This is a genomic window from Pseudomonas sp. PDM01 (genome assembly GCF_014852325.1).
GTDB lineage: Bacteria > Pseudomonadota > Gammaproteobacteria > Pseudomonadales > Pseudomonadaceae > Aquipseudomonas > Aquipseudomonas migulae.
This window is the reverse complement of the sequence record NZ_JACVBK010000003.1, coordinates 344837-575522: the sequence shown is the minus strand read 5'-3', so window position 1 is coordinate 575522 and position 230686 is coordinate 344837. Positions and strand designations below refer to the sequence as shown.

General features: G+C 59.8%; 211 protein-coding genes, 2 tRNA genes and 4 pseudogenes (2 of these 217 cut by a window edge). 111 read left to right on the top strand and 106 right to left on the bottom strand.

What is annotated here, in order from left to right:
- A protein-coding gene (gabT, locus tag IB246_RS10495) for a 4-aminobutyrate--2-oxoglutarate transaminase (RefSeq protein ID WP_008039680.1) crosses the window boundary here: on the top strand, positions 1–198 show its 3' end. The gene continues 1080 nt to the left of window position 1, outside the view; 198 of the gene's 1278 nt are visible here — the last part of the coding sequence; its start codon lies beyond the left edge, outside the window; it ends in the stop codon at positions 196–198.
- 127 nt (positions 199–325) lie between these two features.
- Positions 326–1540 (top strand): response regulator, encoded by a 1215-nt coding sequence (locus tag IB246_RS10490; RefSeq protein ID WP_008039682.1) that lies wholly within the window; start codon positions 326–328, stop codon positions 1538–1540.
- A 125-nt stretch (positions 1541–1665) separates the two neighbouring features.
- Here the strand turns inward: IB246_RS10490 and IB246_RS10485 are convergent, their stop codons facing one another.
- Together IB246_RS10485 and desA are read right to left on the bottom strand one after the other, a co-directional pair.
- Positions 1666–2655 (bottom strand): GGDEF domain-containing protein, encoded by a 990-nt coding sequence (locus IB246_RS10485; protein ID WP_008039684.1) that lies wholly within the window; start codon positions 2653–2655, stop codon positions 1666–1668.
- Between the two features lie 143 nt (positions 2656–2798).
- Entirely contained in the window at positions 2799–3986 is a 1188-nt protein-coding gene (gene desA, locus IB246_RS10480) for a delta-9 fatty acid desaturase DesA (RefSeq protein ID WP_008039686.1), read from the bottom strand.
- A 147-nt stretch (positions 3987–4133) separates the two neighbouring features.
- Between desA and dibA the strand changes: the two genes are divergently transcribed.
- The 6 genes from dibA (at position 4134) to IB246_RS10450 (ending at position 10400) form a co-directional block, all read left to right on the top strand.
- Complete coding sequence (gene dibA, locus IB246_RS10475; RefSeq protein ID WP_008039687.1) at positions 4134–6053, top strand: phosphodiesterase DibA; 1920 nt, start codon at positions 4134–4136, stop codon at positions 6051–6053.
- Between the two features lie 317 nt (positions 6054–6370).
- Entirely contained in the window at positions 6371–6553 is a 183-nt protein-coding gene (oscA, locus tag IB246_RS10470) for a sulfur starvation response protein OscA (RefSeq protein ID WP_008034086.1), read from the top strand.
- A gap of 69 nt (positions 6554–6622) precedes the next feature.
- Complete coding sequence (locus IB246_RS10465; RefSeq protein WP_008039688.1) at positions 6623–7636, top strand: sulfate ABC transporter substrate-binding protein; 1014 nt, start codon at positions 6623–6625, stop codon at positions 7634–7636.
- Between the two features lie 70 nt (positions 7637–7706).
- Positions 7707–8525 carry a sulfate ABC transporter permease subunit CysT gene (cysT, locus tag IB246_RS10460; protein ID WP_007899634.1) on the top strand — a complete coding sequence of 273 codons (819 nt, stop codon included), beginning with the start codon at positions 7707–7709 and terminating at the stop codon, positions 8523–8525.
- 12 nt (positions 8526–8537) lie between these two features.
- A complete protein-coding gene (gene cysW, locus IB246_RS10455; protein WP_008034093.1) occupies positions 8538–9407 on the top strand; it encodes a sulfate ABC transporter permease subunit CysW in 870 nt (289 codons plus the stop codon).
- Between the two features lie 3 nt (positions 9408–9410).
- Positions 9411–10400 carry a sulfate/molybdate ABC transporter ATP-binding protein gene (locus IB246_RS10450; protein ID WP_008039689.1) on the top strand — a complete coding sequence of 330 codons (990 nt, stop codon included), beginning with the start codon at positions 9411–9413 and terminating at the stop codon, positions 10398–10400.
- 107 nt (positions 10401–10507) lie between these two features.
- Here IB246_RS10450 and IB246_RS10445 read toward each other — a convergent pair whose 3' ends face one another.
- On the bottom strand, positions 10508–11026 hold the full coding sequence (locus IB246_RS10445; RefSeq protein WP_008039690.1) for a DUF962 domain-containing protein: 519 nt from the start codon (positions 11024–11026) through the stop codon (positions 10508–10510).
- 84 nt (positions 11027–11110) lie between these two features.
- Here IB246_RS10445 and IB246_RS10440 point away from each other — a divergent pair, with 84 nt between their 5' ends.
- Both IB246_RS10440 and IB246_RS10435 read left to right on the top strand, forming a co-directional pair.
- Positions 11111–11797 carry a Crp/Fnr family transcriptional regulator gene (locus IB246_RS10440; protein WP_008039696.1) on the top strand — a complete coding sequence of 229 codons (687 nt, stop codon included), beginning with the start codon at positions 11111–11113 and terminating at the stop codon, positions 11795–11797.
- Positions 11798–12811: 1014 nt separating this feature from the next.
- On the top strand, positions 12812–13177 hold the full coding sequence (locus IB246_RS10435) for a response regulator (RefSeq protein WP_008045259.1): 366 nt from the start codon (positions 12812–12814) through the stop codon (positions 13175–13177).
- 155 nt (positions 13178–13332) lie between these two features.
- Here IB246_RS10435 and IB246_RS10430 read toward each other — a convergent pair whose 3' ends face one another.
- The gene (locus tag IB246_RS10430; RefSeq protein ID WP_008034389.1) at positions 13333–14337 is read right to left on the bottom strand and encodes an AraC family transcriptional regulator; all 1005 of its coding nucleotides are present in this window, start codon (positions 14335–14337) and stop codon (positions 13333–13335) included.
- A gap of 100 nt (positions 14338–14437) precedes the next feature.
- Between IB246_RS10430 and IB246_RS10425 the strand changes: the two genes are divergently transcribed.
- A complete protein-coding gene (locus IB246_RS10425) occupies positions 14438–15511 on the top strand; it encodes a fatty acid desaturase (protein WP_008045251.1) in 1074 nt (357 codons plus the stop codon).
- 66 nt (positions 15512–15577) lie between these two features.
- Here IB246_RS10425 and IB246_RS10420 read toward each other — a convergent pair whose 3' ends face one another.
- Positions 15578–16498 (bottom strand): LysR family transcriptional regulator, encoded by a 921-nt coding sequence (locus tag IB246_RS10420; RefSeq protein ID WP_008045249.1) that lies wholly within the window; start codon positions 16496–16498, stop codon positions 15578–15580.
- 445 nt (positions 16499–16943) lie between these two features.
- Between IB246_RS10420 and IB246_RS10415 the strand changes: the two genes are divergently transcribed.
- The 10 genes from IB246_RS10415 to IB246_RS10370 all read left to right on the top strand — a co-directional run bounded on the left by IB246_RS10415 (position 16944) and on the right by IB246_RS10370 (position 25490).
- On the top strand, positions 16944–17753 hold the full coding sequence (locus tag IB246_RS10415) for an energy transducer TonB (RefSeq protein ID WP_008045248.1): 810 nt from the start codon (positions 16944–16946) through the stop codon (positions 17751–17753).
- Positions 17754–17797: 44 nt separating this feature from the next.
- The gene (locus IB246_RS10410; RefSeq protein ID WP_008045247.1) at positions 17798–18523 is read left to right on the top strand and encodes a MotA/TolQ/ExbB proton channel family protein; all 726 of its coding nucleotides are present in this window, start codon (positions 17798–17800) and stop codon (positions 18521–18523) included.
- 1 nt (position 18524) lies between these two features.
- Positions 18525–18926, top strand: a complete 402-nt coding sequence (locus IB246_RS10405; protein ID WP_003220570.1) for an ExbD/TolR family protein — start codon at positions 18525–18527, stop codon at positions 18924–18926.
- A 287-nt stretch (positions 18927–19213) separates the two neighbouring features.
- Entirely contained in the window at positions 19214–19795 is a 582-nt protein-coding gene (locus IB246_RS10400; protein WP_008045246.1) for an alpha/beta hydrolase, read from the top strand.
- Positions 19796–19854: 59 nt separating this feature from the next.
- Positions 19855–20784, top strand: coding sequence for a sigma 54-interacting transcriptional regulator (locus IB246_RS10395; RefSeq protein ID WP_008045245.1), 930 nt, complete (start codon positions 19855–19857; stop codon positions 20782–20784).
- 274 nt (positions 20785–21058) lie between these two features.
- Positions 21059–21841 carry a MetQ/NlpA family ABC transporter substrate-binding protein gene (locus IB246_RS10390; RefSeq protein WP_008040224.1) on the top strand — a complete coding sequence of 261 codons (783 nt, stop codon included), beginning with the start codon at positions 21059–21061 and terminating at the stop codon, positions 21839–21841.
- 686 nt (positions 21842–22527) lie between these two features.
- Positions 22528–23193 carry an amino acid ABC transporter permease gene (locus tag IB246_RS10385; protein ID WP_008040221.1) on the top strand — a complete coding sequence of 222 codons (666 nt, stop codon included), beginning with the start codon at positions 22528–22530 and terminating at the stop codon, positions 23191–23193.
- Positions 23174–23833: an amino acid ABC transporter permease gene (locus IB246_RS10380; RefSeq protein ID WP_008040219.1), complete on the top strand. Its 660-nt coding sequence runs from the start codon at positions 23174–23176 to the stop codon at positions 23831–23833. Before IB246_RS10385 ends, IB246_RS10380 begins: the two co-directional genes overlap by 20 nt.
- Positions 23830–24612 carry an amino acid ABC transporter ATP-binding protein gene (locus IB246_RS10375; protein ID WP_008032517.1) on the top strand — a complete coding sequence of 261 codons (783 nt, stop codon included), beginning with the start codon at positions 23830–23832 and terminating at the stop codon, positions 24610–24612. Before IB246_RS10380 ends, IB246_RS10375 begins: the two co-directional genes overlap by 4 nt.
- Positions 24609–25490 carry a transporter substrate-binding domain-containing protein gene (locus IB246_RS10370; RefSeq protein WP_008040217.1) on the top strand — a complete coding sequence of 294 codons (882 nt, stop codon included), beginning with the start codon at positions 24609–24611 and terminating at the stop codon, positions 25488–25490. Before IB246_RS10375 ends, IB246_RS10370 begins: the two co-directional genes overlap by 4 nt.
- 131 nt (positions 25491–25621) lie before the next feature.
- On the opposite strand, the gene IB246_RS10365 is transcribed toward IB246_RS10370, so the two are convergent.
- Positions 25622–26818: an AAA family ATPase gene (locus tag IB246_RS10365; RefSeq protein WP_008040215.1), complete on the bottom strand. Its 1197-nt coding sequence runs from the start codon at positions 26816–26818 to the stop codon at positions 25622–25624.
- A gap of 112 nt (positions 26819–26930) precedes the next feature.
- Here IB246_RS10365 and IB246_RS10360 point away from each other — a divergent pair, with 112 nt between their 5' ends.
- Genes IB246_RS10360 through IB246_RS10350 form a run of 3 tightly spaced genes read left to right on the top strand, consistent with a single transcriptional unit; the run spans position 26931 to position 32148 of the window.
- Positions 26931–28034 carry an efflux RND transporter periplasmic adaptor subunit gene (locus tag IB246_RS10360; protein ID WP_008040213.1) on the top strand — a complete coding sequence of 368 codons (1104 nt, stop codon included), beginning with the start codon at positions 26931–26933 and terminating at the stop codon, positions 28032–28034.
- Positions 28031–29098 carry an efflux RND transporter periplasmic adaptor subunit gene (locus IB246_RS10355; RefSeq protein WP_008040212.1) on the top strand — a complete coding sequence of 356 codons (1068 nt, stop codon included), beginning with the start codon at positions 28031–28033 and terminating at the stop codon, positions 29096–29098. The genes IB246_RS10360 and IB246_RS10355 overlap by 4 nt, the downstream gene beginning before the upstream one ends.
- Complete coding sequence (locus tag IB246_RS10350; protein WP_008040210.1) at positions 29095–32148, top strand: efflux RND transporter permease subunit; 3054 nt, start codon at positions 29095–29097, stop codon at positions 32146–32148. The genes IB246_RS10355 and IB246_RS10350 overlap by 4 nt, the downstream gene beginning before the upstream one ends.
- 135 nt (positions 32149–32283) lie before the next feature.
- Here the strand turns inward: IB246_RS10350 and IB246_RS10345 are convergent, their stop codons facing one another.
- Both IB246_RS10345 and IB246_RS10340 read right to left on the bottom strand, forming a co-directional pair.
- On the bottom strand, positions 32284–32910 hold the full coding sequence (locus tag IB246_RS10345) for a class I SAM-dependent methyltransferase (protein WP_008040208.1): 627 nt from the start codon (positions 32908–32910) through the stop codon (positions 32284–32286).
- 172 nt (positions 32911–33082) lie between these two features.
- On the bottom strand, positions 33083–33448 hold the full coding sequence (locus IB246_RS10340) for a DUF6124 family protein (RefSeq protein ID WP_008032502.1): 366 nt from the start codon (positions 33446–33448) through the stop codon (positions 33083–33085).
- Positions 33449–33957: 509 nt separating this feature from the next.
- Between IB246_RS10340 and IB246_RS10335 the strand changes: the two genes are divergently transcribed.
- Positions 33958–36747, top strand: coding sequence for an RHS repeat domain-containing protein (locus IB246_RS10335; protein ID WP_008040202.1), 2790 nt, complete (start codon positions 33958–33960; stop codon positions 36745–36747).
- Between the two features lie 77 nt (positions 36748–36824).
- On the opposite strand, the gene IB246_RS10330 is transcribed toward IB246_RS10335, so the two are convergent.
- From IB246_RS10330 to IB246_RS10280, 11 genes are all read right to left on the bottom strand, one after another.
- Complete coding sequence (locus tag IB246_RS10330; RefSeq protein ID WP_008040189.1) at positions 36825–37469, bottom strand: methionine ABC transporter permease; 645 nt, start codon at positions 37467–37469, stop codon at positions 36825–36827.
- Positions 37459–38580, bottom strand: a complete 1122-nt coding sequence (locus IB246_RS10325) for a methionine ABC transporter ATP-binding protein (RefSeq protein ID WP_008040186.1) — start codon at positions 38578–38580, stop codon at positions 37459–37461. The genes IB246_RS10330 and IB246_RS10325 overlap by 11 nt, the downstream gene beginning before the upstream one ends.
- Positions 38581–38582: 2 nt before the next feature.
- Positions 38583–39392 carry a MetQ/NlpA family ABC transporter substrate-binding protein gene (locus IB246_RS10320; RefSeq protein WP_008040184.1) on the bottom strand — a complete coding sequence of 270 codons (810 nt, stop codon included), beginning with the start codon at positions 39390–39392 and terminating at the stop codon, positions 38583–38585.
- A 120-nt stretch (positions 39393–39512) separates the two neighbouring features.
- Entirely contained in the window at positions 39513–40871 is a 1359-nt protein-coding gene (locus IB246_RS10315) for an LLM class flavin-dependent oxidoreductase (RefSeq protein ID WP_008040182.1), read from the bottom strand.
- Positions 40871–42064, bottom strand: coding sequence for an SfnB family sulfur acquisition oxidoreductase (locus IB246_RS10310; RefSeq protein ID WP_008040178.1), 1194 nt, complete (start codon positions 42062–42064; stop codon positions 40871–40873). The genes IB246_RS10315 and IB246_RS10310 overlap by 1 nt, the downstream gene beginning before the upstream one ends.
- A 23-nt stretch (positions 42065–42087) precedes the next feature.
- The gene (locus IB246_RS10305; RefSeq protein ID WP_008040177.1) at positions 42088–43329 is read right to left on the bottom strand and encodes an SfnB family sulfur acquisition oxidoreductase; all 1242 of its coding nucleotides are present in this window, start codon (positions 43327–43329) and stop codon (positions 42088–42090) included.
- A 389-nt stretch (positions 43330–43718) separates the two neighbouring features.
- A complete protein-coding gene (locus IB246_RS10300) occupies positions 43719–44483 on the bottom strand; it encodes a hypothetical protein (RefSeq protein WP_008040174.1) in 765 nt (254 codons plus the stop codon).
- Positions 44484–44958: 475 nt separating this feature from the next.
- Positions 44959–45714, bottom strand: a complete 756-nt coding sequence (tcyN, locus tag IB246_RS10295) for an L-cystine ABC transporter ATP-binding protein TcyN (RefSeq protein WP_008040171.1) — start codon at positions 45712–45714, stop codon at positions 44959–44961.
- Between the two features lie 4 nt (positions 45715–45718).
- Complete coding sequence (tcyL, locus tag IB246_RS10290) at positions 45719–46384, bottom strand: cystine ABC transporter permease (protein WP_008040170.1); 666 nt, start codon at positions 46382–46384, stop codon at positions 45719–45721.
- Positions 46384–47184 (bottom strand): cystine ABC transporter substrate-binding protein, encoded by an 801-nt coding sequence (gene tcyJ, locus IB246_RS10285; protein ID WP_008040169.1) that lies wholly within the window; start codon positions 47182–47184, stop codon positions 46384–46386. The genes tcyL and tcyJ overlap by 1 nt, the downstream gene beginning before the upstream one ends.
- A 314-nt stretch (positions 47185–47498) precedes the next feature.
- Positions 47499–48491 carry a D-cysteine desulfhydrase gene (locus IB246_RS10280; RefSeq protein WP_008040168.1) on the bottom strand — a complete coding sequence of 331 codons (993 nt, stop codon included), beginning with the start codon at positions 48489–48491 and terminating at the stop codon, positions 47499–47501.
- Positions 48492–48683: 192 nt separating this feature from the next.
- Here IB246_RS10280 and epsC point away from each other — a divergent pair, with 192 nt between their 5' ends.
- Both epsC and betT read left to right on the top strand, forming a co-directional pair.
- Positions 48684–49610: a serine O-acetyltransferase EpsC gene (gene epsC / locus IB246_RS10275; protein ID WP_008032476.1), complete on the top strand. Its 927-nt coding sequence runs from the start codon at positions 48684–48686 to the stop codon at positions 49608–49610.
- Between the two features lie 425 nt (positions 49611–50035).
- Positions 50036–51991 (top strand): choline transporter BetT, encoded by a 1956-nt coding sequence (betT, locus tag IB246_RS10270; protein WP_177318179.1) that lies wholly within the window; start codon positions 50036–50038, stop codon positions 51989–51991.
- Positions 51992–51993: 2 nt separating this feature from the next.
- Here the strand turns inward: betT and IB246_RS10265 are convergent, their stop codons facing one another.
- Complete coding sequence (locus tag IB246_RS10265; RefSeq protein WP_008032471.1) at positions 51994–52254, bottom strand: hypothetical protein; 261 nt, start codon at positions 52252–52254, stop codon at positions 51994–51996.
- A gap of 143 nt (positions 52255–52397) precedes the next feature.
- Positions 52398–53138 carry an SDR family oxidoreductase gene (locus IB246_RS10260; RefSeq protein WP_008040165.1) on the bottom strand — a complete coding sequence of 247 codons (741 nt, stop codon included), beginning with the start codon at positions 53136–53138 and terminating at the stop codon, positions 52398–52400.
- Between the two features lie 127 nt (positions 53139–53265).
- Here IB246_RS10260 and IB246_RS10255 point away from each other — a divergent pair, with 127 nt between their 5' ends.
- Together IB246_RS10255 and mgrA are read left to right on the top strand one after the other, a co-directional pair.
- A complete protein-coding gene (locus tag IB246_RS10255; protein WP_008040163.1) occupies positions 53266–54156 on the top strand; it encodes a LysR family transcriptional regulator in 891 nt (296 codons plus the stop codon).
- A gap of 133 nt (positions 54157–54289) precedes the next feature.
- Positions 54290–55327, top strand: a complete 1038-nt coding sequence (mgrA, locus tag IB246_RS10250) for an L-glyceraldehyde 3-phosphate reductase (RefSeq protein WP_008040162.1) — start codon at positions 54290–54292, stop codon at positions 55325–55327.
- A gap of 164 nt (positions 55328–55491) precedes the next feature.
- Here the strand turns inward: mgrA and tauD are convergent, their stop codons facing one another.
- The 7 genes from tauD to IB246_RS10215 form a co-directional block, all read right to left on the bottom strand.
- Positions 55492–56334: a taurine dioxygenase gene (gene tauD, locus IB246_RS10245; protein WP_008040161.1), complete on the bottom strand. Its 843-nt coding sequence runs from the start codon at positions 56332–56334 to the stop codon at positions 55492–55494.
- A 132-nt stretch (positions 56335–56466) separates the two neighbouring features.
- Positions 56467–57300 carry a taurine ABC transporter permease TauC gene (tauC, locus tag IB246_RS10240; RefSeq protein ID WP_008040160.1) on the bottom strand — a complete coding sequence of 278 codons (834 nt, stop codon included), beginning with the start codon at positions 57298–57300 and terminating at the stop codon, positions 56467–56469.
- Positions 57297–58091 carry a taurine ABC transporter ATP-binding subunit gene (gene tauB, locus IB246_RS10235; RefSeq protein ID WP_008040159.1) on the bottom strand — a complete coding sequence of 265 codons (795 nt, stop codon included), beginning with the start codon at positions 58089–58091 and terminating at the stop codon, positions 57297–57299. Before tauB ends, tauC begins: the two co-directional genes overlap by 4 nt.
- A gap of 16 nt (positions 58092–58107) precedes the next feature.
- Positions 58108–59085: a taurine ABC transporter substrate-binding protein gene (tauA, locus tag IB246_RS10230; protein ID WP_008032265.1), complete on the bottom strand. Its 978-nt coding sequence runs from the start codon at positions 59083–59085 to the stop codon at positions 58108–58110.
- Positions 59086–59330: 245 nt separating this feature from the next.
- The gene (gshA, locus tag IB246_RS10225; protein ID WP_008040158.1) at positions 59331–60914 is read right to left on the bottom strand and encodes a glutamate--cysteine ligase; all 1584 of its coding nucleotides are present in this window, start codon (positions 60912–60914) and stop codon (positions 59331–59333) included.
- 281 nt (positions 60915–61195) lie between these two features.
- The gene (locus tag IB246_RS10220) at positions 61196–61579 is read right to left on the bottom strand and encodes a PaaI family thioesterase (RefSeq protein WP_008019061.1); all 384 of its coding nucleotides are present in this window, start codon (positions 61577–61579) and stop codon (positions 61196–61198) included.
- The gene (locus tag IB246_RS10215; protein ID WP_008040150.1) at positions 61579–63903 is read right to left on the bottom strand and encodes a Tex family protein; all 2325 of its coding nucleotides are present in this window, start codon (positions 63901–63903) and stop codon (positions 61579–61581) included. The genes IB246_RS10220 and IB246_RS10215 overlap by 1 nt, the downstream gene beginning before the upstream one ends.
- A 360-nt stretch (positions 63904–64263) precedes the next feature.
- Between IB246_RS10215 and ompR the strand changes: the two genes are divergently transcribed.
- Together ompR and IB246_RS10205 are read left to right on the top strand one after the other, a co-directional pair.
- Positions 64264–65004, top strand: coding sequence for a two-component system response regulator OmpR (ompR, locus tag IB246_RS10210; RefSeq protein WP_008032260.1), 741 nt, complete (start codon positions 64264–64266; stop codon positions 65002–65004).
- A 103-nt stretch (positions 65005–65107) separates the two neighbouring features.
- Positions 65108–66421, top strand: a complete 1314-nt coding sequence (locus IB246_RS10205) for an ATP-binding protein (RefSeq protein WP_008032259.1) — start codon at positions 65108–65110, stop codon at positions 66419–66421.
- A 142-nt stretch (positions 66422–66563) separates the two neighbouring features.
- Here IB246_RS10205 and rimK read toward each other — a convergent pair whose 3' ends face one another.
- Both rimK and IB246_RS10195 read right to left on the bottom strand, forming a co-directional pair.
- A complete protein-coding gene (gene rimK, locus IB246_RS10200) occupies positions 66564–67469 on the bottom strand; it encodes a 30S ribosomal protein S6--L-glutamate ligase (protein WP_007949201.1) in 906 nt (301 codons plus the stop codon).
- Entirely contained in the window at positions 67466–67912 is a 447-nt protein-coding gene (locus IB246_RS10195) for an ATP-dependent zinc protease (protein WP_177318178.1), read from the bottom strand. The genes rimK and IB246_RS10195 overlap by 4 nt, the downstream gene beginning before the upstream one ends.
- Before the next feature lie 247 nt (positions 67913–68159).
- Between IB246_RS10195 and IB246_RS10190 the strand changes: the two genes are divergently transcribed.
- Positions 68160–68567 (top strand): RNA-binding S4 domain-containing protein, encoded by a 408-nt coding sequence (locus IB246_RS10190; protein ID WP_008025063.1) that lies wholly within the window; start codon positions 68160–68162, stop codon positions 68565–68567.
- Positions 68568–68753: 186 nt separating this feature from the next.
- On the opposite strand, the pseudogene IB246_RS28660 reads toward IB246_RS10190, so the two are convergent.
- Positions 68754–68982 (bottom strand): annotated as a pseudogene (locus IB246_RS28660) (phosphoesterase); the annotation flags it as partial.
- Between the two features lie 103 nt (positions 68983–69085).
- Between IB246_RS28660 and hslO the strand changes: the two are divergent.
- Together hslO and IB246_RS10180 are read left to right on the top strand one after the other, a co-directional pair.
- Positions 69086–69988 (top strand): Hsp33 family molecular chaperone HslO, encoded by a 903-nt coding sequence (hslO, locus tag IB246_RS10185; protein ID WP_008040148.1) that lies wholly within the window; start codon positions 69086–69088, stop codon positions 69986–69988.
- A 179-nt stretch (positions 69989–70167) separates the two neighbouring features.
- Positions 70168–71709, top strand: a complete 1542-nt coding sequence (locus IB246_RS10180) for a phosphoenolpyruvate carboxykinase (protein WP_008025058.1) — start codon at positions 70168–70170, stop codon at positions 71707–71709.
- Positions 71710–71914: 205 nt separating this feature from the next.
- Here the strand turns inward: IB246_RS10180 and IB246_RS10175 are convergent, their stop codons facing one another.
- From IB246_RS10175 to IB246_RS10160, 4 genes are all read right to left on the bottom strand, one after another.
- Positions 71915–72769, bottom strand: coding sequence for an EamA family transporter (locus IB246_RS10175; protein WP_008040147.1), 855 nt, complete (start codon positions 72767–72769; stop codon positions 71915–71917).
- Between the two features lie 43 nt (positions 72770–72812).
- Positions 72813–73166 (bottom strand): DUF1493 family protein, encoded by a 354-nt coding sequence (locus IB246_RS10170; protein WP_008040145.1) that lies wholly within the window; start codon positions 73164–73166, stop codon positions 72813–72815.
- A 220-nt stretch (positions 73167–73386) separates the two neighbouring features.
- The gene (locus IB246_RS10165) at positions 73387–73683 is read right to left on the bottom strand and encodes a hypothetical protein (RefSeq protein WP_008025053.1); all 297 of its coding nucleotides are present in this window, start codon (positions 73681–73683) and stop codon (positions 73387–73389) included.
- Positions 73684–74119: 436 nt separating this feature from the next.
- Entirely contained in the window at positions 74120–74395 is a 276-nt protein-coding gene (locus IB246_RS10160; RefSeq protein ID WP_008025051.1) for a hypothetical protein, read from the bottom strand.
- 298 nt (positions 74396–74693) lie between these two features.
- Between IB246_RS10160 and IB246_RS10155 the strand changes: the two genes are divergently transcribed.
- From IB246_RS10155 to IB246_RS10140, 4 genes are all read left to right on the top strand, one after another.
- A complete protein-coding gene (locus IB246_RS10155; protein WP_008040133.1) occupies positions 74694–75197 on the top strand; it encodes a hypothetical protein in 504 nt (167 codons plus the stop codon).
- A 287-nt stretch (positions 75198–75484) separates the two neighbouring features.
- Positions 75485–77419: an ATP-dependent DNA helicase RecQ gene (locus tag IB246_RS10150; RefSeq protein WP_008040131.1), complete on the top strand. Its 1935-nt coding sequence runs from the start codon at positions 75485–75487 to the stop codon at positions 77417–77419.
- Between the two features lie 228 nt (positions 77420–77647).
- A complete protein-coding gene (locus IB246_RS10145) occupies positions 77648–78874 on the top strand; it encodes a 3-hydroxyacyl-CoA dehydrogenase (protein WP_008040126.1) in 1227 nt (408 codons plus the stop codon).
- 135 nt (positions 78875–79009) lie between these two features.
- Entirely contained in the window at positions 79010–79429 is a 420-nt protein-coding gene (locus IB246_RS10140; RefSeq protein ID WP_008040124.1) for an acyl-CoA thioesterase, read from the top strand.
- 70 nt (positions 79430–79499) lie between these two features.
- On the opposite strand, the gene IB246_RS10135 is transcribed toward IB246_RS10140, so the two are convergent.
- The 4 genes from IB246_RS10135 to IB246_RS10120 form a co-directional block, all read right to left on the bottom strand.
- Positions 79500–79985, bottom strand: a complete 486-nt coding sequence (locus IB246_RS10135) for a glycine zipper domain-containing protein (RefSeq protein ID WP_008025043.1) — start codon at positions 79983–79985, stop codon at positions 79500–79502.
- A gap of 349 nt (positions 79986–80334) precedes the next feature.
- Entirely contained in the window at positions 80335–82683 is a 2349-nt protein-coding gene (locus IB246_RS10130) for an FdhF/YdeP family oxidoreductase (RefSeq protein ID WP_008040122.1), read from the bottom strand.
- Complete coding sequence (fdhD, locus tag IB246_RS10125) at positions 82680–83519, bottom strand: formate dehydrogenase accessory sulfurtransferase FdhD (RefSeq protein ID WP_008040121.1); 840 nt, start codon at positions 83517–83519, stop codon at positions 82680–82682. The genes IB246_RS10130 and fdhD overlap by 4 nt, the downstream gene beginning before the upstream one ends.
- A gap of 95 nt (positions 83520–83614) precedes the next feature.
- Entirely contained in the window at positions 83615–84502 is an 888-nt protein-coding gene (locus IB246_RS10120) for a LysR family transcriptional regulator (RefSeq protein WP_008040120.1), read from the bottom strand.
- Between the two features lie 135 nt (positions 84503–84637).
- Between IB246_RS10120 and lysM the strand changes: the two genes are divergently transcribed.
- The gene (gene lysM / locus IB246_RS10115; protein ID WP_008040119.1) at positions 84638–85078 is read left to right on the top strand and encodes a peptidoglycan-binding protein LysM; all 441 of its coding nucleotides are present in this window, start codon (positions 84638–84640) and stop codon (positions 85076–85078) included.
- 119 nt (positions 85079–85197) lie between these two features.
- Here the strand turns inward: lysM and yrfG are convergent, their stop codons facing one another.
- Positions 85198–85860: a GMP/IMP nucleotidase gene (gene yrfG / locus IB246_RS10110; RefSeq protein ID WP_008040118.1), complete on the bottom strand. Its 663-nt coding sequence runs from the start codon at positions 85858–85860 to the stop codon at positions 85198–85200.
- A gap of 90 nt (positions 85861–85950) precedes the next feature.
- On the opposite strand from yrfG, the gene nudE reads away from it, so the two are divergent.
- Positions 85951–86517 (top strand): ADP compounds hydrolase NudE, encoded by a 567-nt coding sequence (gene nudE, locus IB246_RS10105; protein WP_008040117.1) that lies wholly within the window; start codon positions 85951–85953, stop codon positions 86515–86517.
- A complete protein-coding gene (cysQ, locus tag IB246_RS10100; RefSeq protein WP_008040116.1) occupies positions 86514–87341 on the top strand; it encodes a 3'(2'),5'-bisphosphate nucleotidase CysQ in 828 nt (275 codons plus the stop codon). The genes nudE and cysQ overlap by 4 nt, the downstream gene beginning before the upstream one ends.
- Positions 87342–87470: 129 nt before the next feature.
- On the opposite strand, the gene IB246_RS10095 is transcribed toward cysQ, so the two are convergent.
- From IB246_RS10095 to rfbB, 7 genes are read right to left on the bottom strand one after another with little or no spacing between them, the layout of a single operon-like run.
- Positions 87471–87926, bottom strand: coding sequence for a thioesterase domain-containing protein (locus IB246_RS10095; RefSeq protein ID WP_008040115.1), 456 nt, complete (start codon positions 87924–87926; stop codon positions 87471–87473).
- A 31-nt stretch (positions 87927–87957) separates the two neighbouring features.
- Positions 87958–89352, bottom strand: a complete 1395-nt coding sequence (locus IB246_RS10090) for a sigma-54-dependent transcriptional regulator (RefSeq protein WP_008025032.1) — start codon at positions 89350–89352, stop codon at positions 87958–87960.
- Positions 89349–91157, bottom strand: a complete 1809-nt coding sequence (locus IB246_RS10085) for a sensor histidine kinase (protein ID WP_032832528.1) — start codon at positions 91155–91157, stop codon at positions 89349–89351. Before IB246_RS10085 ends, IB246_RS10090 begins: the two co-directional genes overlap by 4 nt.
- A gap of 36 nt (positions 91158–91193) precedes the next feature.
- Positions 91194–92063: a dTDP-4-dehydrorhamnose reductase gene (gene rfbD, locus IB246_RS10080; protein ID WP_032832527.1), complete on the bottom strand. Its 870-nt coding sequence runs from the start codon at positions 92061–92063 to the stop codon at positions 91194–91196.
- A gap of 8 nt (positions 92064–92071) precedes the next feature.
- On the bottom strand, positions 92072–92617 hold the full coding sequence (rfbC, locus tag IB246_RS10075) for a dTDP-4-dehydrorhamnose 3,5-epimerase (RefSeq protein WP_008040112.1): 546 nt from the start codon (positions 92615–92617) through the stop codon (positions 92072–92074).
- Positions 92617–93489, bottom strand: coding sequence for a glucose-1-phosphate thymidylyltransferase RfbA (gene rfbA / locus IB246_RS10070; RefSeq protein ID WP_008040111.1), 873 nt, complete (start codon positions 93487–93489; stop codon positions 92617–92619). Before rfbA ends, rfbC begins: the two co-directional genes overlap by 1 nt.
- Complete coding sequence (gene rfbB, locus IB246_RS10065; RefSeq protein ID WP_008040110.1) at positions 93486–94568, bottom strand: dTDP-glucose 4,6-dehydratase; 1083 nt, start codon at positions 94566–94568, stop codon at positions 93486–93488. The genes rfbA and rfbB overlap by 4 nt, the downstream gene beginning before the upstream one ends.
- 177 nt (positions 94569–94745) lie before the next feature.
- Between rfbB and IB246_RS10060 the strand changes: the two genes are divergently transcribed.
- From IB246_RS10060 to IB246_RS10045, 4 genes are all read left to right on the top strand, one after another.
- Positions 94746–97658 (top strand): aminotransferase, encoded by a 2913-nt coding sequence (locus tag IB246_RS10060; protein ID WP_008040108.1) that lies wholly within the window; start codon positions 94746–94748, stop codon positions 97656–97658.
- 312 nt (positions 97659–97970) lie between these two features.
- The gene (gene aguB / locus IB246_RS10055) at positions 97971–98849 is read left to right on the top strand and encodes an N-carbamoylputrescine amidase (RefSeq protein ID WP_008025021.1); all 879 of its coding nucleotides are present in this window, start codon (positions 97971–97973) and stop codon (positions 98847–98849) included.
- Between the two features lie 4 nt (positions 98850–98853).
- Positions 98854–99960: an agmatine deiminase gene (aguA, locus tag IB246_RS10050; RefSeq protein ID WP_008040106.1), complete on the top strand. Its 1107-nt coding sequence runs from the start codon at positions 98854–98856 to the stop codon at positions 99958–99960.
- Positions 99961–100205: 245 nt separating this feature from the next.
- Positions 100206–100421, top strand: a complete 216-nt coding sequence (locus IB246_RS10045) for a hypothetical protein (RefSeq protein ID WP_008040104.1) — start codon at positions 100206–100208, stop codon at positions 100419–100421.
- A gap of 210 nt (positions 100422–100631) precedes the next feature.
- On the opposite strand, the gene IB246_RS10040 is transcribed toward IB246_RS10045, so the two are convergent.
- Positions 100632–102725 carry a TonB-dependent receptor gene (locus IB246_RS10040; RefSeq protein WP_008040103.1) on the bottom strand — a complete coding sequence of 698 codons (2094 nt, stop codon included), beginning with the start codon at positions 102723–102725 and terminating at the stop codon, positions 100632–100634.
- Positions 102726–102983: 258 nt separating this feature from the next.
- On the opposite strand from IB246_RS10040, the gene IB246_RS10035 reads away from it, so the two are divergent.
- From IB246_RS10035 to IB246_RS10000, 8 genes are all read left to right on the top strand, one after another.
- Positions 102984–103655 carry a DsbA family protein gene (locus IB246_RS10035; protein WP_008040101.1) on the top strand — a complete coding sequence of 224 codons (672 nt, stop codon included), beginning with the start codon at positions 102984–102986 and terminating at the stop codon, positions 103653–103655.
- An 18-nt stretch (positions 103656–103673) separates the two neighbouring features.
- Entirely contained in the window at positions 103674–104069 is a 396-nt protein-coding gene (locus tag IB246_RS10030) for a nuclear transport factor 2 family protein (protein ID WP_008025013.1), read from the top strand.
- 240 nt (positions 104070–104309) lie between these two features.
- Positions 104310–105596: an OprD family porin gene (locus IB246_RS10025; protein WP_008040100.1), complete on the top strand. Its 1287-nt coding sequence runs from the start codon at positions 104310–104312 to the stop codon at positions 105594–105596.
- Positions 105597–105882: 286 nt separating this feature from the next.
- Positions 105883–106896, top strand: coding sequence for a 2-keto-3-deoxygluconate permease (locus IB246_RS10020; protein WP_008040099.1), 1014 nt, complete (start codon positions 105883–105885; stop codon positions 106894–106896).
- Positions 106893–108173, top strand: coding sequence for a four-carbon acid sugar kinase family protein (locus tag IB246_RS10015; protein WP_008040098.1), 1281 nt, complete (start codon positions 106893–106895; stop codon positions 108171–108173). Before IB246_RS10020 ends, IB246_RS10015 begins: the two co-directional genes overlap by 4 nt.
- 5 nt (positions 108174–108178) lie before the next feature.
- A complete protein-coding gene (gene pdxA, locus IB246_RS10010) occupies positions 108179–109180 on the top strand; it encodes a 4-hydroxythreonine-4-phosphate dehydrogenase PdxA (protein WP_032832525.1) in 1002 nt (333 codons plus the stop codon).
- Positions 109181–109235: 55 nt separating this feature from the next.
- Complete coding sequence (locus IB246_RS10005) at positions 109236–110009, top strand: DeoR/GlpR family DNA-binding transcription regulator (protein ID WP_192226787.1); 774 nt, start codon at positions 109236–109238, stop codon at positions 110007–110009.
- Between the two features lie 259 nt (positions 110010–110268).
- The gene (locus IB246_RS10000; RefSeq protein WP_008041045.1) at positions 110269–110616 is read left to right on the top strand and encodes a type II toxin-antitoxin system RelE/ParE family toxin; all 348 of its coding nucleotides are present in this window, start codon (positions 110269–110271) and stop codon (positions 110614–110616) included.
- On the opposite strand, the gene IB246_RS09995 is transcribed toward IB246_RS10000, so the two are convergent.
- Positions 110613–110936: a helix-turn-helix domain-containing protein gene (locus IB246_RS09995; RefSeq protein ID WP_008041043.1), complete on the bottom strand. Its 324-nt coding sequence runs from the start codon at positions 110934–110936 to the stop codon at positions 110613–110615. The genes IB246_RS10000 and IB246_RS09995 overlap by 4 nt on opposite strands.
- A gap of 226 nt (positions 110937–111162) precedes the next feature.
- Between IB246_RS09995 and IB246_RS09990 the strand changes: the two genes are divergently transcribed.
- Genes IB246_RS09990 through IB246_RS09980 form a run of 3 tightly spaced genes read left to right on the top strand, consistent with a single transcriptional unit; the run spans position 111163 to position 112790 of the window.
- Complete coding sequence (locus IB246_RS09990; protein ID WP_008041042.1) at positions 111163–111384, top strand: tautomerase family protein; 222 nt, start codon at positions 111163–111165, stop codon at positions 111382–111384.
- Complete coding sequence (locus IB246_RS09985) at positions 111381–112037, top strand: DsbA family oxidoreductase (RefSeq protein WP_008041041.1); 657 nt, start codon at positions 111381–111383, stop codon at positions 112035–112037. Before IB246_RS09990 ends, IB246_RS09985 begins: the two co-directional genes overlap by 4 nt.
- Positions 112038–112079: 42 nt before the next feature.
- On the top strand, positions 112080–112790 hold the full coding sequence (locus IB246_RS09980) for an SDR family NAD(P)-dependent oxidoreductase (RefSeq protein ID WP_008024998.1): 711 nt from the start codon (positions 112080–112082) through the stop codon (positions 112788–112790).
- A 109-nt stretch (positions 112791–112899) separates the two neighbouring features.
- On the opposite strand, the gene IB246_RS09975 is transcribed toward IB246_RS09980, so the two are convergent.
- Complete coding sequence (locus IB246_RS09975) at positions 112900–113262, bottom strand: DUF6124 family protein (RefSeq protein ID WP_008041040.1); 363 nt, start codon at positions 113260–113262, stop codon at positions 112900–112902.
- Between the two features lie 1052 nt (positions 113263–114314).
- On the opposite strand from IB246_RS09975, the gene IB246_RS09970 reads away from it, so the two are divergent.
- Positions 114315–115904, top strand: coding sequence for a DUF6119 family protein (locus IB246_RS09970; protein WP_008041039.1), 1590 nt, complete (start codon positions 114315–114317; stop codon positions 115902–115904).
- A gap of 333 nt (positions 115905–116237) precedes the next feature.
- Here the strand turns inward: IB246_RS09970 and IB246_RS09965 are convergent, their stop codons facing one another.
- Positions 116238–116960, bottom strand: coding sequence for a hypothetical protein (locus IB246_RS09965; protein ID WP_157222784.1), 723 nt, complete (start codon positions 116958–116960; stop codon positions 116238–116240).
- 343 nt (positions 116961–117303) lie between these two features.
- Here IB246_RS09965 and IB246_RS09960 point away from each other — a divergent pair.
- Positions 117304–117481, top strand: a pseudogene (locus IB246_RS09960) (SDR family oxidoreductase); the annotation flags it as partial.
- A gap of 91 nt (positions 117482–117572) precedes the next feature.
- Here the strand turns inward: IB246_RS09960 and IB246_RS09955 are convergent.
- The 7 genes from IB246_RS09955 to IB246_RS09925 form a co-directional block, all read right to left on the bottom strand.
- Positions 117573–117648 (bottom strand) — tRNA-Thr (locus tag IB246_RS09955).
- A gap of 119 nt (positions 117649–117767) precedes the next feature.
- Positions 117768–119009 (bottom strand): nucleoside deaminase, encoded by a 1242-nt coding sequence (locus tag IB246_RS09950; protein ID WP_008041036.1) that lies wholly within the window; start codon positions 119007–119009, stop codon positions 117768–117770.
- Positions 119010–119308: 299 nt separating this feature from the next.
- The gene (locus IB246_RS09945) at positions 119309–120538 is read right to left on the bottom strand and encodes a methyltransferase (protein ID WP_008041035.1); all 1230 of its coding nucleotides are present in this window, start codon (positions 120536–120538) and stop codon (positions 119309–119311) included.
- On the bottom strand, positions 120519–121208 hold the full coding sequence (locus IB246_RS09940; RefSeq protein ID WP_008041034.1) for an ABC transporter permease: 690 nt from the start codon (positions 121206–121208) through the stop codon (positions 120519–120521). Before IB246_RS09940 ends, IB246_RS09945 begins: the two co-directional genes overlap by 20 nt.
- Complete coding sequence (locus IB246_RS09935) at positions 121205–121900, bottom strand: ABC transporter permease (RefSeq protein WP_008024973.1); 696 nt, start codon at positions 121898–121900, stop codon at positions 121205–121207. The genes IB246_RS09940 and IB246_RS09935 overlap by 4 nt, the downstream gene beginning before the upstream one ends.
- A gap of 78 nt (positions 121901–121978) precedes the next feature.
- The gene (locus IB246_RS09930; protein ID WP_008041033.1) at positions 121979–122725 is read right to left on the bottom strand and encodes an ABC transporter substrate-binding protein; all 747 of its coding nucleotides are present in this window, start codon (positions 122723–122725) and stop codon (positions 121979–121981) included.
- Between the two features lie 13 nt (positions 122726–122738).
- Positions 122739–123512, bottom strand: coding sequence for an ABC transporter ATP-binding protein (locus IB246_RS09925; protein WP_007897462.1), 774 nt, complete (start codon positions 123510–123512; stop codon positions 122739–122741).
- 553 nt (positions 123513–124065) lie between these two features.
- On the opposite strand from IB246_RS09925, the gene gabP reads away from it, so the two are divergent.
- Complete coding sequence (gene gabP / locus IB246_RS09920; protein ID WP_008041032.1) at positions 124066–125457, top strand: GABA permease; 1392 nt, start codon at positions 124066–124068, stop codon at positions 125455–125457.
- Positions 125458–125825: 368 nt separating this feature from the next.
- Positions 125826–126152 (top strand): hypothetical protein, encoded by a 327-nt coding sequence (locus IB246_RS09915; RefSeq protein ID WP_008024966.1) that lies wholly within the window; start codon positions 125826–125828, stop codon positions 126150–126152.
- 76 nt (positions 126153–126228) lie between these two features.
- Here IB246_RS09915 and vapC read toward each other — a convergent pair whose 3' ends face one another.
- From vapC to IB246_RS09885, 6 genes are all read right to left on the bottom strand, one after another.
- The gene (vapC, locus tag IB246_RS09910; RefSeq protein ID WP_008041030.1) at positions 126229–126636 is read right to left on the bottom strand and encodes a type II toxin-antitoxin system tRNA(fMet)-specific endonuclease VapC; all 408 of its coding nucleotides are present in this window, start codon (positions 126634–126636) and stop codon (positions 126229–126231) included.
- Positions 126636–126866 carry a type II toxin-antitoxin system VapB family antitoxin gene (gene vapB / locus IB246_RS09905; RefSeq protein ID WP_008041029.1) on the bottom strand — a complete coding sequence of 77 codons (231 nt, stop codon included), beginning with the start codon at positions 126864–126866 and terminating at the stop codon, positions 126636–126638. Before vapB ends, vapC begins: the two co-directional genes overlap by 1 nt.
- A gap of 179 nt (positions 126867–127045) precedes the next feature.
- Positions 127046–127498, bottom strand: a complete 453-nt coding sequence (locus IB246_RS09900) for a hypothetical protein (RefSeq protein WP_008041028.1) — start codon at positions 127496–127498, stop codon at positions 127046–127048.
- Positions 127499–127504: 6 nt separating this feature from the next.
- Positions 127505–127921: a hypothetical protein gene (locus tag IB246_RS09895; RefSeq protein WP_008041027.1), complete on the bottom strand. Its 417-nt coding sequence runs from the start codon at positions 127919–127921 to the stop codon at positions 127505–127507.
- 19 nt (positions 127922–127940) lie between these two features.
- Positions 127941–128909, bottom strand: coding sequence for an alpha/beta fold hydrolase (locus tag IB246_RS09890; RefSeq protein WP_008041023.1), 969 nt, complete (start codon positions 128907–128909; stop codon positions 127941–127943).
- Between the two features lie 69 nt (positions 128910–128978).
- Positions 128979–130037 (bottom strand): PDDEXK nuclease domain-containing protein, encoded by a 1059-nt coding sequence (locus IB246_RS09885; RefSeq protein ID WP_008041021.1) that lies wholly within the window; start codon positions 130035–130037, stop codon positions 128979–128981.
- 261 nt (positions 130038–130298) lie between these two features.
- Between IB246_RS09885 and IB246_RS09880 the strand changes: the two genes are divergently transcribed.
- Entirely contained in the window at positions 130299–130748 is a 450-nt protein-coding gene (locus IB246_RS09880) for a hypothetical protein (protein WP_008041020.1), read from the top strand.
- An 82-nt stretch (positions 130749–130830) separates the two neighbouring features.
- Here the strand turns inward: IB246_RS09880 and IB246_RS09875 are convergent, their stop codons facing one another.
- The 6 genes from IB246_RS09875 to IB246_RS09850 form a co-directional block, all read right to left on the bottom strand.
- Positions 130831–131292 carry a DUF4234 domain-containing protein gene (locus IB246_RS09875; protein ID WP_008041019.1) on the bottom strand — a complete coding sequence of 154 codons (462 nt, stop codon included), beginning with the start codon at positions 131290–131292 and terminating at the stop codon, positions 130831–130833.
- Positions 131293–131610: 318 nt separating this feature from the next.
- Positions 131611–131686 (bottom strand) — tRNA-Phe (locus IB246_RS09870).
- Positions 131687–131789: 103 nt separating this feature from the next.
- Positions 131790–132062, bottom strand: a complete 273-nt coding sequence (locus IB246_RS09865) for an oxidative damage protection protein (RefSeq protein WP_008024947.1) — start codon at positions 132060–132062, stop codon at positions 131790–131792.
- Positions 132059–133126, bottom strand: a complete 1068-nt coding sequence (mutY, locus tag IB246_RS09860) for an A/G-specific adenine glycosylase (RefSeq protein ID WP_008041011.1) — start codon at positions 133124–133126, stop codon at positions 132059–132061. Before mutY ends, IB246_RS09865 begins: the two co-directional genes overlap by 4 nt.
- Positions 133123–135348 carry an AsmA family protein gene (locus tag IB246_RS09855; protein ID WP_008041010.1) on the bottom strand — a complete coding sequence of 742 codons (2226 nt, stop codon included), beginning with the start codon at positions 135346–135348 and terminating at the stop codon, positions 133123–133125. The genes mutY and IB246_RS09855 overlap by 4 nt, the downstream gene beginning before the upstream one ends.
- 70 nt (positions 135349–135418) lie before the next feature.
- Positions 135419–135823: an acetyl-CoA sensor PanZ family protein gene (locus tag IB246_RS09850; protein ID WP_008041009.1), complete on the bottom strand. Its 405-nt coding sequence runs from the start codon at positions 135821–135823 to the stop codon at positions 135419–135421.
- Between the two features lie 224 nt (positions 135824–136047).
- Here IB246_RS09850 and IB246_RS09845 point away from each other — a divergent pair, with 224 nt between their 5' ends.
- From IB246_RS09845 to IB246_RS09815, 7 genes are all read left to right on the top strand, one after another.
- On the top strand, positions 136048–137712 hold the full coding sequence (locus IB246_RS09845) for an OFA family MFS transporter (protein WP_008024938.1): 1665 nt from the start codon (positions 136048–136050) through the stop codon (positions 137710–137712).
- Positions 137713–137984: 272 nt separating this feature from the next.
- The gene (gene hisB / locus IB246_RS09840) at positions 137985–138578 is read left to right on the top strand and encodes an imidazoleglycerol-phosphate dehydratase HisB (RefSeq protein WP_003218037.1); all 594 of its coding nucleotides are present in this window, start codon (positions 137985–137987) and stop codon (positions 138576–138578) included.
- Positions 138578–139216 (top strand): imidazole glycerol phosphate synthase subunit HisH, encoded by a 639-nt coding sequence (hisH, locus tag IB246_RS09835; protein WP_008024932.1) that lies wholly within the window; start codon positions 138578–138580, stop codon positions 139214–139216. Before hisB ends, hisH begins: the two co-directional genes overlap by 1 nt.
- A complete protein-coding gene (locus IB246_RS09830; RefSeq protein WP_008024930.1) occupies positions 139217–139474 on the top strand; it encodes a DUF2164 domain-containing protein in 258 nt (85 codons plus the stop codon). It begins immediately after the preceding gene.
- Positions 139475–139516: 42 nt separating this feature from the next.
- Positions 139517–140254: a 1-(5-phosphoribosyl)-5-[(5-phosphoribosylamino)methylideneamino]imidazole-4-carboxamide isomerase gene (gene hisA, locus IB246_RS09825; protein ID WP_008041005.1), complete on the top strand. Its 738-nt coding sequence runs from the start codon at positions 139517–139519 to the stop codon at positions 140252–140254.
- 9 nt (positions 140255–140263) lie between these two features.
- Complete coding sequence (hisF, locus tag IB246_RS09820; protein ID WP_008041004.1) at positions 140264–141034, top strand: imidazole glycerol phosphate synthase subunit HisF; 771 nt, start codon at positions 140264–140266, stop codon at positions 141032–141034.
- A gap of 77 nt (positions 141035–141111) precedes the next feature.
- Positions 141112–141867 carry a substrate-binding periplasmic protein gene (locus IB246_RS09815; RefSeq protein ID WP_008041003.1) on the top strand — a complete coding sequence of 252 codons (756 nt, stop codon included), beginning with the start codon at positions 141112–141114 and terminating at the stop codon, positions 141865–141867.
- A 113-nt stretch (positions 141868–141980) separates the two neighbouring features.
- Here the strand turns inward: IB246_RS09815 and IB246_RS09810 are convergent, their stop codons facing one another.
- From IB246_RS09810 to gpmI, 4 genes are all read right to left on the bottom strand, one after another.
- The gene (locus IB246_RS09810) at positions 141981–142748 is read right to left on the bottom strand and encodes a divergent polysaccharide deacetylase family protein (protein ID WP_008041001.1); all 768 of its coding nucleotides are present in this window, start codon (positions 142746–142748) and stop codon (positions 141981–141983) included.
- 1 nt (position 142749) lies between these two features.
- Positions 142750–144069, bottom strand: a complete 1320-nt coding sequence (locus IB246_RS09805) for a S41 family peptidase (protein WP_008024923.1) — start codon at positions 144067–144069, stop codon at positions 142750–142752.
- A gap of 34 nt (positions 144070–144103) precedes the next feature.
- Complete coding sequence (locus IB246_RS09800; RefSeq protein ID WP_008024921.1) at positions 144104–145402, bottom strand: murein hydrolase activator EnvC family protein; 1299 nt, start codon at positions 145400–145402, stop codon at positions 144104–144106.
- Between the two features lie 230 nt (positions 145403–145632).
- Complete coding sequence (gene gpmI, locus IB246_RS09795) at positions 145633–147162, bottom strand: 2,3-bisphosphoglycerate-independent phosphoglycerate mutase (protein ID WP_008040999.1); 1530 nt, start codon at positions 147160–147162, stop codon at positions 145633–145635.
- 153 nt (positions 147163–147315) lie between these two features.
- Here gpmI and IB246_RS09790 point away from each other — a divergent pair, with 153 nt between their 5' ends.
- From IB246_RS09790 to secB, 3 genes are read left to right on the top strand one after another with little or no spacing between them, the layout of a single operon-like run.
- Positions 147316–147729 carry a rhodanese-like domain-containing protein gene (locus IB246_RS09790; protein WP_008024918.1) on the top strand — a complete coding sequence of 138 codons (414 nt, stop codon included), beginning with the start codon at positions 147316–147318 and terminating at the stop codon, positions 147727–147729.
- A gap of 1 nt (position 147730) precedes the next feature.
- Positions 147731–147985: a glutaredoxin 3 gene (gene grxC, locus IB246_RS09785; RefSeq protein WP_008024917.1), complete on the top strand. Its 255-nt coding sequence runs from the start codon at positions 147731–147733 to the stop codon at positions 147983–147985.
- A gap of 41 nt (positions 147986–148026) precedes the next feature.
- A complete protein-coding gene (secB, locus tag IB246_RS09780) occupies positions 148027–148512 on the top strand; it encodes a protein-export chaperone SecB (protein WP_007897410.1) in 486 nt (161 codons plus the stop codon).
- A 122-nt stretch (positions 148513–148634) separates the two neighbouring features.
- Here the strand turns inward: secB and trmL are convergent, their stop codons facing one another.
- Positions 148635–149090, bottom strand: a complete 456-nt coding sequence (gene trmL, locus IB246_RS09775) for a tRNA (uridine(34)/cytosine(34)/5-carboxymethylaminomethyluridine(34)-2'-O)-methyltransferase TrmL (RefSeq protein WP_008040998.1) — start codon at positions 149088–149090, stop codon at positions 148635–148637.
- Between trmL and IB246_RS09770 the strand changes: the two genes are divergently transcribed.
- Positions 149089–149529 carry a hypothetical protein gene (locus IB246_RS09770; protein ID WP_032828573.1) on the top strand — a complete coding sequence of 147 codons (441 nt, stop codon included), beginning with the start codon at positions 149089–149091 and terminating at the stop codon, positions 149527–149529. The genes trmL and IB246_RS09770 overlap by 2 nt on opposite strands.
- A gap of 525 nt (positions 149530–150054) precedes the next feature.
- Here the strand turns inward: IB246_RS09770 and ntrC are convergent.
- The 5 genes from ntrC to glnA form a co-directional block, all read right to left on the bottom strand.
- Positions 150055–151491 (bottom strand): nitrogen regulation protein NR(I), encoded by a 1437-nt coding sequence (gene ntrC, locus IB246_RS09765; protein ID WP_008024910.1) that lies wholly within the window; start codon positions 151489–151491, stop codon positions 150055–150057.
- Positions 151488–152573, bottom strand: coding sequence for a nitrogen regulation protein NR(II) (glnL, locus tag IB246_RS09760; RefSeq protein WP_008024908.1), 1086 nt, complete (start codon positions 152571–152573; stop codon positions 151488–151490). Before glnL ends, ntrC begins: the two co-directional genes overlap by 4 nt.
- A gap of 230 nt (positions 152574–152803) precedes the next feature.
- Positions 152804–153424 carry a DUF4124 domain-containing protein gene (locus IB246_RS09755; protein WP_008040997.1) on the bottom strand — a complete coding sequence of 207 codons (621 nt, stop codon included), beginning with the start codon at positions 153422–153424 and terminating at the stop codon, positions 152804–152806.
- Positions 153421–153930: a DUF4124 domain-containing protein gene (locus IB246_RS09750; protein ID WP_192230021.1), complete on the bottom strand. Its 510-nt coding sequence runs from the start codon at positions 153928–153930 to the stop codon at positions 153421–153423. Before IB246_RS09750 ends, IB246_RS09755 begins: the two co-directional genes overlap by 4 nt.
- Positions 153931–154229: 299 nt before the next feature.
- On the bottom strand, positions 154230–155636 hold the full coding sequence (glnA, locus tag IB246_RS09745; RefSeq protein WP_008028021.1) for a type I glutamate--ammonia ligase: 1407 nt from the start codon (positions 155634–155636) through the stop codon (positions 154230–154232).
- Between the two features lie 330 nt (positions 155637–155966).
- Between glnA and thiI the strand changes: the two genes are divergently transcribed.
- Both thiI and typA read left to right on the top strand, forming a co-directional pair.
- Complete coding sequence (thiI, locus tag IB246_RS09740) at positions 155967–157421, top strand: tRNA uracil 4-sulfurtransferase ThiI (protein WP_008040995.1); 1455 nt, start codon at positions 155967–155969, stop codon at positions 157419–157421.
- Positions 157422–157560: 139 nt separating this feature from the next.
- On the top strand, positions 157561–159381 hold the full coding sequence (typA, locus tag IB246_RS09735; RefSeq protein WP_008028025.1) for a translational GTPase TypA: 1821 nt from the start codon (positions 157561–157563) through the stop codon (positions 159379–159381).
- 213 nt (positions 159382–159594) lie between these two features.
- On the opposite strand, the gene IB246_RS09730 is transcribed toward typA, so the two are convergent.
- On the bottom strand, positions 159595–160035 hold the full coding sequence (locus tag IB246_RS09730) for a YkgJ family cysteine cluster protein (RefSeq protein WP_085988407.1): 441 nt from the start codon (positions 160033–160035) through the stop codon (positions 159595–159597).
- Between the two features lie 259 nt (positions 160036–160294).
- Between IB246_RS09730 and IB246_RS09725 the strand changes: the two genes are divergently transcribed.
- The 5 genes from IB246_RS09725 to IB246_RS09705 all read left to right on the top strand — a co-directional run bounded on the left by IB246_RS09725 (position 160295) and on the right by IB246_RS09705 (position 169801).
- Entirely contained in the window at positions 160295–162745 is a 2451-nt protein-coding gene (locus tag IB246_RS09725) for a glycogen/starch/alpha-glucan phosphorylase (protein ID WP_008028030.1), read from the top strand.
- A gap of 215 nt (positions 162746–162960) precedes the next feature.
- The gene (locus IB246_RS09720) at positions 162961–166554 is read left to right on the top strand and encodes a DUF2339 domain-containing protein (RefSeq protein WP_008040994.1); all 3594 of its coding nucleotides are present in this window, start codon (positions 162961–162963) and stop codon (positions 166552–166554) included.
- Entirely contained in the window at positions 166551–167924 is a 1374-nt protein-coding gene (locus tag IB246_RS09715) for a DUF3999 domain-containing protein (protein ID WP_008040993.1), read from the top strand. The genes IB246_RS09720 and IB246_RS09715 overlap by 4 nt, the downstream gene beginning before the upstream one ends.
- A gap of 261 nt (positions 167925–168185) precedes the next feature.
- Entirely contained in the window at positions 168186–169196 is a 1011-nt protein-coding gene (locus tag IB246_RS09710; RefSeq protein WP_008040991.1) for a class 1 fructose-bisphosphatase, read from the top strand.
- Positions 169197–169198: 2 nt separating this feature from the next.
- Positions 169199–169801 (top strand): DUF924 family protein, encoded by a 603-nt coding sequence (locus IB246_RS09705; RefSeq protein WP_008040990.1) that lies wholly within the window; start codon positions 169199–169201, stop codon positions 169799–169801.
- A 117-nt stretch (positions 169802–169918) separates the two neighbouring features.
- Here IB246_RS09705 and IB246_RS29030 read toward each other — a convergent pair whose 3' ends face one another.
- Together IB246_RS29030 and IB246_RS29025 are read right to left on the bottom strand one after the other, a co-directional pair.
- Positions 169919–170683, bottom strand: a complete 765-nt coding sequence (locus IB246_RS29030; RefSeq protein WP_371927683.1) for a methyl-accepting chemotaxis protein — start codon at positions 170681–170683, stop codon at positions 169919–169921.
- 93 nt (positions 170684–170776) lie between these two features.
- Positions 170777–171799, bottom strand: a pseudogene (locus IB246_RS29025) (cache domain-containing protein); the annotation flags it as partial.
- Positions 171800–172094: 295 nt separating this feature from the next.
- Here IB246_RS29025 and IB246_RS09695 point away from each other — a divergent pair.
- Both IB246_RS09695 and IB246_RS09690 read left to right on the top strand, forming a co-directional pair.
- A complete protein-coding gene (locus IB246_RS09695) occupies positions 172095–172349 on the top strand; it encodes a hypothetical protein (RefSeq protein WP_008028040.1) in 255 nt (84 codons plus the stop codon).
- 31 nt (positions 172350–172380) lie between these two features.
- Positions 172381–172950: a lipocalin family protein gene (locus IB246_RS09690; RefSeq protein WP_192226834.1), complete on the top strand. Its 570-nt coding sequence runs from the start codon at positions 172381–172383 to the stop codon at positions 172948–172950.
- A gap of 105 nt (positions 172951–173055) precedes the next feature.
- On the opposite strand, the gene IB246_RS09685 is transcribed toward IB246_RS09690, so the two are convergent.
- Positions 173056–174420, bottom strand: a complete 1365-nt coding sequence (locus tag IB246_RS09685) for a formimidoylglutamate deiminase (protein ID WP_008036578.1) — start codon at positions 174418–174420, stop codon at positions 173056–173058.
- Positions 174421–174566: 146 nt separating this feature from the next.
- Here IB246_RS09685 and hutC point away from each other — a divergent pair, with 146 nt between their 5' ends.
- From hutC to IB246_RS09585, 20 genes are all read left to right on the top strand, one after another.
- Entirely contained in the window at positions 174567–175277 is a 711-nt protein-coding gene (gene hutC, locus IB246_RS09680; protein ID WP_172435301.1) for a histidine utilization repressor, read from the top strand.
- Positions 175274–175843, top strand: a complete 570-nt coding sequence (locus IB246_RS09675) for a HutD family protein (protein WP_008036585.1) — start codon at positions 175274–175276, stop codon at positions 175841–175843. The genes hutC and IB246_RS09675 overlap by 4 nt, the downstream gene beginning before the upstream one ends.
- A gap of 445 nt (positions 175844–176288) precedes the next feature.
- Positions 176289–177977 carry a urocanate hydratase gene (gene hutU, locus IB246_RS09670; RefSeq protein WP_008025267.1) on the top strand — a complete coding sequence of 563 codons (1689 nt, stop codon included), beginning with the start codon at positions 176289–176291 and terminating at the stop codon, positions 177975–177977.
- A gap of 158 nt (positions 177978–178135) precedes the next feature.
- Positions 178136–179605: a purine-cytosine permease family protein gene (locus tag IB246_RS09665; RefSeq protein ID WP_008036587.1), complete on the top strand. Its 1470-nt coding sequence runs from the start codon at positions 178136–178138 to the stop codon at positions 179603–179605.
- 69 nt (positions 179606–179674) lie between these two features.
- Entirely contained in the window at positions 179675–180643 is a 969-nt protein-coding gene (locus IB246_RS09660; RefSeq protein ID WP_008025265.1) for an ABC transporter substrate-binding protein, read from the top strand.
- Between the two features lie 70 nt (positions 180644–180713).
- Positions 180714–181565, top strand: coding sequence for an ABC transporter permease (locus IB246_RS09655; RefSeq protein WP_008025264.1), 852 nt, complete (start codon positions 180714–180716; stop codon positions 181563–181565).
- Positions 181562–182392 carry a quaternary amine ABC transporter ATP-binding protein gene (locus IB246_RS09650; RefSeq protein ID WP_008036590.1) on the top strand — a complete coding sequence of 277 codons (831 nt, stop codon included), beginning with the start codon at positions 181562–181564 and terminating at the stop codon, positions 182390–182392. Before IB246_RS09655 ends, IB246_RS09650 begins: the two co-directional genes overlap by 4 nt.
- A 127-nt stretch (positions 182393–182519) precedes the next feature.
- Positions 182520–184043, top strand: a complete 1524-nt coding sequence (hutH, locus tag IB246_RS09645) for a histidine ammonia-lyase (RefSeq protein WP_008036591.1) — start codon at positions 182520–182522, stop codon at positions 184041–184043.
- 131 nt (positions 184044–184174) lie between these two features.
- Complete coding sequence (gene hutH, locus IB246_RS09640) at positions 184175–185707, top strand: histidine ammonia-lyase (protein WP_008036592.1); 1533 nt, start codon at positions 184175–184177, stop codon at positions 185705–185707.
- Positions 185708–185794: 87 nt separating this feature from the next.
- On the top strand, positions 185795–187000 hold the full coding sequence (hutI, locus tag IB246_RS09635; RefSeq protein ID WP_008036593.1) for an imidazolonepropionase: 1206 nt from the start codon (positions 185795–185797) through the stop codon (positions 186998–187000).
- A 10-nt stretch (positions 187001–187010) separates the two neighbouring features.
- Positions 187011–187814 (top strand): N-formylglutamate deformylase, encoded by an 804-nt coding sequence (gene hutG / locus IB246_RS09630; RefSeq protein ID WP_008036594.1) that lies wholly within the window; start codon positions 187011–187013, stop codon positions 187812–187814.
- Positions 187815–188076: 262 nt separating this feature from the next.
- The gene (locus IB246_RS09625) at positions 188077–189024 is read left to right on the top strand and encodes a choline ABC transporter substrate-binding protein (protein ID WP_008036596.1); all 948 of its coding nucleotides are present in this window, start codon (positions 188077–188079) and stop codon (positions 189022–189024) included.
- A gap of 93 nt (positions 189025–189117) precedes the next feature.
- Positions 189118–190047 (top strand): alpha/beta hydrolase, encoded by a 930-nt coding sequence (locus IB246_RS09620; protein ID WP_008041900.1) that lies wholly within the window; start codon positions 189118–189120, stop codon positions 190045–190047.
- 104 nt (positions 190048–190151) lie between these two features.
- Positions 190152–191123 (top strand): prolyl aminopeptidase, encoded by a 972-nt coding sequence (gene pip / locus IB246_RS09615; RefSeq protein ID WP_008025251.1) that lies wholly within the window; start codon positions 190152–190154, stop codon positions 191121–191123.
- Positions 191120–191557, top strand: coding sequence for a D-aminoacyl-tRNA deacylase (gene dtd / locus IB246_RS09610; RefSeq protein ID WP_008025248.1), 438 nt, complete (start codon positions 191120–191122; stop codon positions 191555–191557). Before pip ends, dtd begins: the two co-directional genes overlap by 4 nt.
- A gap of 321 nt (positions 191558–191878) precedes the next feature.
- Positions 191879–193696: a glucan biosynthesis protein G gene (locus IB246_RS09605; RefSeq protein ID WP_008041899.1), complete on the top strand. Its 1818-nt coding sequence runs from the start codon at positions 191879–191881 to the stop codon at positions 193694–193696.
- Complete coding sequence (gene mdoH, locus IB246_RS09600) at positions 193689–196259, top strand: glucans biosynthesis glucosyltransferase MdoH (RefSeq protein ID WP_032832668.1); 2571 nt, start codon at positions 193689–193691, stop codon at positions 196257–196259. The genes IB246_RS09605 and mdoH overlap by 8 nt, the downstream gene beginning before the upstream one ends.
- Positions 196260–196446: 187 nt before the next feature.
- A complete protein-coding gene (locus IB246_RS09595) occupies positions 196447–197244 on the top strand; it encodes a transporter substrate-binding domain-containing protein (protein WP_008041897.1) in 798 nt (265 codons plus the stop codon).
- A gap of 129 nt (positions 197245–197373) precedes the next feature.
- The gene (locus tag IB246_RS09590; protein WP_008025242.1) at positions 197374–198333 is read left to right on the top strand and encodes an amino acid ABC transporter permease; all 960 of its coding nucleotides are present in this window, start codon (positions 197374–197376) and stop codon (positions 198331–198333) included.
- Positions 198326–199060: an amino acid ABC transporter ATP-binding protein gene (locus IB246_RS09585; RefSeq protein WP_008025241.1), complete on the top strand. Its 735-nt coding sequence runs from the start codon at positions 198326–198328 to the stop codon at positions 199058–199060. Before IB246_RS09590 ends, IB246_RS09585 begins: the two co-directional genes overlap by 8 nt.
- A gap of 142 nt (positions 199061–199202) precedes the next feature.
- Here the strand turns inward: IB246_RS09585 and IB246_RS29020 are convergent, their stop codons facing one another.
- The 11 genes and pseudogenes from IB246_RS29020 to ubiE form a co-directional block, all read right to left on the bottom strand.
- Positions 199203–199916, bottom strand: a complete 714-nt coding sequence (locus tag IB246_RS29020) for a methyl-accepting chemotaxis protein (RefSeq protein WP_411736712.1) — start codon at positions 199914–199916, stop codon at positions 199203–199205.
- A gap of 144 nt (positions 199917–200060) precedes the next feature.
- Positions 200061–201119, bottom strand: a pseudogene (locus IB246_RS29015) (methyl-accepting chemotaxis protein); the annotation flags it as partial.
- 80 nt (positions 201120–201199) lie between these two features.
- Entirely contained in the window at positions 201200–201907 is a 708-nt protein-coding gene (locus IB246_RS09575; protein WP_008041894.1) for a 16S rRNA (uracil(1498)-N(3))-methyltransferase, read from the bottom strand.
- On the bottom strand, positions 201904–202698 hold the full coding sequence (tatC, locus tag IB246_RS09570) for a twin-arginine translocase subunit TatC (RefSeq protein WP_008025235.1): 795 nt from the start codon (positions 202696–202698) through the stop codon (positions 201904–201906). Before tatC ends, IB246_RS09575 begins: the two co-directional genes overlap by 4 nt.
- Positions 202695–203156 (bottom strand): Sec-independent protein translocase protein TatB, encoded by a 462-nt coding sequence (gene tatB, locus IB246_RS09565; protein WP_008041893.1) that lies wholly within the window; start codon positions 203154–203156, stop codon positions 202695–202697. The genes tatC and tatB overlap by 4 nt, the downstream gene beginning before the upstream one ends.
- A 10-nt stretch (positions 203157–203166) precedes the next feature.
- Entirely contained in the window at positions 203167–203439 is a 273-nt protein-coding gene (locus IB246_RS09560) for a twin-arginine translocase TatA/TatE family subunit (protein ID WP_008025233.1), read from the bottom strand.
- Between the two features lie 25 nt (positions 203440–203464).
- Positions 203465–203797 (bottom strand): phosphoribosyl-ATP diphosphatase, encoded by a 333-nt coding sequence (locus IB246_RS09555; RefSeq protein WP_008025232.1) that lies wholly within the window; start codon positions 203795–203797, stop codon positions 203465–203467.
- A complete protein-coding gene (gene hisI / locus IB246_RS09550) occupies positions 203790–204191 on the bottom strand; it encodes a phosphoribosyl-AMP cyclohydrolase (RefSeq protein ID WP_008041892.1) in 402 nt (133 codons plus the stop codon). The genes IB246_RS09555 and hisI overlap by 8 nt, the downstream gene beginning before the upstream one ends.
- 80 nt (positions 204192–204271) lie before the next feature.
- On the bottom strand, positions 204272–205876 hold the full coding sequence (ubiB, locus tag IB246_RS09545; protein ID WP_008041890.1) for a ubiquinone biosynthesis regulatory protein kinase UbiB: 1605 nt from the start codon (positions 205874–205876) through the stop codon (positions 204272–204274).
- Positions 205873–206496: an SCP2 domain-containing protein gene (locus tag IB246_RS09540; protein WP_008025228.1), complete on the bottom strand. Its 624-nt coding sequence runs from the start codon at positions 206494–206496 to the stop codon at positions 205873–205875. The genes ubiB and IB246_RS09540 overlap by 4 nt, the downstream gene beginning before the upstream one ends.
- A complete protein-coding gene (gene ubiE / locus IB246_RS09535) occupies positions 206496–207266 on the bottom strand; it encodes a bifunctional demethylmenaquinone methyltransferase/2-methoxy-6-polyprenyl-1,4-benzoquinol methylase UbiE (RefSeq protein ID WP_007948968.1) in 771 nt (256 codons plus the stop codon). Before ubiE ends, IB246_RS09540 begins: the two co-directional genes overlap by 1 nt.
- Before the next feature lie 155 nt (positions 207267–207421).
- Between ubiE and IB246_RS09530 the strand changes: the two genes are divergently transcribed.
- The 3 genes from IB246_RS09530 (at position 207422) to IB246_RS09520 (ending at position 209223) form a co-directional block, all read left to right on the top strand.
- Positions 207422–207697: a polyhydroxyalkanoic acid system family protein gene (locus IB246_RS09530; RefSeq protein WP_008041889.1), complete on the top strand. Its 276-nt coding sequence runs from the start codon at positions 207422–207424 to the stop codon at positions 207695–207697.
- 244 nt (positions 207698–207941) lie between these two features.
- Positions 207942–208364, top strand: coding sequence for a phasin family protein (locus IB246_RS09525; protein ID WP_008025226.1), 423 nt, complete (start codon positions 207942–207944; stop codon positions 208362–208364).
- A gap of 10 nt (positions 208365–208374) precedes the next feature.
- Positions 208375–209223: a phasin family protein gene (locus IB246_RS09520; RefSeq protein ID WP_008041887.1), complete on the top strand. Its 849-nt coding sequence runs from the start codon at positions 208375–208377 to the stop codon at positions 209221–209223.
- A gap of 191 nt (positions 209224–209414) precedes the next feature.
- Here the strand turns inward: IB246_RS09520 and IB246_RS09515 are convergent, their stop codons facing one another.
- From IB246_RS09515 to IB246_RS09470, 10 genes are all read right to left on the bottom strand, one after another.
- Positions 209415–210035, bottom strand: coding sequence for a TetR/AcrR family transcriptional regulator (locus IB246_RS09515; RefSeq protein ID WP_008041885.1), 621 nt, complete (start codon positions 210033–210035; stop codon positions 209415–209417).
- Between the two features lie 150 nt (positions 210036–210185).
- Positions 210186–211868 (bottom strand): class II poly(R)-hydroxyalkanoic acid synthase, encoded by a 1683-nt coding sequence (gene phaC, locus IB246_RS09510; protein ID WP_008041884.1) that lies wholly within the window; start codon positions 211866–211868, stop codon positions 210186–210188.
- A gap of 114 nt (positions 211869–211982) precedes the next feature.
- Complete coding sequence (gene phaZ, locus IB246_RS09505) at positions 211983–212837, bottom strand: poly(3-hydroxyalkanoate) depolymerase (protein WP_008041882.1); 855 nt, start codon at positions 212835–212837, stop codon at positions 211983–211985.
- A gap of 144 nt (positions 212838–212981) precedes the next feature.
- Entirely contained in the window at positions 212982–214661 is a 1680-nt protein-coding gene (gene phaC / locus IB246_RS09500) for a class II poly(R)-hydroxyalkanoic acid synthase (RefSeq protein ID WP_008041874.1), read from the bottom strand.
- Between the two features lie 258 nt (positions 214662–214919).
- Positions 214920–215297, bottom strand: a complete 378-nt coding sequence (locus IB246_RS09495; RefSeq protein ID WP_085988409.1) for a gamma-butyrobetaine hydroxylase-like domain-containing protein — start codon at positions 215295–215297, stop codon at positions 214920–214922.
- A gap of 110 nt (positions 215298–215407) precedes the next feature.
- Positions 215408–216745, bottom strand: a complete 1338-nt coding sequence (hslU, locus tag IB246_RS09490) for an ATP-dependent protease ATPase subunit HslU (RefSeq protein WP_008025214.1) — start codon at positions 216743–216745, stop codon at positions 215408–215410.
- A 54-nt stretch (positions 216746–216799) separates the two neighbouring features.
- On the bottom strand, positions 216800–217339 hold the full coding sequence (hslV, locus tag IB246_RS09485) for an ATP-dependent protease subunit HslV (RefSeq protein WP_008025213.1): 540 nt from the start codon (positions 217337–217339) through the stop codon (positions 216800–216802).
- Between the two features lie 217 nt (positions 217340–217556).
- Positions 217557–218255: an SPOR domain-containing protein gene (locus IB246_RS09480; protein ID WP_008025212.1), complete on the bottom strand. Its 699-nt coding sequence runs from the start codon at positions 218253–218255 to the stop codon at positions 217557–217559.
- 1 nt (position 218256) lies between these two features.
- Positions 218257–219993 (bottom strand): arginine--tRNA ligase, encoded by a 1737-nt coding sequence (gene argS / locus IB246_RS09475; RefSeq protein ID WP_032832667.1) that lies wholly within the window; start codon positions 219991–219993, stop codon positions 218257–218259.
- Positions 219994–220214: 221 nt separating this feature from the next.
- Positions 220215–222434: a primosomal protein N' gene (locus tag IB246_RS09470; protein ID WP_008041865.1), complete on the bottom strand. Its 2220-nt coding sequence runs from the start codon at positions 222432–222434 to the stop codon at positions 220215–220217.
- A gap of 285 nt (positions 222435–222719) precedes the next feature.
- On the opposite strand from IB246_RS09470, the gene rpmE reads away from it, so the two are divergent.
- The 3 genes from rpmE (at position 222720) to IB246_RS09455 (ending at position 225214) form a co-directional block, all read left to right on the top strand.
- Positions 222720–222938, top strand: coding sequence for a 50S ribosomal protein L31 (rpmE, locus tag IB246_RS09465; protein WP_008025207.1), 219 nt, complete (start codon positions 222720–222722; stop codon positions 222936–222938).
- A gap of 11 nt (positions 222939–222949) precedes the next feature.
- Positions 222950–223762, top strand: a complete 813-nt coding sequence (locus IB246_RS09460; RefSeq protein WP_008041863.1) for a thermonuclease family protein — start codon at positions 222950–222952, stop codon at positions 223760–223762.
- 183 nt (positions 223763–223945) lie between these two features.
- Positions 223946–225214, top strand: coding sequence for a malic enzyme-like NAD(P)-binding protein (locus tag IB246_RS09455; RefSeq protein WP_008025204.1), 1269 nt, complete (start codon positions 223946–223948; stop codon positions 225212–225214).
- Between the two features lie 281 nt (positions 225215–225495).
- Here IB246_RS09455 and IB246_RS09450 read toward each other — a convergent pair whose 3' ends face one another.
- Complete coding sequence (locus IB246_RS09450) at positions 225496–227931, bottom strand: penicillin-binding protein 1A (RefSeq protein WP_412548148.1); 2436 nt, start codon at positions 227929–227931, stop codon at positions 225496–225498.
- A gap of 218 nt (positions 227932–228149) precedes the next feature.
- Between IB246_RS09450 and IB246_RS09445 the strand changes: the two genes are divergently transcribed.
- The 4 genes in view from IB246_RS09445 to IB246_RS09430 are tightly spaced (each overlapping or abutting the next) and all read left to right on the top strand, a layout consistent with a single transcriptional unit that may run on beyond the window.
- Positions 228150–229214, top strand: a complete 1065-nt coding sequence (locus IB246_RS09445) for a pilus assembly protein PilM (RefSeq protein WP_008041861.1) — start codon at positions 228150–228152, stop codon at positions 229212–229214.
- Positions 229214–229780, top strand: a complete 567-nt coding sequence (locus tag IB246_RS09440) for a PilN domain-containing protein (RefSeq protein WP_008041859.1) — start codon at positions 229214–229216, stop codon at positions 229778–229780. The genes IB246_RS09445 and IB246_RS09440 overlap by 1 nt, the downstream gene beginning before the upstream one ends.
- Positions 229777–230400 carry a type 4a pilus biogenesis protein PilO gene (gene pilO, locus IB246_RS09435; RefSeq protein WP_008041857.1) on the top strand — a complete coding sequence of 208 codons (624 nt, stop codon included), beginning with the start codon at positions 229777–229779 and terminating at the stop codon, positions 230398–230400. The genes IB246_RS09440 and pilO overlap by 4 nt, the downstream gene beginning before the upstream one ends.
- A protein-coding gene (locus IB246_RS09430) for a pilus assembly protein PilP (protein ID WP_008041856.1) crosses the window boundary here: on the top strand, positions 230397–230686 show its 5' portion. The gene runs 238 nt beyond the window's last position; 290 of the gene's 528 nt are visible here — the first part of the coding sequence; it begins with the start codon at positions 230397–230399; its stop codon lies off the right edge, out of view. Before pilO ends, IB246_RS09430 begins: the two co-directional genes overlap by 4 nt.

The window sequence follows — 230686 nt, the reverse complement described above, 5'->3', positions numbered from 1 at the left end:
TTCGTCGATGGCGACAGCCACAAGCCGAACGCTCCAGCGGTCGCTGCCGTCGTGGCCAAGGCTCGTGAAAAAGGCCTGATCCTGCTGTCCTGCGGCACCTACGGCAACGTTCTGCGCGTCCTGGTACCGCTGACCTCGCCGGACGAGCAACTGGACAAAGGCCTGGCGATCATCGAAGAGTGCTTCGCCGAGCTCTGATCACCGAGTGTGACCTGATCGACAAAAAACCCGCTTCGGCGGGTTTTTTCGTGACTGCAGAACCTGTCGCACTTTTTCAAATGGCCCGCATTGACTAAGGTGCAAGCAGTGCAAATGGAGTATGCAGATGACCGCTGTAGTTTTGCCCGCCGTACCGCGTGTGCTGATTGCCGAAGCTGACCCCTGGTCCCGCGACTTGCTCAAGCAGGTGCTGTTGAAAGTGCGCTGTGACGCGCGGCTGGATCTTTGTGCCGACGGTCAACAGGCGTTGGAGCTGCTGGCGGAAAATCCTTATGACCTGGTGATCGTCGACTGGGAATTGCCCGGTGTCGATGGTTTGAATGTCTTGCGCAACGTCCGCCATCGCAAACGCAATCCGCCGTTGCCTTTTATTCTGATGAGCACCCGCAACGACAGCGCCAGCGTGCGCGAAGCCTTGCCCCTGGCGCCCTCGGCGTACCTGACCAAACCCCTGAACATGGAAAGCCTGACCCACCGTCTGCAGGATCTGCTGCTGAACGCTGGGGAACAGGTCTCGTGTGAGGTGCCGGCGTTGGCGCCGGGCATGAGCTTGTCGGCGTACCTGGAGTGTCGTCGTGAGTTTACCGATGGTGCGCCGCTGATGACCGACGTGGAGCTGGCGGTCAAGCGCAGCCTTAATCCCAACGGTCTTGACCTGAAGTTGCTCGAAGATGAAATCCGCGTTGATCCACAGATCACTGCTGTCCTGATCGCCGCCGCCAACAGTGCAGCCCAGCATCACGGCGCTGCGGTACAAACCCTGTCCCAGGCGCTGCATCGGCTGGGCACTGGGCAGAGCATGAATCTGATTTTGGGGCTGGCGCTCAAGCGCAGTGCGCGGCTCAGCGATCCGCTGCTGGCGGATTATGCCGAGCGTTACTGGAACCTCTCGCTGCACACCGCTGAATACGCCCGGACATTGGCGCGTTTGCTGGATCTGGATCAGGAGCGCTGCTACTGCGCCGGCATGCTGCATCGCTTGGGTGACCTTGCGTTGCTGCGGTGTTTGCAGGAATGGAAGCAGTCCGGTGGAGAGCTGGATGAATGGGAGGAAGTCGGTGATGCACTGGCCGAGTTCGGTGCGGCCTATGGTTCGGCGCTGCGTACGCGCTGGCGCCTGCCTCTGGAGCTGCGAGAGCTGATTGCGGCGGTCTACCAGCTCGGTGGCGGGGTTTACTCGCGCGAAGCGCTGGTAATGAACATGGCGGCGCAGTTGGCGCGATTGAATGAGCATGAGGGCATTGAGGAACTGGCCAAGAGCCGGACGGCGCGGTTGCTCAAGATTGGCTTGCCGGAATTGATACGTTTGCGCAAAAAATAAGTCCGACGCAGAACCCTTGTAGGAGCCGGCTTGCCGGCGATGGCGGTATCACAGCCAGCATCAATGTTGAATGTTATGGCCCCATCGCCGGCAAGCCGGCTCCTACAGGGTTCAGCGTGGGGCTGTCAGCCGGAGATGATCCGGTTCTTGCCCTGGCGCTTCGCTTCGTACATCGCCGCGTCCGCGCGGGCGAACAGGCTATCCAGGTTTAAATCTTCGGCCGTCAGGCTGGTCAATCCCTGGCTGACGGTGATGCCGAACGTCTGGTCGTCATGGCTGAAGCTCAACCGCTGAATCTCCCGTTGCAGGCGCTCGGCCACTTGCATGGCCATGTCCGGTGCGCAACCGGGGAACACCGCCGCAAACTCCTCACCACCAATGCGTCCGAACACATCGCCGCGCCGTAAAGCCGCTTGCCCGCATTCGGCGATCCGTTGCAGCACGTTGTCGCCTTCCGGATGGCCGTAGGTGTCGTTGATCAATTTGAAGTCATCGATGTCCAGCAACAGAAACGCCAACGGCGTGCCTTTTTTTCTTGCCTGTTCGAATTCAAGGTGGGCGCAGTCGAAGAAGTGCCGGCGGTTGCTGCTCTGGGTCAGGACATCGGTGGTAGCCAGGCGATGCAACTCGCTTTCCATCTGCTTCTTGTCGGTGATGTCTTCGGCAATGCCGACGATGATCACCGGTTGACCCGGTTCGGCTTGCCGGTTGATGAAGCACTTGTCGCTGAGCCAGCGCACCTGGCCGTCGGCGGTAATGATGCGGTACTCACGGTCTTCGACGGCGCCTTTGACCAGCACTTCGGCGAGGCTGCGCTCGGCGTACTCCAGATCGTCGGGGTAGATGCTGTCGCGCCACTGGTTGGCGTCGGCCAGCAACAGGCCGGCGGGCCGACCGAAAATCCGTTCGTAGGCAGGGCTCACGTAGAGCACCTGGCGGGTTTCCCAATTGAACGCCCAAAGCACCGCGTTAACGCTCACCAGCAGCGAGCTGAACAGCTGTTCGCGTTCGCTCAGGCGCGCGACTTCGCCTTGGGCATGCATCAGCGCCATCAGGGTTTGCGCGGCTTCCGGCCACTGGGGTAGGGATGAGTCTTGCAGGTTCTTATTGACCATCGACACAAATCTCAAGGACGTGCCGCGTGTTCGACAGCGGCCACAACAAAGCCCGCCGTAGTGGCGAAGTGTCTTTGAGATAGGGGATTTGGAGCTAAGTTCCGAAGGGTGCGCCCTCGAGCGGGGCGCACCGATCAACGGTGTCAGGCGGTAGCGGCAGGGCGCAGGGAATAGGTCTTCAATTGGTCGGCGAAGTCGCGCAGGGATTGAATTCCGCTGGCTTCGGCTTCGTGTACCCAATCCTTGATGGCTGCCAGCATGTCGTGACCATTTGAGCTGGTCTTGACCCAGATCTGCTGCAAGGCCAGTCGTTTCTCGTAAATTACCTTCAGCGCCTGACTGTGCTCGAGCATGGTCTGGATGCGCAGGTGGTGTTTGTCATCGAGCAGGCTGGTTTCCCGCGAGAGCAGGCGTTTGGCCCTGTGGAATTGGTGACGGACCGAGTGATCGACCTTTTCCAGCTCTTGTTTGACCAGCGGCGCGATCACCAATTTGCGGTACTGGGCCATGATCTGGAAGCGGTTGTTGAGGATGGCCATGGCGGTGTCCATGTCCAGGTTGCCTTTGCCTACGACCCGGTGGGCAATCGGCGCAACCCGTTGAACCTTGGCCAGGCGCAGGAAACTGAAGACCTGGATCCAGGCCCAGCCGAGGTCGAATTCCCACTTCTTCACCGACAGTTTTGCCGAATTAGGATAGGTGTGATGGTTGTTATGCAGTTCTTCACCGCCGATCAGGATGCCCCAGGGCACCAGATTGGTCGCCGCATCGCGGCATTCGAAGTTGCGGTAGCCGACGGCATGGCCCAGGCCATTGACCACACCGGCGGCCCAGACCGGGATCCACATCATCTGGATAGCCCAGATGGTGATGCCGATGGTGCCGAACAGCAGCAGGTCGATGACGGCCATGATCGCCACGCCCAACAGCGGGTAACGGCTGTAGAGGTTGCGTTCGATCCAGTCTTCGGGGCAATTCTTGCCGTAGATGCGCAGGGTCTCGGGGTTTTCCGCTTCGGCTCGGTACAGCTCGGCACCTTTGCGCAGAACGGTGGACAAGCCCTTGATGACCGGGCTGTGCGGGTCATCGACGGTTTCGCATTTGGCGTGATGCTTGCGGTGGATGGCGGTCCACTCGCGGGTGTTCTGCGCCGTGGTCAGCCACAGCCAGAAGCGGAAGAAATGTTTCAGGCCGGCATTGAGCTCAAGCGAGCGATGGGCTGAATAACGATGCAGATAGACCGTCACGCCGATAATCGTGACGTGGGTCATCAGCAGGGTGACTGCCACCAGTGACCAGGGCGACAAGCCGAGAAAACCTTCGTACCACATAGGCTATAGCGCCCTCGATAAAGAAAAAAACAGCCGTTGCATTATCACTAAGCCCACAGATAAAACCAGTCGCCCTTTCAGATAAGAGTGGCTTGATGTTTCATTAACCTATAATTCCAACCCTTTTGTAGGGACATGGACGGCCGAATGTCTGCCACCTATCGCGATGCCATGCGTGCATCGCTGCTTTACCTGCTGCTTTCCGTCGTCTGGCTGGAGCTCAGTGGTCATTTATTGAACAGTTTCTTCGATAGCTCCGATGAGTTACTGCGATGGCAACTGATCAACGGTTACGTTTGGGTGGTGCTCAGCGCCGGGCTGATCTTCCTCGCCCGGGCGCGATTGTTCCGTTGCCTGGGGATCGGCGCCAAATTGCGTGAGCGCAATGAAGACCGGGAGCGTTTGCGTCAGGCCGCCGCCGTGTTCGATTGCACCCGCGAAGGCGTGCTGGTCACCGACCGTAATGGGGTCATCGTCCATGTGAACCGCGCCTTCATGGAAATTACCGGCTACCAGTGCGAAGAAGTGCTGGGCCAGCAACCCAGCCTGTTCAAGTCCGGCCACCACCCGGCGAGTTTCTACCAGACGATGTTCGCCACGCTCAACCGTTGCGGCGAGTGGAGCGGCGAGATCTGGAACCGTCGCAAAAACGGCGGGATCTACCCGCAATGGCAGACGATCCGCCTGATTCACGACGACCAGGGCCAGCTCAGCCACTACGTCGCGGTGTTTTCCGACATCAGCGCGATCAAGGATTCCGAGCACGAACTCAAGTACCTGGCGCATCACGACCCACTGACCGATCTGCCCAACCGCCTGTTGTTCACCGACCGTGCCGAGCAGGCATTGGCGTCGGCCCAAATCCAAAAGCGCGGCTGTGCGTTGCTGCTGATCGATCTGGATCATTTCAAGATGATCAATGACAGCCTCGGGCACACGGTCGGTGACCAATTGCTCAAGGCCGTGGCCGAACGCTTGAAAGCCATGTTCGGCCCGGGCATCACGCTGGCGCGGCTGGGCGGCGATGAGTTCGCCGTGCTGGCTGAAAGTTGCCCGCAGCTGGTGCATGCCGCGGCACTGGCGCAGCGGATCGTCGACGGTCTCAAGGAGCCGTTCCACATTGACGGTCATCGGCTGTTTATCAACGCCAGCATCGGCATCAGTCTGTTTCCCGGTGATGCCTTGAGTGCTGAACAGCTGCTGCGTAACGCCGACTCGGCCTTGTTCAAGGCCAAAAGTGCTGGTCGCGACGGTTACGCGTTCTACACCGAAGAATTGACCGCTCATGCGCAACAGCGGGTCGAGACGGCATCCGAATTGCGCCGCGCGCTGGAGCAACAGGAATTGCGCGTGTATTACCAGCCGGTTCACGACCTCAAGACCCGTCGCCTGGTCGGTGTCGAGGCGCTGGTGCGCTGGGAGCACCCGCAGCGGGGGTTGGTGTCGCCGGCGGAATTCATCCCCATCGCCGAGCGCACCGGATTGATCGCCGAGATCGATGCCTGGGTCATGCAGCAGGCTTGCCGGCAGATGTGCCACTGGCAGCAGGCGGGGGTGGAGTTGTCGTTTGTCGCGGTGAATGTTTCATCGCGCTTGTTCGCGCGTCGTGAGCTGTATCAGCAAGTGGCGCAGGTGCTGCGCGACACCGGGCTGGACCCCGCGTATCTGGAGCTGGAAGTCACCGAGAGTGCGGTGATGGACGACCCGGAAGTGGCTCTGGAGCAGATGCATCGTTTACGCGAGCTCGGCGTGCGGCTGGCCATCGATGATTTCGGTACCGGCTATTCGTCACTGTTGCGACTCAAGCGTTTGCCGGTGCAGAAACTCAAGATCGACCAGGGCTTCGTCGCCGGATTGCCCTGGGATGACGACGACGCGGCCATCGTGCGCGTGATCATCGCTTTGGCGCAAAGCATGGGCATGCAGGTGCATGCCGAAGGGATCGAGCAGGTCGAGCAGGCGGGTTTCCTGCTGGAGCACGGTTGCGATCTTGGCCAGGGCTACTGGTTCGGCCGACCGGTGCCGGCGGGGCAACTGGACTGGATGCACGCCCCCGAGATCCACTGACCACACAAAATTTCCGCCACACGCAGACCTCTGTAGGAGCATGGCTTGCCAGCGAAGGCGGTCTCGATATTTAGGTGAGTTTCAAGGGCCTCTTCGCTGGCAAGCCATGCTCCTACAAGGATCGTGTAGGGGCTGATTTTTGGATCCTTGATCCGTCGCGCAGACGTAAACCCTCGTCCCGGCAAATAATTTCTTTTGGTTATATAAACATTCTTAAATAGTCTTTTTAAGAATATCCGCACCTATCTACTATTGGCCTCACGCCGCAAGCAGTGCCGCCCACTGCCAGGCAACCTCTCAGTTGAAGGAGCAGCACCATGAGCGCATCCCTACGTAGCGTTGACGGTCAAGACGAAGCCACCATCTTGCGTGAGATCCAGAGCGCCCTGCGCGATCTGCGATTTGGCGCCGTGGAAATTACCGTACACAACGCTCAAGTGGTCCAGATCGAGCGTAAAGAGAAATTCCGTTTGCAGAACCCGAGCACCAAGTCGAGCTAAGCAACCGGCAACCGATTCCAGCACTTCATAAAAAAAGCCAACACACCAAGAATTCCAGGAGCTTTCACCATGTCGTCGATTCGTCATTTCGCTTTGGCCGCACTGGCCAGTGCCCTTTTTGCTGGTTCTGCGGTTGCCAAGGATTATGAGCTGCTCAACGTGTCGTACGACCCGACTCGTGAGCTGTATCAGGATTACAACGCCGAGTTCGTCAAGTACTGGCAGAAAGACCATGCTGGCGACACCGTGAAAATCCAGCAGTCCCACGGTGGCTCGGGCAAGCAGGGCCGTGCAGTGATCGACGGTCTGCGTGCCGACGTAGTGACCCTGGCCCTGGCCGGTGACATCGACGAAATCGCCAAACTCGGCAAGACCCTGCCGGCGGACTGGCAGAAGCGTCTGCCGGAAGCGAGCACGCCGTACACTTCGACCATCGTGTTCCTGGTGCGTAAAGGCAACCCTAAAGGCATCAAGGACTGGGGCGACCTGATCAAGAACGACGTGTCGGTCATCACTCCGAACCCTAAAACCTCCGGCGGCGCACGCTGGAACTTCCTCGCGGCCTGGGCCTACGGCCTGCAAGCCAACGGTGGCAACGAAGCCAAGGCCAAGGAATACGTACAAACCCTGTTCAAGCACGTACCTGTGCTGGACACCGGTGCTCGCGGTTCGACCATCACTTTCGTCAACAACGGTCAGGGCGACGTGTTGCTGGCCTGGGAAAACGAAGCCTTCCTGGCGCTGAAAGAAGACGGCGGCGCCGACAAGTTCGAGATCGTCGTGCCTTCGCTGTCGATCCTGGCCGAGCCTCCAGTGGCGGTCGTCGACAAAAACGCCGAGAAAAAGGGCAACGAGCAGATCGCCGAGGCGTACCTCAAGCACCTGTACAGCCCGGCCGGTCAGGAAATTGCCGCGAAAAACTTCTATCGTCCACGTGACAAGGAAGTCTCTGCCAAGTACGCCCAGCAGTTCCCGAAACTGGAACTGGTGACCATCGACAAAGACTTCGGCGGCTGGAAAACCGCGCAACCGAAATTCTTTAATGACGGTGGCGTGTTCGACCAGATTTACTCGGCGCAGTAACCTGCAATAAGCCATAAACGAGCCCCGGATATACGTTCGGGGCTTTGTGCGTTCTCAACCAAGGACTTTTATGTCGCGTCGTATCTCCCCCGTCATACCCGGCTTCGGGCTGACGCTGGGCTACACCTTGGTGTACCTCAGCCTGATTGTGCTCATACCACTGGCGGCGATGTTCGTGCATGCCGCTCAACTCACCTGGGATCAGTTCTGGGCGATCATCTCGGCGCCCCGCGTGCTGGCGGCGTTGAAGCTGAGCTTCGGCACCGCGCTGTACGCCGCGATCATCAACGGCATCATCGGCACGCTGCTGGCCTGGGTGCTGGTGCGCTATACCTTCCCGGGTCGCAAGGTCATCGATGCGATGATCGATCTGCCCTTCGCATTGCCCACGGCCGTGGCCGGTATCGCGCTGACTGCGCTGTACGCGCCGAATGGTTGGGTGGGTCAGTTTGCTGCGGACCTGGGTTTCAAGATCGCGTATACCCCCCTCGGCATCACGCTGGCGCTGACTTTTGTAACGCTTCCATTCGTAGTACGTACGGTACAGCCAGTATTGGCCGATATCCCGCGTGAAGTGGAAGAAGCGGCGGCTTGCCTCGGTGCAAAACCACTGCAGGTTTTCCGCCATATCCTGGTGCCCGCGCTGCTGCCTGCCTGGTTGACCGGTTTCGCGTTGGCCTTTGCCCGCGGGGTCGGCGAGTATGGTTCGGTGATTTTCATCGCCGGCAACATGCCGATGAAAACAGAGATCCTGCCGCTGCTGATCATGGTCAAGCTCGACCAGTACGATTACACCGGCGCCACCTCCATTGGTGTACTGATGCTGGTGGTTTCCTTCGTCCTGTTGCTGCTGATCAACTTGCTGCAACGCCGTATTGAAACCCCATAAGGAGGCGCAGAAATGTCCCAATCATCTATTGCTGCTGCTTCCTCGAACGCTGCCCGCCGTGGCAGTGCCACGTCACGGCGAATCCTGATCGGCCTCGGCTGGCTGGTGTTTGCCCTTTTCCTGTTGCTGCCGCTAGTGATCGTGGTGTCCCAGGGTTTGAAGAATGGTCTGGGTTCGTTCTTCACCGCGATCCTTGAACCCGACGCGCTGTCGGCGCTGAAACTCACGGTCATCGCCGTGTTGATTTCAGTCCCGTTGAACCTCGTGTTCGGCGTCAGCGCCGCGTGGTGCGTGAGCAAATACTCGTTCCGCGGTAAAAGCATTCTGGTGACCCTGATCGACCTACCGTTCTCGGTATCGCCGGTGATCGCCGGTCTGGTCTACGTGCTGATGTTCGGCGCCCAGGGGCTGTTCGGCCCGTGGTTGCAGGATCACGATATCCAGATCGTCTTCGCCTTGCCGGGCATCGTGCTGGCGACGATTTTCGTCACCGTGCCGTTCGTGGCGCGTGAACTGATCCCGCTGATGCAGGAACAAGGCACGCAGGAAGAAGAAGCCGCGCGCCTGTTGGGCGCCAATGGCTGGCAGATGTTCTGGCACGTCACCGTGCCCAATATCAAATGGGGCCTGATCTACGGCGTGGTGCTGTGTACCGCGCGGGCGATGGGTGAATTCGGGGCGGTGTCGGTGGTTTCCGGGCACATTCGCGGGGTGACCAACACCTTGCCGTTGCACGTTGAGATCCTCTACAACGAATACAACCACGTGGCCGCGTTCGCTGTGGCGAGCCTGTTGCTGATCCTGGCGCTCTTCATCCTGCTGCTCAAGCAGTGGAGCGAAAACCGTATTAACCGCCTGCGCGCCAGCGCCGCGGAGGAATAATTCATGTCGATCGAAGTGCGTAACGTCAGCAAGAATTTCAATGCGTTCAAGGCCCTCAATGACATCAGCCTGGACATTCAAAGCGGCGAACTCGTGGCGCTGCTCGGCCCGTCGGGTTGCGGCAAGACCACGCTCCTGCGGATCATCGCCGGTCTGGAAACCCCGGATCAGGGCAACATCGTGTTCCACGGTGAAGACGTTTCCGGCCACGACGTGCGTGATCGCAACGTCGGGTTCGTGTTCCAGCACTACGCGTTGTTCCGCCACATGACGGTGTTCGACAACGTCGCGTTCGGCTTGCGCATGAAACCGAAAAACCAGCGCCCGACTGAAAGCCAGATCGCGGCGAAGGTCCACGAATTGCTGAACATGGTGCAACTGGACTGGTTGTCGGATCGCTACCCGGAACAACTCTCCGGCGGCCAGCGTCAGCGTATCGCGCTGGCTCGTGCCTTGGCGGTGGAGCCGAAAGTGCTGCTGCTCGACGAACCGTTCGGTGCCCTCGACGCCAAGGTCCGCAAGGAGCTGCGTCGCTGGCTGGCACGGCTGCACGAAGACATCAACCTGACTTCCGTGTTCGTGACCCACGACCAGGAAGAGGCGATGGAAGTGGCCGACCGTATCGTGGTGATGAACAAAGGGGTGATCGAGCAGATCGGCTCACCGGGCGACGTCTACGAAAACCCGGCCAGCGATTTTGTTTATCACTTCCTCGGCGATTCCAACCGTCTGCATCTGGGCGAAGACAAACACGTGCTGTTCCGTCCGCATGAAGTGTCGCTGTCGCGGCATGAACTGGAGGATCATCACGCGGCCGAAGTGCGCGATATCCGTCCATTGGGCGCGACGACCCGGGTGACGTTGAAGGTCGAAGGGCAGAGTGATTTGATCGAAGCGGAAGTGGTGAAGGATCACGACAGTCTGATTGGTCTGGCGAAGGGCGAGACGTTGTTCTTCAAGCCAAAGGTCTGGCAGAAAGTCGCCAACATCTAAAGCAAAAACTTCGCGGGCAAGCCCGCTCCCACAGTGGTTGGGGTTGTACACAAATTATGTGATCGACCCAGAACCCTGTAGGAGCGAGGCTTGCCCGCGAAGGCGTCTTACGCAGCAGCGCGCTTCGGATTGACCCGAACACCCCCTACCCGCGCCTCGATCTGCTCTTTCAAATCCCGTCGCATCCCCAGCAAAAACGCCAACTCAACCACCACAAACAACGGCCCGACAATCAACCCCGTTACATCATCGACAAACGCCGGTTTGCGTCCTTCGTAATGATGCCCGACAAACTGAATCGCCCAGCCGATCACAAACATCCCGACGCCGCTCGCCAGCCACACCAGTGTGCTTTGCTGTGCCAGCACATGACCCGCCCAAACGCACAGACCGAGCAGCACCGTCATCAGCACGCCTAAACGCAGTTCCAGGCGCAGGTAGAACCACGCCGATGCCAGCGAGACCAGCACCGCCGGCGAAAGCCAGCCTGCGGCCCATTGCGGCCGCGACAGCAACACCGCGACAGCGACCACAATCAGCGGAATACCGATAAAGTGGCTGGCAATATTGCGCGGATCACGGTGGTAGGCGGCGTATTGACTGAGATGGTCAACGAGGCTTTTCATTGTTATTCCTCCTGTAGGGTGATTGATCATGCCCCGGGTTCACCGCTCGCTCTGTCAGCCAGGCGACAATCTCCAGGAGTTTTCATGGACATGCAGGTTTGGCGTTCGCGCCTGGAAACGGGGCAGTGGTTCAGTCATCTACCTGTTCCTTTACAGAATAGTCTGTTGGCCAGCGCCAAGGTGCGGCGCCTGGCGTCGGGGCAGCGGCTGTTCAAACGCGGCGATCCGCCGTGCGGCTTGTACGCGGTGCTCGAAGGTTCCGTTCGAATCGGCGCTGTCAGCGAGCAGGGCAAGGAAGCGTTGTTGAGCCTTGTGGAGTCACCGCACTGGTTTGGCGAAATCTGCCTGTTCGACGGCCAGCCGCGCACCCACGATGCGTTCGGCGTCGGTCAGTGCATCCTGTTGCACATCCCGCAAACCGCGCTGCTGGCCTTGCTGGATGAGCAACCGGTGTACTGGCGGCAACTGGCGTTGCTGATGAGCCAGAAACTGCGCCTGACTTTCATCAACCTTGAACAGTTGAGCCTGATGCCCGCGCCTGCACGGTTGTCGCATCGCTTGCTGATGATCGCTGACGGTTACGGCGAAATCGCCCCGCCGCGGCGCGTGCTGCAACTGCCGCAGGAACAGCTGGCCTCAATGCTGTCGCTGTCACGCCAGACCACCAATCAGCTGCTCAAGGAATTGCAGGGGCAGGGGATTTTGAATTTGAAGTACGGTGAGATTGAGATTCTGGATGCTGAGCGGTTGCGGGCGTTGGCGATCTTTTAACGCTGCCCGGCGATTGGGGGATATCCGTTATTTTTGGTATGGCGGCTGGTGGTTTCGCCCTTACGGCGAGTCACTTTGGAAAAGCCCCAAAGTAACCAAAAGGCTCTTGCCCCTTTCGTTCGGTGGCTCGCTAATGCTCGCCATGCCCTCGCTCCGGTCCTGCTCCGTGGGCCCGCCGCGATCGGCCATCCTTGGCCGTGCGCGGCTAACCCGGCATCCATGCCGGGTTGCCCACTACGCAGAACCTGCGCTCGGCCTCTCGAGGGGGCGACCACCGCCACAGCCGCCGAGGCGGCCTGAAAGCCGACCTGGCTCTTCAGTTGTCCGCGTTCGCCTTCTCAGCTGCGTTCACTCATTCCGAACATGTACACGAATCCCCTGTAGGAGCCGGCTTGCTGGCGATAGCGTCCGTCCAATCAATAAACAGGTGACTGACCCACCGCCATCGCCAGCAAGCCGGCTCCTACACGGGATTGGGTTCACACGACTCAAAATTGTAGGAGCCAGCTTGCTGGCGATGGACGTCAACGATAACGCGGGGTGTCTGAATGAACGCGGTGTCTGGGCGTTTTTCGCCGGCAAGCCGGCTCCTACAGGGCGCGCGTACGCTTTTGATTCCCACCACTCATCAGGTCGAGCGTTAGCTCGCCTTCCGCTTTTGATCTGAGCGCCCCCTCGAGAGGCCGAGTGGAGGTTCTGCGCAGTGGGCAACCCGGCATGGATGCCGGGTTAGCCGCCCCCGGCCATGGATGGCCGATGGCGGCGGGCCCACGGAGCAGGACCGGAGCGAGGGCATGCCGAGCCTAGGCGAGGCACCGAACGAAAGGGGCAAGAGCGCTTTGGTTACTTTCGCGCTTTTCGAAAGTGACTCGCCGTAAGGGCGAAACCAATAGCCGCCATCACCGCAGAAACGGATATGTACCCCAAACCACAAACCCAACCCGCCGGTCACAGTAAAGGTGGGCTTTGCCCGCGAAGGCGCCTAGCCTGTGACGACGACAATCGAGGTGTGCCATGCGTGTGCTGTTAGTGGAAGACGAGCCGGAGACCGCCAAACTCCTGGCCAACGGCCTGAGCGAAGCGAGTTACTCGGTGGATGTGGCGCTCAACGGCATGGACGGCCGTCGCTTCATCGAGTCTGGCGAATACGAGCTGATCATTCTTGACGTCATGCTACCGGGGTTGAACGGCTGGCAATTGCAGCAACAGATCCGCAAGCTCGGCGAGACGCCGGTGCTGTTTCTCACCACCAAGGATGGCATTGAAGATCGCCTGCGCGGGTTGGAGCTGCATGAGGACGATTATCTGCTCAAGCCGTTTGCCGTGAGCGAGTTGGTGGCGCGGGTGCGCAAGTTGGTGCGGCGGGATCGGGGGCGCTGAAGCTTCTGCGGTGCCTGGGCAATTGCCTTCGCGAGCAGGCTCGCTCCCACAGGGGGCTGCGTTGCCAGGAAATTTTTGTGTTCGCTGAAGATCCATTGTGGGAGCGAGCCTGCTCGCGATGAGGCCGGAACATTCAGCACACCTTTAGAATCCTGTCACCGCAACCCATCCCGAAATTGCCCCGGCGTCATCCCCGTCCAGCGCTTGAACGCGCGGCTGAAACTGCTCGTATCCGCAAACCCCAACAGATAACTGATCTCGCTCAACGAACATTGCGGGTCGCGCAGGTGCAGCAGCGCGAGGTTTTCGCGGCTTTCATTGAGCAGCGTATCGAACCGGCAACCCTCGTCTGCCAAATGCCGTTGCAGGCTGCGCAAGCTCAAGTGCAAGGCCTTGGCGATGTGTTCTGCGCTGGGCTCGCCCTCGGGCAGTTGCTCTTCAATGGCGTCGCGGACCTTGCGCTCCCAGGTCAGCGGTTTGAGCTGCGCCAGCGTGCGTTTGAGCACGGTTTCGTTGTGTTCGGCAAGTTCCGGGTTGGCGTCGTCCAAGTGACTGTCGAAGTCCACCAGCGCAAACTCCAGCCGGTCTTCGTCGGCCGAAAAGTGCACCGGTGAGCGGAAGACTTTGTGCCATTGATGCGCGTCGGCCGGTTCCGGGCGACGCAGGTACACCGCGAGCGGCGCGTAGTCGCGGCCCAGTCGGTTGCGGCAGGTGCGCACGTAAATCGCGGTGAAAGCGTCGATGGCTTCGAACGCTGGCGCCGGGTTGCCTGGCGGGATTTTCAGGCGGAAGCGATAGCGATCCTCGGTGCGGCTCAATTCAAGATCCAGGGCATCGCTGACCACCTGGTGATAACGCACGATGCGCTCGAACACTTCGCGCAAACTGCCGCTGGCCACCAGCGCATAGCCGAGTGCGTGAAAGGTGGTCGGGCTGACGAATCGCGATACCCGCAAGCCGATCGCCGGATCGCCGCTGACCTGCACCGCGATTTCCCACAGCCGCGTAGTGCCGGACAACGGGTAACGGGCGTTCGGGTCGTCCATCAATTGCGGGTCGAGCCCCGCCTGGTGGCACAGCGCGGTGCTGTCGAGGCCCAGCGCATCGAGTTGCTTGCGCAGGGCGCGGGTCCAGCTGGCGAGGGAGGTCGGTTCAGTCATGCTGATTGGCGCTTCCAGTCAACAGGTTGGCGTCCAGGGCTACCGCCTTGTGAAGGTTCACACGGCAGGATGCGAACATCAATAACCAGAGGATGGAAGCATGGACGGTACTTCTGCAAGTCCCCAGCGACTGAATGCAGCTCAGCGATCTGCGCATATTCGCGAAGTGGTGTTGGCCAAAGGCGTCGAACTGCGTAAACGCTACCCGATTCTCAACCATCAGGACGCCTTGGGCGCGGGCATTCTGGTCTTTGCTTTGGCGGGAATGATCGGTTCGGCAGCGCTGTACATCAGCGGATACATGGCCTGGTGGGTATGTCTGCTGCTCAACGCGTTCTTTGCGTCGCTGACCCACGAGCTGGAACACGACCTGATTCATAGCATGTACTTCCGTAAACAACGCGTGCCGCACAACCTGATGATGGGCCTGGTGTGGTTGGCGCGGCCGAGCACGATCAACCCGTGGATTCGCCGGCATCTGCACCTCAATCACCACAAGGTGTCCGGCACTGAAGCCGACATGGAAGAGCGCGCGATCACCAACGGCGAACCCTGGGGTTTTGCGCGGCTATTGATGGTCGGCGACAACGTGATGTCGGCGTTCATCCGCATGCTGCGGGCCAAGACCTGGACTCACAAGTTCAGCATCATCAAGCGTGCGCTGAAGGTCTATGCGCCGCTCGCGCTGGTGCATTGGGGCGCCTGGTACGTGTTTCTCGGCTTCCACGCCGCTAACGGCGTCGCCTATCTGCTGGGAGCACCGATTGAATGGTCGGCGACCACGCTCTCGGTGATGCAGGTGATCGATATCGCGGCAGTGGTGATCATCGGCCCGAACGTGCTGCGCACGTTTTGCCTGCACTTTGTCAGCTCGAACATGCATTACTACGGCGATGTGGAGCCGGGGAATGTGATCCAGCAAACCCAAGTACTGAACCCGTGGTGGATGTGGCCGTTGCAGGCGTTCTGCTTCAACTTCGGCAGCAGCCACGGGATTCATCACTTTGTGGTGAAGGAACCGTTTTACATCCGCCAGTTGACCGTGCCGGTGGCGCACAAGGTGATGCGCGAGATGGGCGTGCGGTTTAACGATTTCGGGACGTTCGGGCGGGCGAACCGGTTTGTGCGCAAGGAAGAAGTGCAGGGGCAAACGGTGGAGGGTGTGCGCGTCTGAAGGCCTCTTCGCTGGCAAGCCAGCTCCTACAGGGGGCTTGCTTGCCAGCAAAAGCGGTTGTTCTGTTCAAACCGCAACGCTGACATCCTGTTTATCCACCGCCACCAACGTCTCGATCATCGCCCGCGCAGCCGGTGACAACCGGAACCCCGTGCGGCTGACAATCCCGCACCGCACGCTCATGCTCTCGATGTGAGGTGGCAGGTTTCGCCAGTGCAGCAGCACCAGCGAACCGTCGGCGATGTCCTCGACAAACGCTTCCTCCGTGCCTACTCCGATGGCGTTCGATTGCAGCACGATCCTGGCCAGCGCCGGAAAATGCTCGGTCTCGATGGTCGGTGAAAAATCGATCCGGCCACTGAGGTTCGCCAGCAGTTTGCGAATACCCGGCGGGATCTGCGTGGTCGCCAGCGGGTAATCGAACATGTCGTTGGTCGACAGGCTTTCCTTGGCCAGCAACGGATGCCCCGGACGGCAGAAAAACACGCCGCGTTTGGGTGTCAGCGCTCGGGTCTGAAAGTTCGGATCTGCTTCGAAATGGCGGATGTCGGCGATGAAAAATTCGATCTCTTCACGGCTCAGGGCGCGGCTGAGTTTTTCCCAGTTATCCACCTGAAAACAGGTGCGTATTTTCGGGTGGGCGCTGATGAATTGCGCCACCGCATCCGGCACCAGTTTTACCGCCGGTGCCGGGCCGCAGCCGAACCGCAGTTCTCCGGCGTCGAGCTTGGTCATTTGCGTGACTTCGGCGTTGAGCAGTGCCGCGCCCTGTACCAGCGTCAGCGCATGTTGCAGCACCACCTGACCTTCCGGCGTAGGGCGCAAGTCCTTGTTGCCACGGTCCACCAATGCACAGCCGAATTCCTGTTCAAGCCCTTGAATACTGCGACTGAATGCCGGCTGAGTAATGCCCATGGCGTCGGCTGCCCGTACGAAACTTCGGTGTTCGGTGAGGGCAATGAAGTAACGCAGCTGACGAAGATCCATAGGTTTTTCCCGGCATCCTGAAACGACCTCGATGGCATGTGCGACGAGCGTGGTTGAGGTTTTTTAAAGGTAATCGCTTATTCCGTCAACGAAGCAATCAAATAACTATTAGATGATAAAAGAATATCAATAGAGCGTTGTCCCTGCCGCCCGATTGCCGGCGCCAAGGCCTCGTGGTCGTGAAAATGGTCCCGAAATCATGCCTTTGGTGAATATTTTCGATGCCTTAAAAGCATGTGATTTCCGCCTGTTGCCCGCAGCCCTTGCCGGGCAAGGCCTGGAGCCGATGGGTGGACTTTGATATTCGTTTTTGGTCTATGCATAACTTTAAAGATTACTTTCTGAGATAAGCGTCTGCCTCAATGATTCACCCATCGATACGTCGTCGGGGGATGTCTGGCACGACGTTTCGGTTATCCGCAAAGAGACCGCAGGGAGTTAAGCAATGGGCAATGTCCAGACCGCCGCCAGCGCACACGAGGTGCTGTGGCGCCAGGCGCCGGGTGGCGAGTTGGTCGACCTCGGCCGGGTGCACCGAGTGCCCTTGGGGCAGCTGCGTTTGCAGCGTGCGCCCAAGGGCATTCTGAGTCGCCGGGAAACGATTCTGCTCGGTGTGCTGGCGCTGCTGGTGCATGGCGCAGTCATCTATTGGGTCAATCAGCAGCCGACCAAGGCATTGCCGATCGTGCCGCCGGAAATTCCGCCGATGACGATTGAATTCTCGCGTCCGGCACCGCCCGTGGTCGAGCCGCCGCCACCGCAGTCGGTGCAACCCGTGGTCGAGCCACCGCCGCCGGTGGAAGACGAGCTGGCCGTGAAGCCGCCGCCACCGAAACCGATTCCCAAGCCAAAACCGGTCGCCAAGCCTGTGCCGAAACCGGTGCAAAAAGTCGCCCCGCAACCGCCTGCGCCGCCACAACCGGCAGCACCTGTCGCGGCCCCGGCGCCACCTGCACCACCGGCGCCCGCGCCGGTGACACCCGCCTCGGCCAATGCCGCGTACCTGAAAAACCCGGCGCCGGAATACCCGTCGCAAGCCGTGCGTCGCGGTTGGGAAGGCACGGTGTTATTGCGGGTGCATGTGTTGGCCAACGGCAAGCCTGGCGAGATTCAGATCCAGAAAGGCAGTGGTCGCGATTCCCTCGATGAGGCGGCGATCAATGCCGTGAAACGTTGGAGTTTCGTGCCGGCCAAGCAGGGTGACGTCGCCCAGGACGGCTGGGTCAGCGTGCCCATCGATTTCAAGCTTCATTAAACCGCAACCAAATTCGCGCGAAACGTTTACACGAGGAACTCATCATGACGTTACTGGCATCTCCACTTGAATCCATCGAAAGCGCGGTGATTTGGCTGCTGGTGGTTTTTTCCGTTGCCACTTGGGGCCTGGCGTTGCTCAAAGGCGTGCAGTTCGGCCGTCTCAAGGTGCAGGACCGAAAGTTTCATAAGCAGTTCTGGGCGGCGTCGAGCCTTGATTCGGCGGCGGAGCTGGCCGAGACCCAGCCCGGCGCGGCGGCCCGAGTGGCCCAGGCCGGCTATGCGGCAATACAGGTAGGGGAGGCGCCACAAGCGGCGGATTTGAGCCAGGCGATCAACCATCAGGATCGTCTTGAGCGCGCCTTGCGTCAGCAGATCGTGCGTGAGCGCCGCTCGCTGGAAACAGGTTTGGCGGTGGTCGCAAGTATTGGCAGTACATCGCCGTTCATTGGTTTGTTCGGCACTGTGTGGGGAATCATGGAGGCGTTGAAAGGAATCAGCGCAGCGGGCTCCGCCAGCCTGGAAACCGTGGCCGGGCCGATTGGCGCGGCGCTGGTGGCGACCGGTGTGGGGATCGCCGTCGCGGTACCGGCGGTGCTGGTTTACAACTACTTTTTGCGTCGTCTGAAACTGACGGCGGCGGACCTGGATGACTTCGCCCATGACTTCTACAGCCTGGCGCAGAAGAGTTCGTTCCGCGTGCTGATTCATCCGACGGCGCATAAAACCGCCGCATCGGGCAGCGCGCAGAAAGTGAAGGAGGCGTCCTGAGATGGCTTTCTCCACGCAAGACAGCGATGAGGTGCTGAGCGAGATCAACGTGACACCGCTGGTGGATGTGATGCTGGTGCTGCTGGTGGTGTTTATCGTCACCGCGCCGCTGCTGACCAACGCGATCCCGATCAACCTGCCCAAGACCGAGGCCGTGGCGCCGGTGGAGCAGAAGGACCCGCTGGTCGTGAGCATCGACGGTGCCGGGAAGTTGTTTATCAACAAGGACGAAATTCAGCCGGACTTGCTGGAGTTCAACCTCAAGTCGGCGAAGGCCAAGGATCCCGAAGTGCGTGTGCAATTGCAGGCGGACGACGGGGTGAATTACGGCGAAGTGGCGCGAGCCATGGCGTCGATTGAGCGGGCAGGGATTACCAAGTTGTCGGTGATTACCGCACGCTGACCGATTTTCGATTTTCCGGGGCCGTCTCCTTGGCAGGGTGCGGCCCCTTTTTTATGCCTCAAGAAAACCCGTGACCTTGTAGGTGCCGGCTTGCCGGCGATGGCGTTCGTCCAGCCAATGGAAATGTTGTCTGACACACCGCCATCGCCAGCAAGCTGGCTCCTACAGGTTGTGTGTGTCTCTCATATTCTTTATGGGTCTTAATAAATAGCTTCTTATTCCTTAACGAATATAACTCTCCTCCCTATACTCGATCAGGAACAGACACGCAGCAGGAGAGTTCCCCCATGCGCAACGAATCAATTCGCTATCTGATTGTGCCGGGCTGGCAAGGATCGCCAGAAGATCATTGGCAAAGCCACTGGCAGAACAGCTTGCCGAACAGCGCGCGGGTGGAGCAGGCCGATTGGCTGACGCCCCGTCGTGAAGACTGGGTGGCGGCATTGGCCGAGGCGATTGCCGCTGACAGCACGCCGGTGATTTTGATTGCCCATAGCCTGGGTTGCATCACGGTCGCGCATTGGGCGGCCACTGCCCCGCTGAATTTTTTGCGCCAGGTTCGCGGTGCCTTGCTGGTTGCACCGGCAGACGTCGAGCGTCCGGCCTGCGCGCCAGCCTTGCGCAACTTCGCGCCGATTCCGACGAACCTTTTGCCGTTCCCGAGCCAGGTGGTCAGCTCCGACAACGACGCCGCTGTCAGCGCACCGCGTGCGCTGGAACTGGCACGTAACTGGGGCGCCGAGGCAGGAATACTGTCGGGTGCCGGACACATCAACGTGAAGTCCGGTCATCAGCGCTGGGAGCAGGGTTTTGCTTATCTGTATCGCCTGCAAAACCGCATGGAACATCACGCCCTGCGCCGCGCTTGAACCTTTTCTTTTTTTAACATCGCCCCCCGTCTCCCGGCGGTTTTGGGCGGGAGTCTGCCATGAGTTTTGAAGCCTTCGGTCAGCCGCTGCTGACCTTTCCCGATGCAGAAAAAAGTCCGCTGAGCATCCGCGCCAAGGCGCTGGTGTTCGTCGATCCGCGCTCGCGTCAATTGCGCGCCGAGCTGGAGCAACTGGCCCCGCGTTCGATCTCCGTGTTGATCCGTGGCGAAACCGGTAGTGGTAAAGAACTGCTGGCGCGGCACATTCATCGCGCCAGTGATCGTGGTGGGCTGTTCGTGTCGGTCAATTGCGGCGCAATCAGCCCGACCTACGCCGACGCCGAATTGTTCGGTTATGCCGCAGGCAGTTACACCGGTTCGGCGAGCAGTCGTGCTGGCTGGTTCGGTTCGGCCAATGGCGGCACGCTGTACCTGGACGAGATCGGCGACTTGCCGCTGCCGATCCAGATCAAGTTGCTCGCCGCACTGGAAAACCACGAAGTCACCCGCGTCGGCGCGCATCAACCGAGCCCGGTGGACGTGCGTCTCGTGGCTGCGACCAGCATTGATCTGGCGCAAGCCGTGGCCGCCGGGAAATTCCATGAGCGGCTTTATCACTACCTCAGCGAAGGTCAGCTGGAACTGCCGGCGTTGCGTGAGCGGGTGGGCGATATCCTGTCGTTGTCCGAGTACTTCCTGGGCATCTACAGCCAGCGCCTGGATCTGCCGGTGCCGCTGATCAGCGAAGCTGCGCAGCAGTTGCTGGAACAGCACAGCTGGCCGGGCAACACCCGGGAACTGGAAAACGTCATCCACTTTGCATTGCTGGTCAGCACTGGCGACGAGATCCTGCCCGAACATTTGAACCTGCCCGAAGCACCGGCGCCGTTGACGCAGATCGAGCAGCAGCTCCAACACATCCTCACCAAAGGCACTGCCACCGAACAAGCCGCCCTCAAACAACTCCTCAAAAACACCGCACTCTTGTAGGAGCGAAGCTTGCTCGCGAACCAGACGACACGGATTTTCTGGAAGGACGCCTTCGCGGGCAAGCCTCGCTCCTACAGGTGGGTGCGGCGAAATGCAGCCAACACGTGAGTTAGAGCTGTATGAACAAAATGGAATATGAAAGTGAATAAAAGATATTGTTCGGGAATAAAAAATCCCGGTATTGTCCGCTTCACGCCAGCGATAGCACTTCACTGGCACTCGTACTAAACAAGCCGTCGTCGATGACGACCGTGATTTTCGATAAGGACACTGCATGAAAAAGGTTCTGTTGTTCACCGCATTGGCGGCTGCCCTGACCGCGGGCCTGGCCCAGGCTGGCGAGAAACTGGTAATTGCGGCGACCCCGGTCCCACACGCCGAGATTCTGGAGCTGATCAAGCCAACCCTCGCCAAAGAAGGCGTGGACCTGGAAATCAAAGTGTTCACCGACTACGTTCAGCCAAACGTACAAGTTGACCAGAAGCGTCTGGACGCCAACTACTTCCAGACCCTGCCGTACCTGAAAAACTTCAACGAAGGCAAAGGCACCAACCTGGTGACCGTGATCGGCGTTCACGTTGAACCGTTCGGTGGCTACTCGAAGAAGTACAAAAAACTGGCTGACCTGCCAAACGGCGCGACCATCGCTCTGCCGAACGAAGGCAGCAACAGCGGTCGTGCTCTGCTGCTGTTGCAGAAGGCTGGCCTGATCGAGTTGAAAGACCCGAAAAACGCTTTGGCTACTCCGAAAGACATCGCCAAGAACCCGCACAACTTCAAGTTCAAGGAACTGGAATCGGCCATGTTGCCGCGCGTTCTGGACCAGGTTGACCTGGACCTGATCAACACCAACTACGCGCTGGAAGCGGGTCTGAACCCGGCTAAAGATGCGCTGGTGATCGAAGGTGCTGATTCGCCTTACGTGAACTTCCTGGTGGCTCGTCCAGACAACAAGGACAGCGTAGCCATCCAGAAACTGGCCAAGGCGTTGACCAGCCCGGAAGTGAAAGCCTTCATCGCCAAGAAATACAGCGGCGCCGTACTGCCGGCGTTCTGATTGGACGCAGCATCAAACCCCTTCAAGGTTTCGAACGCCGACGGCTAGCAATAGCGTCGGCGTTTTTTATTGCGCGTGCACATTCCAAATGTAGGAACGAGCCTCTTGTGGGAGCCGGCTTGCTGGCGAATCAGACAACGCGGTGTATCAGGCCGGACGCCTTCGCGGGCAAGCCTCGCTCCTACAGATCACGGACACACCGCACTCTTGTAGGAGCGAAGCTTGCTCGCGAACCAGACGACACGGATTTTCTGGAAGGACGCCTTCGCGAGCAGGCTCGCTCCTACAGGGGGTAGGCGTGCTCCGGAGGCTTAGGCCGCCCTGGCCTTCAATGCCCTGCGCAACGCCACCAGCAGCTTCACGATGTCTTGCGGATCAAGCCGTTGCGGTACTTTTACGTCAGCCATGTTCTCTTCCTTGTGATGGTTCGGCCGGGAGTCTGGCCAAAAGCTGTGCGTCCTTGGAGGGCTATTTCGAAAAAAAGATCCTTCCTACAGCGAAAAGGAAAATAGTCGTCTTCCTCCTTCTCGGCAAATTCACCGGATAGTTTTTTGCGTGATATCAATATGCTTTAACGGTATTTAAATTCCGATTCTTATACCTTTAAAGTCGGTGCCTGCCGGGAGGTTATCCACCGCCCATGGACTGCGCCACCGTCGCTTACCGAGCGGCGTCCAGGATGTTCAATGAACTTCGATTACGCTTTTATCCTCAGCACCCTGCCGGCGTTTCTCAAGGCCGTGGGCGTGACGCTGCAGGTCGGCTTCATCGCCATCGGCACCTCGCTGCTGGTGGCCTTGATCAACGCAACGATCCTGGTGTTCCGCACGCCTTACCTGCAACGCCTGGTCGGGTTGTACGTAGAACTGGCGCGCAACACGCCGCTGCTCATTCAACTGTTCTTTGTGTATTTCGCCTTGCCGGCGCTGGGCATCAAGGTGTCAGGCTTCACGGCGGCGATTATCACCATGACGTTCCTGGGCGGCGCTTACCTCACGGAAGTGCTGCGCGCCGGGGTGGATGCGGTGCCCCAGGCGCAGCTCGAATCCGGTCGCTCCATTGGCTTGTCCCACGGGCAATTGCTGCGCTACGTGATCCTGCCGCAGGCCGGCATCCTCAGCCTGCCGTCGCTGTTCGCCAATTTCATTTTCCTGCTCAAAGAGACCACCGTGGTCTCGGCCGTAGCGGTTCCGGAAATTCTCTACACCACCAAAAGCTACATCGCGCTCTACTACAAAACCTACGAAATGCTCGCCGTGCTGACGCTGATTTGCGTGTTGCTGTTTTTGCCGCTGTCGCTGCTGCTCAGCCGTCTGGAAAGGAGGTTCCAGCATGGCCAGTTCGGGTCTTGAGTTGCTGTGGGTGTCGTTGCCGCAATTGGGCAAGGGCGCTGCGCAAACCCTGTCGATCTCTTTCCTGAGCATCGTCATCAGCACCGTTGGCGGTGTGCTTTACGGCGTTTTGCGTACGCTGAATTCGAAATGGCTGAACGCGATTTTGCGCGTGTATCTGGAGCTGTTCCGGGCGATCCCGGTATTGGTCTGGTTGTACCTGCTGTTTTTCGGTCTGCCAATTTTCTTCGGCCTGAGCATTCCGAGCTTCTGGTGCGCGGTGCTGGTGCTGTCGCTGTGGGGCGCCAGCGAGGTCGGTGAAGTGGTGCGCGGCGCGCTGCATTCGTTGCCACGCGGCCAGCGTGAAGCGGGCCTGTCGATCGGCTTGAACGGCCCGCAACTCTACGGCTACGTGCTGCTGCCCCAGGCGCTGAAACGCATGACCCCGCCGACCATCAACGTCTACACGCGGATCATCAAGACCAGCTCCCTGGCGGTGCTGATCGGCGTGGTGGACGTGATCAAGGTCGGCCAGCAGATCATCGAACGCACCTACGAATCCGTGCTGATCTACGGCGCGCTGTTCCTGTTTTTCTTTTTCATCTGCTACCCGCTCTCGGCCGCCTCGCGCGTGCTGGAGCGGCGCTGGACGCAAGCATGAGCGCATTGATCGAGTTCAAGGGTTTCAACAAGTTTTTCGGCGAGCAACAAGTGCTCGACGGCATCGACCTGAAGGTGAAATCAGGCGAAGTGATCGTCATCCTCGGCCCCAGCGGCTGCGGTAAAAGTACCCTGTTGCGTTGCCTCAACGGGTTGGAAGTCGCGCACAGCGGCAGCCTGACATTTGCCGGCCGCGAGCTGCTGGACAAAGGCACCGACTGGCGCGAAGTGCGCCAGCAGATCGGCATGGTGTTCCAGAGCTATCACCTGTTCCCGCACATGAGCGTGCTCGACAACCTGCTGCTCGGCCCGGTCAAGGTGCAAAAGCGCGAGCGTCGTGAAGCCCGGGATCAGGCCGAAACCTTGCTGGCGCGCGTGGGCCTCTCGGACAAGCGCGACGCCTTTCCTCGCCAGCTCTCCGGCGGCCAGCAGCAACGCATCGCCATCGTCCGTTCGTTGTGCATGAACCCCAAAGTCATGTTGTTCGATGAAGTCACCGCCGCCCTCGACCCGGAAATGGTCAAGGAAGTGCTGGAAGTCATTCAGGGCCTGGCCCGCGAAGGTATGACGCTGTTGATTGTCACCCACGAAATGGCGTTCGCCCGCGCCGTGGCTGACCGCATCGTGTTCATGGATGCCGGGCGAATCCTTGAGCAAAACCCTCCCGAGATTTTCTTTACGAACCCGCAAACCGCACGAGCGCAGCAGTTCCTGGAGAAGTTCTCCTACGTCGCCGCACTACCCAAAACGACTCAAACAAAGGAACTGGAACTGCCATGAAAACTGCCAAGTCTTCTCTACTGCTACTCCCGCTGCTCGGCCTCGCGTTGCTGGCCGGCTGCAACAAAACCGAAGAACCCGCGAAGCCGAAAGTCGCCAGCGAAAGCACTGCGCCGGCCAGCTACCTGGACAAAATCAAGGCGCGGGACAAGTTGATCGTCGGCGTTTTCACTGACAAACCGCCGTTTGGTTTCGTCAATGAAGCGGGGCGTTACGTTGGTTTCGATACTGACATCGGCCGCCAATTTGCCAAGGATCTGCTCGGCGATGAAAACAAGGTCGAATTCGTCGCGGTGGAACCGGCGAGTCGGATTCCGTTCCTGCAAAGTGACAAGGTCGACCTGATCCTGGCCAACATGACCGTGACCCCGGAGCGCAAGGAAGCGGTGGACTTCACCAACCCGAACCTGAAAGTCGCAGTACAGGCATTGGTGCCACAGGCCAGCGAAGTGAAAAACCTCGATGACCTGGCGACCCGCACCACCATCGTCACCACCGGCACCACGGCGGATATCTGGCTGACCAAGAATCACCCGGACTGGAAACTGCTGAAGTTCGAGAAAAACTCCGAGTCCCTGCAAGCCCTGGCCAACGGTCGTGGCGATGCGTATGCGCAGGACAATCTGGTGCTGTTCAGCTGGGCCAAGCAGAACCCTGGCTACCGCGTGCTGGATCAGAAACTCGGTGCAGAAGCGCCGATTGCGCCGGCGGTGAAGAAGGGCAACATCGAGTTGCGTGACTGGGTGAACGCCGAGTTGGCGAAGCTGGGTGAAGAGAAGTATCTGCTCAAGCTTTACGACCAATATGTGCGCAAGGAATTGAGCGATGACACCAAGCCTGAGAGCGTGATTGTCGAGGGTGGGAAGTGGCAGGGGTGATTCTGTAGTTTTTGCAGCGGTCTTTCGACCGTCATCGCGAGCAGGCTCGCTCCCACATTTGACCGAATCGTTCCGACGGACGCGGTTAACTGTGGGAGCGAGCCTGCTCGCGAAGCCTTTTCAGGCGCCGCTCAATCCGGCCAATGCCACGCCGGCTCATCCAGCATCCGCTGCCCGACAATCCCGGTCTGGCCCAGATTTTTCTCCAGCACGATGCAGTTGCACTCGGGATCTTCCTGTAGCGCCGAAATCAACCGCCGGGCATGGGACACCACCCACACCTGACACTGCTCCGACGCGCGGATAATCAAGCGCGCCAACGCCGGCAACAGGTCCGGGTGCAGGCTGGTTTCCGGCTCGTTCAGCACCATCAGCGTCGGTGGGCGCGGCGTCAGCAGCGCCGCCACCAACAGCAAGTAGCGCAACGTCCCGTCGGACAACTCCGCGGCCGACAACGGCCGCAACAACCCTTCCTGATAAAACTCAATGGCGAACCGGCCGCCCGCCAGCGGCTCGATATGCAGACGCGCACCGGGAAACGCATCGCTGATGGCGTTGCGCAAAGCTTCGGGGTCGCCAATCTCGATAATGGTCTGCAACGCAGCCGCCAGGTCTCTTCCGTCGTGGTGCAGCACCGGGGTGCGGGTGCCCAGCTGTGGCTGACGCACCGGCGCGTCGGCGTCGCTGCGAAAGTGATCGTAGAAGCGCCAGCGGCGGATGAACTCACGCATCTCCAGCACCTCCGGCGAGGTCCGCAAGCTGCCAACCTGATCGAACAGGCTGTCGAAAGTCGGCGTGTGCTGAGCCAGCACGTCCCAGCTGCGGTTGGCTCGGGTGCGGATCATCGGGCCGTCGCGATCCACCAGCAGGCTCGCCGGACGATAATGCGCCCCGGCCCACAGGCATTCACGCTTGATTTGCGGATCGAGGCTGAACCGTGACGCAATGGGGGTGCTGTGCCCGGGCAACATGAAATGACCATTGGAATCGGGCAGCCCCAGGCTGATCGAGTAGCCGAAGTCGTCCCCGGCAAACCCCAGGCGCAAGCGTTTGACGCCGTGGCGAACGGTCGCCTCGATCGGCACTTCGCCGTTGCGCATGCGCCGGGTGATGGTTTCAGGTCCCGCCCAGAAGGTCGAATCCAGGCCGCCTTCGCGGGCCAACGCATTGACCACACCGCCCTGAGCGGTTTCCGCCAGCAGGCGCAACGCCCGGTAGAGGTTGGATTTGCCACTGCCGTTCGGCCCGGTGATCAGGTTCAGACGACCCAGTGGAATCACCAGTTTATTGATCGAGCGGTAATTGGCCACCGCGAGGGTTTTGAGCATTGGAAGCTTCCTTACTGCTATGAGTGCAGCAAACCTGTGCACCTGTTGAACCCTGTTCTAAGCTCACAGTCGTATCGCCATTGGCACGTTCGTACGACGCAAAGGAGTCTGCATGGCTGGTCCCGGATTGAAAAGAGTGGTTGGCCTGAGTCTTCTTGTCCTGCTGGGGGCCTGCGGGGAAAAACCCCAGGTCGAAAAGGATCGTCCGCGGGTATTCGTGCAAGTCGTCAACGCCGCGAATTACGCCGCGTCCGTGACCCTCACCGGTGATGTTCAGGCGCGCGTCCAGACAGAGCTGTCGTTCCGTGTCGGCGGCAAGATCATCCAGCGCTCGGTCGATGTCGGTGACCGGGTGTCGGCCAAGCAAGTGCTCGCCAGGCTCGACCCGAAAGACCTGCAAACCAATGTCGACTCGGCCCAGGCACAGGTCGTCGCTGAGCAGGCGCGGGTCAAACAGTCCGCCGCCGCCTTCGTCCGCCAGCAAAAACTCCTGCCCAAGGGCTACACCAGTCAAAGCGAGTTCGACTCTGCCCAGGCCGCATTGCGCAGCAGCCAGAGCGCGCTGACGGCTGCCCAGGCGCAACTGGCCAACGCCCGCGAGCAACTGAGTTACACCGCGCTGATCGCCGATGCACCGGGAGTGATCACTGCCCGGCAGGCCGAAGTCGGCCAGGTGGTGCAGGCCACGATGCCGATTTTCAGCCTGGCGCGCGACGGTGAGCGCGACGCGGTGTTCAACGTCTACGAGTCGCTGCTGACAGAGGATCCTGAGGGCAAAACGATTGTGGTGAGCTTGCTCGATAACCCGGCCATCAAGACCACAGGCACGGTTCGGGAAGTCACCCCGGCCGTTTCCGCGCAGACGGGTACGGTGCAGGTCAAGGTCACCCTTAACGGTCTGCCGGAAGGCATGCAACTTGGCTCGGTGATCAGCGGCACGGCGAAGACGCCGAGCAAAGCCGCAATCGAACTGCCATGGTCGGCGCTGACCAAAAACCTCAGCGAACCGGCCGTGTGGCTGGTGGATGACGAGGGCAAGGCGCAATTGCATACGGTGACGGTGGGTCGTTACCTGACCGGCAAAGTCATCATCAGCGATGGCCTGAAGGGCGGCGAAAAAGTCGTCATTGCAGGCGGTCAGTTGCTGCACCCCGGCGTCAAAGTGGAAATCGCCGAAAACACCTACAAGGATTTAGCTGCGGGAGCCCAGCCATGAAGCGCGTGTTGCTGGTGTTCGCCGGAATGCTGCTGGTGGCCTGCTCGAAAGAAGAACCGCCGCCAGAGCCGGTGCGTCCGGTGCTGTCGATCAAGGTCCAGGCGTTGGGCGAGGAGAGTCTCGGCCGCTTCGCCGGCAGCATTCAGGCCCGATACGAAACCAATGTCGGCTTCCGCGTACCGGGGCGCATCGCCAGTCGCAACGTCGATGTCGGCGCCGAGGTCGAGAAGGGCGCCTTGCTCGCGACCCTCGATCCCACCGATCAGCAAAACCAGCTGCGCTCGGCTCTGGGCGATCTGGCGAAGGTCCAGGCACAACTGATCAACGCCCAGGCCAACGCCCGGCGTCAGCAGGAACTGTTCGATCGCGGGGTCGGTGCGCAGGCGCAACTGGACATCGCCCAGACCGATCTGAAAACCACTCAGGCCTCCCTCGATCAAGCGAAGGCGGCGGTCGATCAGGCCAAGGACCAACTCGATTATGTCGAGTTGCGCACCGACCACAAAGCCATCGTCACCGCGTGGAACGCCGAAGCCGGGCAAGTGGTGACCGCCGGCCAGCAAGTGGTGACCCTGGCGCAGCCGGACATCAAGGAAGCGGTAATCGACCTGCCCGACACGCTGGTGGATCAGTTGCCCGCGGATGTGGTGTTTCAGGTCGCCGTGCAACTGGAACCGAACATCACCACCACCGCCATCGTCCGCGAAATCGAACCCCAGGCCCAGAGCGCCACCCGCACCCGTCGCGCCCGCCTGACCCTGACTGACACACCACCGGGGTTTCGCCTGGGCACGGCAATCAGCGTCACCCTCAGCTCTGCGATCAAACCGCGCATCGAACTGCCTCTGACCGCGCTGCAAGAGGTCGATGGCAAATCGCGGATCTGGGTCATCGACCCACAGACCCAAACCGTTTCCCCGCGTGACATCAGCCTGATCAGCCGCACCGATTCCACCATGGTCCTGGCCAGCGGCGTGAAGTCCGGCGAGCGTGTCGTGAGTGCCGGTGTGAACAGCCTGAAGCCTGGGCAGAAAGTGAAAATCGATGAGGACAGCCCACAATGAAAGGGAGTTTCAACTTATCCGAATGGGCCCTCAAGCATCAGTCGTTTGTCTGGTATTTGATGTTCATCGCGCTGCTGATGGGCGTGTTCTCGTACATGAACCTCGGCCGCGAGGAAGACCCCTCGTTCACCATCAAGACCATGGTCATCCAGTCCAGCTGGCCGGGTGCGACCCAGGAAGAAACCCTCAAGCAGGTCACCGACCGCATCGAGAAAAAGCTCGAAGAACTCGACTCCCTCGACTATGTGAAAAGCTATACACGGCCCGGTGAGTCCACGGTCTTCGTGAACCTGCGCGACACCACCAGCGCCAAGGACATCCCGGAAATCTGGTACCAGGTGCGCAAGAAGATCAACGACATTCGCGGCCAGTTCCCCAAGGGCCTGCAAGGGCCTGGGTTCAACGACGAATTCGGTGATGTGTTCGGCTCGGTGTACGCCTTTACCGCTGACGGCTTGTCGATGCGCCAGTTACGCGATTACGTCGAGCAGGTCCGCGCCGAGATCCGTGAAGTGCCGGGGCTGGGCAAGGTCGAGATGGTCGGCGAGCAGGATGAAGTGCTCTACCTGAATTTCTCAACCCGCAAACTGGCGGCGCTGGGGATCGATCAGCGTCAGGTCGTGGATAGCCTGCAATCGCAAAACGCCGTGACGCCGGCCGGGGTCATTGAAGCCGGTCCCGAGCGGATTTCCATTCGCACCACCGGGCAGTTCGCGTCCGAGAAAGACCTGGAAAACGTCAACCTGCGGCTAAACGATCGTTTCTATCGTCTGGCCGACATTGCCGACATCAGTCGGGGTTATGTCGACCCGGCGACCCCGGAGTTTCGCTACAACGGCCATCCGGCCATCGGCCTGGCCATTGCCATGAAGAAGGGCGGCAACATTCAGGATTTTGGCAAGGCGCTGCACCAGCGCATGATCGACCTGACCGCCGATTTGCCGGTGGGCGTCGGTGTGTACAACGTTTCCGACCAGGCCGCCGTGGTGGAAAAAGCCGTTGGCGGCTTCACCAGCGCGCTGTTCGAAGCGGTGGTGATCGTGCTGGTGGTCAGCTTCGTCAGCCTCGGCGTGCGCGCCGGGTTAGTGGTGGCGTGCTCGATTCCGCTGGTACTGGCGATGGTCTTCGTCTTCATGGAATACAGCGGCATCACCATGCAGCGGATTTCCCTCGGCGCGCTGATCATCGCCCTCGGCCTGCTGGTGGACGACGCGATGATCACGGTCGAGATGATGGTCACCCGGCTGGAGATGGGCGAAACCAAGGAGCAGGCGGCCACGTTCGCCTACACCTCGACCGCGTTCCCGATGCTCACCGGTACGCTGGTGACGGTGGCCGGTTTTGTACCGATCGGCCTGAACGCCAGTTCGGCGGGCGAGTACACCTTCACGCTGTTTGCGGTGATTGCCGTGGCGATGCTGGTGTCGTGGGTTGTCGCGGTGTTGTTTGCGCCGGTGATCGGCGTACACATCCTCAGCGCCAACGTGAAACCTCACGATGAAGAACCTGGTCGCATCGGTCGCGCCTTCAATTACGGCATGCTCTGGTCCATGCGCAATCGCTGGTGGGCCATCGGCATCACCATTGCCTTGTTCGTGGCGTCGGTGTTTTCCATGCAGTTCGTGCAGAACCAGTTCTTCCCGTCCTCCGACCGGCCGGAAATTCTCGTCGACCTGAACCTGCCGCAAAACGCTTCGATTGCCGAAACCCGCAAAGCCGTCGACAAGCTCGAAGCGACGCTCAAGGACGACCCGGACATCGTGCGCTGGAGCACTTACATCGGCGAAGGCGCGATCCGTTTCTACCTGCCGCTCGACCAGCAATTGCAAAACCCGTACTACGCGCAATTGGTCATCGTCAGCAAAGGCCTGGAATCGCGAGAAGCCCTGAGTCAGCGTTTGCGCGAACGCTTGCGCAAGGATTTCGTCGGCATTGGCAGTTACGTCCAGGCGCTGGAAATGGGCCCGCCTGTCGGGCGGCCGATCCAGTACCGGGTCAGCGGCAAGGACATCGACCAGGTGCGCAAACATGCCATCGCCCTGGCCACCGAGCTGGACAAGAACTCGCACATCGGCGAGATCATTTACGACTGGAACGAGCCGGGCAAAGTCCTGCGCATCGACATCGCCCAGGACAAGGTGCGGCAACTGGGGTTGTCGTCGGAAGACGTGGCCAATCTGATGAACAGCATCGTCGTCGGTGCGCCGGTGACGCAGGTTGATGACGATATCTACCTGATCAACGTCGTGGGCCGCGCGGTGGACGCGGAGCGCGGTACGCCGGAAACGTTGCAGAACCTGCAGATCGTCACGCCCAGCGGCACCTCGATTCCGCTGCTGGCTTTCGCCACCGTGCGCTATGAACTTGAGCAGCCGCTGGTGTGGCGTCGCGACCGCAAGCCGACCATCACCATCAAGGCTGCGGTGCGCGACGAGATTCAGCCGACCGATCTGGTCAAGCAACTGAAGCCGGAGATCGACAAATTCGCCGCCGCTTTGCCGGTGGGCTACAAGGTCGCCACGGGCGGTACGGTTGAGGAAAGCGGCAAGGCACAAGGGCCGATTGCCAAGGTGGTGCCGTTGATGCTGTTCCTGATGGCGACCTTCCTGATGATCCAGTTGCACAGCGTGCAGAAGCTGTTCCTGGTGGCGAGCGTCGCGCCGCTCGGCCTGATCGGCGTGGTGCTGGCGCTGATTCCCACCGGCACGCCGATGGGCTTCGTGGCGATCCTGGGGATTCTGGCGTTGATCGGCATCATCATCCGCAACTCGGTGATTCTGGTGACGCAGATCGACGCCCTGGAGAAAGAAGGGCTGTCACCGTGGGATGCGGTGGCGCAAGCCACGGAACACCGTCGCCGGCCGATTCTGCTGACGGCTGCGGCGGCGAGCCTGGGGATGATCCCGATTGCCCGGGAAGTGTTCTGGGGGCCGATGGCCTACGCGATGATCGGCGGCATCATCATCGCGACGTTGCTGACGCTGCTGTTTTTACCGGCGCTGTATGTGGCCTGGTACAAGATTCGCGAGCCGAAAAAAGAGGCCCGGTAAAGCAGAGCGCTTCGCGCTCTATTCGCGAGCAAGCCCGCTCCCACAGTGGAACGAGTCGCTCTGGCAGACCCGGTTCCCTGTGGGAGCGAGCCTGCTCGCGATGGCTTTAGCTCAGCCACCGCAGGTCTGGGAGCCTTATACCCTACGCCAGACACTCGCCAACCAAGGCTGCTGCTCCCGCGGCAACCCCGCCGGCCGGTAGTAATGCTCCAACTCCACAAACCCCGCCGCGGTCAGCAAATCCTGCCACGCCTGAAGATCGTGATAAGCCCCATACCGCGGCCCATTCCACCCCTCCTGATTCTCACCACGCGGATTGGAACTGAACAACACCCCACCCGGCCTCAACGCCTCGCGCAATTCCTTCAACACCCGTGGCAATTCCTGACGCGGAATGTGAAACAGCACCGCGTTGGCAAAAATCCCGTCAAAGCGTTCAGCCGGCAAATCAAGCTTCAGAAAATCCTGCTGCCACACCTCGCAACCACTGTCTTCACGCGCCATTTGCGCAAACTTTTCCGAACCGTCGAGGCCGACCGCGGTGTGGCCCATGCGCGTGAACGTCTGCAAATCCCGCCCCGGCCCGCAGCCAAAGTCGAGGATGTCGAACGGCGCCTCGCCCTGAATATGCCGCAGCAGCGCATCAATGTTCTGGCTGACATCGTGATCGCGCGTCCCTTCGCGAAAACCTTCGGCCACCGAGTTGTAATGACCGAGGGTGGTGGAGGTGATTTTCTCAAGGTCGTCTGGGGTTTGTTTCATGGCGGGCTGCGCAGGCAATTGGGATTCGCCGAATATACGCCATCAGGTCCGGGGCTGCTTCGCAGCCATTCGCGGGCAAGCCTCGCTCCTACAGGTTTCACACCGTCCAGAAGATCACGCGAACCCTGTAGGAGCGAGGCTTGCCCGCGAAGGCGATTTAACTGTCGACCGATTATTCAGGCCGGTTTCCGGTGTGCTTCATCCCCAGACATTCAATGGACCGGTCAACCATCGCCTTGGCAATTTCCAGCAAATGCCAAATAGAGAACACCATGGCCCTGTCGGCACCTTTCAGTTGATCGCCACACCGATAAGCGGTGACCGAGGCGCAGCGCAGAAGGTCGGCGACATAGAGTTGCGTGTCTTCGAAGTTCACGTCCTGGCTGACGTTGTAGAAGCGCAGTTCGTCCGGTGCGCCGGTATGTTCGCGGGTGAGGTAAAAATCGATCGCATGGTAAAGCGCTGAACGACCTTTAAGCGGATCGTCGTTGTCTTTGCTTGAGGTTTCGGGAGGTGGATCGGGGACTGGTTTTTTCACTTGTGTTGCTCCTATTGATGCATGGGAGCCGCCACTTTTCGCCTACTAAAACGATGGGTGGCGGCTGCGCGCAGGTTAGTAGACCGGTCAATAGGCAAACCGGCGCACCCAAAGGTGCCCCACGCACAGCCACCATATTCAGCATCCGGCAAATTGCCAGACATGATCATGAACACGCTATGCACCTATCGATCCGGGCTACTAAACCCGATCACTGATGAGCAGTGACGGACCGAGACTAGCCAGCGGATTTGCCAGGCGCAAGCGTGCGGAATCATCTAGGAAACGTCCTGCAAATGAAAGGGATTGGCCTTGTAGGAGTGCTGATTTCTCTGTGGGAAAACTTCCCGATTTGTAGTTAATTTCCTACCGCTAACCTTGATTCAGCGCTTGTTCAACCCCCGTCCCCTCCAACACTCTCGGTGCGGCTACCTGTTACTTCTTACAGTATCGGCCCGGCCCAAAAAGGCTCAGTCTTATCTCCACTCGAGCGAAGGACCGTCGATATCGTGAACGCCCACTCACACACGCCGACCCTGTCGGTCATAGACCCGCGAGCGTTGGCAATTCGCGGCGTGGGCTACAGTCGGCATCCGGACAATCCAGCCGTTGATGCACGCATCACTCGGCAGGTTTTCGATGCTGCGGGGCGTTTGGTCGAGTCGTGGGATCCCCGTTTATGGGCGTCTGCGCAGAAGCCGAATCTGGCGACGATCCATGGGTTGAGCGGCCAGCCTTTGCTGGCGGACAGTGTCGATGCCGGTTGGCAATTGAGCCTGTTGAATCAGGCCGGTTCGCTGCGTTCATTCTGGGACGCCAGAGGCAGTCAGCGTCACATCGCCTATGACGATCAGCAGCGCCCGATAGCCGTCACCGAACAGCCCGCCGAAGCACTTCCGCGTGTAGTTGAACGTCTGACCTACGGCGGCTCTGCCCCTGTATTCGCTGTGCATAACCAATGCGCAAAGCTGATCCGCCACGACAATCCAGCCGGTACCCGCTTCGTCCCCGACTACGGTTTGGCCGGTTTGGAATTGAGTGAAAACCAATGCTTTCTGATCGACCTTGAATCACCCGATTGGCCCAGCGAGTTAGAGGCCCGGGACGCGTTGCTGGAAGATCAGTCGTTCGTCACGCGGCACGTCTTCTCTCCCACGGGTGAGATTCAGCGCCAGACCGATGCCATGGGCAATGACCGAACCTTTGTCTACGACGTGGCAGGCAAGCTGAGTGAAACCTGGCTGCTGATGGCTGGAGAGGGCAGACAACCACAACAGCTGGTCAGCGACATCCGCTACAACGCCCACGACCAGATCGAAAGCGAAATCGCTGGCAACGGTGTGAAAACGCAAGCCGAGTACGGTGCCGATGACGGTCGGTTGATTCGGTTGGTGGCCGCCGTCGGAAGTCAGAAGATGTTGCAGGACCTGAATTACACCTACGATCCGGCGGGCAACATCATCAAGCTGGAAGACAAGGCCCAAGCCGTTACCTGGTTCAACAACCAACGCATCGAACCGATCAATCGTTACCGCTACGACAGCCTGTCCCAACTTGTCGAAGCCAGCGGCTGGGAAGTCGCCAACTCAAGCCACGGACCCACATTGCCGGACTTGCTGCCCACACCACTGGACCCCAATCAGCGACGTAATTACACCCAACGCTTCGAGTACGACGCGGCGGGTAATCTGATCACCCGCCACCATAGCGGTGCGCCCGGTTTCTCGATGTTCACCTCCGCCCGAAGCAACCGAAGTCTGGCACAGCGGGACGATGGTTCATTGCCCGGTGAGTCGGAAATCGAGTCAGGCTTCGATGCCTGCGGCAATCAGCTGGAGTTGCAGCGCGGCCAAACCATGACGTGGGACATCCGCAACCAGTTAAGCCGGGTGACCTTGGTCAAGCGCGGCGATGAACCCGACGATTACGAAGGCTACGCCTACGACCGCCCCGGCCATCGGCTGCGCAAAGTGCATTTCAACCGGACCAGTGGCCGGACAGGGCGTACTGAAGTCCGTTACCTGCCCGGCCTGGAACTCCATCGACAGTCCGATGGCGAAGAGCGCCATGTCATCAGCGTTGAAGCGGGACGTTGCAGCGTTCGGGCCTTGCACTGGCCCGGCGGTGCCCATGCCGATCAACTGCGTTACAGCCTCTGCGACCACCTTGGTTCCAGCACATTGGAGCTGGATAACGAAGCAGGCGTGCTGACTCAGGAACACTATTACGCCTTCGGCGGCACCGCATGCTGGGCTGGTAAAAATGCATTAGTGGCGAAGTACAAAACGATTCGCTATTCCGGCAAAGAGCGGGATGCGACAGGGCTCTATTACTACGGATTCCGGTATTACGCGCCGTGGTTGCAGCGTTGGATGTGCCCAGACCCGGCAGGAGACAAGGATGGGCTGAATCGCTATGCGATGGTGAGGAACAACCCGATTAATTTCTACGACTGGCAAGGCACGTTATCGATTCCAGTCGATATTTTTATCGCCGATATCGTCAACCCAAGCAGTAAAACCATTTATAGCGGATGGTTCGAGGAGCTGATATGGAATCAAGAGAAAAACACGTTCATGAGAACCGACGCGGTTTATACCCGAGGAATGGACGTGATCAAGGGGGCGGATCCCGAGTGGGAGCCTTCTTCGAGCTGGCATGCCATTGCTGCATTTCGTGATCAGGGCGGCAAGCTGCATCTGTTTGCCAATATGTATTTTCAGCACATGGGCATCCAGCCCGAGATGGGCCTTCCAGTTTTTGCCGGACGGTTGAAAATCGACGAACACGATTCATCAAAATTCATCTTCGACAATCATTCCGGCCACTACAAACCCGAATCCTCAATTGACGTTGAGGCGATGATTCGCGAGATTGCTCCGCAGCAACAGTCAGTGAGCTATGCCCCGATTCCCGAGAGCTCGTCGTTTGATTCAACACTTCGAATCAATTCTATTGACTCGCCCGAAACGTATGAGCGCCTGGTGAACATGTACAAGCGAGATTTCAATGGCTTGATCACCTACCTGAAAGAACAAGGTGTCTGGGAAGCCGCCAAAGCGAAATTTGGCGAAAGTGAAGGCCTGAACATCATTTTCAAGATGGAGGCTGAAGGGAAGAATGCCCAGCAGATCTACAATGAAAAATCTATGTTGGGACTTGCCAAACCATTGGCTGAGCCCGTGCAACCGTCCATTGGCACCAGCCGAGTCACACGTCCACTCGTTCAGAATAAGACCAAAAAAACTTCATTTTTCCGATCTCTTGGCCACCGATTGGGTCAGTTATATGCGAAGTGACAGCTAGTTATTTATTGCTTGAACGGGAGGGGCAGGTGTTTGCGAACTGCTCCCCTCGTTGAGGTCCTTCATTTGCTTCAGCGCTTGTTCAACCCCCGAGCCAACCGATCCCCACCCAACTGAATCACCGCCACCAACACCACCAGCAACACAATCACCGTCAACATGATCTGGCTATCAAACCGCTGATATCCATACCGATAAGCAATGTCCCCCAACCCACCCGCCCCAATCGCACCGGCCATGGCCGACGAGTTGATCATGGTCACCAAGGTGATCGTGAAACCACCGACAATCCCTGGCAGCGCTTCCGGCAACAACACATGCCAGACGATGTGCCAACGCCGGCACCCCATCGCCTGCGCTGCTTCGATCAAACCGTAATCCACCTCACGCAAACTGACTTCGGCGATACGCGCAAAGAACGGCGTGGCCGCAATCGTCAGCGGGACCACGGCCGCCCATACGCCATACGTGGTGCCAACGATCAACCGGGTAAACGGAATCAACGCCACCATCAAAATCAAAAACGGAATCGAGCGGAACAGGTTCACGAACCCACCCAAGGCGCGGTTCAGCGCCGGTGCTTCGTAGATCCCGCTCTTGGCGCTGGTGACCAGGATCACCGCCAGCGGAATCCCCGCCAGCAGCGCGATCAACGACGACACGCCAACCATCAAAAACGTGTCGATGAAACCTTGCAGCAACCGATCAAACCACATAACCCAGCACCTCCACCTGTTGTGCCCAGTTGCCGGCGCGTTGACGCAGTTCTTCCGCGCCCAGCGGCGAGCCGGTCACCGCTAGCAGCAATTGCCCCAGCGCATGGCCCTGAATCCGTTCCACGCCGCCTTGCAGCAAGCGCACGCGACCGCCGAGGGCGGCGAACAGCGCGGCCAGATCCGGTTCGTCGGTGGCGCTGCCGGTGAATTGCAAACGCAGGACCACGGCGGCGTCGGACGACTGTGGTTGCGCCTGGAGACGACTTTGCAGCTCCTGCGGCAACGCGTGTTGCAACGGCGCCAGTAAGGTTTTGCTGACCTCATGCTGCGGGTTGCCGAAGACTTCCCACACGGGGCCTTGCTCGACGATGCGGCCATGCTCCAACACCACGACGCGGTCGCAGATGTCGCGGATCACCGCCATCTCGTGAGTGATCAGCACGATGGTCAGGCCCAGGCGCTGATTGATCTCGCGCAGCAGGCCGAGGATCGATTGCGTGGTCTCCGGGTCCAGCGCCGAGGTGGCCTCGTCGCACAACAGAATCTCCGGGTCGTGCACCAGCGCGCGGGCGATGCCGACGCGCTGTTTCTGCCCGCCGGAAAGCTGCGCCGGGTAGGCCTTGTGCTTCTCTTGCAGGCCGACCAGTTCCAGCAGCTCACGAACTTTCTGCTCGCGTTTTTCCTTGGGCACGCCGGCGACTTTCAGCGGCAACTCGACGTTCTGCCAAACCGTCTTGGCCGACATCAGGTTGAAGTGCTGGAAGATCATGCCGATGCGCCGACGCAGCGCCACCAAGCGGTCTTCATCGAACTCGCCGATGTCCACCTGATCGATCAGCACGCGCCCGGTGCTCGGTTGTTCGAGACGGTTGATGGTGCGGATCAGTGACGACTTGCCGGCACCGCTGCGGCCGATGATGCCGAACACTTCACCGCGCTGGATCGCCAGGTCGATGCCGTGCAGCGCCGCCACCGGACCTTGCTGGCCGTTGTAGGTTTTACCCAGGCCGATGAAGCGTACGTGAGCACGATTCAGGTCCGGGTGCAGTTCGGTCTGTTTAGCTTGCTGAGGCTCTGGAATATCCAGTCGCCGTTGGATCGCGGCCGTCATGCTCAGCTTTCCCAACCGGCTTGATAGAGTTTGCCGTGGGCCTTATCCAACGCTGCGCGAACGGCTGGCGAATGCTGGTAGATGTCGACGAATTTGATCAGGCGCGGGTCGGCTTTGTTTTTCGGCTGGATCACGAACTGGATCACGTATTCCTTGTGATCGAGGCCGTCGAACAGCAGCGCGGAACCGGCATCGAAGGTCTTCGCCAGGCGGATGTAGGCCGGGTAGCCCTGCACCAGATCGGCGTCGTCATAGGCGCGTACCAGTTGCACCGCTTCGACTTGCAGGATTTTGATTTTCTTCGGGTTGGCGATGATGTCTTCTTCGGTGGCCTTGTAGCCGACACCTGGTTTGAGCGTGATCAGGCCGGCCTTGGCCAGCAGTTGCAGGCCGCGACCGCTGTTGATCGGGTCGTTGGCGATGGCGACGCTGGCGCCTTCCGGCAGTTCGTCGAAGCTTTTGTATTTCTTCGAGTAGAGGCCGACGTTGTTGATGATGCCCGGTGCGAACGGCACCAGGTCAAAACCGGCGGCGGCCTTGGCGTTTTCCAGGAACGGCACGTGCTGGAAGTAGTTCACGTCGATGTCGCCGGCGGCGAGGCTGACGTTGGGCGCGATCCAGTCGGTGAACTCGACGAGTTCGACTTTCAGGCCTTGTTTATTGGCTTCTGCGACGGCGGCTTCCAGCGGGATGGCGAAGGCGGCGGTGGTGCCGACTTTCAGCGGCGCGTCGGCGGCGAAGGTGATGGAGCTGAAGAGGCCGAGGGCCAGGGCCAGTGCTTTGACTGGGTGAGAGAGGTAGTTCTTTTTCATGATGTTTTTTCCAGTCAGTGCATAAATTTGGGGTGTTTGGTCGGGCCTCTTCGCGGGCAAGCCTCGCTCCTACAGGGGATTGCAGTGCCCCTGTAGGAGCGAAGCTTGCTCGCGAAGCTTTTAACGGCGAAACGCGGAGCCGGTGTGTTGCTCAGGCAAATGCGCCTCTGCGTGAAACAGCTTCTCCCGCAGGCTGCCGTCGTCATAAGCGGTCTTGTACGACCCACGCCGCTGCAACTCGGGAATCACCAGTTCGATGAAATCCACATAGCTTTCCGGCGTGACAATTCGTGTCAGGTTGAAGCCATCCAGCCCGGTCTCGGCGATCCACGATTCCAGCTCATCGGCCACTTGCTCAGGTGAACCGACCACCGTGATGTAGCGGCCACCGAGGGCGTGTTGCTCAAGCAATTTGCGCCGGGTCCAGTCGTTGTTTTGCAGGTTTTTGGTAGCCGATTGAATCGCGTTGCTCTTCACGTACTGGATCGGTTCGTCGATGGCGTACTCGGAAAAATCGATCCCGGTCGATGCCGAGAAATGCGCCACGCCGGCCTCGGCACTGGCGTAGCTCAGGTATTCGGCGTGCTTGGCCCAGGCCAGCTCTTCGGTGGCGCCGACGATCACGTTCAGCCCCATGAACACCTTGATGTCCTCAGGATTGCGCCCGGCCTCGACGGCGCTGGCGCGCACCTTGTCCACCTGAACCTTGGTCGACGGTTTGTTCTGGCCGCTGATGAACACGCATTCGGCGTGGCGCCCGGCGAACAGCAAACCGCGATCCGAACTGCCGGCCTGGAACAGCACCGGCGTGCGTTGCGGCGAGGGTTCGCAGAGGTGATAACCCTCGACCTGATAGAACTCGCCCTTGTGTTCGACCTTGTGCACTTTCTCGGGTTGGGCGTAGATCCGCTGCTGCGGATCGTTGAGCACCGCGCCGTTTTCCCAACTGCCTTCCCAGAGTTTGTAGAGCACTTCGAGGTATTCGTCGGCCTGGTCGTAACGACGGTCGTGCTCCACTTGTTCGCTCAGGCCCATGGCTTTGGCGGCGCTGTCGAGGTAGCCGGTGACGATGTTCCAGCCGACCCGACCGCGACTCAGATGATCGAGCGTCGACATGCGGCGGGCGAACAGGTACGGCGGTTCGTACGTCAGGTTGGCGGTCAGGCCGAAACCGAGGTTTTTCGTCACCGCCGCCATCGCCGAGACCAGCAGCAGCGGGTCGTTGACCGGCAGCTGGATCGATTCTTTCAGCGGTACGTCCACCGAGTTCTGGTAGACGTCGTACACGCCGACGATGTCGGCGATGAACAAGCCGTCGAACAAGCCGCGCTCCAGCAACTGCGCCAGTTCGGTCCAATACTCGATGGTCTTGTATTGAGTCGAGGTGTCCCGTGGGTGCGTCCACAAGCCATGATTGATGTGCCCGATGCAGTTCATGTTGAACGCGTTGAGCAGGATCTTCTTTTTCTCACCGGCCATCAGATGGTCCCTCGCAACGGAGGGTTTTCATCGTTGAGGTAGTAGTTGCCCACGGCGTGATACTTCCAGCGCACCGGGTCGTGCAGCGTGTGCACCCGAGCGTTGCGCCAATGGCGATCCAGTCCGTATTCGATCAGGGTCGCCTGGCTGCCGGCCAGTTCAAACAACGTGCTGCCGGCGGCAAGGGAGATTTCGGTGCTGATGGCACGGGCTTCGGCGACGGCAATCGACGCGGCGGCAACGGTCTGTGCGTTGGTCTCGGCTTGAGCCTTGTCGAGGAATTCACCGGAGCGTTCCAGCAGGGCTTCGGCGGCGTGCAGACGAATGCTCAGGTGGCCGAAGCTCTTGATGGTCAGCGGATCTTCGATGGCTTTTTCATGCGTGGCGTCGATCCATGGCCGGGTTTTGGTCCGCACAAAATGCAGCGCGTCTTCATAGGCAGCGCGGGCGATGCCGGTGTCGATGGCGGCGTGAAGAATCTGTGCCAACGGGCCTACCGGGGTCGGGCGTTCGAAGGCGCTTTGAAACGGGATCACGTCTTCGGCGGCCACAAAGACGTCTTCGAACACCACCGAACCGCTGCCGGTGGTGCGCTGGCCGAAACCACTCCAGTCGTCGATGACTGTCAGGCCTTTGCTGTCGCGTGGTACGAATGCGAGTTGCTGCACGCCGTTTTCATCCACCACCGAGGTCGGGATGCGCTGCGCGTAGATCGCGCCCGTTGCGTAGAACTTGCGGCCGTTGATGCGATAGCCGTCCCCGTCGCGGGTCAGACTGGTGACGCGGTCGTGGGCGGTTTTGGTGCCGAGTTCGGCGAGTGCATTGCCGAAACGCTGGCCGGCCAGCACTTCTGCATAGAGACGTTTTTTCTGCTCGGCGCTGCCGTTCACGCGCAGCACTTCGAGGGCGTAAAAATGGTTCTGCGGAATTTGCCCGAGGGAGCCGTCAGCCTGGGCGATCAAGGCGATCACCTTGGCCAGCGTGACGTTGGAAACCCCGGCGCCGCCGTACTCTTTTGGCACGCTGATGCCCCACAGGCCCGAGCGGGAAAACACTTCCAGTTCCGGGTGCGGCAAACGGCGTTCACGGTCGCGCAGGGCGCTGTCGCGTTTGAAGTCTTCGGCCAGGTCACTGGCGACGATCAGGGCTTGCTCATCGCTGGTTATGACCGCGACGTGGTGAGAAATTGTCATGTGTTTCTCCAGGTGTCTGGTCGTTAAATCCAGGAGTGGCGAGCGGGGAGCGTGCCGTTGAGGTGATAGGCGCCGACGGCGTGATACTTCCATCGCACCGGATCGTGCAGCGTGTGCACGCGGGCGTTGCGCCAGTGACGGTCGAGGTTGAATTCGGCGAGGGTGGCGCGGCTGCCGGCCAGTTCGAAGAGCTTTTCGCTGGCCTGCAGCGAGATCTCGGTGGTCAGCACCTTGGCTTCGGCCACGGCAATCGAGGCTCGGGCGGCGGACTCGGCGGTGAGCGGCGCGGCGTTGACCTGATCGAGCACCTGCCCGGCTTTGCGCAGCAGCGCTTCGGCGGCGTGCAGTTCGATTTTCAGTTTGCCGATGTCGGCGATCACATAAAGATCATCGCTGGCGCGTTCGACCTTGGCGTCGATCCATGGGCGAGCGCGGGTTTTCACGAATTCGATGGCGTCGTCGATGGCGCCGCGAGCGATGCCGGCGTCGATGGCCGCTTGAATCAGCTGCGAGACGGCGCCCTGGATGTTCGGCTTGTCGTTGATCTTCCAGTTGTCCACCACCAGCTCGGCGTCGACCCGCACGTTGTTGAGCAAAATGGTGCCGCTGGCGGTAGTGCGTTGGCCGAAACCGGACCAGTCATCAACGATCCGCAAGCCCGGTGTGCCGCGACGGACGAAGGCCAACACTTGCTTGCCGTCGTCATTCAGCGCCTTGACTGCGACCCAATGGGCGAAGAGGGCGCCGGTGGAGTAGAACTTCTGCCCGCTGACGACAAATCCGTCGCCGTCGGCGGTGATCCGTGCCTTGAGTTCCAGGGTATTTTTAGTGCCGCGCTCCGGCCCGGCATTGCCGATGCGCCAACCTTCGAGCACGCTTTTGAACAGCTGTTTTTTCTGCGCTTCGGTAGCGCTGCCGAGTACCAGGTTGAGAATGCCGAACTGGTTCTGCGGGATCTGCCCCAGTGCCGGATCGGCTGCGGAAATGATCGCAAAAACATCGGCCAGGGTGACGAACGAAACCTGCGGGCCGCCGTATTCGCGAGGGATGGCAATGCTGCCCAGGCCGCTGCGGGTGAACTGTTCGATTTCCGACCACGGCAGCTTGCGCTGACGGTCGCGTTTAGCCGCTTGTTGGCGGGCGACCTGCGCCAGCTCATGGGCGGCCTTGATTGCTTGTGCGTCGTTGCGCAAAACCTGCGCGGGCAACAACAACGGGGCGATGTCCAGATCACTCTGGACGATTGCATCTGCCAGACTGGACATCAGTGCCGCTCCTTGGCTGCTGCACGCAATGCCCTGGCGATCTGCACTGGGGTGATTGTGTTCCGGACCATACCTACCTCACATCTCATGGAACGCCGCGATGGATGCGGCGAAGTAAAAACAAGAATGTCCGGTGGTCCGGTTTATATACCCTAAGCGTGTATAAAAATTAAATGAACTAACTTTTAGGAATATGGATAGAAGTGTGTCGTGAGCAACTGTACGCAGGGCAACACTTTGTACTTGTAGCAACAGAAACACCCAGCGGTCGGCTTTTGTAGGAGCGAACGGTGCGGCGATCCGACTTGCTCGCGAAGGCGTCAGTTCTGACACGACGCGTTATCGTTTTTCGCGAGCAAGCTTCGCTCCTACTGGGGACGGTATGGATCTCAATTTTTTTGGGGTTCGGCGGCCATGGGCACTTCCCTCTGCGGGATTTTGAGATAGGGATTGGCACAACCAATCTTCAACGTACGCGCCGGCGCCCAGCGAGAGTTATTACCCACGCGGTCGAGGATGCAGTAGGTCACTTCCAGCCGCAGGTCTTCGCCGGCTTCAAGAATGATCGCCGGCGGCACCCAGACCTGAATCGGCTGGCCCACATCGCCGGCCTTGAGCCGTGGCAGGTCCATGCGCACATCGCCCCAGCGCAGGGTGATTTCATCGTCGATGGCCATGTTCAGGTACGGCTCGATGGTCAAGGGAACGCCGCGCTTGATCTGGTTCGGGTTGACGCCCTGACGGCGGATGGTTTCGGGAATGCTCACCGGCGCCAGGCTCTGGATTTCATCGCCGTACAGGGCAGAGGGCTGGCCTCCCGGGCAGTCGAGCTTGACCTGCACGCAGGTTGTCGGTGACAGCGCTGGCCCATGGCCGACCTGCATCAGCCGGTAGTGAATGCGAGAGGAGCCGTTGGCGATGAAGCTTTGCGGCACGCGCAGGCTGACGGATTTGCCGACGTCCAGGGTGTTCAGCACCCTGGAGGCCACGTAGCAGTTGTCCCAGAACAGTTCGATCAAGTCGCCTTCGTCCATGCCGGGATAAGGCGCGACGGCGATCAGCAGGTGAGAAGCCGAGGTGATGTTGATGCCGCTCCGGTGGGATTGCTCCACGGTCGGTGCCGCAAGTTCGGGTTTTTTCGAAATATGTTTCATGGGTTTCTCCTTGAAGTCTTGCAGCGAAGTCCGTTTCTGAAAGAACTGATTGGCCGAGCCACAAACGACTCATTACTTGCGTATGAACAACGATTGAACGTGATGAGTTCGTTTGCCGGAGACTAGATAAGAGTGCGCTGGAATAAGTGTCAATAGAGTTGGTTAGTTAAGTAACGAATCTTTCGTTATTCAGAAAGCTCCTACGCTTTCAGGTCCGGAAGCCGCATCGACTTGTCGAACATACCCACCGAATCAGCGGTTTTTGCGGTGGGAGGCGCCGGTTGTTCGTGTGGCAGTGCGCAAGTGTTTTGTGGATTTTAGGCGAGGATAATCTGTCGCAGGACATATATATGTACCGCACGCGATTATTGAAAGAGGGTTAAATTGTAAGAGTGGTTTGAGTGGCGGTTGAGGGGGGATATGAAATTTCGATGTAACTTCCATCCGTGGAAGTTTATATCGCTGTCATGGCGGCTCAGTGTTGAGCGTTGTTCAGGAACTTGCTGAGAAACTGTTTTGTCCGTTCTTCTTTCGGATGGGCAAACAATTCTTTGGCTTCGCCTTGCTCGACGATTACACCCTTGTCGAAAAACACCACGCGGTTGGCCACGTCGCGGGCAAAGCCCATTTCGTGGGTCACGATGACCATGGTGCGCTTCTCCTCGGCGAGGCTGCGGATGGTCGCCAGCACTTCCCCCACCAGCTCCGGATCGAGTGCCGAGGTGGGTTCGTCGAACAGAATCACTTCCGGTTCCATCGCCAGCGCACGGGCAATCGCCACACGCTGTTGCTGGCCACCGGAAAGGCGTCGCGGGTACGCGTCTTCCTTGCCTGCCAGGCCAACCCTGGCCAGCAGCTTTTTACCCAGGGCAACGGCTTCGGCGTGCGGGACCTTCTTGACGATGATCGGGCCTTCGATGACGTTTTCCAGGGCAGTGCGATGCGGGAACAGGTTGAAGTTCTGGAACACGAAGCCGACGTGCTGACGCAAGCGCCGCACCAGGCCCTGCTGCTGGTTCAACGGGCGGCTGCCATCGATCTCGATGTCACCGACCTTGATCCGGCCGCTGGAGGGTTCTTCGAGAAAATTCAGGCAACGCAGGAACGTGGTTTTCCCCGAGCCGCTCGGCCCGATGATCGCCACCACCTCGCCTTCCTTCACTTCCAGATCAATGCCGTTAAGCACTACTTGACCCTTGAACTGCTTTGTCAGTTTTTCCACGACAATCATGGGGTCAGGACTCCTGGTCGTGCCGATTGACCCGCTCTTCCAACTTGTTCTGCAGGTGCGAGAGCACCGTGGCCAGAATCCAGTAGATCAGCGCGGCGGCAAGATACATGGTGAAAATTTCGAAAGTCCGGGCGGTAATCAGCTGCGCCTGACGGAACAGTTCCGGCACCTGAATGGTGGCGGCCAGCGCCGTGTCCTTGACCAGCGAGATGAAGCTGTTGCCCAGCGGCGGCAATGCCGTGCGCATCGCTTGCGGCAGGATGGCCCGGCGCAATGTCTGCGCGCGGGTCATGCCGATACTCGCGGCGGCTTCCCACTGGCCACGCTCGATGGAGCTGATCGCGGCACGCAGGATTTCGCAGGCGTACGCGGCCATGTTCAGCGAGAAGCCGATCAGGGCCGCCGGCAGCGGATCAAGTTCGATACCCAGTTGCGGCAAGCCGTAATAGATCACGAACAGTTGCACCAGCAACGGCGTGCCGCGAAAGAACGACACGTAGATGCGGGCCAGCCAGCTCACCAGTTTGAAGCGCGACAGGCGCATCAACGCCAGGCCGAACCCCATCACCAGGCCGAAAAACATCCCGCCCAGGCTGAGGATTACCGTGTAGTACGCGCCCTTCAGCAGGAAGGGCGCGGAGTCCAGCGCAAGTTGGAAAGCTTCTCCCATTATTTGGTGACGTCAGCGCTGAAGTATTTTTCCGAAAGCTTTTTCAGCGTACCGTCGGCACGCAGCTTGTCGATGGCCTTGTTCACCGCTGCCAGCAACTCAGGCTCGCCTTTGCGCAGGGCAATACCGGCTTCCTGACGGGAGAACGCTTCGCCGGCGGCGGAAGTGTCCTTGGCCTTCTTGGCGTATTCCAGTGCGGCGAGGCGGTCGATCAGGATGGCGTCGGTGCGGCCGTTACGCAGGTCTGCGAATTTGCTCGGATCATCTTCGTAGGTGCGCACGTCAGCGGTCGGCACGTTGGCTTTAACCCACTGCTCGTAGTTGGTGCCCAGGCCTACGCCGACTTTCTTGCCAGCCAGGTCGGCGGCAGACTTGATGTTCAGCTCGGCAGCTTTTTTGGTCAGCACCAGCGCCTGAATCCCGGAAACGGTGTACGGCTCGGAGAAGTCATACTTCTTCTTGCGCTCTTCGGAGATGGTCACCTGGTTGACCACTGCGTCCAGACGCTTGGATTCCAGCGCCGCGAGGATGCCGTCCCATTTGGTCGGTTGCAGTTTGACCTTCACGCCCAGCTCTTTGGCCAGGGCTTCGGAGAACTCGACTTCGAAGCCGGTCAGTTTGCCGTCGGCGTCAACGAAGCTGAACGGTGGGTAAGTGCCTTCCAGGCCGACGTTGATCACGCCAGCGTCCTTGATTTTTTGCAGTTGCTCACCGGCAACCGCTTGCCCCAGCAGACCGGCGCTCAGCGCCAGGCCCAGCGAACCCACCAGCAGATTTCGACGTAGTGCGGAAAAATTCATGACAAGCCCCTGTGATTTCTTATGAAGACGCTTTTAGGAATGTTGGCAAAATCGGGATTTGGACGACTGCGATATCCTGCCCTAAAGCAGCGTATGCGTCTCGCTGCAAATTCGCCTGCGGCGTGACTATATGACGGTGCTTATAGATATGAAAATAATAAATATTGCGTTTGTTATTCTTAAAATGCATATGCGTCAGGTAGACCGCTATCGCCAGCAAGCCGGCTCCTACAGGGGTTGTGTCGGACTATAAATTTCTTAACGACACAAAACCTGTAGGAGCCGGCTTGCTGGCGATAGAGCGCAAAGCGCTCTTAAAAAGCCGAGTCGTAGGCAAACAACGCCGGCGCCCCACCGGTGTGCAGGAAAATGATCGGTCCTTCATCAAAACGCTGACGCCCAATCCCGTCCAGCAACCCCGCCATCGCCTTGCCGGTATACACCGGGTCCAGCAACAAGCCTTCCTGGCTCGCGACCAGTTTTACCGCCGACAACGTCCCGGCATTCGGCTCGCCATAGCGCGGGCCGAAATATTCGTCCCACAACTCAACCTTGAAACTTGTCGGCAGGCTGACGCCCAACAGTGCTGCGGTGCGCTCGGCGAGGCCTTGAACCTTCGGCCGCTGATCTTCTTCGCTGCGTGAAACCGTCACGCCAATCACTGGCAAATCCGGCAGTGCTTCGCTCAACGCGAGCGCCAGGCCGCTGTGGGTCCCGGCGCTGCCCGAGGCCAACACGACGGCGGCGAAGGTCAGGCCGGTGTCCTTGATCTGTTCGGCCAATTCCAGCCCGGCGCGCACATAACCCAGGGCGCCCAACGCATTGGAGCCTCCAATCGGCACCAGATACGGCTTTTTGCCGTTGCTGCGCAGGCGTGCGGCCAATGCTTCCAGTTGCTCATCGGCGTTGTCGAGGTTGTCCACCAACTCGACCTTGGCATCGAACAGGTCAAGCAGCAGCCGATTGCCGTTGCCGACATAGTTGGCGTCTTCGGTGCCCAAAGGATTTTCCAGCAACGCTACGCATCCCAGGCCCAGTTTGGCGGCGAGGGCGGCGGTCTGGCGCACGTGGTTGGATTGCAGCGCGCCGGCGGTGATCAGCGTGTCCGCGCCCTGGGCCAGCGCATCGGCCCCCAGGTATTCGAGTTTGCGCAGCTTGTTGCCGCCCATCGCCAGCGGCGTCAGGTCATCGCGTTTGACGTACACGTCGCGGCCCAGCCAGGCTGACAGGCGTTCGAGTTTTTCCAGAGGGGTCGGGTGGCCGAGCAGATCGAGGCGGTCAAAACGGGCGAGCTGTTGTTTGATCATGGGTCCGTACTGGCGGTGGGAGATGTCAGGACTATAGGCACGCCCAAATGCATGGGCAACCGGCAAGATTACTTATAGCCAAAAGTGCTGAGCACAGCACAATCAGTTCTTAATTCGGTTTCCAGACCTTGCCGTAAAGTAATCGCCGTCAGTGCGGCCAGACAGTCCGGCCGCCCGTGTGGAGTTTTTACCGTGAGCGAGCGTTCCAGCCATTGGCAATTGCAGACCATCGTCAGCCAACTGCGCACGGCGCGTGACGAGTGGCGTGCACAAAACGGCCGCGCCAGCGGCGAGCAGGGTGGCCGCGAGTTGCCTTCCCGAGCGGCCATGGCGGAGATTCTTGAAGCGTTGTGCGGGGCGTTGTTCCCGATGCGCCTGGGGCCGGTCGACCTGCGTGAAGAGAGTGAAGATTTCTACGTCGGTCACACGCTGGACGTCGCGTTGAATGCATTGCTGGGACAGGCACGGCTCGAACTGCGTTACGCCGCCCGCCACAGTGCCTCGGCCGACACTGAAGTCGAAGCCAAAACGATCCAGATCATCCAGGACTTCGCACTCGCCCTGCCGGGCCTGCGCAGCCTGTTGGACACCGATGTGCTGGCGGCCTATCACGGTGACCCGGCGGCCCGCAGCGTCGATGAAGTGCTGCTGTGCTATCCGGGGATTCTGGCGGTGATTCACCATCGCCTCGCCCACCATTTGTACCGTGCCGGGCTGCCGCTGCTGGCACGGATCAGTGCAGAAATCGCGCACTCGGCGACGGGTATCGACATTCACCCGGGCGCGCAGATCGGCCGCAGCTTTTTCATCGATCACGGGACGGGCGTGGTGATCGGCGAGACCGCGATCATCGGCGAGCGTGTGCGGATTTATCAGGCCGTGACCCTGGGCGCCAAACGCTTCCCGGCGGATGAAGACGGCCAGTTGCAGAAGGGCCATCCGCGGCATCCGATTGTTGAAGACGATGTGGTGATTTATGCCGGCGCGACCATTCTGGGGCGGATCACCATCGGCAAGGGTTCGACCATTGGCGGCAATGTCTGGCTGACTCGCAGTGTGCCGGCGGGGGCCAACCTGACGCAGGCGAATTTGCAGCACGATGATGGGACGCAGAAGTAAGGCCCGGGATCTCTAGCAATAATTCTGACGCCATCGCCGGCAAGCCGGCTCCTACAAAGTTTGTGCCGTACTCGGGATTACCGTTCGACATAAAACCCTGTAGGAGCCGGCTTGCTGGCGATCGGTTTCAAGACAAACCGCGATAACGGCATCCACCCATTTCCCCACTGAACACCCCCCCAAAACCCCACGTCATACCCATCCTTGAGCTAGCGTACGAACACTACCGCCGAGCCCTGCGATTAGTCCTTAGCCCCCTATCTATGTTTAACTTGAACGCTCATTCAAGTTAAACCGTCGGTTTGCTGCCCGCTCACAACAGGAGGCTTGCCCTTGCCGAGTCCGTTATTGATTGCCCGGTTTCACCCCCTCGAGGTGCACCTTTCATGAGTGCATCGTCCACCCCCGCCAGCGGCCAGATCCGCATGAATCCGCCGGTGTTTTACTTCGCGGCGACGTTTATTTTTCTGTTCGGCATCGTCGTTATCGCCATGCCTGAACAAGCCGGCGCCTGGTTGCTGCAAGCGCAAAACTGGGCGGCCAATACGGTCGGCTGGTATTACATGCTCGCGATGACGCTGTATCTGGTCTTCGTGGTGGTCACCGCCTTGTCCGGCTACGGCAAGATCAAGCTCGGTGCCGACCACGACGAGCCCGAATTCAGCTACCTGTCCTGGGCCGGCATGCTGTTCGCCGCCGGGATCAGCATCACGCTGTTCTTCTTTTGCGTGTCCGAACCATTGACCCATCTGTTGCAACCGCCGCAAGGCGAGGCCGGCACAGCGGACGCGGCGCGCCAGGCGATGCAGATTCTGTTTCTGCACTGGGGCCTGCACGGCTGGGGCGTGTTTGCCTTCGTCGGCATGGCGCTGGCCTACTTCGCGTACCGGCACAATCTGCCGCTGGCCTTGCGTTCGGCGCTGTACCCACTGATCGGCAAACGCATCAACGGCCCGATCGGTTATGCGGTGGATGGCTTCGGCATCATCGCCACAGTGTTCGGCCTCGGTGCCGACATGGGCTTCGGCGTGTTGCACCTCAACTCGGGCCTGGATTACCTGTTCGGCATCGCTCACACCCAGTGGATTCAGGTCGGCCTGATCACGCTGATGATGGGCGCGGCGATCATCGTCGCAGTGGCCGGCGTCGATAAAGGCGTGCGGGTGATGTCCGACATCAACATGCTGCTGGCCTGTGCGCTGCTGCTGTTCGTGTTGTTCGCCGGCCCTACGCAGCACCTGCTCAATACCCTGATCCAGAACCTCGGCGACTACCTCGGCGCCTTGCCGATGAAAAGTTTCGACCTCTACGCCTACGACAAACCCAGCGACTGGCTGGGCGGCTGGACGGTGTTTTATTGGGCGTGGTGGATCGCGTGGTCGCCATTCGTGGGCCTGTTCATCGCGCGGATTTCCCGTGGCCGCACCATCCGCGAATTCGTCTTCGGCGTGCTGTTGATTCCGCTCGGTTTCACCCTGGCGTGGATGTCGATTTTCGGCAACAGCGCCATTGATCAGGTGCTTAACCACGGCATGAGCGCGCTCGGCATGTCGGCCATCGACAACCCGTCGATGACGCTGTACCTGCTGCTGGAAACCTATCCGTGGAGCAAAACCGTGATTGCGGTCACGGTGTTCATCAGCTTCGTGTTCTTCGTTACCTCGGCCGATTCCGGCACCGTGGTGCTGTCGACACTCTCGGCCAAGGGCGGTAACCCGGATGAAGACGGGCCGAAATGGCTGCGGGTGTTCTGGGGCGCGATGACCGCGCTGGTCACCAGTGCGCTGCTGTTTTCGGGCAGCATCGATGCGCTGAAGTCAGCGGTGGTGCTGACTTCGTTGCCGTTCTCGATGATCTTGCTGCTGATGATGTGGGGGCTGCACAAGGCGTTTTACCTGGAGTCGCAGAAGCAGATCGCGCAGCTGCATTCCCTGGCACCGGTGTCCGGATCGCGGCGCGGCGGTTGGCGTCAGCGTTTGAGTCAGGCGGTGCATTTCCCGTCGCGGGATGAGGTCTATCGCTTCCTCGACACGACGGTGCGCCCGGCGATTGAAGAGGTGTCGGCGGTGTTCGTCGAGAAGGGCTTGAACGTGGTCACTCAACCCGATCCGGCGAACGACAGCGTCAGCCTGGAAATCGGTCACGGCGAGCAGCATCCGTTCATCTATCAGGTGCAGATGCGTGGCTACTTCACGCCGTCATTCGCCCGTGGCGGCATGGGTCCCAAGCAACTCAACAATCGCCGTTATTATCGGGCCGAAGTGCACCTGAGCGAGGGCAGTCAGGACTACGATCTGGTGGGTTACACCAAGGACCAGGTCATCAACGACATCCTCGATCAGTACGAGCGGCACCTGCAGTTTTTGCATCTGGTGCGTTGAACTCAGGCCTCGCTGCTCATCACCATGAACAGCACCAGCGCCGCCACGGGGATACTGAACACGATGCTGCCGACCACCAGCTCCGTGGTCACGGACTGGCCGGCGGTGACCACACCGATGGCGCCGTTGATCATCGTCAGGGCCAGCCACAACACGATGAAGCTGTAGGTCAGCGTCTGGCGGCTGAAGCCGATGTTCTCGCCGATGAACAGCATCAGCGCCAGGAGGACCAGGCCGAAGGTGATGATGATCGTGGTGTGCATGATGCGTTCCTCCCTTCAGAAGTGTGTTGCGTTTGAGGCCCTCATCGCTGGCAAGCCAGCTCCTACAGTGGACCGCGTCGTTCACAGAACCCTTGTAGGAGCTGGCTTGCCAGCGATGGCGTCAATCCTGCCTACATAGCAGCTTAAACCAACCCGCCATTCACCCGCAGAATCTGTCCATTGACCCACGCCGAATTTGGGCCGACCAGGAAAGACACGACGCGCGAGATGTCTTCCGGCTGCCCCAAGCGTTCCAGCGGCGGCATCTTGGCGAAGGTCTGGATTTGCTCTTCACTCTTGCCGTGCAAAAACAAATCGGTCGCCACCGGGCCAGGCGCAACGGCGTTGACGGTGATGTTGCGACCGCGCATTTCCTTGGCGAACACCTGAGTCAGGGACTCCACCGCGGCTTTGCTGGCGATGTACACGGCGTAACCCGGCAGGTTCATGCCGACGGTGCTGCTGGAGAAATTGACGATCCGGCCACCGCTGTTCAAACGGGTCGCCGCTTCACGCAACGTATTGAAAGTACCGCGAGCGTGAATGTTGAAGTTCTGGTCGAACAGTTCGTCCGTGTGCTGCGCCAGCGGCATCACTTTGAGAATGCCGGCGTTGTTGATCAGCACATCGACTTTGCCCAATTGCGTTTCGGTTTCATCGAACATCCGGCGTACATCGTCGGCATTGGCCACGTCAGCCTTGATCGCTATGGCTTGATGGCCGGCCTGACGCAGTTCAACGACCAGCTTTGAGGCTTCTGTGGCGCTGCTGGCGTAGTTGATGGCGACGGCGAAACCTTCGCTGGCCAGTTGTTTGGCGATCACGGCGCCGATGCCGCGGGAGGCGCCGGTCACGATGGCAACTTTCGAAGTTTGAGTAGTCATGGCGGTGAATCCTTTGTAGGTGTCCGTTTGGGGTGAAGCCAGACTCACATGTTTACTCAGGCTGATAAATGCACCAGAGTTGCCTTGACTGTTCAATAATCGCCAACAATCAAAGGTCGGGAACGCCATGGATCAAGTCAAAGCGATGAAGGTGTTCGTGCGGATCTACGAGCGCAGCAGCTTCACCCTGGCCGCCGAAGACCTGAACCTGCCACGGGCAACCCTGACCCACACGCTGAACCAGTTCGAAGCGTGGCTCGGTACGCGTTTACTGGAGCGCAGCACGCGTAAGGTGCGTCCTACGCTGGACGGCGAGGCGTACTACTTGCGTTGTGTGCAATTGCTGGCGGAACTGGAAGAAGCTGAACTGGCTTTTCGCAGCGTCGCGCCGAAGGGGCGATTGCGGGTGGATTTGCACGGCACGCTGGCCAAGAGTTTTGTCATCCCCGCCTTGCCGCAATTCATGGAGCGCTATCCGGACATCGAACTGTCCATCAGCGAGGCCGACCGCTTTGTCGACCTGATCGCCGAAGGCGTTGACTGTGTGCTGCGGGCCGGCACCCTCGGCGACTCGGCGCTGATCGGCAAACGTGTCGCCAACCTGCGCCAGATCACCTGCGCCAGCCCGGCTTACCTGCGCAAATTCGGCGAGCCAAAATCCCTCGAGGACCTGAAACATCATCGCGCGGTGAACTACGTCTCGCGCACCACGGCGAAGTTGTTCCCGTTCGAATTCATGGTCGATGGCGAGTTGCAGGAAGTCGCCATCGAGGGCGCGATCTCGGTGTTCGGCGCAGAAATCTACGCCGCCTCGGCCATTGCCGGACTGGGCTTGATCCAGTGCCCGCATTACCGAATGGAAACGCAGATCGCCCAGGGCCTGGTGCAGGAAGTCCTGATCGACACGCCGCCACCGCCGATGCCGGTTTCAGTGTTGTATCCGCACAACCGACACATGTCGCCACGGGTTCGGGTGTTTGTGGATTGGTTGGGTGAGGTGTTCGCGGGGGCGCGTTAGCCCTCGAATCGAAAATATGTGAAACGTTTCAGCATTTCCTCAAGTCCGAGGTTTATCGACGTTTGTCTGGGCGTATGCTGGGCAACTTGCGAAGCAGTCGATACCAACTTCAAGACAGACAAGAGAGGATTCGATGACCTACACCGCTGCCGAAAACCGCTACGACTCCATCCCTTACCGCCGCGTCGGTCGTAGCGGTCTGGTGTTGCCGGCGTTGTCCCTGGGGCTGTGGCACAACTTCGGCGACAGCACGCCGATCGACACCCAGCGCTCGTTGCTGCGCACGGCGTTCGATCTGGGGATCAACCACTTCGACCTCGCCAATAACTATGGCCCGCCGTATGGCAGCGCCGAGACCAACTTCGGGCGTTTGCTGCGTGAAGACTTCAAGCAGTATCGCGACGAGCTGATCATCTCGAGCAAGGCGGGTTGGGACATGTGGCCCGGTCCTTATGGGCAGGGCGGTGGTTCGCGTAAATACGTGCTGGCCAGCCTTGATCAGAGCCTGCAGCGTCTGGGCCTGGAATACGTGGATATTTTCTACTCCCACCGTTTCGACCCGGACACGCCGCTGGAAGAAACCGCCAGCGCGCTGGCCACGGCGGTGCAGCAGGGCAAGGCGCTGTACATCGGCATCTCGTCGTATTCCGGGGTGAAAACCCGTGAGATGGCGGCGCTGTTGCAAGAGTGGAAAGTGCCGTTGCTGATTCACCAGCCGGCCTACAACCTGCTTAATCGCTGGGTGGAAAAGGATCTGCTGGATGTCACCGACGAGCTCGGTACCGGCGTGATTGCGTTCACGCCGTTGGCGCAGGGCCTGTTGACCGACAAATACCTCAATGGCATTCCGAAGGATGCGCGGGTCAATCGTCCGGGCGGCGGTTCGTTGCAGTCCTCGCACCTGTCGGAGGCCAACATCGCCCATGTGCGTGGGCTCAATGAGATTGCCAAGCGTCGCGGCCAGAGCCTGGCGCAACTGGCGTTGGCCTGGACGCTGCGCGACCCTCGGGTGACTTCGGCGCTGATCGGTGCGAGCCGGCCGGAGCAGATTATCGAGAACGTCGGGGCGTTGAAGAATCTGAGCTTCAGTGCGGAAGAGCTGGCGGAGATTGACCGGTTTGCCCAAGAGGGCGGGATCAATCTTTGGGAGAAACCTTCGACGGCTGAATGAGTGTTCGGCGCCGGGTTATCTGGCGTCTGTCAGTCCGATATCGCGAGCAGGCTCGCTCCCACAGGGGTTGGGGGTTGACCACAATATTTGTGGTCGACCGATCACTTTGTGGGAGCGAGCCTGCTCGCGATAGGGCCGGGGCAGGCAACAAAGAAGTCAGGAACTCACCGAAAAAACGGCACATCCCCCAACACCGTAGCCCGCTGCATCACCCGCCGCGCCGGCCGGTAGTCATCCACCGCGTAATGCTGCGTCACGCGGTTGTCCCAGAACGCGATGTCGTCCTGCTGCCAGCGCCAGCGAATGGTGAATTCCGGCCGCGTGGAATGGGCGAACAGAAACTTCAGAATCGCCTCGCTCTCCGTCTCCGACAGCTCATTGATCTTCGACGTAAACCCTTCACTGACGAACAACGAACGGCGCCCGCTCACCGGGTGCGTGCGAATGACCGGGTGCGACAGCGGTGGATTTTTCCGGCGAGCCTCTTCCCACTGAGCCAATGCTTCAGGCGTGTTGCCATAGCGTTCCAACGGAAACGAACGGGTGAAATCGTGCGTCGCCGTCAGCCCTTCCAGCAGACTTTTCATCGGTGTGGACAGCGCCTCATAAGCCGCAATGCCGCTGGCCCACAACGTGTCGCCGCCAAACTCCGGCAACAGTTTTGCGCTGAGCACCGCGCCCATCGCCGGGGTCGGCAGGAAGGTCACGTCGGTGTGCCAGATCGCGTTGTCGCGCACGTCGGTGACGGCGGTGTCGAGGATCAGCACTTCCGGCTGTTCGGGCACATTCGGGTAGATCGGGTGAATGTGCAGGTCGCCGAAGTTGGCGGCGAAACGCGCCTGTTGCTGCGGCGTGATCGGCTGGTCGCGGAAGAACAAAACCTGATGCTTGAGCAGTGCCTGCTCGATGGCATCGCGCTGTTCCAGGTTCAATGGCTGACTGATGTCGATGCCGCTGATTTGCGCGCCGAGGGCGGAGCTGAGGGGGACGATTGTCAGGTTGCTCATGGTGGTTCTCTACTGAATTCGGGGTACCGACTGTGAGCGAGACCGGCTTGCCGGCGAAAGCGGTGTGTCAGTTACAGCAATTTCGCATGGCACACCGCATCGCGAGCAGGCTCGCTCCCACATGGGAAATTGTTAGTGAGCCTGGCCGTGCCACGGCACCAGTTTGCGTTGCAGCGCACGCAAGCCCATCTCCATGGCGAAGGCGATCAGCGCAATCACCAGAATCCCCAGCACCACCACATCGGTGACCAGGAATTGTGCGGCCGACTGCACCATGAAGCCCAGGCCGCTGGTGGCGGCGATCAGTTCGGCGGCGACCAGCGTTGACCAGCCCACGCCCAGACCGATGCGCACGCCCGTCAAGATGTCCGGCAACGCACTCGGCAAAATCACATGGCGAATCAACTGCGCCCGGGTCGCGCCCAATGACTGCGCGGCGCGCAATTTGGCCGGGTCGACGGTGCGCACGCCAGTCGCGGTGGCGATGGCGATCGGGGCGAAAATCGCCAGGTAAATCAGCAGGACTTTCGACAGTTCACCAATGCCGCACCAGATGACAATCAACGGCAGATAGGCGAGCGGTGGAATCGGGCGGTAGAACTCGATCAGCGGATCGAGAATGCCGCGCGCAATGCGGTTGTGACCGATGGCGATGCCGACCGGCACGGCGGTCAGCACGGCAAAACCAAGGCCCAGACCGATGCGGCTGAGGCTCGCGCCCAAGTGCTGCCACAACGTCGAATCCATGTAGCCGGTGGTCACCAGCAACCAGCCTTTTTGCAGCACGGCGGACGGTGGCGGCAGGAACAGCGGTTCGATCATTCCTGTGGCGGTAACGGCCCACCACAGGGCAACCAGCGCGACCAGGGTCAGCACGCTGATCCAGCGAGTACTGAGGCTGCGCCGAACAGGAATCACCGTCGAACCCGGTTTCACCGTCACGACCGGAATTTCATAGCTGCTCATGCGCGCTCCTGCCGCGTGGCGGCGCTGCGTTGGGAGAACACTTTGGCGAGTACGTGTTCGCGGGTTTCGATAAAGCGCGGGTCGGATTTGATCGCCCGTGCGGACTCGCCGGCGGCGTAACGCTGACCGAAATCCAGGCTCAGGCGCTCGACGATTTGCCCGGGGTTTGGCGCCAGCAGAATCAGGTCCGTGGCGAGAAACACCGCTTCTTCAATATCGTGGGTAATCAGGAATACGGGTTTGGCGGTGCGCTGCCAGACTTGCAGCAGCAGCTCCTGCATCTGTTCGCGGGTGAAGGCGTCGAGGGCGCCGAAAGGTTCGTCCATCAGCAGTACGCGAGGGTCGGCGGCGAGAGCACGGGCCAGGCCGACACGCTGTTTCTGGCCACCGGACAGTTGCCAGATTCGCCGATTTTCGAAACCGGAAAGGTCCACCAGTGCAAGCATTTCCCGAGCGCGGATTTCTCGTTTGTCCCGGGAGACACCGGCCAGTTCCAGACCGAAACCGACGTTGGCCAGCACGTCTTGCCAAGGCAGCAGCGCGTCGTCCTGAAACACCACGCCGCGTTCGGCGCTCGGGCCTTTGACCGGCACGCCATCGAGGGTGATGCGCCCGGCGCTGGGCTCGACGAAACCGGCAATCAGGTTCAACAGCGAAGTCTTGCCACTGCCGGACGGGCCGAGGGCCACCAGCAATTGCTGGGGCCCAAGGCTCAAGGAAATATCCGCCAATACCGGTTCCGGGCTGCCGGGGTACTGTGCGCTGATGCGCTCCAGCTGTAGCAAGGCCATCGCAATTAACTCCCGATCAGTTGGTGATGAACTTGGCGCTGACGTACGGCGCGTAGTCCGGCAGCACGGCCTCGACCTTGCCTTGTTCTTTCAGGAACACGGCGGTGTCGGTGATGGCTTTGGTGGTCGGCGCGCCGAGGGTGATCACCTGATCAGCCGCCAGCGGATAGACGTTGCCTTGCAGCAGCAGCGGAATGTCGCTGGCCTTGGCACCGGACAGCTTCACCAGCTTGTCGACGTTGGATTGATTGGCGAGCCAGGCTTTAGGGTCTTTGCGGTAATCGGCGTAGGCGTCGAGGGTGACTTTGGCGAACGCGGTGACGATTTCCGGGTGCTTCTCGGCGAAGTCTTTACGCACGATCCAGGCATCGAACGTTGGTGCGCCGAATTTGGCCAGTTCGCCGGAGGTGATCAGCACTTTGCCGTTTTCCTTGGCCACACCGAGCGCTGGGTCCCACACGTAGGTGGCGTCGATGTCACCGCGTTTCCATGCGGCGATGATGGCTGGCGGGGCGAGGTTGAGCACGGTGACTTTCGAAGGGTCGATGTTCCAGTGCTTCAACGCGGCGAGCAGGCTGTAGTGGCCGGTGGAAACGAACGGCACGGCGATTTTCTTGCCGATCAGGTCTTGCGGCGTCTTGATCCCGGAGCCGTCGCGGGCAACCAAGGCTTCAGCGGCACCGATCTGGGTGGCGATGAGGAAGGTTTCAACCGGGACTTTGCGGGTGATTGCAGCCGTCAGAGGGCTAGAACCGAGGTAGCCGATCTGCACGTCGCCGGAAGCGATGGCGGCGATGATGTCGGCACCGTTGTCGAATTTGCGCCAGTCGATCTTGGCGTTGGTGGCTTTTTCGTAGGCGCCGTCGGCCTGGGCGACTTTCGCCGGGTCCACGGTGGTCTGGTAGGCGACCGTCACGTCAGCCGCCTGGGCAAAGAAACTCGCCGCAGCCAAAGACGCGGCCGCCAGGAGGCGAAGAGGGAAATGCAGTTTCATTGGGAAGCTCCTTTTCAGGCGGACCGAGAGTCGGCGTGAAAAAGAGACTAAATGATATAAGAATCCGAAAATAAATAACTTTTTCGAATGAGCTTATGAGCGGAAAATTCTAAGCAAGACCGCGGCGCAGCCTTCGCGGGCAAGCCTCGCTCCTACAGGTTGGGGGTCGAGTCACAACTGGGTGACCGACACAAAACTGTAGGAGCGAGGCTTGCCCGCGAAAAGATTCGAAGGACCTTCAGAGGTTAGTTGCTGATTGCCAGAATGCTCGCCTGATACGAGCCGACAAACACATCGAAATCGCCGACTTCGTTCTGCTCCAGCTCCACTTGCTCCGCCAGCGAGGAGCGTGCGCGCTCTTCAAACGTTGCCTGGTCTTCGCTGCTCAAAGGCTCGCTGCGGAAATATTCCGCATGAGCCTGGCTCTGGCGCAGGGAGAACTGGCTGAAGCTTTCCTTGTGTTCGGCCATTGCCGCCAGCACCTGGGCCGATGGCGTCAGGGACGAATCCTTGACCTTTGCCAGTTGCGCGTCCAATGCCTTGCTGTGCGCATCGCCGCCATGGCTCTGATCCAGCAACGCCGCCAGTGGTGCAATCTTCTCCAGCAACTCGCCCGCCCATTCTTTCAGGTCAACCGGTTGACCGTCGCGTTGCAGTTGCAGGCCCGGACGGCGACCTTCCTTGACCACGCTGAGGAAATTCGATGTCGCGTTGCCGCACGAATTACTGGTCAACAGCGGGCTGTCGTTCAGCGCGCAATACAGCAGGAACGCATCCAGGAACCGCGACTCGGTGAGGTCGATACCCATCGGCAGGAACGGGTTGATGTCCAGGCAACGCACTTCGACGTACTGAATGCCACGGGCTACCAGCGCCTGGATCGGCCGTTCGCCGGTGTAGGTCACGCGTTTCGGGCGGATGTTGGAGTAGTACTCGTTTTCGATCTGCAGGATGTTGGTGTTGAGCTGAACCCACTCACCGTCCTGGTGCGTGCCGATTTCGACATACGGCGCATACGGTGTGGCCACCGCTTTGCGCAGGCTGTCGGTGTAGCTCGACAGATCGTTGTAGCACGGCGTCAGGCCGGCCTGGGCGTTGCTCTGGTAACCCAGATCGCTCATGCGCAGGCTGGTGGCGTACGGCAGGTACAAGGTGTCCGGGTCCAGCTGTTCCAACTGATGCGTGCGACCGCGCAGGAAACCGGCGTCCAGCGCTGGCGAAGCACCGAACAGGTACATCAGCAGCCAGCTGTAGCGGCGGAAGTTACGGATCAGCGCGATGTAGGCCGACGACTGATAGTCTCGGTCAGTACCGACAAAACCTTCCGCCTGCTTGAGCAGCGGCCAGAGCTTCTCCGGCAGGGAGAAGTTGTAGTGAATCCCGGCGATGCACTGCATGGTCTTGCCGTAGCGCAGGGCCAGGCCCTTGCGGTAGACATACTTGAGCTTGCCGATGTTGGAGGTGCCGTAATAGGCGATCGGAATATCTTCCTCGGCCGGCAACGGGCACGGCATCGATGGACTCCACAGGTACTCGTTGCCGAGCTTGCTGTAGGCAAAACGGTGAATCCTGTCCAGGCTCGCCAGGGTCTCGGCCGGGTCGGGCAGGGCGGGCGTGATGAACTCCAGCAGCGACTCGGAATAGTCGGTGGTGATTTGTTCGTTGGTCAGCGCGGAACCCAATTCTTCCGGGTGCGGCGTTTGCGCCAGGCGACCTTCGCCGGTCACGCGCAGGCATTCACGTTCGATGCCGTGAAGGCACTGTTCGAGCAGAGAGAGGTTAGCGCGCTCGCCGAGCAGAGCCAGGCGGCGGTTGAGAAGTTCGCTCAAGTTGGATTCCTTCACGCGTCAGTCGCCCCAATATGGGGGTGGGCAGGACGGTCTACAAGGGTGAAGTTGAAACTGGCGTTTTCGCCTGGTTTTTGCAACCGCGCAAGCCATGCCGGTCAGTAAAGAACTGCACAATCCCTGTGGGAGCGAGACCGGCTTGCCGGCGATGGCGGATTGTCAGGCGACTCATATGTTGACTGACACATCGCCATCGCGAGCAAGCCGGTCTCGCTCCCACAGGTTTCGTTGCGCTGAAATTAACTCAAAATGATGGCATTCATCTACAGGACAGCGAACGTGCCTTGTGCTTTTGCGACGAGTTTGTCGCCCTGCATCACGTCGGCTTCGACCACCAGCGTGCGGCGGCCCGGGTGGATCACCCGCGCCGTGCACATCACCTCACCGTCGGAAACGGCGCGGATGTAGTTGATCTTGCACTCGATGGTCGCGCTCTGCTGGTCAAAGCCGTGGGTGCTGGAACAGGCCAGCCCCATGGCAATGTCCACCAGGCTGAACAGGGCCCCGCCGTGCAACTTGCCGCCGCGATTGCGCAGTTCGGGTTCCAGCGCCAGGGCGACTTGCGCCACCCCGGTTTCCAGGCTGTGCAAGCGACAGCCCAGCAGCTTGAAAAACGCGCTTTCGGTCAGCCCGGCCGGGATCTCCATCAGCGTTTCTTCAACTGCTTGGCGTTAGCGAACAGCGAAGCCATGGCGTTGTTGGATGGGGCCGCCGCCGTGGTTTCCTTGCGCGGTGCAGTGTTCTGGGACTGGCGCGGTGCCGACCCCGGACGCGCACCACGGGCACCGTCGATTTTCTCGCCCGGAGTGTCGCTCATGCGCATCGACAGGCCGACGCGTTTGCGCGGGATATCGACTTCCATGACCTTCACTTTCACCACGTCACCGGCCTTCACCGCTTCACGCGGGTCCTTGATGAACTTCTCCGAAAGCGCAGAGATGTGCACCAAACCGTCCTGATGCACGCCGATATCGACGAACGCACCGAAGTTGGTCACGTTGGTCACGACGCCTTCGAGGATCATGCCCAGTTGCAGGTCCTTGAGGTCTTCGACGCCTTCCTGGAACTCGGCGGTCTTGAACTCAGGACGCGGGTCGCGGCCAGGTTTTTCCAGCTCTTGCAGGATGTCGGTGACCGTCGGCAGACCGAAGGTTTCGTCGGTGTACTTCTTCGGATCAAGACGCTTGAGGAAGCTCGCGTCGCCGATCAGCGAGCGAATATCCCGATCGGTTTCAGCAGCGATGCGTTGCACCAGCGGATAGGCTTCCGGGTGAACCGCAGACGAATCCAGCGGGTTGTCGCCGTTCATCACGCGTAGGAAACCGGCGGCCTGTTCGAAGGTTTTTTCACCCAGACGCGCCACTTTCTTCAACGCTGCGCGAGTTTTGAACGCACCGTGCTCGTCACGGTGGCTGACGATGTTCTGCGCCAGGGTCGCGTTGAGGCCGGAGATACGGGCCAGCAGCGCCACGGAAGCGGTGTTCACGTCCACGCCCACGGCGTTCACGCAGTCCTCGACCACAGCGTCCAGGCCGCGCGCCAGTTTCAGCTGCGACACGTCGTGCTGGTACTGGCCGACACCGATGGATTTCGGATCGATTTTAACCAGCTCGGCCAGCGGATCCTGCAAGCGACGGGCGATGGACACCGCGCCACGGATCGACACGTCGAGGTCCGGGAATTCCTTCGAAGCCAGTTCCGACGCCGAGTAAACCGATGCGCCGGCCTCGGAGACCATGACTTTGGTCATCTTCATGGCTGGGTATTTTTTGATCAGTTCAGCGGCGAGCTTGTCGGTTTCGCGGCTGGCGGTACCGTTGCCGATGGCGATCAGGTCCACCGAGTGCTTGGCGCACAGGGCGGCGAGAATCGCCAGGGTCTGGTCCCACTTGTTGTGCGGCACGTGCGGGTAAACCGTGGCGTGGTCCAGCAGCTTGCCGGTGGCATCGACCACGGCAACCTTGCAACCGGTGCGCAGGCCCGGGTCGAGGCCCAGGGTGGCACGCGGGCCAGCCGGAGCCGACAGCAGCAGGTCGTGCAGGTTGTGTGCGAACACGTTGATCGCTTCGGTTTCCGCGCCATCGCGCAGCTCGCCCAGCAAGTCGGTTTCGAGGTGGGTGTAGAGCTTGACCTTCCAGGTCCAGCGCACCACTTCGCCCAGCCATTTGTCGGCGGCGCGGTTCTGGTTCTGGATGCCGAACTGTTGACCGATCATGCCTTCGCACGGGTGCATGGTGCCCGGCAGTTCGTCGCCGACTTTCAGCGCGGAGCTGAGAATGCCTTCGTTGCGGCCACGGAAAATCGCCAGCGCGCGGTGCGACGGCATGCTTTTCAGCGGCTCGTCGTGTTCGAAATAGTCGCGGAACTTGGCGCCTTCCTCTTCCTTGCCGGCGATCACGCGGGCACTGAGAGTGGCTTCTTGCTTCAAGTAGTTGCGCAGTTTGTCCAGCAGGCCGGCGTCTTCGGCGAAGCGCTCCATGAGGATGTACTTGGCGCCTTCGAGGGCCGCCTTCACATCGGCCACGCCTTTTTCGGCGTTGATGAAGCGTGCGGCTTCAGTGTCCGGGGTCAGCGAGGGATCGTTGAACAGACCGTCGGCCAGCTCGCCGAGGCCGGCTTCCAGGGCGATCTGGCCCTTGGTGCGGCGCTTCTGCTTGTACGGCAGGTACAAGTCTTCGAGGCGGGTCTTGGTGTCGGCGAGCTTGATGTCGCGTTCGAGTTGCGGGGTCAGCTTGCCTTGCTCTTCGATGCTGGCGAGGATGCTGATGCGCCGTTCGTCGAGTTCTCGCAGGTAGCGCAGACGCTCTTCCAGATGACGCAACTGGATGTCATCGAGGCTGCCGGTCACTTCTTTCCGGTAACGGGCGATGAAGGGAACGGTAGAGCCTTCATCGAGTAGCGCGACGGCCGCTTCGACCTGTTGTGGGCGTACGCCGAGTTCCTCGGCGATGCGGCTGTTGATGCTGTCCATAAAACCACCTGACAAATTGTGAAAGCAGGCTCGCGGGCGCGGGGATAAAGGCTCGGCGAGTCTGGTTGAGCGGCCTGGCCTGCGCCGCTACCTGGATCAACAGGCATCCCGTTGACCCGTGAAATCGAACAATTACTGCCGTGGCGATGAAAATAAAAAGCCGCCGCGACGGTAACGATCAGACGTTGCCTGACACAAAAGGCCGCGCATTATAACCAGCGTTCTGTCATTCGGGGGCATCACAGGCTGTAGGCACAATGCCCGGATTTCTGGCGGTGAAGGAAAAATCTGCTAACAATGCACACGGTGCGTATAACGGCAGCTACGCCATAATGCGCGCCGAGATCAAAGGAGCATCCAATGAGCAGCACTGCAAACATTGCTGAAGGCGAAAAAATTCTTATCGTTGACGACGATCCGGGGCTCAGCAGCCTGCTGGAACGCTTTTTCGTCAGCAAGGGCTACCGCGCCCGCGCCGTACCGAACACCGAACAAATGGACCGCCTGCTGGCGCGTGAAGTGTTCAACCTGGTCGTCCTCGACCTGATGCTGCCCGGCGAAGACGGTCTGACCGCCTGCCGCCGTCTGCGCGGCGCGAACAATCAGATTCCGATCATCATGCTCACCGCCAAGGGCGACGAGCTGAGCCGCATCAAGGGCCTGGAACTGGGCGCCGATGATTACCTGGCCAAACCATTCAACCCGGATGAGCTGATGGCTCGCGTCAAAGCGGTCCTGCGCCGTCAGTCGGCGCCGGTGCCGGGTGCGCCGGGCAGCGAAGACGAAAGCGTGACCTTCGGTGACTACGAACTGTCGCTGGCGACTCGTGAACTGAAACGCGGTGACGAAGTGCACATGCTCACCACCGGTGAGTTTGCGGTGCTCAAGGCATTGGTCATGAACGCGCGTCAGCCACTGACTCGCGACAAGCTGATGAACCTGGCCCGTGGCCGCGAGTGGGATGCCCTGGAGCGTTCCATCGACGTGCAGATCTCCCGTCTGCGCCGGATGATCGAGCCTGATCCGTCCAAGCCGCGTTACATCCAGACTGTCTGGGGCGTGGGCTACGTGTTCGTTCCGGATGGCGCCGCCACCAAGTGATCGGCGATTTGTAGGAGCGGGTCGTGCGGATGATGTTGTCCGCAGACTCGCGATCCGCAATATGCGAGCATCGCTCGCTCCTGCAAGTGTGTAGCGGTTATTCATGAAAACCCCGGTTTGGTTCCCCCAGAGTTTCTTCTCCCGCACCCTGTGGCTGGTGCTGATTGTCGTCCTGTTTTCCAAGGCGCTGACCCTGGTTTATCTGTTGATGAACGAAGACGTGCTGGTGGATCGTCAATACAGCCACGGCGTCGCCCTGACGCTGCGCGCCTATTGGGCGGCCGATGAAAACAATCGCGACAAGATTGCCGAAGCCGCGACCCTGATCCGGGTGGTGGGCACTGGCGTGCCGGAAGGCGAGCAACACTGGCCTTACAGCGAGATCTATCAGCGGCAGATGCAGGCCGAACTCGGCGCCGACACCGAGGTGCGATTACGCATGCACTCGCCGCCAGCGCTGTGGGTCCGGGCGCCGAGCCTGGGCGATGGCTGGCTGAAAGTGCCGCTGTATCCGCATCCTTTGCGTGGCCAGAAAATCTGGAACGTGCTCGGCTGGTTCCTTGCCATTGGTTTGCTGTCCACCGCCTCGGCGTGGATCTTCGTCAGCCAGCTCAATCAACCCTTGAAGCGCCTGGTCTATGCCGCCCGCCAACTTGGCCAGGGTCGCAGCGTGCGCCTGCCGATCAGCGACACGCCGAGCGAGATGACCGAGGTGTATCGCGCGTTCAACCAGATGGCCGAAGACGTCGAACAGGCTGGCCGCGAGCGCGAGCTGATGCTGGCCGGGGTGTCCCATGACCTGCGAACACCGCTGACTCGTTTGCGCTTGTCACTGGAACTGATGGGTGACCACAGCGACCTGACGGACGACATGGTCCGCGACATCGAGGACATGGACGCGATTCTCGACCAGTTCCTCGCGTTCATCCGCGATGGCCGTGATGAATCGGTGGAAGAGGTGGACTTGAGCGATCTGGTCCGCGAAGTCGCCGCGCCGTTTAACCAGAATGAAGAGAAAGTACGCCTGCGTCTGGAGCCGATTCAGCCGTTTCCGCTGCGTCGCGTGTCCATGAAACGGTTGCTGAACAACCTGATCGGCAATGCGCTGCATCACGCTGGCAGCGGTGTTGAGGTGGCGGCTTATGTGTCCGGGGATGTCAGCGCCCCGTATGTGGTGCTGAGTGTCATGGACCGTGGGGCGGGGATTGATCCGTCGGAGCTGGAGGCGATCTTCAACCCGTTTACCCGTGGGGATCGTGCTCGCGGTGGCAAAGGAACCGGGTTGGGGTTGGCGATCGTGAAGCGGATTGCTTCGATGCATGGTGGGAATGTTGAGCTGCGCAATCGGTCCGGTGGTGGGCTGGAAGCGCGGGTGCGGTTGCCGCTTGGATTGATGTTGCCTCGGGATGCGGTTTAACAACTGAGATCTTCAGTGGGGCTGATGGCCCTTTCGCGGGCAAGTCGAATCGTCGCACCGCTCGCTCCTACAGTGATCACAAATCCATGTAGGAGCGAGGCTTGCCCGCGAAGGCGGCATCACTGCCGCCACATATTCAGGATCAGCCCTTACCCTTGGTCCGAGTCATATTCGGCCCACCATTCTTCTCAAGATGCTCAATGATGATCCCCGCCACATTCTTCCCGGTGGTGGTTTCAATCCCTTCCAGCCCCGGCGACGAATTCACTTCCATCACCAACGGCCCGTGATTCGAACGCAGAATATCCACACCCGCCACCGCCAGTCCCATCACCTTCGCAGCGCGTAATGCAGTCATGCGTTCTTCCGGGGTGATCTTGATCAGGCTGGCGCTGCCACCGCGATGCAGGTTGGAACGAAACTCCCCAGGCTTGGCCTGACGCTTCATCGCCGCAATCACCTTGTCACCGACCACGAAGCAGCGGATGTCCGCACCGCCGGCTTCCTTGATGTATTCCTGAACCATGATGTTCTGCTTGAGGCCCATGAACGCCTCGATCACCGATTCCGCCGCCGTTGCGGTTTCGCACAGCACCACGCCGATGCCCTGGGTGCCTTCCAGCACCTTGATCACCAGCGGCGCGCCGTTGACCATGTCGATCAGGTCGGGAATGTCATCCGGAGAGTGGGCAAACCCGGTGACCGGCAAACCGATCCCACGGCGCGAGAGCAATTGCAGCGAACGCAGTTTGTCCCGCGAGCGGGCAATGGCCACCGATTCGTTAAGCGGGAACACCCCCATCATTTCAAACTGACGCAGCACCGCGCAGCCATAGAACGTTACCGATGCACCGATCCTGGGGATCACCGCATCGAAACCTTCCAGCGGCTTGCCGCGGTAGTGGATCTGCGGTTTGTGGCTGGCAATGTTCATGTAGGCGCGCAGGGTGTCGATCACCACCATTTCATGGCCACGCTCGGTACCGGCTTCGACCAGACGACGAGTGGAATACAGACGCGGGTTCCGCGACAGCACAGCGATCTTCATGCAACACCTGTGGAGGAGGTAGATACCGGGAACACCGGCTTGTCTTGTACATATTTAATGCCCGGATTGACCACCAGTTGGCCGTCGATCAGGGCTTTGGAACCGAGAAGCAGGCGATAACGCATGGACTTGCGGCAGGCGAGGGTGAACTCGACGGGCCAGACCCGATCACCGAGGGCCAGGGTGGTGCTGACCACGTAACGCTTCTGCGCCTGGCCGTTGGAGCTCTTGATGGATTTCATCGTCACCAGCGGTGCTTCACAGCGTCGGTGTCGCAACTGCACTACCGTGCCCAGGTGCGCGGTGAAGCGCACCCACTGTTCGCCGTCGCGCTCGAACGGCTCGATGTCAGTGGCATGCAGGCTGGAGGTGCTGGCACCGGTGTCGATTTTTGCCCGCAGGCCCGCAACTCCCAAACCCGGGAGCGCCACCCACTCGCGCAGACCGACAACGGTCAAATGGTCAAATGTCTTCAAAGGTACTCAACCGGTGGATACCGCCGGGGCCGCACGCGGCCGGATTCGCGGTATTCACGCAGAATAATGGTTAAAAGGCGACAGATATCTACAGCCCGGAATTCCACCCCTGCAAGCGAGGTGTGGCGTGCGCATTGTAGTACGGGTCGGTGGAAATCCTGGCACGACAGAAACGGTAGTACAGTTCACCAATATTTCAGAATGAGGAAATTCCATGGCACAAAAAAGCGAAGAGGACGACAAGGTCCGTCTCGATAAGTGGTTGTGGGCCGCGCGTTTTTATAAAACACGTGCCTTGGCGAAAGCGGCGATTGAAAGTGGCAAGGTGCATTGCCGGGGTGAGCGTTGCAAGCCGGGCAAAGAGCCGCGGATCGGCGACGAGTTTCAGATACGCGCAGGGTTCGAAGAGCGCACGGTGGTGGTCCAGGCGTTATCGATCGTGCGCCGTGGTGCGCCGGAAGCTCAGACCTTGTACGCCGAAACCGAAGCCAGCATCGCCAAGCGCGAAGCGGCTGCGGCGATGCGCAAGGCGGGCTCGCTGGGCGTGAGCACCGACGGCAAACCAAGCAAGAAGCAGCGGCGGGATCTGTTTAAATTTCGTGGGAGCAGCAACGACGAGTGAGGCTGTTGCTTCTGCGTTGTCTGGGCTGACGCTATCGCTGGCAAGCCAGCTCCTACAGGAGATTGCGTTACGTTTGAACGACGCGGTCACTGTAGGAGCTGGCTTGCCGGCGATCGAGTGCGCAGCACTCGCCCTCCAACGAAAAAATCGGGCGCTACGCACCATATTTCTCCGACGACTAGCATCCCCAACCACCGCATCGAACGGTCGCAGACTTGCAATTACCCGAATGCGCAGCCATATCGGGTGAATCGCCAGCGGCGAATCGAGTGGATGGAAAGCCACTCGTCGAAAATCACACACAGCCTCTGACCTGTAGGCCATAACCAGAAGGCCAGCAGCACCAGCGGCACAAAATTGCACAACGCCACCGGCAGACGTCCCACCTTGCTTGGAACAAAACCGGATTGTTCATAAAATGCCTCCCATGGCTGAACAGTGCGCACCAAAACGGTGCTGCAGAGGCGCGATTTTCTCGTTTGTAACCTTTTTATCATTTACTTCAGATACCCAGACCTATGACCGATCTACCGGATACCGACTACACCCAACGCTTCATCTTCGATGACAGCGACACCCGCGGCGAGCTGGTTTCGTTGGAGCGCAGCTACGCCGAGGTCCTTGCCAAACACTCGTATCCGGAGCCGGTCGCGCAACTGCTTGGCGAACTGATGGCTGCGGCATCGTTGCTGGTCGGCACCTTGAAGTTTGATGGTCTGCTGATTCTTCAGGCGCGGTCCGAGGGCCCGATCCCGTTGCTGATGATCGAATGCTCCAGCGAACGTGACATCCGTGGTCTGGCCCGCTACGAGGCCGACCAGATCGCCCCCGACGCCACCCTCGCCGACCTGATGCCCAACGGCGTATTGGCGCTGACCGTCGACCCGACCGTGGGCCAGCGTTATCAGGGCATCGTCGACCTGGATGGCGAAACCCTGTCCGAGTGCTTCACTAACTACTTCGTGATGTCGCAACAGGTGGGCACGCGTTTCTGGCTGTACGCCGATGGCCGTCGCGCCCGCGGCCTGTTGCTGCAGCAACTGCCCGCCGACCGCCTGAAAGACGAAGAAGAACGCGCCGCCAGCTGGCAGCACATCACCGCGTTGGGCAGTACCCTGACCGCCGATGAATTGCTCGGTCTGGACAACGAAACCGTGCTCCATCGTCTCTACCATGAAGAGCAGGTCCGGCTGTTCGATGTGCAGAAATTGCGCTTCCGTTGCAGCTGCTCGCGCGAACGTTCTGCCAATGCTCTGGTCAGTTTGGGTCTGGAAGATGCGCAGAGCCTGGTCGTCGAACACGGTGGCAACATCGAGGTCGACTGTCAGTTCTGCAATGAACGTTACCTGTTCGACGCCGCCGATATTGTTCAATTATTCGCCGGTGCGGGCGTCGACACGCCGTCAGATACCCGTCACTAAAACGGTTCAGCGCAGGTAAATTCACTGGAAAGTGCCGGAATAACGCCGTTACGACGGGAGGGCCCTACTTTTTTTGGGCGTTTCTGGCATAATCCGGCCCACTTTTTTCGCGGTAGTAGTGCACGACTTTCTACTACAAAACGTTTGGAGCACTCGGCCACTGGCCGACGGGGAACCTCATGACGCAAGCCAATAACGCCGTGTACACCGATCTGAGTGTTGATGATCTGGTTAAAGAAGCCCTGAATCGCGGTGAAGGCGAGCTTGCCGATACCGGCGCGCTGGTTGTTCGCACCGGTCACCGTACCGGTCGCTCGCCAGTCGATCGTTTCATCGTTGAAGAGCCGACCACCCAGGCCGCTATCGCCTGGGGCCCGATCAACCGCAAGTTCCCGGCCGACAAGTTCGATGCCCTGTGGGCTCGCGTCGAGGCGTTCAACAACGCGCAAGATCATTTCGTTTCCCACGTGCATGTAGGCGCGGCCGAAGATCACTACCTGGCCGTGAAGATGACCACCCAGACTGCCTGGCAGAACCTGTTCGGTCGTTGCCTGTTCATCAACCCGGCCCAGTACAACCCGGCGGGTCGTGCTGAGTGGCAAGTGCTCAACGTTGCCAACTTCGAATGCGTGCCAGAGCGTGACGGCACCAACTCCGACGGTTGCGTGATCATCAACTTCGCACAGAAGAAAGTGCTGATCGCCGGCATGCGTTACGCCGGTGAAATGAAGAAAGCCATGTTCTCGGTGCAGAACTTCCTGCTGCCGGCCGCTGACGTACTGCCGATGCACTGCGCCGCCAACATCGGCGAAGCGGGCGACGTGACCCTGTTCTTCGGCCTGTCCGGCACCGGTAAAACCACCCTGTCGGCCGACGAAAGCCGTTACCTGATCGGTGACGACGAACACGGCTGGGGCGAAGGCGTTGTCTTCAACATCGAAGGCGGTTGCTATGCCAAGTGCATCGACCTGTCCGAGAAGAACGAGCCGGTCATCTGGAAAGCCATCAAGCACGGCGCAGTCCTGGAAAACGTCGTGATCGACGACGCCAAGCACGCCGACTACGCCGATGTCAGCCTGACCCAGAACAGCCGCGCAGCCTACCCGCTGGAGCACGTTGCCAAGCGTTCCGAGAAGAACCTCGGTGGCGAGCCAAACGCTGTGATCTTCCTGACCTGCGACCTGACCGGCGTACTGCCGCCAGTGTCGATCCTCAGCGAAGAACAAGCGGCCTACCACTTCCTGTCCGGCTACACCGCACTGGTGGGCTCGACCGAAATGGGTTCCGGCAGCGGCATCAAGTCGACCTTCTCCACCTGCTTCGGCGCACCGTTCTTCCCGCGTCCGGCCGGCGAATACGCAGAACTGCTGATCAAGCGCATCCGCGGCTTCGGCTCCAAGGTCTACCTGGTCAACACCGGCTGGACCGGCGGCGGCTACGGCGTCGGCAAACGCTTCAACATCCCGACCACTCGCGGCGTCATCGCAGCGATCCAGAGCGGCGCGTTGATCGGTGCTGAAACCGAACACCTCGACACCATCAACCTCGACGTGCCACTGGCCGTACCGGGCGTTGAAACTGGCCTGTTGAACCCACGTAACACCTGGGCTGACAAGGCTGCTTACGATGAAGCGGCTAAAGCACTGGCCGGGTTGTTCGTTGAGAACTTCAAGAAGTTCGAAGTGAGCGACGCGATCAAGGCTGCTGGGCCGAAGTTGTAAGAGTTGGTTTGATGTAATGAAAAAGCCGCCCTTTGGGGCGGCTTTTTTGTGGGTAACGCATTACCTGTAGGAGCCAGCTTGCTGGCGATAAACCCAAGTGCGCCGCGTTTATCCAGACAGCACGCGTTATCGTTAACCACCATCGCCAGCAAGCTGGCTCCTACAGGTATTGGATTCCGTAAGATGCCTTTTTTGTGGGGGCGGCTCAGGTTTTCAGGTGCAAAACGAACGCGCCCACCAACACCAGAACCACGCCAAGCACCTGTAACTTTGCCAGCCTTTCCTTGAAAAATACGTACCCCAGAATCGCCGCGATTCCTCCAGACAACGTACTGATCACGGTCACCACCGAAACCGATCCTGCCACCGCGCCCCAGGCGAAAGAAGAAAACCCACCCAGGTTCATCAAGCTGGCGCCGGTCAGCGTCATGCAGTTTTTCAGCGGTGGAATTTTCAGTCCGTCCTCGATCCTCAGGACGATCACCACCAGCACGATCAGACCAACCAGATAAGCGAGCCAAAGCATCGTCACCGGACCAAGGACCGGAAGCACAAAGTGGCCTTGCAGCCAGAAACTGGTGCCGTAGAAAAGGGCGGCCAACAGTGCATAGGCAATCGAACTGCTGGCTTGAGTGGTGTGTGGGATTTTCGAGTCGGAATGAATGCTGGAGAGAATCACCCCGATCACGCACAGAGCAATGCAAAGCAGCTGAATCAGGCTGATCTGCTCACCTCCGGCCCAGGACAGCAACGTTGTTACAACGCCATAAGAAGTTACCAGCGGCGCAACGATGGACGCTTTGCCGAGGGCAAAGGCTTTGGACAACGCGAGGGCACCAGACACCGTCAGCACGGCGGCGACAACGCCAAACAGCCAGACAGTGAGTGACGCCGATATCGATTTGAGGATGAACGCGGGGAAGGCAATCAACAGCAGGCTCATGATGCTGAACCCCAGCGCCTGACCGAAATACACCGCGCGTTTGACGCCCACTGCGCGGGCATTCAACCCCACCAGAAAATCCGTGCCGCCCCACAGTAAGGCGGCGAGTAAACCCATCAGTACGTCCACGCTATGTCCTTATAGGTGTGTGCTGCGGACGTTAGAAGCCTTCCAGCGTCTGAGTGCCCCAGCGTCGGGCCTTAATGGCCTGGTAGAGCATGCCGATGGTAAGCGGGACTTTGTCGCCACGCCCCTTGGCCCTGCGTTTGAGGAAGACATCGTAGCCTTCGGGTTGGAAGTAGCGATAGGCGTCGTAATCGATGAGGTCGATGGCGAACTGTTCTTCCAGTGCTTCCATCAGGTTTTGAGCATCGGCACCGTCGCAGCCCAGGTCGAAGTTGATCGAGGTGGTGAGGCTGATGGTTTTGCGTTCGGGCAGGCCGAGTTCCTCGTGCAGCAGCTGCATGAGCAGGTGCATGGTTTGGTCGTCGGGGAAGTTGGAGGCGAGGTTCATTCGGGGGGCGTCCGGTTGGGCTTGGGCGGATCTTATTGGTCGTCAGGTGTGGTGGGAAGGGCAGGAGCAGATTGTGACGGATTGTCTTCCCGGTATTTGGCGAGCACTTTCTCTCGCGCAGGAAGTGGAGTGACGAGGTCCTCTGGTGACGTATCGAATCCTGCGAGGCGCAGGCAAGCCGGCTCCCACAAGGGGGCGGCTTACCTGTTAGCGCTTAGCGTCAGGCAGGCGCTTTCCAGCCCATCATGCGTTGTTGGGCGACTTTGAGCAGGTCGCAGCCATCCTGGGTCAGGAGGTAGAGCGCGTGGGTGATGTGGGGGATGTCTTCTAGATCGCCTTGCTCGAAGGATTGGCAATGCAGGGTTCGGAGCAGTTCGCTGGAGGCTCGGATGCGCTGGAGGGCGGCTTCGAGGATGTCTTGCGGGTTGGCTTCTGTGTCGATGATCAGGGGTGGGGAATCGGTGAGGTTGGTTTGGAGTGGGCGGTAGCGATCGGTGAGCGGGTTCCAGGTATTCATTTGAATTTTCTCTTTTATGTAGCTGAAGACCCGCCACTATCGTGACCAAACGATGGGTGGCGGACTGTGTTCAGGTTGGTCAACCAGGGAGAGAAAACCCGAGTACGCAGAAGCGTCCCAAACACAGCCGCCATAAAGCGTGCCGACACAAAAGAAGTCGGCAGCATACAAGGGCATGCGTAAGTTTTCTCTCAAATTCAGGTGACCAAACCCGAGTCGCTGATTTGGCAGCGACAGTCCGACTATAGATTCGAGCCACCGGTTGGCGATAGGCGACAAGGTGTCTTGTGTTGTAGGACCGGGAGGAAGCTTTGATAGGGCGTTGCCTACGGAGTTATCCCCAGCCGAAATTTTTAGTCAGGTACACCGCGTTATCGTTCTTCGCGGGCAAGTCGGGTCGCCGCATCGCTCGCTCCTACAGAAGGGGTGGTGGGCATTAGCCGGCGGTGAGTTTTGGGAGGCGTTGGCGGGCGATGTCGAGGAGTTCGTTGCCGTCCTGGGTCAGCAGGTAGAGGGCGTTGACGATGTTGGGAATGTCGCTTGCGTCTGCCTGTTTGAAGCACAGGCAATACAGGGTTTCGAGCAGGTCGCTGGCGGCGTGGATGCGTTGGCGGGCGGCGTCGAGGATTTCGTGTGGGTCGGCCTCGGTGTCGATGACCAGGACCGGGGTGTCGCTGTAGCTGCTTTTGAGGGGGCGGTAGCGATCTTGCATCGAGGGGCAGTCCTTTGGGAAGTCGGGCAGGCCGACACACTGTTTCAGCCGCGCCGAAAACTATGAAGGGGACGGCGGGCTGCGGCAATACAGCCGCAATCGACAGAATGTGTAGGGGATTTACTGGTCTTCGGGTATTGGCCCTACGCGTTTCCCGAGGTTTTTTTCACCGAAACCCCTACTGGTGAAATTTCCTACGTGTTTATCAGGCGCGACGCAGTAAACCTCTGTATGGTGCGCGCCAGAATCTGTAGGGCATTTCGAAAATGCCTGGTTAGGCACTTAAAGGGAATTAGGTATGCAGTGGCTACGTATGGCCTCGGTTTTGTTGTTGTGGGCGGGTGTTTGTCGTTTGACGGGCGCGGCCGACGCCGGCAGTTCGATGATGTTGGCCAACATGGCCCGTACCGGTTGGCCGGACGCCCTCACCACGCAGGCGAACATGGACACCGCGTCCCGTGCGGAGGTGTTGATGTTCGGCAAGGCGTTGCTGGCCAGCGAATCGCTGGACGAGCAGGGGCTGAAACAGCGTCTGGGCGTGCAGGCATTGAAGCTCAAGTCTGTGCGACAAGTGCGTGACGGGTTGTGGGATAGGTTGCTGACCACCTACCGCAACGCCAGTCAGAACTGCGACGGCGAACCGTTCTGCCCGCGTGTGCGAAGCGTCGCTGATTTGCGTCAGTTGGCGGCGGCGTTCACCGGCGAAATCAGCCCGGCCCATGCGGTGTGGGCGAGCAAGAGCCAGGTGTTTCATGAGCAGATGTTGAATGAACAGCTGCGGGTGGCGGTGTTGGTGCCCTGACGGGATCAATCATGATTTTTTGGTGAGGCTGCAGGCCTCATCGCTGGCAAGCCAGCTCCTACAAGGGGCAGGTGCGCCTATAAAATCGCTGTCCGCCGAAGCCCAACTGTAGGAGCTGGCTTGCCAGCGATGGCGATCTACCGGTCGCCATATTCCTCAACCCCCGCAATCCCCTCCGCGCCATCCGCTGTATCATCCCGTATCGTTTTTGCCCCCGACCTTTTCTCGACTCGCTGCGATCACCGGCTAGGCTTTGGGCTTCGCAGCGGTCAACGGAGTGACAGCTTATGCGCAACACCCTGGAACAGGTTTTCGGTTATCCACAGTTTCGACCCGGCCAGGAGGCGGTGGTCAGCGCGGTGATGGCCGGGCGCTCGGCGGCGGCGATTTTCCCTACGGGTTCAGGCAAGTCCCTGTGTTACCAGATGTCGGCGGTGTTGCTGCCGCACCTGACGCTGGTGGTCTCGCCGCTGCTCGCGTTGATGCAGGATCAATTGGCGTTTCTGCAGCGCCATGGCATTTCGGCAGGCAGTATCGATTCGGCTCAAAGCCGCGATGACGCCGGTGACGTGATGGCCCGCGCCAAGTCCGGCGAATTGAAGATTCTGATGATTTCCGTGGAGCGCCTGAAGAACGAGCGCTTCCGCAATTTCTTGCAGCAAGTGCCTATCTCGCTGCTGGTGGTGGACGAGGCGCATTGCATCTCGGAGTGGGGTCATAACTTCCGCCCCGACTACCTCAAACTCCCGGATTACCAGCGTCAGTTCAACATTCCTCAAGCGCTGTTGCTGACTGCCACCGCGACCCCGAAAGTGATCGCCGACATGGAGGCGAAATTCGCCATTGCGCCGGAAGACGTGGTGACCACCGGTTTCTACCGGCCGAACCTCAACTTGTTGGTGGAACCGGTGCGCGGTCAGGACAAACGCCGACGCTTGGTCGAATGGATGAGCGAGCGTCCCAACCAGCCGAGCATCGTCTACGTCACGCTGCAGAAAACCGCTGAACACATCGCTGAGCACTTGGATCGCAACGGTATTCAGGCCGAGGCCTATCACGCCGGTTTACCCCACGAACAACGCGAAGCCATTCAGAAACGATTCATGGGCGGCCAGTCCAATTGCATCGTCGCCACCATTGCCTTCGGCATGGGCATCGACAAGAGCGACATCCGCAACGTGGTGCATTTCGACCTGCCCAAATCCATCGAAAACTACAGCCAGGAAATCGGTCGCGCCGGGCGTGACGGTCAGCCATCGGACTGCCTGGTACTGGCCAACCGCGACAGCCTCAACGTGCTGGAAAATTTCGTCTACGGCGACACGCCGGAGCTGGAAGGCATCCGTCATGTGCTCGACGAATTGCAAGCCGCCGTGCCCGAGGGGCATTGGGAGTTTCTGCTAGGGCCGTTGGCTGATCAGAGCAACATTCGCCAGTTGCCGCTCAAGACCTTGCTGGTGCAATTGGAGCTGCGCGGGATCATCGCCCCGCGTTACGCCTATTACGCTGAATATCGCTTCAAGTATTTGCTGGAGCCGGAAGACTTGCTGGCCCGCTTCGAGGGTGAGCGCAAGGATTTCGTCGCGGCCATCATCCAGACCTCCAGCCGCGCGCGGACCTGGGCGACGGTGAATTTCGATGCGCTGTACGAGCAGCATCAAGCCGAGCGCAATCGGGTGGTCAAGGCGTTGGATTACTTCCAGGAAAAGGGTTGGGTCGAGCTGGAAAGCAAGCAGATGACCGAGGTCTACAGCCTGCTGCAAACGGAGTTCGATATTCAGGCGCTGAGTGCCGAACTGCATGATTGTTTCACCCGGCACGAACGCACCGAGATCGCGCGGATTCACGCCATGCTGGACCTGTTCGCCACTGACCACTGCCTGGGTAATCGCCTGGCCGAATACTTCGGTGACGAAAACTCGCCGCAGCGGTGCGGGCATTGTTCGGTGTGTCACGGGCACGTGGCGCGGCTGCCCGCACCGCCGGAGTTGCCGACGCTTGTGGATAAAAACTTCGAGGCCCTGTGTGGTGGTTTTATCCACAGGCACGAGCAGCACACCGGCAGCGTTCCTCCCGCTGAGCGGGTGACGCGGTTTCTGTGCGGGATCAGTGTGCCGCTGTTCACCAAGCTCAAGGCTCGGTCGATTCCGGGGTTTGCGGCGCTGGAAGAGTATCCGTATGGAGAAGTACGGACTTGGGTTGAGCAACACCTCTCAGGCTGAACAGTACCCCTGTAGGAGCCGGCTTGCTGGCGATGGCGGATTTACATTCAACATTGATGTTGAAGGTGATGGCCTCATCGCGAGCAAGCTTGCTCCTACAGGGATGTCAGTGTCTGGCGGACGTGCATCCATCCGCTGAATGTCCCCCATCACAGGAATAAATTTCAAAAAAGCCGGGTGGCTGACTATGGTGGGGTCTGTCTTTGGATCGCCAATAAGAGAACAACCATGAGCCAGACACCGTTCAACATTCAGCGCGCTGCCGTCATCGGTGCGGGCACCATGGGCCGTGGCATTGTCATGTGCCTGGCCAATGCCGGGGTGCCGGTGCAGTGGGTCGATAACAATCCGCAGATGCTTGAGCAGGCACTGGCCAGCGTGGCTGAGACCTACGCGCACAACGTGCGGCAGGGACGGATTGATCAGGCTGAAGCGGATGCGCGCATTACACGGGTCACGGCGGCTGCCGATTACGCAGCGATCCGCGAGGTCGATCTGGTGATCGAGGCGGTTTACGAAAACCTCGAGCTCAAGCAGAGAATCTTCCGCGAGCTGGATGGCCTGCTCAAGCCCGAAGCCATACTGGCCAGCAACACGTCAGCGCTGGATATCGACGCCATTGCTGCCGCCACCCGCCGCCCGAAACAAGTACTGGGCCTGCACTTCTTCAGCCCGGCGCACATCATGAAACTGCTGGAAATCGTTCGTGGCGCACAGACTTCACCGGCGGTGCTGGAAGCCGCGCTGGACCTGGGCAAACGCATGGGCAAGGTCAGCGTGGTGTCGGGCAACTGCGAGGGCTTCATTGGCAACCGCATGCTCAAAACCTACGTGCTGGAAGCACGCAAGATGCTGCTTGAAGGCGCTTATCCCTATCAGGTGGATGCGGCGTTGCAGGGGTTCGGTTTCGCCATGGGGCCGTTCCGCATGTACGACGTGGTTGGTATCGACCTCGAATGGCGGGCTCGGGAGCTGGCGGGCAAGGGGCAGGATGCGCCGCAGGTTCAAGTGGATAACCGTCTGTGCGAACTGGGCCGTTTCGGGCAGAAGAGTGGCAACGGCTATTACCACTACGAAGCGGGCAGTCGCCAGGCTGAGCACGATGTGCAGGTGGATGCGCTGGTGCTGAAGGTCAGCGAAGGATTGGGTTTCCAGCGTCGCGAGATCGGGCCTGAGGAGATTCTGGAGCGTTGCTTGCTGGCACTGGTCAACGAGGGGGCGAAGATTCTTCAGGAAGGGATTGCGGCGTCGGCGCATGACATCGATCTGGTGTACCTCAACGGTTATGGTTTTCCGGCGGACAAGGGCGGGCCGATGGCCTGGGCGGATCAGCAGGGGCTGGCGGATATTCATCAGCGGCTACTGCAGCTGGAAACCAAACAGGGAGATCACTGGCAGCCGGCGCGGTTGATTGGGGAGTTGGCGGTGGTGGGCAAGGGGTTTGCTGCTCGGTAAGTGGTGTATTGACCGTGGTGGCGCCATCGCTGGCAAGCCAGCTCCTACAAGGTCCTCGCTATTCTGTAGGAGCTGGCTTGCCAGCGATGATAGCGACACGGTCTACTGGCCATCCAACTTCAGGAACCGACGCTGATGCCCCAACGCACCGACTACCCGCACTTCCAGCCCATCACCACGCGCTGGCACGACAACGATGCCTACGGTCACGTCAACAACGTCACCTACTACAGTTTCTTCGACACGGCGGTGAACACCTACCTGATCGAAGTCGGCGGCCTGGATATTCATGACGGCGAAGTCGTGGGTTTTGTGGTGAGTTCGGCTTGCGATTATTTTGCTTCAATCGCTTTCCCCGACCGGATCGAGATCGGTTTGCGCGTGGGTAAGTTGGGCAACAGCTCGGTGCAATACGAATTGGCGGTGTTCAAGGCCGGTGAAGACGAAGCCTGCGCCGCGGGGCGTTTCGTGCATGTGTTTGTGGATCGGGTGTCGAATCAGCCCGTGGCGATTCCTGCCGGGTTGCGCGGTGCGCTGGAGCGATTGGTGGTTTGAGGGGCAAAAAAAATCGCAGCCCTTGGGCTGCGATTTTTTTGATCTACCGGTAAACGAGGCGATTCAAGCCTCAGTCGTGATAGCGATGTTTGTGCTTGCGGTGGCCATAAGCATGGCCGCGACCCGGATGGTCATCCCGGTAATAGCGACGATCACCATGACCGCGATAGGAACGACGATCATCGTCATCATCATCGCTTTTGTTGCCCATGTAGTTACCCAGCGCGCCACCGGCGCCGCCGCCTGCTGCGGAGCCGATCAGGCTGCCGGTGGTGCCGCCCATGCTGCGGCCGACCACGTTACCGCCTGCTGCGCCCAACGCACCGCCAATGGCCGCTTCGCCACGGCTGCGTTTGTCTGCGCCGACTGCGCTACCACCCGCGCCGCCCAGGGCCGCGCCAATGGTTGAACCTGTGTTGCCGCCTAGCGATTGACCGACGACCGAGCCCAAAACCCCGCCCAATGCGCCGCCCACACCTGCTTCGGTGGTGCCTCCGGCAGAAGCGAAGCCACTGACCAGGCCAAGGGACAACAAGAGAATCGAGGAGAACTTCATTTGAGGAACCTCAAGGGGATGACGGCGCGATCCTGAGGCTGTGTCGTAAGGCTGACAATCGAAATCCGACGAGTAACACGACTTCAGCACATTTCTATAAGTTACTGTTTTTTAGCTGGAACTTAAGTGTTTTTCGCCGGTCTTTAGTTACTTCGGAATGGCCGTTTTTGTGAAAAAACGGCCTTTTTTGTGGGCGATTGGAAAGTGCCGAAGGGAGTTGCTCATGTGTTGTCATGTGGGACGCCTTCGCGGGCAAGCCTCGCTCCTACAGGTTTTGCCGTGACCGTGAGATCACTACTGATCTGTAGGAGCGAGGCTTGCCCGCGAAGAGGCCAGACCTGCTGCCGCGTTACGCAGACTTCGCCAAAATCAACCCGATCTCACTCGCCGCTTCCAACCGGATCGCCACAAACTTCGACGTCGGCGTATGGCTGCCATCCCCAGTGCTCTCCAGCGGCACCAGCGGATTCACTTCCGGGTAGTACGCCGCCGCTTGCCCCGCAGGAATATCAAACGCCAGCAGTGTGAAGCCTTTCACCCGACGCTCACGACCATCGTCCCAGATCGAAACGATGTCGGCCTTCTGCCCCGGTTTGAACCCCAGGCGAATAATATCCGCCTCGTTCACAAACAACACATCACGCTGACCTTTCACGCCGCGATAACGGTCGTCGAGGCCATAAATGGTGGTGTTGTACTGATCGTGGGAACGCATCGACTGCATGATCAGGTCCGGCAACACGCCTGTGGAGCGCGTGCGCTCGTGCACCAGGTCCTTGGGCAGGACGTTCGCACGGAAATTCGCCCGGCCCGACGCGGTGTTCCAGCGACGGGAACCGGCACTGTTGCCGAGGTAGAAGCCGCCCGGATTCTTGATCTTCTCGTTGAAGTCCTTGAAGCCCGGAATCGTATCGGCAATCAGGTCACGGATGCGCGAGTAATCGGCCACCAGCCAGTTCCAGTCCACCGGCTTGCTGCCCAGGGTCGCGGCAGCGATGCCGGCGATGATCGCAGGTTCGGAGCGCATCTGGTTCGACAGCGCCTGCAACTGGCCGTTGGAGGCATGGACCATGCTGAACGAATCTTCCACGGTCACCGCTTGCGGGCCTTCGGTCTGGATATCGATGTCGGTGCGGCCCAGGCACGGCAGGATCAGTGCTTCCTTGCCGTGAGCCAAATGGCTGCGGTTGAGCTTGGTGCTGATCTGTACGGTCAGGTCGCAATTGCTCAGGGCCCGGAACGTGCGCGGGCTGTCTGGTGTGGCCTGGGCGAAGTTACCGCCCAGAGCGATGAAAACTTTTGCACGACCTTCGGCCATGGCATGAATCGCCTCGACCACGTTATGACCGTTTTCGCGCGGCACCTTGAACTGGAAGCGACGCTCCAGGGAATCGAGGAACGCCACCGGCGGACGCTCGTTGATGCCCATCGTGCGGTCGCCCTGCACGTTACTGTGGCCACGCACCGGGCACAGGCCGGCACCGGGGCGGCCAATGTTGCCGCGCAGCAGCATCAGGTTGGCGATTTCCTGGATGGTCGCAACCGAATGGCGATGTTGGGTGATACCCATCGCCCAGCACATGATCACGTTCTTGCCTTTGGCATACATGCGCGCTGCTTGCTCGATTTCCACGAGCGTCAGGCCGGACTGCTCGACGATCTGCTCCCACGGCGTATCGTCGACGGTGCCCAGGTACTCCAGCACGTTGACACTGTGTTCATTGAGGAAGTCGTGGTCGAACACGGCAGGCTCACCGGCTTTCTGCGCGTCGCGCTCCCATTGCAGCAGGAATTTCGCCATGCCGCGCAGTACCGCCATGTCGCCGCCCAAGGCCGGACGGAAATAGGCGGTGTTGGTCGGTTTGTCGCCGTTGGTGAGCATTTCGATCGGGTGTTGCGGGTGCTGGAAACGTTCCAGGCCGCGTTCTTTGAGCGGATTGATGCACACCACTTGCGCGCCACGTTTCACGGCCTCGCGCAGCGGCTCGAGCATCCGTGGGTGGTTGGTGCCGGGGTTCTGGCCCCAGACGAAAATCGCATCGGCGTGTTCGAAGTCGTCGAAGGTCACGGTGCCTTTACCGACGCCAACGCTCTGCGCCAACGCGACACCGCTGGCCTCGTGGCACATGTTCGAACAGTCGGGGAAATTATTGGTGCCATAGGCGCGCACGAACAACTGATAGAGGAACGCCGCTTCGTTGCTGGCACGTCCCGAGGTGTAGAACTCGGCTTGATCCGGGCTCGACAAACCGCGCAGATGCTTGGCAATCAGGGTGAAGGCGTCATCCCAGCTGATCGGTTGGTAGCGATCGGTTTCGGCGTTGTAGCGCATCGGCTCGGTCAGGCGCCCCTGATATTCAAGCCAGTAATCGCTTTGTTCCAGCAGCGAGGTGACGCTGTGTTTGGCGAAGAATGCCGGGTTGACGGCCCGTTTGGTCGCTTCCCAGTTCACCGCTTTGGCGCCGTTCTCGCAGAACATCACCATGCCCTTTTCCGGCGAATCGCCCCAGGCGCAACCCGGGCAGTCGAAGCCGCCGTTCTGGTTGGTCTTGAGCATGATGCGCAGGTTTTTCAGCGCGTTGTCGCTGGTCAACCAGGCCTGGGCGACGCTGATCAGTGCGCCCCAGCCACCGGCTGGGCCCTTGTAGGGCTTGTAGCGGGGGACGGGTTTCTGGTCGGCTTGACGGTGTTGACTCACGCTTGATTCTCCAAAGCCGGGCTGTAGACCCGCGGCGCATTCTTCTGTGGCAGATGGATAAGGTTCAGGTTGTGACGACGGGCCCATTGCACGGCAAGGCCCGTGGGCGACGACAGGCTGACCAGGGTCTGGATGCCTGCGCGCAGTACTTTCTGGATCAATTCGAGGCTGCAACGACTGGTGACAATCGCCAGGCCGCCAGAGGTCGGGATCTTTTGCCGGATCAGCCCGCCAATCAGCTTGTCGAGCGCGTTGTGCCGGCCGATGTCTTCGCGACCCAGCAGCAATTCGCCATGAGCGTTCATGAACACCGCCGCATGCACCGCGCCGCAATGCTGGCCGAGTGGCTGGAAAGCGCCGATACGCTGGCGCAAACCGTCGAGCCATTCGGCGGGCGGCAGTGGCGCACCGGGCAACACTTTGAGGTCTGGCAGAGCCTGCTCGACCGCTTCCACGCCGCAGAGCCCGCAGCCGCTGGTGCCGGCCAGTTGCCGACGTTGCTGCTTGAGGTTCCAGAAGGCGCGGTTGGCGATGGTCACTTGCGCGTACTGCGCCGACCCCGAACCGCTCAGTTGCAGGTCATAAATGTCGGAGGCGTCTTCGATGATGCCGCTGCCGAGGCTGAAACCGACGATGAAGTCTTCCAGGTCCGTCGGCGTCACCAGCATCACTGCCTGACTGATACCGTTATAGGCAATCGCCAACGCAACTTCCTCGGCGAGCGCGGTGCTGGCCGATTCGGTGTATTGAAAATCGCTGTAACTGTACGTTTGGCTGGCGGCGGGCGCGGGCGCTTCGAGGGCTGGCGCCGCGCAAACAGGACGCTTGGCGTTCATGGGGGCATCACCGACGGTTTAGTCAGCTTTAAGCCTATGCGCGACAAGTTGTCGCGTCTAATCGCTATTACTGATCTGCCGATAGATGGCGTCGATCAAGAGCTTGCCATTGATTGTTGATAGATCGCGAAACAGGCCTCCGCCAACGCCGAGCGCGGTGCGCTGCGCCGCATGATCAGCCCCAGCCGGCCGAGGGTCTGGGCGTTTTCGATCGGTTGCAGGCGCAGATGGTCAGTCAGGTTTTCCAGGCCGCCTTCGAGCGGCATCACGGCGCAACACAACCCGCCATGAACAGCTTGTAACAGTTGATGCACGGCATCGGTTTGCAACAACGGCTGCGGAGTAAGGCCGCGGCTGTGGAAGTTGTGGTCGATGGACTGGCGGAAATGCATGCCGCTGGTGAGCATGCCCAGCGGCAATTCGATCAGCGACTCCCAGCTCAGCGGCGCCTCGCCGAAGGTAAAGAAGCGCTGATCGTAGAGCAGGCCCATGCGGGTTTCGCTGAACGCCAGGGAATCGAAACGTTCGGCGTCCAGACGCTCCAGGTACGACACGCCAAGATCCAGGCGATTGTTCGCCAGTTGTTCGAGGATCTGTTCGGAGCTCAGCGCCGAGAGTTCGAAGCGCAGGTTCGGGTGTTCGCCGTGCAAGCGTTGCAGCAGCGGCAGCGGGTCGAAACTCGACAACGGCACCACGCCCAGCCGCAGCGTACCGACCAGGTTACCGCGACAGGCGGCGGCTTCGGCCTGCAAGCCGTCGTAGGCCGCGAGCACCGTGCGCGCCCACGCCAGCACCCGTTCGCCCGGCGCGGTGAAGCCTTCGAAGCGCTGGCCACGGTTGACCAACGGTAACTCGAGTTCTTCTTCAAGGCTGCGCAAGCGCATGGACAGGGTCGGCTGAGTGACGTGACAACGTGCAGCGGCCTGACCGAAATGCCGGGTTTCGTCGAGGGCGATGAGGAATTTCAGCTGCTTGATGTCCATCTTCGCTCCAGGGCGCGGGAAGGTCGGGATTCTAGCGCCTGGGGGCAAGCGGCGTCATTGGTCGGGTAGGAACCGGGTGTTGCAACCTTGGTCTAGGCTTTTGCGTCTGGAACCAAAAACCAAGGAGAGTGCACCATGAGTATTTTTAGCTTTGTGAAGGAAGCAGGCGAAAAGCTTATCGATTTGCTGACGCCGGGTAACGCCAATGCCAGCGAGCAGTTGAAGGAACACATCAGCAAGGTCGGCCTGGGCAATCCGAATGTGCAGGCGACGGTAGAGGGCGACAAAGTCACGGTGACCGGTGAGGTTGCGACCCAGGAAGAGAAAGAAAAAATCCTGCTGGCCGTGGGCAATATCGCTGGTGTCGGCAGTGTGGATGATCAGATTGCGGTGACCGGGCCTGCGGTCGTCGCCGCGAAATTTGTCACGGTTGTGAAGGGCGACACCCTTAGCGCGATTTCCTTGCGTGTGTATGGCGATGCCAACAAGTATCAAAAAATCTTCGAAGCCAACAAGCCGATGCTCAAGGATGTGAACAAGATTTATCCGGGGCAGTCGTTGCGGATTCCTGAGTAAGGTTTAAGACCGCGTTATGGCCTTCGCGGGCAAGCCTCGCTCCTACAGGTTATCGCCTCGTTCACGAACGACGCCTAACCTGTAGGAGCGAGGCTTGCCCGCGAAAGGCGCGACTCGGTCTAAAGCCCCGCAATCAACTCCCGATAATCAACCACCGCCGCAAACTCCGCCGTGTCCTTCGGCCCCTTGCGGCTGTCCGGCTCCTTCACCGCCAACAAATGCGCGACCCCAAAATCCCGCGCACTGCGCAGGATCGACAACGTATCGTCGATAAACAGACTGCGCGCCGGATCAAAACCGATATCCGCCTGCAATGCCTGCCAGAATTGCGGATTCTCTTTGGGAAAACCGTAATCATGCGAGCTGATCAACCGCTCGAAATACGGCGCCAGTTCAATTCGTTCCAGTTTCAGTGACAGCGAATCCCGGTGTGCATTGGTGATCATCACCACCCGCTTGCCGGCCTGCTTGATCGCCTCCAGAAACGTATCCGCGTCCGGGCGCAACGCGATCAGGTGTGCGGTTTCAAGTTTCAGCTCGCGCACCGGCAGCTTCAGTTCGGCGCTCCAGAAATCCAGGCAATACCACTGCAACTGACCGGCATGGCGTTCAAACAGCGGCTGCAATTCCATCTCGGCCATGGCCCGGCTCACACCGTGCAATTCGGCGTAACGTTGGGGCAAGTGTTCCAGCCAGAAATGGTTGTCGAAGTGCAGGTCCAGCAGCGTGCCGTCCATATCGAGCAGAACGGTGTCGATGTCTCGCCAGGGCAGCAGGGACATAAAAAACTTCTCCAGCGGTAAAAGAGATATCCGAGGTCAACAATCAGGATAGGCCGGGTATAGTAACGCGTTCACGCCAAGGAGCTTTTCATGCGCCAGAAACCCACCATCCTCGCCCGCGAGATTGTCGCCACCAGCCGCTTGTTCTGCGTCGAAGAGCTGAAATTGCGCTTTTCCAATGGCGTGGAGCGCACCTATGAGCGGCTGGTTGGCAAAGGCGCCGGGTATGGCGCGGTGATGATCGTGGCGATGCTCGACGCAGATCACGCGGTGCTGGTCGAGGAATATTGCGGCGGCACCGATGAATACGAGATGTCGCTGCCCAAAGGCTTGATCGAGCCGGGTGAAGACGTGCTGGCGGCGGCCGAGCGTGAGCTCAAGGAAGAAGCCGGGTATGGCGCGCGGCAACTGGAACACTTGACCGAGCTGTCCTTGTCGCCGGGCTACATGAGCCAGAAAATTCAGGTGGTGCTGGCCACCGATCTGTACGAAGAACGGCTTGAAGGCGACGAGCCTGAACCGATGCGCGTGGACAAGATCAACCTGCGAGAGCTGTCGGCCCTGGCCCAGAACCCGAAATTCACCGAGGGCCGTGCCTTGGCGGCGCTGTACCTGACCCGAGATTTGCTGACCCAGCGCGGAGTGTTCCTGCCATGATTTTTCCTCATCCATTGATGGCGCCAGTGATTGAACTGGCATTGAAGGCTGGCGATGCGATCCTGCCGTTCTGGCGCACCGGCACGACCGTGACCGCCAAGGCCGACGATTCACCGGTCACCGCTGCCGACCTGGCCGCTCATCATCTGATTCTGGCCGGGCTGACCGCGCTGGACCCGAGCATCCCGGTGTTGTCTGAAGAAGACGCCAACATTCCGCAGAGCGTGCGTGCCGGCTGGCAGCGCTGGTGGCTGGTCGATCCGTTGGACGGCACCAAGGAGTTCATCTCCGGCAGCGAAGAATTTACCGTCAACATTGCGTTGATCGAGCAGGGGCGCGTGGTGTTTGGCGTGGTGTCGATGCCGACCAATGGGCGTTTCTACGTCGGTGGTGCCGGTCTGGGCGCGTGGCGTGGTGATAAGGACGCCGAGCCGCTGCCGATTCAGGTTCGCACCGTACCCGCCCCGGGCGAGGCCTTCACGGTCGTCGCCAGCCGTCGGCATTCGAGCCCTGAGCAAGAGCGCTTGCTCGCCGGGTTGAGCGACAGCTTGGGTGAGCTGCAACTGGCCAATATCGGCAGTTCGCTGAAGTTTTGTTTGTTGGCGGAAGGGGCGGCGGATTGTTACCCGCGTCTGGCGCCGACTTCTCAGTGGGATACGGCGGCGGCCCAGGGTGTGCTGGAAGGGGCGGGCGGTGAAGTGCTGGAGTTGAGTGGCGTGCCGTTCAGCTATCCGGCGCGGGAGTCTTTGCGGAACGCGTTTTTCCTGGCGCTGCCTGCAAAGGCTGCCTGGCGTGAAAAGTTGCTGGAACTGGCACGCGGCTAAGACCTTTCTTTGTGGGAGCGAGACCGGCTTGCCGGCGATGGCGGCGGGTCAGGCAACTACGATGTTGGCTGGACGGCCGCCATCGCCGGCAAGCCGGTCTCGCTCCCACAGGTTTTGTGGCGTTCCGGTTTACCGGTGCAGGACGTACTGCCCGGCAAACCTCACGGCGTCTTCATCGCTATCGGCATTCACAATCCGCGAATGCAGCGTCAACCGCGCTCTTCCATAGCGCTGATACATCGCCAGAAACTTCTTCCACACCGCCGCACTCGGCGCCTGGCAAATCGCGGTCGCGTCCATGGTCACTGGCAACGGATAGCTGATCTGCCCTTCGTGAATCACGATATGCCCGTCTTCAATGCCTTCTTCGCGCAAACGCAAATGCAGCCAGCCCCAACCCGCGAGTACCGCGCCGCAGTACAGACTGCCGCCGAACATGGTGCTCTTGTGATTGACGTTGGCCTCCAGCGGCAAGTGCAGGCGCAGTTGCTGGTCGTGCCAGTCGAGCACTTTGATGCCCATGGCTTGCGTCAGGGGAATGTCGCGGTGGAGGACTGATTCCAGGTGACGACTGTCGCGGCTCATGCAGGGCCCCTTGTTTGAAGTGATGACGGATTCAATCGAGTTCGTCGGTGTGGCTACTGGCGCCGCTGTCGGCGAAGTTGAGGCCGTGCTTGCGCAGTTTGTCGTGCAAGGTTTTGCGCGGAATGCCGAGGGCTTCGGCGAGGCTGCGCACCGAGCTGTGAGAGCGCGCCAGTTCGGCGGCAATCAGCGTTTTCTCGAAGTTTTCCACCTGCTCGCTCAAGCCACCGCTGACCGCTTCAACCGTTGTGCCCGCCGTGCCATCCGGCGCGTTGTTGTCCAGCGCCAGTTCGAGGCCCAGGGCAAAACGCTCGGCGGCGTTTTGCAACTCCCGCACGTTGCCCGGCCAGGTGTGACGCAGCAGCAGCGCCCGTTGCCCCGGTTGCAGTTCGTGGGGTGGCAAGCCATGGCGAGCACTGGCTTCATCGGCGAAGTGCTGGAACAGCATCAGCGCATCTTCACCGCGTTCGCGCAGCGGCGGAATGCGCAGCGGGGCGACGTTCAGGCGGTAATACAAGTCGGCGCGGAAGCGGCCCTGGTCGGCGGCCTGGCGCAGGTCTTCCTTGGTCGCGGCGATGATGCGGATGTCCAGCGGGATCAACTGATTGCCGCCCAGACGCTCGACTACACGTTCTTGCAGCAAGCGCAGCAATTTCACCTGCACGTCCAGGCTCATGCTTTCGATTTCATCGAGGAAAACCGTGCCGCCGCTGGCGAATTCGAACTTGCCGATACGGCGCTTCTGCGCACCGGTAAACGCGCCCGGCTCGTGACCGAACAACTCGCTTTCCACCACGGATTCGGCCAGAGCCCCGGCGTTGATCGCCACGAACGGGCCGTTACGCCGGTTCGACAAATCGTGCAGCGCCCGCGCCACGACTTCTTTGCCGGCGCCGGTTTCGCCGAGGATCAGCACGTCGGCCTTGGTCGCCGCCAGTGCGCCGATCTGCTCGCGCAGACGCAGCATTGGCGCCGATTGCCCGACCAGTCTTGTGCTCAGTTCATTGCGGTCGCTGAGGGCCAGACGCAAGCTGCGGTTGTCCAGCACCAGTCGGCGCAGGGCCAGCGCGCGGCGCACGCTGTCGAGCAAGGCATCGCTGGCGAAGGGTTTTTCCAGAAAGTCGTAAGCGCCAGCGCGCATGGCTTGCACCGCCAGCGGCACGTCGCCGTGACCGGTGATCAGCAGCACCGGCAGTTCCGGGTCCTGGGCGTGCAGTTCGGTCAGCAGTTCGAGACCGTCCATGCCGGGCATGCGGATATCGCTGACCACCACGCCCGGCCAGTCGCGTTCCAGTTGCCCGGCCAGGCCCTTGGCTTCGGCGAGCGGCAGGATTTTCAGGCCGGCCAGATCCAGCGTCTGGCTCAGGGCCTGGCGCAGATGGGGATCATCGTCGATCAGCACGACCTGGATGCGGTTGTCGATGGTCATGCACTTCGGTCCTCGGACGGTTGCAGGCTCACGCCCGGTGCGCCTGCGCGCAGTTTCAGGGTAATCAGGGCGCCGCCTTCCTTGTGGTTGGCGAACGACAGTTCACCGCCGAAGGCGCGCATCAGGGTTTCGCAAATCGCCAGCCCCAGACCGAGCCCCTGGGTGCGGGTCTTGGTGGTGTAGAAGGGCTCGCTGGCGCGGCCAAGAGCTTCCATGCAAAAGCCGGGGCCGTTGTCGCGAATGTACAGATTGACGCCGTCGGCGGTGGATTGGGCACTCAACCAGAGTTTACGCGGCGGGCCTTTTTCCGTCAGCGCGTCCAGTGCGTTGGCCAGCAGGTTGCCGAGCACCTGGCGCAGACGGGTTTCCCCGGCCTCGACCCACAGCGTGGCGGCGGGCAAATCGCGGATCAGCTCGACTTCCATGCTCCGTCGACGCTTGGCCAACAGCGCCAGCGCGTCGTCGAGCGCCGGTTGCAACGCAACGCTTTCCGGCGCGTGGCGATCACGACGGGCAAAGGCGCGCAGGTGCGCGATGATCGAAGCCATGCGGCCGGTCAGTTCGCTGATCAGTTTGAGGTTGCCGCGCGCATCGTCGGTGCGCTGATGATCGAGCAGCACTTCGGCGTTTTCCGCGTAGCTGCGGATGGCGGCCAGCGGTTGATTCAGTTCATGGCTGATGCTTGCCGACATGGTCCCGAGCGCCGACAACTTGCCGGCCTGCACCAGGTCATCCTGGGCGCGTACCAGTTCCTGCTGGGCGTGTTCGCGCTCCAGCACTTCCTGTTTCAGTCGGCGGTTCAGGCCTTCGAGGTCGCTGGTTCGTTCAGCGACCCGGCCTTCCAGTTCGCGTCGGGCCTTGGCTTCGAAGGCGATCCGTTCAAGGTAGTGACGGCGCCGTTGCATCATCAGGCCGAGCAGCAGCATCAACACCAACAGCGTCGCGCCGCCGATGGCGACCACCGTGCGCACCGGGCGATCAATCAAGGTGCGCGGTGCAAGAATGCTGACGCTCCAGCCGGTTTCGTCGATCTGCCGGGTCTGGGTCAGCCAGGCGTCAGGATTGAGATTCAACGGTTTCGGGTCGCGGGTCGGATAGGGTTGAATCGCGGTGATTGCCTCGCGCTCGCCCTCGCCCAGTGGCCGGGTCGCGCGGAATCGCCATTCTGGCCGCGAGGTGAGGATGACCACGCCGTTGTGGTCGGTGACCAGCAGTTGTTCCGGGGTTTTGCCCCAAAGGCTTTCGGTGTGGTCCAGGTCGACCTTGACCACCAACACGCCGAGGATTTTTTCGCCGTCACGCACGGCCGCCGCAAAGAAGTAACCGCGTTTGGCCGAGGTGGTGCCCAGCCCGAAAAACCGCCCGAGACGCCCGGCCATGGCTTCGCTGAAGTAGGGGCGAAACGAAAAATTCCGGCCGACGAAGCTGTCGTGTTTGTCCCAGTTGGACGCCGCAAGGGTCTTGCCGGTGGTGTCCATCAGGTACATGACTTCGGCACCGGTCTGCGCGCTGATGTTCTTCAGCAGGCGGTTGGCATTGCCTTGGGTCACACCGTCGTCGGGGGCCCCGAGCGTGGCGCGCAGGGCCGGCAGGTCGCCGAGGATCTGCGGCAGCACTTCATAACGGTGCAGGGTGCCCAGCAGGTTGGCGACGTACAAGTCGAGGGTCTGCCGGTTCTGCCCGGCCAGTTCGCTGCGGTAATAACGCTCGGCCAGATGCTCCAGCGGCCACAGCAACGGCGCCAGGCACAGCGCCAGCAGGGCGAGGCTACGCCAACGGGGTCTGCGGGGGAGGGTCGGAGTCATGAGCATCAGGCGCCTGAGGGTACAGGCGCATTATGCCTAGGCTTGCCCGGCAAGACACTCGCGCAGCGCGGTTTGCCAGTCTGGCTGACTGACGCCCCATTCGCGGAGCAAGCGACTGCAATCGAGGCGCGAGTTCAACGGTCGGGCGGCAGGCGTCGGGTAATCGCTGGAAGGGATGGGCAACAGGTGCGCGCAAGGCTTGCCCTGTTTGCGCAGCGCTTCACCAATGGCCTGGGCGAAACCGAACCATGAGGTTTCACCTTGAGCGGTCAGGTGATAAGTGCCCCAGGCGCCCCGCTCACCGGCCTGCCAGCGCTCGATCAGGGCGAGGGTGCTGTTGGCGATCGTGCCGGCCCAGGTGGGCGCGCCGATCTGATCGGCAACGATGCGCAACTCGGGTTTTTCTTGCAGCAGACGCTGCATCGTCAGCAGGAAATTGCTGCCACTGGCCGAGTAGACCCAACTGGTCCGCAGAATCAGATGCATGCCCCCCACCGCCGTGATGGCTTGTTCGCCAGCCAGTTTGCTCTGACCGTAGACCCCCAGCGGCTTGGGCGCGTCGGCTTCGTTGTAAGGCTCGCCCTTGCTGCCATCGAACACATAATCGGTGGAGTAGTGAATCAGCGGGATGCCCAGCGCCAGTGCTTCTTCGGCCAGAATTCCCGGGCCCGTCGCGTTGATGGCGAACGCCAGCTCAGGTTCGCTTTCTGCCCGATCGACCGCCGTGTGAGCGGCGGCGTTAATGATCAGGTCGGGATGAGCGAGCCGGACCTGTTGGCGAATCTGTTCCGGTTGAGCCAGATCGAGTTGATCGCGCCCCAGCACCATGAGTTCATCAGCCGCGCTCAAGCGGCGCTGCAGTTCGCGGGCGACCTGGCCGTGCTGGCCAATGATGAGAATTCGCAAAGGGATTTTCATGGAAGCAGTTCAGATTCCTGCCAGCTTTTACCGTGTTGGTCCTTTTCTGACAGTTGAGGCGCTTCTTCCAGTTCCCAGTCGATGGCCAGTGTCGGATCGTCCCAGCGAATGCAGCGATCTGACGCCGGGTCGTAATAGTCGGTGGTTTTGTAGAGAAACTCGGCGTACTCGCTGAGTACCAGGAAGCCATGGGCGAAGCCTTCCGGTATCCACAACTGACGATTGTTCTGTGCGGACAAACGCACACTGGCCCAGCGTCCGAAGTTTGGCGAACTGCGGCGGACATCAAGGGCCACATCGAGTACTTCCCCCGCAGTCACCCGAACCAGCTTGCCCTGGGTGTGTTGCACCTGATAGTGCATGCCACGCAGCACGCCTTTTCGCGAACGCGAGTGGTTGTCTTGAACGAACGCTTTCTTGAGGCCGGTGGCGTTTTCAAACTCACGGACATTGAAGCTTTCATAGAAAAACCCACGTTCGTCACCAAAGACCTTCGGCTCGATAATCAGCACACCTGGTAACTGGGTGGGGGTGACTTTCATTACGCTTCTCCGGCAATCGTATAGAGATACTGGCCATAACCGGTCTTGCCGAAATACTTCGCTCGCTCAAGCAAGTGCTCGCGATCGATCCAGCCATTCATGTAGGCAATTTCTTCGAGACAGGCCACTTTCAGTCCCTGGCGGTGCTCGATGGTTTGCACGTATTGCGACGCTTCAAGCAGGCTGTCGTGAGTGCCGGTGTCGAGCCAGGCGAAACCGCGGGTAAAGCGCTCGACCTGAAGTTTGCCGCGTTGCAGATAGGCGTTGTTAACATCGGTGATTTCCAGCTCGCCGCGCGGTGACGGTTTGACGGCCTTGGCAATGCGGATAACGTCATTATCGTAGAAATACAGCCCGGTGACCGCATAGCTGGACTTTGGCTTGAGCGGTTTTTCTTCGATCGAGATGGCGCGGCCTTCTGCGTCGAAGTCGATCACGCCAAAGCGCTCCGGGTCCTTGACCCAATAGCCGAATACCGTCGCGCCGCTGGTTTGCTGCGCCGCTCTTTGCAACTGGCCACCGAAGTGCTGACCGTGGAAGATGTTGTCACCGAGGATCAGGCACACCGGGTCGTCGCCGATGAATTCCTCACCAATCAGAAACGCCTGGGCCAGGCCATCCGGCGTAGGCTGTTCGGCGTAGCTGAAATGGACGCCGAACTGACTGCCGTCACCCAGCAGGTTGCGGTACTGCGGCAGATCCTGCGGGGTGGAAATCACCAGGATTTCCTTGATGCCAGCCAGCATCAACACCGAGATCGGGTAGTAGATCATCGGCTTGTCGTAGATCGGCAACAGCTGTTTGGAAACGCCTAGCGTGATCGGGTGCAGGCGCGTGCCCGACCCTCCAGCCAACACAATTCCTTTCATCATGCGAGTAACTCCTTGATATCGGTGGAGCCTAGTCGTTCACCCTGATAACTGCCATCTTGAACGCGGCGGCACCATTCCAGGTTTTCCAGATACCACTGAACGGTTTTGCGCAGACCGGTTTCGAAGGTTTCTTCCGGCACCCAACCCAGGTCGCGCTCGATTTTGCCGGCATCGATCGCGTAACGCAGATCGTGCCCGGGGCGGTCCTGGACGAAGGTGATCAAGTCGGCATATCGGGTAACACCGGCTGGTTTGACCGGGGCAAGTTCTTCGAGCAGGGCACAGATGCTGCGCACCACGTCGATGTTCGTTTGTTCGTTGTGTCCGCCAATGTTGTACGTCTCGCCGACGACACCTTCGGTGACTACTTTGAGCAACGCTCGTGCGTGATCCTCGACGAACAGCCAGTCGCGGATCTGCAGGCCGTTTCCGTAGACCGGCAGCGGTTTGCCGGCCAGCGCGTTGAGAATCACCAGCGGAATCAGTTTTTCGGGGAAGTGGAACGGGCCATAGTTGTTCGAGCAGTTGGTCAGCAATACCGGCAGCCCGTAGGTGCGCTGCCACGCGCGGACGAGGTGGTCCGAGGCCGCTTTGCTGGCGGAGTACGGCGAGCTTGGCGCGTACGAAGTCGTTTCGGTGAACAGATCATCGACACCGTGCAGGTCGCCGTAGACTTCATCGGTGGAGATATGGTGGAAGCGGAAGGCGCTTTTTTCCGGCTCGGCCAGCGTGTGCCAATAGGCGCGAGTGGCTTCCAGCAGGCTGTAGGTGCCGACGATATTGGTTTGAATGAAGTCCGAAGGCCCATCGATGGAGCGGTCGACATGGGACTCTGCCGCCAGGTGCATGATGGCGTGTGGCTGGAAACGTGTCAGTACGGCGCTCACGGTGGCTTGGTCGACAATATCGGCCTGCACGAACTCGTAGCGAGTGTCGGTGGCAATGCTGGTCAGCGATTCGAGATTGCCCGCATAGGTCAGTTTGTCCAGGTTGAGCACTTCATGCTCGGTGTGCCGAATCAGCTGGCGAACCAGGGCAGAGCCGATGAAACCGGCGCCGCCGGTGATAAGAATACGCATGTGGGCCAGCCTTTTTTTCCGTCAGACGATATAGCGAAGATCATAGCTTGTCGGCAGGAGAGTGGTGGTGCAAGAGGGTTGTGTCTGCAATTTGGGTTTTGTGGCGTAAACAGGGGGTTGATTATCGACCGATGCGGTGGCGATATAAGCGCCTAATAAAATTTCAGGGGTTGTTGTATGCCGCTCGCCACGTTGATTCATCGCGCCAGTTTGCCCAGCCCGCAAGTGTCTGCGGAGCAAGCGCTTGAGCTGCTCGAGGGGCATTACGGGCTGAGCGCAAAGCTGCAGGCGCTCGGCAGCCAGCAAGACCTGAACTTCCGCGTTGACAGTAAGCATGGGCGTTTCGTCCTGAAAATCTGCCGGGGCGACTATTCGGTGCTGGAGCTGCAAGCCCAGCATGCCGGGCTCAAGCATCTGGCCGAACACTCCGGTGTGCCGGTGCCGCGAGTGATTGCCGCGCAAAGCGGCGCCGACCTGCTGTCACTGGAAATCGACGGGCAAGCGGTGCACGTACGCCTGCTCGAATACATCGAGGGCCAGTCGCTTACACATCTCGATCATCTGCCCGGATCCGTGGTGGCCGGTTTCGGCCGACTCTGCGGCGAAATGGACCTGGCGCTGGCCGCTTTCGATCATGCGGGCCTTGAGCGCACCCTTCAGTGGGACGCCCGCCACGCGAATGCGTTGATCGCGCATTTGCTGCCGGTGATTGCAGATGACCGACAACGCGCGTTGGTCGCCGAAGTGGCCGAACAGGCCGAGCGGCATTTGCAGCCGCTGGTGAAGAAGTTGCCGGTACAGGCCATTCACATGGACATCACCGACGACAACGCGGTCTGGCAGCGCGATGCGCAACGCCAGTGGCAATTGCAGGGCGTGATCGATTTTGGCGATCTGGTCCGCACGTGGCGCATTACCGACTTGTCGGTGACCTGCGCGGCGCTGCTGCACCATGCCGGAGGCGATCCGTTCTACATTTTGCCGGCGGTTCAGGCTTATCACGCGGTCAATCCGTTGCAACACGAAGAGCTGCTGGCGCTGTGGCCATTGATCGTTGCGCGGGCGGCGGTGCTGGTGCTCAGCGGCGAGCAGCAGGTCAGCATCGACCCGGGTAATGCCTACAGTCGCGACAACCTGACCCATGAGTGGGAGATTTTCCGCGTGGCCACGTCGGTGCCGTTGGCGTTGATGGAAGCGGCGATCCTCACCTCGGTGGGGCACAGCCTGCCGGACATCGGCAGCGAAGGCTTCGCACCGCTGCTGCCGAGCCTGGTCGGGCGTGAGTTTGCCTTAATCGATCTGGGCGTATTGAGCCCGCATTTCGAGGCCGGTAACTGGGAACAGGAGGGGATCGATCAGCGTCTGTTGAGCGAAGCGGCTGCGGCCCACGGCTTGGCAGCGAGCCGTTATGGACAATACCGTTTGTCCCGCACACGCCCGGACAGTGCGACGGAACCAGACACCTGCCCGTTGCACGTCGAGCTGCGGGTGCCTCATGGCACTGCGGTCGAATCACCGTTTGCCGGGGTTGTTCATCAACCGGCGCCGGGCGTGCTGCAACTGGACGGCCCGCAGTTGAGCGTGCGGCTGTGGGGCGTGACACCGTCGCTGCACACCGGTGCGGCACTGGTCAAAGGCCAGGTGTTGGGTTCGGTCAGCGGCCCGTTGCGGGTGCAGTTGTGCCGAGGCGCGGCGCTCGATGCGCCGTTGTTTTGCACGCCTTCGCGCGCGGCCGCCTGGCAAGTGTTGTGCCCGTCGCCGGCAGCGTTGTTGGGTCTGGCGTGCGATGCCGAGGCAGAGCTCGATGCGCAGACTTTGCTGGCGCGCCGCGACGCCAGTTTCGCCCGAACCCAGAAGCACTATTACGTCGACCCGCCGCGCATTGAGCGCGGCTGGCGCAATCACTTGATCGATATGCAGGGCCGCTCCTACCTCGACATGCTCAACAACGTCGCGGTGCTTGGCCACGGTCATCCGCGCATGGCCGCGGTCGCCAGTCGTCAATGGTCGCTGCTCAACACCAACTCGCGGTTCAACTACGCAGCGGTTGCCGAGTTTTCCGAGCGCTTGCTGAAACTGTCGCCGGAGGGCATGGACCGGGTGTTCCTGGTCAACAGCGGCAGCGAGGCCAACGACTTGGCGATCCGCCTGGCGTGGGCCTACAGCGGCGGCCGCGACATCATCAGCGTGCTGGAGGCGTATCACGGCTGGACCGTGGGCGCGGACGCGGTCTCGACCTCGATCGCCGACAACCCCAAGGCCTTGAGCAGCCGTCCCGACTGGGTGCACCCGGTGACCGCGCCGAACACCTATCGCGGCGAATTCCGTGGCCCGGACAGTGCGCCGGATTATGTGCGCAGCGTCGAACACAACCTGGCGAAAATCGCGGCGCAGCAACGCCCGCTGGCCGGTTTCATCTGCGAGCCGGTGTATGGCAATGCCGGTGGTATTTCGCTGCCGCCGGGTTACCTGAAACAGGTCTATGCGATGGTCCGTGCGCAGGGCGGCGTGTGCATCGCCGACGAAGTGCAGGTGGGTTACGGCCGCATGGGCCATTTCTTCTGGGGCTTCGAAGAGCAGGGCGTGGTGCCGGACATCATCACCATGGCCAAAGGCATGGGTAACGGCCAACCGCTGGGCGCGGTGATCACCCGTCGGGAAATCGCCGAAGCGCTGGAGGCCGAGGGCTACTTCTTCTCGTCGGCGGGTGGCAGCCCGGTCAGTTGCCAGATCGGCATGGCCGTTCTGGATGTGATGGAAGAGGAAAAACTCTGGGAAAACGCCCAGGTCGTGGGCGGGTATTTCAAAGAGCGTCTTGAGGCGCTGATCGACAGTCATCCGCTGGTGGGCGCGGTGCACGGTTCCGGTTTTTATCTGGGCGTGGAGTTGATCCGCAACCGCGAGACCCTGGAGCCGGCGACCGAGGAAACGACGGCGCTGTGTGACCGGTTGCGGGAGCTGGGGATTTTCATGCAGCCGACCGGTGATTTCCTGAACGTCCTCAAGATCAAACCGCCGATGGTGACGTCGCGTCAGAGTGTGGATTTCTTTGTCGACATGCTGGCGAAGGTGTTGGGGGAGGGGTTGTAAGGTTTGAAATCGCTTTCGCGGGCAAGCCTCGCTCCTACAGGTCCGTGTCATACGCAATTTTTGCGACCGACCCGGACCCGTAGGAGCGAGGCTTGCCCGCGAAAGCGTCCATCAACACACCGATAAATACCGATTGTTATCGGGTTTAAGCGCTGTTGTTTTCGACAGAAGGAAGATTAATCGCTTTTAAAGCCGATTTTTATCGGCTATAAAGTCGCCATTGCCGCGGCGTGTCTCTTCACGTCCGGCGCTTCCCTTTCTGTCATCGGTCGATGCCAAACTCGACCCACAGCACTTGCCCGGAGATGATTCATGAGCCGTATCGTTACCGTCGCCGCCACCCAGATGGCCTGTTCCTGGGACCTTGAAGCCAACCTCGAAACCGCTGAAAGGCTGGTCCGTGAGGCTGCGGCCAAAGGCGCGCAGATCATCCTGATCCAGGAACTGTTCGAGGCGCCGTACTTCTGCCAGAAGCCGAACCCGGATTACCTGCAACTGGCCACGACGGTTGAAGACAACGTCGCCATCAAGCATTTCCAGAAAATCGCCAAAGAACTGCAAGTAGTGCTGCCGATCAGCTTCTACGAACTGGCCGGCCGCGCACGTTTCAACAGCATTGCGATCATCGATGCCGACGGCTCCAACCTCGGGATTTATCGTAAAAGCCACATCCCGGACGGCCCTGGCTATCACGAAAAGTATTACTTCAACCCGGGCGATACCGGCTTCAAAGTCTGGAACACCCGCTACGCGAAAATCGGCGTAGGCATCTGCTGGGATCAGTGGTTCCCGGAATGCGCGCGCAGCATGGCGTTGCTGGGTGCGGAAATTCTGTTCTACCCGACCGCCATCGGCAGCGAGCCGCACGACAAGACCATCTCGTCCCGCGATCATTGGCAGCGTGTGCAACAGGGCCATGCCGGTGCCAACCTGATGCCGCTGATCGCCAGTAATCGCATCGGCAATGAGGAGCAGGACGGGTACGACATTACCTTCTACGGCTCGTCGTTCATCGCCAACCAGTTTGGCGAGAAGGTTCAGGAACTCAATAAAACCGAAGAAGGCGTATTGGTTCATCGCTTCGACCTCGACGAACTGGAGCACATCCGCAGCGCATGGGGCTCGTTCCGTGATCGCCGCCCGAACCTATACAATGCGCTCAAAACCCTCGACGGTTCCCTGGAGTCCTGACCGCATGACCACTTTAAACAGCACCCCGCGCGCCGACGGCTTCTACATGCCCGCCGAGTGGGCGGCGCAAACCCAAACCTGGATGATCTGGCCAGAGCGTCCGGACAACTGGCGCCTGGGCGGCAAACCGGCGCAAGCCGCACACGTGGCGGTGGCCAAGGCCATTGCGCGTTTCGAACCGGTGACCGTGGCGGTGTCCGCCGGTCAATACGAAAACGCTCGGGCGCGTCTCGACGTGCCGAATATTCGTGTGGTCGAGATGTCCAGCGACGACGCCTGGGTCCGTGACACTGGCCCGACATTCGTCATCAATAACAGCGGTGAAGTCCGCGGCGTGAACTGGGATTTCAACTCCTGGGGCGGCTTTGACGGTGGGTTGTATTCGCCTTGGAACCGCGACTCGCAGGTCGGCGGCAAGATACTCGAGATCGAGCGCAGCCCGCGTTATCGCACCGAGGGTTTTGTGCTCGAGGGCGGTTCGATTCACGTGGATGGCGAAGGGACGCTGATCACCACTGAAGAATGCCTGCTCAACCGCAATCGCAACCCGCACATGAACCGTGCGGAAATTGAAGCGATGCTCAGCGCGAATCTGGCTGTGGATAAAATCATCTGGCTGCCGGACGGTTTGTTCAACGACGAAACCGACGGCCATGTGGATAACTTCTGCTGCTACGTGCGTCCGGGCGAAGTATTGCTGGCCTGGACCGACGACCCGCAAGACCCGAATTACCCGCGCTGCCAGGCGGCGATGAAGGTGCTGGAAAGCAGCACCGACGCCAAGGGTCGCCCATTCACGGTGCACAAGATGCCGATTCCGGGGCCGTTGTATGCTACCGAAGAAGAGTGCGCCGGTGTCGATCCGGTGGACGGAACTCAGGAGCGCAATCCGACCGTGCGTCTGGCTGGTTCCTACGTGAACTTTCTCATCGTCAACGGCGGCATCATCGCGCCAAGTTTCGACGATCCGCTGGATGGTCCGGCCAAAGAGATTTTGCAGAGCCTGTTCCCGCAACACGAAGTGGTGATGGTGCCGGGCCGCGAACTGTTACTGGGAGGCGGTAACATCCACTGCCTTACCCAACAACAGCCCGCGCCGCACAAGGAGTGAGTGGGGTTGTAACAGCTTGAGTTGATTGCTAAATCGCTCAGGCAAACGTTTTCCCCGTACGCCTCGCAGAAAGCCCGCAGCCCGTCAGGACTGCGGGCTTTTTTTGTATCCGCTCGTCGACCATCCAGACACATTGGCACAGCTCTTGTATCTCACCAGGTGTAGACAGGGAGGGGGAGGACTTCGATGTTCTGTCATAAACCTTGGATAAGTTAGCCGCTCACAAACCAGGAGAGAGCGCGGAAATGAACGCCGAAATGAATGTGGTGAGCGAGCGGGCATTGCATCCCCTGGCAGTAAAGAACAGCGATTCGCTCCAGATTCTGGCGCACTGGTTGAAGTCCAATGGAACGCGTCAGATCAGGGAACCTGATCCGCGCCGGATGATGATCGAGCGTTACCCCGCTGGTTTATTCAGCGAAGCGGAACTGGAAGCGTTGTGGGATGTGATGGAAGGATAAGAAGAAAAACAACGGATTGATAAAAGCGCTGCCGGGAGGGCGGCGCTTTTTTTATGGGCGATGGTTTTGTGGGCATTACGCAGACCCCTGTAGGAGCTGGCTTGCCAGCGATGGCGGTTTTTCATTCAGCATCAATGTTGAATGTTATGGCCTCATCGCTGGCAAGCCAGCTCCTACAGGGAGGTAGTGTGAAGTCTGGATCTTTGGTGTTTAGAAGCTGTAAGTCCCAGTCACCACCACGCTGCGCGGTTCACCCGGTTGAATCTGCGCCGCGCTGGTGGCCGACGAGTAATAGGTTTTGTCGCTGATGTTGTTCAGCGCCGCACGCAAATCCCAATCCTTCTGACGGAACCCGGCCAACGCATCCCAACGGCCATAACCCGGCAGTACGGTGGTGTTGAGGTTGTCGGCGTAACGCTGGCCGACCAGGGTCAAACCGGTTTCGGCGTACCAGCCCATTTCCGGTTTCCAGGTCAGGAACAGGCTGCCGTTGTGCTTGGCCACGTTGCTGATGCGCTTGCCTTCAAAGCCGTTGTTGTCCTTCTCGACCGTCGCGTCCTGAACGCCCACGCCACCGCGCACGTACCAGTTGCCGACAATCTTGCCGGTGCCGGTCAGCTCGATCCCGCGGGAACGTTGTTTACCGGTAAGCAAGGTAATGGTCGGGTTGAGCGGATCGCTGGTGCGACGGTTGTAGAGCTCCAGTTCGTAGATCGCCAGCGTGGTGCTCAGGCGATCATCGAGCCAGTCGCTCTTCACGCCGATTTCCTTCTGCTTGGTCAGCTCGGGGCTGAGGTCGTTGGTGTTGCCGGCAGCGCCAGGCGTGATGCCGATCAAGCCACCGCCCACCGGGGAAAAGGTCTTGGTCCATGACGCATAGAAGGAGTGATTCTGCAGTGGCGTCCAGACCAGTCCTACACGTGGGCTGGTGCTGTGGCTGTCGCGGTCCTCGGAAATGTCCCGCAGGTTGTTGGTCGATTCGATGTCGAAGGTGTCGTAACGCAGACCGCCCAACAGTTGCCATTCATCGTTCAGGCGCAGTTGGTCCTGCACGTACACCGCACGGCTTTCGACTTCGGTGTGGTTGTCGCTGGACACCTGCATGCGTCCGGTGTGACGCAAATTGCGATTAGGGCTGTTCAGGTTCAGCGCCGGTACGGGCCGATTGCCAGGACCGGTCGTGGCGGCGGTGTACAGGATCGGGTCGCGGCGCTGGCTGCCGATTTCGATGCCGGTCAGCAATCGATGCTCAAGGCCAAAGGTATCGAAACCGCCCTCCAGTTCAACGTTGTTAAACACGTTGCGGGTATTCAGGTCCTGCTGCCAGTGCTGGCGCGTGACCGAATTGGTCGCCGGGGTGTAGCCGATCAGGTAGGTGTTGTCGAAATCGCTGTTGAGCTTGAACACACCCAAGGTCTGACGCAGCTGCCAGTTCTCGTTGATGTCATAGCTGAGTTTCGAGCGCAGGGACTGCGACTTGTCATCGATGAAATCGTTATCGCTGCCGTAGGTCGTATCCCGTCCGACATCGGCCGGGCGTCCGTTGACACCGGGAATTCCGCGATCCGGCGTACGGTTGTAGCGGCTGTATTCGTACTGCACCAACCAGTTCAGGTCGGGTGTCAGTTGCCAGCTCATCGACGGCGCGAACAACTGGCGATTGCCGCTGACGCCATCGCGGAAACTGTTCTGATCCATGTTGCCCATGTTCAGACGCAGGCTGATGTTCTCGCTGGGGTCAGTGCTCAGGTCCGCGTAAAGGCTGCGCAAATCGTTGCTGCCACCTTGGGCTTCGATGGTCGAACGGCGGCCGAATTCCGGCAACTTGCTGACCCGGTTGACGATCCCGCCCTGGCTGCCACGGCCGTACAACACCGCCGCCGGCCCCTTGAGGACTTCGATGCGCTCGATGTTGTGCAGGTCGCGCACGTATTGGCTGTCGTCCCGAATACCGTCCAGGTAAAAGTCGTTGCTGGCGTCGAAACCGCGAATGCGCAAGCTGTCGAAACGGGTGTCGGCGCCGCTGCTGACGTTGGGCATTCCGCTCAGCGCCGTGCCCAGATCGTTGGTCCCGTAATCGACGACGTTCGAGGTTTTTATCGAGTCGATGGCTTGTGGCACGTAGCGTACCGGCGTGGCCGTGCGGGTCGCTGTGCTGGTTTCTTTCACACGTGGATCGTCAGCCTCTGCTTCGGCGCTGATCGAAGTAGCCGGCAGGGTTGTAGGCGCGGCGTAGGTAAAACCGGCAGATAGCAAGGCAGAGAGCCCGAGACTGAAGGGCGTAAGACGAAAAGGGGCAGGCATTAAGGACGCATCCGTAGGATTTTGGGTAGTATCGTGAAGGGTGCGAATGGTAATGCTTGCTATTTACTTCCGTGAATTATTCCTGAGAAGTTCCTTTGTTTGATTGTTTCAATTTGTGTCGTAGTTGTTACAGAAAGGATTTGCAGCATTCGACCGATTCATGAAACAGACTGAAAGCCATTCCGGCGTTTTTCAGAAACTGTCGCAGGGCTAACCTGTCGGCATTGATTTTTCCTACCTTTTTGCCGGAGCCTTCCCATGATCCTTCACTACATTTACGACCCGTTGTGCGGCTGGTGCTACGGCGCAAAACCACTGGTGCAAGCCGCTCAGGCCGTTCTGCCGGTGATTGCCCATGGCGGCGGCATGATGAGCGGCGCCAACCGCCAGACGGTTTCGCCACGTTTGCGTGACTACGTGATGCCCCACGACCGGCGCATCGCCGAGTACACCGGTCAGCCATTCGGCGAAGCGTATTTCGAAGGGTTGCTGCGTGACGAAACGGCGGTGTTCGACTCCGCTCCGCCGATTGCCGCCGTGCTCGCGGCGCAGCAGATCGCTGGCCGTGGGCTGGAGTTGTTAGGCCGTTTGCAGAGCGCGCATTACGTGGAAGGGCGGCGTATCGCCGATGAAGCCGTGTTGATCGAACTCGCCAACGACATCGGTCTGGAAGCCGAAGCCTTCCTGTCAGCGTTTGAAAACGCCGACACCGATGGCCACATCAAAGCCAGTCGCGCCTTGTTGGCCAACGTCGGCGGCCATGGTTTCCCGACCTTCGCCCTGGAGCAGGATGGCCAGTTCACGTTGATCGACATCAGCCCGTGGCTCGGCAAGCCGCAAGCCTTCGCGGCATGGCTGAGTCAATCGCTTCCCGCAGACGCCGCGACATCCGAGTTTCAGGCCTGCGGCCTCAACGGCTGCGCCCACTGAATTCTCCCGGAGCCTTTCATGGATAACCTGAGCCTGATCAAAAGCACCTACGAAGGCGCCAACTCCCAGGAAAATGCGCGCAACACCGCCGCAGCCCTGGCCGATGACGCTCGCTGGACCGAAGCCGCAGGCTTTCCCTACGCCGGCACCTATGTTGGTTTTGACGCCATCGTCGAGAATGTCTTCAAGCGTCTGGCCACGGAATGGGAAGGTTTTCAGCTGAAGATCGAGGACTACGTCGCACAGGGAGACAAGGTGTTTGCCTACGGCAATTACAGCGGAATCTACAAAGCTACCGGCCGGCCGATGAATGCTCGCGTCGCCCATTTGTGGACCATCGCCAATGGCAAAGTTACCCATTTTGAACAATTCGTCGACAGCCACACCGTGCAACGGGCAATCGTGGACAAGTAATTTCTTAGACGATTTTCACCTATTCACAGACGATTCATGAAATTGACACATGGTTAAGGGCGCGGATAGGATTCGCCCCAACGCCTGTGGCTAACCGCCATGACTCAAAAAAATAAAAAGGCCCGCTCCGCGATTTATCGTGGGCGGGCCTTTTTGTTTTCGGGTGAAAAAAGAGTGCGATAGCGCCGTTTCAGCCGTTCGACACAGCGCGTATCAACCCGAAATAAGGAAAAGAACAAAATGTTGAATAAGCGAATCAGCCTGATCGCTCTGGGGATGTTGAGTGCGACACAGGCCATGGCTAACGACCAGGCCGAATCCAAGGGTTTTGTTGAAGACAGCAGCCTCAAAGTGCTGCTGCGCAATGCCTACATCAATCGTGACTACAAAGACAGTCGTGAGGACAAAGCCGAGTGGGGCCAAGCGGCCATCGGCACGTTCTCGTCCGGTTTCACCCAAGGCACCGTCGGTGTGGGTGTGGATGCGTTCGGTCTGTACGCACTGCGTCTGGATGGCGGCAAGGGTCGCACCGGCGCGCAAGGCATCGACTTCTTCAAGAAGGGCGACAGCGGCAACGCGGCTGACGACCTGTCGAAGGGTGGCGCAGCGGTCAAATTCCGTCTCTCCAGCACCACGCTGACTTACGGTGACCAGATGCCGGCCCTGCCGGTGTTGAGCTACGACAACGTGCGCCTGCTGCCGGAAAGCTATACCGGCACGCTGATCACCTCCAAGGAGATCAAAGGCCTGGAACTGAACGCCGGTCGCTTCACCGCCGAATCGCGCAAAAGCGCGGAAGGCCGTGACAGCGGTGGCCTGAAGTCGATCAACGTATTGGGCGGTAGCTACCAGTTCACCGAGCAGTTCAAGGCTGCGGTGTACGCGTCCGACGTTGAAGACGTGTTGAAGAAGCAATACGTGAACGCCAACTACGTGTTCCCGATCGACAAGGATCAGTCCCTGACCCTCGACTTCAACGGCTACCGCACCAAGCTGGACGATTCCTACGTCCGCGAAAGCGGTGCCACCGGCGACGACAACAAGATCTGGAGCCTGGCAGCCACCTTCGCCACCGGCCCGCACTCGTTCACCGTCGCTCACCAGCGCAGCACCGGCGACAGCAACCTGGGCTACGCCTACGGCGGCTATCAGAAGGATCAAGGTCGCGTCGGTGACGGTGGCAACACCATCTACCTGGCGAACTCCTACTGGTCCGACTTCAACGCTGAAGACGAGCGCAGCTGGCAGGTCGGCTACGGTCTGGACTTCAGCACGTTCGGCGTTCCGGGCCTGAGCTACAACGTGGCTTACGTGCGCGGCGACAACATCACCACCTCCACCAGCGAAGGCGGTACCGAGCGCGAAATCTTCAACCAGTTCAAGTACGTCGTGCAAAGCGGCCCGGCCAAAGACCTGAGCGTGAAACTGCGCAGCTCGATCCTGCGTGTTTCGCAGAAGTCGAGTGAGTACAACGTCAGCGGCAACGAAGTCCGTGTGTTCGTCGACTACCCGATCAACATTTTCTGATGATCGGTTGCCGTATCGAGGCCTGATTAGAGGCTGAGAACGAAGAAGCCCCGACTGGTTCGGGGCTTTTTTGTGGGCGGCGCGAGGCTCTAGGTCGCGGCAAGTGCGTCAGGTGCTCAACGACTACTGACGCAAAATGATCAAAACGAGCATTCAGAATGATTGATTTGCGCAATTTGAAAGGGTGGCATAAGATTATTTTGACTGAATCAATCACTCTTGTGATCGGTTCAATCAGTTTCGAGGTGAAACACGTCTTACCCCACAATTATAAAAGGAGACCCTCGTGGCCCAATTTCCTATCAAGCGCACCATAGAACGCATTCCGGGCGGCATGATGATCGTGCCCCTGCTGATCGGTTCGCTGGTCGCCACCTTCATGCCTGATACGCCCAAGTTTTTCGGCTCCTTCACCAACGCGCTGTTCACCGGAGCGTTGCCTATCCTCGCGGTGTTCTATGTGTGCATGGGCGCGAGCATCAACATCAAGGCCACGCCTTACCTGCTCAAGAAGGGCGGCACGCTGCTGATTACCAAAGTCGGTATCGCCGTGCTCATCGGTATTGTGCTCGGGCATTTCCTGGGTGAGCAGCCGATTTCGTCAGGCCTGTTCGCCGGCATCTCGACGCTGGCGGTGGTCGCCGCGATGAACGACACCAACGGCGGCTTGTACATGGCGCTGATGGGGCAGTACGGTCGCTCCGAAGATGTCGGTGCCTACTCGGTCATGTCCCTGGAATCCGGCCCGTTTCTGACCATGGTCACCCTCGGCATCGCCGGCCTGTCGGCGTTCCCGTGGCCGACACTGGTGGGCAGCATCCTGCCGCTGGCGCTGGGCATGTTGCTGGGCAATCTCGACCGCGACATGCGCGACTTCCTGGCCAAGGCCGTTCCGGTGATGATCCCGTTTTTCGCTTTGGCGCTGGGCGCAAGTCTGGATCTGCACAACGTCTGGCAGGCTGGCTTGCTCGGTCTCGGCATGGGTGTTGCGGTGGTCGTGTTGACCGGTATTCCGCTGTTTTTCGCTGATCGTTTGACCAGTGGCACGGGCGTCGCCGGTGTCGCTGCGGCTACCACCGCCGGGAACGCCGCAGCCGTTCCTGCGCTGATCGCGGCGGCCAATCCGGTTTACGCCGAAGCGGCCAAGAGCGCGACCATATTGGTAGCCGCCTGCGTGGTGGTCACCGCGATCCTCGCGCCGATACTCACTGCAGCCGTCGCCAAGCGCGTACAAAAGCGCAACCCTGTCGTCGTCTCTGAGCAGGAGATCGAACCTCAAAAGCAGGAGGCGTTGCGATGAGGATTCTGATCATCGCCGATGATCTGTCCGGCGCGGCGGATTGCGCCATCGGCTTTGCGAGTGTGGGGCTGCAAACGGTGGTCACGCTCGATCCGCTGAACGACTCGGCCGATGCTCAGGTGATCGCTGCTGATACGGACACTCGCCGCCTCTCTGCGGCGCAGGCTGCCGAGCGCACCGTTGCCGCGTTCAAGGCGCTGCATCAGCCTGGGCAGCGGTTGTACAAGAAAATCGATTCGACCTTGCGCGGTAACTGGGCAGCGGAAGTCGCTGCCCTGCAACCCTTGGCCGGCCTGGCGATCGTCGCCCCGGCATTCCCTGCTACGGGGCGCACGTTGCGCGGCGGTCGGGTCTTCGTGAACGGTCAACCGCTGGAAACCACCGATACCTGGAAGCTCGAAAACGCTGATCGCCCAGCTGATGTAGAAGCGATGCTCATCGCCGCCGGTCTGAGCACCGCGAAGCTGGATCTCGAGACCTTGCGCGGCAACGAAAATGCGCTCGCGCAGCACATCACCGAAGTCGCCCGCAGCGGCACGCAAGCGCTGATCGTCGATGCACAAATCGAAGACGATCTGCTGACCCTCGCTCGCCTGACTGCGTCGATGGATCAGCCGCTGTTCTGGATCGGTTCGGGAGGCCTGGCGCGGGAAATCGCCAGCCTTCCGGATTTTTCAGAAACACGGTTCACGGCCATCGAACCGACCGCGCAGGAAAAAAACCAGGCGCCGATTCTGATCCTCGTCGGCAGCCTGTCCGGCGTCTGCGAGCGGCAATGCGCGCTGCTCAAGGAGCGCGGCGGTGTCAGCGAACTGGTCGTCCCGCCTGAGGTCCTTCGCCAGGGCGTCGCCCATGAAGATTGGGCAACCTGGCAGGCGCGCATTGGCGAGCAACTCGATGGCTGGAGCGACCTGCTGCTGCGCATCGGCCGCGATGACGCGTTCGATCCGCAAGAGGGCGCGCAACTTTCAAGCATGTTGGCCGTGTTGGTTGAACCGCACTTCGCCAAGGTCGGCGGCCTGATCGCCACCGGCGGCGAGACGGCCCGGGCCATTTTGACCACCGTCGGCATCGACAGCCTGCAACTCATCACCGAAATCGAGGCCGGCGTTGCCTTCGCCCGCCCGACTGTTTCCCGGCAAGGCCATCGTCCCGGCATCGTGACCAAGGCCGGCGCGTTCGGCACCGATCACGCTTTGTATGCGGCATGGCAACACCTGAGCGACAGCGCCGATCGCTCCTCGCCCCAACGCACACGAATCCAAGGACTCGAATGAACACTATGAGCAATTACCTCCCTATCATCGGTATCACCATGGGCGACGCCTCGGGTGTCGGTCCGGAAATCGTCATCAAGAGCCTGACTCACGATATCGTCTATCAACAGTGCCGACCGCTGGTGATTGGTGATGCGCGCCGTCTCGAACAAGCCAATGTGATCGTCGGCGGCAGCGCCAAAGTGCGCCGCATCAAGGACGCGTCCGAGGCACGCTACGAGACTGGCGTGATCGACTGCATCGACCTCGACCTGATCCCCGACGACCTGCCGTTCGGCGAACTCTCGCCCATCGCCGGTGACGCCGCTTACCAATACATCGCCCGTGCCGTGGAGCTGGCGCAGGCCAATCAGATTGACGCGATCTGCACCGCGCCGCTGAACAAGGAAGCGCTGCACGCTGGCGGCCACAAATACCCTGGCCACACCGAAATGCTCGCGCATCTGACCAACGTCGATGAAGTTTCCATGATGCTGGTGGCGCCGCAGCTGCGGGTGATTCACGTCACGACCCACATCGGCATCATCGACGCGATCCGCAAGATCGAACCGGGCCTGGTCCAGCGCACCATCGAGCGCGGCAACGCGACGCTGATCAAGGCCGGCATCGCCCGCCCGCGCATTGGCGTGTGCGGGATCAACCCGCATGCCGGTGAAAACGGCCTGTTCGGTTATGGCGAAGAGGAAGAAAAAATCATCCCTGCGGTGAAGCTGTTGCAGGAACGCGGCCTCGATGTCACCGGCCCGCTGCCGGCCGACACCCTGTTCTTCCGCGCCGGACGCGGCGACTTCGATCTGGTGGTCGCGATGTATCACGACCAGGGTCACGGCCCGGTCAAGGTGCTCGGCCTGGAAGCGGGCGTGAACGTCACCGTCGGCCTCGACGTGATCCGCACCTCGGTCGACCACGGCACCGCGTTCGACATCGCCGGCAAAGGCATCGCCGATGAGCGCAGCCTGCTCGAAGCGCTGCGCCAGGGCGCGGAACTGGCCACGCGACGGGGATGAGCCGCAGGGGCGCTGTCGTGTAAGATCGACCACCGTCCACCGTGCGAGACCCGCCATGAAAGCCTCCGAACGCCACCGCGCCATCCTCGATCTCGTACGCATCGGCGATGCCAACGTCGAGCAATTGAGCGCGGCCCTCGGGGTTTCGGAAGCCACGGTGCGACGCGACCTGACCATGCTCGCCAAACAAAGGCACCTGGTGCGCACCTACGGCGGCGCCACCGCCGTGGTCGGCGTGCATGAACCGGAAGCTTCGCTCGAAGAGCGCAAAACCAGCCAGTGGGAACAGAAAGACGCCATCGCCCAAGCGGCGGCGGCGCATGTCCAGGACGGCGACACCGTCCTGCTCGACGGCGGCACCACCTGCGCCGCGCTGGCCCATCACCTGTGCTCGCGACAAGACGTGCACGTGGTCACCAACAACCTGCTGGCGGTGATGACCCTGGCCAATGCGCCGGGTATTCGCCTGACCCTGATCGGCGGTGACTTGCGCGGTTCGAGCATGAGCACATTGGGGCCGTTGGCGGAGTTGACGTTAAGTCGGCTGAGCGTCGACAAAGCCTTCCTCGGCGCGGACGGCGTGGTCGCGGAGTTTGGATTGTGTGAGGCGAGCGCGCAGCAGGCCTATCTCAAGGAATGCATCATCAAACGGGCGGCGCAGATTGTGGTACTCGCCGACACCGACAAACTCGGCCGTGCGCGGCAACAGCACTGGACGCCGATTGAGCGGGAGTGGCGGTTGATTACCGGTGCTACCGCCGATGAAGCTGCTCTCGCACCGTTTCACGCCCTCAAGCAAATCACCGTCGAAACCGTAATCGTCGATTAAACCCCCCGAACGTGTAGGAGCCGGCTTGCCGGCGATGGCGTCTTCAAAATCGCCATCGCCGGCAAGCCGGCTCCTACAAAAAGCGATTCCCAAGACGTGTCGCAAAAAGTGAAAAATTGCGCCACGTAACAAGGCGGACTACTTCAAAAGAGGCTGAGTCCTACTGCGGAAACAGCCAGCGATAACTACTAAACAGCGCCCATCAATCGTCTACTGAGACGTTCGGAAAGCAGCGCCTGTTCCAGGTAGGAATCCACTTTTGAAGAGATTTGCTTTTGTAAATGAAGCTGCAACTCGTGAGTACAAAGACTTGCCGAGCTGGGTACAGGATGAGTTCGGGAAAGACCTGATGCGCGTGCAATACAGCGCAGATCCAGAACTGGCAATCAAGCAGCTCAGTTCGGTTGGAGCGGGCGCCATTGAGTTGATCATCAACGGTAGCCCTGCATACCGCTGCATTTACATTGCAAAGTATGCAGACACCATTTTCGTCCTTCATTCGTTCGTGAAAACCACGAACAGAACAGATCGTCACGCAATGGCCGTCGCGCAAGATCGGTTGAAAGAGCTGAAAAGAGAGCTTCGGAAAATGGGGTTCAACGTCTAGCCAGCGTGAGCTTGTGAAATGACGATTTGTGGCAAGGCTCCGGGCTCGTTGGACGGCAATGTAAACGTGGTGCGCAAGCCCAGTTTATCCAGCATGTCCATCATTGCATCGATGGTGAATTTCTCGATCTTGCCAGTGGCCAGTTCTGAAATGCGTGATTGGGTAACGCCGAGCCTGGCTGCGGCCTCGCTCTGTTTGAGGCCCAGTTTTTTGATGCAGTCAGTGATGAATATCGACAACTCCATTTTCAAGGCCATTTTGCTGGCGACCTCCTCGTCATGCGTGACGTGGAATGGGCTGTCGAAGAATTGAATTGCCATGAAGCGTCACCTCTTCTTAAGCGTTATCTAAAATTTTCGATAAAAAGAGATTAGCCGATTGACGATTTTTGATCCAAGCATTTTTCCCGACTGCGTAGCACAACCAATTACACCACGTAACTAATGATGTTCCCGCCCCCACCTTTATCCCCACCCCCCAACCTCCTACATTGAGCTCCAACACCTACCCATCATCCCGATGAGCAGGTCACTGGAGATCTTCCTCATGCCTTTTGTAAGCGTACGCATTACCCGCGATGGCGTTACCTCTGAGCAGAAAGCTCAGGTGATCGCTGAAATCACTGAAACACTGGAACGCGTCCTCAAGAAGGACCCGCACCTGACCCACATCGTGATCGAAGAAGTCGACACCGATAACTGGGGCTACGCCGGGATCACTACCACCCAGTACCGCAGGCAACTGGCTGAGAAGGAGGGCAAGTCGTGACTGCGTCGGTCTCCATCGATTTCGTCTCCGACGTGGTGTGCCCTTGGTGTGCACTGGGCGCGACGGCGTTAGAGCAGGCGATTGAGAACGTGGCGGGTGAAGTCTCGGTGGAGTTGACCTACAAGCCGTTCGAGTTGAACCCGAACATGCCGCCTGAAGGCGAGAAAGCCGTCGAGCACTTGATGCGCAAATACGGGCGCACCGCTGAAGACGTCGCCTCCGGCAAAGCGATGCAAATCGCTCGTGGTGAAGCACTCGGTTTCAAGTTTGACCTGGAGAAGCGCACTCACTTCTACAACACCTTCGATGCTCACCGTCTGCTGTTGTGGGCGTTACAGGAAGGGCGGCAGGTTGCGCTGAAGAAGATCCTGCTACGCGGTTACTTCACCGACGGCCAGAACCCGAGTGATCGCGAGACGCTGGTTCGACTGGCAGCCGAAGCGGGGCTGGATGCAGCGGCGGCGCAAGAGGTGTTGGCGTCCGGAGCGTTCGCCAAAGAAGTGCGTGAGCTGGAAACTTTTTACCAGCAGCACGGCATCAATTCGGTACCGGCCATGATCCTCAACGGTCGGCACCTGGTGTCCGGTTCGCAGTCGGTCGAGTACTACGAGCAAATGTTGAGACAAATGGCGAAGGAACCCGCCGAAGCCTGATTCATTACTTTTCAAACCATCATTTATTAGTAGAGGTTCATCATGAGCAATTCGAAAAAAGTCATCGTTATTACTGGCGCTTCCCAAGGTCTCGGCGCCGGCATGGTTAAAGCGTTCCGTGATCTGGATTACAAAGTTGTCGCCACTTCCCGTTCGATCAAGCCATCCACCGATCCGGACATCCTCACCGTGGCCGGCGACATCGGCAACCCGGAAGTCGCTCAACAAGTGATCCGCGAAGCCATCGCACGTTTCGGCCGCGTCGACACCCTGGTCAACAACGCCGGTATCTTCGTCGCCAAACCGTTCACCCAGTACACCGCTGAAGACTACGCCAATGTGCTGTCGGTGAACCTGAACGGCTTCTTCTACATCACCCAACTCGCGATCACCGAGATGGAAAAACAAGGCAGCGGCCACGTCGTCAACATCACCACCAGCCTGGTCGACCACGCTATCGACGGCGTGCCATCGGTACTGGCTTCGCTGACCAAAGGTGGCTTGAACGCGGCGACCAAATCCCTGGCCATCGAATACGCCAAGCGCGGGATTCGGGTCAACGCGGTCTCCCCAGGCATCATCAAGACGCCGATGCACGGTGAAGAAACCCACGCAGCGCTAGGCGCTCTGCACCCGGTCGGGCACATGGGCGAGATCAGCGACATTGCTCAGGCGGTTGTTTATCTGGATAGCGCCAACTTTGTTACGGGTGAAATCCTGCACGTGGATGGTGGGCAGAGCGCGGGTCACTAAGACCGGCTTTTCCAAACTGCGGAAACAACAAAGCCCTCGTATGAGGGCTTTGTTTTGCAGAGTCGAAAATAAATCCGACTCCTGTTTGTTGTTTTTTATGTGCCGCGTTCTAATCAATCGGGTCGAGTTGGTCTAGTGCCCGGTTCACCGAGATCTCCGCCAGCATGATGATTTGGTGAATACCCAGTAGGGAGTTGCGACTAGTGCCCGTCTCTCTGTCTGCCACATCCATGGTGATAACACTGGCGGATGCCAGTGACTCGCTTACACAACCCAGCAGGGTTTGAACGTCGACTTCCGGGTTGACGGTGTACATCGTGCAAGGCGTGCGTGGGGTGGCTTTGATGTCCGCGAAGGAGCTGTGGCGATCATCGTCGTCGCGGTTGGTCGCTTCGTCGGGCTTTTGTGTACTGGGGCTTTCGTTCGGAGATGTGTTATCTGCATCCGGGGGATCAGGGGTCACTTTACGCATGCGATTATTCCCTATCGGTTGCCAACCCCTTCCGCTGCTAAACGCAAAGGGTGGCAGCTGCACGCAGGTTAGCAGACCGGGGAATATCGCAAAGCCGGCGCGCCCGAAGGCGCCCTACGTACAGCCACCATCAAACCGTAGGCATGGAAAACACCTGTGGGATGGATGCACTTGCAAGCGATAAACCGCGAGCTGCTAAACCCGACCACTGATGAGCAGTGGCAGGTCAACGATAGAGCCCGGGCAATACCCGCACAAGCCGGCGGAGTCTGAGGTAACCGTAGGCAATGCCGCAAGGTTTTGTAGCTTTCAGGAAGTGACGCGTAACGCTTTTAAACAGGTATCGCCAGCGAGCCATAAATCCGGCATACAAGACCTCCAAGGGAGTGTTTCTACCGTACGTCGAGGATCTTTCCGACGATTTTCCACCCGTACAGCCATTATGGCGTGCTCGGGCCACCGTTCTCTGACTCCCCTCAGGTCGCTGAGGAACTCGGCTCATGCAACTACGCCTTTTATGAGGACGCCAAAATTATTACCAGTTCATAATTTCGCATAACGATCCAAGTTTGAACCTTTGGTCCAGAATTCAGAGCATTTGACGGTTTTGTAAAGTGAGCGAGGTTCGACAGGAGCAGGGCGAGGAGGCGTGGGTTTCAGAGAGGGCGAGACGTGGGCGAAATGTGGAAACTTCAGAAACAACAAAGCCCTCGCATTTTCGCGAGGGCTTTGTTTTGTATGGTGCGGCCCTAGGAGTTGTATTGGATTATAAATTTATGATTTTTAATGAAATTTCAGATAATCGCTCTGCTTTCTACCTCTAAAACTAACCCAAGGCGCCCCCTCCAAAATGGCAAGCGAATTTGCATCTTAACCGGTAGCATTTTGCAAGTGGTTGATTGTATACGGCTGGAGCTGTATCGCAAGTAAACGCAACTATACGGAGAAAACAAGAGAATTGGCCAACTTATACCTCCCGCACATATTGCGTTGGAAATTCAGAAATGGCACCTTTGGTGCTCGCTAGGGAAGGTACTCCAACGGAGGCGGGCATGGCTAATACTTATAATATTTACAAAGTAAAACCCCATAAGCTGGAACAACTCAAAGAAAAGCTCCGGGCGGTAGGTCTGGCTGAGCAGAAAACTCATGTTGCACAAGCTTACTCGAAAACATTTTACTATTCTGAAGTTAATCCGGGGAATGACGTTTGGTGGTGGGATACGTATCGAACCTTCTTTAAAGATGGTTTGCCAGCGCCTAAAAATATTTTCAATTTTGGGATGTTGCTTTGTCAACATACAGCCCAGCCTGAAACGATCTATGCGGTCAGTTTGGGGAAGTCGCATTTTTATCTGTCTAAGTTTATTCAGCTTGATTTTGGCATTGACTTGGCTATCCGCATGGCGGACGAAAACTCAATCCTCCTGAAGAAAAGCCGCTATTTTACGGGTACTAAAAGACAGGATGTTTCGTCGTACCAACAATTTCAGATTGATAGCTACGAGCCGGGCGAATCAGTTGATCATCTCAAGCTAAAAGCAGCAGACAAAGATGTCTGGGGGAAACGTAATATTATATTTGCAGACTCCATCCAAATGGATATGGATAAGGCACCACTCGAGTTGTCAGAAATCTTCGAGCAAATCGAAAGAAGTTACCAGGACGACAAAATTATCCACTTGCCTAAATTAGAGGCTGTGACAGAGGAGTTGGGCGCTGAACTGGATGCTGTTGCGTTTGAGAGCTTGAAGCGAGGGGAGGGAGACGTTGCCATTCAAGAATTCCAAGTGCACGGAGTTGCAATATGCTTTAATTTTCATGACTACGATTATCGAATTTCAGCAAGAACTGCAGATGACATTTATCGCAAGGATTTAGGGAATACGCTTGATATTGTTAATGTCTCGGAGTTCATTCGAGATCATGCAGGGATTACAAATATTAATGAGATCTCCGTTCAGTTTAAGAATGAGGATTCTGGGGCTTTTACCAAGCCACTTAGAGAGCTGCTGGATTTCCCGATATCCTTCGATGGTGCAGATTACTTTCTGAAAAGTGGAGAGTGGTTTGTTTTCAATCAGACTTTTATGGATTATCTAAAGCGTTCTTTGGAAAGTATTGATGTAGTTATTGAAGAGGATTTAGTAGAAGCGGATTTTCAGAATTGGAAAACCGAGAAAGAGCGAAAAATTGCCGCCAATGAGCCGGTCGATGACAAGCTTACTTACCGAGAAGCATATTTTAACCAAAAAATATGTAATGAGCGTGGATTTGTATTGCTTGATCGACAGCTGACTCTAATTCAGTCGCTAAAGAAAAAGAAAAATCAGTACCGGGTCGAGATTGCTGACATATTCAAGTCAGGTGAGATTATTTCCGTGAAAATTTCTGAGACAAACTCTGAGCTCATCTACAATATTGAGCAATCCAAGGACTCCGTAGAGTTGATCAAAAGAAAAACAATAAAATTCGATAAGTCCATCAAAACAGCTTCCTTGTGGTTTGTGTTTGAGGGGGACATAAGAAAGATTACAGATTACAACTCCATTCAGTTCCTTCTGGCCGTGGAGTCATGGCACAAGCTTGTCAAAGGATTCGGATTGAAGCCAAAGATATACATATCCAAACACGTGATCTAAATATGCAGTTAGTGGAAAAAGACGGGGTCAGACCACGAATACCGTTATTTAATTGAAAACATGGTCTGACCCCTATTCCTGGCTATTCCACACCGGCGGGCTAAATGGGTCGTTTTTTTCTTCAGCTCTGCATGTGCTACGGACCAGGCCTGTCGGGACGCCGTGATGGTAGTCAGTGGACATTAGGACGCTCCTAGGGAGGCAATACCAGATCAGTGAGCGTTGAGGGTGACGCGCGCGCAAGAGCCGCGAGCGGCGGGCGGTGTAGCGGGGGGTGTCTACACCGCAGACATGAAAAAGCCCCGGCTTGGGGGCTTGATGGGGCGGTTTTGCTTAGCTTGCGATTGCAGAAGACGCGGGGGTTATCTGTTTGATGAGCCAAATACCAAGGTCAGATATTGAGTAAGTCACAGGTGCTTTCGTGGGGGAGAATTCAATATCGGTCTCAAGTGAGTTGTTGCTGATGAACGAGTCGTTGAGAAGCCCTTTGGCAATAAGATCTGACACACAAGAGTCAATCAGCATTGGGTCTAGATTACTCGGTAGTAGCTCTTCAATTGCACTTGTTGCGAGCGATGGTTTCTTACCCACAGAAAACATACCTTTACCGGTCTTTGCATTGTGAAGCTTGTTTGCTTCTGAAAGCACCAAAAAATGAACATCTTCTAGATCACGTACTAAACGCAAGGTTTGAGATGTAGCGTCCCAGTTGCTTGTTTTTTGGTTCCAGAGATTGGCTAGAATTGATGCGAAAACGCGGACTTTCTCTTCACTTAGTGACTCATGAATTGCGTTAAGAGAGATCCGAAATGCAGGGATGAGATCTGGTGAATCTGAGGGTGTGGGGCTTAGCGAGTATTTTTTAAGCTCGGAGATGAGTAGGTGGATTTGTCGTAGCTCGAAGTCCATTGCTTTTTTAGATAGGTAGCGGTCAAGAAAACCAAAGCCACTTGCATTCAGAATCAAGCACAGTGGCCCCCATAGTGGGTGATCATTCTCGTAAATTTGGCCAACTTTTTCACGTAGGTTTGCATTATCCAGCTTGGATACGTCCACGCCTTTCCCCTTAATTGAAGCGTCAAAATCGATTGCTTGTACCCCAAATAGATACCGTCTGGGGGATGTCATGGCAAATAATCGCGCCGTTGAATACGCTGTCGTCGCCCGCTGCTACGAAATTGGCGGCTAGGTTGTTCCCGGCTTCGTGCTCTGAATGCCCATGCATTTCTCCCAGTTTCGGCTGGTTTAAGCCTGAAGGTTTAGTGCTTGATAGAGCGGAGCCGATTCGCCAACTTCGTCATGGCAGTCGACGTGCTGAATAGCGCCTACTGTAGCTTGGCCAAGGCTCCACCGTTACTTTCGAAAGCATTAAGCCTAAGGACGGATTTATTTTTTCGCGCGCGGCTGCCGTATGAACGAGGTCAGTCCCGGCGTCACAAAATCCCCGATGCACAACGAAAGAAACACATGAGGCGCTCAAGAATTTGCACCCAGTTCAGCAAATGGGCGAGATCGGCGAAATTGCGCAGGCGGTTGTGTATCTGGACAGCGCCAATAACGTTACTGGCGAGATCCTCCGCGAGGCAGAGCACGGGTCACGAAAAACCGGTTTCTCTGAACCCCAGAAACAACAAAGCCCTCGTATTTCTACGAGGGCTTCGTTTTGTATGGTGCCGGCACCAGGAGTCGAACCCGGGACCTACTGATTACAAGTCAGTTGCTCTACCAACTGAGCTATACCGGCGTGTTAGGGCGACGATTATAGCGATTGGGTTGGTTCTGTAAACCCCTGAATTCAGACTATTTTTACGCAGCCGTCAGACCGGCCCCACAGACGCATCTGCGGGGCTGGTCAGTGAAGCATCACACGCCGTTTTTAACTGCGTTGATCAGGTCCTGACTCAGCACCTGCGCAGGCGCCACTTGCACGCTTTGTGTATAGAACGGCGGCAGGTTCTGGGCCAGTGTCGACAACGCTTGCGCGGTGGTGTTGCCCGGCAACAGCACATATTGCAGGTTGGACGGATAGCTCTGCGGCACAGGGCCTTCCATGGTCGAACCGTACGCGCCGAAGGTCATCACGGCCTGGGGCGTTGTTGGATCGGGGGCGTAGAGGAAGACGAAGGTGCCGTACTTCGGATGGGTCAAGTATTGCGCTGCCTGTTCGCGAACCACCGGATCGGGGTCGTTCATCAGGGTCCAGCGCATGACGGCATAGCTGCGGGTCGTTTCCATGAACGCTGTACGAATCGGCGACTGGTTCTCGACACCTCCCAGGCACACCAGCAGGTTGCCGAACGGGTCGATCAGCGCCACTGAGTTGAACACCGTGCTTTGCTGCGCGGTTTTCAGCAGGGGAGGCGCGAGTTCCGCACCGGGATCCCGTGGGTTCGCCGATTGCACGGTCAGTGCGAATGGGCTGAGCGCTGTCAGTGCCTGGCGCACTTTGCTGTTGGCCGGCAGGGTGGCGGGGTTTTGCAGTTGATCCGGCGGCAGGCCGCTGTTGTTGCTGGCGTCGCGCACGGTGTTGACGCTGGCGGAGAAGATCGAGCTGCACAGGAAGTACGCCGCCGAGTCGATGGTCTGGCCGCCGAACACCGGGCTGTTCGAACCCTGATAGGCGCGGCTGACTGGCGCTGCAATCGCGTAATAGCCCCAGGTGTCCTGCGCCTGTTGGCGGATCTGCGGCGGCAGCGATGGAAAGGTGAACTGGCTGTTGTAGTTGATACCCGCGTAGTCATCGATCGCACTGACGGCGACGTTGAATCCTGCGGTCAGCAGCGAACCGGCGCACATGGCGCACGGGTCGAGCGTGGTGACGACGGTCAGTTGATTGGGCGGTGGCAGGTTCAGTGGCGCGACGTTTTCGTAGTACCAGTCCACCAGTTGCCGTTCGCCGTGGGCGGTCGGGTCGTGGGGTAGAAAGTAAGTCGTGCCGCCGCCAGGGAAAGGCATCAGCACGTTGTTGTGCAGCGCGGCGATGACCTCGCCCGTTGCGTTGTTGATGATGGCGCCGCCTACCGCGAAGGTTTGCTGCAGCGCAGCGACAATGGCTTCGTTGGCGACGGTATCGACGGCTTCCTGTGCACTGTTCAATGTGCTCATGTTTTCCCAGCTCCTTGCTGTCCCTGACGTCAGAGAATTCTGACGCTTGGCAAAGATAGTTGAGGATTCCCGGGGCGTTTATGTTCTTTTGAATTAATGCTTATGCACAACGGGGAAGGCGATGCACGCGGTTAAGATCGAAAATGTGGATCCAGTCTCATTTTCTCGCAAATGCCTGTTTTTCCGGTTTTTTATTCGGGTGTACGAAAATTGAACAGTTTGGTTTCAGCCCTGAAACAGGCGTAAACATTGGATCCACGATATTTCATCAACAGAGTTATCCACAGGCTGTGGCTGTTTTAGGCGCGCTCCGCCAGCAACAGGAAGTTGCGCGGCGTGAGTGGGGTTTCACAAAAGGTACCGAGGCGAACGGTGTAACCCTGCTCAGAGAGGAAAAGTGCTCGATCAAGGTTCAGCCAAAGCTCCAGCGGACGTCGGAAAAGTCCGCGCAGCAGCTCCAGATTGCGTACCTCGGCCAGTCGCTGCCAGCCGGCGGCTTCTAGCGCTGACCAGTCTTGCGGGCCGACTGTGGATAACTCTTTGTATGCGGCCAGATGGTGGCAGTAGTCGGCGAAAGATCTGTCCAGCCAGGCGCTCGGCAGGGAAGGCGTGGGCAGGTACTCATCAACACCGCGCAGTTGCCGTTGCAGCAGGTCGAAAGCCAGGCGTCGGGCCATGGACGTGTCGCGCTGACGTCGGACGCGGGCACCGGCGGTGACGGTTTCGCTCATCGGGAGTGAGAGATCGTCGAGTGACAGCTGTAGGTCGGAGCGCAAACCGACAGCGGAAACTGGCTGGTATGTAGGAAGACTGATCCTGTTATAGCAACACGGCGCAATGGCCATTTGTTTGCACCCGGCGGCGCTGGCGAGCTGGATCAATCGCACATGCAGATCGCCACAGGCATGCAGTGCGACCGGTGTGTGATCGGCGTTCAGCAAAGAGGCGGCGCCGGGTGCCAGCACATCCTGCTCGACATGCAGCGCATGCAGTTGATGGCGCTGACTGAGCGCCTGACCGCCTAGCACCAGTGCAGGATCATGTTCCAGGCACGTGAGCTGCTGACCGGTTTGCAGCAGGCGTCGACCCAAGTGGCCTTTACCCGAACACCAATCCAGCCAATGCATCGGTGGCGCAGCAAACGACAACCGACTGGCAAACGCCTCGATCTGCTGCCACTTGCGCCCCGGCACATCGACATTCAACCGATGCCCTGCGGTCTCCAGCGTGTGTGCCGGCAGCTCACCCACTGAACCTAGCTCAAGGGATAGCGCCGCCAGCGAAGCGAACGGCTCCGGCGCATCCAGAAGACAAGGTTGGTTATGACTGTTTTCCGCGTCTTCCAGCGACCGCCCGCGTAGCCATTCAGCCAGCTCCGGGTAGGACGCTTCCCAAGGAAGTTGCAGATGAGTAAACGGTCGAGGCTTCCACAGCGCCTGATGCTCGATCAGAAAAGCATCCAGCGCCATGAAGCGGGCGAGCAGGGCCTCGCCCGTCAACACGTGGGAATCAACGCCCTTGGCAGGCATCGACGCGCAACCAGCGCTCCAGCAGCTTGAAACCGCGAACCAGCACGTAAGCCATCAGCAGGTAGAACATGCCTGCGGCGAAGAAGATCTCCACCGGCAAATACGTCCGGGCAATGATGGTGCGAGCCATGCCGGTCAGTTCCAGCAGGGTCACGGTACTGGCCAGCGCGCTGGCCTTGAGCATCAGGATCACTTCGTTACTGTACGCCGGCAGACCGATGCGGGCGGCACGGGGCAGGATGATGTAGAACAGCGCCTTGGCCCGGGACATGCCCAGCGCCCGCGCCGCTTCGATCTCGCCCGGTGGAATCGCCTGGATCGCACCGCGCAGGATCTCGGCGATGTAGGCTGCGGTGTGCAAGGTCATGGTCGCCGTGGCGCACCAGAACGGATCGCGCAGGTACGGCCACATCGAGCTGTTACGGATCGCATCGAACTGCGCGAGGCCGTAGTAGACCAGGAACAGCTGAACCAGCAACGGCGTGCCACGGAAAAAGAAGATGTAGCCGTAGGGAAATGCCCGCACCCACCACAGGCGCGACGAACGCGCGATGCCCAGAGGAATCGCCAGCAACAGGCCGGCAATCACGGCGATGGCCACCAGTTCCAGGGTCAGCGTTGCGCCCTGAGCCAGTTTCGGCAACCACTTGATGATGACTTCCCAGTTCATTGGGTGCTCCTCGCGAAGCCGCGAGCGGCGCGTTTTTCCATGAAGTGCATGCCTGTCATGGCCAGAATCGTCAGGCCCAGGTACATGAACGCGGCCACCATATAGAAGGTGAACGGCTGTTTGGACACGGTCACGCCGATTTGCGCGTGACGCATGATTTCTTCCAGGCCGATCACCGACACCAGCGCGGTGTCTTTCATCAGGATCATGAACAGGTTGCCCAGGCCGGGCAGGGCGATGCGCCACATCTGCGGCATGATCAGCTTGGTGAAAATACGAAATTTCGAAAGGCCCAGTGCCACACCGGCTTCACGGTGGCCTTTGGGAATCGCCAGAATGGCACCGCGAAACACTTCCGTGGCGTAGGCGCCAAAGCACAGGCCCAGCGCAATCACGCCGGCCGCAAAGGCATTGAGTTCAAGGTCGGGGTTGCCGAAAAACTCGCCCAGGGCACGCATCAGGTTGACCGTGCCGAAGTAGATCAGCAGCACCCAGAGCAGTTCCGGGATGCCGCGAACCAGTGTCGAATAAGTGCCGCCAAGCCATTGCAACGGCTTGTACGGGGAAGTCTTGGCCAAGGCGCCGAGCAAACCGAGCACCAGCCCGAGACACAGGGCCGAGAGTGCCAGTTTCACAGTCATCAGCGCGCCAGCGGCGAGCGCCGGGCCGAATCCGTAGAGGTCGATAATCATGGATTTCTTTTCAAATCGCGGCAGGCAAGGCCGGGGACCGGCGCCGTCAGAAAACGGCGCCGGTCCGGCAGGTCAGTATCAATAGATGCTGAACGGGAAGTACTTGTCGTTGATCTTCTTGTAGGTGCCGTCAGCAACGATTTCTTTCAGTGCGACGTTCAGCTTCTCGCGGATCGGGTCGTTCTTGCGAACGGCGATACCGATCTTGTCGCTTTCTTCCACCGGGTCGCCTTTGAATTCGTAAGGCTTGCCGGCGTCGCTTTTCAGCCACTCGTAGTTGACGTATTTGTCCGCCAGGATGCCGTCCAGACGACCGGAGGTCAGGTCGAGGTAAGCGTTTTCCTGGGTGTCATAAAGCTTGGTTTCAACGCCAGGCATGTTGTCTTCGAGCCAGGTGCCAGCCAGTGTCGCGCGCTGGGCGCCGATCACTTTGCCTTTCAGCGCATCCTTGTCGGTCTTGAAGTCGACGTCTTTCTTGGCGATGAATTGCAGCTTGTTCGAGTAGTACGGGTCGGTGAAGTCGACGGCCTGCTTGCGCTCATCGGTGATAGACATCGAGGAGATCAGGAAGTCGAACTTCTTGGCGTTCAGTGCCGGAATGATGCCGTCCCAGTCGGAGGTGACCACGGTGCATTCGACTTTCATCTTGGCGCACAGGGCGTCGCCGATTTCCTTGTCGAAGCCGACGACATTGCCACTGGCATCTTTGTTGTTGAACGGCGGGTAGGCCGCTTCGATGCCCATCTTCAGGGTTTCGGCCATGGCACCGGCGCTGAACGCCAGGGTGACGGCGGCTGCCAGGAAGACCTTTTTGTAGTTCTGCATGCGGGTAGCTCCGTTAGCGGTTGCTGGACATGAATTGTTTGCAGCGCGCCGAAAGCGGGTTTTCGAACACCTGCTGTGGCGATCCTTGCTCTTCTACCAGGCCCTGGTGGAGGAACACCACTTCGCTGGACACCTGACGGGCGAAACCCATTTCGTGGGTGACCAGCAGCATGGTGCGGCCTTCTTCGGCCAGTGCGCGGATGACATTAAGTACTTCCTGGACCATTTCCGGGTCAAGGGCGGAGGTGGGTTCGTCGAACAGGATCACCTTGGGTTGCATCGCCAGCGTGCGGGCAATGGCCGCGCGTTGTTGCTGGCCGCCAGACAGTTGCGCCGGGTACGCATGACGCTTGTCGGCGATGCCGACCTTGGCCAGCAGGGCTTCGGCGACTTCGATGGCTTCGGCCTTGCTCTGGCCGAGCACGCGGCGAGGGGCCTCGATGATGTTGTCGAGCACGCTCATGTGCGGCCACAGATTAAAGTTTTGAAACACAAAACCAATCTCGCTGCGCAGGCGGTTGATCTGCTTGCCGTCGGCTGCGACCAGTTCGCCGTTCTTGGCGGCTTTGAGCTTGAGTTCTTCTCCGGCCACCAGGATCTGACCCTGGTGCGGGTTTTCCAGCAGGTTGATGCAGCGCAGGAACGTGGACTTGCCGGAACCGGAGGAACCCAGGATCGAGATCACATCGCCGTCGCGGGCGGTCAGCGAGATGCCTTTGAGCACCTCAAGCTGTCCGTAGCGTTTGTGCAAGTTGCGGATTTCAAGCGCGGGCGTGGCCTCAGCCATGTGCGTTCCTCATATATGTTGCGCTCCTGCTGTTGGCGGGCCTTCCTGGCGAGGCGGCCAACCTAGCATAGCGTCTGAATGGCAGCCAACAGCGCTACGGGCGGTAAACGGGTGGCATGTGACAGGTTGTCGCATCGGTACAGCAGACTGTCGCGCTGCTATCAACCGAACAGCCGTTTGAACCCGATGTGGCGCGGCTGTCCCGTAAAAAAGGGCGCGATGTTGCCAGCTTTGGCGGGGTGTTGGAAGCGCTAACCGGCCAAACGTTCCTGAACCGCACTTTTATTGTGCGTTGAGCATTTGTTGGGTGTGTTTCCGGTGCGCAGATTCGTTCCTTAAGTGAGTCGCAGGGTAACGCTCTGGCGAAGTGCCATTATTTTCAATGACTTGCGATGACTGTCCGGTCAGGGTGAGATCGCCGGGTTAGAGGGTTTTGAAACATTTTGGCGCAATTATTGCGTGCAGATTCCGGAACGCCCCGTTGGTTTCTTTTTACAGAAGAGAGTTCACGACGGGATGCACGCATTCGCTTTTCCTTACAAAGGTAGTTTCAATGAGCAATACCCAAAGCTCTAACGGCCTCGAACAGGGGCTCAAACCGCGTCATGTGACCATGCTGTCGATTGCCGGTGTTATCGGCGCCGGCCTGTTCGTTGGCTCGGGCCACGCTATTGCTGCAGCAGGCCCGGCCGTGCTGTTGGCTTATGCCGCCGCCGGTATGCTGGTGGTGTTGGTGATGCGCATGCTGGGTGAAATGGCGGTTGCCTCGCCAGACACCGGCTCCTTCTCGACATACGCCGATCGCGCGATCGGTCACTGGGCCGGTTTCACCATCGGCTGGTTGTACTGGTGGTTCTGGGTGCTGGTGATCCCGCTGGAGGCCAACGCCGCCGCGACCATCCTGCACGCCTGGTTCCCTGGCGTGGACATCTGGGCTTTCGCCCTGGTCATCACGATGCTGCTGACTATCACTAACCTGTTCAGCGTGAAGAACTACGGCGAGTTCGAGTTCTGGTTCGCCCTGCTCAAGGTCGTGGCGATCATTGGTTTCATCATTCTGGGTCTCGCGGCGATCTTCGGCTTCCTGCCGAACAGCCAGGTGAGCGGCGTTTCGCACATTTTCGACACTCAGGGCTTCCTGCCAAACGGCATGGGCGCGGTACTGGGCGCGATCCTGACGACCATGTTTTCCTTCATGGGCACCGAGATCGTGACCATCGCGGCCGCAGAATCGAAGAACCCTGGCAAGCAAATCTCCAAGGCCACCAACTCGGTGATCTGGCGGATTGGTTTGTTCTACCTCGTTTCGATCTTCATCGTCGTGGCCCTGGTGCCATGGAACGACCCGGTTCTGGCCAGCGTCGGTTCCTATCAGACCGTGCTTGAACGCATGGGCATCCCGAACGCCAAGATGATCGTCGACATCGTGGTACTGGTTGCTGTGACCAGCTGCCTGAACTCGGCGCTGTACACCTCGTCGCGCATGATGTTCTCCCTGGGCAAACGCGGTGATGCACCGGCCGTGTCCACGCGCACCAACAAAAGTGGCACGCCATACTGGGCGGTGATGCTGTCCACGGGCGCAGCGTTCCTGGCAACATTCGCCAACTATGTGGCTCCGGCCGCCGTGTTCGAATTCCTGCTGGCCAGCTCCGGCGCCATCGCTTTGCTGGTGTACCTGGTGATCGCTATCTCGCAATTGCGCATGCGCAAACAGCGTATGGCCCGCGGTGAGAAAATCGCCTTCAGCATGTGGCTGTTCCCGGGCCTGACCTACGCGGTGATCGTCTTCATCGTCGCGGCCCTGACCATCATGCTGTTCCAGGACGCCCATCGTGTGGAGATCCTCGCGACCGGTTTGCTGAGTGCTCTGGTGGTTGCTACCGGTTTGCTGGTGGCGCGCCGTCGTCGCAATGAGCAACTGGTTGGCGCAGTGGCGCGCTAAGCTTTACGCACACTGTCGATGTACTGAAAACGACCGCCATCAGCCATGATCGCGGTCGTTTTTGCTTTCATTCAGGGGCTTTATCGGTCGGCTCTCTGATGGACACGATGATGTCGAGATAGTAGCCTCCTTGCCGAATGTGTATCTCGCTGTTGCGGGATGCAATGGAGTTTCAGGACACGGATTGTTCGACGCCCCAGCCTTCCCGGCTAAAGCCCCTCGACCCTTTCTTGCCTGCTCCCTCATCTGATGCGTGTCACAGATGCATTTGCGTGCGCCTGCCGTTTGCGCGGCAGTCACGAGCCAGCGCTGTATGGAGCTAGCCCGGCCATTCAGCTTACCCATTGGGGCATCAAGGAGAGACAGGCATGGCGTTTACATCGGTTGTGTTCAAAAACCCTAATACCGGAGCCATGAAGGAAGCCCCGATCGGCTTCTCGTGGACCGTGTTTTTCTTCGGCTTCCTGCCGCCACTGTTCCGTGGCGACATCAAGTGGGCAGCGATCATGTTCATCGTGGCGTGCTTCACATTCGGCCTCAGCAACTTCGTGTTCATGTTCATCTACAACAAGCTGTACGTGCGCGACCTGATCGGCGCCGGTTTCAAGGCTCAATCCATCGCCAGCGGTGACCTGAGCTATGCCAGCGCCAAGGTCGGGATGGAAATTCCACGTCTGGAAGCTGCGGCTGCCTGATTGTTGTTTTCAGGTTTGTAAAAAAACGGCCGCTGTCAGTGATGACAAGCGGCCGTTTTTGTTGGCTGCGTTTAATTCAATCCGGATGAGCCCAGTCTTCTACGCGTAAACCTTTGACCCGCTCAAATTCTCGCAGGTTGTTGGTTACCACAATGAGTCCACGCGAGCGCGCATGTCCGGCAATCATTTGGTCATAGGGGCCTATGGGTGTTCCCGCCTTCGCAAGCTCGGATCGAATCATTCCGGTGTGTGCAGCTGCTTCATTGTCGAAAGGCCAGACTTCGAGGCGAGCCGCCAAGCCCTCGATCACCGCCAGATTCTTTTCGGGGGTCGCAGATTTTTCGGCGCCGTAGATGAGCTCCATCAGCGTCACCGCACTGATGCACAACTGTCCGTCATGACGGTTGAAAGCTTCTCTTACGATTTGCGGCTTGTTCTTGATGGTGAAGATGCAGATGTTGGTGTCGAGCATGAACTTGATCATCAGAACGACTCGCGCTCCTGATCAGCGGGTTGGTCGCGATCGGTCATAAAGTCTGCACTTGCGCTGTCCCCGTCGAACCAGCTGTCCCATGTCTCGTCTGCCGGTGTGATGATGCGAGCGCGGCCGATGGCGACCACGTTCACTCTTTTTACATCGCTAGGCATTGCAACAGCTTTGGGAAGGCGAACGGCCTGGCTTCGATTGCTCATGAAAAGCGTTGTCTGTTCCATTTTTGCCTCCTCAAGCATTGGTGGGTGTAGTAAGTCTGAAGAATAGTTTTATAAAGGGATATGTCAATGGGATATACATTGCCGCTGACGGGAGGTCATCCACATTTTCCGGTTTGCTGCGTACAAAAAAACGGCCGCTGTCAGTGATGACAAGCGGCCGTTTTTATTTCTGAGGGCTTTTATTCGCCCTTTTCTTCCTGTGCATCCGGCGACTGACGATAGCTGTCCAGCGCAATGCCGAAGTCGGTGATGAATTGCGGGTCGGTCAGCCATGCCTGGGCGGTTTCGCGATCCATGCCGTCGGCCCACATGCGGTAGTCGATCAACATGTCGGCGGCCAGGTGAGTGGCGGCCATGCCTTCGTCGTCGGCGTTTTCCATGTCCAGCAGTTCTGGATGGTCAATGATGATAAAGGCGAGGTTCGTCAGCAGCACGGAGAGCATTTCACTGCGGCCGACAGCTTCGGCGTCGCGCATCTTGCTGAACATCGCCAGGGTGTATTCCGGGATCGGCTCGCCGATTTCACCCAAGTCATCGTCCAGCGCGGCGGGTTTTCTGCCGTGGATGTTGATCTGTTTGGCTTTGATCTTGGCGCGCTTGGCGCGTTTCTGTTGCTTGTTCAGGGAGGCCATGGGAACTCAGTTCGGTTTCTGTTGGGTTTGGGCTGCGATGATGTCGGAGGCCGCTACATAGTCGGCCTGGAAGGCCGGGGATTCGATCCACGCCAGGGCGCCGGCTTCATCGACTTCGGTGGACCATTGGCGGTACTCGATCAGCGCGGCGAGGATGAAGTCCATCGCGCCTTCTTCGCCTTCCTGCTCGTACACCAGTTCCAGCAATGGGTCTTCAAGGAAAGCGATGCACATGGCTTGCTGACTGGTTTTTTCGGCGTCGATCATTTTCTTGAACAGCTCGGTGAGGTCCACCGATTCAAAGTCGATGCGATCATCGTTCGGGTCCAGCTCGACCGGCGCGGCAGCCCGCTGGGTGCGGTTCTGCTTGGCCTTGGCTTTGGCGCGGGTGGCGCGTTTTTGCTGCTTGTTGGCGGAGGCCATGGTTTTGATCCGTCGTGCGTTAAAAGGACTCGCTGCGCGGTACTGTCCGCCCGGGGGTATCGGGGGCCAGTTCACCGCTCTGCAGCCAGGACAATGCAATGGGCCATAGTGTGGCTTGGTATGCGCTACGAAAAAAGGCGAAATGTCCGACTTCTGCTTCGCCGATGTCTTCGGGGGCGATTCGCCAGTGAGTGTTCGTACCGCCGCTGAAGTAGCCGAGCAGGCGTTCGATGGCCGGGATCGTGCCGTAAGGATCGTCTGTGATGCTGATGGCCAGTGTCCTGGCTTTCATCGTCGCCCCTGGTTTTTTGGCCAGCGTGCGACCGCTGGGCCGCGTTTCATATCGGCGCGTGGGCGTGCTCCAGTCCCTAACGACACCGGCGGGCGTGTCTTCCAGCCAGCCAAGACGCTTTCCGGGGAAGTAGCCATAGATCATTGTGATCAGAGGCATCACCACGTGCCACTTGCCGAACATCCTCCAGCGATGAGCGGGCGCGTAGTCGCGCCAGTAGGCGAATTGCGCACCGACGGTGACCAGACGCCGAATCAGCTGCCCTGAGGCTCCCAGGCCCGCCGCACAGCCGCCAAAGCTGTGGCCGACGACATCGATGGGCTGGCCGGGAAATTCGCGCTCAGCGCGCTTGAGCATCGCCTCGAAATCCAGCGCGCCCCAATCAGTCCATGAGGCGTCGAGATTTTTCAATGACGCAGGGCGTGATTCGCCGATGCCACGGTAGTCATAGGTGATGACATCGAAGCCGTTGGCGAACAGGTAATCGGCGAAGCGCGAATAGTGACGGCAGCGAACCGAGGTGGCGGCGTTGATGATGACGATCGGGCGCACAAGGTCCTGAAAGGCGTGCCGCCAAGTGAAACCGCCGAGGATGAAGCCGTCTGCGGCGGGCTCTTTGAATGGTTCGCCAGAAACGGGAGTTGGCAGCGGCAACTCGATTTGAGTGGGGGCCAGTGACATGTCCTGCAAATTCATCGGCTTCAGACCTTTGCGGGTAGCTGCCAACGATAGTCTTCGTGCGGCGGGTGGACAATCCATCTGTGTTCACAGGGGGATCTGATCGAGCAGTCGCTCCTCGATTGCCGCCTGCTCCCGGTCCAGTTCAGTGCGGAGTTCGTCTTCGCTGGGCAGGACTGTTTTGTATTTGCTGGCGAAGAGTTGTTCGTTGTCTTTCAGCACCGAGTAGCGCACCACTGATTCATCTTTTTTCGCACAGAGAATGATGCCGACGGTGGGGCCATCTTCCGGTCCGCGCTTGAGGTCGTCATACATGCGTACGTACATGTCCATCTGGCCAACATCCTGATGGGTCAGTTCGCCGCGCTTCAGATCGAAGATGACGAAGCACTTGAGTACGTAGTTGTAAAACACCAGATCGATGTAGAAGTCTTTGCTCTCGGTACTGATGCGTTGCTGGCGAGCGATGAAGGCAAATCCTCTACCCAGTTCCAGCAGGAAGGCTTGAAGCTGATGGATCAATGCTTGCTCCAGATTGGTTTCTTGAGTCAAACCTGCGTTGGTTGAGCCAAGAAACTCCAGCATCACCGGGTCCCTGATGAAGTCTCGTGGGTGTGCTTTCATTTTCTGGATGTTGGTGGCGGCTTCCTGCCGGACGGCAGGTCGATCGCGGCTTGTGAGCAGGCGCTCGTAATAGAGGGTGTTGATCTGGCGTTCCAGGGCGCGGGATGACCAGTTTTGGTTGGCAGCTTCGTCCATATACCACGTGCGCGCGGTGTCACTATCGACGCGCAGAAGCCTGCGGTAGTGGGTCCAGCTCAATTCGTGACGCAGTGCGTCACGAATTGGGAATGCTTGGTAAAACAGGCGCATGTAGCGAAGATTGGAGTTATCAAAGCCCTTCCCGAATTCTGCTGTCAGGCTCTGCGCCAGCGTTGCCAGCAATTGCTTTCCGTACCCCGCCCGTCGAGCCCCTTCCTGCTCGAACTCGACAATATGCCTCCCAATCTGCCAGCAAGTTTGTACCTGGACCGTATCGACCGTGCGTAGCACTTTCTGCCGTGCATCACGAATCAGCTCTCCAAGATTGCCGAGTAGTGAGGCGAGTTGTGCATCCTGAGTGTTAGCGGGTTTGAGTGAGCTCATGGCGTCTTCTGCAAAGGAATGAACAGGCAGAAGAGGATGGCAGTGGAGGTGGGGGCAGCGATGCCGGGCGTGGCTGGTAAGCCGGAAGGAAAGCCCGATTGGGTTTGCGGGATCGCTCCGACGGCAAGTCGTGCTTCAGGAATATAACGTGTAGTCCATTTCGTAGTGAGCCCAAGTACCAATCAATCTAAAACCCGGGCGTTCGAGAGGAAATCTAAAAGGCATGACAAATGGGTTCCATGGAGCCCGGGAGGCGTGATCATGAAGTACGTGCATTCCCTTGCGTTGCCCATCGCCGCGGTGGGCATGTTGATGTTCCCGGTGATGTCGTCTGCCGCCAGTCTTGAACCAATCGACAGCGCTGGCGTGCAAGTTCAACCGCAGGAGCAAAACGGAATTACTTATCTGTCCGGCGGTATAGGCCTGGATGAGTCGAAGGCCATCCAGCAAACGGCTGGCTATAACTTGCACATGACGTTTTCGGTCGGGGCGGAGAATAAATACATTCCCGACGTCGACGTGGTCATTCAGAAAGCCCAAGGGCAAACCGTGTTGACGCTGAACGAGGCTGGCCCGCTGGTTTATGTCCAGCTACCGCCCGGCAAATACACCGTGGTTGCTACGCGACATGGAGAAGTGCGGCGTGATAGTGCCGACGTAGGAAGTGGCCCTGCACGTAATCTGGTCTTTCACTGGGCCGGTGAAAGCTAGCAGTTGGCCGGAGTTGGCCGGCCGATGCCTTTGTTCCAGCGAATGGGCGGCAGAAAATCATCTGTCCGCCCATTGCGTGGTTTTAGGCTTGAGCGGTCTGGCCTCTCAGGATCTGCTGCTTACGCTGTTCTTCCGGCAGATCGTTGATGCAGTAGTTGATGTAGTACACGTTGAACAGGAACGTGTAGAAGGCGTTCATTCGCAGGTCGACCTTGTGCTCGCTGAGGGCATATTCCGTCAGCGCCGTTTTAGCCTTGAATGCCCATACGATGTACAGCACGCCACTGGCAAGGCCGAGAACTGCGGACGTGAAATCCAGAGCCACGTTGCCCAGGTTGGAGAATGTGCCGCTTAAGCCGGCGCATACAGCGATCCAGATAATGTAAGCGTCATCTACCAATCGGACTTTGGTGGTATCGCTGATGATTTTGCTGTTTTTGTATAGCCACAAAATAAGATAGATCCCGGCAGTGGCGATGGAGAGCAACACCAGGTTCCAGGTCTTCGTATCGATCTTGTCTTTTAGTTCATTGATTGTTGACATAACTTTTCCATGTCCTTTGGCTTAAGGGGATGTGTAGCGCTGGTGTTTACTGCGGGGGGAGGCATTCCTTGCGTTGTTACCTGTCCTTTTGGGTGCGTATTCCAACTGCGCCGTGGGGCAGTGGATTGCATTGAAATCGACCGGACGGGTTTCCGTGGTGTCGGTCGAGCTTGTGGCACAACGCTACTATAGAGCCTTGCTGAAGGCGAGTTTTGTTTTTGGATCGTCGATCCGTCGCTTCCACTGCCGTGTGCCGGACTTCGTTAAATCGCAGGCATAAAAAAACCCTGAATCTTGCGATTCAGGGTTTTCGGTATTTGGTGCCCAGAGACGGAATCGAACCGCCGACACGGGGATTTTCAATCCCCTGCTCTACCGACTGAGCTATCTGGGCAACGGGGCGCATTAAACGGGTTTTTCAGGGGGTCGTCAAGCAAGTTTTCAAAAAAAATTTAATTATTACCGTCGCTTACGTTCCGACCCCCGATAAAGCGGGATTATTCTGCAGGCGGAACGTAGCCTTCAGCCTTGGCGTATTCCTCGCCGGAGAAGTACTTGTCCATCTCGCCTTGCAGATATTTGCGGTCTTCGGCGTTCATCATGTTCAGGCGTTTTTCGTTGATCAGCAGCGTCTGGTGTTTCTGCCAGTCGGCCCAGGCCTTCGCCGAGACGTGGTCAAAAATGTCCTGGCCTTTGGCGCCCGGGAATGGAGCGCGCTCCAGGGCTGGCAATTCTTCTTTGTACTTGCGGCACATGATGGTGCGGGTCATGACGACTCTCCTGCGTTCAATACGGCGGCCGCGCGTTCGAGCAAGGTTTTGACCGGGGCGGCAAGGCCCAGGCGCGGCGGGGTGGCGAGGTTATACCAGAGCCAGTCGGCCTCGGCCACGTGATGGCCGGTCTCCTGGACCTGAACCAGCCAGGGTTCGATGGACAACTGAAAATGGCTGAACGTGTGTACGAGGCTCGGCAGCGCTTGTTGGCTGCCCAACTCCAGCGAGTGCTGTGAGGCCAGATGTTGCAGGTCGTCGAGGTCGTCGAGCTCCGGCAGGCTCCACAGACCGCCCCACAAGCCCGTGGAAGGGCGACGGTAAAGCAGAATCGCGCCGTCTCCGTTGGCGAGCATCGGCATCAGCGTGCGCTTCTGTGGCACGGCTTTGCGTGGCTTCGGGATCGGGTAGCGGGTTTCCAGGCCGAGCATGTGCGCTTCGCAGCCCTTTTCCAGCGGGCAGAGCAGGCAGCTCGGTTTGCTGCGAGTGCAAAGCGTGGCGCCCAGATCCATCATCGCCTGGGTGTAGGCGTTGACCCGATCATGCGGCGTGAAGCGCTCAGCGTTCGCCCACAGCTGTTTCGCGACCTTCGGCTCGCCCGGATAACCCTCTTGCGCCGTAAAGCGCGCCAGGACGCGTTTGACGTTGCCGTCGAGGATCGGCGCCCGCAGGCCCATGCTCAGGCTGGCGATGGCGCCCGCCGTGGACAGGCCGATCCCCGGCAGCTCGACCAGCTTTTCCACATCCCGCGGAAATTCGCCGCCGTACTCAGCGACGACGATCTTCGCGGTCTTCTGCAAATTGCGCGCGCGGGTGTAGTAACCGAGGCCGGTCCACAGGTGCAGCACTTCGTCTTCCGGCGCGGCGGCCAGGGCTTCGACCGTCGGCAGCGAGGCCATGAACCGGTCGAAGTAATTCAGCACGGTGCTGACCTGGGTTTGCTGCAACATGATCTCCGAGACCCACACCCGATACGGTGTGATGCCTTGCTGCCAAGGCAAATCGTGGCGGCCGTGGCGGTCGTACCAGTCCAGCACCGCCGATGAAAACTGCTCGGATCTCATCGCTTGAACAGCCCCTTCAATGCGTTTTTCAGCTCGGGACTGACTTTGTCGCCAAGCTTCTCGTCGATTTTTTCGCTGATTTTGTCGCCCGCCATTTTGGACGCGACCTGGCCCATGCGTTCGTTGTCGAGGCGGCAAGCCTTGGCGCCGAGTTCCAGCGGGCCACGGCAGCGCAGCGGCCATTCGATGCCGACAAATTTGTCGCCGACCTGACAGGCCGGATCCGGCATGGCACTGGTATCGCCTTCGACGATGATGCCAACGCGGTAGTCCATGCCCAGCACCCGCAGGTCGACGTCACCGTCGCCATTCACGGTCATGCCCGGGATGCGCACTTTCAGGTCCGGGTTGCTGGCCACGCCGTTACGGAAGGTCAGGTTGCCCTTGAGCTCCTGAAACGGCGTGTCCTTGCCGCGTGGCTCGCCGCTGAGGGTTTTGCGGTTGAGCGTGGCGATGCCTTTGCACAGTTGCTGTTCGAGGTTGGCATTGAGCAGCACGCCGTTGTTGATGACGAAACTGGCATTGCCGTTGAGGGTTTCGATCAGCGCTTTCTGGCTGTTGCCATTGCCGGTCAGATTGCTGTCGAGCGTGACCAGGCCTTTGACTGGCGGTTTTTTACCCTGGCTTTCGAGGATTTTTTCCACAGGCACTTTGCTGATGCGCGTCTGCATGTTCAGCGCTGGTGCCTGTTGGCGCACGTCGAGGGTGCCCCTGGATTCGAAGGTGCCGTCGTACAGGTCGCCGCGCAGGTTCTCAAGCGTCAGCAGGCCTTCCTTGCCATTGGCTTTGAGCGCCGCGTTCTGGATCGGCAGCTTGTCGAGGGTCAACTGGCCAAAGGTCAGGTCAGCATCCACGTCGAGTTTGCTCAGGCGTTCCACCGGCAGCAGGCGCTCGTTGCTCCACGCGTCTTTGGTGGGCTTGTCCGGCAGCGGTGTGCTGCCTGCGCCGGCCATGGCATCGGCTTCGGTGCTGGCCACTTCGGCCTGGCGCACTTGCGTGGCGCTGTTGGCTTCGGCGGATTTTGGCGGCAGGTAGCGGTCGACGTTGAAGGTGTCAGCCTTGAGCGTGGCGCGCAGCGACTGCTTGGCGAAATCCTCGACGGCGATACGACCGCTGAAGGTGCTGTCATCGACTTTCAGGTTGATGTTGTCGAGCACCAGACTGGTCGGCGTACCGGCAATGCGGCTGACCAGTTCAACTTTGCTCAAACTGCCTTCAGCCATCGCCGGGAGTTTCTGGCCGATGCTGTCGACGAATTTCGCCAGGTCGAATTGGGCAATCGAAAGGCCGCCGTTGATTTGCGGCGTTTTGTCGAGGTCGTTGACCTTCAGTTCGCCCAGTGCGCGCAACTGGTTGGCGGAAATCTTGATGCCAGTCCATTCGGCGACGTTCGCTGCTTTATCCAGCAGCAACTGGCCTTGGGCGGCGAAGGTCACGGTCTTGCCTTGTAGCGGATCACCGGCGATTTCGCCGGACAGCTTCATGTCCTCGAATTTGTAGCGTTGCAAGGCGCGTTCAAAACGCAACTCGCCATTGAGCTCGGTGCGGACCCGCAAAACGGGCTGATTGGTGCCCAGGAACGCGGTGAGCTTGACCGGGATGTTGGTCGAGTCGTGGACCGGCCCGGTGCTCAACTGGATGCTTTCGGCGCTGAAATGCTGGCCGGTTTTCTCGTCGCTGTATTCAACGCGGGCGTTGTTGACGGTCAGGCTGTCGATGTCCAGACGGATCGGCTGCGCCGGTTTTTCCACTTGAACGGTGGTTTGCGGTGCAGGTTCGCCAGGAGTGACCGCAGGAGCGGTCGAGTTGGCAGTCGCCGGCACTTTGCCGATGTCTTCCCAGTTGCCGTGGCCGTCCTTGTCGCGGTTCAGGCGCAGGTTCAGGCCTTCGACGCGCACGTCGCTCATCTGCACTTCACGGCGCAGCAGCGGCAGCACGCGCACCGACAGGCCGAGCATCTGCAAGTCAGCGAACGGTTCGGTGGGCTTGGCCAGGGTCGCGACACTGGCTTCGTGCAATTCCAGGCCCAGCCACGGGAACAGGCTCCAGCCGATGTCGCCATTGAGCGTCAGCTCGATGTGGGCCTTGTCGCGGGCAATCTGGCGAATCTCGTCTTTATAGTCGTTGGGATCGAAGAGGTGGGTCAGGGCAAAGCCCAGCGCCACAATGATCAGCAACAACCCGAGAAGTACCAGACCCAGGATTTTGCCGAACGCTTTCATGGGCGAGTCCTTGTAGTTAGTCGATTTAGCCGGGGAGTATAGCGCTCAGAAGTGGACGACCGGTCAGCGATCAACCCGGCAGCACATCCAGTGGCACTTTCAGTTTGGCCGCCAGCGCCTGGGACTCAAGGTGCCCGGCAGGTGCCAGCAGGCGCAATGTCGCACCCGATTGCGACGCCAGTTTCTGCGCTTCGTTCACCATTCGCTCGGCAACCCCACGACGACGGGTGATTTTTCGTACACACAGTTGGGACAGATGCCAGACGTCCTGGTGCCTTTGCAAACGTGCCGCGCCCAGCAGGCGATCATTAAAACGCCCGGCGATCAACGAGCCGTCCCGCAGGCAGCCTTCGATCAACTGCACATCATCGGCAAACGGCGCGAACAGCCAATCCGGCGCGTCGCGGTAAATCTTCTGCAAATCCTGCTGATCCTGGTAGGTGGCTTCGTTCAGCAGCTCGACGATGACAGGCATGACGGTTCCTTCAGTGGTACGAGAACAGATGACTTGCAAAAACGTGATATCAGTTTGGTTTTTCTGTCACGTGCAAATGGTAACCTCTGCCGGTTCGTCCGTCCTTCTGCGACGTGATGTCGCACCAAAATGGAGCTTTACCTCAAAAAAACAGTCATGCGTGCGCATAAAGGCTGGAGGTGAGCAGTGGCTGGCGAACCATACTAATAATTGGGGGATACACAATGACCACGAGCATCACGGCGGACGGCATCTATGCCGGCCAGCCTGCGTTCCTGTCCAAGGAGCGCATCATCGCCAAGCCCGGTTTCAACCGTTGGCTGGTGCCACCGGCCGCGCTGGCCATCCACCTCTGCATCGGCATGGCCTATGGCTTCTCGGTGTTCTGGTTGCCACTGTCCAAAGCTCTGGGCGTGACCAAGGCGGTGACCTGTGCACCGGACATGAGCTTCATCTCGCAAGTGTTCTCGTCGCAATGCGACTGGCCGATCTCGATGCTCGGCTGGATCTACACCCTGTTCTTCATCTTCCTCGGCTGCTCGGCCGCGATCTGGGGTGGCTGGCTGGAACACGCCGGGCCGCGCAAGGCTGGCGTTGTGTCGGCACTGTGCTGGTGTGGTGGTCTGCTGATTTCGGCGCTGGGTGTGTATACGCACCAGATCTGGCTGATGTGGATCGGCTCCGGGGTCATTGGCGGTATCGGCCTGGGCCTGGGTTACATCTCGCCGGTCTCGACCCTGATCAAGTGGTTCCCGGACAAGCGCGGCATGGCGACCGGCATGGCGATCATGGGGTTCGGCGGTGGCGCGATGGTTGGTGCACCGCTGGCCGCAGCCTTGATGGGGCACTTCGCTTCGGCAGACAGCGTGGGCGTGTGGCAGAGCTTCCTGGTGATGGCCGCGATCTACTTCGTGTTCATGATCGGCGGCGCACTGTCCTACCGCGTACCACCAACCGGCTGGAAGCCTGAAGGCTGGACCGCTCCGGCGAAAAAAGCTTCGAACGCAATGATCACCCATCGTCACGTGCACGTGAATGTGGCGTGGAAAACCCCGCAATTCCGTCTGGTATGGCTGGTGCTGTGCCTGAACGTGTCCGCCGGTATCGGCATCCTCGGCATGGCTTCGCCGCTGTTGCAGGAAGTGTTCGCCGGCAAATTGCTCGGCACCGACCAGACGTTTGGTCAGCTCGACGCAGGCCAACTGGCCTCGATTGCCGCGATTGCTGCCGGCTTCACCGGTTTGCTGAGCCTGTTCAACATTGGTGGCCGATTCTTCTGGGCATCGTTCTCGGATTACCTGGGCCGCAAAAACACCTATTTCGTGTTCTTCGCCCTGGGTTTTGCGCTGTACGCGTTGATCCCGAACCTTGGTCACCTGGGCAACGTTGCGCTGTTCGTGGCGGCGTTCTGCATCATCCTGTCGATGTATGGCGGCGGTTTTGCGACGGTGCCGGCTTACCTGGCGGACCTGTTCGGTACACAAATGGTCGGTGCGATCCACGGTCGTCTGTTGACCGCCTGGGCGGCAGCGGGTGTGTTGGGGCCGGTGCTGGTGAACTACCTGCGTGAGTATCAGCTGAGCATCGGCGTTGAACGTGCCGCCGCTTACGACATCACGCTGTACATCCTCGCGGGCCTGCTGGTGCTGGGTTTCATCTGCAACCTGCTGGTGCGCCCGGTGGCCGACAAGTACTTCATGACCGACGCTGAACTGGCCGCCGAACAGGCGCTGGGCCACGACAAGGGGGCTGATGCCAGCACCTCGCTGGAGTGGAAGGCGGCGTCGGGCACCAAGCCGTTGGCGATTGCAGCGTGGCTGGTGGTGGGGATTCCGTTGGCGTGGGGTGTGTGGGTGACCCTGCAAAAAACTGCGGTGCTGTTCCACTAAGTAAACGGTAAACGCATTACCCCTGTGGGAGCGAGCCTGCTCGCGATGACGGAGTGTCAGTCAACATCTATGTGGCTGACACTCCGTCATCGCGAGCAGGCTCGCTCCCACATTTGTTTCCGGTATGGCCATGAAATCGGCTTGTACTGACATGTCTATCCTCGTCAGCACTGGGTCCAGTCCGTCAGCGATATCACGTATCGTGTTTCTGTTTCGGCCCCGCGCCCCTATAATGGCTGCCTTTTTCGCCCAATGATTTTGCGGAGCTGGTGATGGCCGAACGTAAGGCGTCAGTCGAGCGCGACACTCTGGAAACCCAGATCAAAGCCTCGATCAACCTGGATGGCACCGGAAAGGCCCGATTTGATATCGGTGTTCCTTTTCTTGAGCACATGCTGGACCAGATCGCCCGTCACGGGCTGATCGACCTGGATATCGTCAGCAAGGGCGACCTGCATATCGACGACCACCACACCGTGGAAGACGTCGGTATCACCTTGGGTCAGGCTTTCGCCAAAGCCATCGGCGACAAGAAAGGCATCCGTCGCTACGGCCACGCCTACGTGCCGCTCGATGAAGCGCTGTCGCGCGTGGTGATCGACTTCTCCGGCCGCCCTGGCCTGCAGATGCATGTTCCCTATACCCGCGCCACTGTTGGCGGTTTCGACGTTGACCTGTTCCAGGAATTCTTCCAGGGCTTCGTCAACCACGCGCTGGTCAGCCTGCACATCGACAACCTGCGTGGCACCAACACCCACCACCAGATCGAAACCGTGTTCAAGGCTTTCGGTCGCGCACTGCGCATGGCCGTAGAGCTCGATGACCGCATGGCCGGTCAGATGCCATCGACCAAAGGCGTTCTGTAATGCAGACGGTCGCGGTTATCGATTACGGCATGGGCAACCTGCACTCGGTGGCCAAGGCCCTCGAGCACGTCGGTGCCGGCAAGGTCTTGATCACCAGTGATGCCGACGTGATTCGCGAAGCCGACCGGGTGGTTTTCCCCGGCGTCGGTGCGATTCGCGATTGCATGGCGGAGATCCGTCGCCTGGGTTTCGACTCGTTGGTGCGTGAAGTCAGCCAGGACCGTCCGTTCCTCGGCATCTGCGTCGGCATGCAAGCCTTGCTCGACAGCAGTGAAGAGAACGACGGCGTCGACTGCATCGGCCTGTTCCCGGGCGCGGTGAAGTTCTTCGGCAAAGGCCTTGTTGAAGACGGCGAACACCTGAAAGTCCCGCACATGGGCTGGAACGAAGTGAAGCAGACGGTGAGTCACCCGCTGTGGCACAACATTCCGGACCTGGCGCGTTTCTACTTCGTGCACAGCTACTACATCGCTGCCGGTAACGCGCGGCAGGTGGTCGGTGGCGGTCACTACGGTGTCGATTTCGCTGCGGCGCTGGCCGATGGCTCGCGTTTCGCCGTGCAGTTCCACCCGGAGAAGAGCCATACCCATGGCCTGCAATTGCTGCAGAACTTCGCTGCGTGGGATGGTCGCTGGTAAATGGCCGTCAAGAAGAAGCCGCCGATCCTGACCCTCACTCCCGAGCAGGAGAACGAGGCCAATCACAAGATCAAGCGCTTCATGGAGGATCGCTTCGAACTGGACCTAGGTTCGTTCGAAGCGGCCGAAATCCTTGAGCTGTTTACCCGTGAAATTGCGCCGCACTATTACAACAGGGCGATTTTCGATGTGCAGACGCACCTTAAAGAAAGGTTCGAAAGCATCGAAAGCGACTTGTGGGCGCTCGAGAAAAACTGATTTCCGAGCGAAGCTGAACACTCGAATTTGAAGGTTTGCCAGATGCTGATTATTCCCGCTATCGATCTCAAGGACGGTGCCTGTGTTCGTCTGCGCCAGGGCCGCATGGAAGATTCCACGGTGTTCTCCGATGACCCGGTGAGCATGGCCGCCAAGTGGGTGGAGGGCGGTTGCCGTCGTCTGCATCTGGTCGACCTGAACGGTGCCTTCGAAGGTCAGCCGGTCAACGGCGAAGTGGTCACCGCCATCGCCAAGCGCTACCCGAACCTGCCGATCCAGATCGGCGGCGGTATCCGCTCGCTGGAAACCATCGAGCACTACGTCAAGGCGGGCGTGAGCTACGTGATCATCGGCACCAAAGCCGTGAAAGATCCGGCGTTCGTCGCCGAAGCCTGCCGCGCGTTCCCGGGCAAAGTGATCGTCGGCCTCGATGCCAAAGACGGTTTCGTCGCCACCGATGGCTGGGCTGAAATCAGCACCGTTCAGGTCATCGACCTGGCCAAGCAATTCGAAGCCGACGGCGTGTCTGCGATCGTTTATACCGACATCGCCAAAGACGGCATGATGCAGGGCTGCAACGTGCCGTTCACCGCTGCGCTGGCTGCGGCCACGAAGATCCCGGTTATTGCTTCCGGTGGCATCCACAACCTGGGTGACATCAAGTCGCTGCTCGACGCCAAGGCGCCGGGCATCATCGGCGCGATCACCGGCCGGGCGATCTATGAAGGCACCCTCGACGTCGCTGAAGCGCAAGCTTTCTGCGATTCGTACAAAGGCTGAGGACTGACCATGGCGCTGGCCAAACGCATCATCCCTTGCCTGGACGTGGATAACGGCCGGGTCGTCAAAGGTGTGAAGTTCGAAAACATCCGCGATGCCGGCGACCCGGTGGAAATCGCCCGTCGTTACGACGAGCAGGGTGCCGACGAGATTACTTTTCTCGACATCACCGCCAGCGTCGACGGTCGCGACACCACGCTGCATACCGTTGAGCGCATGGCCAGCCAGGTCTTTATTCCGCTGACCGTTGGCGGCGGCGTGCGCACCGTGCAGGACATTCGCAACCTGCTGAATGCCGGCGCAGACAAGGTGTCGATCAACACCGCCGCCGTGTTCAACCCGGAATTCGTGGGTGAGGCGGCGCAGCATTTCGGTTCGCAGTGCATCGTGGTTGCCATCGACGCGAAGAAGGTCTCCGGTCCGAGCGAAACCCCGCGCTGGGAAATCTTCACCCACGGCGGGCGCAAGCCGACCGGTCTCGACGCCGTCGAGTGGGCGAAGAAGATGGAAGGCCTGGGGGCCGGCGAAATCCTGCTGACCAGCATGGACCAGGACGGCATGAAAAACGGCTTCGACCTGGGCGTTACCCGTGCGATCAGCGATGCGCTGGGTATTCCAGTGATCGCCTCCGGCGGCGTCGGCAACCTGCAGCATTTGGCCGACGGCATTATCGAAGGTCACGCCAGCGCCGTTCTGGCCGCGAGTATTTTCCACTTCGGCGAATACACCGTGCAGGAAGCCAAGGCCTACATGGCCCATCGCGGCATCGTGATGCGCTAAACAAACGATACAGGCCAGTGGACATCATGGCGGGCTCAAGGCACTCTTGGGTACGCCATGGATCTCGGTAGCCAGACATGCTCAAACGCCTTCTTCTTGCCCTCGCCAGCGCTTCTCTATTGCAGATTAGTGGCGTGCACGCCGCCGAAAATCCCGACGCCGACCTGGTGCTGCTGACGGAAAACTTCCCGCCTTACAACATGGCCAAGAACGGCAAGAACTTCGCTCAGGACGAGAACATCAATGGCATCGCCGTGGACATTGTCCGCGAGATGTTCAAGCGTGCCGACGTAACCTACAGCCTGACCCTGCGTTTCCCTTGGGAGCGAATCTACAAACTCGCCCTGGAAAAACCCGGTTACGGTGTTTTTGTGATGGCGCGATTGCCGGACCGCGAGAAGCTCTTCAAGTGGGTCGGCCCGATCGGTCCGGATGACTGGATCATGCTGGCCAAGGCGGACAGCAAGATCAGCCTGGAAACGCTGGAAGACGCGCGCAAATACAAGATCGGTGCGTACAAGGGCGATGCGATTGCCGAGACGCTGGCCAAGCAAGGGTTGAAGCCGATTGTCGTGCTGCGGGATCAGGACAACGCGAAGAAGCTGACCAGCGGCCAGATCGACTTGTGGGCCACGGGCGACCCGGCCGGGCGTTACCTGGCGCGTCAGGACGGTGTCACCGGGCTCAAGACCGTGTTGCGCTTCAACAGTGCGGAGTTGTATTTGGCGCTGAACAAAGACGTGCCGGATGAAACCGTCGCCAAGCTGCAAGCCGCGCTGGATCAGCTGCGCAAGGAAGGCGTGGTGGACGAGATCATGGGGCGGTATCTCTAACCGTCCAGCCAATCCTTTTAGGAGCCGGCTTGCCGGCGATGGCGGCAGTGAAATCGATACATGATTCGAGGCCGCCATCGCCGGCAAGCCGACTCCTACAGTGGTTCCGTTGATTAGCGGTACACGCCGTCCTTGCCGTGCGCAGTCGTTGCGCGGTTACTGCGCACGCTGATCATCAACTTGATATCAATCCAGTCAATGCCCTGAGCTTTCAGCTTCGGCAATTCGCGCTCCAGCACTGCCAGCGTCTGCGGATACGGATGCCCGATCATCACCGCCGAACCCTGCTTGTGTGCCAGATTGATCGCGGTCTGTAGCTGGGTGAAGATCGCCGCTTCCGTTCGTTCATCATCCAGAAACACATCCCGCGAAACACTCGCCAACCCGATCTTCTGCGCTTCGGCCGCTGCCACGGTTTGCGCGCTGGTGCGGCTGTCGACGAAGAACTTGTGCCTCCGCTGTAGTTCCGCCATCAACCAGGCCATGGCGGGTTGCTGTGCGGTCATGCGACTGCCCATGTGGTTGTTGATGCCGCTTGTGTACGGGACCATTTTGAACGCCGCGTCGAGGCGCTTCTCCAGCTCTTCGATGGGCAGCTCGGGATGCCAGGCGAACGGTCCCGTGGCGGGGTCCATCGGCATGTGCAGGATGACGATTTTTCCGGCGCGATGAGCTTCGCGGGCGAATTCGGTGGCGTGGGGTGTGTCGGGCATGATCGCCGTGGTCACCGGGCCGGGCAGGGCCAGCACGCGGCGATCCCGGGGCAGGTTCTGCCCCAGGTCATCGATGATCAGGCTGATGTAGGCTTTTTGAGGGGCGGGCGCCGCGTGAGCAACACCCGCCAGACAGCACAGCAGACCGAGAACCAACCGCAGGCGCATCTCAGCGGCCGGAAGTGATGCTCAACCCTTTGAGCAGGCTCAGGGCCTGGGCCAACTGGTAATCATCGTCCTGCGGCATTGCCTTGGCCTTGGCGCTGGAGCCGGTCGGTTTGTCGGCGCCGCCGTTGCCATTGCCCAGGTGACCTTGCAGATCGGCTTCCTTGAAGTATTCGCCGTCCTGCTCGCTGGTGATCTTGGCCTTGCGCACTTCGATGTCCGGGACGATGCCCTGAGCCTGGATCGAGCGGCCGTTCGGCGTGTAATACAGCGCCGTGGTGATCTTCAGCGCGCGATCGTTGTTCAGCGGCAGCACGGTTTGCACCGAGCCCTTGCCGAAACTGGTGGTGCCCATGACCACCGCGCGTTTCTGGTCTTGCAAGGCACCGGCCACAATTTCCGAGGCCGAGGCGCTGCCGCCGTTGATCAGCGCAACCATCGGCACCGCTTCGCTTTCGTCTTTGCCGGTGGCGGAGAAGCGCAACTCGGAGTTGGCGATGCGGCCCTTGGTGTAAACGATCAGGCCTTTGGTGATGAAGTGGTCGACCACTTCCACCGCTGCCTGCAGCACGCCGCCCGGGTTGTTGCGCAGGTCGAGGATGATGCCTTTGAGCTTCTTGCCGTTGTCCTTGCGCAACTTGGCCAGGGCCTTGGAGACTTCTTCGCCGGTCTTGACCTGGAACTGGGTGATGCGGATGTAGCCGTAGCCGGACTCCAGCAACTGGCTCTTCACGCTCTTCACCTGAATGATGGCGCGGGACAGGGTCACGTCGAACGGCGTGCCGCCATCGCGAACCAGGGTCAGGGTGATTTTCTGGCCGATCTTGCCGCGCATCTTGTCGACGGCTTCGGTCATGCTCTGGCCGCGAGTCGGCTGGCCGTTGATCTTGACGATGAAGTCGCCGGCCTGAATGCCGGCCTTCGAGGCGGGCGTGTCATCGATAGGCGAAACCACCTTGATGAAACCGTCTTCGGCGCCGACTTCGATGCCCAGGCCACCGAATTCGCCGCTGGTGCTTTCCTGCAACTCAGCGAAGTCTTCCGGGCCCAGGTAGGCGGAGTGCGGGTCGAGGTTGCTGAGCATGCCCTTGATGGCGTTTTCCAGCAGGGTCTTGTCGTCCACCGGTTCGACATAGGCTGCCTTGATCCGGTCCATGACCTCGGCAAAGGTGCGCAACTCTTCCAGCGGCAACGGCGCCTTGGTAGTCGCAGCAGTGCCCGCAGGCGCGACCGCCGGAGCCGGTTGAGCAGCGAACGCCAGAGGCGCGCCGATCACCAGGGCGATCGTCAGGGCCAGCGAGGTAAGACGGGACAAATGCAGCATGTCGAACGAACTCCTAATGTAGGTGACTCAACGCCTATCCTTGCGCGCGGCACCATTGCGCCGGATCACTCGGGTGACCCTGCTGACGAATTGCGAAATACAGTGCTGGAGTGTCCTGCCCGCCGCTGTTACCGACAGTGGAGATGGACTCACCGGCTTTCACCACGTCACCCGCAGACTTGAGCAGCGTCTGGTTGTGACCGTAAAGACTCAAAAAACCGTTGCCGTGGTCAAGGATCACCAGCAAGCCGGCACCGCGCAGCCAATCGGCAAACACCACGCGGCCACCGTGCACGGCATGCACCTGGCTGCCGGCGGAGGCGCTGATCATCACGCCGTCCCACTTGGTGCGGGCGTCGTCGCCACGGGTTTCGCCAAAGCGTGCCAGCAGTCGACCATCAACCGGCCATGGAAGTTTTCCCCGGCTGGAAGCAAATGGGCCGCCAAACGTCTCGCCTGAGCTTGAAACCAAGGCGCCGGGTGTCGATTTAACGGGTTTGCGTGGGGCGTCAGTGGCGTCTGCATCTGCTGCCGCCTGAGCCTCACGTAAACGCTTTTTTTCGGCTTCCTGCTGGGCAATCAGCGCTTTTTGCCGCGCTTCTTCTGCCTCACGAGCCTGGCGGGCCAGGGTTTCTTCGATGGTTTTAAGGACTTTAGACAGGTCTGCCTGATCTTGCTCGCGGGCGGCCAGTTTCTGATCGCGAGCCTTTACGTCATCGCTGAGCTTGGCGAGGACTTGCTGGCGTTCCTGACGGACTTTGTCGAGTTCATCGCGCTGGCTGTCGAGGCTGCTCTTTTGCACCAGCAACTGCGCTTGTTGCAGGGCGATGTCTTTTTCGACGTTGGCCAGTTGGCGCAAGGTTTCGTTGAAACTCTTCAACTGCTCCAGGCGGGCCTGGCTCAGGTAATCGTAATAGGTGAGGGTGCGGGCGAATTTTTCCGGATTCTGCTGGTTGAGCAGCAGCTTCAAATACTCCTGACGGCCGTTCTGATAGGCCGCGCGGGCCTGAATGGCGATCAGTCTTTGCTGTTCAATGCGCGCGCTCTGGAGTTTTTTTTTCTCACCATCGAGACGCTGCAGCTCGGATTCGCTTTTCTTCAGCTCTTTTTGCAGGGCTTCGACCTGCTTCTCGAGCTTGCCCATCTCGGTCTCGGTGCCCTTGAGGTCTTTCTGCACCCCGGATTTTTCTTCCTGGAGCTTGCCCAGCAGTTTTTTCAGCTCGGCGATGTCCTGACGCGTGGCGTCCAACTGTTGTTGGGTTTGCGCGCGCTCGTCAGCAAAGGCCGGTTGGAGCAGGCAAGTCAGGGCAAGGGCTATCAGGACGCGAAGCATAGAGGCGGGCGACACCAGGGAAAGGGACGGCCTAGTATGCCCGCCCCACGCTGCAAAAAAAACGCCCAATTGGGGCTGTGTGATAACCGGCCCGAAAAACCACGCAAACCCACTGTAGGAGCGAGCCTGCTCGCGATAGGGCCTTAACATTCAACATAGATGTCGACGGTCAGATAGCTATCGCGAGCAAGCTTGCTCCTACAGGGTTTGGCGGTGTTTGAGCTACCGGGTTACACCAGGATCGAAGTCCCGGTCATTTCAGCCGGTTTTTCCAGGCCCAACAGCTTCAGCATGGTCGGCGCCACATCCGCCAGCACGCCGCCTTCACGCACCTTCAGGTCACGCTTGCCGACATAAATGAACGGCACCGGCTCGGTGGTGTGCGCGGTATGCGCCTGGCCGGTGGTTTCGTCGGACATCTGCTCGACGTTGCCGTGGTCAGCCGTGATCAGCGCTTCGCCACCGACTTTGTCCAGCGCATCGACGATGCGGCCGACGCACAGGTCCAGGCATTCCACGGCTTTCACCGCTGCTTCGAACACGCCGCTGTGGCCGACCATGTCGCCGTTGGCGTAGTTGACCACGATCACGTCGTAACGCTGGTTTTCGATGGCATCGACGATGCGGTCGGTGACTTCCGGCGCGCTCATTTCCGGCTGCAAGTCATAAGTGGCGACTTTCGGCGACGGGATCAGGATGCGTTCTTCGCCCGGGAACGGTTCTTCACGGCCGCCGGAGAAGAAGAAGGTCACGTGGGCATACTTCTCGGTTTCGGCGATGCGCAGCTGCGTCTTGCCGTTTTTCGCCAGGAAGTCGCCGAGCACGTTGTCCAGGCTGCCGGCGGCGAAGGCCGATGGCGCGGGGATGCTGGCGGCGTATTGGGTGAGCATGACGAAACCGGCCAGTTTTGGCTGGCGCGCACGTTCGAAATCCTTGAAACCGTCTTCGACGAACACGCGGGTCAGCTCGCGGGCGCGGTCGGCGCGGAAGTTCATGAACACTACGGCGTCGCCGTCTTCGACTTTAACCGGCTCGCCGATGGAGGTGGCTTTGACGAATTCGTCGCTCTCGCCACGCTCGTACGCGGCTTGCAGGCCTTCCTGGGCGGTGGCGGCGTTGAATTCGCCATTGCCATCGACGATCAGGTTGTAAGCCTGGGACACGCGGTCCCAACGGTTGTCGCGGTCCATGGCGAAGTAACGGCCAATGATGCTGGCGATCCGGCCTTTGCCGAGGGCCTGGAAGGTCGCGTCGAGCAGCTCGATCGACGACTGGGCGCTTTTCGGCGGCGTGTCGCGGCCATCGAGGAAGGCGTGCAGGTAGATTTTTTCCGCGCCGCGTTTGGCAGCCAGTTCGGCCATGGCAACCAGGTGATCCTGGTGGCTGTGAACGCCGCCATCGGACAGCAGGCCCATGAAGTGCACGGCTTTTCCGGCGGCAACGGCTTTATCCACAGCCGCGCAGATGGTCGGGTTCTCGAAGAACTCGCCGTCGCGGATCGATTTGGTCACGCGAGTAAAGTCTTGATACACAACGCGGCCGGCACCGAGGTTCATGTGGCCGACTTCGGAGTTGCCCATCTGGCCATCCGGCAGGCCGACGTCCATGCCACTGCCCGAGATCAGACCGTTCGGCACGGTGGCCCACAGACGGTCCAGTACGGGCTTCTTCGCCGCATAGATGGCGTTGGATTCAGGGCTCTCACTGTGACCGAAGCCGTCGAGAATAATCAGGACCAAAGGTTTAGGCGTGGTAGTCATGGATTCCACTCGTGGCTGAGTTAAAAGAGGGCAATGGAAAAGGGAGTGGCAGTTTAAAGCGAAGTTCCGACGGCGTCACCGCCGGACGGGGTTTGGCCCACCATAGTGGCTGTGTATACTGGCCGACATTTTAACGCCCTGGAACCTCCTTCGATGGTTGCTCACCTGATTGAATTTGCCACTAACCACTATCTGCTCGTCGGTATCTTCGTGGTACTGCTGGCGTTGCTGATCGCCTATCAGATGCAAGGCGGCGGCCGCAGCCTGAGCACCGGTGAACTGACCGGCCTGGTCAACAAGGACGCGGGCGTTGTGATCGACATTCGTCCGGTCAAGGATTTCGCCGCCGGTCATATTGTTGGCGCGTTGAACATTCCTCACGACAAACTGGCCGCTCGCGTGGCCGAACTGGAAAAGCACAAGGCCAAGACCATCATCCTGGTCGACGCCATGGGCCAGACCGCCGGCACTCACGCTCGCGAACTGATGAAGTCCGGCTTCACCGCCGCCAAGCTGTCCGGCGGTATTTCCAGCTGGAAAGGCGACAACCTGCCGCTGGTGAAGTGATATGAGCAACGTCGTCGTCTATTCCAGCGATTACTGCCCTTACTGCTCGCGAGCCAAGTACCTGCTCGAGAACAAAGGCGTGGCCTTCGAAGAGATCAAGGTCGATGGCAAGCCGCAGGTGCGCGCCGCCATGGCCCAGAAGGCCGGGCGCACGTCCGTGCCGCAGATCTGGATCGGTGAGCGCCACGTTGGCGGTTGTGATGATTTGTTTGCCCTTGAGCGCGCCGGCAAGCTCGACGCCATGCTCAAGGCCTGAATGCCTTCCCTATAAGACCCCAAGATCAGAAAGGATCTGAGATGACTGACCAACAGAACACTGCAGCTAGCGAAGAAGAAACCGCACCGCAATTCTCCTTGCAGCGCATCTACGTACGTGACTTGTCGTTCGAAGCCCCGAAAAGCCCGGCGATCTTCCGCCAGCAGTGGGAACCAAGCGTCGGTCTGGATCTGAACACCCGCCAGAAGGCACTGGAAGGCGACTTCCACGAAGTCGTGCTGACCCTGTCCGTGACCGTGAAAAACGGTGAAGAAGTAGCGTTCATCGCTGAAGTGCAGCAGGCCGGGATCTTCCTGATCAAGAACCTGGACGACGCTTCGATGAGCCACACCCTCGGTGCGTTCTGCCCGAACATCCTGTTCCCGTACGCTCGCGAAACCCTGGACAGCCTGGTGACCCGCGGTTCGTTCCCGGCCCTGATGCTGGCTCCGGTGAACTTCGACGCGCTGTACGCACAAGAACTGCAACGCATGCAGGCGGCTGGCGAGACTCCGACCGTTCAATAAGCTGCGCAGCGACACCCGTGTGGGAGTGAGCCTGCTCGCGATGGCGGTGTGTCAGATGACATCAATGTCAGCTGACACACCGCCATCGCGAGCAGGCTCACTCCCACATTTGTTATGGGGTGTTATTTGAAGTCGTTCTGCCGCCACGCTTCGTAGACGGCAACCGCCACAGTGTTCGACAGGTTCAGGCTGCGACAGCCTTCGCGCATCGGCAAACGCAGGCGTTGTTCGCCGGGCAGGGCATCCAGCACTTCCGCCGGCAAGCCTCGGCTTTCCGGGCCGAACAGAAAGGCATCGCCCTCGGCGAAGCTCGCGTCGTGGAACGGCCGCGAACCCTTGGTGGTAAACGCGAACACCCTTGGATGACCAAGGCTCTCCAGGCAACTGGCGAGGTCCGCATGGCGTTGCAGGGTGGCATACTCGTGGTAATCGAGGCCGGCCCGGCGCAGGCGCTTGTCGTCCATCTCGAAGCCCAGCGGTTCGATCAAATGCAGGTGGCAGCCACTATTGGCGCACAGCCTGATAACGTTGCCGGTATTCGGCGGAATTTCTGGTTGAAAAAGGATGACGTGAAACATGCACGGCTCCGAAGGTAAAGATGACGGGCATTCTACGCCGCAAGCGGATCCCCGTTCGAAACTATTCCCGCGCGTGATGGGTTCGCTGGCGATTGTCGGGGTAATGGTGGGGCTGATGATCGGTCGCCTGACCACGCCCGACCCCAGTGAATTGCAGCAGATCGAGGTGACGAACGACGGCCTGGTAGTGTGGTTCAACAACGAACCCAAGTCCCACGGCGAGTTTATCGACGGCAGCCTGGCGTTGCTGTTCGAGGCGGAGGGCAAGACGCAGAAAGGTCAGCTCAAGCTCAACGACAAGAACGTGAACTGGCGGGTGCGATTGAGTGATGGGGGGTTGTTGCTGTCGGTGGTGGCGGCCCGGCCACTGCAGGGCGAGTGGGCCGGTAGCGAGGTCGATGATCGCTGGCGGCTGGAGATCCATCTCCGAGAGCAATAAAAGAGGGAATCCCCGGCCTGCCTGTACCAAGGTTCCCAAAACGGCAGGGCTCGCGCATTGCGTCGTGAGCCCGGTGTAAAGAAGGAACCCCTGACCTGCCTGTATCAAGGGCCCCAAAACTGTTTGGGCTCGTCGCAAGTGCGGTGTGAGCCCGATGTAAAGAGGGGAATCCCCGGCCTGCCTGTACCAAGGTCCCCGAAACCGGGTAGTGAACTGAATCACTGAATGGACTATTGCAGGGGGCGTGCCAGGTTTTAACAGCTTGAAACAATCACACGCTCTGAAACGCCGAAAGCCCCGTAATACGGGGCTTTCGTGTTTTTTCGCCAGGGGTTCGATTGTGAACGCAGGCGGGATTTTGGATCAGTTGGCGTGCGCGATTGCGGTTCACGGTGCATTCAGGCGGTGCACCGTGGCCCCAAAAGCTTCGCGGGCAAGCCTCGCTCCTACAGGATTTTTACGAACCTGTAGGAGTGAGGCTTGCCCGCGAATGGATCTATGCAACGATGATGATCTAAAGGCTAATTAACCCTCATCCCCCTCATCATCATCCCCACCATCCACCTTCATCCCCAGTTCCTTGATCTTGCGCGTCAGGGTATTACGCCCCCAGCCCAGCAAAACCGCTGCATCACGACGACGACCAGCGGTGTGCTTGAGCGCAGTCTCGATCATGATCCGCTCAAACGCCGGCACCGCGCTGTCGAGCAGGCTCGACTGACCGCGAGCCAACGCCTGATCGGCCCACTGGCGCAACGCTTGCTCCCAGTTGGTCACCGGCGCCGAATCCTGCGGCAGGCTCAGCAGCTCTGGCGGCAGGTCGCTGATGTGCACTTCGCGACCCGAAGCCATCACCGTGATCCAGCGGCAGGTGTTCTCCAGCTGACGGACGTTGCCGCCCCACGGCAGGTTCTTCAGGTATTCCTCGGTTTCGCTTTTCAACAGCTTCGGCTCGACCGCCAGTTCTTGCGCGGCGCGGCTGAGGAAGTGCTTGGCGAGGGTCGGGATGTCTTCGCGACGGTCCGACAACCGTGGAATATGAATGCGGATCACGTTCAGACGGTGGAACAAGTCTTCACGGAATTTCCCGGCGTGCACCAGGGTTTCCAGGTTCTGGTGGGTCGCGGCGATGATCCGCACGTCGACTTTGACCGGCACGTGGCCGCCGACGCGGTAGAACTCGCCGTCTGCCAGCACGCGCAGCAAACGGGTCTGCGTGTCCGCCGGCATGTCGCCGATTTCATCAAGGAACAGTGTGCCGCCATCCGCCTGTTCGAATCGTCCGCGACGCAGGTTGGCCGCACCGGTGAACGCGCCTTTTTCATGGCCGAACAGCTCGGACTCCATCAGGTCTTTCGGGATGGCCGCCATGTTCAGCGCAATGAATGGCGAAGCCGCCCGTGGACTGTGACGGTGCAGGGCGTGGGCGACCAGTTCTTTACCCGTACCCGATTCACCGTTGATCAGCACGGTAATGTTGGAGTGGCTCAAGCGCCCGATGGCGCGAAACACTTCCTGCATCGCCGGCGCTTCGCCGATGATTTCCGGGGTGCGGGTCAGGGCGACCGGGACTTCCAGGCCTTGCTGTTCCTGGGCGTGCTGGTTGGCGCGCTTGACCAGGGACACCGCTTCGTCGACATCGAACGGCTTGGGCAGGTATTCGAACGCGCCGCCCTGATAGGACGCGACAGCGCTGTCCAGATCGGAGTGCGCAGTCATGATGATCACTGGCAGCCGTGGGTGTTGCTCGCGAATCCGCGCCAGAAGGTCCAGACCGCTGGCACCCGGCATGCGAATGTCGGAGATGATCACGTCCGGCTGCTGGCGCGCCAGGCGGCTCATCACGCCATCGGCGCTGTCGAAGCTTTGCGTGGTCATGCCTTCCTGCTGCAAGGCTTTTTCCAGGACCCAACGGATAGAACGGTCGTCATCGACGATCCACACGGTTTCACTACGGCTCATGTCGATGTGGCTCCTTGTTCCAGTGGCAGAAAGATCGAGAAGGTGGTGTGGCCTGGATGGCTGTCACATTCGATCAGGCCCTGGTGCTGGCTGATGATGTTCTGGGTAATGGCCAGGCCGAGCCCGGTACCGTCCGGGCGCCCGCTGACCATGGGAAAGAAGATGGTTTCCTGAAGTTCCGCAGGAATGCCGGGGCCGTTGTCGATGATTTCGATCTTGGTCACCAGGCGATGGCGCACGTGGCCGATGGTGAACTGGCGCATGGCGCGGGTGCGCAGGCTGATGCGGCCCAGGCGCAGCTCGTTCTGGCTGCTGATGGCCTGCATTGCGTTGCGCACGATATTCAGGACGGCCTGAATCATCTGTTCGCGGTCGATCAACACGTCGGGAATGCTTGGGTCGTAATCGCGCACCAATGTGATGCAGCCCTGGCTTTCCGCCTCGACCAAGTGGCAGACGCGTTCCAGCACTTCGTGGACGTTGCACATGGCCAGCGATGGCAACTTGTTGGAGCCGAGCATGCGATCGACCAGGTTTCGCAGGCGGTCGGCTTCTTCAATGATGACGTTGGTGTAGTCGCGCAGGCTTTCTTCCGGCAGCTCGCGGGCGAGCAACTGGGCCGCACCGCGAATCCCGCCGAGCGGATTTTTGATCTCGTGAGCGAGGCCGCGCACCAGCATCTTGCTGGTTTCCTGCTTCGATAGCTGCGCCTCTTCCTTGGTGATCCGCAGCAAGCGGTCACGCGGGTGGACTTCCAGCAGCAGCATGGTGGCGCCGTTGGCCAGGATCGGTGTCACCGCGTAATCGACGGTCAGCGTCTGGCCGGTCAGGGCGGTGAGCATCGCTTCGCGTTTGGTGAACGGATGCGCCTGCTCGACTGCCTGGCGCAGGGAATTCAGGGCTTCGGTGGATTCGGTGAACAACTCACTGATGAACTGCCCATGGCTGCGCTGGCCGCTGATGGCCAGCAGCATCTCCGCCGCCGGGTTCATGTACTCGAGGCGCAGTTCGGCGTCGAGCAGGATGGTGGCGGTGGTCAGGTTGTCGAGCAGCAATCGATGCAGTGCGTCGCTAATGGTCATCAGGACCTCTTTTGGAGCAGGGCATGCGCGTGGATAACGCGCCGATATGAGGAAAATGCAAAAACCAAACCAAGGCTCCGAAAAGAAGCGTTAAAGGCCTGAAACGGGCGTTTGACGCTCGTTTGCGTGGCGTTCTGCCAGCTTTTGCGGGTACTTTCGAACCAAAATGGGTTGATATTTGGGTACGGTGCAACCTATCGCACCAATATAGTGCGCAAAGCTGAACGAGGTTAGAAGAAACGCAGGAAGGGGTTTTTTGGCTCGATGGGTTTGTCCTTGAGCGGACATTCCGGTCGTTGGCCGTAGTCGGTCAACGTGCAGGGTTTGACCTGGCGTTTTTGTGCGAGGGAAATGCGCAGCATATGGAAGGGTTGATTGGCGGTGCGCTCGATGATGCGGCCGTGTTCGTCGAGGATTTCCACGGACAGGTTGTGGCTGCCGCGATCGATGTTGCTCAAGGCGAACACCGGGCTCGGGCCAGGTTCAGCGGTGGGCTGCCCGTCCAGCAACAAGCGGTAGCGATGACCCCGTTGCAGGCCGGGCTCGCTGGTGATGCTGACGATCAGCTCGCCGGCACTGCTGCGGATTGTGGCGTCGGGCTCGGGAACCAGCACCCGGAGCATGTCATAGCGGAACATCGGCCTGGCTTCGGTTTTTTTCTCTGCGATCACCGGTGCCGCGCCGGTCGGGTTGGCGGACATGCGGTTGCTCGTCGCCAGCGGCACACGTTTGGCGTTGCCGGAGCCAGGCTGGTCGGTGAAGACCCGATTGCCCTGTGTGTCGATGTAAGTGAAGACTTCGGCCGATGCGGACAGCGCGATCAGGCAGGCGGCCAGCAGCCATAACCTCACGGCTTGTGCACCCGTTGAACCGTGAAGGTCACGGTCGGACTCTGCTGCACGATGTCTTCCCCGTCGATCACCTGCACCGCGAGGGCGTGGGTGCCGCGATCAATGTTGACCAGTTGCAGGATCGGCACGTTGCTCGGCTGGCCGTAAGGCTGGTCGTCCAGCAGCAGCCTGAAAAGATGCGGGCCTTGCAAGCGCGGTTTGATCAGCACGTTGACGGTGAAGGTGCCGTTGTTGGCCCGCAGCGCTTCGGTGGTGGGCAGGTTGGTCAGCTCCAGCACCTCGTAGGCACTGCGAGGTTGTTCGCGGCTGGTGGCTTCGGCGGGTGGGGCAGGAGGCGCCTGGCGCTCGACGCTGTTGAGCGGCGGCAGTTCGACCGGCTGAGCCTTCACACCGTCGGGTGGTTGATTGCTGTAGGCAGTGTTGCCGGCGGCGTCGGTGTACTTATAAATCTGCGCGGCGGCGGGCAGGGCGATCAACAGCAGGATGAACAGAAAACCACGACCCATAAAATCAACCAGAAACGAACGCGTTGGGTTGCAGCATAGGTCAGGGTTGGTGATTGACCCAAGTTGTAAACATTTGGGCATGATTTCCTGCAATACATCAGGCGACGCAAGTCCCTGTGGGAGCGAGCCTGCTCGCGAAAGCGGTGCGTCATTCAAAATCAATGTTGGATGTGACGACCCCTTCGCGAGCAGGCTCGCTCCCACAGAAAAGCGGGGCCATCCGCGGAATCGCGGGCACAAAAAAGGCCTCCCGAAGGAGGCCTCTTTTTTGTCACGCCGCTTGCGCAGGCGCTACCGGATCAGCAGCTGTAGTACAGCTCGTATTCCAGTGGGTGTACGAAGGTACGTACCTTGATTTCTTCTTCGCTTTTCAGAGCGATGTAAGCGTCGATGAAGTCATCGGAGAACACGCCGCCTTTGGTCAGGAACGCACGACCTTTGTCCAGCTCTTCCAGGGCTTCTTTCAGGCTGCCGCAAACTTGTGGGATCTCTTTCGCCTCTTCAGGCGGCAGGTCGTACAGGTTTTTGTCAGCTGCATCGCCAGGGTGGATCTTGTTCTGGATACCGTCCAGGCCAGCCATCATCAGTGCTGCGAAGCACAGGTACGGGTTGGCAGCTGGATCCGGGAAGCGCGCTTCAATACGGCGGCCTTTCGGGCTCGACACGTAAGGAATACGGATCGAAGCGGAGCGGTTACGGGCCGAGTAGGCCAGCATCACTGGAGCTTCGAAGCCTGGAACCAGACGCTTGTAGGAGTTGGTCGCCGGGTTGGTGAAGCCGTTCAGGGCCTTACCGTGTTTGATGATGCCGCCGATGAAGTACAGAGCGGTATCGGACAGACCGGCATAGCCTTCGCCTGCGAAGGTGTTCTTGCCGTCTTTCCAGATGGACATGTGCACGTGCATGCCCGAGCCGTTGTCGCCGTACAGAGGCTTAGGCATGAAGGTAGCGGTGCGGCCGTAGGCATCGGCCACGTTGTGCACGACGTACTTCAGGGTTTGGGTTTCGTCGGCTTTCTTCACCAGGGTGTTGAACTTGACGCCGATTTCGTTCTGGCCGGCAGTTGCCACTTCGTGGTGGTGAACTTCGACGGTCAGGCCCATTTCTTCCAGTGCGTTGCACATGGAGGTACGGATTTCGTGGTCGTGGTCGAACGGCGGAACCGGGAAGTAACCACCTTTGACGCCTGGACGGTGGCCTTTGTTGCCGCCTTCCACGTCCTGGTCGGACATCCACGAGCCTTGTTCAGAGTAGATCTTGAACATGGAGCCGGAGATGTCGGACTTGAACTTCACTTGGTCGAAGATGAAGAACTCTGGCTCCGGACCGGCATACACAGTGTCGCCGATGGCGGTGGATTTGAGGTATTCCTCTGCGCGCTTGGCGATCGCACGTGGGTCGCGATCGTAGCCTTGCATGCTCGAAGGTTCGATGATGTCGCAGACCAGGATCAAGGTCGGCTCTTCGGTGAACGGGTCCAGTACGGCAGTGCTGTCGTCCGGCAGCAGGATCATGTCGGAGGCTTCGATGCCTTTCCAGCCAGCGATGGAGGAACCGTCGAACATCTTGCCGACTTCGAAGAAGTCTTCATCCAGCGCGTCGCGAGCCGGCATGGTCACGTGGTGCTGGGTGCCTTTGGTGTCCGTGAAGCGCAGATCAATCCACTTGACGTCATGATCTTTGATGAGTTGAACCGACTTCGACATAGTGTCCTCCGGGTGGCTTCGGGCTTAGTAGTGGATGCCCTTAGAATGTGGGTGATGCCGGCGCGAATACTCTGCCAAGGCAACCTGCCTCACAAGGGAGCAAATTGCATGCCAGTGCCCCACCATGGGTTTTTTGCCCCAATATCACGCTTATAAAGGTGTAAAGCGCATTAATGGGGAAAATCCCGCCCTACAATGTGGCGCTAAAATCAATAAATGACCTGTTTTGGTGCGCGCAAAACCTTCTGCACATTAACTGGTTAAACCTTGAGCAATTTCCGCTATAATCCGCGCCCCCCTTTTTCGGCAGGCCTCGCGCGCGCTGTTTCCATGAAATTAATCGTAAAAGTCTTCCCAGAGATCACCATCAAGAGCCGCCCGGTACGGATGCGTTTCATCCGCCAGTTGGCCAAGAACATCCGTGCCGTGCTCCGCGATCTGGATCCGGCTGTGGTGGTGAACGGCGTGTGGGACAACCTCGAGCTGGAAACCCGCGTCAGCGATCCCAAGGCTCTGAAGGAGATGGGCGAGCGTCTGAGCTGCATGCCGGGCGTCGCGCACTTCCTGCAAATCGATGAGTACCCGCTGGGTGATTTCGACGACATCGTTGAAAAATGCAAGCAGCACTACGGTGATGCGCTGGCCGGCAAGATTTTCTCGGTGCGTTGCAAACGCGCCGGCAAGCACCCATTCAGCTCGATAGATATTGAGAAATACGTCGGCAGCCAGTTGCGCCGCCAGTGCGGTGCCGCCGGGATCGACCTGAAAAAACCTGAAATCGAAGTCCGAATCGAAGTTCGCGACCAACGGTTGTTCGTGATCCACAGTCAGCACAACGGCATCGGCGGTTATCCGCTGGGTGCACTGGAGCAGACACTTGTGCTGATGTCCGGCGGCTTCGACTCCACTGTGGCGGCCTACCAGATCATGCGTCGCGGCCTGATGGCCCACTTCTGCTTCTTCAATCTGGGCGGAAGGGCTCACGAACTGGGCGTGATGGAAGTCGCGCACTTCATCTGGAAGAAGTACGGAAGCTCCCAACGCGTGTTATTTGTCAGTGTGCCGTTCGAGGAAGTACTGGGAGAAATTCTCGGTAAAGTCGATAACAGTCATATGGGCGTAGTATTGAAGCGTATGATGTTGCGCGCTGCGACCCAAATTGCCGATCGACTGCAAATCGAAGCACTGGTGACCGGGGAAGCGATCTCCCAGGTGTCGAGCCAGACATTGCCGAATCTGAACGTGATCGACTGCGTGACCGAGAAGCTGGTGCTGCGCCCGCTGATCGCCAGTCACAAGCAGGACATCATCGATCTGGCCAACGAAATCGGTACCGCCGATTTCGCCCGGCACATGCCGGAGTATTGCGGGGTCATTTCAGTCAACCCGAAGACGGCTGCCAAGCGCCACCGGGTGGAGCATGAAGAGAAAGAATTCGACATGGCAGTCCTTGAGCGTGCGCTCGAGAACGCCAAACTGGTGCCGATCGATCGCGTGATCGACGAATTGGGCCAGGATTTGCAGATCGAAGAAGTCAGCGAAGCACTGGCGGGCCAGATCATCATCGACATCCGTCACCCGGATGCCGCTGAAGACGAGCCGCTGGAACTCGGTGGCATTGAGGTACAGACGATGCCGTTTTATGCATTGAACGCTCGTTTCAAGGAACTGGACCCTACTCGCCAGTACCTGCTGTATTGCGACAAAGGCGTGATGAGTCGCCTGCATGCCCACCATTTGCTCAGTGAGGGGCATGCCAATGTGCGCGTTTATCGACCGAGCTAAGAGCCCGGGGCTGTTTGCCTGTGGCCTGCGTCATCGGCCCCCCGACTCTGCCGTCAAGCTGTAACGGCAAGGCCTGACTCTACTGTTAATCGCTGCCAAGACTTGTCAGCACACCGAATCCTCTGATCGAGATACACAAGTGATCGAAAATCTACGCAACATCGCCATCATTGCTCACGTTGACCATGGTAAAACCACCCTGGTAGACAAACTCCTGCGTCAATCCGGCACTCTGGAGCGCAACGAGCTCAACGACGAGCGCGTGATGGACTCCAACGACCAGGAAAAAGAGCGCGGTATTACCATTCTGGCGAAAAACACCGCCATCAACTGGAACGGCTACCACATCAACATCGTGGACACCCCGGGCCACGCCGACTTCGGCGGCGAAGTTGAACGCGTAATGTCGATGGTTGACTCCGTTCTGCTGCTGGTTGACGCTCAAGACGGCCCTATGCCGCAAACCCGTTTCGTGACCAAGAAGGCTTTCGAAGCCGGCCTGCGTCCGATCGTGTGCATCAACAAGGTTGACCGTCCAGGCGCGCGTCCGGACTGGGTTCTGGACCAGATCTTCGACCTGTTCGACAACCTGGGTGCCACCGAAGAACAGCTGGACTTCAAAGTCGTCTACGCCTCGGCCCTGAACGGCATTGCCGGTCTGGACCACACCGACATGGCTGAAGACATGACCCCGCTGTACCAGTCGATCGTCGACAACGTACCTGCGCCGAAAGTTGACCGTGAAGGCCCGTTCCAGATGCAAATCTCGGCACTGGACTACAACAGCTTCCTGGGTGTTATCGGTGTTGGCCGTATCGCTCGTGGTAGCGTCAAGCCGAACACTCCGGTTGTCGCCATCGGCGCCGACGGCAAGAAACGCAACGGCCGTATCCTGAAGCTGATGGGTCACCACGGTCTGCACCGTATCGACGTTGAAGAAGCGTTTGCCGGTGACATCGTGTGCGTGAGCGGTATGGACTCGCTGTTCATCTCCGACACCCTGTGCCAGCCGGACAACGTCGAGGCGATGAAGCCTCTGACCGTTGACGAGCCAACCGTTTCCATGACCTTCCAGGTGAACGACTCGCCTTTCTGCGGTAAAGAAGGCAAGTTCGTGACTTCCCGTAACATCAAGGAACGTCTGGACAAAGAGCTGCTGTACAACGTTGCTCTGCGCGTTGAAGAAGGCGACTCGGCTGACAAGTTCAAGGTTTCCGGCCGTGGTGAGCTGCACCTCTCGGTACTGATCGAAACCATGCGTCGCGAAGGCTTCGAAATGGGCGTTGGTCGTCCTGAAGTGATCATCCGTCAGGTTGACGGCGTGAAGCAGGAACCGTTTGAAAACGTCACCATCGACACCCCTGAAGAATCCCAGGGCAAGGTCATGGAAGAGATGGGTCTGCGTAAGGGCGACCTGACCAACATGGTGCCGGATGGCAAAGGCCGTGTGCGTCTGGAATACAACATCCCTGCTCGTGGTCTGATCGGTTTCCGTAACCAGTTCCTGACCCTGACCAACGGTGCTGGCATCCTGACCTCGATCTTCGATCGCTACGACACCATGAAGTCCGGCGACATGTCCGGTCGTCAGAACGGTGTTCTGGTATCGGTAGAAACCGGCAAGGCTCTGACCTACTCCCTGGAAACCCTGCAGGCACGTGGCAAGCTGTTCGTTGAACACGGTCAGGAAATCTACAACGGTCAGATCGTTGGTCTGAACAGCCGTGATAACGACATGGGCGTCAACCCAACCAAAGGTAAGAAGCTCGACAACATGCGTGCTTCGGGTAAAGACGAAACCATCGCCCTGGTTCCACCTGTTCGCTTCACCCTGGAACAGGCCCTGGAATTCATCCAGGACGACGAGCTGTGCGAAGTTACTCCTAAGTCCATCCGTCTTCGCAAGAAGATCCTGGACGAAGGCGAGCGTACCCGCGCTGCCAAGAAAGCCAAGAACTGAGTTTTAGTTCAGGCTGAATGAAAACGCCCCCGGTCGAAAGGCCGGGGGCGTTTTTGTTTGTCTGCGATTTGTGTGGCGTCTGTGCCGGCCTCATCGCGAGCAGGCTCGCTCCCACAGGGTATTGATGGTGAACACATAATTTGTGCACGACACCAATCACTGTGGGAGCGAGCCTGCTCGCGATGAGGTCAGGTCAAGCAGCGAAGATTCAGATCAGAATTTCTCGAGAGGCCGACGGCTGCTGCTGGTCTCGCGCGCCACTTCCTTCGGCTTGTAAGCGCAATACCCCGGTCGCGGCCCGATCTTCGGGTGGTTGCGGCAAGTATCCGGGCGCTTTTCATAAATAGTGCACAGACGGCTCTTACGATCCAGGTACAGGCAATCGTTGTTGCTCATGCGCTGGAGGGTGAAGATCTCGGTCTTCTGGCTGTAACGCTCGACGATCCCTTCCTTCTGCAAACGCTTGGCGATGTTCTTCGCCGGTTCGCCGCGCTCGAACTCGTCGACGATGCCGATGCGGATCAGATCCTTGATCTTGACCTCGACCGGCAGGGTGCAGCAGCTGGATATGCAGGAACCGCACATCGGCGCAGAGTATTTGGCCCAGGTATCGAGACGATCGATCTCTGCGGCGGCGATCAGGTTGGGCTTCATCATCGGTTGTTACCAGCGTGTGCATCAGGGCGCGCGATCATACCGGGACTGGTGGATTTTTGAACAACCTTTCGCCAGATTTTTTTAACTGTGGTCAACAACCCTTGAATTCCGGCACGGCCCCTGCATTGATTCAGGTACACGACAAGGTAATGCCGACCTATCTCGCACTAACAGGAAAAACTGCCGAACCAGAGCCTCTACCGCCTGTCAGACCGTCTAGGCTCAGACAACTCAAAGCTCGCTCGAGGTCTTATCGATGACTCAAGAACCACTTGTTCGCGAAGCAGAGGTGGCCGCATTCCGCGACGCCGTCTTGACCAAACTCACCTACGCGGTGGGCAAAGACCCGGATCACGCCTTCGACCACGACTGGTTCGAAGCCATTGCGCTGGCTGCGCGCGATCACATGGTCGAGCACTGGATGGACCACACCCGGCAGATCTACCGCAAAGGTCAGAAGCGGGTTTATTACCTCTCCCTGGAGTTTCTCATCGGCCGGCTGCTCTACGACAGTTTGAGCAACCTCGGCCTGCTCGACGTCGCCCGCGAAGCGCTGACCGAGCTCGGCGTCGACCTCGAACGTATCCGCCTGCTGGAGCCCGACGCAGCCTTGGGCAACGGCGGCCTCGGTCGTCTGGCGGCGTGCTTCATGGAAAGCATGTCGACCCTCGGCATCGCCGGCCACGGTTATGGCATTCGTTACGAACACGGCTTGTTCCGCCAGGCGATTGTCGATGGCTGGCAGCAGGAACAGACCGAACACTGGCTGGATTTCGGCAACCCGTGGGAATTCGAACGGCCAGAAGTGGTTTACCCGATCGGCTTCGGCGGCAGCGTCGAAACCGTGACCGACTCAAACGGCAAGTCCAAGCAAGTCTGGTCCCCGGCGGAAACCGTGCGCGCCATTGCTTATGACACTCCGGTAGTCGGCTGGCGCGGGGCGAGCGTCAACACGCTGCGCCTGTGGCGTGCCCGTGCGATGGAAGATTTGCACCTTGAGCGCTTTAACGCCGGCGACCACCTCGGCGCGGTCGCTGAAGTGGCGCGGGCGGAAAGTATCTCTCGCGTACTGTACCCGGCGGACAGCACCGAGGCCGGCCAGGAACTGCGCCTGCGCCAGGAATACTTCTTTGTCGCGGCATCTCTCCAGGATTTGCTGCGCCGTCATCGCAACATGCACACCTCGGTGCTGACCCTGGGCGACCACGCGGCAATCCAGCTCAACGACACTCACCCGTCCATTGCCGTGGCCGAACTGATGCGCCAATTGGTCGATGTCTACGACGTGGCGTGGGACGCCGCGTGGCAGGTCACCGTCGACACGCTTTCGTACACCAACCACACGCTGTTGCCGGAAGCGCTGGAAACCTGGCCGGTCGGTTTGATGGAGCGGATGCTGCCAAGGCACATGCAGATCATTTACCTGATCAACGCCCAGCACATCGACTCGCTGCGCGCCAAAGGCATTCACGATTTTGACGTGCTGCGCGCGGTATCGCTGATCGAAGAGGACAACGGTCGCCGTGTGCGCATGGGCAACCTGGCGTTTCTCGGCTCCCACAGCGTCAACGGCGTGTCCGGACTGCACACGCAACTGATGCGCAAAACCGTGTTCTCGGAACTGCACAAGCTCTACCCGGAGCGGATCAACAACAAGACCAACGGCATTACTTTCCGCCGTTGGCTTTATCAGGCCAACTCGGAATTGACCTCGATGCTGGTCGATGCCCTCGGCCCTGATCTGTTGGATAACCCGGAGGAGCGCTTGCTCGATCTGGAACCGTTCGCGGAAAAAGCCGCGTTCCGCAAGGCCTTCGCCGAACAGCGCCTGCACAGCAAAAAAGCGCTGGCGTACATCATTCACGAGCGCCTTGGGGTCGCGGTCAACCCGGCGGCGATGTTCGACGTGCAGGTCAAACGGATCCACGAATACAAACGTCAGTTGCTCAACTTGCTGCACACCGTCGCGCTGTATCAGGCGATTCGCGCCGAGCCGGAAATCGACTGGGTGCCGCGAGTGAAGATCTTCGCCGGCAAGGCCGCCGCCAGTTATCACCAGGCCAAGCTGATCATCAAACTGACCAACGACATCGCCCGGGTGGTGAACAATGACCCGACTGTGCGCGGCTTGCTCAAAGTGGTGTTCCTGCCTAACTACAACGTCAGCCTGGCGGAGAGCATCATTCCGGCGGCGGATTTGTCCGAGCAGATTTCCACCGCAGGCTTCGAAGCGTCGGGCACCAGTAACATGAAGTTCGGCCTCAACGGCGCGCTGACGATTGGCACGCTGGACGGCGCCAACGTGGAAATGTGCGAGCGCATCGGCGCCGAGCACATGTTTATCTTCGGCCTCAGCGCGCAGCAGGTTGAAGCGCGTAAACAGAATCATGAGTTCAATGCGACGCCGGATATTGCCGCGTCCCATCGGCTCAATGATGTGCTGCAAGCGATTCGTGGCGGGGTGTTCTCGCCGGATGATCCGTCCCGTTACACCGGCTTGATCGATTCGCTGATCGACTACGACCGCTTCCTGGTCTGCGCCGATTTCGATTCCTACTGGGACGCGCAGATGCGTGTTGAAGCCCATTGGCACGATTCGAACGAGTGGTGGCGTTCGGCGGTGTTGAACACGTCCCGGATGGGCTGGTTCTCCTCGGACCGGACCATTCGCGAGTACGCGACGGATATCTGGAAGGCATTGGAGTAACTTTTAGCCACAAATGTGCGCAAGGTCCGACGGTTGTTGGACCTGACCGATATACTAAGCACCAGTTTGCCAGATGTTTCAGTGATGTCCTTGCGGGCATCTTCGCGGGCAAGCCTCGCTCCTACAGGATTTACGCATACCTGTAGGAGCGAGGCTTGCCCGCGAAAGCATCAGCGCAGACGACACAGGCAATGGGCCGCTTAGGGATATCGACCATGCAATGGATGTTCATGCTGATAGGGCTGGTGCTGGGCTGGATACTCGACGAGTCGTTCAGCGACGCGCTGTTGGGTGCGTTACTCGGGTTGGGTATCGGCCAGGCCATTCGCATCGGCCGTTTGGGTTCACAGGCGGCTGAACAGCGCGCTCTGCTGGAGCAGGCGCAGGTGGCGCTGAATGCGGTCCAGCAACGCCTGGCCACGCTGGAGGTGTCTGGCGTCAAGGCGCCTGAAACCAGCGAGCCACTTGCCGAGGAACCGCTTGCCAGCGAACCGGCCCCGTCCCCGGTATTCATTCTCGAAGAAGTCCCTGTCTCTACCCCGGAGATGGTCTGGGAACTCCCGCCCGAACTCGAACCGATCACCGCGACAGCGACGCAAACCAGCCGTCCGCTGCCCGACGATGCCTGGACGCCCGAGCCGGTTGCCCGCGAGCCCGCCGTCCCGCGGGGCCCGAACTTCATCGAGCGCGCCATCAGCGGCACCCGTAACTGGCTGTTCGGTGGCAACACCGTGCTGCGGGTCGGTGTGGTGCTGTTGTTCCTCGGTCTGGCGTTTCTGCTGCGTTATGCCACCGAAGGCATGGTGGTGCCGATCGAACTGCGTTACGCCGGGGTGGCGGCGGCTGCGTTGGCCCTGCTCGGTCTGGGCTGGTGGCTGCGTCATCGCAACACTAACTATGCGTTGATGCTGCAAGGCACCGGGATCGCCGTGTTGTACCTGACGGTGTTCGCGGCCATGCGTTTGCATCCGCTGCTTGATCCGACGGCGGCGCTTGGGCTGCTGGTGGCGGTGACGGTGTTCTCGGCCATTCTGGCCATCACTCAAGACTCGCTGGCACTGGCGTGCGCCGCCGCGTTGGGCGGTTTCGCCGCGCCGATCCTGACGTCCACCGGCGCCGGCAACCATGTCGCGCTGTTCAGCTATTTCGCCTTGCTCAACGCCGGCATCCTCGCCATCGCCTGGTTCAAGGCCTGGCGGCTGCTCAACCTGATCGGCTTTGTCGGCACCTTCGGCATCGGTTTCGCCTGGGGCCTGCGCTCCTACACACCGGAGCTGCTGTGGAGCACCGAGCCGTTCCTGATTGTGTTTTTCCTGATGTACCTGGCCATCGGGCTGCTGTTTGCACGACGCAAGTTGCTGGAAATGAGCGACGCGCCCGAGGACGACAGTCGCGAGGCGCTGCTGCACTGGTCGGCGCGCAAAGGTGACTACGTCGACGGCACGATGCTGTTCGGCCCGCCGCTGGTAGGTTTCGGTTTGCAGTTCGCGCTGGTCCAGCATCTGGAGTTCGCTGCCGCTTTCAGTGCATTGGCGCTGGGCATGATTTACATGGGCCTGGCCCGCCTGCTGATGGGTGGCCGAGCGTTGTTGCTGGCGGAAACCTGTCTGGCGTTGGGCGTGATCTTCGCCAGTCTGGCGATCCCGTTGGGGCTTGATGCGCGCTGGACAGCGGCCGCTTGGGCGGTGGAAGGCGCCGGGATTTTCTGGCTCGGATTGCGTCAGCAACGACCGCTGGCACGCGCCTTTGCGTTGCTGCTGCAACTGGGCTCGGCGCTGGCGTTCCTCAGTGAGCTGCGGTTCGGCGAAAGCAGCCTGCTGGAAGGTGCGCCGCTGGGCGCGTTGATGCTCGGCGTGGCGCTGCTGTTCAGTTTCTACCAATTGCGCAACGCCTTGCCTGAGCAGTCATTGGCGTGGGAGCGCAAAGGGTTGCCGGTGCTGGCCTGCCTCGGTTTGACCTTCCTCTATCTGCTGGCGCCGCTGTTCTTCTTTACCCACGGCACGGCGATCAGTTGGGCGCTGGCCGGTCTGGCGACGTTGTTTGTCGGTCTGCGTCTGCAATCGCGCACCTTCCTCTTCACCGCGTTCGCTGTGCAATTACTGGGCGGCGCGTTGTTCCTGCTGCGCCTGCAAGGTGCGAGCGGTGAGTCTGGCGCGGTGTTCAGCGCGGGTTGGAGCGGTTTGCTCAGCGCGTCGCTGATCGGCCTGGCGTTGATCGCCGGTATGTTGCTGGCCGCCCGCGATGACATGGTGCGCAGCGATGCTCGGCTGTTGCGCGGTTTGTCGGTGGTGTTGCTGGCTGGCCTGGTGCTGATCAACCTCGCTGTTCTGTTCGTGTTGCCGTGGCAAACCGCAAGTGCGGTGTGGGCGGCCAGTGGTCTGTTCATTATCTGGCTGAGCCTTTATCTGAAGCAGCGCGTGAGTTTCATCTTCGGTCTGCTGTTGCAGGTGATTGGCGGGGCGGCGTTCCTGTTCGCCGGGCCGGACCTGCTGGGGCCGCTGGCCAGCGAAGGGTTGAAACCATTGGCGCATAGCGGATTCTGGACGCCGTTGGTGCTGGGGCTGGCGGCGTTGGTCGGCGCCTGGCGCTTGCAGCTCGGCAACCATGCTTCGGCGTTCGATGTCCTGAGTTTGCAGCGTTTGTCCGAAGTGCTGCTGGTGTGGGGCGCGGGTTGGTGGGCGTTGGCGTGGATCAGTGAAGTGCTGCGTTTTGCACCGATGAATCTTCAGGCGACGTTGCTGCTGACGGTCGCGGCGCTGAGCGTCGCGCTGTGGGCCGTGTTGGCGTTGCGCCTGAAATGGCCGTCGCTGGGTTTGCTCTGCACCTTGCTGATTCCTGCGGCGGGTGTGGTATTGCTCGGGGCATGGCATGCGCGTTACCACCCGGCGGCCGACTTCGGCTGGCTCGCCTGGGCGGCGGTGTTCGTCGTGCATTTCATCTCGCTGCGGCGTCTGGCGCCGATGCTCCCCGAGCGGGCTTTGAGCACCGCTCACGTGCTCGGTTGCTGGCTGTTGATCGGTGTACTGGCGCTGGAGTTGCGTTACGGCTTGCTGCTGTTGTCCGAGCAATACAACGCCTGGCGTTGGTTGGGTTGGGCGATTCTGCCAAGTGTTTATCTGGTGTTGATGGCCGCACCGCGTGCCTGGCCGTGGCCGGTGTCGGCTTATCCGCGCGAGTATCGACTGTACGCGGCGGCGCCGCTGGCCTTGCTCATGCTCGGCTGGTTCTGGCTGGCGAACATTGTCAGCGACGGCACCGCCGAGCCGCTGCCCTATGTGCCGCTGATCAATCCGCTGGAGTTGGGGCTACTGTTTGCGCTGTTCGGCGTTTACGTGTGGGCCCGCAGCGCCGTGACGCAATTGGCGATCCGCAAGGACATCTTCGATCACGCCACGCAGCTGATCGCGGGTGTTTCGCTGTTCGCGTTTTTCACCGCGCTGGTGAATCGCACGGCTCACCATTGGGGCGGCGTACCGTTCGAGCTGGATTTGCTGCTCGCGTCGATGCAGGTGCAGGCCGGTCTGTCGATCGTCTGGACCTTGATGGCGCTGAGTCTGATGATCGGTGGCCATCTGCGTCATCGTCGCGAAGTCTGGCTGATTGGCGCGGCGCTGATCGGCGTGGTGGTCGCGAAACTGTTCTTTGTCGAATTGAGTAACCGTGGCGGACTCGCCCGGATCGTCTCGTTTATCGGTGTTGGCGTGTTGCTGTTGGTGGTGGGCTATTTCGCCCCGTTGCCGCCCAAGCGCGTCGATGCTGCGCCGGAATCTGAAAAACCGGCCCCGGAAACCGAAGGAGTGTCGTCTTGAGTCAGAAGCTGAACCTGGTCTGGTTGGGCGCTGTTGCGTTGGGCGTGGCGCTGTCGGCCAACGCGCAGGAAAAACCGGCGGACTTCGCCACGCAAGTGCCGTTGACCGTGAGCGGCGAAGGTCCGTGGTATCGCCTCGAATTGCCCTTGGCCGTGCAGCTGAATGCGCGACAAACCGACCTCAGCGATGTGCGCGTGTTCAACGCGGCCGGTGAGGCTCAGGCCTACGCCGTGGCGCGGGAGACCGCGAAAACCGGCGAAACCCCCACCCTGACCGACGTGAAATGGTTCCCGTTGTACAACTCGGCGGACGCCACCGAGCGCGCGCCGAGTGTGCGGGTGCAATCGAGCGCCAATGGCACGCTGGTCGAAGTGCAGCCGTCGAGTCAGCTGGAGGTGGGCGAAGAAGTGCTGAGCGGTTGGCTGCTCGACGCCAGCGGCATCAAGGCACCGTTGCAGCAATTGATCCTCGACTGGACCAGCGAGCGCGATGGCTTCCAGCGTTTCAGCATCGAAGCCAGCGACGATTTGCAGCATTGGCAGTCGTGGGGTGACGGGCAGGTGGCGCGGCTGACGTTTGCCGACGAGCGGGTCGAGCAGCATGAGGTCGGCTTGCCGGGACAATCAGCGCGTTATCTGCGTTTGTTGTGGAACACGCCGCAATCGGCGCCGATATTGACCTCGGCGCAACTGCAAAGCGCCAGCACGCGCAGCCTGCCGCTGCCATTGGTCTGGTCGCAACCGTTAGCGGGCGCCAGCGTGAAGGCGGGTGAATACACCTGGCAATTGCCGATGGGGTTGAACGTCGAGCGCGTGCAGGTCGAGCTGAATCAGCCAAACAGCCTGGCGCCGGTGACGTTGTCCGGTCGTCGGGAAAGCAGCCTGCCGTGGCAGCCGCTGAGCAGTGGTTTGCTCTATCGCCTGACCCAGAGTGGCCAGGACGTGGTGCAGAACGAATTGCAGTTGCCGGGGCAAACCGTGCAGCAGTTGAAGTTGACGGTGGACGAGCGCGGCGGTGGCTTGGGCGCCGAGGCGCCGACGGTGCGTTTCGCTGTGCGTTCGACGCAACTGGTGTTCCTGGCGCGCGGCGCCGGGCCTTATACGCTGGCGCTGGGCAGTGCGACGGTGAAAGCGGCGAACCTGCCGCTGGCAACGTTGATTCCGGATTACAGCGCGGCGAAGTGGGCGGCGTTGGGCAAGGCTACGGTGTCGGGCGGGGTGGTAGAGACGCCGAGCTCCACACTCACATCCGTTGCACAGGCTGAACCGAACTGGAAGAAATTCGGGTTGTGGGCGGTGTTGTTGCTGGGTGTTTTGTTTTTGGCGGCGATGGCGTTCAGCTTGTTGCGTAAACCTCCGGCCAATTCCTGAGAAAGGCTGGCGCTGCGCGCCATTCGCGGGCAGGTGTACGCGTTCCACTGTAGGAGCGAGGCTTGCCCGCGAAGACTGACTGTCAGGCAGCAAAAATCTCAAAACTGCCACCTGTCGCCCGCCCACATCCGGCCGGTTTCGATCTACGCTAAACCCGGCACATGAACTCTGTTGGACGTATCACGTCTGATAGGAGGAAATACGCCCCGACTCGCGTTAAACTGCGCGGGTTTTTAGCCCCCCATTCCACCGGAGCCTTCCATGTCCCGCGTTACCCTGAGTCGCTATTTGATTGAGCAGACCCGTAGCAACAACACCCCTGCCGATCTGCGTTTCCTGATCGAAGTGGTGGCGCGCGCCTGTAAAGAAATCAGCCACGCCGTCTCCAAAGGCGCCCTGGGTGGTGTTCTGGGCAGCATGGGCACTGAAAACGTCCAAGGTGAAGTGCAGAAGAAGCTGGACGTGATGTCCAACGACATCCTGCTCGAAGCCAACGAATGGGGCGGTCACCTGGCCGGCATGGCGTCCGAAGAAATGGACAATGCCTACCAGATCCCGGGCAAATACCCGAAAGGCGCGTACCTGCTGGTATTCGACCCGCTGGACGGTTCGTCGAACATCGACATCAACGCGCCGGTCGGTACGATCTTCTCGGTGCTGCGTTGCCCGAACGAATACCTGACCCAGAACGAGCCTTTGAACGAAAAGGCCTTCCTGCAGCCAGGCGCTCAGCAGGTTGCCGCCGGTTACGCAATCTACGGTCCACAGACCATGCTGGTGCTGACCCTGGGCAATGGCGTCAAAGGCTTCACCCTGGACCGTGAAATGGGCAGCTTCGTACTGACCCATGAAGACATCACGATCCCTGAGTCCACTCAGGAATTCGCGATCAACGCCTCCAACCAGCGTCACTGGGAAGCGCCGGTACAGCGTTACGTCAGCGAATTGCTGGCTGGCGATGAAGGCCCGTTGAAAAAGAACTACAACATGCGCTGGGTTGCCGCGATGGTTGCCGACGTGCACCGCATCCTGACCCGTGGCGGTCTGTTCATGTACCCACGCGACAGCCGCGAGCCGTCGAAGCCGGGCAAACTGCGCCTGATGTACGAAGCCAACCCGATGTCGTTCCTGGTTGAACAGGCGGGCGGCGCGTCCACCGACGGCCATCAGCGCATCCTCGACATTCAACCGGAAGGCCTGCACCAGCGCGTAGCAGTGTTCCTCGGTTCGAAAGAAGAAGTCGCACGCGTCACGGCTTACCACAAGGAATAAACATGACCGCGCCCTGGCAGCCGTTGCTCGAATGGTGGTTCGGAAATTCCGAATCGCCGAACGAAGTAGCGGCTGAGAAGGGCAGGTTATGGTTCGGCAAGCACGACAGCCAGGACCTCGAAGCGCAGACGCGTTTCGGGGACTGGGTCGAGCAGGCACTGGCCGGCGGATTGACTGACTGGGCGCAACGCCCGGAAGGTTGGCTGGCCTTGGTGCTGCTGCTCGATCAACTGCCGCGAATGATCTTTCGCGAAACACCCAAATCCTTTTCCGGCGATCTCAGGGCTCAGGCTCTCGTAGCGCAAGGCATTGCTGCGGATTTCGATCGGCAGTTGCGACCGATTCAGCGGGTGTTCATCTATCTGGTGTTCGAGCACTGCGAGAATCTCGCGGTGCAGAATGAGGCCGTCTCACGCTATATCGATCTGGTGGCGCAACAGCCGGAGGGCGACCGGAAACTCTTTAGCAACTATCTGAGCTACGCCGAGAAGCACCAGCAGGTAATTGCGCGGTTTGGACGGTTTCCGCATCGCAATGCGGTGTTGGGAAGGGAGTCTACGGTTGAGGAGTTGGTGTTTCTTTCGCAGCCTGGGTCAAGGTTCTAAATTTTCATTGCGGCTGATGCCGTCATCGCGAGCAGGCTCGCTCCCACATGGATCTTCGTAACGCTGGAGATCCACTGTGGGAGCGAGCCTGCTCGCGATGAGGCCCGCAAGAGCGCCTTAAATCCTGAAGCTACCGACCAACTGCTTAAGACGCGCCGCCTGCTGTTCCAGGTCAGAACACGCCCGCAACGTCGCCTGCAAATTCTCCACCCCTTCCTGGTTCAACGTGTTGATCTCCGTAATGTCGACATTGATCGACTCCACCACCGCAGTCTGCTCTTCCGTCGCCGTCGCCACGGACTGGTTCATCCCGTCGATCTCGCCAATCCGCTGTGTCACGCTACCCAGGCGCTCGCCCGCCTGATTGGCGATGCCGACGCTGCTTTCACTCTGACGCTGGCTGTCGGTCATGGTGCTCACCGCTTCACGGGCGCCGACTTGCAGTTCCTCGATCATCTTCTGCACTTGCTGCGCCGAGTCCTGGGTGCGATGCGCCAGGTTGCGCACTTCGTCGGCGACCACGGCAAAACCGCGCCCGGCTTCACCGGCACGGGCGGCTTCGATGGCGGCGTTCAGCGCCAACAGGTTGGTCTGCTGCGAGATGCTGGTGATCACTTCCAGAATCTGCCCAATGTTCACCGTGTTGCTGTTGAGCGTCTCAATGTTGCCGCACGAATCGCTGATCTTCGCCGAGAGCTGCTGCATCGCCGCGATGGTTTTATCCACCACTTGCTGACCGTCTTCGGCCAAGGCGCGTGCATCGCTGGAATGCTGCGAGGCGAGGGCGGCGTTCTGGGCGATTTCCTGAGCGGCGGCGCCCAGTTCATTGATGGCGGCGGCCACGCTGCTGGTGCGCGAGGCTTGCTGGTCGGAGTTGAACATCGACGAGTTGGACGCGGCGACAACACGCAGGGCGACCTCGTTGACCTGGCCGGTGGCCGAGGACACTTCGCGGATCGAGGTGTGAATACGCTCGACAAAGCGGTTGAACGAAGTACCCAGCGCGCCGAATTCGTCGTGGCCGTGAATGGTCAGGCGTTTGGTCAGGTCGCCTTCACCTTCGGCGATGTCATGCATGGCGCGGCCCATGGTCAGCAGCGGCTGCATCAGGAAGCTGATCAGCATGCCCAGCAGCGCGATGATGATCACCACCGCGATAACCATGGCGATGATCGCCGAGGTGCGGAATTCGCTGAGCATCGAGAACGCGGTGTCCTGATCCAGCACCAGCGCCACATACCAATCCGCCGACGGCACGCCGTTGACGTGAGTGAAGGAGATGAACTGGCGTTTGCCGTCGATCTCGACCTCTTTCATGCCCGGGCTGACTTGCGGCGCGCCGTTCGGGTAGGCCTCGGCGAGGTTCTTGAGCACCAGTTTGCTGTCCGGGTGAATCAGGATCTTGCCGTCGGCGCTGACGATAAACGCATGGCCGTGACCGCCGAAGTTCAGCGAGTTGATGATCGCGCTGACGCTGGACAGGTCAATGTCGGCGCCGGCGACGCCGATCATCTGGTTCTGATGCTTCACCGGTGTGGCCACGGTGATCACCAGTTTGCCGGAGGACGCAGCGATGTACGGTTCGGTGACGATGGTCTGTTGCGCGCCGTTGGCCGCCTTGTACCAGCCACGTGCGCGAGGGTCGTAATCGGCGGCGCGATTGCCGGCCGGAACCGAGAACATCACGCCGTCAGTGCCGCCGAAGTAGCTCAGCTGGAAATTGCTGGTGTAGGCCGGCAGGTCGATGGCGCGCTTGAGGCTGGCCTGGGCGCTGCCGTCCACGGCGATCTGTTGGGACAACGATTGCAACAGCTGGATGCGGCTTTCCAGCCAGGTTTGAATGTTGCTGGTGGTCAGGCTGCCGAGTTCCTGCATCGACGATTCGGTACTGCTGCGCAAGGTCTGGCGCTGGCGGTAGTCGTTGAAGAGGATGAAACAGGCGAATGCAACGGCCACCACGAGGGCAGCAGCCAACAAGATTTTGTGGCTGAACTTCATGTTTCTGGTCATTAAATGAACTACCGCGGAGGTGCTGGTCGACAAGGGGCGTCAATTTGCCACAGGAACGGGCTTTGCGCTGCCTTTTATGTCGACTGAGCGACGCCAAAGATTAGGCGAATTCTGTCAAAACCGACGAAATGCTCAACAACGCGAGAAAGTGGCTGATTTTTCGGCAAAAGGCAGACGAGCGGCCCGATAAATAGGCACTCGGTCAGGGAACCAGACAGGGGTTTTCTCTTCTAAGCTTCAGCTTGGCTGTCATGCCATTCCCCTTTGTCCCAGGAGCTACACAATGTCGCTGCGTTCCATCGCCCTGCTTTCGTTCTGCGTGTTGCTGGCCGCGTGCGGCAAAATCAATCAGGAAAACTACTCCAAGTTGTCGACAGGCATGGCCAAGGCCGAGGTGGAAACCTTGCTGGGCAAACCTACCGACTGCGCGGGCGCGCTCGGCATGTCCAGTTGCACCTGGGGCGACAAGAACAGCTTTATCAGCGTGCAGTACGCCGGTGACAAAGTGTTGATGTTTTCCGGCCAAGGCCTGAAGTAAACCGGGGCGATATGCCCACGGGAGAAAAACAATGAAGCGGTTATTGATCCTCCTTTTTGCCAGCCTGGTTTTGGCCGGCTGCGCCACTTCTGGTGAAAATCCGTTGGCGCCGAAAACGGTCAACAGCGTCAATCTCAAGAAGTACCAAGGGACCTGGTACGAGTTGGCGCGTCTGCCGATGTATTTCCAGCGCAACTGTGCGCAATCCGAAGCGCATTACACGCTCAAGCCGGACGGTAACATCCTGGTGCTGAATCGCTGCCTGACGGCGGATTGGCAATGGGAAGAGGCCAAGGGCACGGCTTATCCACAGGTGCCGGGCAAGACCGACAAGTTGTGGGTCGAGTTCGATACCTGGTTTTCGCGGTTGATACCGGGTGTGGCGAAGGGCGAGTACTGGGTGTTGTTCGTCAGCGAAGACTACAAGACTGCGATCGTCGGCGACCCGAGCCGCCGCTATCTGTGGCTGCTGTCGCGAACCCCGACGGTCAACGGTGTAGTGCGCGAAGAACTGCTGAGCAAGGCGCGTCAGCAGGGGTATGACACCACGCGGCTGATCTGGCGTGCGACGGATACGCAGATGGCCAAGACCTCGAATTGACTACATATCCCTTGTAGGAGCCGGCTTGCTGGCGATGGTGTGTCAGCTACATTGATGTCGACTGACACACCATCGCCAGCAAGCCGGCTCCTACAAGGGTTTGTGTTAACCCAAGAGATCGCGCAGGACTTGGGTGAACGCGCGGTTACTTTCTTCTTCTGCGGCATGTCGCCCGTCACGCACAACCCACTGGCCATTGACCAGCACATCGCGCACCTGGCGATCGCCGCCGGCAAACAACCAACGATTGAGAATCCCGTCGCCACTGGCGGTCGCCAGGTACGGATCGTTGCCGTCCAGCACCAGCCAATCTGCCCGTTTGCCAACTTCCAGTGCACCGATCGGCTGCCCCATCGCCTGCGCGCCGCCGTCGAGTGCCGCGTCGTACAGCGTACGGCCGACCATCGGCTGATCCGCGCCATACAACCGGTTGCGCCGCTGATCCCGCAGGCGCTGGCCGTATTCCAGCCAACGCAATTCTTCCACCACGCTCAGCGACACATGGCTGTCAGAACCGATGCCCATGCGCCCACCTTGAGCGAGGAAGTCCACCGCCGGGAAAATCCCGTCGCCGAGGTTGGCTTCGGTGGTCAGGCACAAACCGGCAATGGCGCGACTCTTGGCCATCAGCGTGACTTCTTCCGGGTTGGCGTGGGTCGCGTGGACCAGGCACCAGCGTTGGTCGACTTCGGTATTTTCGTACAGCCATTGCAGCGGCCGGCGACCGCTCCAGCTCAGGCAGTCGTCGACTTCCTTCTGCTGCTCGGCGATGTGAATGTGCACCGGGCACTGCTTGTCGCTGGCCGCCAGCACTTCGCTAATCTGTTGCGGTGTTACCGCACGCAACGAGTGGAAACACAGACCCAGCGATTGCGCCGGTTGCTGCGCCAGGATCGGCTGCAAGCGCGACTGGAGTTTGAGGTAGTTTTCAGTGCTGTTGATAAAGCGACGTTGGCCGTCGTTCGGCGTCTGGCCGCCGAAACCGGAATGGCTGTAGAGCACCGGCAGCAGGGTCAAACCGATGCCGGCCGAGCTGGCCGCCTGGCTGATGCGCAATGCCAGTTCGGCCGGATCTGCATAGGGTTGGCCGCTTGTGTCGTGGTGCACGTAATGAAATTCCGCCACCGAGGTGTAACCGGCCTTGAGCATTTCGATGTACAGCTGACGGGCGATTACGCCGAGTTGGTCGGGGCTGATTTTTCCGACGAGACGGTACATCAAATCGCGCCAGGTCCAGAAACTGTCGTTCGGATTACCGGCCACTTCCGCCAGCCCGGCCATCGCTCGCTGGAACGCGTGGGAGTGCAGATTCGGCATGCCTGGCAGCAGCGGACCGCTTAGCCGTTCGGCACCATCTGCGTGGGAATCGGCCTGGATATGGGTCAAAACGCCGTCGGCGCTGACCTCAAGACGTACATTGTTGGCCCATCCACTAGGCAGCAGCGCGCGTTCGGCAAAGAAGGCGGACATGGTTCAGCACCCCATCGTGTGTTATTTGTATATACATATACAGACGTTTGCCTGCCCGGTAAACTCCGGCAAGCTAGCAACCTCTCTTCAACGAACAAGGATTAACCGTGCCGACTCCGCCTGCAGTGTCACCGTTGGCCGCGAACATGGGCGACAGTCCGGCGCCCTTGTACGCCCGCGTCAAACAGATGATCACCCAGCAAATCGACAGTGGAAACTGGCCGCCGCACTACCGCGTTCCGTCGGAAAGCGAGCTGGTCAGCCAACTCGGTTTCAGCCGCATGACCATCAACCGCGCCCTGCGCGAGATGACTGCCGACGGTCTGTTGGTGCGTATGCAAGGCGTCGGCACGTTCGTCGCCGAACCGAAAAGCCAGTCCGCGCTGTTCGAAGTACACAACATCGCCGACGAAATCGCCTCCCGTGGCCATCGCCATACCTGCAAGGTCATTACCCTTGAAGAAGAGGCCGCCGGTTCCGAGCGCGCCCTGGCGCTGGACATGCGTGAAGGTCAAAAAGTCTTCCACTCGCTGATCGTGCATTTCGAAAACGATATTCCGGTGCAAATCGAAGACCGTTTCGTCAACGCGCTGGTCGCCCCGGACTACCTCAAGCAGGACTTCACCCTGCAAACGCCTTACGCCTATCTGAACCAGGTCGCGCCGCTGACCGAAGGCGAGCATGTGGTCGAGGCGATTCTGGCCGAGGCCAGCGAGTGCAAATTGCTGCAGATTGAGAAAGGCGAGCCGTGCCTGCTGATTCGTCGCCGCACCTGGTCTGGCCGTCAGCCAGTGACCGCCGCCCGTTTGATCCACCCTGGTTCCCGTCATCGTCTGGAAGGTCGGTTTCATAAATGAGTCAGATAAAGGTTTTACGTGCCGTTGATTACCCGCGCATGCCGTGGAAAAACGGCGGCGGCAGCACTGAAGAAATCACCCGCGATGCGGGTACTGGCCTGGATGGTTTCGGTTGGCGCCTGTCGATTGCCGATATCGGTGAGTCGGGCGGTTTCTCGACGTTCACCGGCTATGAGCGGGTGATCACCGTGCTGCAAGGCGACGGCATGACCTTGCGCGTCGATGGCCAGGACACGCATCCGTTGTTACCGCTGGAACCGTTTGCGTTCAGTGGCGAGAGCCAGGTGTCGTGCACTCTGCTTGGCGGAGCGATTCGCGACTTCAACCTGATCTATGCGCCGCAGCGTTACAGCGCACGGTTGCAGTGGCTGGACGGTGAGCAACGGTTTTTCAGTTCGGCGGGCACGGTGTTGGTGTTCAGTGTCGGCGAGGCGCTGGAATTGCAGGTCGGTAACAACACCCAGCAATTGGGTCGCCATGACTGCCTGCAACTCGACGGTAATAACGGCCTGCTGGAAGTCTCCAGTAAAGGCCCGTGCTGTGTGGTCGAGCTGACTGCACGCTGATCCAAAATCCTTTCGCGGGCAAGCCTCGCTCCTACAGTGGACCGCAGATCCCCTGTAGGAGCGAGGCTTGCCCACGAAGTTTTTCCACCGATCAAATCCGTTCCCTAATGCGCACCACTTTGTTACCGAACGCCCCAGCGTGGCGCAAAACCACGCTCAAGTAACAACAGTCCTCCCCTCCGCAAAATCCTCCCGAAAAATTTCATCTTCTCCAAAACCCTTGATCCAGGGGGCTTCCAGCCTTCCAGAAACTTTTCTTGAACACCCATCCAACAAGTTGGCCGCTTGATTGCATATGCTTGTATGTACAAGTAAAGACGTATGCGTATGAGTCGATCGAGACTCTCCGCAGCGTCCACTGATTCGCTTGTGTCGCGTTGACGCGCACAGGCTGGCTTACCCACCGCCAGGGTTGGTTTGAATTGATCGCTGAGGAGTCTTTTTCGTGACTGACAATACCCAGAAACCTACTAAGTTTCGTGACGTTGAAATCCGTGCCGCCCGCGGTAACAAGCTGACCGCCAAGAGCTGGCTGACCGAAGCGCCGCTGCGCATGCTGATGAACAACCTCGACCCGGAAGTCGCCGAGAACCCTAAAGAGCTGGTGGTTTACGGTGGTATCGGTCGTGCGGCGCGTAACTGGGAATGCTACGACAAGATTGTCGAAAGCCTGACCAACCTGAACGAAGACGAGACCCTGCTGGTGCAATCCGGCAAGCCGGTCGGCGTGTTCAAGACCCACGCCAACGCCCCGCGCGTACTGATCGCCAACTCCAACCTGGTGCCACACTGGGCGAGCTGGGAACACTTCAACGAACTCGACGCCAAAGGCCTGGCCATGTACGGCCAGATGACCGCCGGCAGCTGGATCTACATCGGTAGCCAGGGCATCGTTCAAGGCACCTACGAAACCTTCGTCGAAGCCGGTCGCCAACACTACAACGATGACCTCAAAGGTCGTTGGGTCCTGACCGCAGGCCTGGGCGGCATGGGCGGCGCTCAACCTCTGGCTGCAACCCTGGCCGGCGCTTGCTCGCTGAACATCGAATGCCAACAGGTCAGCATCGACTTCCGTTTGAACAGCCGCTACGTCGACGAGCAAGCCAAAGACCTCGACGACGCCCTGGCCCGCATCGAGAAATACACCAAGGAAGGCAAAGCGATTTCCATCGCCCTGCTGGGGAACGCCGCTGAAATCCTGCCGGAACTGGTCCGTCGCGGTGTGCGTCCGGATATGGTCACCGACCAGACCAGCGCCCACGACCCGCTCAACGGTTACCTGCCGGCTGGCTGGACCTGGGAAGAGTACCGCGCTCGTGCCAAGACCGAGCCTGCTGCCGTGGTGAAAGCCGCCAAGCAATCGATGGCCGTGCACGTTAAAGCGATGCTGGATTTCCAGAAAATGGGCATCCCGACTTTCGACTACGGCAACAACATCCGTCAGATGGCCCAGGAAGAAGGCGTGGAAAACGCATTCGACTTCCCAGGCTTCGTACCAGCTTACATCCGTCCGCTGTTCTGCCGTGGTATCGGCCCGTTCCGTTGGGCTGCACTGTCGGGCAACGCCGAAGACATCTACAAAACCGACGCCAAGGTCAAAGAACTGATCCCGGACGACGCCCACCTGCACAACTGGCTGGACATGGCGCGCGAGCGCATCAGCTTCCAGGGTCTGCCGGCGCGTATCTGCTGGGTTGGCCTGGGCCTGCGCGCCAAGCTTGGCCTGGCGTTCAACGAAATGGTACGCAGCGGTGAATTGTCCGCGCCAATCGTGATCGGCCGCGACCACCTGGACTCCGGTTCGGTGTCGAGCCCGAACCGCGAAACCGAATCGATGCAAGACGGTTCCGATGCCGTGTCCGACTGGCCACTGCTCAACGCCCTGCTCAACACCGCGAGCGGCGCGACCTGGGTTTCCCTGCATCACGGCGGCGGCGTCGGCATGGGCTTCTCCCAGCATTCCGGCATGGTGATTGTCTGCGACGGTACTGACGAAGCGGCCGAGCGTATTGCCCGCGTTCTGCACAACGACCCGGCCACCGGCGTTATGCGTCACGCCGATGCGGGTTACCAGATCGCGATCGACTGCGCCAAGGAACAAGGGCTGAACCTGCCGATGATTACCGGTAAATAAAACAGCCTTAGGCACTACGCAAAACCTGTAGGAGCGAGGCTTGCCCGCGAAGGCGTCTTTACTGACCCACCGCGGTTCGCGGGCAAGTCGGATCGCCGCACCGCTCGCTCCTACAGGGGCAACACCAACCCGGAAGAACAATCCACAGAGGTTGAATCATGGCTGTTAACAACGATCGTGCAGGCAGCAAACCGTTGATCGAGAAACGCTCGATCGACTACATCCCGGAATCGGAAAGACACGGTCGTCTGTTCAGCCAGTTCACGCTGTGGATGGGTGCCAACCTGCAAATCACCGCGATTGTCACCGGGGCCCTGGCCGTGGTGCTGGGCGGTGACGTGTTCTGGTCGTTGATCGGTCTGTTGATCGGTCAACTGCTCGGCGGCGGGGTGATGGCGCTGCACGCTGCGCAAGGGCCCAAGCTTGGCCTGCCGCAGATGATCTCCAGCCGTGTGCAGTTCGGCGTTTATGGCGCGGCGATCCCGATCGTTCTGGTGTGCCTGATGTACCTGGGTTTCACCGCAACGGGCACCGTGCTGTCCGGTCAGGCGCTGGGCCAGTTGTTTGGCGTCAGTGACACCGTCGGTATCCTCATCTTCGCCAGTGTCATCGTGCTGGTCACGGTGCTGGGCTATCGGGTGATCCATTGGATTGGCCGTATTGCCAGCGTCATTGGTGTGATTGCCTTCGTTTACCTGTTCAGCCGTTTGATGAGCCAGACCGACGTTGGCGCACTCCTGCAAATCCGCCACTTCAGCTGGAGCAGCTTCCTGCTTGCGGTGTCGCTCGCGGCGTCCTGGCAGATCGCCTTCGGTCCTTACGTGGCTGACTATTCACGCTACCTGCCGAGCAAGACTTCCTCGGTGAAAACCTTTTTCGCCGCGGGTGCAGGTTCGGTCATTGGCGCGCAGGTGGCGATGATCCTCGGCGTGTTTGCCGCCGCCTCGGCCAATGGGCAATTCGCCGGTCACGAAGTGGCCTACATCGTGGGTCTGGGTGGTACCGGTGCCACCGCTGCGCTGCTGTACTTCAGCATCGCGTTCGGCAAGGTCACCATCTCCACGCTGAACTCCTACGGCAGCTTCATGTGCATCGCGACCATCATCAGCGGTTTCCGTGGTGACCTGAAAGTAACGCGCTTGCAGCGTCTGCTGTTTGTGCTGGTCATCGTCGGTACGGCGACCCTGATGGCGTTGCTCGGCCAGCACTCGTTCCTCGGTGCGTTCAAGTCCTTCATCCTGTTCTTGCTGGCGTTCTTTACCCCATGGAGCGCGATCAACCTGGTGGACTACTACTGCATCACCCGCGAGCGCTATGACGTGCCGGCGCTGTCCGATCCGAACGGTCGTTACGGTCGTTGGAACGTTCTGGGTATCAGCGTCTATGTTTTCGGTGTGCTGGTGCAGCTGCCATTCATCTCCAGCAAGTTCTATACAGGTCCGCTGGTGGCCGCTCTGGGTGATGTGGATATCTCCTGGATCATCGGCCTGGTGATTCCCGCCGGCCTGTATTACGTGTGTGCAAAAAAATGGCACGGCACAGTGCCCGATCAACTGATCCTGCCGGTCGAGCGGGACGTTATTACCGAACAAAAGCTGAATGTCGGTCGCGCTGCGGCGCAGGCCTGATTGGACGTGGACAGGGCTGGATGCCTCTTGACTGCCGTAAGCCAATTCATGATTAGGAGCGTCACAACAATGAAATCGAACAAGACCCTGCTGACCACATTGCTTTCCATGGGCCTGCTGGCCAGCGCCGGCGCCACTCAGGCAGCCGGTTGGTGCGAATCGGGCAAACCGGTGAAATTCGCCGGCCTGAACTGGGAAAGCGCCATGCTCCTGACCGACGTGCTGCAAGTCGTGCTGGAGAAAGGCTACGACTGCAAGACCGACAGCCTGCCGGGCAACTCCATCACCATGGAAAACGCCCTGAGCAGCAACGACATTCAAGTGTTTGCCGAAGAGTGGGTCGGCCGCAGCGAAGTCTGGAACAAGGCCGAGAAGGCCGGCAAAGTCGTCGGTGTCGGCGCGCCAGTCGTGGGCGCAGTCGAAGGCTGGTACGTACCGCGCTACGTGATCGAAGGCGACGCCAAGCGCAAACTGGAAGCCAAGGCGCCGGACCTGAAAAACATTGCTGACCTGGGCAAGTATGCCGCCGTGTTCAAGGACGCCGAAGAGCCAGCCAAGGGCCGTTTCTACAACTGCCCGGCGGGCTGGACCTGTGAGCTGGACAACAGCGAAATGCTGAAAAGCTACGGCCTGGAAAGCAGCTACACCAACTTCCGTCCGGGCACCGGCCCGGCACTGGATGCCGCAGTGCTGTCGAGCTACAAGCGTGGCGAGCCGATCCTGTTCTACTACTGGTCGCCAACGCCGCTGATGGGCCAGGTTGACCTGGTGAAACTCGAAGAGAAGCCGGGCGTGGACAAGCGCGTGACCATCAAGGTTGGCCTGTCCAAGACCTTCCACGAGCAAGCGCCGGAACTGGTGGCCGTGCTGGAAAAGGTCAACCTGCCGATCGACCTGCTGAACCAGAACCTCGGGCGTATGGCCAAAGAGCGGATCGAGTCGCCAAAACTGGCCAAGATCTTCTTGAAGGAACATCCTGAAGTCTGGCACGCATGGGTGAGCGAAGACGCAGCCAAAAAGATCGACGCGGCCTTGTAGGTTGAGCTTCTCCGACTGCCGTCAGCGGCAGTCGGATGCTTGATCGCAACCCCTTGATTGAGAGTCTCTTATGTTTCCCGAAAGCTTTACCTTTTCCATCGCCGACTGGGTCAACGGTTGGGTCGATTCGCTGGTCACCAACTACGGCGATGTGTTCCGCAGCATCTCCGACACCCTGTTGTGGGCCATCGTCAATCTTGAAGGGCTGCTGCGTGCGGCGCCCTGGTGGCTGATGCTGGCGATCGTGGCGGGCGTTGCCTGGCACGCGACCCGCAAGGTCGTGACCACCTCCGTGATCGTCGGTTTGCTGTTCCTGGTGGGCGCGGTCGGCCTCTGGGACAAGCTGATGCAGACCCTCGCGCTGATGATGGTCGCGACGGTCATTTCGGTGCTGATCGGCATTCCGCTGGGCATTCTCTCGGCACGCAGCAATCGCCTGCGTTCGGTGCTGATGCCGTTGCTGGACATCATGCAGACCATGCCGAGCTTCGTGTACCTGATCCCGGTGCTGATGCTGTTCGGCCTGGGCAAGGTCCCGGCGATTTTCGCCACCGTGATCTACGCCGCGCCGCCGCTGATCCGCCTGACTGATCTGGGCATCCGCCAGGTCGACGGTGAAGTGATGGAAGCGATCAACGCCTTCGGTGCCAACCGCTGGCAGCAACTGTTTGGTGTGCAACTGCCGCTGGCCCTGCCGAGCATCATGGCCGGGATCAACCAGACCACCATGATGGCCCTGTCGATGGTGGTGATTGCCTCGATGATCGGTGCCCGTGGCCTGGGTGAAGATGTGTTGGTGGGGATTCAGACCCTCAACGTCGGACGCGGCCTTGAAGCCGGTCTGGCGATCGTGATTCTGGCAGTGGTGATCGACCGCATTACACAGGCGTACGGTCGTGCACGGCATGAGGTGAGCAAATGAGCAACGCAGCCATCAGCAAGATCGAAGTCAAAAACGTCTTCAAGATTTTCGGTAACCGTTCCAAGGAAGCGCTGGGCATGATCGGCCAGGGCAAGACCAAGGATCAGGTGCTGGCCGAAACCGGTTGCGTAGTCGGTGTGAACGACCTGTCGTTGAGCATCGGCAGCGGCGAGATCTTCGTGATCATGGGCCTGTCCGGTTCCGGTAAATCGACCCTGGTGCGCCACTTCAACCGCCTGATCGACCCGACCAGCGGCGCGATCCTGGTGGATGGCGTGGACATCCTGCAATACGACATGGAAGCCCTGCGCGAATTTCGTCGTCGCAAGATCAGCATGGTGTTCCAGAGCTTCGGCCTGTTGCCGCACAAGACTGTGGTGGACAACGTCGCCTATGGCCTGAAAGTGCGCGGCGAGAGCAAGCAGATGTGCACCGAACGCGCGCTGCACTGGATCAACACCGTGGGCCTCAAGGGCTACGAAAACAAATACCCGCATCAGCTCTCGGGCGGCATGCGTCAGCGTGTGGGCCTGGCGCGTGCGTTGGCGGCGGACACCGACATCATCCTGATGGACGAAGCCTTCAGTGCGCTCGATCCGCTGATTCGCGCCGAGATGCAGGACCAGTTGCTGGAGCTGCAAAAGACCCTGCACAAGACCATCGTCTTCATCACCCACGACCTCGACGAGGCCGTGCGCATCGGCAACCGCATCGCGATCCTCAAGGATGGCCGCCTGATTCAGGTCGGCACCCCGCGAGAGATCCTGCATTCGCCGGCGGATGAGTATGTCGACCGGTTCGTACAGCGGCGGGCGGCGGTGGTTTAAAGGTTTGCGGCGTTTGTGCCGGCCCCATCGCGAGCAGGCTCGCTCCCACACCTGTAGGAGCGAGGCTTGCCCGCGAAGGCGCCGGTGAAGCTGCATCAATATTCAGGATGTACGGTTGAGGTTAATGATGTCCCAGGCTGAAAAAATCGTTATCGCCGATGCCCCGTTGCGTTGGCAGGATGTGGTCGCGGTAGCCCGTCACGGCGCACAACTCGAGCTGTCGGCCCAGACCTGGGCACGCATCGACAATGCCCAGGCGATCGTCCAGCGCATCGTCACCAGCGGCGAACGCGCCTATGGCGTCAACACCGGTCTGGGCGCGCTTTGCAACGTATCGCTCAAAGACGAACAGCTCAGCCAACTGTCACGCAACACCTTGCTCAGCCACGCCTGTGGCGTCGGCGCACCACTGGCCGACGAGCAGACCCGCGCGATCATGTGCGCAGCGATCCGCAACTACTCCCAGGGCAAATCCGGCATTCACCGGCAAGTGGTCGAAGCCTTACTGGCGCTGCTCAATCGGGGCATCACCCCGCAAGTGCCGTCCCAGGGTTCGGTCGGTTACCTGACCCACATGGCACACATCGGCATCGCACTGCTGGGTGTCGGCAATGTCAGCTATCGCGGGCAGATTGTTTCCGCTCAACAGGCGCTGGCTGAAGAAGGCCTGCAACCGGTTCAACTCGGTGCCAAGGACGGTTTGTGCCTGGTCAACGGCACGCCGTGCATGAGTGGCCTCAGCTGCCTGGCGATTGCCGATGCGACGCGCCTGCTGCAGTGGGCCGACGTAATCAGTGCCATGAGCTTCGAAGCCCAGCGTGGCCAGATCGCGGCGTTCGACGCCGAGATCATCGCCCTGAAACCGCACCCGGGAATGCAGCAGGTCGGGATCAACCTGCGGGCGCTGCTTGATGGCAGCGAAGTGATTGCCAGCAGCAAAGGCATTCGTACGCAGGATGCGCTGAGCATCCGGTCGATCCCGCAAGTCCATGGCGCCGCTCGCGATCAGCTCGATCACGCGATCAAGCAAGTCGAAACAGAACTCAACGGCTGCACGGATAACCCGTTGCTGCTGGGCACGCCGGATGATTTCCGCGTCATGTCCCAAGCCAACCCGCACGGTCAGTCCGTGGCCCTGGCAGCTGATTTGCTGGCCATCGCCATGGCCGAAATCGGCTCCATCGCCGAACGACGTCTGGACCGTTTGATCAACCCGCACGTCAGCGGTTTGCCGGCGTTCCTGGTGGCCAATCCGGGGGTGAACTCCGGGATGATGATCGTGCAATACGTCGCCGCTTCGCTGTGTGCGGAAAACCGCCAGTTGGCGCAACCGGCGGTGCTCGACAACTACGTCACTTCCGGCTTGCAGGAAGACCACCTGAGCATGGGCACCAACGCCGCGCTGAAGCTGCATCGCGCGCTGGAAAACTGCACGCAGATCCTCGCCATCGAGTACCTGCTGGCGGCCCAGGCTTTTGAGTTCCTCAAAGAGCAACGCTTCGGCGCCGGCACCGATGCGGCGTGGCGTCTGCTGCGTGAGCGTGTTCCGGCCTACGACCAGGATCGCTGGCTGGCGCCGGACATCGCCGCCGCTGCCGGCGTATTGAAAGACTCGAATTTGCTGCACAAGGCTTTACCGAATCTGAACTGATTTCCACACAACACCAACGTGCCAAGGCGCGGCTCCCAAAAAGCGAGTCGCGACGGACAACGGATATCTCCGGAGCGTCTGGTGAGTCTTCTTCGTTTATGAAGAATAAAAACTCTCAAAAGGAGCACAAAATGACTGCACTAAACCTGATCCCCGGCCAACTGAGCCTTGCCCAACTGCGTGATGTCTATCAGCAACCGGTCAAAATCACCCTCGATAACAGCGCTGCTGCCCAGATCGAAGCCAGCGTTGCCTGCGTGGAACAGATCCTCGCCGAGAACCGCACCGCTTACGGCATCAACACCGGTTTCGGCCTGCTGGCCTCGACCCGCATCGCCAGCGAAGACCTCGAAAACCTGCAGCGCTCGCTGGTGCTGTCCCACGCTGCCGGCGTCGGCGAGCCGATCAGCGACGCGTTGGTGCGTCTGGTCATGGTGCTCAAGGTCAACAGCCTGAGCCGTGGTTTCTCCGGTATTCGTCGCGTGGTCATCGACGCGCTGATCGCCCTGATCAACGCCGAGGTTTACCCGCACATTCCATTGAAAGGTTCGGTCGGTGCCTCCGGCGACCTGGCGCCATTGGCCCACATGTCGCTGGTGCTGTTGGGTGAAGGCAAGGCTCGTTACAAAGGCGAGTGGATGGAAGCGACCGAAGCGCTGAAAGTCGCCGGTCTGACCCCGCTGACCCTGGCTGCGAAAGAAGGCCTGGCGCTGCTCAACGGTACTCAGGTGTCCACCGCTTACGCATTGCGCGGTCTGTTCGAAGGTGAAGATCTGTTCGCGGGCGCCCTGGCGCTGGGCGGCCTGACCGTCGAAGCGGTGCTGGGTTCGCGCTCGCCGTTCGACGCCCGTATCCACGCTGCCCGTGGCCAGAAAGGCCAGATCGACGCCGCTGCCGCTTACCGCGACCTGCTGGGCGAGCGCAGTGAAGTGTCCGACTCGCACGAGAACTGCGAAAAGGTCCAGGACCCGTACTCCCTGCGCTGCCAGCCGCAAGTCATGGGCGCCTGCCTGACCCAGTTCCGTCAGGCTGCCGAAGTGCTCGCCGTCGAAGCCAACGCCGTTTCGGATAACCCGTTGGTGTTCGCTGCTGAAGGTGACGTGATCTCTGGCGGTAACTTCCACGCCGAACCTGTCGCGATGGCCGCCGACAACATGGCCCTGGCCATTGCTGAAATCGGCTCGCTGAGCGAACGCCGCATCTCGCTGATGATGGACAAGCACATGTCGCAACTGCCGCCGTTCCTGGTGGCCAATGGCGGCGTGAACTCCGGTTTCATGATCGCCCAGGTGACCGCTGCGGCACTCGCCAGCGAGAACAAGGCGTTGTCCCATCCGCATTCGGTGGACAGCCTGCCGACCTCCGCCAACCAGGAAGACCACGTGTCGATGGCTCCGGCTGCCGGCAAGCGTCTGTGGGAAATGGCCGAGAACACCCGTGGCATCCTCGCGGTGGAATGGCTGGCCGCCGCTCAAGGCCTGGACCTGCGCGACGGTCTGAAGACCTCGCCGAAACTGGAAAAGGTTCGGGCGACTCTGCGTAAAGAAGTGCCGTTCTATGAGAAGGACCGCTTCTTTGCGCCGGACATCAATGCGGCCAGCGAGTTGTTGGCGACGCGTTGCCTGAATGAACTGGTGACGGCGAAGTTGCTGCCTAGTCTGTGATGGCCTCTTCGCGGGCAAGCCTCGCTCCTACCTTGTAGGAGCGAGGCTTGCCCGCGAACCGATTTTGAACATTGTGGAGATTACGGGATGAAAACTCTCTGGCAACACTGCCACGTCGCAACCATGGCGCAAGGCGTCTACTCGATCATCGAGGACGCGGCCATCGTGACGTCCGGTGCGCACATTGAGTGGATCGGCCCACGTGCTGAACTGCCGGCGGGTGAATACCCGGCCGTCAACGATTTGAACGGGGCCTGGGTTACGCCGGGCCTGATCGACTGCCACACCCACACGGTGTTTGGCGGTAACCGCAGCGGTGAATTCGAACAGCGTCTGCAAGGCGTCAGCTATGCGGAAATCGCCGCGGCCGGCGGCGGCATCGCCAGCACCGTGCGCGCCACGCGGGCGGCCAGTGAAGACGAGTTGTTCGCCAGCGCCGCCAAGCGGTTGAATAGTTTGATGCGCGATGGCGTGACCAGCATCGAAATCAAATCCGGCTACGGCCTCGACCTGGCCAACGAACGCAAGATGCTGCGCGTGGCCCGCCGTCTCGGCGCGGAACTGCCGATCAGTGTGCGCAGCACCTGCCTGGCGGCCCACGCCTTGCCGCCGGAGTACAAGGATCGCGCCGACGACTACATCGATCACATCTGCGCCGAGATGCTCCCGGCCCTGGCCGCCGAAGGGCTGGTGGATGCGGTGGACGCGTTTTGCGAATACCTGGCGTTTTCGCCGGCACAGGTCGAGCGCGTGTTCGTCACAGCGCAAAAACTGGGCTTGCCGGTGAAGCTGCATGCCGAGCAACTGTCGTCGTTGCACGGTTCGAGCCTGGCGGCGCGTTATCACGCTCTGTCCGCCGATCACCTGGAATTCATGACCGAAGAAGACGCCATCGCCATGGCCGCGTCCGGCACGGTCGCCGTGTTGTTGCCCGGCGCGTTCTACTTCCTGCGCGAAACCCAACTGCCGCCAATGGATGCGTTGCGCAAACACGGGGTGAAAATCGCCATCGCCAGCGACCTCAACCCTGGCACGTCACCGGCGCTGTCGCTGCGCTTGATGCTGAACATGGCTTGCACCTGTTTCCGCATGACCCCGGAAGAAGCCCTGGCCGGTGCGACAATTCATGCCGCCACCGCGCTGGGCATGGCCGACACCCATGGTTCGCTGGAAGCCGGCAAGGTCGCTGACTTCGTCGCCTGGCAAATCGATCGTCCCGCCGACCTGTCGTACTGGCTGGGCGGTGACCTGGAAAAACGCGTCGTGCGTCACGGCGTCGAAACAAGCGTTTAGGAGAGCAGTTGTGGATAAGGTTCTGAACTTCAAACAAGGCCGCGTGCCGCTGCTGATCAGCATGCCCCACGCCGGCGTGCGCCTGACCCCGGCGGTTGAAGCCGGGTTGATCCCCGACGCGAAAAGCTTGCCGGACACCGACTGGCACATCCCGAAACTCTACGAATTCGCTGCCGAGCTGGGCGCCAGCACCCTGGCTGCCGAGTACTCGCGGTTTGTCATCGACCTGAACCGACCTTCGGACGACAAACCGTTGTACGTCGGCGCCACCACCGGTTTGTACCCGGCGACGCTGTTTGACGGCATTCCGTTGTTCCGTGAAGGCATGGAGCCGTCGGCCGCTGAGCGTGCGACGTATCTGGAGCAGGTCTGGACGCCGTATCACAGCACGTTGCAGAACGAGCTGGCTCGTATGAAAGCCGAATTCGGCTATGCATTGCTGTTTGATGCGCACTCGATCCGCTCGATCATCCCGCACCTGTTCGACGGCAAGCTGCCGGACTTCAACCTCGGCACGTTCAACGGCGCCAGTTGCGATCCACAGTTGGCGACTCAACTGGAAGCGATCTGCGCCAGGCACACCGATTACAGCCATGTGCTGAACGGGCGCTTCAAGGGCGGCCACATCACCCGGCACTATGGCAATCCGGCGCAAAACATCCACGCCGTGCAACTGGAGTTGGGCCAGTGCACGTACATGGAAGAGTTCGAGCCGTTCCGTTATCGCCCGGACCTGGCAGAGCCGACACAAGTGGTGCTCAAGGAGCTGCTGCAAGGGCTGCTGGCCTGGGGCCAAAAACACTACAACGCTTAACCCCTGTGGGAGCGAGACCGGCTTGCCGGCGATAGCGGTATGTCAGACAACACTTATGTCGACTGATACTCCGCCATCGCCGGCAAGCCGGTCTCGCTCCTACAGGTTGTTGTTTGCCTCCGGAGCCGGTGATGACAGTCGCCACTGTGCAAATCTCGGTCGCTACAGTTCGCTTTTGGTCTCTCACTGCTGCGTAATGTTCTGGACACGGTGCATCAAGACACCGGCCCCATAATAATTCTGCCGCACGAGATCATTCCCAATGAAAAGACTGTTGACCTGCTGTCTCTCAATCCTCTGCGGTACCGCTCTCCTGAGCACCCCTGTCCTGGCCAGTGACGATGCTTCCTGCAAAGCCGTGCGCATGGGTGTGGTCAACTGGACCGACGTCATCGCCACCAGCGGCATGGCCGACGTGCTGCTCAACGGCCTTGGCTACGAAAGCAAGCAAACCAGCGCCGTGCAGCAAATCATCTTCGCCGGCATCCGCGACAAGCGCCTGGACATCTTCCTCGGTTACTGGAAACCGGCGATGGACAAGAACATCGCGCCGTTCCTGGCCGCCAATCAAGTGAAGGTCCTTGAAAAACCGAGCCTGGCCGACGCCCAGGCAACTCTCGCCGTGCCGGAATACGTGGCCGAGGCGGGGCTGAAAACCTTTTCCGATATCGCCAAATTCAAAGACAAGCTCGGTGGCAAAATCTACGGCATCGAGCCGGGCAGTGGCGCCAACACCACGATCAAAACCATGATCGAGTCCAATCAGTTCGGCTTGAAGGATTTCAAACTGATCGAGTCCGGTGAGGCCGGCATGCTTGCGGCTGTGCAACGGGCGGTGAATCGCAAGGAGTTCGTGGTGTTCGTCGGCTGGACGCCGCACCCGATGAACATCAACATGAAAATCGCTTACCTGACCGGCAGCGAAGATGTTTACGGGCCGAACGAAGGCGCGGCGACGGTCTCCACCGTGACGTCCCCGGACTACGCCGAGCGTTGCCCGAACGTGAACCGCTTGCTGGAGAACCTGACCTTCACCGCCGCCCAGGAAAGCCAGCTGATGGTGCCGATCATGGAGCGCAAGACGCCGCAGGACGTGGCCAAGCAGTGGCTGCGTGATCATCCGCAAGACCTGCAGCGCTGGTTGGCCGGTGTCAGCAGTTTTGATGGCAAGGATGGCGTTGCAACCGTCCAGGCCAGCCTGAAAAACTGACCGTAACGCAAAACCCCTGTGGGAGCGAGACCGGCTTGCCGGTCTCGCTCCCACAGGGTTATCCACTCGTCACAAATCCTCGGCGGCAGGTCCATGGAAACTTATCCCCTTTCTGACCAAATGACGGCATTCGTCGAAAAAACCGTCAGCTTCAACGCCACCGACACCAGCCTCGCCGGACTGCGCCAGGCCTACAGCGAGATGTGCCGGGCGTTCACCCCGCCGCGTCCCGCCGGGCTGTATGTCGTGGATTTTGAATTGGCCGGCGTACCGATTCGGTCCTATCAGCCAACAGCTTTGCCATCGACCGACGGTAGCCCGTGCATTGTGTATCTGCACGGCGGCGGTTGGGTGGTGGGGGATCTGGATTCCCACGACTTCATCTGCGCCGAGCTGGCGTCGACGCTCGGCGTGTTGGTGATCGCGGTCGATTATCGTCTGGCGCCGGAGCATCCGTTTCCAGCGGCGTTCGATGACTGTCTGAAAGTCTGGCGAGCGCTGCGCACCGGGCCGTTTCAGCTGGACCCCGCACGTACGCTGGTGGCGGGTGACAGCGCCGGTGGCAATCTCGCCGCCGCGCTGTGCCTGGCACTGCGCGATGCGGGTGAACCACTGCCGGCGGCGCAAGTGCTGATCTATCCCGGCCTCGGTGGCGATCACCGTTTGCCTTCACGCAGTGAATGCAGCGACGCTCCGCTGCTCAGCAGCAGTGACGTGGATTGTTATCACGCCTTGTATTTGCGAGGCACTCAAACGCCTGGCACCTATGCCATGCCGTTGCTCGCCGGGGATTTGCGCGGATTGCCGCCGGCATTGATCGCGGTGGCGCAGTTCGACCCGCTACGCGATGACGGCGTGCTGTACGCCGAGCGCCTGAACGCTGCGGGCGTGGCCGCGACGCTTTATTACGGGGAAGGGCTGGTTCATGGCTGTCTGCGGGCGCGGGGTCAGGTCGCGGAGGTCGATGCGCTCTACGAAACGCTGCTCGGCTATTTGGCAAAAAAACGGGTGGCCAAACTCTGACTCTGCATGGACATGCTCATTGACGTAAATCGGGTTTATGATGCCCAACGGCAGAATAATAGAAGTCCCCCCAGGGATGACCTCGACCCCTTACGGAGCGCGCAATGCAGACTTTGTACCCGCAGATCAAACCCCACGCCCGGCACGATCTGGCTGTCGATGAAACCCACACCCTGTATGTAGACGAAAGCGGTTCACCGGAAGGTTTGCCGGTGGTGTTCATCCACGGCGGTCCCGGTGCCGGGTGTGATGCACAGAGTCGCTGCTTTTTTGATCCGAACCTGTATCGCATTGTCACCTTCGACCAGCGCGGTTGTGGTCGCTCCACGCCCCACGCCAGTCTGGAAAACAACACCACCTGGGATCTGGTCGCCGACCTTGAGCGGATTCGCCAGCATCTGGGCATCGATAAATGGGTGCTGTTCGGCGGCTCATGGGGCTCGACCCTGGCGCTGGCCTACGCGCAAACCCATCCGGAGCGTGTGCACGGCCTGATCCTGCGCGGGATTTTTCTCTGCCGTCCGCAGGAAATCGAGTGGTTCTATCAGGCGGGCGCCAGTCGTCTGTTCCCTGATTACTGGCAAGACTACATTGCGCCGATCCCGCTGGATGAGCGCGAAGACTTGCTCGGCGCTTTCCACAAGCGCCTGACCGGCAACGATCAGATCGCCCAGATGCACGCGGCCAAAGCCTGGTCCACCTGGGAAGGGCGGACCGCGACCTTGCGTCCGAACCCGCTGGTGGTCGATCGTTTCTCCGAGCCGCAACGGGCGTTGTCCATCGCGCGCATCGAATGTCACTACTTCACCAACAATGCGTTCCTTGAGCCGAATCAGTTGATCCGCGACATGGGAAAGATCGCCCATCTGCCGGGCGTGATCGTTCACGGTCGCTACGACGTGATTTGCCCGCTGGATAACGCCTGGGAACTGCATCAGAACTGGCCGAACAGTGAACTGCAGGTCATCCGTGATGCCGGGCATGCCGCCTCCGAACCCGGCATTACCGATGCCTTGGTACGCGCCGCCGATCAGATGGCCCGGCGCCTGCTCGACCTGTCCCCAGCAGAAGCATGAAGGGCCTGTTGCAGCGCGTGCGTGGCGCGCGCGTCGAGGTAGCGGGGGAGGTGGTCGGTGCCGTCGATCAGGGTTTGCTGGTACTGGTGGCGGTCGAGCCCGAGGACACTCGGGCCAGTGCCGACAAACTTCTGCATAAGCTGCTTAACTATCGTGTGTTCAGTGACGCCGAGGGCAAGATGAATCTGTCCCTGGCGGATGTCGGGGGCGGGTTGCTGCTGGTCTCTCAGTTCACCCTGGCCGCCGACACCAAAAACGGGTTGCGCCCGAGTTTTTCAACCGCTGCCCCTCCGGCGCTGGGCGAGGAGCTTTTCGACTATCTATTAGAGAAAGCGAAACAGGTGCATGGCACAGTGGCATCAGGTAGATTCGGCGCGGATATGCAGGTGCACCTGGTCAATGATGGCCCGGTAACCTTCCTGTTACAGACCTGAAAGCGCTTGAAACAAGTTTTTAAGCGCTTTTTCACTGAAAACAGGGGTTTTTCGCGAGAAATACTTTGTTGCGCCTGATGCGTTGTAACGCGGCCTACTAGATAATCGCGCGCTACGGGGATCAGCGTTCGTTGGTCCGTTTTGACTTAGGTAGAGACTTGTCCTGGGCCTGTTGGGGAATCATTTAGCCCCATAGGAGTCGGAACAATGCTCGCCAACTTGGCAAGAGTGGTTTGTAGGGACGGGTTTTTCATCCCGTTTACCTCACAGGCCCTTTAACTGGCCGTTGGTTTTTTGATCTGTTTTCGGCGAGGGTTGCTCGTGATTGTTAGTCCCTGTAATGCACCAAGATTGTCAGCCAAACGGCTACGAAGCGCACTGGTAGCGGGCTCTGCACTGCTCTGCCTGTTCGGCGCCGGCCAGCTTTGGGCATTCAATCTGGATGATGTATCGGTCAAGGCAAAAGAGCTGGCCGGGCAGAAATTCGAAGCCCCGCGCAGTAACCTGCCGAACGAATTCCGTGAGATGAAATTCGCGGACTATCAGAAAATTCGTTTCCTGACCGAAAAAGCCGAATGGGCCGATCAGAAAACCCCGTTCAAGCTTTCGTTCTATCACCAGGGTATGCATTTCGATACGCCGGTGAAAATCAACGAAATCACGGCCAACACCGTCGAAGAGATCAAATACGACCCGTCTCGTTTCGATTTCGGCGACCTGAAATTCGATCCTAAAGCCACCGAACAACTGGGTTATGCCGGTTTCCGTGTGCTGTACCCGATCAACAAGGCCGACAAGCAAGACGAAATCATGACCATGCTCGGCGCGAGTTACTTCCGCGTTGTCGGCAAGGGTCACACGTATGGCTTGTCCGCTCGGGGCCTGGCAATCGATACCGCGTTGCCGTCCGGCGAAGAATTCCCGCGTTTCCGTGAGTTCTGGATTCAACAGCCGAAGCCGGGCGACAAGCACCTGGTGATCTTCGCGCTGCTGGATTCGCCACGCGCCACCGGTGCCTATCGCCTGACCCTGCGTCCGGGCAGCGACACCATTGTCGACGTCAAGGCGCAGATGTTCCTGCGTGACAAGGTCACCAAGCTTGGCGTTGCGCCGCTGACCAGCATGTTCCTGTTCGGCGCCAACCAGCCGTCGAAAGTGCTGAACTACCGCCGCGAACTGCACGATTCCAGCGGCCTGTCGATCCATGCCGGCAACGGCGAGTGGATCTGGCGTCCGCTGAACAACCCGAAACACCTGGCGGTGAGCAACTTCTCGATCGAGAACCCGCGCGGTTTCGGCTTGCTGCAACGTGGCCGTGACTTCAGCCACTACGAAGACCTCGACGACCGCTACGACAAGCGCCCAAGTGCCTGGATCGAGCCAAAAGGCGATTGGGGCAAGGGTTCTGTCGACCTGGTCGAAATTCCGACTGCCGATGAAACCAACGACAACATCGTTGCCTTCTGGAGCCCGGAAAAACTGCCTGAGCCTGGCCAGCCGCTGGAATTCGGCTACCGCCTGCACTGGACCATGGACGAAGCGGCGATTCACGCTCCGGACAGCGCCTGGGTCAAACAGACCTTGCGCTCTACCGGCGACGTCAAGCAGTCCAACCTGATTCGTCAGCCGGACGGCAGCGTTGCCTATCTGGTGGATTTCGAAGGCCCGTCCCTGGCAGCGTTGCCGGCCGATTCAGACGTTCGCAGCCAGGTCAGCGTGGGTGATAATGCCGAGCTGGTCGAGAACAGCGTGCGCTACAACCCTGAAACCAAGGGCTGGCGCCTGACCCTGCGCATGAAGATCAAGGATCCGGGCAAGTCCACCGAGATGCGTGCCGCACTGGTGCAGAACATCGTGCCTGCCGATCTGGCCAAGACTTCGATCCCATCGTCCACCTCTTCTGTTGCCAAGGCCGACAAAGTGGCCGCCAAGCAAGCGGAGAAAGCGGACAAGGACGCGAAGGCCGCCGAGGCCAAGCAGGCCGAAGCCAAGCCAGTTGCAGATGCCAAGGACAAGGCGAACAACAAAGACGCCAAGCAGCCTGTCGCTGCCGACGCGGCCCCAGCCACACCGGAATCGGCACCGACTGAAGAAGTCCTGACCGAGACCTGGAGCTATCAGTTGCCTGCCGATGAGTAATTCTCAAGTTCAGCCAGAAACTCTTGCCGAGTATCTGGCGCATCTGCCGATGACCGACGAGCAGCGCGCGGAACTCGCGGGCTGCAAGTCGTTCAGCGAACTTCACGAGCGTCTGTCGTCCTCGACGTTCGATGCACCGGTCGAGGCTGCTCAAGCCTCGGTCGGCCGTCGCTTGACCCTGAGCACCGCTGAAGAGCTGGAAGAAGCGGAAATGCTGGTGCTCGACGCCAGCGGTCGTGTTTGCCTCAAGGCAACCCCGCCGATCCGCCGGACCAAAGTCGTGCCGGAGCCGTGGCGCACCAACATTCTGGTGCGTGGCTGGCGGCGTCTGACCGGTCGCACCAACCCGCCGGCTCCGCCGAAAGACGAGAACGTGCTGCCGGCAGCCCGCTGGCGCACCGTGGGTTCGATCCGCCGTTACATCCTGCTGGTACTGATGCTCGGTCAAACCATCGTTGCCGGCTGGTACATGAAAGGCATCATGCCGTACCAGGGCTGGTCGTTCGTCGACCTCAACGAAGTCCTGCATCAGCCGCTCCTGCAAACCGTCACGCAAGTGCTGCCATATGCGCTGCAGACCACCATCCTGATCATGTTCGGGATTCTGTTCTGCTGGGTCTCGGCCGGTTTCTGGACCGCGCTGATGGGCTTCCTCGAGTTGCTCACCGGTCACGATAAATACCGCATCTCCGGTAAAAGTGCCGGCAACGAGCCGATCCCCAAAGACGCGCGCACCGCACTGGTGATGCCGATCTGCAACGAAGACGTGCCACGGGTGTTTGCCGGTCTGCGCGCGACGTTCGAGTCGGTCGCTGCCACAGGTGACCTGGACCGCTTCGACTTCTTCGTCCTCAGCGACAGTAACGATGCCGACATCTGCGTCGCCGAACAGCAGGCCTGGCTGGACGTCTGCCGCGAAGCCAAGGGTTTCGGCAAGATCTTCTATCGCCGCCGTCGCCGTCGCGTAAAACGCAAAAGCGGCAACCTCGACGACTTCTGCCGTCGCTGGGGCGGTGACTACAAGTACATGGTCGTGCTCGACGCTGACTCCGTGATGAGCGGCGAATGCCTGACCAGTCTGGTGCGCCTGATGGAAGCCACGCCGGACGCCGGGATCATCCAGACCGCGCCACGTGCGTCGGGCATGGACACTCTTTATGCGCGCATGCAGCAGTTTGCGACCCGCGTGTACGGTCCGCTGTTCACCGCCGGTCTGCACTTCTGGCAGTTGGGCGAATCGCACTACTGGGGCCACAACGCGATTATCCGCATGAAGCCGTTCATCGAGCACTGCGCCCTGGCGCCGTTGCCCGGTAAAGGCGCGTTCGCCGGCGCGATTCTGTCCCACGACTTCGTTGAAGCCGCGCTGATGCGCCGTGCCGGTTGGGGCGTGTGGATTGCCTACGACTTGCCGGGCAGCTACGAAGAGTTGCCGCCGAACCTGCTGGACGAACTCAAGCGTGACCGTCGCTGGTGCCACGGTAACCTGATGAACTTCCGCCTGTTCCTGGTCAAGGGCATGCACCCGGTTCACCGTGCGGTGTTCCTCACCGGCGTGATGTCTTACCTGTCGGCGCCGTTGTGGTTCTTCTTCCTCGTGCTGTCGACGGCGCTGCTGGCGGTCAACACGCTGATGGAGCCGCAGTACTTCCTTGAACCGCGTCAGCTCTACCCGCTGTGGCCACAATGGCACCCGGACAAGGCCATCGCGCTGTTCTCGACCACTATCGTGCTGCTGTTCCTGCCGAAGCTGTTGAGCATCATCCTGATCTGGGCCAAGGGCGCGAAAGAGTTCGGTGGCAAGTTCAAGGTGACCCTGTCGATGCTGCTGGAGATGTTGTTCTCCATGTTGCTGGCGCCGGTGCGGATGATTTTCCACACCCGTTTCGTACTCGCCGCGTTCCTCGGCTGGGCTGCGACCTGGAACTCGCCGCAACGTGACGACGACTCCACGCCATGGAGCGAAGCGGTCAAGCGCCACGGTCCGCAAACCCTGCTGGGCTTCTTCTGGGCCCTGTTGGTGATCTGGCTGAACCCGAGCTTCCTCTGGTGGCTGGTGCCGATCGTCGGTTCGTTGATGCTGTCGATCCCGGTTTCCGTGATCTCCAGCCGTGTTGGCCTGGGCCTGAAGTCCCGTGACGAGAGCCTGTTCCTGATCCCTGAGGAATACAATCCGCCACAGGCGTTGCTGGCAACTGACCAGTACACCCATGAAAACCGTTGGCATGCGCTGAAAGACGGCTTCATCCGGTCGGTGGTTGATCCACAGCAGAACGCCTTGGCGTGCTCGCTGGCGACATCGCGCCACGGTCAGGCCGAGCCAATCGAGTGGCTGCGGATCGAGCGGGTTCGCCATGCATTGAAAGTCGGGCCTGACGGTCTGAACAACAATGAGCGTGTGCAACTGCTGAGCGATCCGGTGGCACTGGCTCGTTTGCATGAGCAGGTCTGGAGCGAAGGTCATCCCGAGTGGCTGGAAGCCTGGCGCAAATCGGTGAAATCCGATCCCCATGCGCCGTTGCTGCCGCTCAAGCCGCTGAGTGCACAACCGCAGTTGGCATAATAAAGAACCCCGCGAAAGCGGGGTTTTTTTTGCCTCATCGTTCCCAAACACTTGTGCAAACGAGCGAGTACGTTAGCATCCGTCCCCGAATTGGTGCGCCCGGATAATTTTTGTCCGTATCGATGCGTTTCCTGAGGGGAGCCGCCGTTTGCGCGCCTCATAACGCACTGGTTTTGGGGACATGAAGATGAAGAAGTATCTCTCGATGCTGCTGGTCGGCGTCACGGCATTGGTTGCAGTCAGCACGGCGCAGGCCGGTGCCATCGATGACGCGGTCAAGCGCGGCACGCTGAAAGTCGGCATGGACCCGACCTACATGCCGTTCGAAATGACCAACAAGCGCGGCGAGATCATCGGCTTCGAAGTCGACATCCTCAAAGCCATGACCAAGGCCATGGGCGTCAAGCTGGAGCTGGTGTCCACCGGCTACGACGGCATTATCCCGGCCCTGCTCACTGACAAGTTCGACATGATCGGCAGCGGCATGACGCTGACCCAGGAACGCAACCTGCGCCTGAACTTCAGCGAACCGTTCATCGTGGTCGGCCAGACGCTGCTGATTCGCAAAGAGCTGGAAGGCACCATCAAGTCCTACAAAGACCTGAACACCGCCGACTACCGCATCACCTCCAAGCTCGGCACCACCGGCGAGATGGTCGCCAAGAAGCTGATCTCCAAAGCCAAGTACCACGGCTACGACAACGAGCAGGAAGCAGTGCTCGACGTGGTCAACGGCAAGGCCGATGCCTTTATCTACGACGCGCCGTACAACGTCGTGGCGGTGAACAAGGTCGGCAACGGCAAGCTGGTGTTCCTCGACAAGCCGTTCACCTACGAGCCGCTGGCCTTTGGTCTGAAGAAGGGTGACTACGACAGCATCAACTTCATCAACAACTTCCTGCACCAGATCCACGAAGACGGCACCTACGATCGCATCCATGACAAGTGGTTCAAAGACACCGCTTGGCTCAAGGATATGGAATAAGGCCCGGTCAGATAGACCGCGTCGCTCCCATTCGCGGGCAAGCCTCGCTCCTACAGGATGATGACTTTGTAGGAGCGAGGCTTGCCCGCGAAGGCGGCCTCCCTGGCGACACAGAATCCGGAACCTGCAATGAAACAGAAAAAAGCCCAATGGCCCTGGCACGTGTTGACCGTGCTGGTGCTGATCGGCCTGGCCGGCGCGTTGTATTACGCCACCTCGCTGATGTCCTACGAATGGCGCTGGAACCGCGTCCCGCAGTACTTCGCCTACCACGCCGAAGAGTCCCAGCGTGCCGCCGACATCTCCACCGTCAGCGAGCTGGTGCGCAAAGGCGACAAGGCTGAAGTCACGTTGCGCAACGACGCGGGTGACGAGCAGCGCGTGACCGTCGACGACAACAGCCTGCAAGTCGCCCAAGGCGATGATGTGGCCGAAGGCGACGTGATCGGTGTGACTCGCCATTGGGCCGCCGGACCGCTGATGTGGGGGCTCTGGACCACCCTGTGGTTGTCCGTGGTGTCTGGCGTGCTCGGCCTGCTGATCGGCCTCGCCACGGGCTTGTGCCGTCTCTCGAACAATCCGACCCTGCGCGACCTCTCGACGATTTACGTCGAACTGGTGCGCGGTACGCCGCTGCTGGTGCAGATTTTCATTTTCTACTTCTTTATCGGCACCGTGATGAACCTGTCCCGGGAGTTCGCCGGGATCGCCGCACTGTCGTTGTTTACCGGCGCCTACGTGGCGGAAATCATCCGCTCCGGCGTGCAATCCATCGCCCGTGGCCAGAACGAAGCTGCGCGTTCCCTGGGCTTGAGCGCGGGTCAGTCGATGCGCCACGTGGTGCTGCCGCAAGCGTTCAAGCGCGTGCTGCCGCCGCTCGCCGGGCAGTTCATCAGCCTGGTCAAAGACACCTCGCTGGTGTCGGTGATTGCGATTACCGAGCTGTTGAAAAGCGGTCGCGAAGTTATCACTACTTCGTTTTCGCCATTCGAAATCCTGTTCTGCGTGGCTGGCCTGTACTTGTTGATCAACCTGCCGCTGTCGAAAATCGCCAGCCGGCTTGAGCGGAGGCTCGCGCAAAGTGATTGAAGTCCGCGATCTGGTAAAAGTCTTCGACACCCGTGGCCACGTGGTGCGCGCGGTGGATAACGTCTCCACCCAGGTGGCGAAGGGCGAAGTATTGGTGGTGATCGGTCCGTCCGGTTCCGGCAAGTCGACCTTCCTGCGCTGCCTTAACGGCCTGGAAGAGTTCGACTCGGGCTCGGTGAGCATCGACGGCCTGCAACTGGCCGATCCGAAAACCGACGTCAATGCCTACCGCCGCGAAGTCGGCATGGTGTTCCAGCATTTCAACCTGTTCCCGCACATGACCGTGCTGGAAAACCTCTGCCTCGCCCAGAAAGTCGTGCGCAAACGCGGCAAGAAGGAGCGTGAAGCCAAGGCCTTGGCATTGCTGGAAAAGGTTGGCATTGCGCAGAAGGCCAACGAGTTTCCGTCACGCCTGTCCGGCGGTCAGCAGCAGCGCGTGGCGATTGCACGGGCGCTGGCCATGGAGCCGAAGGTCATGCTGTTCGATGAACCGACCTCGGCGCTCGATCCTGAAATGGTCGGCGAAGTGCTGGATGTGATGAAAACCCTGGCCGTGGAAGGCATGACCATGGTCTGCGTGACCCACGAAATGGGCTTTGCGCGGGAAGTGGCGGATCGGGTGCTGTTTTTCGATCACGGCAAATTGCTGGAAGACGCCTCGCCGGCCGAGTTCTTCGATGCGCCGAAGGATCCGCGGGCGCAGGCCTTCCTTCGTCAGGTCCTTTAAAAGCAGCGGCCTTGGGGCCGCTAATCGCTAGCAGGCTAGCTCCCACAGTGGATTTGTGGTGTTCACACCAAACCCTGTGGGAGCCAGCCTGCTGGCGATTGCATCACCTCGGTCCATAGTGAACCGAGGCAAATGAATCACCTCAAACCTTGAACCGCCCCACCAGCATCTGCAAATGCGTCCCCAGCCGCGCCAGCTCAACGCTGGACGCCGCGGTCTCTTCACTGGCTGCCGAGGTCTGCTCGGACACATCGCGCACGTTCAGCACGCTGCGATTGATCTCTTCCGCCACCGCGCTTTGCTGTTCGGCAGCGGCGGCAATCTGCTGGTTCATCGACTGAATCGCTGACACGGTGCGGGTGATGCTTTCCAGCGAGCCACCGGCGCGGCGGGTCAGTTCGACGCTGCTGTCGGTCAGGGTGCGGCTGTTGTCCATGATGGTCGCGACTTGCTGGGTGCCGCTCTGCAGGCCGACGATCAGCTCTTCGATTTCTTCGGTGGACTTCTGGGTGCGCTGCGCCAGGCTGCGGACTTCGTCGGCGACCACCGCAAAACCACGTCCGGCTTCACCGGCGCGAGCAGCTTCAATGGCCGCGTTGAGCGCCAGCAGGTTGGTTTGCTGAGCCACGGATTTGATCACGTCGAGCACACTGCCGATCTTGTCGCTTTCGCGTTTGAGATGCCCCATGGCGTCGGTGGAGTTGCCGACTTCCTTGGCCAGGCGTTCGATTTGAGCGATGGCTTCGCCGACCACCTTGTCGCCTTCGCGGGCCTGCTGATCGGCGGCGAGCGCGGCTTCGGAGGCTTCTTCAGCGTTACGTGCGACTTCCTGCACCGTGGCGGTCATTTCGTTCATCGCGGTCGCCACCTGGTCAGTCTCGACCTTCTGGCTGTTGACGCCGGCGCTGGTCTGCTCGGTGACTGCGGACAGTTCTTCAGCGGCGCTGGCGATTTGCGTGACGCCATCGCTGATGCCGCCGATCAATTCGCGCAGGCCCAGGGTCATGCTTTGTATCGCCCGCTGGAGCTGACCGAGTTCGTCCTGACGCTCGGAAACGAGGTTCTGGGTCAGGTCGCCGGCGGCGATGCGCTCGGCCACTTTCAGTGTCTGGCCCAGCGGAACGACGATCTGCCGGGTGATGGCCCATGCCGCGAACAGGCCGAAGACCAACGCCAGGGCGGTGGCCAGTAACAGCATGTTCTTGGCGTGCGCGGCGTCAGTGTCACGGATGACGGTTTGCGAGGCGGTGAGCTTTTTGCTGACGTCTAACAGGATGTTGCCCTGATCGGCCATGCGTTTCAGCGCGGCGGCGCTGGCGACCTGGGAGTCACGGAACTGGCTGACGGCGGCGCGGTAGGCTTTGAGTGAATCGGCGGCCTGTTGCAGGTTGGCGATGTGCTGCTCCGGCAATCTGGACGGCAGGCTTTCGAGGTTTTTCAGCGCATTGTCGATGGCGTCCAGCGCCGGTTGTTCGGCTTCGGTCTTGCCGCTGTAGGTATAGCCGCGCACCTGGAAGCGAGCTTGCTGGATCAGTTTGCTCAGGTCGATAACGCTGTTGAAATCGGCGACGCTGTCGCCTTGCAGCAAGGATTTCTCGACTTCACCCACGCGCGCCACGGCGTTATCGGCCGTGGCGCCGAGTTTGCTGCGAGCATCTTCGCGGTTGGCGCCGGCCTGGGTCATGGCGGCGAAGGCTTGTTTGTACTCGCTGACTGCGGCCAGTTGCTGATCGACCATGGCTGCGTCGGCAGGTTGCTCGATCAGTGTGCGGGCGGTTTTCAACCCGGTGTCGAGTTGGCCGAGCAGGTCGTTGACGGCGCCCGGGCCTTGTTCGCCACGGCGCATTTCGTAGTCCAGGCGGGCCAGGCGCAGGTCTTTGGTCAGTTCATTGAGGCTGGCAATGAACCCGAGCTTGTCGCCGCGATTCACCACGTCACTCAGGCCGGTCCAGCCCGTGACGGTGATCAACAATGTCAGCAGCAGCACCAGACCGAAGCCGACACCCAGTTTGCGATTGACGCTGACGTTCCCCAGTTTCTCGGCTAGCCATCGGTACATGCTGCAACTCCCACGGACCACAAGTTGGTTTTATGGGAACTGTATCGGCAGGCGGTCAGGATTCTGTAGGAGCGTAATGGCTAGAACAGGCGGGCGAGCAGCGCGGTGACGGCGGTCTCGACGCGCAGGATGCGCTCGCCGAGCTGCACCGGTTGCAGGCCGGACTTGGCCAGCAGGTCGATTTCGTAGGGGATCCAGCCGCCTTCCGGACCGATAGCCAACGTGACCTGCTCGTCGAGGCCGCGGGGGCAGGGCGGGTAGTTGCCCGGATGGCCGACCAGGCCAAGGGTGCCTTCGGCAATCGCTGGCAGTCGATCTTCGACAAACGGCTTGAAGCGCTTCTCGATGACAATTTCAGGCAACACGCTGTCCCGAGCCTGTTCGAGGCCGAGGATCAGTTGCTCGCGAATCGCTTCCGGTTCCAGGAACGGGGTCTGCCAGAAGCTTTTCTCGACGCGATAGCTGTTCACCAGCACGATCCGTGGCACACCCATGGCTGCCACGGTCTGAAACACCCGGCGCAGCATTTTTGGGCGTGGCAGGGCCAGCACCAGGGTCAGCGGCAGCTTGGCCGGTGGCGGTTGGTCGAGGGTGACGCGCAGTTCGGCTTCATCGGCGTCCAGGCGCAGTACTTCGGCCGAGCCCATCAGGCCGCCGATACGCCCGACGCGCATGCTGTCGCCCACTTCACAGCGGTGGACTTCCTGCATGTGCGTCAACCGGCGATCACGCAGGATCGCCCGGTCGGCCGCAATGAAATCGGCCTCTTCGAGGAGCAGCAGGTTCACGCTTGGGTCGCTGGCGGCTGGTCGTTGTGATCGTCAACCGGTTGGTCGTCCGGATGGTCGCCGCGCTTGCTGATCAGGCCGCCGAACAGGATGCCGATTTCAAACAGCAGCCACATCGGTACGGCCAGCAGCGTCTGCGAGAAGATGTCCGGTGGCGTCAGGATCATGCCGACCACGAAGCAGCCGATGATCACGTACGGGCGGATTTTCTTCAGGTATTTGACGTCGACTACGCCGATCCACACCAGCAGCACCACGGCCACCGGAATCTCGAACGCCACGCCGAAGGCGAAGAACAGCGTCATGACGAAGTCGAGGTAGCTGCTGATGTCGGTCATCATTTCCACGCCGGCCGGGGTGGCGGCGGCGAAAAATTTGAAGATCAGCGGGAATACCAGGTAATAGGCGAATGCCATGCCGGCATAAAACAGCATGATGCTCGATACCAGCAACGGCACCGCGATGCGTTTTTCATGCTTGTACAGGCCCGGCGCAATGAAACCCCAGATCTGATGCAGGATCACCGGGATCGCCAGGAACAGCGACACCATCATGGTCAGCTTCAGTGGCGTCAGGAACGGCGACGACACGTCGGTGGCGATCATCGTCGCGCCCACTGGCAGATACTGGCGCAGCGGCGTGGAGACGAAGGTGTAGATCTGCTGGGTGAACGCAAACAGCCCGGCGAAGATGATGAAGATCGCCGCTACGCAGCGCAGCAGACGGGTACGCAACTCGGTGAGGTGCGAAACCAGCGGCATGTGCTGGTCGTTTTCTGGGAGATCGCTCATGAGGCTCGCGGCGGCAAAGTGGTGTCGTGAGGAGCCGGCGTTGTCGGCACGGCGGCAGGAGCAACGGGTTCTGCATGCGCCACGACCGGCGCCGCTTCAACCGCTTCCACCGCTTTCACGGTTTCCGTCGGCGCAGCAGCAGGCGCGGATTCTGTCGTCGATGCATGGATCGTCTGCTCCGCCACCGGCTGAACCGGAGTGGCTTCCTGCTGGGTCGGCGTGAAAATCTTCCGCGCCTCCTGTTCCAGCGACAGAATGTGCTCGTTGTGCAGTTGCCGACGAATCTCGTCGGCACCGATTTCACGCTCAACTTCCTGTTTGATCGCATTGAAGCTGCGCTTCAGGCGACCGACCCACAGGCCGGCGGTGCGCGCAGCACCCGGCAGACGCTCGGGGCCCAGCACCAGCAGGGCCACGAGGCCGACGAGCAGCAGTTCAGAGAAGCTGATACCAAACATTAGTCAGTGCTCACACGTCTTTGCGGATCGGCTCTTCGACTTTTTGCGCCTGCACGTCGATGGTGTGCGGCTGGTTCACGGACTGGGTGGTCTGTGGCTGAACAGGTGGAACCGGTTGGGCCGCTGCCGGATCGGCGGGTTTTTCGTCGTCGTTCATGGCTTTCTTGAAGCCCTTGATCGATTCGCCGACGTCAGTGCCGAGGTTTTTCAGTTTCTTGGTGCCGAACACCAGCACGACAACAACCAGGATGACGATCCAGTGTTTCCAGTCAAAAATGCCCATGTTGCTGCTCCTCTCTAATAGTTGTTCAGGCGGACGGGCGCGAGGCTTTCTCTGCGTGTCCGGACAGACCGAAACGACGGTCCAGTTCATCGAGTACAGCCTGTGGATGCTGCCCCAGTTGGGCGAGCATGACCATGCTGTGGAACCACAAATCGGCGGTCTCGTAGATCACATCGCTGCAGTCGCCGCTGATGGCGGCATCCTTGGCGGCAATGATGGTTTCGACCGACTCTTCGCCGACTTTTTCCAGAATCTTGTTCAAGCCCTTGTGGTACAGGCTGGCGACGTACGAGCTGTCGGCGGCGGCGCCTTTGCGCGCTTCCAGTACCTCGGCCAGTCGGGTCAGAGTGTCACTCATGTGTGTGTCCTGCGGAATAGATGGCGTGCGGGTCTTTGAGAACCGGGTCGACGGTTTTCCAGTCGCCGTTCTCGAAGACGCGATAGAAGCAGCTCTGCCGACCGGTATGGCAGGCGATGTCGCCGATCTGCTCGACCATCAGGATGATCACGTCGGCGTCGCAGTCCAGGCGCATCTCATGCAGGGTCTGCACGTGGCCGGACTCTTCGCCCTTGCGCCACAACTTGCCACGGGAACGTGACCAGTAGATGGCGCGGTTTTCGACAGCGGTCAGTTCCAGCGCTTCGCGGTTCATCCAGGCCATCATCAGGACGCGCCCGGTCTTGTGATCCTGGGCGATTGCCGGCACCAGGCCGTCGGCGTCCCACTTGATCTCGTCCAGCCAGTTTTTCATCTTCGACTCCGACAGCGGGCTCCGCACTACATGAGCAGAGTCCAACGTTCAAACAGTGTGCCAGTGGATCACACAACTGGCTATCGGCGAACGACCAGATACAAGCCGACGGCCATCATGATTCCTGCCGGCCAGTAGGCCAGTTCGTTCAACGGCCCGCCCATGGCCAGTATTGCGCCGCCGGCCAGGTGCGCGGTGCCGAGCAGGCGCAGGAACCAGTCGTCCCGGCGTCGATGCCACGATGGCGGCGGGTCGTAAGCGTGGGGCTGCGACATGCGTTCGAGCAGGTCGCGCGCCATGTTGGCCAGGTGCGGCAGTTGTTCGAACTGGTTCTGCACGTTGCCGAGCAAGGCTTTGGGGCTGACGCGCTCGCGCATCCAGCGTTCGAGGAACGGCTGGGCGGTGTTCCACAGATCGAGGTCCGGGTATAGCTGGCGGCCCAGGCCTTCGATGTTCAACAGGGTTTTTTGCAGCAGCACGAGCTGTGGCTGCACTTCCATGTTGAAGCGTCGAGCGGTCTGGAACAGGCGCATCAGCACCTGACCGAAGGAAATATCTTTTAACGGTTTTTCGAAGATCGGCTCGCAAACGGTACGGATCGCCGCTTCGAATTCGTTGAGTTTGGTTTCCGCCGGAACCCAGCCCGAGTCGATGTGCAGTTGCGCCACACGCCGGTAATCGCGTTTGAAGAACGCGAACAGGTTGCGCGCCAGATAATCCTGGTCTTCGGGGGTCAGGCTGCCGACGATGCCGCAGTCGATCGCAATGTACTGCGGGCTCCACGGGTTGACGGTGCTGACGAAGATGTTGCCCGGGTGCATGTCGGCGTGGAAGAAACTGTCGCGGAACACCTGGGTGAAGAAGATCTCGACGCCGCGCTCGGCGAGCATTTTCATGTCGGTGCGCTGGTCGGCCAGGGTCGCGAGGTCGGTGACCTGAATGCCGTAGATGCGCTCCATCACCAGCACTTTCGGCCGGCACCAGTCCCAATAGACTTGTGGCACGTACAGCAGCGGCGAACCGTCGAAATTACGCTTCAACTGGCTGGCGTTGGCCGCCTCGCGCAACAGGTCGAGTTCGTCGTAGATGGTTTTTTCATAGTCGCTGACCACGTCCACCGGGTGCAGCAGACGCGCGTCGGCGGAGAGTTTTTCCGCTGCGCGGGCGAGGATGAACAACCACGCCAGGTCTTGCGCGATGATCGGTTTCAGGCCGGGGCGGATGACTTTGACGACGACTTCTTCACCGGTTTTCAACTGCGCGGCATGCACCTGCGCCACCGAAGCCGAGGCCAGCGGTTCGACGTCGAAACGGCTGAACACTTCACTGATCTTTTTGCCGAGCTGTTCTTCGATCAGCTTGACCGACACTTGCGAATCGAACGGCGGCACGCGGTCCTGCAGCTTCATCAGCTCATCGGCGATGTCTTCCGGCAGCAGGTCGCGGCGGGTGGACAGGATCTGCCCGAACTTGATGAAGATCGGCCCCAGGTCCTGCAGTGCCAGGCGCAATCGCGCGCCACGGCTCAGGTCCAGCGGCTTGCGCGGGAACCAGCGCCACGGCAACGCGTAGCGCAGCGCCAGCAGAAACCACGGCAGCGGCAGGGCAAACAGCAGGTCATCGAGGCGGTAGCGAATCACAACGCGCTGGATGCGCAACAAACGGCGGACGGCAAGCAGCTTCATGCGTTATCGCTTGGGTCGAGGGATCGGGAAAGGCGCTCGAAACGCGCCTCGAGACGTTCCAGATCGAGTTTGATCTGGTCCAGTTCACTGAATCGGGCTTCGGCTTCGCGCTGACCGACGAGGGTGCGCGATTCTTCGGCCAGGTATTCGCCCAGGTTCTGACCCAGGCTGGCAAATCCTTGCTGATACCAGCGTGCGCGACTGCGCAGGTGACCGCCGACCAGTTGCGTGGCCACAGGTCCCAGCCAGCGCGAAAGTTCGTATTCCCAGTCCAGTTCCAGGTCCTGGAGGATCGCGGCCAGTTCCAGCAGCACGCCGCTGTCGCCGTCGAGTTCGACTTCAGGGGCATGCAAAACGGAGGTCTTGTCCTTGCTCATCGCCAGTTTCAACAGGCTGGAAGCCGGTGCACGCAAGGTGCAGTCGGCGCCGGTTTCCCAGTGGGTCGCCAGCATCAAGCCTTCGTCGCTGGGCAGGATGAACAGTTGCAGTGCCGGGCTGCGGCAATCGACGGCAATCACCCGGCCGCTCAAATGCGCCAGCCGCGGCAGCGCCGTGCTGTCGAGACGCAGCACCCGGTTCAGGCCGAGTTCAATGCTGGCGAGCAGACCGGCCAACAACATCAGGGTTTGATGCCACGGTGCAGGGCCACGATGCCTGCGGTCATGTTGTGGTAGGTCACGCGGTCGAAACCGGCCTCGACCATCATCGACTTCAGGGTTTCCTGATTCGGGTGCATGCGGATCGATTCGGCCAGGTAGCGATAGCTTTCCGAGTCGTTGGTGATCAACTTGCCCATCAGCGGCATGAAGGCGAACGAGTAGGCGTCGTAGGCTTTGGACATCAGCGCGTTGGTCGGCTTGGAGAATTCCAGCACCAGCAAACGGCCGCCCGGCTTGAGTACGCGCAGCATCGAGCGCAGTGCGTCTTCTTTATGCGTCACGTTGCGCAGGCCGAATGCGATGGTCACGCAGTCGAAATGGTTGTCCGGGAACGGCAGCTTTTCAGCGTCGGCCTGAACGAACTCGACGTTGCCGGCTACACCCAGGTCCAGCAGGCGGTCACGACCGACCTTGAGCATGGATTCGTTGATGTCGGCCAACACCACCTGGCCGGTCGGGCCCACGAGGTGCGAGAATTTTTTGGTCAGGTCGCCGGTGCCGCCGGCAATGTCCAGCACGCGGTTGCCGGTGCGAACGCCCGACAGTTCGATCGCAAAACGCTTCCACAAACGGTGCATGCCGCCCGACAGGAGGTCGTTCATCAAGTCGTACTTGGCGGCTACCGAGTGGAAAACCTCAGCGACTTTTTCCGCTTTTTGGCTTTCCGGAACGTTTTTGAAACCGAAGTGCGTGGTGGGTTCGGCATCGCTGCCTTTGCGCTGATCAGTCATATCGCTGTCACCAGAAGAGAATGCGGGACATTCTAATCCCGGTGGCCTGCTTTGTCTTGGCAAGGCTGAAGGTAAGATGTAGAACCGCCGGGACGTTTTGCCGCAGGCGCGGTCAAGATGCTTCAGGAAAGTATTCATAAAGCAGGAGTCATTCGATGGCCCGTATTAGTGTTGAACGAGCCCACGGCCTGGGCAAGGAAGCGGCCCGCGAGAAGGCCGACCAGTTGGCGCAGAAACTGTCCGATCAATATGGCCTGGAGCCGCAGTGGTCCGGCGACACCCTGAACCTCAAGCGTTCCGGGGTGAAAGGCGCGGTGCATGTTGCTGAGGATTCGATTCGCGTTGATGTGGAATTGGGCCTGATGATGTCGGCCATGAGCGGCATGATCAAATCGGAAATCGAAAAGGCCCTCGATAAAGCCCTGGTCTGATTTCCGAATCGAACCACATCCCCTGTGGGAGCCAGCCTGCTGGCGATGGCGGTGTATCAGTCAACATTGATGTTGATGGATAAATCGCTATCGCCAGCAGGCTGGCTCCCACATTTGTTTTAAGGTGCACCCGAGGTTTTATGTCAGTTGTTAGGGTGCCGTTTCTAATTTTTCTCCCTACTTTGTGCATGAGCCCGACACTTTCGCGGGCAGTTCCTCAAACCTTCTGCGCGTGAGGTGCACCATGGCCAAAGTTATTTTGAAGAAAAAAATCGACGCTTCGACAACCGCTCTGAGCGACGTCAAATCCTATGCCCGCAAGATCTGGCTGGCAGGCCTGGGTGCCTACGCCAAGGTCGGCCAAGAGGGCAGCGATTACTTTCAAGAGTTGATCAAGGCTGGTCAAACTGTTGAAAAGAAAGGCAAAAAGGTAGTTGCCGAGAAACTTGAAGCAGCTAACGCCGAGATTGATGAAGCCAAGAGCGAAGTAAGCACTTTCAAAGGCAAGGTCGAAGTTCAACTCGACAAGGTCGAGAAGGCTTTTGACTCGCGTGTCGCAAGTACCTTGAATCGTATTGGCATTCCGTCTAAACATGACGTTGAGGCACTCTCTGCTAAGCTCGATGAGCTGACGGCATTGCTCGAACGCGTCGCGCGTAAATCTTAAGGAGAACGGGATGGCTGGTAAAAAGAACACCGAAAAAGAAGGCAGCTCGTGGATCGGGAAAGTCGAAGACTACTCCCGCAAAATCTGGCTTGCTGGTTTAGGCGTGTACTCGAAGATCGACACTGACGGCAGCAAGCTCTTCGATACATTGGTCAAAGACGGCGAGAAAGCCGAGAAGCTCACCAAGAGCGCTGTCGGCAAGAAAGTCGATGCCGCCAAGGACTCCGCTACCTCTGCCAAATCGCGCATCACTGGCGTGAAAGATCGTGCGCTGGGCAAGTGGGATGAGCTGGAAGGGGCTTTCGACAAGCGCCTGAACAGCGCCATTTCGCGCCTGGGTGTCCCGAGCCGCAACGAAGTGAAAGCGCTGCACAGCAAGGTCGATACCCTGACCAAGCAAATCGAAAAACTCACCGGTGCCAAGGTTGCGCCTGTTGCGGCGAAAACCGCAGCAGCCAAACCAGCGGCTAAAACCGCTGCCAAGCCTCTGGCAAAAGCTGCCGCTAAACCGGCTGCAAAACCCGCCGCGAAAGCAGCGGCCAAGCCGGCTGCCAAAACGGCCGCAGCAAAACCTGCCGCAGCCAAGCCAGCAGCGAAACCGGTTGCCGCCAAAGCCGCCGCTAAACCGGCTGCTAAACCTGCAGCAGCCAAGCCTGCGGCAAAACCTGCCGCCGCGAAAAAACCAGCAGTGAAAAAACCGGCAGCGCCGAAAGCTGCTGCTCCAAAACCAGCAGTGGCTGCCGCCAAACCGGCAACCCCGGCGCCGACAGTGAGCAGCTCCAACTCTGCTACCGCGCCGACCCCTGCTGTAACCCCGACTGCCGCGCCAGCTCCATCGACGCCAACCAGTCAGTCCTGATTTCAGGGCTCAAAAAAACGCCCGGCCTGCAAAGGTCGGGCGTTTTTGTTTGTGCACGATCCTGCAAACACCACCGCCCTTGTAGGAGCTAGCCTGCTAGCGATATCGGTTCATCAGTCAACAACAATGTCGCCGGATAAATCGCTATCGCCAGCAGGCTAGCTCCCACAGGGGGTCGCGGTATTCAGGGGTTATCCGTGTTCTTCGAGGTATTGGAGTGCCAGTTGCTCCGTCGCCACCTTGATCGGCGGCAGCAGATGCGGCGCCACCAGCATCATGATCTGATACACCACCAGCCTCACCTCACCTTCGCGATCCAGAATCCGCTGGTAATCCAGCGAAAACAGCAGCGTCATGGTGATCTGTTCCACCAACTGCCCCAACGCCTGCGTGTCGCTGACCAAGTGCCCCTGAGCCTTCAACCGCGCCAGCAATGAAGCCAGTGTGCGCTTCAGCGCGTTGAGCAGGTTGCGAATCCCCTTGGCCAGTTTCGGCAGGCGCCCGGCGAGGTTCGACAGGTCCTGAAAGAGAAACCGATAGTGCGACAGGCGCTCGACGATCAGGTGCAGGAACAGCCAGTAATCTTCCGGTGCCAACTCCACATCGGACGGCGGATCGAGCAGCGGCGCAAGCTCTGCCTGGAAGCGCTCGAACAGCCCGAGAATCAGCGGTTCCTTGCCGTGAAAGTGGTAGTAGAGGTTGCCCGGGCTGATGCCCATTTCGTTGGCAACTTCCATGGTGGAGACGTTCGGTTCGCCCTTCTGATTGAACAACTGCAGGGCACATTCGAGGATCCGGTCGCGGGTTTTCATCCAGTCTTCTTAATGTTCAAGTCCTGCCGCGCTCAAACCCTGTAGGAGCCGGCTTGCTGGCTATCGCATCACCACGGTGGGTCGTGAAACCGCGGTGATGCATTCGCCAGCAAGCCGGCTCCTACGGAGGCGGCAGTGGTGTGTTGGGTGTCAGCGCACGCGCACGTAAGTACCGGGTGCCGCCTCCATGGGTGGATAGTTCTGGTTGCCGAGGGCCATGTGGGTTTCCTTTTGCGCGCCCGAACGTTCCTGAATCCAGCTCAGCCACTGCGTCCACCAGCTGCCGTCGACTTGCTTGGCGTCGTAATACCAGGCCCGCGGATCGCTGCTCAGTTTTGTGCTTTCAATGAAGTTGGCTTTCGGGTTGGACGGCGGGTTCAGGATGCTCTGTACATGACCGCTGTTGGACAGCACGAAGCGTCGCTCGCCACCCAGCAGCAGCGTCGAGCGATACACGGCATCCCACGGAGTGATGTGGTCGTTGATGCCGGCCACGCTGAAGCTGTCGACGGTGACTTTCTGCAAGTCGATCGGCGTGCCGCACACTTCCAGGCCCCCCGGATGACTCAGCGGGTTGTGCTTGAAGAAGTCCAGCAGATCGCCGTGAAAGGCGGCTGGCAGACGTGTGTTGTCGTTGTTCCAGTAGAGGATGTCGAACGCCGGCGGCTCCTTGCCCAACAGGTAGTTGTTGACGAAGTAGCTCCAGATCAAATCGTTGGGGCGCATCCAGGCGAAGACCTTGGCCATGTCGCGACCGTCCAGCACGCCCTTCTGATAGGACCGACGCTTGGCCGCTTCCAGGGTCTGTTCGTCGGCGAACAGGGTCGCGGGACTCTCCATCTGGCTGTCGAGCAGGCTCACCAGATAGGTTGCGCTGGATACACGGCGCAGTTGCCGCTTCGCCTGCAAATGACCTTGCAGCGCGGCAATGGTCAGCCCGCCGGCGCAGGCGCCCATCAGGTTGACTTCCCGGGCGCCGGTGATCGCCCGGCATACATTCATCGCTTCTTCGACGGCTTCGACGTAGGTCGAAAGGCCCCATTCGCGATGGCGCACATCGGGGTTGCGCCAGCTGATCATGAAGGTTTGCAGGCCGTTTTTCAGGGCGAACTGGACGAAGCTGTTGTTCGGGCTCAGGTCGAAAATGTAGTACTTGTTGATCTGTGGCGGCACCACCAGCAGCGGTTTGGAATACTGCTTTTCGCTCATCGGCTTGTACTGGATCAGTTCCAGCAGCTCATTGCGAAACACCACGGCGCCGGTGGTGGTGGCGACCGTCTTGCCGACCTCGAAGGCCTGCTTGGTCACTTGCCTGGGCAGGCCGTCGTTGTGCAGGAAATCATCGACCAGGTGACTGATGCCACGCACCAGGCTGTTGCCGCCGGAGTTGAAGATTTCCTTGACCGCCAGCGGATTGAGCAGGGTGTTGGACGGTGACACCGCGTCATTGAGCAAAGCGAACGCGAAGTGGGCGCGGGCGCGATCGTCCGGGTCCATGTTGCTCTCGTCGATCCAGCTTTTGACCTGTTTCTGCCAGCTCAGGTAGGCCTGCAAACTGCGGCGATAAAACGGGTTGAGGCTCCATGCGGGGTCGGCAAAGCGATTGTCGTTGGGGTTGGTCGGGTGCAGGGTTTCGCCCAGCAACACGCGCCCCAGTTGACCGCCCAGCTTCAACGCATGGCGGGCGCTGTGCACGGGGTTGCGCAAACCATGGGCGGCAACGCTGCGCAGGGTCGAAAACAGATCCCGACCACGCAGGCCGGTAATCGCACTCTGTGCGTTGATGAACGCTGCGGGAGTCGGTAAAGATTCCCTCGCTGGCTTGTCGCGCATGACTCAACACTCCTTCGTCTTCAGGCCAAATACAAACACACCGAACCAGAACACCATAGACGCTGTAACGGGTTGTTGCGCGGCGCGGCGTCCTGCCGACCGACGATAAGTCGGTTAGCCGCCCGATGGAGCCGGATGCGGATGCATCACGGCGCGCTGCCGTTCTTCCTCGAGAAACTTCATGATGATCGGCGCCACGGCCTCGGCGCGGGTGATCAGGAACAGGTGCCCGTCATCGATGATGTGCAACTGGGCATTGGGAATCCGCCAGGCCAGCACGCGCATGTTGATCAACGGGATCAGCGGGTCATCGTCGCCGGCCAGCACCAGTGTCGGCTGGTGGATCTTGTGCAGCCAGTGAATGCTGGTCCAGCCGAGCCCGGCGAACAGCTGCCAGTAGTAACCGAGCTTGCCTGCCGAGCGCACCTTCGCCGCATGGCTGGCCGCCAGTGTCGGATCGCGACGGAACGAGCCGCCGTAGATCATCGGCGCAATGCGGATCACGTGCGATGGCTGGATGTAGCGCCGTGGGCTGGCCATCATCCACAGCACTTTCGGTTTGCCCGGCACCATCACAGCACCTGCCGCCGTTGCCGCCAGCACCAGTTTCTTGCAGCGCTCGGGGTAGTCGTAAGCAAACTGCTGGGCGAGGGCGCCACCCCATGACACACCGATCACGTTCACTTGCCCGTAATCGAGATAATCGAGCATCCGCGCCGTGAGTTTGGCCAGGCCCGGAAAACGATACGGCCGGTTCGGCGTCGACGAACCGCCGACACCGGGCACGTCGAAAGCGATGACTTCGAGGTCCGGGTCCAATGCTGCGACAAACGGAAACACCAGCTCCAGGTTGGCGCCGATGCCGTTGAAAATCAGCAAGGGCGTCAAGTGAGGCTTGCCGGGGCGTACTGCCGTGCGGAGGGTCTGGCCATCCAGGTCGACGGTACGAAAAATGAACGGTTGCGGCATGCTTCAAGCCCTGTGGGTTAATTATCCCGGTCCCCTGTAGGAGCGAAGCTTGCTCGCGAAGGCGTCAGATCAGTCGAAATCTACGTTGAATGAATGACCGCTTTCGCGAGCAAGCTTCGCTCCTACGGGGGGCGGGTGTGTCAGTTACCGTTCGTGTACGTAAGTGCCCGGTGCTGCTTCACCTTCCGGATAAGCCTTGTTGCCCAGTTTTGTCGGGGATTTTTTCAATTCGCCCGAACGCTCGGCCTGCCAGGCTTGCCAGTGCAGCCACCAGGAATCGGTGTGCTTGGTGGAATTTTCCTGCCACTCCTCAGCCTTCAACGGCATCTCGGTGCCCGTCATGTAGCGTGATTTCGGGTTGCCCGGCGGGTTCAGAATGCTCTGGATATGCCCGCTGCTGGACAGCACGAATTCGACCTTGCCGCCGAACAGTTGCGCCGACTTGTAGCAGGACTTCCACGGGGTGATGTGGTCGTTGGTGCCGGCCAGGGAAAAGATGTCGGCCGTGACCTGCTTCAGGTCGATCGGCGTGCCGCACACTTCCAGTGCATCCGGGCGGATCAGCGGATTGTTTTTGAACATCTCGATCAGGTCGCCGTGGAACGCGGCGGGCAACCGGGTGGTGTCATTGTTCCAGAACAGAATGTCGAACACCGGCGGCTCGTTGCCGAGCAGGTAGTTGTTGACCCAGTAGTTCCAGATCAGATCGTTGGGGCGCATCCAGGCGAACACTTTCGCCATGTCGCGGCCTTCGAGTACACCCGCCTGATAGGAATGGCGTTTGGCGGCTTCAAGCGTCTGCTCGTCGACGAACAGTGCGACGTCGCTGTCCAGGGTGGTGTCCAGCACGCTGACCAGCAGCGTCAGGGCGTTGACTTTTTTCTCGCCGATTGCGGCGTAGTGGCCCAGCAACGCGGTGCAGGTGATGCCGCCGGAGCAGGCGCCGAGCATGTTCACGTCTTTGCTGCCGGTGATCGCGGTGACCACATCAACCGCCTCCTTGAGCGCTTCGATGTAGGTCGACAGACCCCATTCGCGTTGCTCCTTGGTCGGGTTGCGCCAGCTGACGATGAAGGTCTGCACGTGATTGCGCAGGCAGAAACGCGCCAGGCTTTTGTCCGGGCTCAGGTCGAAAACGTAGAACTTGTTGATCTGTGGCGGCACCACCAGCAATGGGCGCTCATGCACCTGCTCGGTGGTCGGCCGGTACTGGATCAGCTCCAGCACGTCGTTACGGAAAACCACCGCACCTTCGGTCACGCCCAGGCTCTTGCCGACTTCGAATGCGCCCATGTTGACCTGGCTCGGCATGCCGCCGTTGTGCACCAGATCCTTGGCCAGGTGCGAGAGGCCGTCGAGCAGGCTCTTGCCACCGGTTTCGAAGAAGCGTTTGACCGCTGCCGGGTTGGCCGCCGTGTTGGTCGGGGCCATGGCTTCGGTCATGAGGTTGATCACGAAATGCCCGCGTGCCACATCCTTGGGCCCGAGGTTACTGTCGTCGATCCAGTCGTGGAGTTCCTTGCGCCACGCCAGGTAGGTTTGCAAATAACGTTTGTAGAGCGGGTTCTGGCTCCAGGCCGGATCGGCGAAACGACGGTCATCGCTGGTCGGTAGCAGTTCGGATTTGCCGAACAGCACGTTCTTCAGTTCAAGACCGAAATGAGCGACATGCTTCGCACTGTGAATCGGTTGTTTAATGGCCTGCCTGAGCACCATTCGAGCAGAAGCCAGTAGATCCTTTCCACGCAGCCCAACGACAGGATTAAGCCCCAAGGTGTTTTCCGAGGCTTGATTCTTCAAGTCATCGTTATTCTTGTTACTCATCTACGACGCTCCATTGTCCTGAGACGAGTACCTGAGTCCAGCCGTGTAGTCACACAGCCAATGCCAGGTACTACTGCTCGGGTGACCGATAATTCTGCATCGCTGCTTTTTAGTTCAGAGAGCACTGCAGGTAACTTGCCAGCTCCATTGGTTACCCGAGTTTAATTTTTTTCGCAAGCAGGCTAATGACTGACCTCGCGGCCAAGCATTCAAACAGATGAAATTAGAAAATGCCTTCTAATGCGCAAGAGGCGCGGGTTAGAGCATCAGCTTGACGACCGATTCGTTAGGGTCGCGGGTCTTTCCGGCCGCTTTCAGCTCGGCAAGATAATCGTTCCAGAGATCCTCTTGGCGCACGCCCAACTGGTACAGATATTCCCAGGTGAACAGGCCGCTGTCGTGGCCGTCGTCGAAGGTCAATTTCAGTGCGTACTGACCGGCCGGTTCTACCTTGGTCAGGCCTACGCCGATCTTGCCAAATTGCAGGATAGGTTTGCCGTGGCCCTGGACCTCGGCGGAAGGAGAGTGCACGCGCAGGAACTCGGCGGGCAGGTGATGTTCCTCGCCGGACGCGTATTTCAGCGACAGGGTTTTCGAGGCTTTGTGCAGTTTGATGTCGGTGGGGATCATGACCAAAGTCCGTATTGAAGCGCGAGGTCTGAACCTCTGTAGGAGCCGGCTTGCTGGCGATGGCGATTTCAAGTACGTCATCGCCAGCAAGCCGGCTCCTACAGGAGGTCGCATACCTACAGGATATAACGGGACAGGTCTTCGTTCTGCGCCAATTCGCCGAGGTGGTTGTTGACGTAGTCGGCGTCGATCAGGATCACCTTGTCATCGTGAGCGCTGGCCAGGTCGCCGGCGCTGAACGACACCTCTTCGAGCAGGCGCTCAAGCAGCGTGTGCAGGCGACGGGCACCGATGTTCTCGGTTTTCTCGTTGACCTGCCAGGCGATCTCGGCGATGCGCTTGATGCCATCCGGCTGGAACTCGATGGCCAGGCCTTCGGTTTTCAGCAGTGCGCAATATTGCTCGGTGAGCGAGGCGTGCGGTTCGCTGAGGATGCGTTCGAAGTCTTCCGGCGTCAGCGCCTTCAGCTCGACACGAATCGGCAGACGCCCTTGCAGCTCAGGCACCAGATCGCTCGGCTTGCTCAAGTGGAACGCACCGGAAGCGATGAACAGGATGTGGTCGGTCTTGACCATGCCCAGTTTGGTGTTGACGGTGCAGCCTTCGATCAGCGGCAGCAGGTCGCGCTGTACGCCTTCACGGGACACATCGACGCCACCGGAGTTACCGCGCTTGGCCACCTTGTCGATTTCGTCGATGAACACGATGCCGTGCTGCTCGACCGCTTCCAGCGCCTTGGCCTTCAACTCTTCGTCGTTGACCAGGCGGCTCGCTTCTTCGTCGCGGACCAGTTTCAGCGCTTCCTTGACCTTGAGCTTGCGGCTCTTGCGTTTGCCCTTGCCCATATTGGCGAACAGGCTCTGCAACTGGTTGGTCATTTCTTCCATGCCCGGTGGCGCGGAGATATCGACGCCGGACACTTCGGCGACTTCGATTTCGATCTCCTTGTCATCCAGCTGGCCTTCGCGCAGGCGCTTGCGGAACAGCTGGCGGGTGTTGGAGTCGGCCGACGGGGCGTCATCGTTGTTGAAGCCCATGCGCGCCGGTGGCAGCAGGGCGTCGAGGATGCGCTCTTCGGCGGCATCTTCGGCGCGGTGGCGAACCTTGGTCATTTCCTGTTCGCGCAGCAGCTTGATGGCAGCATCGGCCAGGTCACGAATGATCGACTCTACGTCGCGGCCAACGTAGCCGACTTCGGTGAACTTGGTCGCTTCGACTTTGATGAACGGTGCGTTGGCCAGTTTGGCCAGGCGACGGGCGATCTCGGTTTTGCCGACACCGGTCGGGCCGATCATCAGGATGTTCTTCGGCGTTACTTCAACGCGCAGCTCTTCCGGCAGTTGCATCCGGCGCCAGCGGTTACGCAGCGCGATGGCGACGGCGCGTTTGGCATCGTCCTGGCCGATGATATGGCGGTTGAGTTCGTGGACGATTTCACGGGGAGTCATGGACATAATATTTTGACGGACCTTAAACAAGATGAGTCGTGGCGTGGGGCCGAAACAGACTTACTCGTCGCCTTTGGCGCAGTCCTGCTCCTCAATGGTCTGGGTGTGGTTGGTGAATACACAGATGTCGCCGGCAATGCCGAGGGCGGTTTCGACGATTTCCCGGGCTGACAGGTCGGTTTTCTTCAGCAGCGCACTGGCGGCGGCCTGGGCGTAGGCGCCGCCGGAACCCATGGCGATCAGGCCTTGTTCAGGCTCTACAACGTCGCCGTTGCCGGTGATGATCAGGGACGCGTCTTTGTTGGCGACCGCGAGCATGGCTTCGAGGCGGCTGAGGGTGCGGTCGGTGCGCCATTCTTTGGCGAGTTCGACGGCGGCGCGAACCAGATGGCCCTGGTGTTTCTCCAGTTGACCTTCGAAGCGCTCGAAAAGGGTAAAGGCGTCGGCCGTGGCGCCAGCAAAACCGGCGAGGACTTCGCCGTGGTAGAGGCGACGAACTTTCTTCGCGTTGCCTTTCATCACGGTATTACCGAGAGAAACCTGGCCGTCGCCGCCCATGACGACTTTGCCGTGGCGGCGAACTGAAACGATGGTGGTCAAGGGAGAGTCTCCACGCAGCGGGGCGAAAATGCCTTATGCCAACTCATATGGGGGTGGTGGAGCGTTTTTCAACTGCGGGGCGGGAGAGGGGACGAGCGGTGGCGTACACGAAGATGTGTGGTGGGAGTGCTGACGCCAATCGCGAGCAGGCTCGCTCCCACAGGGTTGGCGCAAATCCTGTGGGAGCGAGCCTGCTCGCGATGAACGATAACGCGGATCAGCGGTTCTGGCGTTGTTGTAACAACAGGTTGCTGAACCCGGCGCCGGACAGTTGTTTCTGCGCGGTGGTCAGCTGTTCGCGGTTGCTGAACGGCCCGACCAACACCCGATACCAGGTCTCGTCCTTCACCGTGCCGGACTCAACCGATACCGCCTGGCCGAGCAGGATGATCTGCGCGCGCACCTTGTCTGCATCAGCCTCCTTGCGGAACGAACCGGCCTGCAGGAAGAACTTGGTCACCGGTGCCGCCTTGGCCACGGGTGGCGGTGGCGGCGGGGTGATGCCAGCCAATGCCGCCTGAGCCCGCGCCGTGTCGATCTTCGCCGCTTCCGCCGGGGTTACCGGCGTGGTCGGTACAGCCGGCGTCGGCGGTGTTTTCTCCGGCACGGCATCCGGCGGCACGATGACTTCCGATTCCGGCAGCAAGGTGTAGAAGTCGTACTTCGGCTTCACCGGTTGCGTCGGGCTCGGCGGGGTCTTGTTGGCCTCGGCGACCTTGGTGGCTTTCTGCTGCTCGATCTTCTCGCGCTTGACGCTGTCGCTGCCCTTGCCCGGTTCCAGCTTCATCAGGAACACAATGAACGCGCCGACCGTCAGGCCGATGGCCATCCACAACCAACCCGGGATCGGTTGCTTTGCTGGAGCTTGGTAACGGCTGGCGCCACGCTTGGGTGCAGGTTTTTTCTTGGCAGCCAACTTACATACGCTCCAGAGTTTCCAGACCCAAGAGTTCCAGGCCTTGCTTGAGAGTGCGACCGGTCAGCGCGGCAAGACGCAAGCGGCTTTGCATTTGCGCCGGGGTTTCAGCACTGAGGATCGGGCAGTTCTCGTAGAAGCTGGAGAACAGGCCGGCAACGTCGTACAGGTAGGTGCAGAGGATGTGCGGCGTGCCTTTCTCGGACACGTTGTTCAGGATTTCGCCGAATTGCGCGAGTTTGGCTGCCAGCTCATGTTCATGCGCGGCTTCCAGGACGATCTGCCCTTCGACTTCGCTGAAGTCCTTGCCGAGCTTGCGGAACACGCCCGCCACACGGGTGTACGCGTACAGCAGGTACGGCGCGGTGTTGCCTTCGAAGTTCAGCATCAGGTCGAAGTTGAAGCTGTAGTCGCTGGTGCGGTGCTTGGACAGATCGGCGTATTTCACTGCGCCGATGCCCACGACCTTGGCGATGTTGCGCAGCTCGTCTTCGGCCAGCTCCGGGTTTTTCTCTTTGACCAGGTTGTAGGCGCGTTCCTGGGCTTCGGTCAGCAGGTCGATCAGCTTCACGGTGCCGCCATCGCGGGTCTTGAACGGACGGCCGTCGGCGCCGTTCATGGTGCCGAAGCCCATGTGTTCCATTTCCATCGGGTGCGTCACGAAGCCGGCCTTGCGGGCGACGGCGAACACTTGCTGGAAGTGCAGGGCCTGGCGCTGGTCGACAAAGTACAGCGCGCGATCAGCCTTCAGCTTGCCACTGCGATAACGTACCGCCGCCAGGTCGGTGGTGGCGTAGAGGTAGCCGCCATCCGCCTTGACGATGATCACTGGCAGCGGGTCGCCGTCAGCGTTCTTGAACTCGTCAAGGAACACGCACTGCGCGCCGTTGCTCTCGACCAGCATGCCGGCGGCCTTGAGGTCGTTGACCACGTTGATCAGGTCGTCGTTGTAGGCGCTTTCGCCCATCACGTCGGCCATGGTCAGTTTGACGTTCAGCAGCTCGTAGATTTTCTGGCAGTGCGACAGCGAGATGTCCTTGAACTTGGTCCACAGCGCCAGGCAATCCGGGTCGCCGGCTTGCAGCTTGACCACCAGGCCACGGGCGCGGTCGGCGAACTCTTCGGATTCGTCAAAACGGCCCTTGGCGGCGCGGTAGAAGTTTTCCAGGTCCGACAGCTCGTCGCTGGTGATCGGGTTTTCCTGCAAGTAAGCCATCAGCATGCCGAACTGGGTGCCCCAGTCGCCCACGTGGTTCTGACGGATCACTTCGTCGCCGAGGAACTCCAGAACGCGAGCCACGCCGTCGCCGATGATGGTCGAACGCAAGTGGCCGACGTGCATCTCTTTGGCGAGGTTCGGTGCCGACAGATCGACCACGGTGCGTTGCGCCGGGCCGGCCTTGCGCACGCCGATGTGCTCGTCGGCCAGTGCTGCGTCGAGGCGGGTGGCCAGGGCGTCGGTGTTCTGGAAGAAGTTCAGGAAGCCAGGACCGGCGATTTCGGTCTTGGTGACGTTTTCGTCAGCCGGCAGCGCGGCGATGATTTTCTCGGCCAGATCGCGCGGCTTCATGCCGGCCGGCTTGGCCAGCATCATGGCGATGTTGCTGGCGAAGTCGCCGTTTTTCTTGTCACGGGAGTTTTCCACCTGGATCGCCGGCGTCAGGCCTTCAGGCAACACACCTTCGTTGACGAGTTGGGTGATGGCTTGTTGGATCAACTGGCGAATGGTGTCTTTCATGGTCTTCTCTTTCGACCGCAAGCGCGGCGGCGCTTCGATGCGCTGGTGGAAAAACTGGGCATTATCCGTTGCGAAGGCGGGCTTGCCAACTATAGCGGGCAGGTTGTGGATATGTGGTGACAAATAGACCGCTATCGCTGGCAAGCCAGCTCCTACATTGGACCGGTGAACGCCTCAAATCCCCTGTAGGAGCTGGCTTGCCAGCGATGGCGGCCGATTGATCAATACAAATCCACAGGATCGACATCCAAAGACCAGCGCACCGCCCGCCCACTCGGCATCTGCTCCAGCACCAGCAACCAACTGGCCAGCAACCGGTGCAGCGGCGCCCGGGCCGTTGCCTGCAACAATAACTGCGCGCGATAACGCCCGGCCCGACGTTCCATCGGTGCAGGCACCGGCCCGAGCAATTCGATCCCGGTCAGATTCTGTTCAGCCAGCAAACGCTCGGCCTCGCTGCACGCCTCGTCGAGAAACCCTTCCGCCTGCCCCGGTTTGTGCGCTTCGGCCCGCAGCAGCGCCAAATGCGCAAACGGCGGCAACCCGGCAGCGCGTCGTTCGCTCAGCGCCTGTTCAGCGAACGCGAAGTAGCCTTGTTCAGTCAGTTGCACCAGCAGCGGATGGTCCGCCAGATGGGTCTGGATGATCACTTTGCCCGGCTCTTCAGCCCGGCCTGCGCGGCCGGCGACCTGCACGATCAGTTGCGCCATGCGCTCACTGGCGCGGAAGTCACCGGAGAACAAACCACCGTCCGCATCGAGAATCGACACCAGCGTCACCCGTGGGAAGTGATGCCCTTTGGCAAGCATTTGCGTGCCCACCAGAATGCATGGGTGACCCTTCTGAATGGTCGCGAACAACTGATTCATCGCGTCCTTGCGCGACGTGCTGTCGCGGTCGACCCGCAGCACCGGCACATCCGGGAACAGAATGGCCAGGCGTTCTTCGGCGCGTTCGGTGCCGGCGCCCACCGGCCGCAAATCCACTTTGCCGCACTTCGGGCAGTGCCGGGGTACGCGTTCGACGTAGCCGCAATGGTGGCAGCGCAGTTCGCCGGAGCGCTGGTGCACGGTCATTCGTGCATCGCAGCGCTGACATTCGGACATCCAGCCGCAGTCGTGGCACAGCAGCGTCGGGGCGAAACCTCGACGGTTGAGGAACACCAATACTTGCTGGCCGGCCGCGAGTGTCTGGCCGATGGCTTGGTGCATCGGCCCGGAAATGCCGCTGTCGAGCGGGCGACTTTTCACATCCAGGCGCAGGAAGCGCGGTTGCTTGGCGCCGCCAGCACGCTCATTGAGGCGTAGGAGGCCGTAACGTCCGGTGTAGGCATTGTGCAGGCTTTCCAGCGAAGGTGTGGCGGAACCGAGCACGATCGGGATGTTTTCCTGCCGTGCGCGCACCAATGCCAGGTCGCGGGCGTGATAGCGCAGTCCTTCCTGCTGTTTATAAGAGCCGTCGTGCTCTTCGTCGATGATGATCAGGCCGGGGTTTTTCATCGGCGTGAACAGCGCCGAACGGGTGCCGATAATAATGTCGGCGTCGCCGTCACGCGCTGCGAGCCAGGCTTCGAGGCGCTCGCGATCGTTGACCGCCGAGTGGATCAGCGCGATGCGTGCATTGAACCGTTGTTCGAAGCGCGCCAGGGTCTGCGGGCCGAGGTTGATTTCCGGGATCAACACCAGTGCTTGCTTGCCGGCTTCAAGGGTTTCGCGGATCAACTGCAAATAGACTTCGGTCTTGCCGCTGCCGGTGACGCCGGCCAGCAGGAACGCGTGATAACTGTCGAACCCGGCGCGAATCGCCTCATAGGCGGCGCGTTGTTCAGGGTTGAGCGGCAATTCCGGTTGCGCCAGCCAATGCTCGTGGCGGGCGCCGGGGGCGTGCTTGCGGATCTCCACTTGCACCAGATCCTTGGCCAGCAGCAGATCCAGGCTGTCCTTGCTCAGCATCAACTTGCTCAGCAACTGATGGGCGACGCCATGAGGATGCTGCGCCAGGGTTGCCAGCGCCTCACGCTGACGCGGGGCCCGGGCGATGCGCGGGTCATCGAGGCTGGCGCCAGGCGCGGCGGACCAGAAGCGTTCCTGGCGCGCTTCGGCCAGCTCGCCCTGACGCAACAGCACCGGCAGTGCCCAGCTCAAGGTGTCGCCGAGGCTGTGCTGATAATACTGAGAGGTCCACAGGCACAGCTTGAACAGCGCTGGCGGCAAGGGCGGCGTGGCGTCGAGCAGGGCCAGGGCCGGTTTGAGCTTTTCTGCAGGCACTTCGCTGGTGTCGGTGACCTCTACCAGAATCCCGATCATCTCCCGCCGGCCGAAAGGTACGCGCAGGCGCATGCCCGGTTGCAACTGGGCGCGCAGGACTCCGGCCGGGGCACGGTAATCGAACAGGCGGCGCAGGGGCGAAGGCAGGGCGAGGCGCAAAATGGCGTCGGGCACGCGGGGGGTCTCGATCAACAAAAAATAGGGGGCGTGACATATAACCTGTAGGAGTGAGCCTGCTCGCGATAGCAATCTTGCAGTCAACATTGCGGCGACTGGCAGACCGTTATCGCGAGCAGGCTCACTCCTACAGGGGATCGCGTATTGGGTCGGGAGCCTAGCAGACGGTCGGTCTCAGCGACAGCTTGCGTGATTGAGATTGTCTGGTAGAATCCGCGGCCTAATTACGTGCGGTATTCAACAATAGTGTTGGGTGGCGGCACGCAGCCTGAGGAAGACACCATGAAAGCTGATATCCATCCAGAATACCCAGCCATCGCTGTTACCTGCAGCTGTGGCAACAAGTTCGAAACCCGTTCGACCTTCGGCAAAGCCCTGGCGATCGACGTTTGCAACGAATGCCACCCGTTCTACACCGGTAAGCAAAAGACTCTGGACACTGGCGGCCGCGTTCAGCGCTTCGCAGACCGTTTCGGTGCTTTCGGCGCGAAAAAGGCCTAAGGCCAATCATTTTGGAAGGTCGTTCCGGCTTCTCCAGACTGATAAAAAAGGCGTCCCTTGCGGGCGCCTTTTTTGTGTCCGCGATTTGGCTTTCGGGCGCCCAGGCCTTCTGCCCGGTGCCGGATGGGCTGACGTCGGTCGCGGTGCAACGGGTGGTGGATGGCGACACGCTGCGCCTGAGCGATGGCCGCAGCGTGCGCATGATCGGCTTGAATACGCCCGAGCTGGGCAAGCAGGGCCGCTCCGACGAGCCGTTTGCCGTGGCGGCGCGCAAGCGCCTGGAAGCATTGGTGGCTGCCAGCGGCGGGCGGGTCGGTGTGCTGCCGGGTAAAGAGAGCAAGGATCACTACGGTCGTACCCTTGCGCATCTTTATGGCGCCGATGGCGCCAACCTCGAAGCGCAGATGCTCGCAGAAGGGCTCGGTTTCCAGGTGGCGGTCGCGCCGAATGTCGATCTGGTGGCCTGTCAGCAAACAGCGGAACGCAGTGCGCGGCAAGCCGGGCTCGGTGTGTGGCGCCAGTCGCCTGTACTGAAAGCGGAGCAGATCAACACGTCCGGCTTCGCGGTGGTCAGTGGGCGTGTGAGCAAGGTTCAGCGCAATCGCGGCGGTGTTTGGATCGAGTTGCAGGATTCTCTTGTACTGCGTGTTGCGCCCAATTTGCTGGGGCAATTTGATGGTGCGGCGCTGGAGCGCCTGAAAGGCAAGCAGGTCGAGGCCCGTGGCTGGATCGTGGACCGTTCGCGCCGTGGCGGATTGCAAGCGGGGCAAGCGCGCTGGCTCCTTCCATTGACCGATCCGGCGATGTTGCAAGCGGCGCCTTGATAAAAAAATTGTAGACATTTTTATTGTCGATTGTGAACAGTCTATCCCTTGTGTTCCGTGGCTCTTGGCCCAAAGTCGTAGGGCGGGGCGCTTGACAGGGGTGACTGGTCAGTCTTGTGGGGACTTTGCGAGGCGCGTATCCTCGCTGACCAGTCTGTCCAACAGTAAAAGCGGAATGCCCCCATGTCTGATCTGAAAACTGCCGCTCTCGAATATCACGCCCATCCTCGTCCAGGTAAGCTGAGTGTCGAGCTCACCAAGGCCACCGCTACCGCCCGCGACCTGTCGCTGGCCTACAGCCCCGGCGTAGCCGAACCAGTACGCGAAATCGCCCGCGATCCTGAACTGGCCTACAAATACACCGGTAAAGGCAACCTGGTTGCAGTCATTTCCGATGGCACCGCGATTCTGGGCCTGGGTAACCTCGGCCCATTGGCTTCCAAGCCAGTGATGGAAGGTAAAGGCGTGCTGTTCAAGCGCTTCGCCGGCATCGACGTTTTCGACATCGAAGTCGACTCCGAAAGCCCGCAAGCCTTCATCGACACCGTCAAGCGCATCTCCATCACCTTCGGTGGCATCAACCTGGAAGACATCAAGGCACCTGAGTGCTTTGAGATCGAGCGCGCTCTGATCGAGCAGTGCGACATTCCGGTATTCCACGATGACCAGCACGGCACCGCAATCGTGACTGCCGCCGGCATGATCAACGCCCTGGAAATCGCTGGCAAAACCCTCGCCGACGCCAAGATCGTCTGCCTGGGTGCCGGTGCGGCCGCCATCTCCTGCATGAAATTGCTGGTGAGCATGGGCGCCAACATCGAAAACATCTACATGGTTGACCGTACCGGTGTGATCCACTCCGGCCGTGACGACCTGAACCAGTACAAGGCTGTCTTCGCTCACGCGACCGACAAGCGCACCCTGGCTGACGCCCTGCAAGGCGCAGACGTGTTCGTCGGCCTGTCCGGTCCGAACCTGCTGAGCGCTGAAGGCCTGCTGTCCATGGCGGCCAACCCGATCGTGTTCGCGTGCTCGAACCCGGATCCGGAAATCTCCCCGGAACTGGCACACGCCACCCGTAACGACGTGATCATGGCGACCGGCCGTTCGGACTACCCGAACCAGGTCAACAACGTACTGGGCTTCCCGTTCATCTTCCGTGGTGCCCTGGACGTTCGCGCCAAGCGCATCAACGAAGAAATGAAAGTGGCAGCGGCCAACGCCCTGCGTGAACTGGCCAAACTGCCGGTTCCTCAGGAAGTGTGCGACGCCTACGGCGGCATCAAGCTGGAATTCGGTCGTGAGTACATCATTCCGAAGCCAATGGACAAGCGTCTGATCACCCTGATCTCCGATGCCGTGGCCAAGGCTGCAATCGAGACCGGCGTGGCAACCCTGCCGTATCCGAAGAACTACCCGCTGAAAAGCGTGGATGATGTGTTCAACGGCTAAGCCGTTGTAACGCTTCAACCGAAGCCCCGGCTCTTGTGAGCCGGGGTTTTTTATTGTCTGTGGTTTGTGTGTTGCCTGTGCGGGCCTCTTCGCGGGCAAGTCGGATCGCCGCACCGCTCGCTCCTACGGGTTTTGTGCCGGTCGCGAAAACTGCGTACAACACAAAACCCGTAGGAGCGAGGCTCGCCCGCGAAGAGGCCGGGTAATACAACCCATAAATCGCAGGCAACAAAAAGCCCCGCACTTCTCTCGAAGGCGGGGCTTTTCGGGTGGTGCTGCGATCAGAACAAATCGATCGGCGCCGCTTCATCCGCTGGCAGAGGGCTGCCCGGCGCATTGCCGTTGCCCAGCTCATTCACCGACGGTGGCGTATCTTCGGCCTTGAACAGCTCGAAGTACGCTCCAGGCGTGCCTGGGGTGGCTGCCCGGCCGCTGATCGGGTCAACCCGCAGGCTGAGGATGCCTTCCGGTTCCGGTTGCGTGTGCGGCGGCTTGTCTTTGAGCGCGGCGCCCATGTAGTTCATCCAGATCGGCAGGGCGACGGTGCCGCCGAACTCGCGTTTGCCCAGGCTTTCCGGCTGGTCGAAACCGGTCCAGACGGTGGTCACGTAATCGGCGTTATAGCCCGAGAACCAGGCATCCTTCGATTCGTTGGTCGTACCGGTTTTGCCTGCAATGTCGGGGCGCCCCAAGGCCAGTGCGCGACGGCCGGTGCCGAGTTTGATCACGTCCTCGAGCATGCTGTTGAGGATGTAAGTGGTGCGACCATCGACAATGCGTTCGGCCACGGCCGGCGCCTGAGGTGTTGGCAGGCCTGGAGCTTCGCCCGGCGTCGCATTGACCGTAAAGGCCTCGGCGGTCGGCGCGGCGATGCCGTCGGTGGCCACATCGCCTTTCGGCACGCTTGGTGGATTGGCGACGAACAACGTGTCGCCATTGCGGCTTTCGATCTTGTCGATGATGTACGGGGTGATCTTGAAGCCGCCGTTGGCGAACGTGCTCCAGCCGGTGGCGATTTCCATTGGCGTCAGGGTCGCGGTGCCCAGGGCCAGCGACAGGTTGCGCGGCAGGTCCTGCTTGTTGAAGCCGAACTTGCTGATGTAGTCGATGGTGCGATCGACGCCCAGCGCCTGCACCAGGCGGATCGACACCAGGTTGCGCGACTTGTACAGCCCTTCACGCAGACGGATCGGGCCGAGGAAAGTGTTGGTGTCGTTCTTCGGACGCCAGACCTTGTCCAGGTACTCGTCGACGAACACGATCGGTGCGTCGTTCACCAGGCTGGCGGCGGTGTAGCCGTTATCCAGCGCGGCGCTGTACACGAACGGTTTGAAGCTTGAGCCCGGCTGACGCTTGGCCTGCAGGGCACGGTTGTAGTTGCTCTGTTCGAAGGCGAAGCCGCCGACCAGCGAGCGAATTGCGCCGTTCTGCGGATCAAGGGAGACCAGTGCGCCCTGAGCTTGCGGGATCTGGCTGAATTTCAGCGAATTGTCCGGCTGACGCTGTACGCGAATCAGATCACCGACCTGAGCCACATCCGAGGGCTGCTTCGGATTGGCGCCCATGCTGTTGGTGTTCAGGAACGGCCGCGCCCATTTCATGCTGTCCCAGCCGATGTGTTCGTCGCCGGTACGAGTCAGCACTTGCAGGCCGTTCTTCTCGACCTGCGTGACGATGGCCGGCTCAAGGCCGCTGATGGTGCGCTGCTTGGTCAGCTCCGAGATCCAGGCCTCACGGGTCTTGCCCGGCAGGCGCGACTCGGGACCGCGATAGCCGTGACGCTGATCGTAGGTCATCAGGCCTTCGTGGACGGCCGTGTTGGCCATTTCCTGCAGGTTGCTCGGCACGGTGGTCGTGACGCGGAAACCCTCGGTGTAGGCATCGCTGCCGTAGCGGCCGACCATTTCGGCGCGGGCCATTTCAGCAATGTACGGCGCGTTCACTTCCGGGGTCGGCACGTGATAGCTGGCGTTCAGCGGCTCGTTGATCGCGGCGGTGTAATCGCTCTCGGTGATCTTGCCGAGCTTGTACATGCGGCCAAGGATCCAGTCGCGACGTTCCTTGCTGCGAGCCGGATTGGCCAGTGGGTTGAAGCGCGACGGAGCTTTCGGCAGGCCGGCGATCATCGCCATCTGCGCCAGGCTGACGTCACGAATCGACTTGCCGTAGTAAACCTGCGCCGCGGCCTCGATGCCGTAGGCGCGGTTGCCCAGGTAGATCTTGTTGACGTACAGCTCGAGGATCTCGTCCTTGGTCAGCTGCCGTTCGATCTGCAGGGCCAGGAGGATTTCAGTGGTCTTGCGCGAGAAGCTGCGTTCGCTGGTCAGGAAGAAGTTCTTCGCCACCTGCATGGTGATGGTGCTGCCGCCGGACTGGATGTGTCCGCTTTTGACTAATTGGGTGGCGGCACGCATCAGGCTGCTGGGATCGACGCCGTAGTGGTTGGCGAAATTGTCGTCTTCAGCACTTAGTAACGCATTAATGAAATTGGGGGGAATGTCGGCGAAACGGATCGGTGTACGGCGCATTTCGCCAAACTCTGCGATCAACTTGTTGTCGCTGCTGTAGACGCGCAATGGAATCTGCAACTGGATGCTTCGCAGTGCCTCCACAGAAGGCAATCCCGGACTAAGGTAAAGAAACGCGCCGCTCAGACCAAGGAGCAGTCCGCAGAAAACGGCGACGATGGACCAACCGAAGAATTTCAGCAGACGAATCAAGGCTTTGGGATATCCAGGGCAAAGAATGAATTAGGCAGCAGGGTTCAGATAAACAGGGAACGACCCGCGCTTGCAGTAAAAACCGGAAAAAAACGCTGGGCATTATAAGCATTTTTACGTCGAGAGCGTCATTTGCGCTGCTGTCAAGACGGGTGGTTTGAACGCAACGGACATTACAGAGTCCGTAAGACACGGATAGTCATAGGGAATTGGTAGTGCTAGGACTCTTCAATAAAAAAGCCAATACGCTTTTGGGGATCGACATCAGCTCCACGTCGGTGAAACTTCTGGAGTTAAGCCGCCAGGGCGACCGCTATCGGGTCGAGGCTTATGCGGTTGAACCGCTACCCGCCAACGCAGTGGTCGAGAAAAATATCGCCGAACTCGAAGGCGTGGGTCAGGCCCTTTCACGCGTGCTGCTCAAGGCCAGAACCAGCCTCAAGAATGTGGCCGTAGCCGTGGCCGGTTCTGCCGTCATCACCAAAACCATCGAAATGGATGCAGGTCTTTCCGACGACGAGCTGGAAAACCAGCTGAAGATCGAGGCCGATCAATACATCCCTTATCCACTGGACGAAGTCGCCATCGACTTTGAAGTACAGGGCGTATCGGCACGCAACCCGGAACGGGTCAGTGTGCTGCTGGCAGCCTGTCGCAAGGAAAACGTCGAAGTCCGTGAAGCGGCGCTCGCACTGGCCGGCCTGACGGCGCGCGTGGTCGATGTCGAGGCTTACGCGCTGGAGCGCTCATTCGGCCTGCTGACCGGGCATCTGGCGGCGTCTCGCGAGGATCTGACGGTCGCCGTGGTCGACATCGGCGCGACCATGACCACCCTGAGCGTGCTGCGCAACGGGAAAATCATCTACACCCGCGAACAGTTGTTCGGCGGTCGTCAACTGACGGAAGAAATCCAGCGGCGTTATGGCCTGACCGTTGAGCAAGCGGGGCTGGCGAAGAAGCAGGGCGGTTTGCCGGACGATTACGTCAGCGAAGTGTTGCAGCCCTTCCGTGATGCGCTGGTGCAGCAAGTGTCGCGTTCGTTGCAGTTTTTCTTCGCTTCCGGCCAGTACACCTCGGTCGACCATATCCTGTTGGCTGGCGGCACCGCTTCGGTTCCGGGGCTGGACCGATTGATCGAGGAGCGTCTGGGCACTTCGACGCAAGTGGCCAATCCATTCTCCGACATGACCCTGGGCAGCAAGGTCAACGCCGGTGCCCTGGCCAGCGACGCGCCGGCGCTGATGATCGCCTGCGGGTTAGCCCTCAGGAGCTTCGACTGATGGCGCGGATCAACCTTTTACCTTGGCGCGAAGAGCTGCGGGACGCACGTCGCAAACGCTTTTTGCTGGCGCTGGTCGGCGTGCTGGTGGGCGCTGTGGCAGTGGTGCTGGTCGCGGATCGGGCCATCAACGGCGCCATCGACCGACAGGTCGCCCGAAACGATTACATCGGTAAACAGATTGCGGTGGTCGACGAGCGGATCAAACAGATCAGCGACCTCAAGGCGCGGCGTCAGCAACTGGTCGAACGCATGCGCATCATTCAGGACCTGCAAGGCAACCGTCCGATCAGCGGGCGGATCTTCGATCAGTTGGCGCGCACCTTGCCGGATGGGGTCTATTTCACCGAGGTGAAAATGGAAGGTAAAACCCTGTCCATCACCGGCGCGGCAGAATCCAATAACCGAGTTTCCGACTTGATGCGCAATCTGGATGCATCGGACTGGTTCGATGCGCCCACCCTGACAGAGGTCAAGGCGACCACCGCAGGCCAACTGGATCAGGCCAACGTCTTTCAGTTGACCGTGCGCCAGACCCAGCCTGCTGCCGTGGAGGCCGTTCAATGAGGCCGGCCGAATGGATCGAAGGGCTGCGCAAGATCGACATCAACGATCTGGACACCAACAACATGGGGTCCTGGCCGCCCGCCATCAAGGCGCTGGCGGGTCTTCTATTGATGATTCTGGTGTTGGCGCTGGGCTACAGCTTTTCCATCAGCGACCTTGAGAGCCAGCTTGAACTCAAGCGCGAGGAAGAGTCGACCCTCAAGGAGCAATTCGCCACCAAGGCCCACATGGCGGCGAATCTTGAGCTGTACACCCAGCAGATGAAGGAAATGGAGAACTCCTTCGGCGTACTCCTGCGGCAATTGCCCAGCGACACCGAAGTGCCCGGTCTGCTGGAGGACATCACCCGTACCGGCCTCGGAAGCGGGCTGGAGTTTGAAGAGATCAAACTGCTGCCAGAGGTGACCCAGCCTTTCTACATCGAACTGCCGATCCAGATCACCGTCACCGGTGCCTATCATGACCTCGCCACGTTCGTCAGTGGCGTGGCGGGGCTGCCACGGATCGTCACCCTGCATGACTTCGACCTTGCCCCGGCCAACCCCGAAGGCGGCGCGAAATTGCGCATGAGCATCCTCGCCAAGACTTACCGCTACAACGACAAGGGGCTGCAAAAATGAGCCCGGTTCGTATTTTTCCGATGATCGGGATGTTGGCCGCCCTGGCCGGTTGTGGTGGCAGCAACGACTTCAGTGATCTCGACGCTTACATGAACGAAATGCGTCTGCGTGCGCCGGGCAGGATTGAACCAACGCCGACATTCCGGTCTTACCCAACGTTCACCTACAGCGCCGCTAACTTGCGAAGCCCGTTTTCCCGGCAGCTCAGAGTTGATCTGGCCGGCCAGAAGCATGGCGCGCGCAATGTCAAACCAGACCCCAGCCGGGTCAAGCAGTACCTCGAAGG

Coding starts and splice junctions, on each gene's coding strand:
- IB246_RS10485 (WP_008039684.1), bottom strand. CDS start 2,655: ATGGTCAATAAGAACCTGCAAGACTCATCCCTACCCCAGTGGCCGGAA.
- IB246_RS10120 (WP_008040120.1), bottom strand. CDS start 84,502: ATGGACATCAAGCAGCTGAAATTCCTCATCGCCCTCGACGAAACCCGG.
- IB246_RS10420 (WP_008045249.1), bottom strand. CDS start 16,498: ATGGATCTTCGTCAGCTGCGTTACTTCATTGCCCTCACCGAACACCGA.
- rimK (WP_007949201.1), bottom strand. CDS start 67,469: ATGAAGATCGCTGTGCTGTCGCGGAACCCGCGTCTGTATTCCACTCGT.
- IB246_RS09655 (WP_008025264.1), top strand. CDS start 180,714: ATGTTTCCCGAAAGCTTTACCTTTTCCATCGCCGACTGGGTCAACGGT.
- tcyJ (WP_008040169.1), bottom strand. CDS start 47,184: ATGAATTTTTCCGCACTACGTCGAAATCTGCTGGTGGGTTCGCTGGGC.
- IB246_RS09770 (WP_032828573.1), top strand. CDS start 149,089: ATGCACGGCTCCGAAGGTAAAGATGACGGGCATTCTACGCCGCAAGCG.
- IB246_RS10395 (WP_008045245.1), top strand. CDS start 19,855: ATGAGTTTTGAAGCCTTCGGTCAGCCGCTGCTGACCTTTCCCGATGCA.
- IB246_RS10465 (WP_008039688.1), top strand. CDS start 6,623: ATGTCGTCGATTCGTCATTTCGCTTTGGCCGCACTGGCCAGTGCCCTT.
- IB246_RS10280 (WP_008040168.1), bottom strand. CDS start 48,491: ATGATCAAACAACAGCTCGCCCGTTTTGACCGCCTCGATCTGCTCGGC.
- IB246_RS09940 (WP_008041034.1), bottom strand. CDS start 121,208: ATGAACTGGGAAGTCATCATCAAGTGGTTGCCGAAACTGGCTCAGGGC.
- IB246_RS09815 (WP_008041003.1), top strand. CDS start 141,112: ATGCTCAAACGCCTTCTTCTTGCCCTCGCCAGCGCTTCTCTATTGCAG.
- IB246_RS10380 (WP_008040219.1), top strand. CDS start 23,174: ATGGCCAGTTCGGGTCTTGAGTTGCTGTGGGTGTCGTTGCCGCAATTG.
- desA (WP_008039686.1), bottom strand. CDS start 3,986: ATGTGGTACGAAGGTTTTCTCGGCTTGTCGCCCTGGTCACTGGTGGCA.
- IB246_RS09980 (WP_008024998.1), top strand. CDS start 112,080: ATGAGCAATTCGAAAAAAGTCATCGTTATTACTGGCGCTTCCCAAGGT.
- aguA (WP_008040106.1), top strand. CDS start 98,854: ATGACCACTTTAAACAGCACCCCGCGCGCCGACGGCTTCTACATGCCC.
- pdxA (WP_032832525.1), top strand. CDS start 108,179: ATGAGCAATTACCTCCCTATCATCGGTATCACCATGGGCGACGCCTCG.
- IB246_RS09660 (WP_008025265.1), top strand. CDS start 179,675: ATGAAATCGAACAAGACCCTGCTGACCACATTGCTTTCCATGGGCCTG.
- IB246_RS10310 (WP_008040178.1), bottom strand. CDS start 42,064: ATGACAATTTCTCACCACGTCGCGGTCATAACCAGCGATGAGCAAGCC.
- IB246_RS10305 (WP_008040177.1), bottom strand. CDS start 43,329: ATGTCCAGTCTGGCAGATGCAATCGTCCAGAGTGATCTGGACATCGCC.
- grxC (WP_008024917.1), top strand. CDS start 147,731: ATGAGCAACGTCGTCGTCTATTCCAGCGATTACTGCCCTTACTGCTCG.
- cysT (WP_007899634.1), top strand. CDS start 7,707: ATGTCGCGTCGTATCTCCCCCGTCATACCCGGCTTCGGGCTGACGCTG.
- argS (WP_032832667.1), bottom strand. CDS start 219,993: ATGAAAGACACCATTCGCCAGTTGATCCAACAAGCCATCACCCAACTC.
- ompR (WP_008032260.1), top strand. CDS start 64,264: ATGAGCAGCACTGCAAACATTGCTGAAGGCGAAAAAATTCTTATCGTT.
- IB246_RS10410 (WP_008045247.1), top strand. CDS start 17,798: ATGACGTTACTGGCATCTCCACTTGAATCCATCGAAAGCGCGGTGATT.
- IB246_RS10365 (WP_008040215.1), bottom strand. CDS start 26,818: ATGCTCAAAACCCTCGCGGTGGCCAATTACCGCTCGATCAATAAACTG.
- tauC (WP_008040160.1), bottom strand. CDS start 57,300: ATGAGCAGCTATGAAATTCCGGTCGTGACGGTGAAACCGGGTTCGACG.
- IB246_RS10160 (WP_008025051.1), bottom strand. CDS start 74,395: ATGCAAGATCGCTACCGCCCCCTCAAAAGCAGCTACAGCGACACCCCG.
- gabP (WP_008041032.1), top strand. CDS start 124,066: ATGAGCAATACCCAAAGCTCTAACGGCCTCGAACAGGGGCTCAAACCG.
- IB246_RS10440 (WP_008039696.1), top strand. CDS start 11,111: ATGGACATGCAGGTTTGGCGTTCGCGCCTGGAAACGGGGCAGTGGTTC.
- IB246_RS09625 (WP_008036596.1), top strand. CDS start 188,077: ATGAAAAGACTGTTGACCTGCTGTCTCTCAATCCTCTGCGGTACCGCT.
- IB246_RS10205 (WP_008032259.1), top strand. CDS start 65,108: ATGAAAACCCCGGTTTGGTTCCCCCAGAGTTTCTTCTCCCGCACCCTG.
- IB246_RS10260 (WP_008040165.1), bottom strand. CDS start 53,138: ATGACTACTCAAACTTCGAAAGTTGCCATCGTGACCGGCGCCTCCCGC.
- yrfG (WP_008040118.1), bottom strand. CDS start 85,860: ATGTCCCTGCTGCCCTGGCGAGACATCGACACCGTTCTGCTCGATATG.
- glnA (WP_008028021.1), bottom strand. CDS start 155,636: ATGTCGAAGTCGGTTCAACTCATCAAAGATCATGACGTCAAGTGGATT.
- oscA (WP_008034086.1), top strand. CDS start 6,371: ATGAGCGCATCCCTACGTAGCGTTGACGGTCAAGACGAAGCCACCATC.
- IB246_RS10220 (WP_008019061.1), bottom strand. CDS start 61,579: ATGGAGATCCCGGCCGGGCTGACCGAAAGCGCGTTTTTCAAGCTGCTG.
- IB246_RS09685 (WP_008036578.1), bottom strand. CDS start 174,420: ATGTCCGCCTTCTTTGCCGAACGCGCGCTGCTGCCTAGTGGATGGGCC.
- IB246_RS09895 (WP_008041027.1), bottom strand. CDS start 127,921: ATGGCCTCCGCCAACAAGCAGCAAAAACGCGCCACCCGCGCCAAAGCC.
- IB246_RS09725 (WP_008028030.1), top strand. CDS start 160,295: ATGACTCAAGAACCACTTGTTCGCGAAGCAGAGGTGGCCGCATTCCGC.
- cysW (WP_008034093.1), top strand. CDS start 8,538: ATGTCCCAATCATCTATTGCTGCTGCTTCCTCGAACGCTGCCCGCCGT.
- IB246_RS10135 (WP_008025043.1), bottom strand. CDS start 79,985: ATGAAGTTCTCCTCGATTCTCTTGTTGTCCCTTGGCCTGGTCAGTGGC.
- tatB (WP_008041893.1), bottom strand. CDS start 203,156: ATGTTTGGTATCAGCTTCTCTGAACTGCTGCTCGTCGGCCTCGTGGCC.
- IB246_RS10315 (WP_008040182.1), bottom strand. CDS start 40,871: ATGGCCGGTGAGAAAAAGAAGATCCTGCTCAACGCGTTCAACATGAAC.
- hslU (WP_008025214.1), bottom strand. CDS start 216,745: ATGTCCATGACTCCCCGTGAAATCGTCCACGAACTCAACCGCCATATC.
- IB246_RS10030 (WP_008025013.1), top strand. CDS start 103,674: ATGGATAACCTGAGCCTGATCAAAAGCACCTACGAAGGCGCCAACTCC.
- IB246_RS29030 (WP_371927683.1), bottom strand. CDS start 170,683: ATGTTCAACTCCGACCAGCAAGCCTCGCGCACCAGCAGCGTGGCCGCC.
- IB246_RS10450 (WP_008039689.1), top strand. CDS start 9,411: ATGTCGATCGAAGTGCGTAACGTCAGCAAGAATTTCAATGCGTTCAAG.
- IB246_RS10350 (WP_008040210.1), top strand. CDS start 29,095: ATGAAAGGGAGTTTCAACTTATCCGAATGGGCCCTCAAGCATCAGTCG.
- hisH (WP_008024932.1), top strand. CDS start 138,578: ATGCAGACGGTCGCGGTTATCGATTACGGCATGGGCAACCTGCACTCG.
- IB246_RS09710 (WP_008040991.1), top strand. CDS start 168,186: ATGTCCCGCGTTACCCTGAGTCGCTATTTGATTGAGCAGACCCGTAGC.
- IB246_RS10095 (WP_008040115.1), bottom strand. CDS start 87,926: ATGAGCCGCGACAGTCGTCACCTGGAATCAGTCCTCCACCGCGACATT.
- IB246_RS09975 (WP_008041040.1), bottom strand. CDS start 113,262: ATGCGTAAAGTGACCCCTGATCCCCCGGATGCAGATAACACATCTCCG.
- glnL (WP_008024908.1), bottom strand. CDS start 152,573: ATGACCATTAGCGACGCACTGCATCGATTGCTGCTCGACAACCTGACC.
- IB246_RS10375 (WP_008032517.1), top strand. CDS start 23,830: ATGAGCGCATTGATCGAGTTCAAGGGTTTCAACAAGTTTTTCGGCGAG.
- hutH (WP_008036591.1), top strand. CDS start 182,520: ATGTCCCAGGCTGAAAAAATCGTTATCGCCGATGCCCCGTTGCGTTGG.
- dibA (WP_008039687.1), top strand. CDS start 4,134: ATGTCTGCCACCTATCGCGATGCCATGCGTGCATCGCTGCTTTACCTG.
- IB246_RS10215 (WP_008040150.1), bottom strand. CDS start 63,903: ATGGACAGCATCAACAGCCGCATCGCCGAGGAACTCGGCGTACGCCCA.
- IB246_RS09945 (WP_008041035.1), bottom strand. CDS start 120,538: ATGCCTGCCAAGGGCGTTGATTCCCACGTGTTGACGGGCGAGGCCCTG.
- vapB (WP_008041029.1), bottom strand. CDS start 126,866: ATGGAACAGACAACGCTTTTCATGAGCAATCGAAGCCAGGCCGTTCGC.
- IB246_RS10155 (WP_008040133.1), top strand. CDS start 74,694: ATGCAGTGGCTACGTATGGCCTCGGTTTTGTTGTTGTGGGCGGGTGTT.
- tauA (WP_008032265.1), bottom strand. CDS start 59,085: ATGAAACTGCATTTCCCTCTTCGCCTCCTGGCGGCCGCGTCTTTGGCT.
- cysQ (WP_008040116.1), top strand. CDS start 86,514: ATGATTTTTCCTCATCCATTGATGGCGCCAGTGATTGAACTGGCATTG.
- IB246_RS10345 (WP_008040208.1), bottom strand. CDS start 32,910: ATGAAACAAACCCCAGACGACCTTGAGAAAATCACCTCCACCACCCTC.
- IB246_RS09890 (WP_008041023.1), bottom strand. CDS start 128,909: ATGAATTTGCAGGACATGTCACTGGCCCCCACTCAAATCGAGTTGCCG.
- rfbC (WP_008040112.1), bottom strand. CDS start 92,617: ATGAAAGTCACCCCCACCCAGTTACCAGGTGTGCTGATTATCGAGCCG.
- hslO (WP_008040148.1), top strand. CDS start 69,086: ATGACCGATCTACCGGATACCGACTACACCCAACGCTTCATCTTCGAT.
- hisA (WP_008041005.1), top strand. CDS start 139,517: ATGCTGATTATTCCCGCTATCGATCTCAAGGACGGTGCCTGTGTTCGT.
- IB246_RS10175 (WP_008040147.1), bottom strand. CDS start 72,769: ATGGGTTTACTCGCCGCCTTACTGTGGGGCGGCACGGATTTTCTGGTG.
- ubiB (WP_008041890.1), bottom strand. CDS start 205,876: ATGAAGCTGCTTGCCGTCCGCCGTTTGTTGCGCATCCAGCGCGTTGTG.
- IB246_RS09530 (WP_008041889.1), top strand. CDS start 207,422: ATGGCCCGTATTAGTGTTGAACGAGCCCACGGCCTGGGCAAGGAAGCG.
- rfbB (WP_008040110.1), bottom strand. CDS start 94,568: ATGCGTATTCTTATCACCGGCGGCGCCGGTTTCATCGGCTCTGCCCTG.
- IB246_RS09880 (WP_008041020.1), top strand. CDS start 130,299: ATGAAGTACGTGCATTCCCTTGCGTTGCCCATCGCCGCGGTGGGCATG.
- IB246_RS09865 (WP_008024947.1), bottom strand. CDS start 132,062: ATGACCCGCACCATCATGTGCCGCAAGTACAAAGAAGAATTGCCAGCC.
- IB246_RS10490 (WP_008039682.1), top strand. CDS start 326: ATGACCGCTGTAGTTTTGCCCGCCGTACCGCGTGTGCTGATTGCCGAA.
- IB246_RS09720 (WP_008040994.1), top strand. CDS start 162,961: ATGCAATGGATGTTCATGCTGATAGGGCTGGTGCTGGGCTGGATACTC.
- secB (WP_007897410.1), top strand. CDS start 148,027: ATGACTGACCAACAGAACACTGCAGCTAGCGAAGAAGAAACCGCACCG.
- IB246_RS10390 (WP_008040224.1), top strand. CDS start 21,059: ATGAAAAAGGTTCTGTTGTTCACCGCATTGGCGGCTGCCCTGACCGCG.
- lysM (WP_008040119.1), top strand. CDS start 84,638: ATGAGTATTTTTAGCTTTGTGAAGGAAGCAGGCGAAAAGCTTATCGAT.
- IB246_RS29020 (WP_411736712.1), bottom strand. CDS start 199,916: ATGAACGAAATGACCGCCACGGTGCAGGAAGTCGCACGTAACGCTGAA.
- IB246_RS09800 (WP_008024921.1), bottom strand. CDS start 145,402: ATGCTTCGCGTCCTGATAGCCCTTGCCCTGACTTGCCTGCTCCAACCG.
- IB246_RS10150 (WP_008040131.1), top strand. CDS start 75,485: ATGCGCAACACCCTGGAACAGGTTTTCGGTTATCCACAGTTTCGACCC.
- IB246_RS10035 (WP_008040101.1), top strand. CDS start 102,984: ATGATCCTTCACTACATTTACGACCCGTTGTGCGGCTGGTGCTACGGC.
- IB246_RS10265 (WP_008032471.1), bottom strand. CDS start 52,254: ATGCACACCACGATCATCATCACCTTCGGCCTGGTCCTCCTGGCGCTG.
- IB246_RS09935 (WP_008024973.1), bottom strand. CDS start 121,900: ATGATTATCGACCTCTACGGATTCGGCCCGGCGCTCGCCGCTGGCGCG.
- IB246_RS10060 (WP_008040108.1), top strand. CDS start 94,746: ATGCCGCTCGCCACGTTGATTCATCGCGCCAGTTTGCCCAGCCCGCAA.
- fdhD (WP_008040121.1), bottom strand. CDS start 83,519: ATGAACGCCAAGCGTCCTGTTTGCGCGGCGCCAGCCCTCGAAGCGCCC.
- IB246_RS09750 (WP_192230021.1), bottom strand. CDS start 153,930: ATGGGTCGTGGTTTTCTGTTCATCCTGCTGTTGATCGCCCTGCCCGCC.
- IB246_RS09875 (WP_008041019.1), bottom strand. CDS start 131,292: ATGTCAACAATCAATGAACTAAAAGACAAGATCGATACGAAGACCTGG.
- IB246_RS09915 (WP_008024966.1), top strand. CDS start 125,826: ATGGCGTTTACATCGGTTGTGTTCAAAAACCCTAATACCGGAGCCATG.
- IB246_RS10445 (WP_008039690.1), bottom strand. CDS start 11,026: ATGAAAAGCCTCGTTGACCATCTCAGTCAATACGCCGCCTACCACCGT.
- IB246_RS09805 (WP_008024923.1), bottom strand. CDS start 144,069: ATGCTGCATTTGTCCCGTCTTACCTCGCTGGCCCTGACGATCGCCCTG.
- IB246_RS10015 (WP_008040098.1), top strand. CDS start 106,893: ATGAGGATTCTGATCATCGCCGATGATCTGTCCGGCGCGGCGGATTGC.
- IB246_RS10085 (WP_032832528.1), bottom strand. CDS start 91,157: ATGACTCCGACCCTCCCCCGCAGACCCCGTTGGCGTAGCCTCGCCCTG.
- IB246_RS09590 (WP_008025242.1), top strand. CDS start 197,374: ATGAAACAGAAAAAAGCCCAATGGCCCTGGCACGTGTTGACCGTGCTG.
- IB246_RS09455 (WP_008025204.1), top strand. CDS start 223,946: ATGTCTGATCTGAAAACTGCCGCTCTCGAATATCACGCCCATCCTCGT.
- IB246_RS09790 (WP_008024918.1), top strand. CDS start 147,316: ATGGTTGCTCACCTGATTGAATTTGCCACTAACCACTATCTGCTCGTC.
- IB246_RS10370 (WP_008040217.1), top strand. CDS start 24,609: ATGAAAACTGCCAAGTCTTCTCTACTGCTACTCCCGCTGCTCGGCCTC.
- IB246_RS10045 (WP_008040104.1), top strand. CDS start 100,206: ATGAACGCCGAAATGAATGTGGTGAGCGAGCGGGCATTGCATCCCCTG.
- mutY (WP_008041011.1), bottom strand. CDS start 133,126: ATGAGATCCGAGCAGTTTTCATCGGCGGTGCTGGACTGGTACGACCGC.
- gpmI (WP_008040999.1), bottom strand. CDS start 147,162: ATGACTACCACGCCTAAACCTTTGGTCCTGATTATTCTCGACGGCTTC.
- IB246_RS09885 (WP_008041021.1), bottom strand. CDS start 130,037: ATGAGCTCACTCAAACCCGCTAACACTCAGGATGCACAACTCGCCTCA.
- IB246_RS10300 (WP_008040174.1), bottom strand. CDS start 44,483: ATGAAACATATTTCGAAAAAACCCGAACTTGCGGCACCGACCGTGGAG.
- IB246_RS10425 (WP_008045251.1), top strand. CDS start 14,438: ATGGACGGTACTTCTGCAAGTCCCCAGCGACTGAATGCAGCTCAGCGA.
- IB246_RS09595 (WP_008041897.1), top strand. CDS start 196,447: ATGAAGAAGTATCTCTCGATGCTGCTGGTCGGCGTCACGGCATTGGTT.
- IB246_RS09440 (WP_008041859.1), top strand. CDS start 229,214: ATGGCGCGGATCAACCTTTTACCTTGGCGCGAAGAGCTGCGGGACGCA.
- IB246_RS10255 (WP_008040163.1), top strand. CDS start 53,266: ATGGATCAAGTCAAAGCGATGAAGGTGTTCGTGCGGATCTACGAGCGC.
- vapC (WP_008041030.1), bottom strand. CDS start 126,636: ATGATCAAGTTCATGCTCGACACCAACATCTGCATCTTCACCATCAAG.
- trmL (WP_008040998.1), bottom strand. CDS start 149,090: ATGTTTCACGTCATCCTTTTTCAACCAGAAATTCCGCCGAATACCGGC.
- nudE (WP_008040117.1), top strand. CDS start 85,951: ATGCGCCAGAAACCCACCATCCTCGCCCGCGAGATTGTCGCCACCAGC.
- IB246_RS10025 (WP_008040100.1), top strand. CDS start 104,310: ATGTTGAATAAGCGAATCAGCCTGATCGCTCTGGGGATGTTGAGTGCG.
- IB246_RS09515 (WP_008041885.1), bottom strand. CDS start 210,035: ATGAAAACCCGCGACCGGATCCTCGAATGTGCCCTGCAGTTGTTCAAT.
- IB246_RS10360 (WP_008040213.1), top strand. CDS start 26,931: ATGGCTGGTCCCGGATTGAAAAGAGTGGTTGGCCTGAGTCTTCTTGTC.
- dtd (WP_008025248.1), top strand. CDS start 191,120: ATGAAGGGCCTGTTGCAGCGCGTGCGTGGCGCGCGCGTCGAGGTAGCG.
- IB246_RS09730 (WP_085988407.1), bottom strand. CDS start 160,035: ATGAAGCCCAACCTGATCGCCGCCGCAGAGATCGATCGTCTCGATACC.
- tatC (WP_008025235.1), bottom strand. CDS start 202,698: ATGAGCGATCTCCCAGAAAACGACCAGCACATGCCGCTGGTTTCGCAC.
- IB246_RS10405 (WP_003220570.1), top strand. CDS start 18,525: ATGGCTTTCTCCACGCAAGACAGCGATGAGGTGCTGAGCGAGATCAAC.
- rfbA (WP_008040111.1), bottom strand. CDS start 93,489: ATGATGAAAGGAATTGTGTTGGCTGGAGGGTCGGGCACGCGCCTGCAC.
- tauB (WP_008040159.1), bottom strand. CDS start 58,091: ATGGCCTTGCTACAGCTGGAGCGCATCAGCGCACAGTACCCCGGCAGC.
- IB246_RS10320 (WP_008040184.1), bottom strand. CDS start 39,392: ATGAAAAAGAACTACCTCTCTCACCCAGTCAAAGCACTGGCCCTGGCC.
- IB246_RS09665 (WP_008036587.1), top strand. CDS start 178,136: ATGGCTGTTAACAACGATCGTGCAGGCAGCAAACCGTTGATCGAGAAA.
- IB246_RS10170 (WP_008040145.1), bottom strand. CDS start 73,166: ATGAACCTCGCCTCCAACTTCCCCGACGACCAAACCATGCACCTGCTC.
- tcyN (WP_008040171.1), bottom strand. CDS start 45,714: ATGATTGTCGTGGAAAAACTGACAAAGCAGTTCAAGGGTCAAGTAGTG.
- IB246_RS10165 (WP_008025053.1), bottom strand. CDS start 73,683: ATGAATACCTGGAACCCGCTCACCGATCGCTACCGCCCACTCCAAACC.
- IB246_RS09950 (WP_008041036.1), bottom strand. CDS start 119,009: ATGAGCACATTGAACAGTGCACAGGAAGCCGTCGATACCGTCGCCAAC.
- IB246_RS09855 (WP_008041010.1), bottom strand. CDS start 135,348: ATGAAAGCGTTCGGCAAAATCCTGGGTCTGGTACTTCTCGGGTTGTTG.
- rpmE (WP_008025207.1), top strand. CDS start 222,720: ATGAAAGCTGATATCCATCCAGAATACCCAGCCATCGCTGTTACCTGC.
- mgrA (WP_008040162.1), top strand. CDS start 54,290: ATGACCTACACCGCTGCCGAAAACCGCTACGACTCCATCCCTTACCGC.
- IB246_RS09540 (WP_008025228.1), bottom strand. CDS start 206,496: ATGTTGTTGGCCGGTCTGCTCGCCAGCATTGAACTCGGCCTGAACCGG.
- IB246_RS09555 (WP_008025232.1), bottom strand. CDS start 203,797: ATGAGTGACACTCTGACCCGACTGGCCGAGGTACTGGAAGCGCGCAAA.
- hisB (WP_003218037.1), top strand. CDS start 137,985: ATGGCCGAACGTAAGGCGTCAGTCGAGCGCGACACTCTGGAAACCCAG.
- aguB (WP_008025021.1), top strand. CDS start 97,971: ATGAGCCGTATCGTTACCGTCGCCGCCACCCAGATGGCCTGTTCCTGG.
- phaZ (WP_008041882.1), bottom strand. CDS start 212,837: ATGCCGCAACCGTTCATTTTTCGTACCGTCGACCTGGATGGCCAGACC.
- IB246_RS09845 (WP_008024938.1), top strand. CDS start 136,048: ATGACCACGAGCATCACGGCGGACGGCATCTATGCCGGCCAGCCTGCG.
- IB246_RS10005 (WP_192226787.1), top strand. CDS start 109,236: ATGAAAGCCTCCGAACGCCACCGCGCCATCCTCGATCTCGTACGCATC.
- tauD (WP_008040161.1), bottom strand. CDS start 56,334: ATGAGCAACCTGACAATCGTCCCCCTCAGCTCCGCCCTCGGCGCGCAA.
- IB246_RS09690 (WP_192226834.1), top strand. CDS start 172,381: ATGAAGCGGTTATTGATCCTCCTTTTTGCCAGCCTGGTTTTGGCCGGC.
- hisI (WP_008041892.1), bottom strand. CDS start 204,191: ATGAAAAACTGGCTGGACGAGATCAAGTGGGACGCCGACGGCCTGGTG.
- mdoH (WP_032832668.1), top strand. CDS start 193,689: ATGAGTAATTCTCAAGTTCAGCCAGAAACTCTTGCCGAGTATCTGGCG.
- IB246_RS09850 (WP_008041009.1), bottom strand. CDS start 135,823: ATGCCTGTCATCGTCGAGCTGCTGAACGAAGCCACCTACCAGGATCAG.
- hisF (WP_008041004.1), top strand. CDS start 140,264: ATGGCGCTGGCCAAACGCATCATCCCTTGCCTGGACGTGGATAACGGC.
- tcyL (WP_008040170.1), bottom strand. CDS start 46,384: ATGGGAGAAGCTTTCCAACTTGCGCTGGACTCCGCGCCCTTCCTGCTG.
- IB246_RS10325 (WP_008040186.1), bottom strand. CDS start 38,580: ATGACGGCCGCGATCCAACGGCGACTGGATATTCCAGAGCCTCAGCAA.
- phaC (WP_008041874.1), bottom strand. CDS start 214,661: ATGAGTAACAAGAATAACGATGACTTGAAGAATCAAGCCTCGGAAAAC.
- IB246_RS10330 (WP_008040189.1), bottom strand. CDS start 37,469: ATGTGGTTTGATCGGTTGCTGCAAGGTTTCATCGACACGTTTTTGATG.
- pilO (WP_008041857.1), top strand. CDS start 229,777: ATGAGGCCGGCCGAATGGATCGAAGGGCTGCGCAAGATCGACATCAAC.
- IB246_RS10140 (WP_008040124.1), top strand. CDS start 79,010: ATGCCCCAACGCACCGACTACCCGCACTTCCAGCCCATCACCACGCGC.
- IB246_RS10385 (WP_008040221.1), top strand. CDS start 22,528: ATGAACTTCGATTACGCTTTTATCCTCAGCACCCTGCCGGCGTTTCTC.
- IB246_RS09525 (WP_008025226.1), top strand. CDS start 207,942: ATGGCCAAAGTTATTTTGAAGAAAAAAATCGACGCTTCGACAACCGCT.
- IB246_RS09705 (WP_008040990.1), top strand. CDS start 169,199: ATGACCGCGCCCTGGCAGCCGTTGCTCGAATGGTGGTTCGGAAATTCC.
- hutI (WP_008036593.1), top strand. CDS start 185,795: ATGAAAACTCTCTGGCAACACTGCCACGTCGCAACCATGGCGCAAGGC.
- IB246_RS10415 (WP_008045248.1), top strand. CDS start 16,944: ATGGGCAATGTCCAGACCGCCGCCAGCGCACACGAGGTGCTGTGGCGC.
- phaC (WP_008041884.1), bottom strand. CDS start 211,868: ATGCGCGACAAGCCAGCGAGGGAATCTTTACCGACTCCCGCAGCGTTC.
- pip (WP_008025251.1), top strand. CDS start 190,152: ATGCAGACTTTGTACCCGCAGATCAAACCCCACGCCCGGCACGATCTG.
- ubiE (WP_007948968.1), bottom strand. CDS start 207,266: ATGACTGATCAGCGCAAAGGCAGCGATGCCGAACCCACCACGCACTTC.
- IB246_RS10430 (WP_008034389.1), bottom strand. CDS start 14,337: ATGACTGAACCGACCTCCCTCGCCAGCTGGACCCGCGCCCTGCGCAAG.
- IB246_RS10180 (WP_008025058.1), top strand. CDS start 70,168: ATGACGCAAGCCAATAACGCCGTGTACACCGATCTGAGTGTTGATGAT.
- IB246_RS09560 (WP_008025233.1), bottom strand. CDS start 203,439: ATGGGCATTTTTGACTGGAAACACTGGATCGTCATCCTGGTTGTTGTC.
- IB246_RS09900 (WP_008041028.1), bottom strand. CDS start 127,498: ATGGCCTCCCTGAACAAGCAACAGAAACGCGCCAAGCGCGCCAAGATC.
- IB246_RS09990 (WP_008041042.1), top strand. CDS start 111,163: ATGCCTTTTGTAAGCGTACGCATTACCCGCGATGGCGTTACCTCTGAG.
- IB246_RS10190 (WP_008025063.1), top strand. CDS start 68,160: ATGGCACAAAAAAGCGAAGAGGACGACAAGGTCCGTCTCGATAAGTGG.
- hutC (WP_172435301.1), top strand. CDS start 174,567: ATGGGCGACAGTCCGGCGCCCTTGTACGCCCGCGTCAAACAGATGATC.
- hutH (WP_008036592.1), top strand. CDS start 184,175: ATGACTGCACTAAACCTGATCCCCGGCCAACTGAGCCTTGCCCAACTG.
- IB246_RS09695 (WP_008028040.1), top strand. CDS start 172,095: ATGTCGCTGCGTTCCATCGCCCTGCTTTCGTTCTGCGTGTTGCTGGCC.
- IB246_RS09675 (WP_008036585.1), top strand. CDS start 175,274: ATGAGTCAGATAAAGGTTTTACGTGCCGTTGATTACCCGCGCATGCCG.
- IB246_RS09930 (WP_008041033.1), bottom strand. CDS start 122,725: ATGCAGAACTACAAAAAGGTCTTCCTGGCAGCCGCCGTCACCCTGGCG.
- IB246_RS10040 (WP_008040103.1), bottom strand. CDS start 102,725: ATGCCTGCCCCTTTTCGTCTTACGCCCTTCAGTCTCGGGCTCTCTGCC.
- IB246_RS09650 (WP_008036590.1), top strand. CDS start 181,562: ATGAGCAACGCAGCCATCAGCAAGATCGAAGTCAAAAACGTCTTCAAG.
- IB246_RS09810 (WP_008041001.1), bottom strand. CDS start 142,748: ATGCGCCTGCGGTTGGTTCTCGGTCTGCTGTGCTGTCTGGCGGGTGTT.
- ntrC (WP_008024910.1), bottom strand. CDS start 151,491: ATGAGCCGTAGTGAAACCGTGTGGATCGTCGATGACGACCGTTCTATC.
- IB246_RS10145 (WP_008040126.1), top strand. CDS start 77,648: ATGAGCCAGACACCGTTCAACATTCAGCGCGCTGCCGTCATCGGTGCG.
- IB246_RS09925 (WP_007897462.1), bottom strand. CDS start 123,512: ATGGCTGAGGCCACGCCCGCGCTTGAAATCCGCAACTTGCACAAACGC.
- thiI (WP_008040995.1), top strand. CDS start 155,967: ATGAAATTAATCGTAAAAGTCTTCCCAGAGATCACCATCAAGAGCCGC.
- IB246_RS10090 (WP_008025032.1), bottom strand. CDS start 89,352: ATGACCATCGACAACCGCATCCAGGTCGTGCTGATCGACGATGATCCC.
- IB246_RS10400 (WP_008045246.1), top strand. CDS start 19,214: ATGCGCAACGAATCAATTCGCTATCTGATTGTGCCGGGCTGGCAAGGA.
- IB246_RS09520 (WP_008041887.1), top strand. CDS start 208,375: ATGGCTGGTAAAAAGAACACCGAAAAAGAAGGCAGCTCGTGGATCGGG.
- IB246_RS09620 (WP_008041900.1), top strand. CDS start 189,118: ATGGAAACTTATCCCCTTTCTGACCAAATGACGGCATTCGTCGAAAAA.
- betT (WP_177318179.1), top strand. CDS start 50,036: ATGAATCCGCCGGTGTTTTACTTCGCGGCGACGTTTATTTTTCTGTTC.
- IB246_RS09830 (WP_008024930.1), top strand. CDS start 139,217: ATGGCCGTCAAGAAGAAGCCGCCGATCCTGACCCTCACTCCCGAGCAG.
- IB246_RS09970 (WP_008041039.1), top strand. CDS start 114,315: ATGGCTAATACTTATAATATTTACAAAGTAAAACCCCATAAGCTGGAA.
- IB246_RS10435 (WP_008045259.1), top strand. CDS start 12,812: ATGCGTGTGCTGTTAGTGGAAGACGAGCCGGAGACCGCCAAACTCCTG.
- IB246_RS10355 (WP_008040212.1), top strand. CDS start 28,031: ATGAAGCGCGTGTTGCTGGTGTTCGCCGGAATGCTGCTGGTGGCCTGC.
- IB246_RS09995 (WP_008041043.1), bottom strand. CDS start 110,936: ATGGCAATTCAATTCTTCGACAGCCCATTCCACGTCACGCATGACGAG.